At 36.2% G+C, this 189,081-nt stretch carries 159 protein-coding genes, 10 tRNA genes, 1 other RNA gene, 1 pseudogene and 1 riboswitch; of the genes and pseudogenes, 93 read left to right on the forward strand and 78 right to left on the reverse strand.

Features of this window, described 5'->3' with window-relative positions:
* Window positions 1–974, reverse strand: a 974-nt coding sequence (locus DRF60_RS11725; RefSeq protein WP_133297250.1) for an ABC transporter transmembrane domain-containing protein, incomplete at its 3' end; no start/stop codon positions are given.
* Window positions 975–1,064: 90 nt separating this feature from the next.
* On the opposite strand from DRF60_RS11725, the gene DRF60_RS11730 reads away from it, so the two are divergent.
* The 4 genes from DRF60_RS11730 (at window position 1,065) to DRF60_RS11745 (ending at window position 3,969) form a co-directional block, all read left to right on the forward strand.
* The gene (locus DRF60_RS11730; RefSeq protein WP_111955492.1) at window positions 1,065–1,970 is read left to right on the forward strand and encodes a transcription antitermination protein NusB; all 906 of its coding nucleotides are present in this window, start codon (window positions 1,065–1,067) and stop codon (window positions 1,968–1,970) included.
* A gap of 1 nt (window position 1,971) precedes the next feature.
* Complete coding sequence (locus DRF60_RS11735; RefSeq protein ID WP_185144587.1) at window positions 1,972–2,493, forward strand: DUF1573 domain-containing protein; 522 nt, start codon at window positions 1,972–1,974, stop codon at window positions 2,491–2,493.
* A 9-nt stretch (window positions 2,494–2,502) separates the two neighbouring features.
* The gene (gene yajC / locus DRF60_RS11740; RefSeq protein WP_116012250.1) at window positions 2,503–2,865 is read left to right on the forward strand and encodes a preprotein translocase subunit YajC; all 363 of its coding nucleotides are present in this window, start codon (window positions 2,503–2,505) and stop codon (window positions 2,863–2,865) included.
* Window positions 2,866–3,234: 369 nt separating this feature from the next.
* Complete coding sequence (locus tag DRF60_RS11745) at window positions 3,235–3,969, forward strand: SDR family NAD(P)-dependent oxidoreductase (RefSeq protein ID WP_116012251.1); 735 nt, start codon at window positions 3,235–3,237, stop codon at window positions 3,967–3,969.
* A 1-nt stretch (window position 3,970) separates the two neighbouring features.
* Here DRF60_RS11745 and DRF60_RS11750 read toward each other — a convergent pair whose 3' ends face one another.
* From DRF60_RS11750 to ku, 4 genes are all read right to left on the reverse strand, one after another.
* Window positions 3,971–4,507, reverse strand: coding sequence for a hypothetical protein (locus tag DRF60_RS11750; protein WP_116012252.1), 537 nt, complete (start codon window positions 4,505–4,507; stop codon window positions 3,971–3,973).
* Between the two features lie 31 nt (window positions 4,508–4,538).
* The gene (gene ligD / locus DRF60_RS11755) at window positions 4,539–6,428 is read right to left on the reverse strand and encodes a DNA ligase D (RefSeq protein ID WP_116012253.1); all 1,890 of its coding nucleotides are present in this window, start codon (window positions 6,426–6,428) and stop codon (window positions 4,539–4,541) included.
* A 77-nt stretch (window positions 6,429–6,505) separates the two neighbouring features.
* Window positions 6,506–7,108: a DNA polymerase ligase N-terminal domain-containing protein gene (locus tag DRF60_RS11760; protein WP_116012254.1), complete on the reverse strand. Its 603-nt coding sequence runs from the start codon at window positions 7,106–7,108 to the stop codon at window positions 6,506–6,508.
* Window positions 7,108–7,893, reverse strand: coding sequence for a non-homologous end joining protein Ku (ku, locus tag DRF60_RS11765; RefSeq protein WP_116012387.1), 786 nt, complete (start codon window positions 7,891–7,893; stop codon window positions 7,108–7,110). Before ku ends, DRF60_RS11760 begins: the two co-directional genes overlap by 1 nt.
* A 263-nt stretch (window positions 7,894–8,156) precedes the next feature.
* Here ku and DRF60_RS11770 point away from each other — a divergent pair, with 263 nt between their 5' ends.
* The gene (locus tag DRF60_RS11770) at window positions 8,157–9,005 is read left to right on the forward strand and encodes a mechanosensitive ion channel family protein (RefSeq protein WP_116012255.1); all 849 of its coding nucleotides are present in this window, start codon (window positions 8,157–8,159) and stop codon (window positions 9,003–9,005) included.
* 76 nt (window positions 9,006–9,081) lie between these two features.
* Here the strand turns inward: DRF60_RS11770 and aspS are convergent, their stop codons facing one another.
* Together aspS and DRF60_RS11780 are read right to left on the reverse strand one after the other, a co-directional pair.
* The gene (gene aspS, locus DRF60_RS11775) at window positions 9,082–10,836 is read right to left on the reverse strand and encodes an aspartate--tRNA ligase (RefSeq protein ID WP_116012256.1); all 1,755 of its coding nucleotides are present in this window, start codon (window positions 10,834–10,836) and stop codon (window positions 9,082–9,084) included.
* Between the two features lie 141 nt (window positions 10,837–10,977).
* The gene (locus DRF60_RS11780; RefSeq protein WP_157967955.1) at window positions 10,978–11,343 is read right to left on the reverse strand and encodes an ankyrin repeat domain-containing protein; all 366 of its coding nucleotides are present in this window, start codon (window positions 11,341–11,343) and stop codon (window positions 10,978–10,980) included.
* Window positions 11,344–11,455: 112 nt separating this feature from the next.
* Between DRF60_RS11780 and DRF60_RS11785 the strand changes: the two genes are divergently transcribed.
* Window positions 11,456–12,850: an MATE family efflux transporter gene (locus DRF60_RS11785; protein ID WP_116012258.1), complete on the forward strand. Its 1,395-nt coding sequence runs from the start codon at window positions 11,456–11,458 to the stop codon at window positions 12,848–12,850.
* A gap of 265 nt (window positions 12,851–13,115) precedes the next feature.
* Window positions 13,116–13,235, forward strand: a complete 120-nt coding sequence (locus DRF60_RS11795) for a 30S ribosomal protein THX (RefSeq protein ID WP_116012260.1) — start codon at window positions 13,116–13,118, stop codon at window positions 13,233–13,235.
* Between the two features lie 53 nt (window positions 13,236–13,288).
* On the opposite strand, the gene DRF60_RS11800 is transcribed toward DRF60_RS11795, so the two are convergent.
* From DRF60_RS11800 to DRF60_RS11810, 3 genes are all read right to left on the reverse strand, one after another.
* Window positions 13,289–13,945 (reverse strand): DUF937 domain-containing protein, encoded by a 657-nt coding sequence (locus DRF60_RS11800; RefSeq protein ID WP_116012261.1) that lies wholly within the window; start codon window positions 13,943–13,945, stop codon window positions 13,289–13,291.
* 81 nt (window positions 13,946–14,026) lie between these two features.
* Complete coding sequence (locus DRF60_RS11805) at window positions 14,027–15,286, reverse strand: protein O-mannosyl-transferase family (protein WP_116012262.1); 1,260 nt, start codon at window positions 15,284–15,286, stop codon at window positions 14,027–14,029.
* A 3-nt stretch (window positions 15,287–15,289) separates the two neighbouring features.
* Entirely contained in the window at window positions 15,290–15,799 is a 510-nt protein-coding gene (locus tag DRF60_RS11810; RefSeq protein WP_116012263.1) for a DUF2480 family protein, read from the reverse strand.
* A gap of 78 nt (window positions 15,800–15,877) precedes the next feature.
* On the opposite strand from DRF60_RS11810, the gene lpxB reads away from it, so the two are divergent.
* From lpxB to DRF60_RS11870, 12 genes are all read left to right on the forward strand, one after another.
* Window positions 15,878–16,981 (forward strand): lipid-A-disaccharide synthase, encoded by a 1,104-nt coding sequence (gene lpxB, locus DRF60_RS11815; protein ID WP_116012264.1) that lies wholly within the window; start codon window positions 15,878–15,880, stop codon window positions 16,979–16,981.
* Window positions 16,982–17,056: 75 nt separating this feature from the next.
* Window positions 17,057–18,148 (forward strand): glycoside hydrolase family 99 protein, encoded by a 1,092-nt coding sequence (locus DRF60_RS11820; protein WP_116012265.1) that lies wholly within the window; start codon window positions 17,057–17,059, stop codon window positions 18,146–18,148.
* Between the two features lie 294 nt (window positions 18,149–18,442).
* The gene (locus DRF60_RS11825; RefSeq protein ID WP_262510880.1) at window positions 18,443–20,179 is read left to right on the forward strand and encodes a ComEC/Rec2 family competence protein; all 1,737 of its coding nucleotides are present in this window, start codon (window positions 18,443–18,445) and stop codon (window positions 20,177–20,179) included.
* Window positions 20,180–20,319: 140 nt separating this feature from the next.
* Entirely contained in the window at window positions 20,320–20,982 is a 663-nt protein-coding gene (locus tag DRF60_RS11830) for a succinate dehydrogenase cytochrome b subunit (protein ID WP_116012267.1), read from the forward strand.
* 16 nt (window positions 20,983–20,998) lie between these two features.
* Window positions 20,999–23,011 (forward strand): fumarate reductase/succinate dehydrogenase flavoprotein subunit, encoded by a 2,013-nt coding sequence (locus DRF60_RS11835; RefSeq protein WP_116012268.1) that lies wholly within the window; start codon window positions 20,999–21,001, stop codon window positions 23,009–23,011.
* A 24-nt stretch (window positions 23,012–23,035) separates the two neighbouring features.
* On the forward strand, window positions 23,036–23,803 hold the full coding sequence (locus DRF60_RS11840) for a succinate dehydrogenase/fumarate reductase iron-sulfur subunit (RefSeq protein ID WP_116012269.1): 768 nt from the start codon (window positions 23,036–23,038) through the stop codon (window positions 23,801–23,803).
* A gap of 318 nt (window positions 23,804–24,121) precedes the next feature.
* Window positions 24,122–25,642, forward strand: coding sequence for a TlpA family protein disulfide reductase (locus DRF60_RS11845; RefSeq protein ID WP_116012270.1), 1,521 nt, complete (start codon window positions 24,122–24,124; stop codon window positions 25,640–25,642).
* 166 nt (window positions 25,643–25,808) lie between these two features.
* Window positions 25,809–27,215 (forward strand): 23S rRNA (uracil(1939)-C(5))-methyltransferase RlmD, encoded by a 1,407-nt coding sequence (gene rlmD / locus DRF60_RS11850; protein WP_116012271.1) that lies wholly within the window; start codon window positions 25,809–25,811, stop codon window positions 27,213–27,215.
* A 79-nt stretch (window positions 27,216–27,294) separates the two neighbouring features.
* Window positions 27,295–27,771, forward strand: coding sequence for a DUF6452 family protein (locus DRF60_RS11855; RefSeq protein ID WP_116012388.1), 477 nt, complete (start codon window positions 27,295–27,297; stop codon window positions 27,769–27,771).
* Window positions 27,737–28,405 (forward strand): DUF6048 family protein, encoded by a 669-nt coding sequence (locus DRF60_RS11860; RefSeq protein ID WP_116012272.1) that lies wholly within the window; start codon window positions 27,737–27,739, stop codon window positions 28,403–28,405. The genes DRF60_RS11855 and DRF60_RS11860 overlap by 35 nt, the downstream gene beginning before the upstream one ends.
* 172 nt (window positions 28,406–28,577) lie before the next feature.
* A complete protein-coding gene (locus DRF60_RS11865; RefSeq protein WP_116012273.1) occupies window positions 28,578–31,508 on the forward strand; it encodes a reprolysin-like metallopeptidase in 2,931 nt (976 codons plus the stop codon).
* 294 nt (window positions 31,509–31,802) lie between these two features.
* On the forward strand, window positions 31,803–36,194 hold the full coding sequence (locus DRF60_RS11870) for a GEVED domain-containing protein (RefSeq protein WP_116012274.1): 4,392 nt from the start codon (window positions 31,803–31,805) through the stop codon (window positions 36,192–36,194).
* A 307-nt stretch (window positions 36,195–36,501) separates the two neighbouring features.
* On the opposite strand, the gene DRF60_RS11875 is transcribed toward DRF60_RS11870, so the two are convergent.
* From DRF60_RS11875 to DRF60_RS11900, 6 genes are all read right to left on the reverse strand, one after another.
* Entirely contained in the window at window positions 36,502–38,610 is a 2,109-nt protein-coding gene (locus tag DRF60_RS11875) for a peptidase domain-containing ABC transporter (RefSeq protein ID WP_116012275.1), read from the reverse strand.
* Entirely contained in the window at window positions 38,597–39,124 is a 528-nt protein-coding gene (locus DRF60_RS11880) for a TlpA family protein disulfide reductase (RefSeq protein ID WP_116012276.1), read from the reverse strand. The genes DRF60_RS11875 and DRF60_RS11880 overlap by 14 nt, the downstream gene beginning before the upstream one ends.
* A 199-nt stretch (window positions 39,125–39,323) precedes the next feature.
* Window positions 39,324–39,968, reverse strand: a complete 645-nt coding sequence (locus tag DRF60_RS11885) for a hypothetical protein (RefSeq protein WP_116012277.1) — start codon at window positions 39,966–39,968, stop codon at window positions 39,324–39,326.
* Window positions 39,969–40,288: 320 nt separating this feature from the next.
* Complete coding sequence (locus DRF60_RS11895; protein ID WP_116012279.1) at window positions 40,289–40,813, reverse strand: hypothetical protein; 525 nt, start codon at window positions 40,811–40,813, stop codon at window positions 40,289–40,291.
* Between the two features lie 50 nt (window positions 40,814–40,863).
* Entirely contained in the window at window positions 40,864–40,992 is a 129-nt protein-coding gene (locus DRF60_RS21775) for a hypothetical protein (protein WP_262510876.1), read from the reverse strand.
* A 280-nt stretch (window positions 40,993–41,272) separates the two neighbouring features.
* Complete coding sequence (locus tag DRF60_RS11900) at window positions 41,273–43,006, reverse strand: helix-turn-helix domain-containing protein (RefSeq protein WP_116012280.1); 1,734 nt, start codon at window positions 43,004–43,006, stop codon at window positions 41,273–41,275.
* A gap of 385 nt (window positions 43,007–43,391) precedes the next feature.
* Between DRF60_RS11900 and DRF60_RS11905 the strand changes: the two genes are divergently transcribed.
* From DRF60_RS11905 to DRF60_RS11915, 3 genes are read left to right on the forward strand one after another with little or no spacing between them, the layout of a single operon-like run.
* Window positions 43,392–45,584 (forward strand): prolyl oligopeptidase family serine peptidase, encoded by a 2,193-nt coding sequence (locus DRF60_RS11905; protein ID WP_116012281.1) that lies wholly within the window; start codon window positions 43,392–43,394, stop codon window positions 45,582–45,584.
* On the forward strand, window positions 45,585–47,807 hold the full coding sequence (locus DRF60_RS11910; protein ID WP_116012282.1) for a lantibiotic dehydratase family protein: 2,223 nt from the start codon (window positions 45,585–45,587) through the stop codon (window positions 47,805–47,807).
* Between the two features lie 3 nt (window positions 47,808–47,810).
* Entirely contained in the window at window positions 47,811–48,653 is an 843-nt protein-coding gene (locus tag DRF60_RS11915) for a thiopeptide-type bacteriocin biosynthesis protein (RefSeq protein ID WP_116012283.1), read from the forward strand.
* An 85-nt stretch (window positions 48,654–48,738) separates the two neighbouring features.
* Here the strand turns inward: DRF60_RS11915 and coaE are convergent, their stop codons facing one another.
* The 4 genes from coaE to ruvB are packed head-to-tail and all read right to left on the reverse strand — an operon-like array spanning window position 48,739 to window position 51,900.
* Window positions 48,739–49,368, reverse strand: coding sequence for a dephospho-CoA kinase (gene coaE / locus DRF60_RS11920; RefSeq protein ID WP_116012284.1), 630 nt, complete (start codon window positions 49,366–49,368; stop codon window positions 48,739–48,741).
* Window positions 49,369–49,377: 9 nt separating this feature from the next.
* Window positions 49,378–50,244, reverse strand: a complete 867-nt coding sequence (locus DRF60_RS11925) for an MBL fold metallo-hydrolase (RefSeq protein WP_116012285.1) — start codon at window positions 50,242–50,244, stop codon at window positions 49,378–49,380.
* Window positions 50,245–50,259: 15 nt separating this feature from the next.
* Window positions 50,260–50,871, reverse strand: coding sequence for an FMN-binding negative transcriptional regulator (locus DRF60_RS11930; RefSeq protein ID WP_116012286.1), 612 nt, complete (start codon window positions 50,869–50,871; stop codon window positions 50,260–50,262).
* Between the two features lie 6 nt (window positions 50,872–50,877).
* Entirely contained in the window at window positions 50,878–51,900 is a 1,023-nt protein-coding gene (ruvB, locus tag DRF60_RS11935) for a Holliday junction branch migration DNA helicase RuvB (protein ID WP_116012287.1), read from the reverse strand.
* A 203-nt stretch (window positions 51,901–52,103) separates the two neighbouring features.
* Between ruvB and DRF60_RS11940 the strand changes: the two genes are divergently transcribed.
* The 6 genes from DRF60_RS11940 (at window position 52,104) to DRF60_RS11965 (ending at window position 59,591) form a co-directional block, all read left to right on the forward strand.
* Window positions 52,104–52,430, forward strand: a complete 327-nt coding sequence (locus tag DRF60_RS11940) for a four helix bundle protein (protein ID WP_202974458.1) — start codon at window positions 52,104–52,106, stop codon at window positions 52,428–52,430.
* 87 nt (window positions 52,431–52,517) lie between these two features.
* Window positions 52,518–53,744 (forward strand): imidazolonepropionase, encoded by a 1,227-nt coding sequence (gene hutI / locus DRF60_RS11945; protein WP_116012288.1) that lies wholly within the window; start codon window positions 52,518–52,520, stop codon window positions 53,742–53,744.
* A 3-nt stretch (window positions 53,745–53,747) separates the two neighbouring features.
* Window positions 53,748–54,845: a DUF695 domain-containing protein gene (locus DRF60_RS11950; protein WP_116012289.1), complete on the forward strand. Its 1,098-nt coding sequence runs from the start codon at window positions 53,748–53,750 to the stop codon at window positions 54,843–54,845.
* 240 nt (window positions 54,846–55,085) lie between these two features.
* On the forward strand, window positions 55,086–57,098 hold the full coding sequence (locus DRF60_RS11955) for a BCCT family transporter (RefSeq protein WP_116012290.1): 2,013 nt from the start codon (window positions 55,086–55,088) through the stop codon (window positions 57,096–57,098).
* A 137-nt stretch (window positions 57,099–57,235) separates the two neighbouring features.
* On the forward strand, window positions 57,236–58,165 hold the full coding sequence (hutG, locus tag DRF60_RS11960; RefSeq protein ID WP_116012291.1) for a formimidoylglutamase: 930 nt from the start codon (window positions 57,236–57,238) through the stop codon (window positions 58,163–58,165).
* Window positions 58,166–58,298: 133 nt separating this feature from the next.
* Window positions 58,299–59,591: an aldehyde dehydrogenase family protein gene (locus tag DRF60_RS11965; protein ID WP_116012292.1), complete on the forward strand. Its 1,293-nt coding sequence runs from the start codon at window positions 58,299–58,301 to the stop codon at window positions 59,589–59,591.
* A 194-nt stretch (window positions 59,592–59,785) separates the two neighbouring features.
* On the opposite strand, the gene pyk is transcribed toward DRF60_RS11965, so the two are convergent.
* Genes pyk through DRF60_RS11990 form a run of 5 tightly spaced genes read right to left on the reverse strand, consistent with a single transcriptional unit; the run spans window position 59,786 to window position 63,965 of the window.
* Complete coding sequence (gene pyk / locus DRF60_RS11970) at window positions 59,786–61,231, reverse strand: pyruvate kinase (protein WP_116012293.1); 1,446 nt, start codon at window positions 61,229–61,231, stop codon at window positions 59,786–59,788.
* Complete coding sequence (locus DRF60_RS11975; RefSeq protein ID WP_116012294.1) at window positions 61,224–61,697, reverse strand: IPExxxVDY family protein; 474 nt, start codon at window positions 61,695–61,697, stop codon at window positions 61,224–61,226. The genes pyk and DRF60_RS11975 overlap by 8 nt, the downstream gene beginning before the upstream one ends.
* On the reverse strand, window positions 61,675–62,436 hold the full coding sequence (gene rnc / locus DRF60_RS11980; protein WP_116012295.1) for a ribonuclease III: 762 nt from the start codon (window positions 62,434–62,436) through the stop codon (window positions 61,675–61,677). The genes DRF60_RS11975 and rnc overlap by 23 nt, the downstream gene beginning before the upstream one ends.
* A gap of 9 nt (window positions 62,437–62,445) precedes the next feature.
* A complete protein-coding gene (fabF, locus tag DRF60_RS11985; RefSeq protein ID WP_116012296.1) occupies window positions 62,446–63,690 on the reverse strand; it encodes a beta-ketoacyl-ACP synthase II in 1,245 nt (414 codons plus the stop codon).
* A gap of 35 nt (window positions 63,691–63,725) precedes the next feature.
* A complete protein-coding gene (locus tag DRF60_RS11990; RefSeq protein ID WP_002976354.1) occupies window positions 63,726–63,965 on the reverse strand; it encodes an acyl carrier protein in 240 nt (79 codons plus the stop codon).
* Between the two features lie 893 nt (window positions 63,966–64,858).
* Between DRF60_RS11990 and DRF60_RS11995 the strand changes: the two genes are divergently transcribed.
* Both DRF60_RS11995 and DRF60_RS12000 read left to right on the forward strand, forming a co-directional pair.
* Window positions 64,859–65,050, forward strand: a complete 192-nt coding sequence (locus DRF60_RS11995; RefSeq protein WP_048502705.1) for a cold-shock protein — start codon at window positions 64,859–64,861, stop codon at window positions 65,048–65,050.
* Window positions 65,051–65,450: 400 nt separating this feature from the next.
* Window positions 65,451–66,215: a hypothetical protein gene (locus DRF60_RS12000; protein ID WP_116012297.1), complete on the forward strand. Its 765-nt coding sequence runs from the start codon at window positions 65,451–65,453 to the stop codon at window positions 66,213–66,215.
* Window positions 66,216–67,124: 909 nt separating this feature from the next.
* On the opposite strand, the gene ssrA is transcribed toward DRF60_RS12000, so the two are convergent.
* Window positions 67,125–67,523, reverse strand: a transfer-messenger RNA (tmRNA) gene (gene ssrA, locus DRF60_RS12005).
* Between the two features lie 262 nt (window positions 67,524–67,785).
* On the opposite strand from ssrA, the gene rpsU reads away from it, so the two are divergent.
* From rpsU to DRF60_RS12215, 43 genes are all read left to right on the forward strand, one after another.
* A complete protein-coding gene (gene rpsU / locus DRF60_RS12010; RefSeq protein ID WP_034702010.1) occupies window positions 67,786–67,983 on the forward strand; it encodes a 30S ribosomal protein S21 in 198 nt (65 codons plus the stop codon).
* 81 nt (window positions 67,984–68,064) lie between these two features.
* A complete protein-coding gene (locus tag DRF60_RS12015) occupies window positions 68,065–68,952 on the forward strand; it encodes a tyrosine-type recombinase/integrase (RefSeq protein WP_116012298.1) in 888 nt (295 codons plus the stop codon).
* Window positions 68,949–69,239 carry an HPF/RaiA family ribosome-associated protein gene (locus DRF60_RS12020; protein ID WP_073329672.1) on the forward strand — a complete coding sequence of 97 codons (291 nt, stop codon included), beginning with the start codon at window positions 68,949–68,951 and terminating at the stop codon, window positions 69,237–69,239. Before DRF60_RS12015 ends, DRF60_RS12020 begins: the two co-directional genes overlap by 4 nt.
* A 108-nt stretch (window positions 69,240–69,347) precedes the next feature.
* Window positions 69,348–69,421, forward strand: a tRNA-Thr gene (locus DRF60_RS12025).
* A gap of 19 nt (window positions 69,422–69,440) precedes the next feature.
* Window positions 69,441–69,521 (forward strand) — tRNA-Tyr (locus DRF60_RS12030).
* 85 nt (window positions 69,522–69,606) lie between these two features.
* Window positions 69,607–69,679 (forward strand) — tRNA-Gly (locus DRF60_RS12035).
* A gap of 97 nt (window positions 69,680–69,776) precedes the next feature.
* A tRNA-Thr gene (locus DRF60_RS12040) sits at window positions 69,777–69,850 on the forward strand.
* 19 nt (window positions 69,851–69,869) lie between these two features.
* Window positions 69,870–69,950: transfer RNA gene (locus DRF60_RS12045), tRNA-Tyr, on the forward strand.
* A gap of 85 nt (window positions 69,951–70,035) precedes the next feature.
* Window positions 70,036–70,108, forward strand: a tRNA-Gly gene (locus tag DRF60_RS12050).
* A 42-nt stretch (window positions 70,109–70,150) separates the two neighbouring features.
* Window positions 70,151–70,222: transfer RNA gene (locus tag DRF60_RS12055), tRNA-Thr, on the forward strand.
* A 225-nt stretch (window positions 70,223–70,447) separates the two neighbouring features.
* Window positions 70,448–71,128, forward strand: a complete 681-nt coding sequence (locus DRF60_RS12060; RefSeq protein ID WP_116012299.1) for a response regulator transcription factor — start codon at window positions 70,448–70,450, stop codon at window positions 71,126–71,128.
* Window positions 71,129–72,499, forward strand: a complete 1,371-nt coding sequence (locus DRF60_RS12065) for an ATP-binding protein (protein WP_116012300.1) — start codon at window positions 71,129–71,131, stop codon at window positions 72,497–72,499.
* A 289-nt stretch (window positions 72,500–72,788) separates the two neighbouring features.
* Window positions 72,789–74,030 carry a TolC family protein gene (locus tag DRF60_RS12070; protein ID WP_116012301.1) on the forward strand — a complete coding sequence of 414 codons (1,242 nt, stop codon included), beginning with the start codon at window positions 72,789–72,791 and terminating at the stop codon, window positions 74,028–74,030.
* A gap of 2 nt (window positions 74,031–74,032) precedes the next feature.
* On the forward strand, window positions 74,033–75,118 hold the full coding sequence (locus tag DRF60_RS12075; RefSeq protein WP_116012302.1) for an efflux RND transporter periplasmic adaptor subunit: 1,086 nt from the start codon (window positions 74,033–74,035) through the stop codon (window positions 75,116–75,118).
* Window positions 75,119–75,254: 136 nt separating this feature from the next.
* Window positions 75,255–78,353, forward strand: a complete 3,099-nt coding sequence (locus DRF60_RS12080) for an efflux RND transporter permease subunit (protein WP_116012303.1) — start codon at window positions 75,255–75,257, stop codon at window positions 78,351–78,353.
* 451 nt (window positions 78,354–78,804) lie between these two features.
* Window positions 78,805–79,152: a hypothetical protein gene (locus DRF60_RS21375; protein WP_123902676.1), complete on the forward strand. Its 348-nt coding sequence runs from the start codon at window positions 78,805–78,807 to the stop codon at window positions 79,150–79,152.
* A 7-nt stretch (window positions 79,153–79,159) separates the two neighbouring features.
* Window positions 79,160–80,248: a hypothetical protein gene (locus DRF60_RS12090; protein WP_116012305.1), complete on the forward strand. Its 1,089-nt coding sequence runs from the start codon at window positions 79,160–79,162 to the stop codon at window positions 80,246–80,248.
* A gap of 282 nt (window positions 80,249–80,530) precedes the next feature.
* Entirely contained in the window at window positions 80,531–81,742 is a 1,212-nt protein-coding gene (gene tuf, locus DRF60_RS12095) for an elongation factor Tu (RefSeq protein ID WP_034749673.1), read from the forward strand.
* Between the two features lie 54 nt (window positions 81,743–81,796).
* Window positions 81,797–81,867, forward strand: a tRNA-Trp gene (locus DRF60_RS12100).
* Between the two features lie 12 nt (window positions 81,868–81,879).
* Window positions 81,880–82,086, forward strand: coding sequence for a preprotein translocase subunit SecE (gene secE, locus DRF60_RS12105; protein ID WP_034702507.1), 207 nt, complete (start codon window positions 81,880–81,882; stop codon window positions 82,084–82,086).
* An 18-nt stretch (window positions 82,087–82,104) separates the two neighbouring features.
* On the forward strand, window positions 82,105–82,647 hold the full coding sequence (nusG, locus tag DRF60_RS12110) for a transcription termination/antitermination protein NusG (protein WP_048508469.1): 543 nt from the start codon (window positions 82,105–82,107) through the stop codon (window positions 82,645–82,647).
* 215 nt (window positions 82,648–82,862) lie between these two features.
* A complete protein-coding gene (locus tag DRF60_RS12115) occupies window positions 82,863–83,612 on the forward strand; it encodes a hypothetical protein (protein ID WP_123902677.1) in 750 nt (249 codons plus the stop codon).
* A complete protein-coding gene (locus tag DRF60_RS12120; protein WP_157967958.1) occupies window positions 83,612–85,219 on the forward strand; it encodes a T9SS type A sorting domain-containing protein in 1,608 nt (535 codons plus the stop codon). The genes DRF60_RS12115 and DRF60_RS12120 overlap by 1 nt, the downstream gene beginning before the upstream one ends.
* Window positions 85,220–85,585: 366 nt before the next feature.
* The gene (rplK, locus tag DRF60_RS12125) at window positions 85,586–86,032 is read left to right on the forward strand and encodes a 50S ribosomal protein L11 (RefSeq protein ID WP_062650142.1); all 447 of its coding nucleotides are present in this window, start codon (window positions 85,586–85,588) and stop codon (window positions 86,030–86,032) included.
* A gap of 11 nt (window positions 86,033–86,043) precedes the next feature.
* Window positions 86,044–86,736, forward strand: coding sequence for a 50S ribosomal protein L1 (gene rplA / locus DRF60_RS12130; protein WP_111955369.1), 693 nt, complete (start codon window positions 86,044–86,046; stop codon window positions 86,734–86,736).
* 17 nt (window positions 86,737–86,753) lie between these two features.
* Window positions 86,754–87,350 carry a 50S ribosomal protein L10 gene (gene rplJ / locus DRF60_RS12135; protein ID WP_116012308.1) on the forward strand — a complete coding sequence of 199 codons (597 nt, stop codon included), beginning with the start codon at window positions 86,754–86,756 and terminating at the stop codon, window positions 87,348–87,350.
* A gap of 46 nt (window positions 87,351–87,396) precedes the next feature.
* Window positions 87,397–87,765: a 50S ribosomal protein L7/L12 gene (gene rplL / locus DRF60_RS12140; RefSeq protein ID WP_034723387.1), complete on the forward strand. Its 369-nt coding sequence runs from the start codon at window positions 87,397–87,399 to the stop codon at window positions 87,763–87,765.
* A 328-nt stretch (window positions 87,766–88,093) separates the two neighbouring features.
* Window positions 88,094–88,384: a hypothetical protein gene (locus DRF60_RS12145; RefSeq protein WP_116012309.1), complete on the forward strand. Its 291-nt coding sequence runs from the start codon at window positions 88,094–88,096 to the stop codon at window positions 88,382–88,384.
* A gap of 182 nt (window positions 88,385–88,566) precedes the next feature.
* Window positions 88,567–89,745 (forward strand): hypothetical protein, encoded by a 1,179-nt coding sequence (locus DRF60_RS12150; protein WP_123902678.1) that lies wholly within the window; start codon window positions 88,567–88,569, stop codon window positions 89,743–89,745.
* 51 nt (window positions 89,746–89,796) lie between these two features.
* A complete protein-coding gene (locus tag DRF60_RS12155) occupies window positions 89,797–92,397 on the forward strand; it encodes a T9SS type A sorting domain-containing protein (RefSeq protein ID WP_116012311.1) in 2,601 nt (866 codons plus the stop codon).
* Window positions 92,398–92,579: 182 nt separating this feature from the next.
* Window positions 92,580–92,708, forward strand: a complete 129-nt coding sequence (locus tag DRF60_RS21780; protein WP_262510877.1) for a hypothetical protein — start codon at window positions 92,580–92,582, stop codon at window positions 92,706–92,708.
* A gap of 137 nt (window positions 92,709–92,845) precedes the next feature.
* The gene (gene rpoB, locus DRF60_RS12160) at window positions 92,846–96,667 is read left to right on the forward strand and encodes a DNA-directed RNA polymerase subunit beta (protein WP_116012312.1); all 3,822 of its coding nucleotides are present in this window, start codon (window positions 92,846–92,848) and stop codon (window positions 96,665–96,667) included.
* Between the two features lie 82 nt (window positions 96,668–96,749).
* Window positions 96,750–101,015: a DNA-directed RNA polymerase subunit beta' gene (gene rpoC / locus DRF60_RS12165; RefSeq protein ID WP_116012313.1), complete on the forward strand. Its 4,266-nt coding sequence runs from the start codon at window positions 96,750–96,752 to the stop codon at window positions 101,013–101,015.
* 87 nt (window positions 101,016–101,102) lie between these two features.
* The gene (locus tag DRF60_RS12170; RefSeq protein ID WP_034702050.1) at window positions 101,103–101,408 is read left to right on the forward strand and encodes a DUF3467 domain-containing protein; all 306 of its coding nucleotides are present in this window, start codon (window positions 101,103–101,105) and stop codon (window positions 101,406–101,408) included.
* A 248-nt stretch (window positions 101,409–101,656) separates the two neighbouring features.
* A complete protein-coding gene (locus DRF60_RS12175) occupies window positions 101,657–102,307 on the forward strand; it encodes a Crp/Fnr family transcriptional regulator (protein ID WP_116012314.1) in 651 nt (216 codons plus the stop codon).
* Between the two features lie 126 nt (window positions 102,308–102,433).
* Window positions 102,434–103,276 carry a DUF5777 family beta-barrel protein gene (locus DRF60_RS12180; RefSeq protein ID WP_116012315.1) on the forward strand — a complete coding sequence of 281 codons (843 nt, stop codon included), beginning with the start codon at window positions 102,434–102,436 and terminating at the stop codon, window positions 103,274–103,276.
* Between the two features lies 1 nt (window position 103,277).
* A complete protein-coding gene (locus DRF60_RS12185; protein ID WP_167443728.1) occupies window positions 103,278–103,619 on the forward strand; it encodes a c-type cytochrome in 342 nt (113 codons plus the stop codon).
* Between the two features lie 11 nt (window positions 103,620–103,630).
* Complete coding sequence (locus DRF60_RS12190; RefSeq protein WP_116012317.1) at window positions 103,631–104,176, forward strand: YceI family protein; 546 nt, start codon at window positions 103,631–103,633, stop codon at window positions 104,174–104,176.
* Entirely contained in the window at window positions 104,173–104,697 is a 525-nt protein-coding gene (locus DRF60_RS12195) for an ankyrin repeat domain-containing protein (protein WP_116012318.1), read from the forward strand. Before DRF60_RS12190 ends, DRF60_RS12195 begins: the two co-directional genes overlap by 4 nt.
* Window position 104,698: 1 nt before the next feature.
* On the forward strand, window positions 104,699–105,448 hold the full coding sequence (locus DRF60_RS12200) for a T9SS type A sorting domain-containing protein (protein WP_116012319.1): 750 nt from the start codon (window positions 104,699–104,701) through the stop codon (window positions 105,446–105,448).
* Between the two features lie 174 nt (window positions 105,449–105,622).
* Window positions 105,623–106,468, forward strand: coding sequence for a GNAT family N-acetyltransferase (locus DRF60_RS12205; RefSeq protein ID WP_116012320.1), 846 nt, complete (start codon window positions 105,623–105,625; stop codon window positions 106,466–106,468).
* A gap of 108 nt (window positions 106,469–106,576) precedes the next feature.
* A complete protein-coding gene (locus DRF60_RS12210; protein ID WP_116012321.1) occupies window positions 106,577–107,860 on the forward strand; it encodes an alkaline phosphatase family protein in 1,284 nt (427 codons plus the stop codon).
* Between the two features lie 25 nt (window positions 107,861–107,885).
* The gene (locus DRF60_RS12215) at window positions 107,886–109,142 is read left to right on the forward strand and encodes a hypothetical protein (RefSeq protein ID WP_116012322.1); all 1,257 of its coding nucleotides are present in this window, start codon (window positions 107,886–107,888) and stop codon (window positions 109,140–109,142) included.
* An 87-nt stretch (window positions 109,143–109,229) separates the two neighbouring features.
* Here the strand turns inward: DRF60_RS12215 and DRF60_RS12220 are convergent, their stop codons facing one another.
* Window positions 109,230–110,114, reverse strand: coding sequence for an NAD(P)H-binding protein (locus DRF60_RS12220; RefSeq protein ID WP_116012323.1), 885 nt, complete (start codon window positions 110,112–110,114; stop codon window positions 109,230–109,232).
* Window positions 110,115–110,194: 80 nt separating this feature from the next.
* Here DRF60_RS12220 and DRF60_RS12225 point away from each other — a divergent pair, with 80 nt between their 5' ends.
* Window positions 110,195–110,623: a winged helix-turn-helix transcriptional regulator gene (locus DRF60_RS12225; protein ID WP_116012324.1), complete on the forward strand. Its 429-nt coding sequence runs from the start codon at window positions 110,195–110,197 to the stop codon at window positions 110,621–110,623.
* 60 nt (window positions 110,624–110,683) lie between these two features.
* On the opposite strand, the gene DRF60_RS12230 is transcribed toward DRF60_RS12225, so the two are convergent.
* Window positions 110,684–111,739: an NAD(P)-dependent alcohol dehydrogenase gene (locus DRF60_RS12230; RefSeq protein WP_116012325.1), complete on the reverse strand. Its 1,056-nt coding sequence runs from the start codon at window positions 111,737–111,739 to the stop codon at window positions 110,684–110,686.
* A 54-nt stretch (window positions 111,740–111,793) separates the two neighbouring features.
* Window positions 111,794–111,919: a cupin domain-containing protein gene (locus tag DRF60_RS21785; protein WP_262510878.1), complete on the reverse strand. Its 126-nt coding sequence runs from the start codon at window positions 111,917–111,919 to the stop codon at window positions 111,794–111,796.
* Between the two features lie 380 nt (window positions 111,920–112,299).
* Between DRF60_RS21785 and DRF60_RS12235 the strand changes: the two genes are divergently transcribed.
* From DRF60_RS12235 to DRF60_RS21145, 3 genes are all read left to right on the forward strand, one after another.
* Complete coding sequence (locus DRF60_RS12235) at window positions 112,300–113,202, forward strand: helix-turn-helix domain-containing protein (RefSeq protein WP_116012326.1); 903 nt, start codon at window positions 112,300–112,302, stop codon at window positions 113,200–113,202.
* 177 nt (window positions 113,203–113,379) lie between these two features.
* Window positions 113,380–114,723: a carboxylesterase family protein gene (locus DRF60_RS12240; RefSeq protein ID WP_116012327.1), complete on the forward strand. Its 1,344-nt coding sequence runs from the start codon at window positions 113,380–113,382 to the stop codon at window positions 114,721–114,723.
* A 147-nt stretch (window positions 114,724–114,870) separates the two neighbouring features.
* The gene (locus tag DRF60_RS21145; protein ID WP_157967959.1) at window positions 114,871–115,038 is read left to right on the forward strand and encodes a hypothetical protein; all 168 of its coding nucleotides are present in this window, start codon (window positions 114,871–114,873) and stop codon (window positions 115,036–115,038) included.
* A 77-nt stretch (window positions 115,039–115,115) separates the two neighbouring features.
* On the opposite strand, the gene DRF60_RS12245 is transcribed toward DRF60_RS21145, so the two are convergent.
* The 8 genes from DRF60_RS12245 to lpxK all read right to left on the reverse strand — a co-directional run bounded on the left by DRF60_RS12245 (window position 115,116) and on the right by lpxK (window position 123,926).
* Window positions 115,116–116,588: an alpha-amylase gene (locus DRF60_RS12245; protein WP_116012328.1), complete on the reverse strand. Its 1,473-nt coding sequence runs from the start codon at window positions 116,586–116,588 to the stop codon at window positions 115,116–115,118.
* A 49-nt stretch (window positions 116,589–116,637) separates the two neighbouring features.
* Complete coding sequence (dinB, locus tag DRF60_RS12250; protein ID WP_116012329.1) at window positions 116,638–117,732, reverse strand: DNA polymerase IV; 1,095 nt, start codon at window positions 117,730–117,732, stop codon at window positions 116,638–116,640.
* A gap of 121 nt (window positions 117,733–117,853) precedes the next feature.
* Window positions 117,854–118,207 carry a hypothetical protein gene (locus DRF60_RS12255; RefSeq protein WP_116012330.1) on the reverse strand — a complete coding sequence of 118 codons (354 nt, stop codon included), beginning with the start codon at window positions 118,205–118,207 and terminating at the stop codon, window positions 117,854–117,856.
* 11 nt (window positions 118,208–118,218) lie between these two features.
* Window positions 118,219–120,594: a toxin glutamine deamidase domain-containing protein gene (locus tag DRF60_RS12260; protein ID WP_116012331.1), complete on the reverse strand. Its 2,376-nt coding sequence runs from the start codon at window positions 120,592–120,594 to the stop codon at window positions 118,219–118,221.
* A gap of 433 nt (window positions 120,595–121,027) precedes the next feature.
* Window positions 121,028–121,483: a GNAT family N-acetyltransferase gene (locus DRF60_RS12265; protein WP_116012332.1), complete on the reverse strand. Its 456-nt coding sequence runs from the start codon at window positions 121,481–121,483 to the stop codon at window positions 121,028–121,030.
* Complete coding sequence (locus DRF60_RS12270) at window positions 121,483–121,998, reverse strand: TlpA family protein disulfide reductase (RefSeq protein ID WP_116012333.1); 516 nt, start codon at window positions 121,996–121,998, stop codon at window positions 121,483–121,485. Before DRF60_RS12270 ends, DRF60_RS12265 begins: the two co-directional genes overlap by 1 nt.
* Window positions 121,999–122,101: 103 nt before the next feature.
* Window positions 122,102–122,917, reverse strand: a complete 816-nt coding sequence (locus DRF60_RS12275; protein ID WP_116012334.1) for a purine-nucleoside phosphorylase — start codon at window positions 122,915–122,917, stop codon at window positions 122,102–122,104.
* Window positions 122,901–123,926 carry a tetraacyldisaccharide 4'-kinase gene (lpxK, locus tag DRF60_RS12280; protein WP_116012335.1) on the reverse strand — a complete coding sequence of 342 codons (1,026 nt, stop codon included), beginning with the start codon at window positions 123,924–123,926 and terminating at the stop codon, window positions 122,901–122,903. The genes DRF60_RS12275 and lpxK overlap by 17 nt, the downstream gene beginning before the upstream one ends.
* An 86-nt stretch (window positions 123,927–124,012) precedes the next feature.
* On the opposite strand from lpxK, the gene truA reads away from it, so the two are divergent.
* The 3 genes from truA (at window position 124,013) to DRF60_RS12295 (ending at window position 127,149) form a co-directional block, all read left to right on the forward strand.
* Window positions 124,013–124,768 (forward strand): tRNA pseudouridine(38-40) synthase TruA, encoded by a 756-nt coding sequence (gene truA, locus DRF60_RS12285; protein WP_238640199.1) that lies wholly within the window; start codon window positions 124,013–124,015, stop codon window positions 124,766–124,768.
* A 52-nt stretch (window positions 124,769–124,820) separates the two neighbouring features.
* Window positions 124,821–125,159: a hypothetical protein gene (locus tag DRF60_RS12290; protein WP_116012337.1), complete on the forward strand. Its 339-nt coding sequence runs from the start codon at window positions 124,821–124,823 to the stop codon at window positions 125,157–125,159.
* A gap of 229 nt (window positions 125,160–125,388) precedes the next feature.
* Window positions 125,389–127,149 (forward strand): ABC transporter ATP-binding protein, encoded by a 1,761-nt coding sequence (locus DRF60_RS12295; RefSeq protein WP_116012338.1) that lies wholly within the window; start codon window positions 125,389–125,391, stop codon window positions 127,147–127,149.
* A gap of 66 nt (window positions 127,150–127,215) precedes the next feature.
* Here the strand turns inward: DRF60_RS12295 and DRF60_RS12300 are convergent, their stop codons facing one another.
* The 5 genes from DRF60_RS12300 to DRF60_RS12320 form a co-directional block, all read right to left on the reverse strand.
* On the reverse strand, window positions 127,216–129,000 hold the full coding sequence (locus tag DRF60_RS12300) for a M43 family zinc metalloprotease (RefSeq protein ID WP_116012339.1): 1,785 nt from the start codon (window positions 128,998–129,000) through the stop codon (window positions 127,216–127,218).
* A 149-nt stretch (window positions 129,001–129,149) separates the two neighbouring features.
* Window positions 129,150–129,761, reverse strand: a complete 612-nt coding sequence (locus DRF60_RS12305; protein ID WP_116012340.1) for a class I SAM-dependent methyltransferase — start codon at window positions 129,759–129,761, stop codon at window positions 129,150–129,152.
* 38 nt (window positions 129,762–129,799) lie between these two features.
* Window positions 129,800–130,411 (reverse strand): hypothetical protein, encoded by a 612-nt coding sequence (locus DRF60_RS12310; protein WP_116012341.1) that lies wholly within the window; start codon window positions 130,409–130,411, stop codon window positions 129,800–129,802.
* Window positions 130,401–130,871, reverse strand: a complete 471-nt coding sequence (locus DRF60_RS12315; RefSeq protein WP_116012342.1) for an RNA polymerase sigma factor — start codon at window positions 130,869–130,871, stop codon at window positions 130,401–130,403. The genes DRF60_RS12310 and DRF60_RS12315 overlap by 11 nt, the downstream gene beginning before the upstream one ends.
* Window positions 130,871–131,722: an alpha/beta fold hydrolase gene (locus DRF60_RS12320; RefSeq protein ID WP_116012343.1), complete on the reverse strand. Its 852-nt coding sequence runs from the start codon at window positions 131,720–131,722 to the stop codon at window positions 130,871–130,873. Before DRF60_RS12320 ends, DRF60_RS12315 begins: the two co-directional genes overlap by 1 nt.
* Window positions 131,723–132,203: 481 nt before the next feature.
* On the opposite strand from DRF60_RS12320, the gene DRF60_RS12325 reads away from it, so the two are divergent.
* Window positions 132,204–132,416, forward strand: coding sequence for a hypothetical protein (locus DRF60_RS12325; protein ID WP_034702111.1), 213 nt, complete (start codon window positions 132,204–132,206; stop codon window positions 132,414–132,416).
* A gap of 55 nt (window positions 132,417–132,471) precedes the next feature.
* Here the strand turns inward: DRF60_RS12325 and DRF60_RS12330 are convergent, their stop codons facing one another.
* Window positions 132,472–133,764: an MFS transporter gene (locus tag DRF60_RS12330; RefSeq protein WP_116012344.1), complete on the reverse strand. Its 1,293-nt coding sequence runs from the start codon at window positions 133,762–133,764 to the stop codon at window positions 132,472–132,474.
* A gap of 107 nt (window positions 133,765–133,871) precedes the next feature.
* Window positions 133,872–134,624 carry a DUF3575 domain-containing protein gene (locus DRF60_RS12335; RefSeq protein WP_116012345.1) on the reverse strand — a complete coding sequence of 251 codons (753 nt, stop codon included), beginning with the start codon at window positions 134,622–134,624 and terminating at the stop codon, window positions 133,872–133,874.
* Between the two features lie 325 nt (window positions 134,625–134,949).
* Between DRF60_RS12335 and DRF60_RS12340 the strand changes: the two genes are divergently transcribed.
* Window positions 134,950–137,037 (forward strand): TonB-dependent receptor plug domain-containing protein, encoded by a 2,088-nt coding sequence (locus tag DRF60_RS12340; protein WP_116012346.1) that lies wholly within the window; start codon window positions 134,950–134,952, stop codon window positions 137,035–137,037.
* Window positions 137,038–137,110: 73 nt separating this feature from the next.
* Here DRF60_RS12340 and ribB read toward each other — a convergent pair whose 3' ends face one another.
* From ribB to DRF60_RS12395, 10 genes are all read right to left on the reverse strand, one after another.
* Window positions 137,111–137,755: a 3,4-dihydroxy-2-butanone-4-phosphate synthase gene (gene ribB / locus DRF60_RS12345; RefSeq protein ID WP_116012347.1), complete on the reverse strand. Its 645-nt coding sequence runs from the start codon at window positions 137,753–137,755 to the stop codon at window positions 137,111–137,113.
* Window positions 137,756–137,845: 90 nt separating this feature from the next.
* Window positions 137,846–137,971: riboswitch (FMN riboswitch) on the reverse strand.
* A gap of 410 nt (window positions 137,972–138,381) precedes the next feature.
* Entirely contained in the window at window positions 138,382–138,735 is a 354-nt protein-coding gene (locus tag DRF60_RS12350; protein WP_116012348.1) for a DUF2200 domain-containing protein, read from the reverse strand.
* A 31-nt stretch (window positions 138,736–138,766) separates the two neighbouring features.
* Window positions 138,767–139,555, reverse strand: a complete 789-nt coding sequence (locus DRF60_RS12355; protein ID WP_116012349.1) for an alpha/beta fold hydrolase — start codon at window positions 139,553–139,555, stop codon at window positions 138,767–138,769.
* A gap of 27 nt (window positions 139,556–139,582) precedes the next feature.
* Window positions 139,583–140,131, reverse strand: a complete 549-nt coding sequence (locus DRF60_RS12360) for a dihydrofolate reductase family protein (RefSeq protein ID WP_116012350.1) — start codon at window positions 140,129–140,131, stop codon at window positions 139,583–139,585.
* Window positions 140,132–140,300: 169 nt separating this feature from the next.
* Window positions 140,301–140,792 carry a tetratricopeptide repeat protein gene (locus DRF60_RS12365; protein WP_116012351.1) on the reverse strand — a complete coding sequence of 164 codons (492 nt, stop codon included), beginning with the start codon at window positions 140,790–140,792 and terminating at the stop codon, window positions 140,301–140,303.
* A gap of 49 nt (window positions 140,793–140,841) precedes the next feature.
* A complete protein-coding gene (locus DRF60_RS12370; protein WP_116012352.1) occupies window positions 140,842–141,360 on the reverse strand; it encodes a DinB family protein in 519 nt (172 codons plus the stop codon).
* A 468-nt stretch (window positions 141,361–141,828) separates the two neighbouring features.
* Window positions 141,829–142,500 (reverse strand): DUF2461 domain-containing protein, encoded by a 672-nt coding sequence (locus DRF60_RS12380; protein ID WP_116012354.1) that lies wholly within the window; start codon window positions 142,498–142,500, stop codon window positions 141,829–141,831.
* Window positions 142,472–142,996 carry a hypothetical protein gene (locus DRF60_RS12385; protein WP_116012355.1) on the reverse strand — a complete coding sequence of 175 codons (525 nt, stop codon included), beginning with the start codon at window positions 142,994–142,996 and terminating at the stop codon, window positions 142,472–142,474. The genes DRF60_RS12380 and DRF60_RS12385 overlap by 29 nt, the downstream gene beginning before the upstream one ends.
* A 23-nt stretch (window positions 142,997–143,019) precedes the next feature.
* Window positions 143,020–143,610, reverse strand: coding sequence for a hypothetical protein (locus DRF60_RS12390; protein ID WP_116012356.1), 591 nt, complete (start codon window positions 143,608–143,610; stop codon window positions 143,020–143,022).
* A 114-nt stretch (window positions 143,611–143,724) separates the two neighbouring features.
* Window positions 143,725–144,249, reverse strand: coding sequence for a hypothetical protein (locus DRF60_RS12395; protein ID WP_123902679.1), 525 nt, complete (start codon window positions 144,247–144,249; stop codon window positions 143,725–143,727).
* 505 nt (window positions 144,250–144,754) lie between these two features.
* On the opposite strand from DRF60_RS12395, the gene DRF60_RS12400 reads away from it, so the two are divergent.
* Window positions 144,755–145,000: a helix-turn-helix domain-containing protein gene (locus DRF60_RS12400; RefSeq protein ID WP_116012358.1), complete on the forward strand. Its 246-nt coding sequence runs from the start codon at window positions 144,755–144,757 to the stop codon at window positions 144,998–145,000.
* Between the two features lie 104 nt (window positions 145,001–145,104).
* Here DRF60_RS12400 and DRF60_RS12405 read toward each other — a convergent pair whose 3' ends face one another.
* The 14 genes and pseudogenes from DRF60_RS12405 to DRF60_RS12465 all read right to left on the reverse strand — a co-directional run bounded on the left by DRF60_RS12405 (window position 145,105) and on the right by DRF60_RS12465 (window position 158,976).
* Complete coding sequence (locus DRF60_RS12405) at window positions 145,105–145,722, reverse strand: hypothetical protein (protein WP_116012359.1); 618 nt, start codon at window positions 145,720–145,722, stop codon at window positions 145,105–145,107.
* A gap of 186 nt (window positions 145,723–145,908) precedes the next feature.
* Window positions 145,909–147,600 carry an ORC-CDC6 family AAA ATPase gene (locus tag DRF60_RS12410; protein WP_116012360.1) on the reverse strand — a complete coding sequence of 564 codons (1,692 nt, stop codon included), beginning with the start codon at window positions 147,598–147,600 and terminating at the stop codon, window positions 145,909–145,911.
* Window positions 147,601–147,881: 281 nt separating this feature from the next.
* The gene (locus DRF60_RS12415) at window positions 147,882–148,778 is read right to left on the reverse strand and encodes an alpha/beta hydrolase family protein (RefSeq protein WP_116012361.1); all 897 of its coding nucleotides are present in this window, start codon (window positions 148,776–148,778) and stop codon (window positions 147,882–147,884) included.
* 256 nt (window positions 148,779–149,034) lie between these two features.
* Window positions 149,035–149,619: a hypothetical protein gene (locus DRF60_RS12420; RefSeq protein WP_116012362.1), complete on the reverse strand. Its 585-nt coding sequence runs from the start codon at window positions 149,617–149,619 to the stop codon at window positions 149,035–149,037.
* 478 nt (window positions 149,620–150,097) lie between these two features.
* Window positions 150,098–150,292 (reverse strand): annotated as a pseudogene (gene groEL / locus DRF60_RS12425) (chaperonin GroEL); the annotation flags it as partial.
* Between the two features lie 50 nt (window positions 150,293–150,342).
* The gene (locus tag DRF60_RS12430; RefSeq protein WP_116012363.1) at window positions 150,343–150,741 is read right to left on the reverse strand and encodes a hypothetical protein; all 399 of its coding nucleotides are present in this window, start codon (window positions 150,739–150,741) and stop codon (window positions 150,343–150,345) included.
* Window positions 150,742–151,020, reverse strand: a complete 279-nt coding sequence (locus DRF60_RS12435) for a hypothetical protein (protein ID WP_116012364.1) — start codon at window positions 151,018–151,020, stop codon at window positions 150,742–150,744. It lies immediately after the preceding gene.
* Between the two features lie 481 nt (window positions 151,021–151,501).
* On the reverse strand, window positions 151,502–152,617 hold the full coding sequence (locus tag DRF60_RS12440) for a DUF6794 domain-containing protein (protein ID WP_116012365.1): 1,116 nt from the start codon (window positions 152,615–152,617) through the stop codon (window positions 151,502–151,504).
* A gap of 399 nt (window positions 152,618–153,016) precedes the next feature.
* Window positions 153,017–154,642 carry a chaperonin GroEL gene (gene groL / locus DRF60_RS12445; RefSeq protein ID WP_116012366.1) on the reverse strand — a complete coding sequence of 542 codons (1,626 nt, stop codon included), beginning with the start codon at window positions 154,640–154,642 and terminating at the stop codon, window positions 153,017–153,019.
* A 73-nt stretch (window positions 154,643–154,715) separates the two neighbouring features.
* On the reverse strand, window positions 154,716–155,072 hold the full coding sequence (locus tag DRF60_RS12450) for a four helix bundle protein (protein WP_116012367.1): 357 nt from the start codon (window positions 155,070–155,072) through the stop codon (window positions 154,716–154,718).
* 58 nt (window positions 155,073–155,130) lie between these two features.
* Window positions 155,131–155,409: a co-chaperone GroES gene (locus DRF60_RS12455; protein WP_034723531.1), complete on the reverse strand. Its 279-nt coding sequence runs from the start codon at window positions 155,407–155,409 to the stop codon at window positions 155,131–155,133.
* 174 nt (window positions 155,410–155,583) lie between these two features.
* Entirely contained in the window at window positions 155,584–155,718 is a 135-nt protein-coding gene (locus DRF60_RS21790) for a hypothetical protein (RefSeq protein ID WP_262510879.1), read from the reverse strand.
* Window positions 155,719–155,939: 221 nt separating this feature from the next.
* Complete coding sequence (locus DRF60_RS12460) at window positions 155,940–158,330, reverse strand: M1 family metallopeptidase (protein WP_116012368.1); 2,391 nt, start codon at window positions 158,328–158,330, stop codon at window positions 155,940–155,942.
* A 67-nt stretch (window positions 158,331–158,397) separates the two neighbouring features.
* Complete coding sequence (locus tag DRF60_RS12465; RefSeq protein ID WP_116012389.1) at window positions 158,398–158,976, reverse strand: HupE/UreJ family protein; 579 nt, start codon at window positions 158,974–158,976, stop codon at window positions 158,398–158,400.
* A 70-nt stretch (window positions 158,977–159,046) separates the two neighbouring features.
* On the opposite strand from DRF60_RS12465, the gene DRF60_RS12470 reads away from it, so the two are divergent.
* Complete coding sequence (locus DRF60_RS12470) at window positions 159,047–159,547, forward strand: DUF6702 family protein (RefSeq protein ID WP_116012369.1); 501 nt, start codon at window positions 159,047–159,049, stop codon at window positions 159,545–159,547.
* A gap of 536 nt (window positions 159,548–160,083) precedes the next feature.
* Here the strand turns inward: DRF60_RS12470 and DRF60_RS12475 are convergent.
* Entirely contained in the window at window positions 160,084–160,680 is a 597-nt protein-coding gene (locus tag DRF60_RS12475) for an acyl carrier protein phosphodiesterase (protein WP_116012370.1), read from the reverse strand.
* A gap of 80 nt (window positions 160,681–160,760) precedes the next feature.
* Window positions 160,761–162,110: a DNA repair protein RadA gene (gene radA, locus DRF60_RS12480; RefSeq protein WP_111955249.1), complete on the reverse strand. Its 1,350-nt coding sequence runs from the start codon at window positions 162,108–162,110 to the stop codon at window positions 160,761–160,763.
* A gap of 55 nt (window positions 162,111–162,165) precedes the next feature.
* Here radA and DRF60_RS12485 point away from each other — a divergent pair, with 55 nt between their 5' ends.
* From DRF60_RS12485 to yidC, 4 genes are all read left to right on the forward strand, one after another.
* A complete protein-coding gene (locus tag DRF60_RS12485; RefSeq protein WP_116012371.1) occupies window positions 162,166–162,570 on the forward strand; it encodes a hypothetical protein in 405 nt (134 codons plus the stop codon).
* A 68-nt stretch (window positions 162,571–162,638) separates the two neighbouring features.
* The gene (locus tag DRF60_RS12490) at window positions 162,639–163,208 is read left to right on the forward strand and encodes a YceI family protein (protein WP_116012372.1); all 570 of its coding nucleotides are present in this window, start codon (window positions 162,639–162,641) and stop codon (window positions 163,206–163,208) included.
* A gap of 128 nt (window positions 163,209–163,336) precedes the next feature.
* The gene (locus tag DRF60_RS12495) at window positions 163,337–164,944 is read left to right on the forward strand and encodes a CTP synthase (RefSeq protein ID WP_116012373.1); all 1,608 of its coding nucleotides are present in this window, start codon (window positions 163,337–163,339) and stop codon (window positions 164,942–164,944) included.
* A gap of 180 nt (window positions 164,945–165,124) precedes the next feature.
* Window positions 165,125–166,921, forward strand: coding sequence for a membrane protein insertase YidC (yidC, locus tag DRF60_RS12500; protein ID WP_116012374.1), 1,797 nt, complete (start codon window positions 165,125–165,127; stop codon window positions 166,919–166,921).
* A gap of 56 nt (window positions 166,922–166,977) precedes the next feature.
* On the opposite strand, the gene DRF60_RS12505 is transcribed toward yidC, so the two are convergent.
* Entirely contained in the window at window positions 166,978–167,562 is a 585-nt protein-coding gene (locus DRF60_RS12505) for a ribonuclease HII (RefSeq protein WP_116012375.1), read from the reverse strand.
* Between the two features lie 585 nt (window positions 167,563–168,147).
* On the opposite strand from DRF60_RS12505, the gene DRF60_RS12510 reads away from it, so the two are divergent.
* From DRF60_RS12510 to argS, 3 genes are all read left to right on the forward strand, one after another.
* Window positions 168,148–171,168: a SusC/RagA family TonB-linked outer membrane protein gene (locus DRF60_RS12510; protein ID WP_116012376.1), complete on the forward strand. Its 3,021-nt coding sequence runs from the start codon at window positions 168,148–168,150 to the stop codon at window positions 171,166–171,168.
* Between the two features lie 19 nt (window positions 171,169–171,187).
* Window positions 171,188–172,615 carry a SusD/RagB family nutrient-binding outer membrane lipoprotein gene (locus DRF60_RS12515; protein ID WP_116012377.1) on the forward strand — a complete coding sequence of 476 codons (1,428 nt, stop codon included), beginning with the start codon at window positions 171,188–171,190 and terminating at the stop codon, window positions 172,613–172,615.
* 132 nt (window positions 172,616–172,747) lie between these two features.
* Window positions 172,748–174,508, forward strand: a complete 1,761-nt coding sequence (argS, locus tag DRF60_RS12520) for an arginine--tRNA ligase (RefSeq protein ID WP_116012378.1) — start codon at window positions 172,748–172,750, stop codon at window positions 174,506–174,508.
* Between the two features lie 118 nt (window positions 174,509–174,626).
* Here argS and DRF60_RS12525 read toward each other — a convergent pair whose 3' ends face one another.
* From DRF60_RS12525 to ccoN, 5 genes are all read right to left on the reverse strand, one after another.
* Window positions 174,627–175,577 carry a YihY/virulence factor BrkB family protein gene (locus tag DRF60_RS12525; RefSeq protein ID WP_116012379.1) on the reverse strand — a complete coding sequence of 317 codons (951 nt, stop codon included), beginning with the start codon at window positions 175,575–175,577 and terminating at the stop codon, window positions 174,627–174,629.
* 2 nt (window positions 175,578–175,579) lie between these two features.
* On the reverse strand, window positions 175,580–177,904 hold the full coding sequence (gene tamL / locus DRF60_RS12530; RefSeq protein WP_116012380.1) for a translocation and assembly module lipoprotein TamL: 2,325 nt from the start codon (window positions 177,902–177,904) through the stop codon (window positions 175,580–175,582).
* Window positions 177,904–182,934 carry a translocation/assembly module TamB domain-containing protein gene (locus DRF60_RS12535; protein ID WP_116012381.1) on the reverse strand — a complete coding sequence of 1,677 codons (5,031 nt, stop codon included), beginning with the start codon at window positions 182,932–182,934 and terminating at the stop codon, window positions 177,904–177,906. The genes tamL and DRF60_RS12535 overlap by 1 nt, the downstream gene beginning before the upstream one ends.
* Window positions 182,935–183,399: 465 nt before the next feature.
* Complete coding sequence (locus DRF60_RS12540) at window positions 183,400–184,287, reverse strand: cbb3-type cytochrome c oxidase N-terminal domain-containing protein (RefSeq protein ID WP_116012382.1); 888 nt, start codon at window positions 184,285–184,287, stop codon at window positions 183,400–183,402.
* An 18-nt stretch (window positions 184,288–184,305) separates the two neighbouring features.
* Window positions 184,306–186,585 (reverse strand): cytochrome-c oxidase, cbb3-type subunit I, encoded by a 2,280-nt coding sequence (gene ccoN / locus DRF60_RS12545; protein WP_116012383.1) that lies wholly within the window; start codon window positions 186,583–186,585, stop codon window positions 184,306–184,308.
* A gap of 185 nt (window positions 186,586–186,770) precedes the next feature.
* Between ccoN and DRF60_RS12550 the strand changes: the two genes are divergently transcribed.
* Together DRF60_RS12550 and DRF60_RS12555 are read left to right on the forward strand one after the other, a co-directional pair.
* Window positions 186,771–187,064: a helix-turn-helix domain-containing protein gene (locus DRF60_RS12550; RefSeq protein ID WP_116012384.1), complete on the forward strand. Its 294-nt coding sequence runs from the start codon at window positions 186,771–186,773 to the stop codon at window positions 187,062–187,064.
* Between the two features lie 115 nt (window positions 187,065–187,179).
* Entirely contained in the window at window positions 187,180–188,607 is a 1,428-nt protein-coding gene (locus tag DRF60_RS12555) for an amino acid permease (RefSeq protein WP_116012385.1), read from the forward strand.
* 138 nt (window positions 188,608–188,745) lie between these two features.
* On the opposite strand, the gene DRF60_RS12560 is transcribed toward DRF60_RS12555, so the two are convergent.
* Together DRF60_RS12560 and DRF60_RS12565 are read right to left on the reverse strand one after the other, a co-directional pair.
* A tRNA-Gln gene (locus tag DRF60_RS12560) sits at window positions 188,746–188,816 on the reverse strand.
* Window positions 188,817–188,996: 180 nt separating this feature from the next.
* A tRNA-Gln gene (locus tag DRF60_RS12565) sits at window positions 188,997–189,067 on the reverse strand.
* Between the last annotated feature and the right edge of the window lie 14 nt (window positions 189,068–189,081).

The raw sequence follows: 189,081 nt of genomic DNA on the forward strand, positions 1-189,081 counted from the left end.
GTATTGATGACCTCAGATTTCTTATCAAGGAATTCATTAATTCTCTGCATGGAAGCTTCAGCCCTCTGGTTGACAGAAGTTACCCAGCCTACCATAGAGAATGGCCAGATCAGGATATTGATGTACATAAAGAAATCAGCAATTTTACCGACACTTAACTGCCCTGCAATATATTTCTGTCCACCAATTAAGATAACAGCTACGTTCAGTAATCCGATTACAAATAAAATAATGGTAAAGAAATACGCTTCTGTTTTTGCTAAGTCGAGTGCTTTATTCTGATAGTCAGTTACTTTGATTCCGTAGTTTTTCTTGATATAGTTTTCCTTCGCAAAAAACTTCACCACTCGGATTCCTGAAAAGCTATCCTGAACGAAAGTGGAAATCGCAGACTGGCTTTTCTGCATAATCTTCGACTTCTGATTGATAATTGAGCTTACCTTAAATATAATGTAAGATAAAATGGGTAATGGCAATAACGTCCATAAAGTCATGGAAGTGTCCGTTTTAACCATATAAATGCTGGTGATTAAAAGAAGAATCACGAGATTCACCACATACATTACTCCCGGACCAAGATACATTCTTACAGCAACAACATCTTCACTTAATCTGTTCATAAGGTCCCCGATGGTAGTCTGTTTGTAATCTGTAAGAGAAAGATCCTGATAATGCCTGTAAATCTTATTTTTCAGTTCATATTCAATTCTTCTTGAGGCTACAATAATAGTCTGTCGCATCATGAAGGTAAAAAAACCTGTCAGAAGCGAGCAGCCCACAATAATAGCAACATATATCAAAACCTGATTATTAAAGCCCAGATTTCCACTTTTTGTAAGCTCGTCTACAGACTTTCCTACAAACTGGACCTTATAGATATTGAAGAAATTACTGGCAATGATAAATAACAACCCCCAAAACAATAATATTTTGTGCTTCCAAAAGTAAGGGTTTAAGGTTTTTAGCGCTTTCATAAAGTTTTACAAATTTACAAAAATGTAGGCAGACTACGAATTTCATCAATTTTAATTTTTGTATCTTTGCACCCATAAAAAGCTCTTTGAATGTTAGGAAGACGACAAATCCGTGAAAAAGTAGTACAAACAGTGTATTCATACTATCAGAATCCTCTGAAATTTGATGTTTTAGAAAAAAACATGTTTTCAGGAATAGAGAAAATCTATAATCTCTATATCTATCAACTTAATTTTTTGGTAGCTCTGAAAGAATTGGCAGAGACTCAGATCGAAATTGGGAAGAACAAATATCTTAAAACTGATGCTGAAATTAATCCTAACCAAAAATTTATCAATAATCAGGTACTGATTAAGCTGGAAGAAAATCCTGAAAGATTATTTTTCACAGGTCAGCACAAACAGCTGAAATGGGATATGCATGATGATATATTGGTAAAGACTTTTCAGAGAATTACAGCAGGGAAGCGTTATCAGGATTTCATGAAAGAAGAAGGGTATTCTTTTGAAGAAGATCAGAAGTTTATCGGAAAGCTGTTTTTGAGATATATCGCTGAGAATGATGATTTCCAGGAATATCTTAGTGATAAGGAACTTTCATGGTACGATGATATCCATATCGCCAACTCAATGGTACAGAAAACGATCGGTTTCCTGAAAGAAGATGAAGAAAGCAGAACTTTAATTAAAATGATTAAAGATGAAGAGGATAAAGTTTTCGCCGGAAAACTTCTCAGAGATACCCTGAATAACTGGGAGGCTAATGAGAAAACATTAAGCGAAAGGTTGGAAAACTGGGATCTGGAAAGAGTTTCTTTAATGGATAAAGTAATTTTGTCAACCGCTATTTCAGAACTGGATAATTTTCCTTTTACACCTTCAAGAGTTATTATCAATGAATATATTGAAATTGCAAAAGTATTTGCAACAGACCGCTCCAATATCTTCATTAACGGAATTTTGGATAAATATTGTAAAGATCAAAATAGAATTTAACATGAAAAAGACGTTATCAATTATCGCCTTGTCTATTATAGGCCTTGGTTTAGTTTCTTGTAAAAAAGAGAACCAGCAAGCTGCTGCAGGTGCAGAAGCTGCCAATATTACAGATTCTACAGCAGGTGCAACCAATTTAGCTCCTACCGATTCAATGGCAGCTCCTGCAGCAGACAATACAGCAGAAGCAACTCCGATTTCTAACCAGCCGCTAACATCAGTTGCCCTGTCTGAAAACAACTTCGATTTTGGAAAAATCAAAAAAGGAGATAAAGTAGAGCACGTTTACGAAATTACCAATACAGGAAAAAATCCATTGGTGATCTCTGAAGTAAAACCTGGATGCGGATGTACAGCTCCTGACTTTACAAAAGATCCTATTCTTCCTGGTAAGAAAGGAAAAATTACTCTGCATTTTGATTCTTCAAGCTTCGACGGAAACGTTCAGAAGTATGCAGATGTATTTGCAAACGTAGATAAGGCTCCTATTAAATTAACGTTCACAGCGAACATTCAACCATAATTATAAAATATGTTGACAATCTTTTTACAGGCACAGCCACAGGGATCTTCATCAATGATGCTGATCATGATGGGAGTGATGTTTGTGGGGTTTTATTTTCTTATGATAAGACCACAGATGAGAAAACAGAAGCAGGAGAAAAGCTTTCAGGAAACTTTAAAAGTTGGAACGAGAGTAGTTCTTACTTCAGGTCTTCACGGAAGAATTGCTCAGGTTCAGGATGACGGATTTGTTATTGAAACTTTATCCGGAAAACTAAAATTCGAAAAAGCTGCTGTTTCCAGAGAATTTACTGAAGCACGTTTTGGGGACAAAGCAAAGGCAGCTGATAAAACGGCAGAGAAAAAAGAAATAGATACTGAAAAGAAATAATTTTCAGTTTGAGAATATTGCTCGGCGCGGTGAACGAAGTTCACCGCGCCGAGTTTTTATATATGTTATCAACACCGTAAACATACGCTTATTTAGTGGCGTAGCCACATTCTTTGCTTCCCTCAAAACTATTACGCATCATCTTGAAACTTTGCGTTGAAAATTTCCCACAGATCCACAAATTGTATAGATTTTTCACCTAATATATTTTTCAGATCAATTTGTTAATCCTATACATTTTAAGAATAGCTTTGCATGAAAGCCTGCTCAAATTAGTGTTATCCGTGAACTTATTCGTGAAATTAATTTGTTTAAAAGTATTGTCATTCAAAATTCATCATCATAAAATCAAATAAATATCTTTGCACCATGAATCAAAATACAGGCAAAACCGTTCTCATTCTAGGGGCCAATTCAGATGTAGCTAAACAATGCATTAAGCAGTATGCTGAAAAAGGATTTTCTGTAATCGCAGCTTCGCGGGATACAATTTCACTGGAAAGGTTTGTTTCAGATAACCAGATTCGTCCTTCAAAAGTCACCATTCTTTATTTTGATGCTGTAGATTTTAATTCCCACCAGAAATTTTATGATGATCTTCCTGTAAAACCTCATATTGCAGTATATGCGGCCGGATTTTTAGTTGATAATGCAAAAGCTTTGAGAGAATTTAAGGGCGCTCAGCAAATGATGCAGGTCAATTACATGGGAGCTGTTTCCATCCTGAATATTATTGCTATGGACCAGAGCAATACCAATCTGGAAAGAATCATCGGATTATCTTCACTGTCAGGTGTAAGAGGCAGGAAAAGTAATTTTGTATATGGAAGTACAAAAGCTGCTTTTACTCAATATTTAGCGGGGTTACGACAGGAATTAGCTTCAAGAAAGATTCTTGTTAATGTCTTGGTGATTGGTTATATCAGAACTAAGATCAATGAAGGTCTTCAGCTCAATGAATCTCTGATCATGGAGCCGGATTATGTGGCGAAGCATATCGTCAATGCCGGAAATTCTTTTACTATCGTCCCAAATTTTAAATGGAAGATGATTTATATTATTTTAAAAATATTGCCGGAAAGTTTGGTTGCTAAACTGCCTTAGATTACTTATTTTTAATATCAACTTTTGAAAGACCCAGGCTTTTCATTAAAGTATTGTAATTATTAAGTAAATGAGGATTATTTCCATATTGGAAAAGTCTCAATTTTCCTTTACTGTCTTCAACTGAAAAAAAATTTCCACTATTACCAAATTCTCTTTCAATGAATTTTAATCTCATTAAATTATTCATATAATTAATTAAGACTGTTTGTTGTGATTTTGATAAGATAAAGTTTTTAGTGACGTCTTTCTCTTGAACGATTGAACCTTTATCATCCCTTTTGCTACAATTTATTTTGTATTTTATATAAGCCAATTTTATTTTTCTTTCTGAGTCATAAATCTTAAGAAGCTCTTCATGACCTCCCCATTCACCACAATCAGCAAATTGAGATTTTATAAGTATTGTATCTTCGTTATTGTAAAACAAATTTTCAAATGAATACCCCGCCTGTCCTGAATTGGTTTTCTCAGAAACTTCTTTATTAGAACAGCTTGTAAAAAGTATTAATAAGCAAATTAAGGAGATAGTTTTCATTTAGCTATGAATTTTATTCAAAAGTACCTAATTACTCCCCATTCTGCAACAATTCCAATGCTTTCATCATATCAATTCCTTTCCCCAAAACAGGTTTAAATAAATCACCTTTTTCCTTAATTCTATCCAAAGCATTATCAATAGTAAAATCTGTTGGTTTTATACCGGGCTTTACTTCATCCCATTCCAAAGGCATTGAAACAGAAGCTCCTTCCTTGGGACGTAAACTGTAAGCACTTGCTAAAGTCTGTCCCGTCCTGTTTTGCAGATAATCCAGATATATTTTATTGTCATCCCTTTTCTGTAAGCTTCTTTCTAATGTTGTGATTTCCGGAAGCTGTGTATGAACCTGCTTCATCAAAATATGGGCAAAATCTTTCACCTGGTCAAAATCATATTTTCCGCCCATCGGGATATAAACGTGAATTCCTGTGCTTCCCGAAGTTTTGCAGTATCCTTTGATTTTAATTGAATTTAAAACCTCGTTTATCTGAAGAGCCGTTTCAATGACATCATCAAATGTATTTTTCTTTGACGGATCCAGATCCAGCACCAGATAATCAGGATGTTCCAGATCCGGGAGAGCACTGTTCCATGGGTTTAAATCAATACAGCCTAAATTATTCAGGTAAGCTAGCGTAGCTTTATCATTACAGTATACATAATCAATATACTTATCATTGGATTCTGAATAGACCTTTGTTGTTTTAATCCATCCCGGCATATGGTCTCCGGCATCTTTCTGGTAAAAACCCTGTTCTTCAATGCCGTTTGGAAAACGGTTCAGAGATAACGGGCGGTTTTTCAGATAAGGAAGAATATATTCCGCAACCGATTGGTAATATTCTATCACATCGCCTTTCATGATACCATCTTTCGGAAAATAAATTTTGTTCTGATTGGTAAGTTTTACGGTATGTCTGTTTAAAGTAATCTCCTTTTCTTTTTCAACGGAAGAGGTATTTTTCTTAGGTGCATCTTTAGCTTTCATCTCTTTAGGATTTTCATTAATTTGACTTATTTTATTGGTCGAATCACCGATTTCTTCAGGATTTTTATCTTCACGGAGGGTAACAAAAACAGGATGCCGGTAAATACCGTCTTTGGTGATTTCAGAGAATTTTATCTCACACACCAATTCGGGTTTCGTCCAGGTTACAGGCATATTGGTTTTAGGTTTCTTTTCAAACGGGGAAGATTTTATAATCAGTTTTTTTAGCCTTTCATGCATTTGGCTTAAGGATTCTTTATTAAAACCTGTTCCTGTATGTCCGCAATATACCAGATTTCCATCAATATACTTTCCAAGGATTAATGCTCCGAAGCTTTTTCTGGATCCTCTGGGCTCCGTAAATCCACAAATAATGGCTTCCTCTGTATTGGTGAATTTTATTTTAAGCCAGTCATTCGTTCTGTGATTTTCAGTATATAAACTGGCGGCTTTTTTCGCAATCATTCCTTCTAACTGCATTTTCTTCATTTGGTTGAAAAAATCAATGCCTTTTTCGGGGATATGATCGCAATATTTGATAATGTCTGTTTCAACTAAGGCTTCTTTTAAAAGTTCTTTCCGCTGTAGAAGTGAAAGTTCTTCCGTAGAGTGGCCATTCAGCCATAGAAGGTCAAATACCTGGTAGGTTAAAGCAAGATCCGGATTGTCACCAATTTGCTGTAAGAGTTGAAAATTGGGTTTTCCATGTTCATCATAAGCTACAATTTCTCCGTCGAGAATCATTTTATACCTTTGGTATTTAAAATCTTTTGTGATTTTTTCAAACTTTGATAAAAAAGAAATTCCGTTTCGGGAATAGAACAGGGGACGTTTATAGCTGAGATCGGTAATTGCCCTGTAGCCGTCCCATTTTATTTCAAAAACCCAATCTTCATCATCAAAGGCCGTCTCAAAAGATTTAGCCAGCATAGGCTTGATGAAGTTTTCTAATTTTTTTTCATCAACTAAAGAGTTGAACCTTTGAAATCTGGGTTTTGTTTCAGAAGCTATAACTTCTTTTTGCTGTTTTTTAGGCTTTTTTTTTCCTCTAAAAACTTAGTTACTGCAGAATTTTTAGAGGTATTCTCTTCTGCATCATAATTTTCTTCAGCAAATTCGTCTTTATGTTTAATTAAAAGCCAGGCATTGTTTTCAGCATTTTTCATTTTAACCAAAGCGAATTCACCTTTCAGTTTTTTTCCATGTAAAATGAACTTTATTGAACCGGCTTTTAATTCTTTCAACAATTGTTTTTCATCGGAAAGTTTGCTGGTATCATCCAATGGTTCATACGTTCCGCTGTCCCAGACTTCAACCTGACCTGCTCCGTAATTTCCTTCAGGAATATTTCCTTCAAAATCTTTATAATCGTAAGGGTGATCCTCAACTTCCATAGCCAGGCGTTTATCTTTTGGATCTAATGAGGGACCTTTCGGAACCGCCCAGCTTTTCAAAACGCCTTCCATCTCCAGGCGGAAATCATAATGCAGACGGGAAGCAGCATGCCTTTGAACTACAAAAATAAGCTTGTCCTTACTCTTTTTTGTTTTTCCCTTAGGTTCGCTTGTTTCAGCGAATCTTCGTTTTTCATTATAATCTTTGAGAGCCATTACGATGCATTTTTAGATTTGGAATTTTGTAAGCTGGCTTTTAACTGTGCCATAAGATCAATTACCTTACCTTGTTTTGCAGGTTCTGCTTTTTTAGCTTTTACTCCTTTACCTTTTGCTTTTTGTTTAATGATCTTCAGTAAAGATTCAGAATAAGTGTCCTCATACATTCCAGGATCAAACTCTTGTGAAAGTTGTTCGATGAGGCTTACTGCCATTTTTAATTCGGCAGGTTTCGGAGCTTTTTTCGCTGGAATTTTTAAGTCTTTATAATCTCTGATTTCTTGTGCAAAACGTAATCTGTTTAAAACAAGGATTTCGTCATTATAAGGGCGAACCATTCCAATTGCTTCACTTTCGCGGAGAACGAAAGTTCCGACACCGACCATTTTTGTTTGTGATAAAGCTTTTAATAGAAGCCTGTAAGCATTTTCCCCGTTTTTTTGAGGTTCCAGAAAATAAGGGTTTTCAAAATAAACGCTATCAACTTCAGCTTCTTTTACAAACTGATCAATAGAAAGTATTTTGCTCTTTTCAGGACTTGCTGCTTCATAATCTTCATCTTCAAGAATGATATATTGATCATCCAGGAGATAGCCCTTTACAATGTTTTCCCACTTGACTTCCCTGCCTGTTTTTTCGTTGACTCTTTTGAATTTGATATTCGAAAAATCAGATTTATCGAGCATATCCAAATCCAGTTTGCTGCTTTCTGTGGCGGAGTAGATTTTAACTGGAATATTGACTAAACCGAATCCAATGGCGCCGTTCCATATTGCTTTCATTGTCTTACGTTTTGGATAAGATTCTGCAATGATTGTGCCGTGCGATTTAACATAATTAAATGAAGCAGGTTTCGGCATCAGAGTTTTACAATTAAAAATATCTGTTTAAGTGATTATTTTTCAGTTTTTCAAAATTTACTACCTTTGTTTTTTCTATTTCTAACAAGAGTCAGTCTTCTTTAATAGACAAATTTCTGCTTTATTTTAAATACTGTTGAAAAATTATCTGCAATTCGAATTTTAATAATACTAAAGATTTTTTAATGAAAGATTTAAATTTAAGAAATGTACAAGACAATTGGGAAAGCTTTATAACGTCTGCCGTGGCTATGGCTCCAAGACTTATCACTGCATTAATTTCTGCCGTTCTTATATTTATCGTAGGAAGATGGATTATCGGTTTGCTGAAAAAGCTGATTAAAAAAACATTTATAAAGAAAGATGTCGAAATTTCTTTGCAGAAATTCATGTTAAATGTTATCAATTGGGGGCTTAATATTTTGCTTTTCATTATTGTGGTTACCCAGCTTGGCGTACAGACTTCCGCTTTTGTAGCGATGATTGGTGCTGCAAGTTTAGCTGTTGGTTTAGCTTTGCAGGGTTCATTGGCTAATTTTGCCGGTGGAATTTTAATTTTATTGCTTAAACCTTTTAAAGTAGGTGATTATATTGAGGTGAAATCTGGAGAATCCGGAACCGTACATATGATTGATATTTTTCATACAAGGCTCATTACTCTACAAAACCAAATGGTTGTAATTCCCAACGGAGATGTTTCAAATAACAGCATTACAAATTATACACATTTAGGCACACGCCGCACATGGTTTAATATTGGAGTTTCTTATAATGCCAATCTTAATGAAGCGAAAGAAATTCTTCTGAATGTAATTCGAAATAATCAATATGCATTTGATGAACCTGCGCCGCAGGTTGTGGTAACTGAATTGGGTGATAGTGCTATAAATTTATCTATAAGAGCAACGACTTCTTTGGGGAATTTCTGGGCAATGAATGAAGAACTTATCATTGATTGCAAAAAGGCGCTTGATAATGCTGGAATTGAAATTCCTTTTCCTCAGAGAGATCTGCATATTTACCAAAGTTCTTGATGTATGAATTCATCAGTTCTGCCTATTTTTCCATGAATTTAATTAAAAAAAGCGGAGATTTTTCTCCGCTTTAATTTTATACTTTTAAATTTAATTTCAGTTCCAGTTCATGGAGTTGCTCGTCAGCAATTGCTGCAGGCGCATCAATCATTACATCACGCCCTGAATTATTTTTAGGGAATGCGATATAATCTCTGATTACCTCGTTTCCGTCAAGGATTGCTACCAAACGGTCAAATCCGAAAGCCAAACCACCGTGAGGCGGAGCTCCGTATTTGAAGGCGTTCATTAAGAATCCAAACTGAGCTTCTGCCTCTTCTTTTGTAAATCCTAAAAGGTCAAACATTTTAGACTGAAGATCTTTATCAAAGATTCTGATAGAGCCGCCACCGATCTCGTTTCCGTTAAGAACCATATCATAAGCATTGGCTCTTGCTTTACCAGGATCAGTTTCCAGTAAATGAATATCTTCCGGCTTAGGAGATGTGAAAGGGTGGTGCATGGCGTGATAGCGTCCGCTTTCTTCATCAAATTCCAATAACGGGAAATCTACAACCCAAAGTGGTGCAAATACATCGCCTTTTCTTAATCCTAAACGGTTTCCAAGCTCCATTCTCAATGCAGAAAGCTGAGTTCTTACTTTGTGTTCGTTTCCTGAAAGAATTAACATTAAATCGCCTTCTTTCGCTCCGAATTTCTCGATGATTTTCGCTAAATCTTCCTCGTTGTAAAATTTATTTACAGAAGAAGTTTTCACCCCGTCATTTTGGAATTTAGCCCAAACCATACCTGAAGCTCCGATCTGCGGCCGTTTTACCCAGTCAACAAGCTCATCGATTTGTTTTCTTGTGTAATCAGCACATCCTTCAACATTGATTCCGACCACCAATTCTGCGTCATCAAATATTTTGAAATCTTTTCCTTTTACAAGTTCATTAAGTTCTATAAATTCCATTCCGAAACGGATGTCCGGTTTGTCGTTCCCGTATTTTCTCATAGCATCAGCAAAAGTCATTCTTGGGAAAGCCCCGAATTCCTGACCTGTAATATCTTTGATCAGTGTTTTCGTCATTCCTTCAAAAACATTCATCACATCTTCCTGATCTACAAAAGCCATTTCGCAATCGATTTGTGTGAATTCCGGCTGTCTGTCGGCTCTCAAATCTTCATCACGGAAGCATTTTACGATCTGGAAATATCTGTCCATTCCACCAACCATCAACAATTGTTTGAAAGTTTGCGGAGATTGTGGCAATGCATAAAACTGTCCCGGATTCATTCTGCTCGGAACAACAAAATCTCTTGCTCCTTCAGGAGTAGATTTGATTAAAACCGGAGTTTCCACTTCAATAAATCCTTCGTCAGAAAGATAGTTTCTTACCTTCTGCGCCATTTTATGACGGAAGATGAGTTTATCTCTTACCGGAGTCCTTCTGATATCCAAATAACGGTATTTCATTCTTAATTCTTCACCTCCGTCCGTTTCATCTTCAATCGTGAAAGGCGGAAGTTGGGATTCATTAAGAACTGTTAGTTTTTCAACCAAAATTTCAATTTCTCCTGTTGGAATATTGGGGTTTTTACTTACTCTTTCTATTACCTTTCCTGTAACCTGAATAACGAATTCACGTCCCAGTTTTTTGGCATTTTCCATCAATTCCGCTGTAGAGCGATCCTGATCAAAAACCAACTGGGTAATTCCGTAACGATCCCGAAGATCTATCCAAATCATAAATCCTTTATCACGAATGGTTTGTACCCATCCTGAAAGTGTAACTTCTTCATTAAGATTTGTCAGAGATAATTCTCCGTTGGTGTGCGATCGAAACATAATTATTTATTTAAAGTTCAATATTTAAGGTTCAATGTCCTGAGCCTTGAATTTTCGTTTGCAAAGATAAGATTTTTGAAGGTTCTATAAACAAAAAAACTTCCTTTCGGAAGTCTCGTATATTATTTGAGGGCTTTTTAATTAATTATTCGCAGCTCCTTTTTGTATCAAGAGCTGTACGGTTTGTTCTTTGTTTCCTAATTTAGCTAATGCAAGAGGAGTTTTTCCGTTACATTCTTTATTAATATCTGCCTGGTTGTCCAAAAGGAATTTAACAATATTGTTTCTACCATAAAGCGAACTGAAGCCTAGTGCGCTGAAAGTCTCATCTTTAAGCGGAAAACATTTGTTATAGTCAGCTTTTGAAAAATTCTTTTTAAATGAAGCAACATTATCAGATTGAATGGACTGCATCTGAGCTTTGCTTAATGTCTGAGTCTGAGCAGAAAGTATATTGGCAGACGCTGAGATTACAAGTAGAAAAGCAGTAGAGATTATTTTTTTCATAAGATTCATTTTAAGAATATACAAATCTAATTTTTTTTTTTGATATGGGTAACTAAATTTTTATAAGAATTGAATTTGTATTTTTGGAAATCAGATAATTATTGATTAGAAAATGACAATATATATAGACTTTTTGAAAAGGGCCTTTAGTGGTAAAGAAGTAGACTATACGAAAATAACCATAAGAAGTGCTGTACTTTTGCTGGCTATTCCTATGATGTTGGAAATGGCTATGGAATCGGTTTTTGCCTTAGTTGATCTGTACTTTGTGGGACATTTGAAAGAAAGTGGTTATGCGATCCAGAGTGTTGGTTTAACGGAATCTGTACTTTCAGTAATTTATTCTATTGCCATAGGGATGAGCATGGCTGCAACAGCTTTGGTAGCACGAAGAATAGGGGAGAAGAATCCCGAACAGGCTTCCAGAAGCGCAGCACAGGTTTTATTGGTTTCGCTTATTATTACGTCGATTCTCAGCTTGTTAGGAGTACTATATGCTGAAGAAATTCTAATTCTGATGGGTTCAAAGCCTGAAGCGGCAGCTTATGGAAAAGATTTTACCAGGATTATGATGGGAAGCAGTGTTATCATTATGCTTTTATTTTTGATCAACGGGATCTTCAGGGGAGCAGGAAATGCAGCTATTGCTATGAAATCGCTGTGGATCGCCAATATTGTAAACATTATTTTCTGTCCTGTTCTTATTAAAGGTTTTGGGCCTGTTCCTGCAATGGGACTTACCGGGGCAGCCCTGGCAACTACGATAGGAAGAAGCATCGGGGTAATTTACCAACTGTACCACCTTTTGGTTGCTGATACCCAAATCCGAATTGCATTATCTTATTTTAACCCTGATTTTAAGCAGATAAAATCCATTGTAAAAATTGCTACTCCCGGAATTTTCCAGTTTGTAATTGCTTCATGCAGCTGGATCTTTCTAGCACAGTTGGTTGCCACTACGGGAGGAGAGAATGCTTCTGCGGGATATCAGACGGCTCTGAGACTGATGATGTTTTTTATGCTTCCTGCCTGGGGATTAAGCAATGCAGCTTCTACATTGGTTGGTCAGAATATGGGAGCTAATGAAATGCTGAGAGCGGAACAGTCTGTGATGAAAACAGTAAAATATAATGTGATTTTTATGCTGGTTGTAAGTCTGATATTTTTCCTACTTGGGGATTTTCTTGTAGGATTTTTTACACAGGAGACGGAGATTAAAACTTTTGCCAAAAATGCATTACACATTATGAGTGTCGGGTTTATCTTCTATGGAATTGGTATGGTGCTTATCAATGCCTTTAATGGAGCAGGCGACACCTGGACGCCTACTTGGGTGAACTTTTTTGGATTCTGGCTGTTTCAGATTCCGTTAGCTTATTTTCTTTCCAAACATTTTGGAATGGGGCCTAAAGGGGTATTCATCTCTATTCCTGCTGCGGAAACTTTAATTACCATTGTTGCTTTTATTTTGTTTAAAAAAGGAAAGTGGAAGACGGTGAAAGTGTGATCGAAAATGAAGCTGGGAGAGGGAGGATGGAATTTAGCGGGAGTCCTGCTATCCTTGTCAAGGTTCGAAACCTTGACAAGGATTTCCAAGTGCAAAAATTAATAAAACTGTTTTTAAATCTCCGTTTCTGGCCTCAATAACTTCCATCTTCCAGCCCAGGCTTCCTTTCTTTTGTCTCGATTTTATAAAAATTTTAACAGCCTCAATTTTTTTGATGTATACTATATTGCTTAATTTAGTACTTAACCAATAAATATGTATCACTATGGGAAAAGGAGACAAAAAATCAAGAAGAGGGAAAATCAATGCGGGAAGCTATGGTAAAAGAAGGCCCAGAAAGGCTTCTAAGTCAGTTGGTTCTTCTGAGAATAAAGCGAAGAGCTGAAAATAAAAAGGCTGAAGATCAAACTTCAGCCTTTTTCAATATACAAAATTAAATTATTTTCCTCCTAAAAGGTTACCAAGGATACTTCCTAATCCGCCTCCCTGTTGCTGTTGCTGTCCGCCTCCGCCAAGTACGCTTCCTAAGATGTCGTTAAGGGGATTTCCTCCGGACTGAGCCTGACCACCTCCTAAAACGCTTCCCAAAATGTCATTTAAAGGATTGGATTGCTGTTCCTGGGCCTGGTTAGATGCATTTCCAAGAATTCCGCCTAAAAGATCTCCTAATCCTCCGGCTCCTACATTATTCTGTTGTTTCTCTTTACCGATATATCCCATAATTACCGGAGCAAGCATCGCTAAAATAGGTCCTATTTTATCAATAGAGATACCTGTATTTTGAGAAAGCTGATTTTCTACGGTGCTTTTTTGCCCGCCAAAAATATGATCAAGAATAGATCCTCCTTCGGCCTGTCTGGCTTCAGCTTGTGAAGCATCATCTAGAATACTTCCGTCGTGGTCTTTATCTAATGCGTTATTTAAAGCTTCTGCTTCATTAGCATCCTGAGACTTTTTTCTAAGATAAGAAATAACCAAAGGTGCAGCTACTGCCAATAAGGCTATAATTTGGTTTCTGCTGATTCCGAATTTGTTTTCTGCCTGTTCAGCAACCTGATTGCTGGTGTTACCTGTAAGTAGGTCGATTAAACTCATGTTTGTGTTTATTTTAAATATTAAGTAAACCAAAGATATCAAAAAATGTGATTCACGAAATTTTCTAGCTCACAATTATTGTTAAAGTTTTTTGATCTCCTCTTCCGTATATCCTTTACTTTTTAGCAGTTCTATATAATCTTTTGCTCCATTAATCATCCAGTGCATCGGATCAGGTGACTTCTTTTTTTCAATAATGAATTTCAGAATACCTACATTATTATTCATCCAGGGAACCAGATAATAATCTAGCCCACCTTTATACTTTTTAGCCTCATGAAAATTTCTTCCCGGTTCTGTTAGAAATGCCGCTTTATAGGTGGCGTAATATCCTAAAGGAATCAAAAGACATATCCATGAAAATCTTTTCAGTGAGGAATATTTTGGTAGTGCAAGTCCATATCCTATGGAAAGCGCAAAAATCATATTGAAAGGAATGAAAAATACATAATTGTCTGAAACAGCATAGAAAGTAGAGAAACCATAGACACATACAGCTGCAGTGAAGAATACAAAAAATATCTTTTTATCTGATGTGTATAAATGTATCATGCCAATGATCCCGAAAATGATAAAGATATTAAAGTTGTAAATTAAATAACCTACAGATTGTACAAAATCTATCAAATACTGTTTTGGTGTTTTCTTGAATGTATCTTGTATCCAGTGCCCACCTTCTGCAGTATACGGCGAATATAACGGAAGCCCTTGAGAAACATTTAAAATGGTTATCGACAGGAAAAGAAATAAAAATATAAAAAGCGAAGAGTAAGCATATTTTTTTTCTTCTTTAAAATAGTATAGAAAAACTAATAGAGCTGGAATCAATAGTATATTCTGAATATGCAGCCATAGACTTAATCCTAAAAATAGACCGCTTAATATAATGTAATTCTTCTTATTTTCTGTAAAGCTTTTTACCATTGAAAAAAAGAAAAGGCTGATCCATAATGAATTGTAGGTATATACTTCTACAATCTCAGCATTTCTCCAAAAAGAAAAACTTAATCCGAAAACAATTGCTGCCGTGATAGAAGCCCATTCTTTTTTAGTAATGCTTTTTAAAGTAAGATAAATAACGGATACTGTAGCAGAAGCAGAACCAATAATTAAGAGCCTGCTTGCGGCAATTGCATCAAGTCCTGTAATATCTTTGATCAGAATGCCTGTATTCACATAAAGAAAATGGGTAATGGCAGTAGCAACTGTTGCATATTTACCCAATTCAACCGTATGTACAAAACCCACGCAGTCGGCAAACGGAATTCTTGTAAAACTCCCGGCATAATAAATGGCTAAAAAAATGAAAAATAAAAATACTGCGTATAAATTTTTAAACATATATTAATTCTTTACAATAGGGACATTGGAACAGGCTTCACCAAACATCAGAGACTTAACTATGGGTTTCAGTTGTTCAACCAGTTCTATATATGCATTTTCAGGGATTTCTTTGTCAGAGCAACCTTTTACAAGAACTCTTTTACCTCTCATATCTTCAAAATCGTAAGTCTGGATAGCATTGTGCATCAGGATCACTTCCAGGTCTTCACGGTTTCCGAAGACGATCTTTTTAGCAACGTCCGTAAGCTTGGCGGTTAATACAAAATAAGCCCACAGTGGAACAATAGTATCCACAGAATTGTAAATATATATATAAGCGTCTTTATACTCATCAGTATTGATGGTGTCTACCTTCTCTCTGAAATCTTTTTCTTTCAGAATTATTTCCTGAAAAAGGAAATCTTTAAGATCAATACCCTTTCTTATTCCTTTAGGAACCAGAGTAGATAGGTCGAAATTCACAAGGCCGCTTTCAGCAACTTTATTTCGGATTTCAAATTCTTCTGACATTTTTTATCATTATCTTTGGACAAATTTACAAATTAAGATCAAGTAAACCTTAATTTGTTCTCTATCCTTACTATAGAAATGAAGTATTATATTATTGCAGGAGAAGCTTCCGGTGATCTGCATGGAAGTAACTTAATGAAAGCCCTTAAACAGAAAGATCCGCAGGCGGAAATAAGGTTCTGGGGTGGTGATCTTATGAAAACACAGGGAGGAACACTGGTAAAACACTACCGTGATCTGGCATTTATGGGTTTTCTGGAAGTCGCTATGAATTTAAGGACCATCCTCAACAATATCAAATTCTGTAAGGAAGATATCAGAAAAAACAAACCCGATATTCTTATTCTGGTTGATTATCCCGGATTTAATTTAAGAATTGCAAAATTTGCAAAGGAACTCGGGATAAAAGTGGTCTATTATATTTCTCCACAGCTCTGGGCCTGGAAAGAAGGCAGGGTAGAGATTATTAAAAAATATGTAGACGAAATGATGGTCATTCTTCCTTTTGAAGAGGATTTTTATAAAGGGCATGGTGTTCATTCCCATTTTGTAGGACATCCGCTTCTTGATGCGATCGCCGGACTGAATGATATCAATGTTGAAGAATTTAAAAAAGAAAACGGCCTTAATGAAAAAGAAATTATTGCACTTCTTCCCGGTTCCAGAAAACAGGAAGTAGAGAAAATGCTTGAAATCATGCTTTCCGTGAGACCGCATTTTAAAGATTACCAGTTTGTCATTGCCGGTGCACCAAGTCTTCCGAAAGAATTCTATCAGAAGTATGTAGATGATAACGTTCATTTTGTTTCCAACAGAACATACGACCTGCTGAGGTGCTCGAAAGCAGCTTTAGTAACTTCAGGAACAGCGACACTGGAAACCGCCTTGCTTAATGTTCCGGAAGTGGTTTGCTACCGTGGAAGCAAAATCTCTTACGCCATTGCAAAAAGACTCGTAAAAAACATCAAATATATTTCTCTGGTCAACCTGATCATGGACAGAGAAGTGGTAAAAGAACTGATCCAAACCGACCTGAATACCAAAAACCTTGTAGAAGAGCTCAATAAAATGATAGAAGGGGGAAAAAGAAATCAGGTTTTGGCAGATTATAATCTTTTAAGAGAAAAGCTCGGTGGAAAAGGAGCCAGTGAAAAAGCTGCTGAGGTAATTTTAAGTATTTAATTACTCTTCTGAATGATCTTGCTTCTAAGGCTCACCTGGGGCTGAATAAATTTATAGATTTTAATTTTTTAGCAAATGAATTTTTTTAAAAGCTTTCTGGTATTCATCTTATTAACCTTCATTTTACCGAAAAGTTTTGCTCAAAACGGCAAATCCAGGGATAAGGTTCAGATCTTCTATTATGGATGGTACGGAAACCCTGAGGTTGACGGAAAGTATGATCATTGGAATCATGATATCCTGCCTCACTGGAGCAATCCGAAATGGAATAACTTAGGGAACTACAAAGGCGCAGATGATATTGGTGCTAATTTCTATCCCGCTTTGGGAAACTACAGCTCGAATGATCCTGCAATCATTAAAAAGCATATGAAAATGATCCAGGAATCTGGTGTTGGTGTGGTTGTTTTAAGCTGGCTGGGGAAAGATTCATTTGTTGATAAGAGTATTACCAAATATTTGAATATAGCAGACCAATTTAATTTAAAGATTGCTTTTCACATAGAACCGTTTTACAAAAATATAACCGAACTTAGAGAACAACTTTCTTATCTGGTGAAAACCTATTCCCATCATAATGCCTTTTACAAGAAAGAAGGAAAACCATTGTACTATGTTTATGATAGTTATAAAATTTCACCGTCAGAATGGTCAGAGCTCCTTTCTGAAAACGGAAGAAAAACTGTTCGGAAAACAGAATTAGATGGACTTTACATAGGATTATGGGTTGAAAAAGAACACTCAGATTTTTTTGAGAAATCCGGTTTCAATGGTTTTTATACCTACTTTGCCAGCGACGGTTTTGTTTTTGGAAGTACAACTTCCAATTGGAGCTATCTTTCCAAATATGCAAAAGACCGGAACCTTATTTTCATACCTTGTGTAGGTCCGGGTTATTCCGATACCAGAATAAGACCCTGGAATGAAGTCAATTTCAAAAGCCGGGAAAACGGAAAATATTATGAAAGAATGTTTGATGCAGCCACAGAAGTAAATCCGGATTTTATCGGGATCACTTCTTTCAACGAATGGCATGAAGGAACACAGATAGAACCTGCGATCCCTAAAAAATCTGGAAATTTCAAATATGAAGACTACGGAAAAGATTCCTGGTTCTACATAAAAGAAACGAAACGCTTGACAGAATATTTTTTAAGCGGTAAATAATCCGGAGAATTACCTTTTATAAGATGGGTATATTTACGAAAGAAAATATTACATTAAAAATTTTAATGAAATTGCTGTAGTATGCAGTTTTTTATACAAAGCTATCTTTTGCAGATGGCTTTTTCTTTTTCATTTATAACCGGATTTCATAGTAAATAATCAAGCCATATATTACTCATTTAATGATAAATAACACTTTAGTTCTGCAAAATCTGTGTTACTTAATAATCAAATGAATTAATTACTTTTTTGGTTATAAATATACACAGTTTGAATAAGCAGCCACTTCTCATTTTGTCTATCTGTTTTATCCTCGGAATTTTTTTTCAGGATAAAATGCTGTTGGATAAAACTATAATTTATATAGTTTCAGCAAGCTGTTTATCAATTTTCCTTTTGTGTTTTTTGAATTCTTATTTTCTGCATAAAACAAGAGCGATACTGCTGGGATTGATGTTTTTCGGAGCCGGAATAATCCTCCATTTTTTCAATACCTTTTCGTCCGGTAACCGGTATGATAATCAAAACGTAACGGTATTCTTTAAGATTTCCAAAAAACTGAATTCTACAGAAAAAAATAAAAAATATGAAGCCGTTATTCGTGCAGGAAAAGAAAATTTCAATGCTGTTGTATATATCCCCAAAACCAATAAAGAAATTGATTTTGAGCATTATTACAAGGCTGATGCTTACCTGTCAAAAACAAAATCTCCGCAGTACAGCTTTCAGTTTGATTATGCAAGGTATTTAAAAAGGAAAAATATTGAATATCAATGTTATATCTCCAGTAATATTTCCTCAGCAAAGAGAAATGATTTAAGCTTAAATGAACGAATTCAGCAGCGTAGATTAGAAACATTGCAAAAAATTGATCAAGCTGAAATGTTCCCTAGCACCCGGGAATTCTTAAAAGGAATTATTCTGGCAGACAGGACAGAAATGGATTCTGAAACGGTAGAAGATTTCAACAGGTCCGGAATGGTTCATTTATTGGCTATTTCAGGAACACATATTGTCGTCATTTTTGGGATGTTCTACTTTTTACTGATGCGGTTCAGCCCTTTACGGTTCAGAAAATATGCGGTGATTTCCAGCATTGTTTTTATCTGGCTGTTTGCTGTATTTATCGGTTTTGGAAATTCTGTGATGCGGGCCTGTATTATGCTGACGGTATATTTTGTCTATGTTCTTCTCCAGAGAAAACCAGATATGCTTCATTCTCTTTCTTTATCAGCAATGATTATTTTAGTTATTGACACACAGCATCTTTTTGATATTGGTTTTCAGCTTAGCTTTCTTGCTGTGTTGGGGATTTTTTGGCTAAACCAGCCGCTTTTGAAGTATTTTCCGCAGCAGAATGGTTATTTAAAAAAAATAATCTGTAATACCATAACCATTTCATTTTCTGCACAGCTGGCGATTCTTTATTACTTTCACCAGTTTTCGTTAGTTTCTGTGCCTGCCAACATCCTGATAGTCCCATTTTCAGAAATATTGATTGTATTTTCTTTTTTAATGACGGTTCTCATTGGATTGAAGATCGATTTTATGTGGATCAATTTTTTATATGACGGATCTATCCGAATTTTACTGAGCCTTATTCACTGGTTTTCAGAGAGGGATATGCTGTTTTACTCAAATATAGCGATGAGTATTGCTGAAGCAATATTTTTGTCTATTGTCGTTTATATGCTGAGACCATTGCTTTTAAAGATCAATTTTAAAAATTTAACCAGGGTAGCAGCAATGGTTTTAGTGTTTTTTATAATCAGAACAGCGTTTAGTATTTTTGAAAATCAGAAAGAAGAAATACTGCTTCATGATTTTAATAAAACTAACGTATTATCAGTGAAGAAGGGAAGTAAGGCTTGCTTTTGGATAGCAGAACGTTCTGATAAAAAGAAAATTTTAAGATTTATAGCAGGGCCTTACTGTTCTTCCAGACGTATTCGGACTCTGGAAATAAAGACCTTTCCTGAAACAGCAGAAAAGGTAGTTTATAATGGCAAAATTTATGATTTGAAAAAATAAACAGTACTTTTCATTTTTTCCTTTAAACAATGTGATAGATTCTTATTTAGAAAGATTACAAACTGTCTAATTGTGAGATTTCTCACTTTTTGATATAGTTAACATTTCTTAATTTTGTGGAAAATCAAATGTAAACTTATATGGCAGGTTTAACGAGTTCTACGATAGGTAGAAAATATGCTATGGCATTGTCGGCTATGTTTTTGCTGATATTTCTGGTGATGCACCTTTCTGTAAACCTTTTGTCGGTTTTTGGTGAGGATGCGTACAACAATGCTTCGCAATTCATGGGGTACAATCCTCTTATTCAATTTGTAATGCAGCCAATTTTGATATTTGCTGTCGTTTTCCATTTTGTAATGGGATTTGTTTTGGAAATTAAAAACCAAAAAGCACGTCCTGTGAAATACAATTCAAACAATCCTTCTCACAACTCTACCTGGATGTCCAGAAATATGATTATTTCCGGTGCTGTGATTTTGGCATTTGTTTTTCTTCATTTGTACGACTTTTGGCTTCACGAAATGAATTACAAATATATTGACGGACTGCCGATTGAAGAAACACGTTTCTGGGGAGACCTGCACGCAAAGTTTGCAGATCTTTGGAGAGTAGTTTTATATGTAGTTTCTTTTGTTTTGCTGGGGCTGCATTTAGCTCACGGTTTCCAATCTTCTTTCCAATCTATTGGCGCAAGACATCCGAAATATACTCCGGTAATCAAAGCTTTTGGAAAATGGTATTCAATCCTTATTCCTGCAGGTTTTATTTTTATTGCAATTTATCACTTCGTAACTCAATAATATCAGTATACCAATTATGAGTAAATTAGATTCAAAAATTCCGGCTGGTCCTTTAAAGGATAAATGGAAGCATCATAAAGACCATATGAACCTTGTTGCACCCAACAACAGAGATAAGATTGATATTATTGTTGTAGGTACAGGTTTGGCAGGTGGTTCTGCGGCAGCTACTTTAGCTGAGCAGGGATATAACGTAAAAGCATTCTGCTACCAGGATTCTCCAAGAAGAGCACACTCAATTGCAGCTCAGGGAGGTATCAATGCTGCTAAAAACTATCAGGGTGATGGTGATTCTACATACAGATTATTCTATGATACCATCAAAGGTGGTGACTATAGAGCAAGAGAGGCCAATGTTTACAGATTAGCTGAGGTTTCTGCCAATATTATTGACCAGTGCGTTTCGCAGGGTGTTCCTTTCGGGAGAGATTACGGCGGTCAGTTAGATAACCGTTCATTTGGTGGAGTTCAGGTAAAAAGAACATTCTATGCAAAAGGACAGACAGGGCAGCAGCTATTGTTAGGTGCCTATTCTGCAATGAGCCGTCAGATTGGTAAAGGAAGAATCAAGATGTACAACCGTCATGAAATGATGGAATTGGTAATTGTAGACGGAAAAGCAAGAGGAATCATCGCAAGAAACCTGGTGACAGGTGAAATCGAAAGACATTCTGCTCACGCGGTTGTTATTGCATCAGGAGGTTACGGAAACGTATATTTCCTTTCTACGAATGCAATGGGATCGAACGTTTCTGCGGCTTGGAAAATTCATAAAAAAGGAGCGTACTTCGCAAACCCTTGTTATGTACAGATTCACCCGACTTGTATTCCGGTTCATGGAACACAGCAGTCTAAACTGACTTTGATGTCAGAATCATTAAGAAACTCAGGAAGAATCTGGGTTCCTAAGAAAATTGAAGATTCTGTAGCGATCAGAGAAGGAAAGCTTAGACCTGAAAATATTAAAGAAGAAGATAGAGATTATTATTTGGAAAGAAGATATCCTGCATTCGGAAACTTAGTGCCTAGAGACGTTGCGTCGAGAGCTGGTAAAGAAAGATGTGATGCTGGTTACGGAATCGAAAATAATGATACTAAAGAAGGTGTTTACTTAGATTTCTCTACAGAGATTATTAAAAAGGGTAAAGAAGCCGCTATCGAAAAACATATTCATAATCCTACAGATCAGCAGATCTATGATTTAGGAAAAGCTTGGATTGAGGAAAAATACGGTAACTTATTCGTGATGTACGAAAAAATTACGGCTGATGATCCTTACAAAACCCCAATGAAGATCTATCCTGCAGTTCACTACACAATGGGTGGTGTTTGGGTAGATTACAACTTGCAGTCTACCATTCCTGGGTGTTTCGTAATCGGTGAAGCCAATTTCTCAGATCACGGAGCTAACAGATTGGGAGCTTCTGCTTTGATGCAGGGGTTGGCAGACGGATATTTCGTTCTTCCTTACACGATTGCAGATTACCTTTCAGCGGACATCAGAACGGGAGCAATTCCTACAACTTCTGGCGAATTCGATCAGGCTGAAAAAGAAATTAAAGACAAAGTAAATTTCTTCTTAAATAATAAAGGAACTCACTCAGTAGATCATTTCCACAAAAAATTAGGACACATCATGTGGAATAAAGTAGGAATGGGAAGAACTCCTGAAGGTTTGAGAGAAGCTATTGCTGAAATTGCTCAGGTGAAAAAAGAATTCTGGAGCGATGTGAAAGTTCCTGGTGATGCAGATGGAATGAACACTGAGCTTGAAAAAGCTTTCAGAGTGGCAGATTTCATCGAACTAGGACAATTAATGGCAATCGATGCATTACACAGAAACGAATCTTGTGGAGGACATTTCAGAGAAGACCATGCTACTCCTGAAGGTGAAGCTGAAAGAGATGATGTTAACTTCAAATATGTAGCAGCTTGGGAATATCAAACAGATGATATCACAACGGAAGTGCTGCATAAAGAAGATCTGATCTATGAAAACATTGAAGTTAAAGCAAGAAGTTACAAATAATCTCCAACCTATAAATACATAATTATGAGTGCAAAAAAAGGCCTTCATCTTACCCTAAAAATTTGGAGACAAAAAAATAGCAAAACTAAAGGTCAGTTTGAGACCTACAAGATATCAGATGTTTCTACAGATTCCTCATTCTTGGAAATGTTGGACATCCTGAACGAAAATATTATTAACGAAGGAAAAGAACCTATCGCTTTTGATCACGACTGTCGTGAAGGAATCTGCGGGATGTGTTCACTTTATATCAACGGTAGAGCGCATGGCCCGGATACAGGGATCACGACCTGTCAGCTTCACATGAGAATGTTCAAAGACGGTGAAACCATCGTTATTGAGCCTTGGAGAAGTGCAGCTTTCCCGGTTATCAAAGACTTGATGGTAGACAGAAGCGCATTCGACAGAGTAATGGCTGCAGGTGGTTTCATTTCGGTGAACACTTCAGGAAATACTTTGGATGCCAATGCAATTCCTGTTCCTAAAGAAGATGCAGACAAAGCAATGGATGCTGCAGCATGTATCGGATGTGGAGCTTGTGTGGCTACCTGTAAAAACGGTTCTGCAATGTTATTCGTTGGAGCTAAAGTTTCTCAATACGCTCTTCTACCTCAAGGTAGAGTAGAAGCGAAGAGAAGAGTTCTGAACATGGTAAAAGCCATGGACGAAGAAGGATTCGGAAACTGTTCAAATACCGGAGCTTGTGAAGTTGAATGCCCGAAAGGAATTTCTCTTGAAAACATCGCCAGAATGAACAGAGAATATATGGCTGCTATGGTAGATCAGGGATAGAAACTATTCAGAATACATAAAAAATCGTCTTCATTATGGAGACGATTTTTTTTATAAGATAATTGAGCTGTTAAAATTTGTTAAGGTGTTGGTCAGATAAGATATTCTTTAATTTAATAAGTCTATATTTGGTGAACACTTGAATGTGTGAGAAAAGGATTGTTTTTTTTTGAGATTCCTTTTCTGGTGAGAGGTTTTAAATAATAAAAGGCACTTAAAGTCCCATTTATAAAGGTTCTCATAAAATTTTCAAAAAAAATAAATAGTGTTAATCAGCAAGCCGTAAAAAACGTATTTTTGCGTAATATTAAAATTGAAATGAAAAAATATCTTTTATTGTTTATCATCACAGCTTTTGTGATGTCTTGTTCAAAAAAAGTTGAAGTTAAAGGAAAAATTACCGGAAGTTCACCACTCGAAAGAATTGAATTTGTTGAAGCTTCTGGTGTAGCAACCCTTCCGCTTATTAATATTGGTTTAGATAAAAATGGAAACTTTACAGGAAGCTTCGAAGCTCCTAAAGACGGAATGTATGTAATCAACTATGCAGGAAGACAAAACCTGATTTATCTTGAGGGCGGACAGAATCTTAATATTTCCGGAAACGCAATGACCTTCCCAAATGAGTTCGTCGTTACAGGAGATGCCAAAAAAAATAATGATTTCCTTCAGGCCAGCCAAAAGTTCTTAAGTGAGTATGGAAGTAAAATCAACATCCAGCAGTTAATGTCAGGAGACGAAAAAACCTTCTTAAAAGGAGCTCAGAAAATTGAAGCCGACATTAACAAAAACGTAGAAGATGTTGCTCAAAAAAATAATCCAAGTAAAGGAATCTTAGAATGGAAAAAGAATGATGTGAAAGTAACTATTCTTAATCTTCTTGCCAACTATGAGATGTCACAGCGCCAGATGTCAGGAAATCCATCATTTAAAGTATCAAAAGCATTCCAGGATTATGAAACGAAGCTGGAAGAAAATAAAGATGTAATGGTGAAAACCATTCCATTATACAGACAGTACCTTCTTGTAAAGATGAGCCCTGATTTTCAAAAATATGCTGAAGCAAAAACCAAAGGAAAAACAGACATGATCACTTCTGAAGTGTTCGCGCAGTTCCTAAAAGAAAGAAAAGAAGTTTCACAAACCGCTAAAGATTATCTGTTGGCATTTGTAGTAGCTCAGGATATTCACCCGGGTGCTCCTGCAAAGAACACAGAAAAGGTTAAAAAAATCATTGACACAGATATTACAGATGCCGGTATCAAAGCAGATTTAGTTAAAATGCAGGTAGCAGTGAATGGAGTTAAAGTAGGAGAGCCTGCTCCGGAAGCATCATTGATAAAAGCAGACGGTAAATCTTACCAGCTTTCTGAAAACAAAGGAAAACCCTATATGCTGTTCTTCTATGCATCCTGGAACCCTTATATCAGTGAAGGTACAGTTCCTGTACTGAAAGAAGTCGTGAATTTCTATAAATCTAAAATGAACTTTGTTTTTGTAAATGTAGATGATTCCAAAGATCAGTTTGTAAAAACAAGCAGTGCATTGTTAAAAGGAATTCCGGGAACTAATGTGTACGGAGAAAAAGGTTTGGAATCCGATATTGCTAAAAAATATGGAGTTTATGGATTTAAGTTGCCTTGCTTTGTAATTGTGGATAAAGATGGTAAAATTGCAAGCAGATCTTTTGTGAACCTAGGGGAACAGGAAGTTGTAACGATCCTGGATAAACTTACAGGTCTTTCTGCACCTAAAGTGGAACCTAATATCCAGATGCAGCCGGGGACGATGGATCCTTCAGTACAGCCTGTAAATCCTCAGCCTGCCCCAACAAAATAATAAACTTTAATATAGAGTGAAACCTTATCTTCGGATAAGGTTTTTTTTATTGTATTTTTGCGGAACCAAACCGGAAGGTTGCTTTCGGTGTATTAGAAAAATAGAAATAGAATTTTAGGATGAGTCGCAGGGTTCGTCCGACCATTAAAAGAAATTGAGTTTAGGGATGAGAAAGAAGAAAGATATAATTCTTGAAAATATTAAACTGTTTGGCGCAGGCGCAAAAGGCGTTGCAATAGGAAGAACCGAAGAAGGAAAAACTGTACTGATTTCCGGAGCAGTTCCCGGAGATATAGTCAATGCAAGAGTAAAAAAATCCAAATCCAAGTACTATGAGGCTGAAACCACAGAAATTTTGGAGAAGTCACCATTCAGAGTAGATCCCAAATGTATTCACTTCGGAACATGCGGTGGATGCAAGTGGCAGAATATGAGCTACGAAAAACAGCTCGACTTCAAACAGGAAGAAGTATATAATAATATTAAAAGAATCGGTGGAATTGATGATTTTGAAACCGTTCCGATCTTAGGTGCCGAAGAACAGTATTTCTATAGAAATAAAATGGAGTTTTCCTTTTCCAATGCGAGATGGCTTACCCAATACGAAATAAGTTCCGAAGAGAATTTCGGAAGCAAAGACGCATTAGGTTTCCATATTCCCGGAATGTGGAGCAAGATCCTGGACCTGAAAGAATGCTTCCTGCAGGAAGATCCGTCCAATGCTATACGTTTAGCTGTAAAGAACTATGGTGTACAAAACGGGTTGGATTTCTTTGATGTCAGAAATCAGGAAGGCTTTTTAAGAACCTTAATGATGAGACAGAACTCTAAAGGCGAATGGATGGTACTATTCCAGCTTTACAGAGAAGAAAAAGAAAACAGAGAAAAGCTTTTCCAGTTCCTGCTTGAAAAGTTCCCACAAATCAAAACATTGGTGTATGCCATCAATCCGAAGCAGAATGATTCTATTTACGATCTGGATATCAATATTTATTTCGGAGAAGGTTTCCTGATGGAAGAAATGGATGGACTGAAGTTTAAAATTGGGCCAAAATCATTCTTTCAGACTAATTACAAACAGGCTTTGGAGCTTTACAGAAAAACATTGGAGTTTGCTGATTTGAAGGGTGATGAAGTAGTGTATGATCTGTATACAGGAACAGGAACTATTGCCCAGTATGTTGCCAGAAATGCAAAACAGGTTATAGGTATAGAATCTGTTCAGGAAGCTATAGATGCAGCCATTGAACATGCTGAATTAAATGGCCTTACCAATACAACATTCTATTGTGGAGATATGAAAAATGTCTTTAACGATGAGTTTTTAGAAAATCATCCGAAAGCAGATGTTTTAATTACCGATCCGCCAAGAGATGGAATGCACCAGAAAGTGGTAGAACAGATATTGAAACTTGCTCCGGAAAAAGTAGTCTATGTGAGCTGCAACTCAGCAACTCAGGCAAGAGATCTTGCCCTGATGAAAGAACACTATACTTTGGTGAAGATTTTGCCGGTGGATATGTTCCCGCAAACCCACCACGTAGAAAATATAGCATTGCTGATTAAAAAATAAATTTATTTAAATTTGAATCTCAAATCTTAATATGAAACGTAAGTTTCATCTGACCAAAATAAAAAATAAAAATATCCAGATGAAATATTTTAAATTTATCGTTATGATCTGCTTCGTTGGAATGCTTTTTTCCTGTGGGGGAGATGACGATATCTGTGAAAGCGGTGAAGGGACCCCCAGAATAAAAGTAGCATTCAAGTCTCTGGCATCCGGAAAAGCAATGACTTTGGATTCATTATATGTAGCTGTAGATTATGGGGCTGGGAAAGTACAGCTGGGGAAAACTGAGAAAATAGATTCAAGACTTATCCCGTTACGGGTGGATGATTCACCTTATACAGATGTTTATTTCAGGCTTGAGGATAAAGGGGTAGAATCTCACGTTCGCGTTAATTACACAACAAAGAGCGCATACGTTTCTCCAGGATGCGGGATTAAAAAAACATACGAGAATTTAAACTCAGAATTAATACAATCAAATCCTGTACAACAGCTCGAAGCAGGACAAAACCAAATTGAGAATGAAGACAAGACTAATCTTTTCCTTCTTTTTTAGCATAATAGGAATAACCGGGTTCGCCCAGGAAAAAAAAGAAACCCAGGAAGCCAAAAAAGTTCAGGAGAAATACAAACCTAATTTTATGGTAGGTTTTGATGTTCTTAATACAGGTATTTCCTTTTTCTCGGATAGAATGCTTTACCAGGGCTTTATTTCATCAAAAGTGAAAGGAAATGTTCATGCCATTGCAGAAGCTGGTTTTGAGAAAAATGTATATCAAAAAAACGGTTACGACGCCAAGGCAAGCGGCCCCTTTGTGAAGCTTGGTGCTTTTTATATGCTGGCAAAAGACCTTGAAAATGAATTCAATGGTTTTTATGCAGGAGGTAAAATAGGAGGTGCGTTCTACAATCAGGAGTATATGGCAGTTCCGGTCCGCGGATTTGGAGGTAGCACTTCGTCTGTGGCATTTCCTTCTTCATCACAAACTTCTGCCTGGGTAGAAGGGACTTTAGGAGGAAGGGTACAGCTGTTTGAATCCAATTTTTATATAGATGTTAATCTTCAGCCAAGATATTTAGTATACACTTCCAAGCAGGATGATATTACCCCGATGATCGTTCCCGGATTTGGTAAAAGCTCAACTAAATTTAATATGGGCTTTGCTTGGAATATTGCCTATAAGTTTTAGAATAAAATCATTTTACAATAAAGAATCCTCAGATATATCTGGGGATTTTTGCTGTTGTGATAAGTTTGTAATTAAATTAGTTTATGCTAATTATTTATTATTGTTTAATTTTTGATGATTTTGTTTTAATAGAAATGCTATATTTGTGAAATTAATCTAATACTTAAATAATATGAAGAAACTTATTACTACTTTGTGTTTAGGTTTGATAGGAGGAATGGTCTCTGCCCAGTGGATTCCTGCCAAACCTGATGCTAAAGTCAGGACAACCAACTTAAAATCAACTGCTGTCAGGCAACATTACAAATTAGATTTGGATATCCTGAGACAACAATTGAAGAATGCTCAGGAAATGGGTGGCGGGAATAAAGCGGTGGTGATTTCTATACCCACATTAAATGGTAAAATAGAAAAATTTAACGTTTATAGTTTTCCTGTTCTTGTTAAATCATTAGCTGATAGATATAACCTAGGTTCCTATGTGGGAGTAGGTATTGATGATCCTTCAAAATATCTAAGATTCTCTGTTGGTCCGAATGATTTTCAGTCTATAATTATCAAAGGAGGTGAATATGAATTCATTGATCCGCAGAATTCAGAGAAAACATTGTACGGAGTACATCCTAAAACCTTAAACACAGAAGGTAAAAGCTTTGTATGTACAACCTCTGAGAGTCCAAAAGCAGTTCATCAGCTTCAGGAGATGCTTACTGCCGGCCAGAATTTTACTAACCAGCCTACTGATTTTTCAAAAACTTCTGATAAGAAATATAGAACCATGAGATTGGCTATGTCTGTTACAGGAGAATATACAGCTTTTCACGGTGGTACGCAGCTAGGTGCTATTCAGGCTGTCAATGCCACAATGACCAGAGTAAATGCTGTTTTTGAAAAAGATCTTGCCCTGCATCTGAATGTCCTGGATCTACCGGGAATTATCTACACCAATGCAGCGACCGATCCTTACACAGGCAATTTGAATTTACAGCTTCAACAGACTCTTACTGCAAATGTAGGGGAAGAGAATTACGATATCGGACACGTATTCAATGCAGCAGGAAATAATGGAAATGCAGGATGTATTGGCTGTGTATGTATTTCGCCGACGACTACTGTACCAAGAGGGAAAGGTTCTGCATTTACCCAGAGCACCAGCCCGGTAGGAGATAATTTTGACATCGATTTCGTAGCTCATGAAATGGGACATCAACTGGGCGCCAACCATACTTTTGCACATGCATTAGAAGGCTCAGGTGTAAACATGGAACCGGGTTCAGGAACCACTATTATGGGGTATGCTGGTATTACAGGGGCTAATACGGACGTTCAGCCGCACTCGGATCCTTTCTTTCATAAAGCAAGTATTGGACAGATTCAGACCAATCTGAATAGTAAGACTTGTGATGTGGAAACCTCGATTACAAATAATCCTCCGGTTATAGCACCACTGCCTACTTATAATATTCCTAAGGAAACGGCATTCGTTTTAACAGCTTCGGCTACGGATCCTGAAAATGATCCTATTACTTATATGTGGGAACAGATAGATAACGCCAATGTTGTTATCAATAAAACAAACATAGGTACTACTACTACAGGAGCTACATTCAGATCACTTGTTCCTACTGCAAGTCCTACGAGATATTTCCCTAAGCTGTCTTCTGTGCTTAACGGCGTATTGGATAATTCTAATAACTTATGGGAATCTGTTTCCAAAGTAGCAAGAACTACCCATTTTGCAGTAACAGTAAGAGATAATAATGCTAATCCTGCGCAGCAGCAGTCACAGGTTGCAGAACAGACAATAGTAGTGGGTAACGACGGGCCATTTAAAATCAATACTGCTTATGCCAATACACTCGCTCCTACAATGCTTGAGTGGAATATAGCGAATACAAATGCAGCACCTTATAATGCTGCTAATGTGAAAATTGATTATACCATAGACAATGGAACTACCTGGACTATTCTTTCTGCTTCAACTGCAAATGACGGAACAGAAAATATAACTCTTCCGACTTCATTGAACGGACAAAACATAAAATTGAGAATTTCCGCTATTGGCAATGTATTTTATGCTGTGAAGTCTATTGCTGTAAGTGCATTTTCAGTTTGCGACGGAAGTGCGCCAACCAATGTAACAGCTTCTAACATTACAACAGTATCTGCGTACATTTCATGGCCTCCGGTTACTAGCGCAGGTTCTTATAAGATCAGATATAAAAAATTAAGTGAAACGAACTGGATTGAGGTGACTTCTACTGTGAATAATGTAACATTAAATAATCTGGTAGACGGAGTTGCATATGAAGTACAGGTTGCAGCAGTATGTTCCGGAACTACAGGAGCATATTCTCCTTCAACTAATTTCAGTACTCCTTCATTAACATATTGTCCGGCCACTTCAATATCTACAAATCCGGATTTTGAATACATTTCGAATGTAACAATTGCCAATGTTAACAACAGCTCACTACAGACAAACTATGGAAATTACACCACGAACTCTGCTCTTCAGATAAATCTGGTAAAAGGAACTTCTTATCCATTATCAGTGACAGTTTCAAATCCTGACCTAGATGCAGTGGCTGCCTTTATTGATTTTAATAGAAACGGAGTTTTTGAAACTACGGAGAGAGTTCTTAGCTATCCTGTTCCTGCAACACCTATTTCAGCACCAGTTACTTCTATAGTTAATATTCCATCTACTGCTGTTGAGAATCAGCCATTAAGAATGAGAGTATTGCTGGTATACGGAGGAACTCAAACAGGTGGTGTTATAACCGGAGCATGTGGTAACTTACAGTATGGAGAAGTTGAAGATTATAATGTGGTAATAACATCTCCTTTGAGTACAAGCGATGTTAGCAATCCAAATAATGATATCCGGATTTATCCTAACCCGGTAAGCGACATTCTGAATGTAACTAAAGTTTCAGATAAAGCGGCCTATAAAATTTACAATACTGCCGGCCAGCTGGTAGGAAATGGAAATATTAATGACGGAAAGATCAATGTTTCATCTCTGGTAAAAGGCGGATACGTCATCACGATTGATGAAAAAGGAAGAGATCAGTTCAGGTCCAAATTTATCAAGAAATAACAGTAATTAACAATAATATAAAATCCTCAGGCTCTCCTGAGGATTTTATATTTTAATGTATAGAATGTATTATTATTGTGAAATTTTTACAAAAAAATATTTGAATGAATACATTAATAGTGAAAAAATTATTAGATTTGTGTAATTATTAAAAATATTAGCGTATGAATTAAATAACTATTTTTTCAACACAGATTATCTGTAAAATGGATGTTTCAAAAGTACATTTGAACGCCAACAAATAGGAAACACTATACTTATTTACTATTGTTATTATAACTAAATTTAAAAAATATGAGTGGATTTTTACTCTGTAAAATGAGCAGGCCCTTCAGGATGCTCATAACATTGCTTTGTATGGTCTTCGGACTGTTTTCACAGGCACAAACAATCACTATTGGTGCAGGAACAGCTACTCAGAGATATCCTTTGGGAGTTTACTATGGGTATCAAAGAGATGCATCACTTTATACTGCAGCAGAAATTAACCTGCCTGCAGGCGGAAATGTACAGACGGTTGCATGGAACGCTACAACAGCTACAACAGCTACTTTCCCGGTAAAGATTTATTTAAAATCTGTTCCGGCTGCTACAACCACTATTACATCACAAACTTGGCCTGCTACAACTGCCGGCGCTACTTTAGTGTATAGCGGGACGATCAATAATATCGCTACAGGATGGAACACATTCACCCTACAGTCTCCTTTTTATTATAACGGGACCGAAAATCTAATGGTATTGGTTGAGACAGATTATGGTGGTACCGGTACTGGAAGTACGTCAGGAAGTGCTTTTGCTTATTCCAGTGCTACGTCACGGCACATGTATATTGAAACAGATAATTCACCTCCTACAACTAATACAGGAAATGTTAATTCCAACAGACCCAATGTTCAATTGACTTTTGGAGCTGCTCCTTCATGTCTACCTCCTTCAGGGCTAACTTTAGGAACGGTAACACCAACGAGTGCAGTAATCAGCTGGACTGCTCCTTCATCCATACCAGCAGGAGGGTATGATGTATATTACAGCACATCTCCTATAGCGCCAACGGCCGCAACTCCGCCTTCGCAAACGGTTACTACAGGAACAAGTACAACACTTTCTCCATTGATAGCCAATACTGCTTATTATGTATGGGTAAGATCAAGATGTAGTACATCCGACCAGAGTTCATGGATAGGACCTGTGAATGTGTTTACAGGATATTGTACACCTACGGGAGGTTCCAGTTCAACTTCGTATTATCTGAAAACGATAACTACAACAGGAGGAATTACCAATTTAAATTATTCAGCTAATTCCTATTTAGCTTATGTTAATAGTACTGCTTCAGTTATTACAGCATTGCCAACCAATACTGTGACGATGAATCTGAATAGTGGAACCAGCACTTACTATTATTATGTTTGGGTTGACTGGAATAATAATATGAGTTTTAATGATCCGGGTGAAACTATTTTAGCAACGACGACCTATGCTACAAATGGAACTGCAACAATTACTATTCCTGGAACACAGGCACCTGGTAATTACAGAGTAAGAACCGCAACATCATATATAGGCGCTATAACTTCTTGCGGATCTGCTCCTTATGGTAATTATGTAGACTTTACACTTTCCGTTATGAGTCTACAGCCATGTACTACTGCTCCACCAAGTAATATTACGGTTTCAAATGTTACGCCAACTACGGCTCTTGTGAGCTGGTTGCCTTCAACAGGTGCTACTTATGTACTAAGATATAAAGCTGTAGCTGCAACAACCTGGACTACGGTAAATATTACGACTCCTCTTGCGAGCAGTTATACAATAAACAATCTTACAGAGCAGACCCAATATGAAGTTCAGATTGCTACAATCTGTGGTGGAACACAGGGACCATTCTCTACAAGTACTACCTTTACAACTCCTAGCATTTCTTATTGTACTTCCAATTCTACAAGTTCTACTATCGATGGATATATCAGTAAAGTTGTTGTAACGCCAAATGCTGCAATACCAATGACCAGTACTTCAGATTTTAGCAATTATACAGATTACACTACAGATCCTGCAAGACTTATTACTTTAGTAAGAGGCTTAGGAGCTAATACTGTTACTATTGAAAAATCCTGGCCGGGTACTCAATGGTCGTTCGGAACAGGAGTATGGATTGACTTTAACAGAAACGGTGTTTTTGAAAGCTTTGAACAGGTATTGAATTCACCAAGTAATACTACTACTCCTGTTACTGCAACCTTCACTGTACCAAATGTAGCTGGAGGAGTTTACACTGGAAATCTTAATACCCGTATGCGTGTAGCATTAAGAGAAAGTGCTACAGCCGCTCCTTGTGGAACGTTCACTTGGGGAGAAGTAGAAGATTATGCTGTGAAATTGATTGATCAGCCTGCTTGTACTACAGCGCCGCCTACAAATATTACCGTTACCAATCTTACAGCTTCTACAGCTTCTGTTTATTGGATGGGGGCTGCGAATGCTACTTACACTATTAGATGGAAGTTAGCTACTGCTGCAACATTTACAATTCCACCTGTGACTTTGGCTCCGGGAGTAAATAATTATACTATCCCGGGTCTTGCTGAGCAGACTAAATATGATGTACAGGTTTCTACTACATGTGGAACTTCTACAGGACCATATTCTACAACAGTACAGTTTACGACACCACCGCTTTCATACTGTCCAATGACAGGTACAGGAACTAACGACCACATTTCAAATGTAACTGTTACATCTTCCAACCCTGGAGTTCCGGTGATGAGCAATACCACTGTACAAAATAATTATACAAGCTATACAACCCCTGCAACATTAATCACTCTTGATGCTGGATCTGCAAATAATAAAATCTCTATAGCAAAAGGATGGACAGGTTCAACGAGTAATGATGCAGTATCTGTTTGGATAGACTACAACAGAAACGGAGTTTTTGAAGCTTCAGAGCAGATCTTAAATTCACCAGCAAATACTACAACTCCTGTCACTGCAACCTTTACTGTTCCGGGAGCAGCTTACACAGGTCCGCTTACAACTACAATGAGGGTAGTTCTTAAACGTACCAGTGCTCCGGTAATGTGTCAGAATGCAGTCAATGGAGAGGTTGAAGATTATGCGGTAAGAATTAGACCATGTAGTAATGGTACACCTAACCAGCCAGGAACTACAGCGACTCATAATTCTGCTACACTTACTTTCTCAGGAGTACCGAATACAGTTACTTATCTTGTGAGATATAGAACTCAGGGACCTCCTCCGGGAGCGTGGACAGAAGTATATGCTTCTGCATTGCTTAACAATATCCCACTTGTATTGAACGGTTTAACTCCGGCTACAATCTATGAAGTGCAGGTAGCTGCTGTTTGTGGAGATGTTGCAGGTGCATTTACACCGATCAAAACATTTGTAACAAGATGTGATCCTACACCTCCAAATGTCACAGTAAGTAATATTACGACAAACTCTGCATTAATCACATGGGCGCCACTTGCAGCGAGCTCCACATATACACTGGAATGGAGAAAAGTAGGAACTGCTACCTGGACTCAGGTTCCTAACATTGCTCCTCCTACTAACACTTATTTGTTAACAGGTTTAGATCCGTATACAAAATATGAAGTAAGAGTTGCCAATAAATGTGTTGGAGAAAATACTCTTAACCCATATTCAAATCCTAAAGTATTTACTACGGAAAGAACGTGTGAGCTTCCTCCTCCAGGGTTAACTATCACTCAGCTTACCCCTACATCGGCTGAAGTTACATGGGAAGGTTTCCCTGGTGCAACTTATAACCTGAGATATAGAAAAGTAGGTATTCCGAGCTGGACCAATGTCCCTTTAACAACGAATACGTATACAATAACAGGGTTACTAGAAGAAACGAAATATGAAATGCAGGTTGTAAACATCTGTAACGGTACACCGGGTACATACACGCCTCCATATTATTTCACGACACCTACAGTGACTTACTGTCAAATGGGTTCTCAAAATGCTGTTAACGAACATATTTCCAAAGTTACGGTAGTTCCAACTGGAAGACCTAAAATGGAAAATGCTTCAGGCCCCTCCAGCTATACAAATTATACAGGAGTACCTGACACATTCATAGAAATGGTTCAGGGATCTACTGGAAATCAGATCACGATTGAGAAGAAATGGAACGGAACTAACCATAATGAAGGAATTGCAGTATGGATAGATTTCAACAGAAACGGATACTTTGATCTTGATGAGAGAGTATTTACATCACCTCCGAACACTACAAGTCCTGTTACTGGAACATTTAGCGTACCTGTAGACGCTTACGTAAGTATGACGAACTATAAGTATGTAGTAATGAGAGTAGCAATGATGAGAGACGGAGTTCCTGTGAACTGTACTAATTTTGCAAATGGGGAAGTAGAGGATTACTCAGTAAGAATCACTAAACCTGGAGTGCCAAATTCTCTTAACCAGACCGACATCATGATTTACCCTAACCCGGTAAGCTCAGTATTGTATGTGAAGAATATCAGCAAAAAAGCTAAATATAAGATCTACAGTTCTGCAGGACAGGTTATCAGTGACGGTATTCTGCTTAACAACCAGATTAACGTTAGCAAATTGATCAATGGTATTTATGTAATAGATATCGAAGACAATGGTGTAACGGTTCAAAAGAAATTTATTAAAGAATAATATTTAAATTTCAAATACAAGTAAGCCCTCAGTAATGAGGGCTTTTTTATTGGGGAAATTTGGTGAATTTTATCCTGATGGTAATATCAGATGTAATTAACTAAATAACCTGAGTTTGGGATAAGAAAATTAAGATTAATGTGCTGGAAGTTGGAAGTGGGAGACTGATAGTTTCTTAAAATTGAATTAACTAGTCTTAAAAAAATTGATAAAAACCGAGGTATCGTTATTTTTCACGACCTTAATAACTTCCCTCTTTAGGCTTCCTTACCTTATTAAAAACAGAAATGTCTTATCCGAACTCAGGTTAACTAACTAAATAATTAGTGATTTGTGTTTTCTTTATCGTTAAAATCTCATCAGAGATTTCTTTCAGATCTTCTAAATAATGACTGATGATAAAAATTACTTTTTCAGATTTTAGTTTTTGAATTAATTCATAAATGAATTCTCTATTTTCCTTATCTAAGGAAGAAGTAGGTTCATCCAGAATTAAAAACTGCGGATCATGATATAGAGCACGCATCCAGCCAAGTAATTGTTTCTGCCCACCAGACAAGTTGATTCCTTCTTCACCCACTAATGTTAATAGAGCTTGAGGTAAAGAGTTAATAAACTGATCAAAGCCAAGTGAAATCAGCTTCTGTAGCTTCTGCTGATCAATTTGCTCTTCGAGGATAATGTTTTCCAGAATACTTCCATTGAACATTTGTATATTTTGTGGAACAATACCGGTTAAGCTCCGCCAATTAGTTATAGAAACATCTTTTAAACGGGTATTTTTATTGATGATAATCTCTCCATTTTCAGGAAGATAATTTTTTTGTAATATTTCTGTCAGTGTGGTTTTACCGCTTCCACTTTCTCCAAGAAGACACGTTATATTTCCCTTTTGAAGAGAAAAAGAAATTTGATTTAATAGTCTGCTTCTTCCATTAAACCTGAAGTCAATATTGGCAATGTCAATAGATTTAATCTCTGTAATTTCCAGGCCTTCCGTTTTTTCCTTTTCTAATGAAGAATATTCAAACATCCTGTCAAAGGCTACCTTAGCTTCCTGGATAGGAATAGTTACCAATGCCAGATTAGTAATTGAAGAGAGTAATGAGCTTGAAATACCTATAATAGCCATTAATTCCCCGGTTTTAATTTCCCCGTTCAAAACATTATAGGAAGAAAAACCAAGGATGATAAGAAGAAAGGAAACCAAAACCATTCCTGAATATAATGCTATGGTTAGATTAAGTTTTCCAAGCTCAAAGATCCTTGCCTGGAAAAGACCAAATATTGTTTCATTCCTTTTTATAAACATATCCTGTTTGGAAAATCCTTTGATAACTTCTATCCCCCTTATACTGTCAATATAATTTGCCTCGTTTATACTATAGGACTGCATAACGTTTCTCTGGGCATCAATAATTTTTTTATTAAAACTGAAGATGATATAGAAAATTACAGGTGAAATAATAATACATACCATAGCCAGTTTCCAGGAATAGAAGAAAAGAAAGCCTGCGGATATTAAAATGCCCAGAACATCGACAGCAGTATTGGTAATAAGCTGTTTTATGACGGTTTGTATTCTTTGTGTGTCATTAAGCCTTGCTACAAAATCACCCACTTTTCGGCTATCGAAAAACATTTTCGGAAGGTGAAGAAGAGAAGAGTAAAAGTTTTTATTAATCCTCTCATTAAATGACTTACTTTGCTTAATAATATAAAGTTCCCTCAATGCCTGAATAATTACCTTTGCAAAAAGTAGAAATCCAAGAAATGAAATGCTTAACAATAAAACGGATGTTTTTTTCTTTGGCAGAATATCATCTATCAATTTCTGTGAAAAAATAGACATTGACATTCCCAGTAATGAGAAAATAAGCCCAAGAAAAATAATAGTATAAATGGCTTCCTGATCTTCTTTGATGAGATTTTTGAGCCATTTTTTTTTCTCTGTTTCTGTTTGTTCTTTTTTTTGAAACTGATCATTGGGCTTTAGAGTAAGACAGGTTTTAGACTGCCATACTTCTTCCAGATATTCCCTTGTCCAGTATTCTAAACCTTTTGCAGGATCTCCGATAAGAAATTGATGATTTTCAGAAAGATTGTAGCAATAGCATATAACATAATGTTCAAATTTTTGATCAATAATAGTATGTAAAATAACAGGTTCTCCATGTTCAATAAGGGCATCTACATCGGCTTCACATCCTTCTGCCTCAAAACCTATAGAATTAGCACATTGATGCAATCCTAAAAGTGTAGTTCCTGTTTTAGCTGTTCCGCTTTTTTCACGTAGAGTTTCTAAGGAAATATTACCTCCATAATATTGGACTAGGGATTGTAGACATCCAACTCCGCAATCGGTTAAATCTTTTTGAAGAGAGAATGTCTTTTTTATAAGTTTATTTTCTTTCATCAAAGTTGTTTATGATTTTTTCTAATTTTATAGCTCCGGAGTTTCGTTTGATAAGGTGATTATTATTATCATAAACTAAGAAATAAGGAACACTGTTCATCCCTAATTTTTGATAAAGTGTTGCCATTTCATCATGACACCAATAGATATTCATTTGCTTATCCAGCTTATATTTGGCAGCAAATTGTTTAATTTCTTCCAAAGGCTCACTGGCAACCCATATCCACTGAATATTTTTATAAGTGTTATAACTTTTAGATAACTCATCTGCTTCTGCCTGACAAAAATGACAGCTGGGATTGAAATATATTATGACTTTAGTCTGTTCATTAACTAAATTGTGTTGGGTGAAAGAATTTCCATCAATAGTTGTAAGGCTAAATGAAGGGATGTTCTTCAATGCGTCTATTTTTTCTTTTCTCTTCTGGAAGTTAAAAAATAAATATGCCATTAACCCAATCAACAGAATTGGAAAAATAACAGCCGATATTTTTAAAAGTTTATTGTTTTTCATTTCTTTAAGTATTGTAAGGAGTGCTAGAGCACCTTATTTTTTATTCTTATGATATTTTGCTACCTGCATTATGGCCAGAACTAAAAAGCATCCTGCGCTTATGCAAGTCCATATGCTTGTTTTTTCATACACCTGTACAATGGCATTGAGAATGGCTATAAAGAGGAAAACATACGCTCTATATTTAGGATTTAGCATATCAGTATTGGGCATTTAGTATAAAAAATGAAACCACACCTACCCAGAACAGCAGACCAATTCCATAAGTGATTGTTGTTAAACCTATAGATTTTTTGAAACTGATTTTTTGTTCAGAAAGTTCCCAGATTCCCCAGGCGAGAATTCCCCAATAGAATAATTCAAATAGATTAACTAGCTGTAAAGGATAAGCAAGCCATTTCTCAACTGAAATGTATTCTTTCATATTTAATAATGAGATGGGATAATAGGTTTGCAGATTTTCCAGCGTATAATCTGTATCGATCCAATAGAAATTAACAAACTTATAAAAGCCTGCTATGATAAAGACAGATTCTGCTATTAAAACAAGGGTTATTATATCTGAAAATTTTACTTTTTCTAATCCCGGCAAATCAAAGAGTTTAATAAAGTTCAGGCAGAAAGTTACCAGTAGAACTTTGACTCCAATAAGTAAAGGTATTGTTGCATAGCTTACCCACCACCATTTTTTCTGGCTTTCCATGTAGTTTTGTATTACTTCGTTTGGATAATCTTTAGCAAGGAAATCTATTATCTTTGAATTTGTAGTAATAAAAGTTTTGTCTAAATAAGTCAGTAAGAAATAGCATAAGACGATGCTTATGAAAAATATGAAGTTTTTCATTTGTGTAAAATAAGTTGAATATTAATTCTTTTAGAATTATGAATTAAGAAACTCGAGGCTTGAAACTGTGAAAAGTGTTTTAGAAAGTTTTATAGTGAATATTATTTATGAGTAAACTAATTTTTCTTATTTGGTTTAATTATTTTAATCAAATTATAAGCTGATAATAATCCTAAAAGAAAGTAACAAATTTGTATTTGAATATCTGACAATTTATATTTGTGAAATAGATCCAAAATAATTATTATGGCTAGTACAAAATTCAGTGTTAATAATATAGTTTTCATAACTGTTTGAAAAGAACAAATAAGTTTCATTTATTAAAAGGTACTAATTCTTTGTTTTGATAAAGCTTCAGCTTTTAATAAAATTAATTTCTTTATTGAATTTATACTTTTGGAATTAGAATTATATAGTTTTCTACCGTAAAAATTGTTTATGAAAATTTTGTTGTTTTCACACATAATTATAATATATTCGGTATCCTTTTTATAAGGAATTTCAAAAATATAGAGGCCTAATGTTTCTTTTGATTCATATACAACTTTCTGTTTACTTGCAATATCTTCAATAATTGTATTATTATCTTTAAGTAACAGATTTGTTTTTATTTCTTTAAAAAATCTCTGATAGATAATTTTAACTAAAATAAAAAGATATATTAGAAAAGAAAACATTCCAACTATACTGAAATCACTTTTAATGAAAGCGATAAGTACAAAAGAAAAGAAAAGTAGGAATGTGAACAATAAAAAGCACTCGTTTAAAGAAAAAGGTAGAAAATATCTTCCAAAAATTACTTTGGGCTTTTGTTCTTTTATTTTAATTTTTTCTATAAAATTCATTTCTCAATATTAAAACTAGAAGGGAAATTTCCCTTCTAGTGAATTACAGTTTAGTCACAAAGTAACATTCCAACTCCAAAAACAAAAATTCCTGCTCCGCCAGCTAATGCAGACATAGCAGCTAATGTTCCGGCATATCCCCATGTACATTTTGGATTACCACCTTGTAAATTCTCCATTTGAGAAACATTTAATTTTTTCATTTTGTCTAATATTTTAAATTTAATAAAATTTGTTTTGTCATACAATCCCTGACATGGGCTTTTTTGCTGGCCAGCGGGTATCTTTATTTTTTATACTGTACACATACAAAAAATAAATCTTTGTGTTTTTACCTGAAGCAAAGATGCAAAATGACAAAACACCAAAAAAGTAAATGAATCGTAGATTTATAAATTTAAAGCTATAGATTTATAAATATTGAGATTTTAAAATACTGAAAATGAAATGATTAATGTGTTATTGTGAGTTGTTAGACTTCTCAATCTCTTTGATATAGACAGAAAGTGTGATTCCTGTTTTTTTCTTAAAAGCCAGAGAAAATGCCTGTTCATTATTATAGCCTAGTTCTTCTGCAATAGCCAATAATTTGTATGAACGGAATTTTTTATCTTTTATCAGCCTGTTTAGTGCATAATCTATACGAAGATCATTGAGATAAGCTGCAAAGTTTTTTCCTTTCTGGGTATTGATGATCTCCGACAGATAGGTAGTATTGGTCTTTATACTTTTTGCTAAGCTGGCAGATGTAATACCTTTTTTTAAAAAAAGCTCTTTAGCTTCGAAAGCTTCCAATTCTTTTAAAATGAGTTGCGTGACATCATCTGGAGTTGTTTTAGCTGTTTTATCTTCTGTTACTTTATCCTCTGTTTCGACTTGTACAATAGCAGGAGAAGGGCTTGGAGCTAATTGAGTTACCGGAGGAGTTTCAAGATTTTTCATCTCAATGGAATTGATGAGGTCCTGCGCAATTTTTCTGTGCTGCTTTTCTGTTTTCTTAGATCTGTAATATAAGAATGAGAGTAGCAGAAGTATTATCAATAGAAAACCAACAGATACATTTAGAATTGTTTTTCTGTTCCTTAAGTCATTAATAATGCCTTCTTTTTCCTGTAAAAGATTGGGAGTGTCATATTTCTTAGGGAGCTCTGTAGATAAATATTTGAATTGCTCATCGAGTTTTTTATCTACTTTTAGAAACCTGTCAATATAATACAATTGTTTTTCTTTATCATTCTTTTCTTTGTAATAATCTATAAGATAAGTGTATACTTCACGGAGTTCAGGAAAAGTATTATTGCTTTTCTGTATTATAGAATCAAGTTTAACAAAATTTTTGACTGCTTTAACCTTGTCTCCTAATCCTTCATAACACTTTCCTAGACTATATAGTATATAATTTGAAGTATTATCATCAATACGAGCAAAATAATCATTGGCTTTTGAGAGCTCAGCAATGGCAGTTTTATATTTTTTCTGTTTAAGGTTAGAATATCCGGACAAATACAAATATTGATTAAGGCTGTATTTATTTTTATTTACAAATGAAGACTTTAAGGCTTCTTGGATTAGTATATTAGCAGAATCCAGTTTATTAATTTCAATATAACAATTTATAAGGCTAACACGCATTTGATTATGCTGGTATTCATCCGTTATATTATTTTCATTATATAAGTAATACCTGAATGTTTTAGCAGCTTCCAAATTTTTACCTATATAGGTATTCAGATATGCTATATTCATATTAGCATATGCGATCTGACTTCTATTTTTCTGAATTTTAGCATGTTGAAGCCCTAAAACATAATTATCTAATGCAGCTTTTAAGTTATCATATTTGTAATATAGATTTCCTTTTATTAAATAAGTTCTGGCGGGGTACAAATCTCCTGCTACATTTTTTGTTACAGCTGTAAGGCTATCAACGTATTTTAAAGCTGTAGGGAAATCTTCATTAAAATGCATAAGGTTATAACCTTCAGCAATTTGGATACTGTTTTTGTCTTTTTTTGCTTTTTCTAAATAATATTGTGCAATTATTTTAGCCTCATAACTTTTATCATTATCAAAAAAATGATAAAAGTTATTTTTTAATTCAGGGTAATTGGATTTTTTTAAAGTATCAAATATATTTCTTTGAGCAAAAATCAAATTACTAAATAATAATAGTGGAAATATGAATTTCATCATTTTGGATATATACAAAAATATTGTTTTCTGAAGTGAAAAATGTACTTAATAGTGAATTTGTAAAAATATATTTTAAAAATAAAGATTATCAGTGTTTTACATTTTGCCTTATTACTATAGATTTATAAATCTATTGATGTGTTTTTGTCCTAATTTAAAAAAAAACGCTTTCTTTGTATAGCAATTAAGCTGTTAAAATTTAAAATAATGAAAAAGAAAAATCAAGAAAAAAAGAAGTTATCTCTAAAAAAATACAATTAATCAAGATTAATAACATGAAGAAAATTTATGGTGGTTCTGGTAATCAATTAAATTTTAATAGTGATGATGATCCTGTCACAAAACCTATAAATAATACATTAAGTGGTAGGTAATTTTCTATAATATGAAAGTTTTATTTTTTATTTTTTATTTTTTTACCATTTCTATACTTGCTCAAAAGAATAATTTGGCAATATCACAGCCTGTTGTGGATGAGTACTATGGAGTTAAAATATTAGATGAGTATAGAAATTTAGAAAATTTAAAAGATTCTTCAACAATTAATTGGATGAAGTCTCAAACCAGTTATACCAATTCCATACTTAATAAAATACATAAGAGAAATTATTATTCAGAAAAACGATTAGAATTTGATAAAAAACAAGGTTATTCTGTTTCTAATCTCAAAATAACTAATAATGACAAATACTTTTATCTGAAACAGAACGCAGAAGAAAAAATAGCAAAGGTTTATTACAGAGATGGATTTGCTGGTGAAGAAAAATTACTCTATGATCCAACTTATTTTGCGTCATTATCAGAAAACGTTAACCTCAATAATAAGTGCGAATTTATAGTCAATCTAATTAGTCCTAGTTGGAATGGAAATAGGTTGGCAATTTCTATATCAGAAAAAGGGAAAGAAATGTCTGAGGTAATTATTATGGAGGTGAATAGTAAATATATATACCCTAAAACTATTACCAACACAGAACCAGGAACAATTGGAGGAATCAAATGGTTGGACGATAACAGTGGTTTTATTTATGTTTATTTTCCAATTTCAGATATTACATCAAATCAATTTAATAAAAATACACAGTCTATATTATATGTGATAGGTGAAAATCCCAAAAAACTACATGATGTATTTTCAAGGAAGAATAACCCTGATTTGAAAATAGATGAAGATCAATATCCTATTATTTTAACATATAATCAAGATGATAAATATTATATAGGAATACTAGCTGATATGGATAAATATCGCAGAACTTTTATCATAAAAAAAGAAGACTTATACAAGGGAGAGAAAAATTGGAAACCATTTTATCAAAAGGAAGATAAAGCCTTTAATTCTCAAGTATTAGGTGAAGAAATCTTTTTTTTATCAGGATATAATTCACCTAACTATAAATTGTGTAGAACAAATATAAATGCTTTAGATTTTAAAAATCCTTTTATTTTGATACAGGAAAAAAAAGATGAAGTAATCAAAAAGTTTGTTATAACAAAAGATGGAATTTATTATACAACAACAAAGAATGGGATAGAAGCTAAACTGTATCTATATAAAGATGGAAAAGATATTCCGATTCAGCTTCCTTACGTATCTGGAAATATTGATCTTCAATCCAAAGGAAAAGATTATTCAGACATTTGGGTCACTTGTTCTGGTTGGGCAAATGATGAACAGCGTTTCAGATATAATGCAAAAACAAATACATTTTCTTTGGAAAATCTAGTGCCTATATTAGAATATCCAGAATTCAGTGATATTATTGTTAAGGAAATTACGGTGAAAGCAAGAGATGGTGAAGAAATTCCATTATCTCTGATCTACAATAAAAATATTAAAAAGGATGGTAAAAGTCCAACTTTGATAGATAGCTATGGCTCCTATGGAATGTCTAACAGTCCGTATTTTGCTAAAGGATATATGCTATGGGCACTTCAGGGAGGAATTATGGCTATAGCCCATGTGAGGGGAGGAGGTGAAAAAGGTGAAAAGTGGCGTTTGGGAGGATATAAAGAAACAAAACCCAATACATGGAGAGATTTAATAGACTGTACAGAGTATTTAATTAATGAAAAGTATACTTCAAAAGATAAAGTCGCCATTTGGGGAGCAAGTGCCGGAGGAATTACAGTAGGTAGAGCTATGACAGAAAGACCAGATTTATTCAAAGCTGTAATTCTTGAAGTAGGAATGACTAATGCTATTCGGGATGAATTTACACCCAATAATAATGCTAAAGAATTTGGAACGGTAAAAAATCCGAAAGAATTTAAAGCTTTATTGGAAATGGATGCTTACCATCACATTAAAAAAGGAGTCAAATATCCTTCTACTTATATTACAGGAGGAATAAATGATGAGAGAGTTACTGTTTGGGAACCTGTAAAATTTGCTGCTAAGCTAATGGCTAATGATGCATCTAATAATCCTATTCTTTTAAAAATAGATTTTGAAGGAGGCCATTCGGGTAATGTTCCTGTAGCACAACGATATGCTAACCTAGGAGATATTTTTGCCTTTGCATTCTGGCAATTAGGGCATCCTGATTATCAACCTAAAGAAAGTATAAAGAAATAGATGTCTCGTTTTCCTTACCAATTTTTTAATGAGTTTGTAATACGTACTCCTTTCTTTTCACATAAAAAATTTCAGCAAACAATAAGTAGCAAAAATGAAATTACTGATTCAGAGCTAAAGGAAATCTGTACCAATCTCATATTTCAGGAAGCAATTTATTTAGCCTCACCATATTTGTATAATGAGTTGGCTAAATGGATCAATTCAGAAAAACATTTTTTACCAAAAGACTACCAAACACTAAAGCATACCATATTAAAGTATTATAGCCGAATGAGTACTCGTTGTACGCCATTTGGCTTATTTTCTGGTGTTAGTTTAGGGGAATTTAATGAAGAGATAACAAATAAACAATTTGTAAATAATCCGAATCAAACAAAAGCGGGCCAATTAATTAGAGATACTAAATTGGATATGCGTTTCCTTGTTTCCTTAGCTCAGCATTTTATGCAATTACCTGAAATAAGGAGTAAGTTATTGTTATTTCCAAACAATAGCATCTATACGCTGGGAAACAAAATCCGTTATGTAGAATATCAGTATACCGGTGGAAAAAGAGATTACATTATTTCATCGGCACCACTTTCCATAGAATTACAACAGATACTTGAACTGTCAAAAGAAGGAAAAACCCTACAGCAACTTGCAGAAACCCTCATTGATAATGAAATAACTCAAGAAGAAGCTTTAGAATTTATAGAAGAACTAATAGATAACCAGGTTCTTATAAGTGAGCTGGAGCCCAATGTATCAGGAAAAGATTTTCTGGAGGTTATTATCTCCGTTCTGCAAAGAATAAAAGCAGAAAAAGAAATGCATATTCTAATTTCTGTAAAAAATAAATTAACTGAATTGGATCAAAATATTGGAAATCCTGTCTCAAAATATGCTGAAATCGAAGGATTAATTAAATCTTTTGATACAGAATATGAACAAAAATATCTTTTTCAGACTGATTTGTATTCTGAAAGCCAGTGTGTTTTGCCTAATTATTGGAAAAAAGAGATAAAAAAAGGAATTAGCTTTTTGAATAAAATAAACAAGATTCAAAAAAATAACCATTTAAAAAAATTCAAAAAAGCATTTAACGAAAGATTTGAAACACAGGAAATGCCTTTATTGTATGTCCTTGATGCCGAAGTTGGAATTGGTTATAAACAAGATGCTTTCACAAAGGGACTTCATTCCTATTTAGAAGATTTGCAACTTTCAATTTCTAAAAAAGATCAAAACTTACATATTGAATTGAGTCCGGTCTATACAATTCTTAATGAAAAACTACAAAATGCTTTACTGGAAAATCAGTATAAAATCGAACTGTCGGACAGAGATTTCAAAGATTTTGAAGAAAATTGGGATGATTTACCTGATACAATTTCTTTTTTAACAGAAATTATTTCGGAGAATAAACAGGAAAAACTGTTTTTAAATAATAGTACGGGAAGCAGCTCTGCGAATCTGTTAGGAAGATTTTGTTCGGAAAGGTCAGATGTACAAAATCTGTCAAAAATAATTACAGAAAAAGAAGAAGAACTAAATTCTGATTGTATTCTGGCAGAAATCATTCATTTACCTGAAGCAAGAATTGGAAATGTGATCAGAAGACCAACCCTGAGACAATATGAAATTCCCTATTTGGCACAATCTGTATTACCAAAAGAAAATCAAATATCAGTAAATGATTTATACATTTCTTTGAAAAATGAAAGGATTGTTTTACGTTCCAAAAAGCTGAACAAGGAAGTGAAACCCTATTTGACAAACGCCCATAATTATTCCAGCAATACTTTACCGGTTTATCATTTCCTTTCAGATCTTTACTCCCAGGATATACGGGACGGATTATATTTTACTTGGGGAGGATTAGAGCATATTTATAAATTTCTACCAAGAATAGAATATAAAAATATCATTATTTCGAAAGCGCAATGGAAGGTTACAGATAAGGATGTTGTCCTTTTAGAGGAAATAATTTCGGATAAAGATTATTTTTTGAATGAGCTGTCAGAATGGAGAGAAAAAAGGAAAATTCCAGCCTTGATTCAATGGGCTGATTGGGATAATACTTTGACCCTTAACCTAGAAAATTATGATATAGCTAGGCTGTTTGTTGAAACTGTAAAAAAGAAGAAATCAATTACCATCGAAGAATTTCTATTTAACGAAAATGATGACTTTAGACGTGAGTTTATTTTTTCAATATATAAAAGCGAGAGATTATAGCTTATGGTGAAAAGAATTTTTACTGTCGGGAGTGAGTGGCTCTACCTGAAAATCTATACAGGAGTAAAAACTGCTGATCTCATTTTAGAAGAAACAATAAAGACCTTAGTAGAAGATTTTCAGGAAAACAGTTATATTTCAAAATGGTTTTTTATACGCTATAATGATCCGAAACCACATTTGAGAATAAGGTTTTTGTTAAGGAATATTGGTGATTACAGCAACATTCTTGACAAAATCAATGAGACTCTACAGGAATATATAGAAAGCGGTGAGATTTCAAATGTTTTAATCGATACCTATAACCGGGAGCTTGAACGTTACGGGGAAAATACCATCAAAGAAGCTGAAACTCTATTTTGCAAAAACAGTGAATTTACCCTACAATGTCTGGATTACGACGATGAGGAAAAAATAATTGTATCTCTTTTCTATATAGATGAAATTTTAAATAGACTTCATTTTTCAGTCCAAGAAAAACTGGATTGGATCAAAGATTTTAATGATTCTTTTAAAAAGGAATTTAATGCCGATAAAAAGCTCAACTCTCAGCTTGATAAAAAGTATCGAAACTTTAAACCAAAATATCTAGACTTTCTTCAATCAGAAGAATTTTCAGAGGAAAGAGAAACTATTATTTCTAATATTGAAGAAAGTAGTATTGTTTTTCGGAATATCATATCCCACTATGAAAATGATTCCTTAGGAATATCTTTACAGAATTTTTTCCAAAGTATTTTTCATATGAATATCAACAGGCTTTTTGTTTCCAGTCAAAGATTATTTGAAATGGTAATTTATGATTATTTGCTAAGATATTATAAAACCTGTGCCTATAGGGATTAGTAAGAAAAGCTTCATTACAATATTGCATCAGTATTTTAAACTTTACATAAAAAAGCCTCGCTAGAAAATCCTAACGAGGCTTTTTTTATTCAATACTAAAGATGATCTGTTCGGTCTGTTCCTTAAGATCCTCTAAGTTGGTATTGTTATGGATAATATAGTCTGCCAGTTTTATCTTATCCTTTTCAGGCATTTGCTTTTCCATGACAGATTCCACTTCGCGGTAGGTTTTTCCATCCCTGTCCATTACCCTTTTGGCTCTGATATTATCTTCAGCAGTGACTAAAAGCGATTTGTAACACTGCCGGTTCAGTTTTAATTCAAATAATAAGGCTGTTTCTTTAAAGACCAGATATTTAGTCTGCTTTTTAAGCCATTCTTCAAAATCAATGCGTACCGCAGGATGAATAATCTCATTTAATTCATGAAGCAGTTCCTTATTACTGAAAACCTTTTCTGCGACAATTTTCCTGTCATACAGCCCGTTCGCATCATAAGCTTCATCACCCAGTAAATCCTTTATTTTTACCTTTAAATCCTCACTCTCATTCACAATGGCTTTCGCTCTGTCATCGGAATAATAAACAGGGAATCCAAAGTCTTCAATAAAATGGGCAACAGTAGTCTTACCTGAGCCTATACCACCGGTAAGCCCGATCACCTTGGTTGCCGGTTCCGGTTCCGGTTTTTGTGTTTCTGAATGTAAATCTTCCATAATCAAAAATTAATATCCAAAAACATCATTAAAACTATGAATTTCGTCTAGCCTTACCCCTTTTTCAGTCATTTTAAGACTTGCCAGTTCATTATGGGCATCATGTTCAAAGAACAGAAGGTATTCATTGTCTACACACTGCTTCAGGAACTTTCCTTTTTCCTCCAGGGTTAGGAGAGGTCTCGTATCATACCCCATCACATAAACCTGGTTAATGTGCCCCGCAGTAGGAATAAGATCCGCTGCAAAAACAATTGTTTTTTCCTGATACTGAATCACCGGAAGCATCTGTTTTTCCGTATGTCCGTCTACAAAGATCACATCCATTTTCAGGTCGGGAGCAAAACCGTAATTTCCTGTAGTAGGAAGAGGTAAAAAGTTAAGCTGTCCGCTTTCCTGCATCGGAAGAATATTCTCTTTCAGAAAGCTGGCTTTTTCTCTTGCATTTGGTTCTGTAGCCCATTGCCAGTGGTTTTCATTTGTCCAGAACTGAGCATTTTTAAAAGCCGGTCTGTATCCCGTTCTGTCATCATTCCATTCAATAGCACCTCCGCAATGATCAAAGTGAAGATGCGTAAGAAATACATCCGTAATATCCTCTTTTACAAAACCAAATTTCTTTAAATTTTTATCAAGATTATCGTCTCCCCAAAGCGAATAATGCCCGAAGAATTTATCATCTTGTTTATTTCCAAGACCGCAGTCTACAAGAATCAGTTTCTTGCCGTCTTCTATAAGCAGGGATCTTGTTCCCAGGTCAATCAGGTTTCTTTCGTCTGCAGGATTGGTTTTTTCCCACAGACTCTTTGGGACGACTCCAAACATGGCACCGCCGTCCAGTTTAAATTTTCCACATTGTATTGGATATAGCTTCATATATATTTTTGATTATTATTTCTTTATTAATTTCATTTTCTCAGCAATTTTTCTTCCATTCTCATCCGAATTTTCAAGTTCAGAGATAATGTTCTGATAATCATGATCCTTTCTGTTTTGAGAAAGCTTTTGCTTGATGAATATTTCTGTCGGAATTATTTTCAGTCCGAAAGCACCTTTCATTTCCTTTTCCACAAACTCTCTCCCCATATCTTTTACCATGACAGGGCACTTCTGGAAATTTTCATATTTCGAAGTTAATTTTTCCAGATGCTGATAAAGTTCGCTATTACTCATAAGCTGTACTTTCCCATACACCTGAACAGCTTCATAATTCCACGTTGAAACATTGATGTGATCATACCAGCTGCTTGAAATATAAGTATGAGCTCCCAGGAAATCGCAAAGGACTTCATCACCATCCTTTAATGTTTTTGCCTGAGGATTGGCTCTTGAGATGTGAGTTTCCACATACACATTCTCCGGATTATCCTCATTAAGCATCATCATAGAATGTGTGGCTCTTATTTTTTCAACAGAAGAAATAAGCAGGGCAAACGCATTGTCTCTGATGATTTCCCTCATCAGATCATGATCTTCACTTCTGTATAATTTTGGAATAAACATAGACTGTTAAAATAATTCTCCCGGACTTCTCGGTATAGCTATATTTAAATGCTTATAGGCTTTGTCGGTCACCTCTCTTCCTCTTGGTGTTCTGATAATGAATCCTTCCTGGATCAGAAAAGGTTCATAAACCTCTTCCAGAGTCTCAGGATTCTCAGCAATTGAGGTTGCAAGGGCGGAAATTCCTACCGGCTTTCCTTTAAAGTTCTCAATCATAACCCGCATAATCTTGTTATCCATTTCATCCAGGCCAAACTCATCCACATTAAGTGAATTCAATGCATACTTTGTAATATTGATTTCAATTTCTCCGTTTCCTTTGATCTCGGCAAAATCACGTACCCTTCTTAATAAAGCATTCGCAATCCTTGGTGTTCCGCGGCTTCTTCTGGCAATTTCTATCGCTGCATCTTCATAAATCTTACTTCCCAGAACCCTTGAGCTTCGCTGAATGATCATCGATAAAAGTTCAACCGAATAATATTCAAGCCTGCTTTGAATCCCAAACCTTGCCAGCATCGGTTTCGTCAGCATTCCGCTTCTTGTGGTTGCCCCTACCAGAGTAAAAGGATTCAGACCGATCTGTACGCTCCTTGCATTAGGACCGGTTTCCAGCATAATATCTATCTTGTAATCCTCCATGGCAGAATACAGATATTCTTCCACAACAGGAGACAGACGGTGGATTTCATCAATAAAAAGAACATCGTTTTCCTCCAGATTCGTCAGCAGGCCGGCTAAACTTCCCGGCTTATCCAAAACAGGACCGGAAGTGACTTTGCATCCTACCCCAAGCTCATTGGCGATAATATTGGCTAAAGTTGTCTTACCCAGACCCGGCGGACCATGCAGGAGAACGTGATCAAGAGCACCACCACGTCTTTTGGCAGCACTTACAAAAACTTCCAGGTTTTCCAAAGTTTTTCTCTGTCCGGCAAAGTCCTTAAAACTCTGCGGACGGATCTGCTCCTCCTGCATAAGCTCTTCATGTGAGTAGTTTTCCTTATCTGGATGTAAAAAGTCTGGCATTAATTCATTTCATTTACTTCAAAGATAGGAAATTTAGACTAAGGTTGAGGTTTAGATTGAGAAAATTCAGGGATTCAAAAAAGGTTGATTGTAAGGCTGAGGTAAAGGCAAAGGTAAATACAATAGATGAGGCTAAAGGTGATTTTGATTTAGCACATTGAGATATTTTAAGTATTTTTGAGAAGAAAAAACTACAGATTAAATTGATAAAAGATTTTACAGAAATGCCCGTTTGGCAAAAAGCAATTGAAATTGCCGAAAGATGTTTTCTTATATCTGCTGACTTACCTAAACAGGAAGATTATGCATTGACTTCACAACTGAGAAGATCTGCACAAAGTATTGCAGCAAATATTGCTGAAGGCTTTGGAAGAAGGACTGCTAAAGATAAAAGCAGATTTTATGATATTTCCAGAGGGTCAGCATTTGAAACTAAAAGTCATTTGATATACGGAAATAGAGTAAAATACTTTTCTGATAATGATTGTTTACAAATTCATATTCTAATTGATGAGGTCATTTTGATTTAAATAAAATGACCAATTATTTGAAAAATAACAGTCAATATTAATCTAAACCTAACTCTAATCTTCACCTTAATCTAAACCTAACTAAAAATGAAATTAATAGGACCTTTCAAGCAGATCATTACGTTGGCAAATCTTCCGTTAAGAGGAAGAATATCCGATGAACAAATTGATATTATTACAGACGGAGGAATTTTGGTAAATAATGGCTTGATTCAGAAAGTTGGGAACTTTAAGATGCTAAAGACTGAAAACCCAGATACGGAAACCGAACTTATGGACGGGGAACAGATTGTTCTTCCCGGATTTGTAGATTCCCATACCCATATCTGTTTCGGCGGAAACCGCGCCAATGACTTTGCTATGCGAAATGCAGGAAAAACCTATCTTGAAATAGCTGAAAGTGGTGGTGGGATCTGGAGCTCTGTGCAGCACACGAGAAATGCTTCAGAAGAAGAATTATTAAAGACATTGGTAGAAAGGATCAGCTTTCTGATTTCATTAGGAATTACGACCATTGAAATAAAAAGTGGCTACGGATTAGATGTGGAAAATGAACTGAAAATGCTCAGAATCATTAAAAAAGCACAGGGTCAGACAAAAGCCAGGTTGGTTCCAACATGTCTTTCTGCTCATCTCAAACCAAGAGACTTTGACGGGACGAATCAGGAATATTTAGAATATATCCTTACAGAAATTCTGCCAAAAGTAAAAAAAGAGGGACTGGCACAGCGTGTAGATATATTTATAGAGAAATCTGCATTCCAGCCTGAAGAAAGTAAAGATTTCCTTCTTAAAACTAAAGATTTAGGTTTTGAGGTTACGGTTCATGCAGACCAGTTTACACCGGGAAGCTCCCGAATTGCAGTGGAGGTGGGCGCAAAATCTGCAGATCATCTTGAAGCCACTATTGATGAAGATATTGAGTTTTTAGCACAGTCAGATACAGTGGCTACGGCATTGCCGGGAGCAAGCTTAGGACTGGGAGAAAAATTCACTCCGGCCAGGAAATTACTGGATGCAGGAGCTATTGTAGCAATCGCCAGCGACTGGAATCCGGGATCTGCCCCGATGGGAAATTTAATTACCCAGGCTTCTATTTTGGCTACATTTGAGAAATTAACGACTGCTGAGGTATTGGCGGGAATGACATTCCGTGCAGCCTATGCATTGGGTCTTGAAGATATAGGAAAACTGGAAGCGGGTAAAAAAGCAGATTTTGTAACATTTAAAACCGATAATTTTCAGAATGTTCTTTACAATCAGGGAAGCCTGAATGCTGAGAATGTTTATATCAGCGGAAATCTTAATCATTAGATTATGGGCATTTTTGATAAGATCTTAGGCAAAAAACAGCCGGAAAAAGAAACCAAAACATATAAGGATTTCTGGGATTGGTTTTTAACAAAAGAGAAAACTTTTTTTGAAGTTGTAAAAGGCAGAGAACATATTGAAGAACAGTTTTTTGATGTTATATCTCCTGAACTTACCAAAATAAATGACGGTTACTATTTCCTGTCAGGAATGTGTGATGAAGATACGGCCGAACTTATTATTACGGTAGAAGGTGATGTGAAAAAAATAATTTTTGCCGAAGAACTTGTTGCCGCTGCTCCTAAGATTGATCATTGGAAGTTTACAGCACTCAAGCCCGAAACGGATATTGAAAATATTGGATTGAAAATGGGCGGTTTAGAGTTTACAAAAAACAACATCTGCTTTTATTCCAATGACATAGAAGGTTATCCGGATGAGATTGATCTGGTCTTTGTTTATGAAAATTTAAATGAAGAAAATAGAGAATCGGCTACGACAGGGATCTGTATTTTTCTGGATAATTTCCTGGGCGAATTGAATTTTGCTACACAAATTGATACTTTCAGCATTATAGGTAAAAGTGAAGTGGAGCAGGAACTGATTCCAATAGAAAAACTAAAAGAATTTCTTCTCTGGAGAGAAAGAGAATTTACCGAAAAGTATAAAGATTCACAGATTTTAGAAAATGAAGATCAGTTTTCTCTTCTTGAAGCGACTTTAGAAAATGGGATGCCGCTTATGGCTACGGTGAATGCTTCTTTATTAAAATATGATGCAAAGGCTTCCTATCCGTGGATCTCAGTCCTGAAGATTTCTTATGATGGAAAGAACAATAACGGTTTTCCGGAAGAAGCAGATTACAATACCATGAATACCATTGAAGACTATGCAGTAGAGCTTCTTAAACCAAAAGAGGGTCATTTGTATATCGGCAGGGAAACGGCAGACAACTCCAAAAGCATTTACTTTGCAAGCAAGGATTTCAGGCAACCTTCCAAAGTTTTTGATCAGATCATAAAAGAAAATCCTCAATATAAAATTTCACTGGAAATTTATAAAGATAAATACTGGCAGAGTTTTGAACACTACAATGTAAATTAAACAAAGATTTCATTTTTGTGAAAGGCAAATGAGGCGGAATACGGCCTTAGATTTTTATTTTTTATTTAAGTTTTCTTATATTGTGGCCCCATTACTGTTGATTCATTGTATAAAACAGTAATTTTCTATAGTTCTTAAGTACATCCCTGATAAGGAAAATAACGCAGTCATATTATTCTTTGAGTACTTCTGCCGGGGCTATGCCAGGTGTCTGTCAATATTAATACGAAAATAAATGCGATGAAGTTTAAAAATGTAAAATCTACCTTCAACAAAGGAGTTACGATCCCAAGCCTGATTTTTATTATTGGAACATGCTTTCTTTCTGCTCTATATCCTAAACCGACAGAAAGTATCCTGAATGAGATTAAACAGTTTATATTTATTAACCTGAACTGGGTGTATGTCTGGGCGGTTACTCTGTTTGTGATCTTTTTAGTTTACCTGCTGTTCAGTAAATATGCGAATATAAAGCTGGGAGCTAACGACAGTAAGCCGGAGTATTCCTTTTTTTCATGGATTTCAATGCTGTTCGCAGCAGGGATGGGAATAGGGCTGATTTATTTTAGTGTGGCAGAACCTATGCAGCACTATTCTTCCGAAGTTTTTGCCGATAATCATTATGTTAGCAGAGCAAAGCAGGCGCAATTATATACCTTTTTTCACTGGGGAATTCATGCCTGGGCCATTTACGGAGTGGTAGGACTTTCCTTATCATACTTTGCTTACCGGTACAGATTGCCCCTTTCATTACGAAGCTGCTTTTACCCGTTACTGAAAGATAGGATTAATGGCAGATGGGGAAATGCCATTGATGTTTTTGCATTATGCTGTACATTCTTTGGATTGACCACGACTTTAGGATTTGGAGTGGTACAGATCAGTTCAGGGTTAAATATACTCCATATTACCCCGGAAAACAGTTTTACCAATCAGGTGATTATTGTGGTTGCTCTTATTTCTCTGTCTGTTATTTCAGCGATTACGGGAGTGAATAAAGGCGTAAAGATATTAAGCAATATTAACATAATGGGTGTCATTGCACTCTTGCTTTTTGTCCTGATATTAGGACCAACGGTATATCTGATAGGAAGCTTTACCGAAGGATTGGGAAACTACATCAATAATTTTTTTAATCTTACCTTCAATACCCATGTTTACGAAAAAAATGCATTGCCATGGTTCTATGACTGGACTATTTTATACTGGGCGTGGTGGATTTCATGGTCACCTTATGTAGGATTATTTATTGCACGAATTTCTAAGGGAAGGACGATTAGGGAATTTATTCTTGCTGTTTTAGTACTTCCTACATTATTCAATTTTATCTGGATGTCCGTGTTTGGGAACAGTGCCATCTGGTTCGATCTGAATGTGGCCAACGGAAAATTAAGTCAGCTGGCATCCGATCCTGATGCACTGATGTTCCGGTTTTTAGAATATATGCCTTTGTCAACCCTGACGGGATTTTTTGTTATTACCATCATTATTATTTTCTTTGTGACTTCTGCCGATTCGGGGATATTTGTGATGAACAGTATTGCTACCAAAAATGCTAAAAAATCTCCCAAATGGCAGATTATATTCTGGGGTATTTTACTTGCTGTACTTTCCCTGCTATTATTAAATGCAGGAGGATTAAAAGCGCTTCAAAGTATGACTTTAATTACCGCATTGCCCTTTTCAATCATAGTTCTTTTATTTATAGTAAGCCTGATGAAGGGGCTTATCATTGATCAAAAATATTATGAGACCAACTTCTCTGTGTCTACCGTTCCATGGTCAGGGGAGTTTTGGAAAGAGCGTTTAAAAAATATTGTTTCCTTTAAAGATAATTCTTCGGTAGATCATTTTATTCAGATTAAAACAAAAGAAGCCTTTACAGATCTGCAGCAGGAATTTGCGGCCAATGGAATTGAAGCAAAAATAAATCAATATGAAAGCCCTGCCAGAATAGAAATAGAGATTCACCAGGGAGTCGTCAATAATTTTATTTATGGCGTTGAGAATAGGGTAAAAACCGTTTCCGAATACATGATCAATGAAGAGAATCTTCCCGATCTCGAAGACAATAAAACCCATTATCCGAGATCCTATTTCGGAGATGGAAGAGAAGGATACGATGTGCAGTACTTTACAAAGAATGAACTTATTTCTGATGTACTCAAACATTATGAGCGATTCCTGGAAATTGTTTCGGAAGAGCGAAATGAAATGTTCATAAGCAGTAATGCCAATCAGAAAAAAGAATGATTTAAAATCAGCATATTACAGGAATGACGGATGTCATGGAGCATTTTTGAAATTGAGCGCAGGAGCGTTTTAATATCTAAACAATATTATTTAGATTTACTGGATAAAACGCAGTAATTAAAATTTAATTTAGATCTATGTTTCAGGACACTTGGCAAGGCAGATTAGACGGAGAAGAACCTCTTTTCCACAGAATATTTCAAAGAGTTAAAGAAGAACATAATTACGATAATATTAAAGCAGATGATTTTGTTCTGCATGGTTTTGCCGTTGATGAAGGCGTGAGAAGAAATAAGGGACGGCAGGGTGCCAAAGACGCCCCCGATGTGATCCGAAAAAATATGGCCAATTTTCCGGTGATCCGTCCGGATTTCTCCCTTCTTGATTTTGGAAATATAACCTGTGAAGACGGCGATCTTGAAAGTACCCAGAACAGCCTTGCGAAAAATGTTTCAAAAGTTTTGCTGAAAGGAGGAAAGTCACTTGTTTTAGGCGGAGGCCATGAAGTAACCTATGCTCACTATTTAGGCGTGAAAACAGCTTTTCCGGAACAAAAGATCGGGATCATCAATATAGATGCCCATTTTGATAACAGGCAGCCGGAAAAGGGAATAGGAGCAAGCTCAGGAACCGGTTTCTGGCAGATTGCACAGGAAGGGCAGATCAACTCACTTCATATCGGGATCCAGAGAAATTCAAATACCCTGAAGCTTTTTGATACAGCCCATCAGTACGGGATGAAATATATCCTTGCCGATGAACTCTTTTTTGAAAATCTTCCTTCCATTTATCAGCGTATCGATGAGCTGATGGAGACTGTAGATTTTGTCTATCTTACCATCTGTATGGATGTTTTCAATGCATCAATTGCCCCGGGAGTTTCGGCTTCCGCATATAATGGTATCTTTGCAGATACACCTTTTATGCATTTTTACAGGCATATTTTAAAAAGTAAAAAACTCATAGCACTGGATGCTGCAGAAGTTAATCCTTCCCTTGATATTCAGGACAGAACAGCTAGGCTGGCCGCATGTCTTGTGAATGAATGGTTTATGATCGGAGGATAAAATTATATTATTTAGATAGAGAAAAATCATTGCTTTATTTAGCCTTAAGGAACAAAATTTGTTACTTTCACACTGCTTTTAGAATAAAGGCATTAATAAATTCATTTTGTGAATTTAAAACAGAAATTAGATTATGGAACAGTTAATTGAAAATAAGCTTATTCAAGCAGATAAGACATTTTCAGAATGGAGAAAAGTACCGTTTGAAGAAAAGCAGAAGCTGATCGCAAAAGCGGCAGAAATTTTAAAGAATAATTCAGAAAAATTCGGAAGAATCATTACTGCTGAAATGAATAAACCTATTTCAGAGTCGACTGCTGAGGTTGAAAAATGTGCCTTAATGATGAATTACTATGCAGATGCTGAAAATATTTTAAAACCCGAAAAAGTTGAATCTGAATTTTCTTATTCTGAAGTCCATTATGTTCCGAAAGGTGTGATTTTAGGAGTAATGCCATGGAATTTTCCTTTCTGGCAGGTATTGAGATTTGCTGTTCCGGCAGTTTTGGCAGGAAATACAGTAGTTCTGAAGCACGCGTCAATTTGTTTCGGAAGTGGTAATGCAATTGTAGAGGTTCTTTTAGAAGCAGGTTTTCCGGAAGGTGTTTTCCAGAACCTGGAAGTGGGGCATAAAGCGGTAAAAGAAATTCTTGAACACGATGCTGTAAAAGGAGTGAGTCTTACAGGCAGTGGAAAAGCTGGTGGAGAAGTAGCTTCAATTGCCGGTTTGAATATCAAAAAATCATTATTGGAATTAGGAGGAAGTGATGCTTTCATTATTTTCGATGATGCAGATTTAGATGAAGCGGTAAAAGCAGGAGTAAAATCCAGACTTCAAAATTGCGGACAAACCTGTACTGCTGCTAAAAGATTTATTATTGATGAAAAAATTGAAGATGAATTTTTGCCGAAATTCATTGAAGAATATAAAACCTATGAAGTTGGAGATCCTTTAAATAAGGAAACTAAATTATCAGGAATGGCAAGACCGGACTTGGCCGATGAGTTGGAAGCTCAATTCAACAGAGCATTGGAAAATGGTGCTGAAATTATTATTCCTTTGGAAAGAATTTCTGAAATTGAATTTAAACCCGGTTTAATTCGTGTTCAGGAAGGAAATCCTATTTTAAAAGAAGAACTTTTTGGACCTCTCGGAATGGTAATGATTGCTAAAAGTGATGAAGAAGCTTTACAAATGGCTAATGATATTCCTTTTGGGCTTTCAAATTCTGTTTGGACAGCAAATAAAGAACGCCAACTGTTTTTCATCGAAAATCTGGAATCAGGAACGGTAAATATCAACAGAATGACGAGCTCTGATCCGCGTTTTCCATTCGGTGGAAGCAAGGCTTCAGGATACGGGACGGAGTTGTCTTTATTGGCTTTAAAAGAATTTGTAACAGCAAGAACAATCGTGGGAAACTGATTTGTATAATGTGTGATGTAAAATGTACACAGTATAATGTATTCATGTAAACCTACGGTTAACAATATAAAAATTCCCGGAAATATCTATTTCCGGGAATTTTTTGTATGGTAGCTAAAAAGTAATTTTGCTTATTGCTTATTGCTTATTGCTTATTGCTTATTGCTTATTGCTTATTGCTTATTGCTTATTGCTTAAACTGTTGTCAGTCTCAATGTATTTGTCTTTCCGCCTTCATAAGATGGAGTCGCATTGATGTTGATGACAAAGTCTCCACTTTCAATATAACCGTGGTTATGGGTCAGCATATTGACCTGGATAATGGTCTCGTCGGTAGATTTTTTCATATCATAGTAATAAGCATGAACTCCCCAAAGAAGGTTCAGCATAGTGATCACTCTTCGGTTCCCGCTGTATACAATGATATGTGAATTCGGTCTGTGTGCTGCAAGCTGGAATGCTGTATATCCTGAATGCGTCAGAGTAACAATAGCAGAAACATTGGTAGTTTTAGCAATTCTTACCGCTGCAAGGCATACCCTGTTGGTAATGAATCTTTCGTCAATACAGTTATAATCTTTTTCGATAGGTTCGTTTTTATGCTGATAAAAATGAGTCTTTTCGATATTCTGTACAATTTTTGTCATATTTTCAACCACCTGAATCGGGTATCTTCCTACAGAGGTCTCTCCGGAAAGCATTACCGCATCTGCACCGTCCAATACAGAGTTGGCAACGTCATTTACCTCCGCTCTTGTTGGCGTAAGACTGTTGATCATTGTTTCCATCATCTGCGTAGCGATAATAACCGGCTTGGAATAGAATCTTGCTTTTTCTACCAGGTTTTTCTGGATGGCAGGAACTTCTTCCATCGGAACCTCCACACCAAGGTCACCACGGGCAACCATCAGTCCGTCACATTCCAACAGAATTTCGTCAATATTTTTAACACCTTCAGGCTTTTCGATCTTAGCAATAATCGGAGTTTTGAATTTTCCGTTTGGATGGCTGTCGATCAGCTTTTTCAGGTCGATGATATCCTGTGCATGTCGTACGAAAGAAAGAGCGATCCAGTCAACCTCCATGTCAAGCATGAAATTCGCATCCTGAACGTCTTTTTCCGTAAGGGCAGGAAGAGATACATTGGTATTCGGCAGGTTTACTCCCTTTTTAGAGCTCAAAGGTCCCCCTTGAATAGTCTTTGCTTTTACGGTATCTATTTCGTTGGTTTCAATCACCTCCAACATCAGCTTTCCGTCATCAATAAGGATTCTTTCCCCAACTTTCACGTCCTGAGGAAACTGCTGATACGTCATGTAAACCTTAGTAGAATCACCTTCTATTTTCTCATTCGTAAAAGTAAGGATATCGCCAGGGTTCAGGTAAGAACCTTCTTTTACAACACCTACTCTCAGTTTCGGACCCTGAAGGTCTCCCAGAATACCTACGGAAAAACCGTATTCCTGATTAAGCTCTCTGATAATTTCAATATTATTTCGAACCAATTCGTAATCTGCATGTGAAAAATTTATTCTGAAAATATCAACACCCGCTTTCATTAGTCCTAACATTACCTCCTTCGACGATGAAGCAGGTCCTAGTGTTGCAATAATTTTTGTCTTCTTTAAATACTTATTCATAATACTGGATAATTTGATAAAGTTCTTCTTCAGAACCTAATGTATAGTCTTGTATCGGAAATACAAGATTTTCCGGGAGCAAAATTACGGAAAAATCAGGAATTTGTTCCGAAGTATGCAAAATATATTCTACATCTGCCTGATTATTTAATAAAAATTTAATGTTTTCTTCTTCTGTAAAGAGCTCGGTCTGCAGTTTTTTTTGCTTACTTTCCGAAGACCGGTTTGAAATAAATGTAAAACATGTCTTTGTAAACTTGTGGTAAGCCTCAAATCTTAGGAAATAATAATCATAATATGCCCCGTGAATAATCACATCTTTCTTTCTGGAAAAGGTAAGGCCGTTAATTTGATTTATTTTGTAGAAAAACTCATGAGTAGGTATATCTTTTGCTAATCTCACCAATCCTATGGTAATATCTTCAAATTTTATATCATCCAGATCATAAAGTTTTTGAATTTCCAAGTATGTTTTCTTTTTTGTTTAAAATATAAAATGCTCTTTGTGCAGCCTTTTCTTCTGCTTTCTTTTTGGAAGTTTCCGTTGCATTGGCGATCTTTTCTTCCCCCAGCCAGACATGGCACCTGAACACCACTGCCTTATTGGCCTGGACCTCTTCGCAGGTTTCGTATTTTATATTTACTTTTTTCTTCTGGCTCCATTCAAGCAGAAGGCCTTTATAGCTTACGATTTTATTCTCAAGCTTGTTAATTTCACCTGGGGTCAATAATCTTTCCAGAATGATCTTCTTACAGGTATCGTAATGAAAGTCCAGATAAACAGCACCAATAAGCGCCTCAAATAAATTTCCGGAAATGTTTTCTCCCAATGCTGCGGATCCCTGCTTCTGCAAAAGATCGATAAGCTTGAGGTCTTCCCCTAATTTATTAAGATTCTTCCTATTAACAATTTTAGATTTCATCTGTGTCAGATATCCTTCATTAGCCTGAGGATAGGTCTGGAACAGATGACAGGAAATAATTGTACCCAAAACAGAATCTCCCAAAAATTCAAGCCTTTCGTAATTACTGTCTTGATTTTTAGAAGAACTTTTTAAAGAAAAAGCTTCCCGGTAAAGAGCAATATTCTGAACCTCCGCACCCAGCATTTTTTTTAGCTCGGTACTAAGGAAATAATCTCTCTCCGTTAATTTTCTTTTTCTTTGTTTGAGAAGGAATTTAGAAAAGTATTTCTGTAACTCCATTCATTGAATTTAGATTTTCTTAAATAGAACGCAAGCGTTGTGCCCGCCAAATCCAAAAGTATTGCTCATGGCTACTTTTACATCTTTCTTAACAGCATTGTTGAATGTAAAATTCAGTCTGCTGTCAATATTTTCATCATCAGTAAAATGGTTGATGGTAGGCGGAACAATACCATGAATAATAGTTCCTAATGCAGCGATAGCTTCAATTACTCCGGCAGCTCCCAAAAGGTGGCCGGTCATTGATTTTGTAGAATTAATCTGAATATCAAAAGCGTGTTCTCCCAGTAATTTTGAAATTGCATTGGATTCTGCAATATCTCCTAATGGAGTAGAGGTACCATGCATGTTGATATGGTCTACTTCATCAGCAGTTAAGCCTGCGTCTTCCAAACAGTTTTTCATTACCAGATAAGCTCCTAATCCTTCAGGATGGGGGGCAGTCATGTGATGTGCATCTGCACTCATACCGCCACCTTGTAATTCTGCATAAATTGTAGCTCCGCGTTTCACCGCATGTTCATATTCTTCAAGGATGATGCATCCTGCTCCTTCGCCCAATACAAAACCATCTCGGTCTTTATCGAACGGTCTTGAAGCTGTTTTAGGATCATCGTTTCTTGTAGAAAGTGCCATCATCGCATTAAATCCACCGACACCACTTGCCGTTACGGCTGCTTCAGAGCCTCCGCATACAATAACATCTGCTTTTCCAAGCTGGATAATCATTTTGGAATCAATTAAAGCGTTGGCTGAAGATGCACAGGCAGATACTGTAGTATAATTCGGCCCATGAAAGCCATACTCTATTGAAATGTGTCCAGGAGTGATATCCGCAATCATTTTAGGAATAAAGAATGGATTGAATCTTGGTATTTCCGTATTCGCCCATCCTAAAACCTCAGTTTCGAAAGTTTCTAAACCTCCTATTCCGGACCCCCAGATTACACCGACTCTGTTTTTATCCACATTGTCTTCCATAATTCTGGAGTGTGCTACCGCTTCTCTTGCAGCTACCAGCCCAAGCTGAGTATTCCGGTCCATTTTTTTAGCCTCTTTCTTGTCGAAATGCTGTAATGGATCGAAACCTTTCACCTCGCAAGCGAATTTAGTTTTAAAGTTTGTGGCATCAAAAAGAGTAATCGGAGCAGCACCGCTCTCACCTTTAAGAAGATTTTCCCAGTATTCTTTTGCATTATTTCCAATTGGTGTTATTGCGCCAAAACCGGTTACAACTACTCTTTTTAATTCCATAAACTTTTAAAATTTTCTTTTTTTGTTGAAGAATATTATTTATTTACTACTTCTTCGATGTAAGCGATAGCGTGCCCTACAGTAGTAATTTTTTCAGCCTGGTCATCAGGGATTTGAATATTGAATTCTTTTTCAAATTCCATGATTAACTCAACTGTATCCAATGAGTCAGCTCCTAAATCGTTAGTGAAGCTAGCTTCAGGAGTTACTTCTGTTTCTTCAACGTCAAGCTTATCAGCGATGATAGCTTTTACTCTTGATGCAATGTCTGACATAGTAAATTATTTTTTTAATTGTTAGATGGTGCAAATATATAAAATTCTTCACGATAAAACATTTTTTTAGTCTTTTTTGTGGGTAGACTATACTTATTTTACAATGAGAAGTTTTAGTGTTTTCGTTTTCAGCTATTTAAGTTTATTATGTAATTCATAAGTGAAATTATTATTATTCCGGTTAAAACTATGCATAAAAGCTGGGGAGAAATATCTTATCCGGTATATGTAATAAAGAATAAATGATGAGTCTGGAGAAAAAAATTATTTAGAGTACTTCTGATATTTATTTTTTTTCACCAGTAATATTTACGAAAATATTTGTTAATGCATCAAAACTTTATATAAAGAGGTGGTAATGAAGGTGATGGAAATTCTGAAAATGGATGTTGCGGACGTGGTTCAGATGGGATTTATCCTGAGTCAAGAACACTAGGATAGTCAGGATGAAGAAGATGACAATAAATGAAATGTCTTTGAAGTTACACTTAGTCACTTCTAATTATATAATGGTTGAGGCTTCTGTTGAAATTTGAGACTTTACCAAGCTAATGCTAATATTATGTTGATTAATATACGATAAAATATAATAAAATTAAAAAGTGCTTGTTTTCAATAAATTATACGTATATTTGTAAAATAATCAGGCTCCTGCCAACGCTTCTTCTGAAACTTTTGAGTTTACTCTTTTTTCTCAGTCTTCGCTTTTACAGCCGCTAATTTTTGTCATCAACATACAGATGCAGTACCTTTTTAAACTTGAATATTTTCAGGGTTCTAAAAAATAACAACATCATTTTTTGTTCACAAATCGATTTATTATTGCTTTGATAATTCTCAATGCAGTAATGGCAAAAGCCAAATAATAATACAATAATTTTTAATACATTACAATGCAACAAGGAACAGTAAAATTCTTTAACGATGCTAAAGGATTTGGTTTTATTACACCATCAAATGGTGGTCAGGATGTTTTCGTACATACATCAGGTTTAATTAATGATATTCGTGAAAACGATGTCGTAACATTCGATTTAGAAAACGGAAAAAAAGGCGTTAATGCAGTTAACGTACGAGTAGCATAATTTTAAAAAAAGGGTTAAACTCTTTCTTTAATTAAAAAGCAGCAGATGGCATTTATGTTATCTGCTTTTTCTTGCTTGAGTAAATTATTTTTCTTGTTGTGAATGGCGGATTATCATTACTAACATCTGCTAAATCAAAGTTAGGGTTGAAATGAATGCTCTATTGAAAGATTTGGATGCGCTAATGAAATATGATTTAGAATAGATACCTTGATATTGGTTATGCTCTAAATATTACTCAGAAGGTTTGGAGTAAAGTAGTGTATATAATAAATTTAAACAGCTTTAATAGCATTATTTAGTATTAACGTTATTTTGTATATTTGCTCGTCTTTAGTATAGAAAATGATTCTAAATACACAAACTAATAATCAAGTTTAACGTCTCAAATTAAAAAGTAATGAAAAAAAAATTAATTACCTTGTCTTCAGTTCTATGTTTTGGTTTAATTTTTTCACAGATAGGTATTAATACCCCAAATCCTCAACAAATATTTCACGTAGACGGGGCAAAAGATAATCCATCAGTAGGGGTGCCTTCTTTAGCACAAACTGAAAATGATATGGTTATTGATGATGCTGGAAATATAGGATTAGGAACTCTGTCTCCTACATCGAAATTAGAAATAAACTCAGGAAATGCGGATGTATCAGGACTTAAATTCACAAATCTTACTTCTACATCTCCTGTATCAAGTGGGGCTACCTTAGGGGTTGATGATTCTGGGAATATAGTTACCGTTCAAGGCTCCTCATTTACACCCGCTTTTGGAAGAGAGTTATTGGTTGGTGCAAACATAAACATTACAGCTGGCACAACTAATTACAATGTATTCAGCTTTACTTTACCAACAAGTGGTACATACCTTATAACTTATAGTTTACGAGCACAGGTGATTAATACATCAGGGGAAACAGGTCAAGGATTTGCAACAGGGTTTCTTAGTACTGCTCCTTCTGCAGGAAATGCAGTACCTAATACCGAAATTTTACTTTATGCTGTTAGTGCCGCTCAGGACGGAGGAACGGGAACAGGAACTTTAGTAATAACGATTGCGAACCCTACTACATATTATGTGGGAGTTCGCAGTTCTCTTAGAGATACTCAAATAATTAATAATATAAATGGGAGGTCTTCTGTTAGTTATGTTAAAATAACTCCATAGTAATCTAAATTTTATTCAACTATTTTTCAATCAAGGCTAGTTTTAGTTTTAAGGCTAAGAAGATATGTTTGGTAGTTTATACCAAAGGAGTTTTTGTTATGAATAATAAATCACATGTTCTCTATAAAAAGATACGATTTTAGAATCTTCCTTTTATCGAGAAGGTTTATTATTCTAACCAAGTGTGTTATTCGGGAAATCGTGAGAGTTGGTTTTATGGTACAGGAAATGTTTTTAAGCTATTCTCAGGGTATTTTCCGAGTTTTAAAGGGTAAATGGTAAATAATAGTGATGAGTGGCTAAAAGTCGCTTTAAATAAGTGAAATGATTGGTTTTACAATATTGATATTGAAGTAGAACCAATCATTTTTTAATAATTGTCAGATTAAATCATAACTAGCTCAAATCAGATTTTTTATATTTCTCTTTAGCAAGCTCCTTTTGACGATAGTATTCTAACTTTTCTTCGGGTGTCATTAATTCCAGTTTTAATGCCCTGATTTCTTGTGATAATTTTCTATATTCTTCAAAAAGATGAGCATTTTCAGAATGGTACTGCTCTAACTCTTGTTCGGTTTTAAAACCTTTTAAAATAATAGGTTAATTCTTCAGCTCGACTAATTTTCTTATTTAATAATTCTTGCTTTTCCATTTTATTTTTCGCTAATCGTTATTTTAAACATATCATTTCCGTTAGTAGGGTTTTTAATTTTCTCTATGCCTTCCACAATAAACTTCGTATTGTTTCTAAAAAGCACTTCTCGCTCAGCGGGTAATTAATATTTGTATTTATAAATAAATTATATTCCGTCAATCAGGAGATTATGTAAAAATGTTTGGGAACAAAAATAAAAAAGAGAAAATGTAATTATTTAAAATTCAATAATTTACAAATTCTCTTTAGTTTAAAAGTGGAGTTGGAGGGATTCGAACCCTCGTCCAAACAAGCAATACATAAGATTTCTACATGCTTATTCTACCATTGATTTTCGACTGGAGGCAGAGGGCAGACACCCAACTTCCAGCTTATCTTCTGAAGTTTTCGAGTTTCAGTCGAAGCATCTGAAACCTTATTCCTGCATTCCTATATCCCAGAATCAAACGCCGCAGAACAGAGCATTTGTGAGATATCTTGCTTCCTTACTATCTTCAGGAAAACGCTTGATCTACTATACTTCGATATTAAGCTGCAAGAGCGAACTCTTCGTTGCCAGTTAAAGTTGTGTAGCAAGGGATTAAAGAGATCGCGCTACGGTTCTCTGCATGCTTACTTACCCATTGATCTTGCTGTCGAAACCAGTCAACCCCATGAATAAAGTAGCTACAAAGATAGGAATTTTTGTTTACATATAGTTCATAATATGACATACTTTTCAGATAATCCCCAGTATGTTTATATTGCTATTATTAGTTATATAACGTATAATAGAGGGGATTCAAAATTAAAAAATAGTATACTTGTCCACATTATTGTGGATAACTTATAATGTGTTTTTTAAAGAATGTGGAGCTAAATTTTGCAGTTTAATAAAAAATGTCTAGTTTTGCAATCCAAAATGAGATGTAAAATATGTTAATAATTCCAGTAAAAGATGGGGAATCCATCGACAGAGCTTTAAAAAAATATAAAAGAAAATTTGATAAAACGGGTACAGTTCGTCAATTGAGATCTAGACAAGCGTTTATTAAGCCTTCTGTAACTTTAAGACAAGCTAGACTAAAGGCCGCTTACAAGCAAAGAGGACTTAGCAAGGAAGAGCAGGCTTAAGATTTTTCTTAACCAAATACTAAATTCACTTCTTAAATACGTATATTTGAGAGGTGAATTTTTGTTTTTATACCTTACGTAATGTTAAATAAGTATTTAGAATATTTACAGTTCGAAAAGAGGTATTCGCCTCACACAATTACAAGTTACAGAAAAGATCTTGAAGACTTTTCCCATTTCTATCTCAAAACAGAAGCTTCCGAAGATATTTCCAAGGCTGACAAAAAAGTAATCAGGAATTTTATCGTTGAATTGAGCGAAAATAATATTTCAAAAAGAAGCATTAACAGGAAACTTTCATCCCTTAGAAGTTTTTATTTATTCCTTTTAAAGATTGGTGACATTAAAGTCTCTCCCACGGAAAGTATATCTTCTCTTAAGTTTTACGCTGAAAAACAGATTCCTATCTCACAGGAAGAAATGCAGGCGCTCAGTGACGGTGTTCTTACGGATCAGCCCGATATTCTGGAAAAATGTATTATAGAGGTATTATACCAGACCGGAATGCGTAAAGCTGAGCTTTGTGGCCTGATGTTTGAACATGTTAATATAGGAGAAAATGAGCTTAAGGTAATAGGAAAAGGAAATAAAGAGCGTTTTATTCCTGTTTCCAAAGAACTCTCAGGTCTGCTTAAAAGTTATCTGGCAATAAGGAGGCCTCACAACGAATATAAAACCTATTTTTTCATAAACAAAAAGGGTAAAAAACTCAATGAAAAATTTGTTTATGTGGTAGTTAATAAGTACCTTAGTCTTGTAACAACGAAAGAAAAAAGAAGTCCTCATATCCTTCGGCATAGCTTTGCTACACACGTTTTGGATAATGGGGCGGAGATCTCCAAAGTAAAAAAAATATTAGGGCATTCCAGTCTTGCAAGTACTCAGGTCTATACGAATGCTAATATTGAACAATTGAAAAAAGTGTTTAATCAGGCCCATCCCAGGGCGTCTAAAAAAGAAGAATTATGAAGATCACAGTTCAATCAATTGGTTTAACTCCACACGAACCATTAGAATCACACATTGACAAAAAAGTAAGCAAATTAGAAACCTTTTATGATAAGATTCATGAGTGTAAGGTATTCTTAAAAGTTGAAAATACCTCCGATAGAAGTAATAAAACTGCTGAACTTATTTTAGCCGTTCCAGGCGATGATATTGTGGTAAAAAAGACGTCAGAAACTTTTGAAGAAAGTTTAGACCTATGTGTTGATACTGCTAAAAAGCTATTAATCAAGAAAAAAGAAATGGCATAGTAAAAAAAGTTTAAAAAATTCATAGAAAAGTTTGAGAATTCAAAAAATCCGTTCTATATTTGCACTCGCAAAAAGGGAACAGTGATCTTTTGAATTCTTTTTTATATTGCCTCCATAGCTCAGTTGGCCAGAGCACGTGATTTGTAATCTCGGGGTCGTGGGTTCGAATCCCTCTGGAGGCTCTTTTTAATATAAACATGAGGGGAGATTCCAGAGTGGCTAAATGGGACTGACTGTAACTCAGTTGCTTCGGCTTCGTAGGTTCGAATCCTGCTCTCCCCACATTTTATATTAGATAAAAACTTGTGTATTTAAAGGATTTTTCCTAAATTTGCACAGCGTTACCAATAATTTTGGAAACAAAATTGCGGAAGTAGCTCAGTTGGTAGAGCGTCAGCCTTCCAAGCTGAATGTCGCGGGTTCGACCCCCGTCTTCCGCTCAAAATAGTTTCACTCTGCTAGAGGGTGATTTTTTTTTCACTGCTGAAAAGCGTAGAGTAGATTCTCTCTAAGGCATTCAGTTTACATTTTAAAATTGCCTCCATAGCTCAGTTGGCCAGAGCACGTGATTTGTAATCTCGGGGTCGTGGGTTCGAATCCCTCTGGAGGCTCAATTTTAATATAACATGAGGGGAGATTCCAGAGTGGCTAAATGGGACTGACTGTAACTCAGTTGCTTCGGCTTCGTAGGTTCGAATCCTGCTCTCCCCACATTTATATTAATAAAAATTCTTGCAGATTTAAGAGGATTTTCCTAAGTTTGCACAGCGTTACCAATAATTTTGGAAACAAAATTGCGGAAGTAGCTCAGTTGGTAGAGCGTCAGCCTTCCAAGCTGAATGTCGCGGGTTCGACCCCCGTCTTCCGCTCAAAGAAAATCACGCTAATTAGTGTGATTTTTTTGCTTCAATGCCGACTTAGCTCAGCGGTAGAGTGCTTCCTTGGTAAGGAAGAGGTCACGGGTTCAAGTCCCGTAGTTGGCTCTCCATTTTCCCGAATATCTTTCGGGATTTTTTTTGCTTTAAAATCTAGTTTTAAGGGCTAGTTTATGTTAGTTTTTTCAGAACTTTTTAGCACAAAAAATAATAATAATTACTCCTTGTTTTGTGGAAATTTACCTTAAAATTTAATTAAATCTGTCTGTCAGTCTTCAATACATAATACAGGAACATAAAAATTTCTTTAAATTCGTATAAAATAAGATTTTGATGAATATTCTTTTATTGGAAGACGACCTCATTCTTTCAGCAGAACTTTGCAGGTTTCTTGAATCAAACAGTTTCACCTGTGATAAGATTTATGATGGCGAAACCTTTCTCCGTCAGATCAAGAACAATACCTACGACTTGTATCTGCTCGATATCAATGTTCCCAAGATAAACGGACTGGACGTTTGCCAGACCATCCGTTCTTTCGATAAAAGTACACCTATAATCATTATTTCGGCTTACGGAGATATTTCCGATAAAAAAGATGCGTTTACCAGACTTGCAGATGATTATCTGGTGAAACCTTTCCAGTTTGAAGAGCTGCTGTTAAGGATCAATTCGCTGTTAAGAAGAAAATCTCCATCCGATGCTGCAGATCAGGATATCATAAGAGTGGATGACCTTATCATCAATAAAACTGAACAAAAAGTTTATAGAGCAGGTAATGAGATTGCTCTTACCCTTAAAGAATTTCAGCTTCTGTCCTATCTAGCCGAAGCACAGGGTAGAACCGTTTCCAAGCAACAGATCACAGAGCATGTATGGGAACATAATTTCAATACCAATACCAATACGGTAGAAGTCTACATCAATTTTTTGAGAAAAAAGATTGATAAAGATTTTAAACTTAAACTTATCCACACCCGTTCCGGTTTCGGATATTACCTAAGCCCACTATAAATGTCTTTGAAAAGAAAGATAGCATTAACGATCAGTATCGCTTTTTCCCTGCTTTTTGCAATGGTGATGGCGGTAATCTATCTTTCTTTTAATGATTTTAGAAGAGATGAATTCAAAGAAAGATTCAGACAACGTCTTGAATTTACTTCACACTTCATTTCAAAGTCTAGGGATTTCGAAGAGGAGGCACCCATTTTTTTTAACGAAAACTCGGATAATATTCTTCTCGATGAAACGATCTTGATTTTTAACGGCGATAAAGAATTAGTCTACAGTACGATCAAAGACCGCAATGTAACCTGGGACAGTGCTCTTCTGAAAGAATTGGATGAAAAAAAGATCATTTATACGGAAAAAACGGTTCCTGAGATCTATGCAGCGCTGCGAAACATCAATGGGGAAAATTACTACATCCTTACCAGTGCTTTTGATACCAACGGGAAATCCAAATTGGAATTCCTTAAATATCTTTTGATTACGGCCTATGTGGTGAGCACTCTCCTGATCGGTTTTTTCAGTTATTATTTCATGGGGCGGTTCCTTCGCCCTTTAGAAGATCTGAACACCGAAATTTCTGAAGTCACAGCCCATAAACTTACCACACAGATCCCAGTCCAGGAGTCCAATGATGAGATTAATGTTTTGGCAAAATCCTTTAATACCATGATCGCAAGGCTGGATGATGTCTTTCAGTCGCAGAAGGACTTTACAGCAAGTGCATCACATGAAATCAGGACACCCATTACAAGAATGGCATTTCAGCTGGAAAACCTGATCAAATTTGAAGAACACTCTCCTGGAACCCTTTCTTCTTTAAAGCAGATCCAGCGGGATGTATATCAGTTGTCAGATCTTACCAATTCTCTTTTACTGCTTACAAAATTCGACAAAGAAAATATCCAGAGTATTTATGAAGAAGTAAGGATTGACGAAGTTATTTTTGAAGCCTTCGAAGGTGTAGAAAAAAGCTATCCTGCTTTGAAACTGGATTTTCTGATCTCTGAAGATACTTCGGACAACGGACTGCTTACCATTAGTGGCATCCAATCTCTGTTGGTTATCGTCTTTATCAATCTCTTTAAAAATGCAGCCGTATACTCTGATAATGCAGAAGTAGATGTTTTGATAACGGAAACCAATCATAAGCTTACTGTTGATGTTATTTCTCATGGAGATACCATTCCAGAAGAAGAACAGGTAAAACTATTTGACGCGTTTATGAGAGGCAATAACTCTCAGAATATATCCGGCTCAGGTCTTGGACTTCGAATTGTTAAACGAATCCTGGAATATCACAACGCAAAAATAAAATATTCTTCTCCGGCTGAAAAAGTCAATACTTTCACTATCGTATTCAGTAAACAATTGTGACTTTCTCTGCATTAACCTATTATTGTATTCCAACTCTAATTTCAATTCTAAGCACAGCGTTTTTGTTTATCTTAAAACGCTGAGTATAAAAATCTTTTGTTTATCCTTGCATTTATTCTATTAATCTTAGAGGAAATTTTTTAGATATATTACAAATTAGAACTGCAAATTTTTGCAGTTCTAATTATGTTTAGTATTTAAACATAAACCAAATTTAATTTTTTTTTAAGGCTTCTTTAAGGCCCTTTTAATTGTGTAAAGGCAATTTTGCACCATAAAAAAAGATAGAATGAACAAAATTGCAGGTCTGTTTATTGCCATTTCCTCATTCATGGCGGGACAGCAGCAGATGTCTCTTTTGGACTGTGAAGAGGCTTTTCAGAAAAACAATCTCCAGCTTCTCGCAGAACAATATAACATCAATATGGCTGATGCGGATATTCTGCAGGCTAAGATTTGGGAATTGCCACAGTTGAGCGGTCAGGTTAACGCTTACAACCCTGAAGGTAAAAAAGCTTTTGATATTGGCCATGCCAAAGGAGCGGAGATTACTCAGCTGATCTATATGGGTGGGAAAAAGAAAAATGAAATTGCTTTTGCGAAATCAAACAAAGAACTCGCCCAACTTCAGTTTTCACAGCTTTTAGTGGACCTGAAGGCTCAGCTTCATACTGCCTATTTCAATTTATATTATGAAAAACAGAAGCTCGACAATACCAATAAGCAACTGAGATATATGAATGACCTGTTAGATGCTTACCGCATACAGTCTGCCAAAGGTAACGTTTCTCTTAAAGATGAAGTAAGGCTGCAGAGCCTGGTAATCCAGCTTAATAATGATAAACTGAGAATTAATAAAAACACCCTTGAATTTGAACAGAATTTAAAAGTACTCACAGGAATTTCGGATGAAATAGAACCCCAGCTTTCTGATGCTGATGCAAAAGAAGTCCTTGCCGCGCAGCCCTTCGGTGACGAAGATGAGTTAAAGAGGAAAGCTTTGGAAAATAATTCTGACTATCAATATTTTCTAAAACTGATTGATAATAGCAAATTATATGCACAGTGGCAGAAATCTCTAAATGTTCCGGACCTTAATGTAGGAGCAGGGTGGGACCAGAATGGGGGAACCTTTAAAAATGAAGTTAACCTCATGATTGGGATTCCATTGCCACTATGGAAATCCAATCAGGGAAACGTGGAAAAAGCCAATTATGCCATTCAGCAGAATCAGAAAAACGCAGATTACCAGAAACTGAATCTTGAAACTAAAGTTCAAGCTGCTTATAAAACATGGAAAAGTCAATACGATCAGCTTGCAGAAATCAAAACTACAGACCTTAGCAATATGGAATTGATATATGACGGAATGCTGAAAAATTTCAGAAAAGGGAATGTTAACCTTATAGAATTCACAGATTTTATGGACAGTTACAGAGAAACAGCTCTCCAGATCTTCGATATGAAGAACGAAATTATACAGTCGGCAGAACTGCTTAATCAATTAGTACAAACGAAAATCTTCTATTAATTATGAAAAAATATATAACCCTGACAATAATGGCTTTGTCAATCCTGTCTTGCTCAAAAAAAGAGGAAGAAGCAAAACCACAGGCAGAAAAAGGTTTTGAATTGAGCAACACAATGCTGAACTCAATTTCTTTAGCAAAAGTTGAGAAAAAAAATATAGAAGATGATTATAATTTTTACGGAAAAATATCGGCAGACAAAAACAGCTATATCGATGTTTATCCGCTGGTTGGAGGAAATGTTTTAAGTGTAAATGTAGAGTTGGGAGATTATGTGAGGAAAGGACAGGTTCTGGCGACTATCAGAAGTACGGAGCTGGCGGAAGTTCAGAAAGAGGTAAGCGATGCAAAAACAGATTTGGCTGTTGCACAAAACAATCTTCGCGTTGCCAGGGAGATGTACGAAGGAAAACTGAACACCGAAAGAGATGTGTTGGAAGCCAAAAGCCAATTGCAGAAGGCTCAGGACCAAATGCAGAGAGCACATGCGGTAAGTACGGTTTATAATGTGAAGATGGGAAATATTTACAGTGTTGTGGCTCCGATCAGCGGTTATATCGTTCAAAAGAATATTAATAAAGATATGCAGCTGAGAAGCGACAGAAGCGATAATATTTTCGATGTTGCCAACACGACAAGCGTCTGGGCAATTATGAATGTCAACGAATCAGACATCGAAAAAATAAGTCTTGGAATGAAAGCTCAGGTTTCCACACTGTCTTATCCGGACAAAGTTTTTGATGGAAAAATAGATAAAATATTTAAAATTATTGATCCGCAAACTAATGCCATGCAGGCAAGAGTTGTTTTAGATAATGCAAATGGATTATTAATTCCTGAAAGTAAGGCAACCATAAAAGTCACAAGTTCAGAAAATAATACAGCTCTTATGGTTCCTTCCAAAGCCGTCATTTTTGATGATAAAAGAAGTTTTGTGGTCGTTTATAAATCAAGAACAGATGTTAAGATTAAAGAAATAACAATTTTAAAGCAGGCCGGAGACATCACCTATATTTCCAGTGGCTTGTCTGAAGGAGAAGAAGTAATTACTAATAACCAACTTTTAATTTATCGCTCTTTGAATAATTAAAATTGATTTTGAATCATTAAGCATTGCAGCATATTCAATTCCCTAATAATCTTAACTCCTTAAATAAAAACTTAATGGTTCGAAAAACCTTCAACAATTCAACATTTAGTTATTAGTCTAACATCTAATTTTTACTATGAATAAATTCATTAAAAATATAATTGCCTTCTCGTTAAAAAATAAAGCATTTACCTTTATCTGGGTAGCTATTTTGGCCATTGCGGGTTTTATCAGTTTCAAAAATATGCCCATTGAAGCTTTCCCGGATGTTACCAATACCCAGATTGTTATTATAACCCAATGGAATGGTCGGAGCGCAGAAGAAGTGGAACGTTTTGTGACCACCCCCATCGAATTAGCTATGAGCCCGGTTCAGAAGAAGACAAGTGTGAGAAGTACTACAATGTTTGGTCTCTCCATTGTTAAAATTCTTTTTGATGACGGGGTGGATGATACTTTCGCCAGAAATCAGGTCAATAACCAATTAAGAACCGTAAGCCTTCCTGATGAGGTGGATCCGGAAGTTCAGCCACCCTACGGGCCTACCGGGGAAATTTTCAGATATACCCTGGAAAGTAAAACAAAAGATTCAAGAGAGTTGCTGACCCTGCAGAATTGGGTGATCGACCGTGCGCTGAGAGGTGTTCCGGGAGTTGCAGACATCAATGTTTTCGGAGGTCAGGACAAGGTTTTTGAATTAAGTATTGATCCCAGAGCTTTGGATAAATACAATCTGACGCCGCTGCAGGTATATGACGCCGTTACCAAAAGCAACTTAAATGTCGGAGGTGATGTCATAGAGAAAAATGGACAGGCGTATGTGGTAAGAGGAATAGGTTTGGTTAAATCCATTAATGATATAGGTAATATTACTATCCAGAACGACAGTGGAAATCCTGTTTTGGTTAGAAATGTTGCCGAAGTTCACGAAAGTTCAATGCCGAGAGTAGGACAAGCCGGATTGAATAACCATGAAGACACTGTTGAAGGAATTGTTGTAATGAGAAAAGGAGAGAATCCAAGAGAAGTTCTGGTTGGGGTGAAAGCCAAAATCAAAGAGCTTAACGAAAAGGTTCTTCCGAAAGATGTCAAAATGGTGACTTTTTACGACCGTGACAATCTTATGGATTTCACAACACGCACCGTCATGCATAACCTGATCGAGGGAATTATTCTTGTTACGGTGATCGTTCTGATCTTCATGGCAGACTGGAGAACAACCTTCATTGTTTCCATTATTATTCCGCTGTCCCTCTTGTTTGCATTTTTATGCTTAAAGCTTGCAGGAATGAGTGCCAATCTGCTTTCGCTGGGTGCGGTAGATTTCGGGATCATTATTGACGGTGCCGTCGTTATGGTGGAAGGTCTTTTTGTCATGCTCGATCATAAAGCGCTTAAATATGGAACAGAAAAATTTAATAAGCTATCAAAAGGAGGCTGGATCAAGCAGACCGGAACAGGGTTAGGAAAAGCCATCTTCTTTTCAAAATTAATCATCATTACCTCATTAATCCCAATTTTCTCTTTCCAGAAAGTGGAAGGGAAGATGTTCTCACCATTGGCATTTACCTTAGGATTTGCTTTGATAGGGGCATTGATATTCACTCTGACATTGGTTCCCGTACTTTCCCACATTCTATTAAATAAGAATGTAAAAGAAAAAAATAACCCTTTTGTGAACTTCTGGGATAGAATTGTACTCAAAGGATTCAATTATACTTTTAAAAATAAAAGAATAAGCTTAATTGTTGCGATCTCTTTCATGATGGTGACATTATTTTCAGGGAAATTCTTAGGAACAGAATTCCTGCCGCAGTTGAATGAAGGTTCACTCTGGATCACTGCAGAAATGCCAATGAGTTCGTCATTGAAAGAATCTCTGAAAACCGCAGACCTTTTAAAGAAAGACATTATGAGTTTTCCTGAAGTTACTGATGTTCTGGCTCAAACCGGAAGAAGTAATGACGGAACAGACCCGAACGGATTTGGATTTGTACAGTTTGCCGTCAATCTTCAACCTAAAGATGAATGGAAACGCAAGATCAGCTACGAAGAACTGATTGAGGAAATAGATAAAAAGCTCAGAAGCTATCAGGGAATTACCTTTAATTATTCCCAGCCGATCTCAGATAATGTGGCAGAAGCCGTAGCTGGTTTCAAAGCGGAAAACGGGATCAAAATTTATGGTGATAATCTGGAAACCTTGGATAAATTGGCTGATAAGGTTTTTAAACAGATCAAAGACGTAGACGGAGTAAAGGATCCCGGGATTATTAAAAATATTGGCCAGCCGGAAGTAAGTGTTGTGCTGGATCGTGATAAAATGGCGGCTTACGGAGTAATGCCGGACGACGCACAGTCTGTACTGGAAATGGCTTTTGGAGGTAAAACTGCTTCGGAAATGTTTGACGGCGAAAGAAAATTCCCGATCCGTCTGCGTTACTCCCAGGAATACAGAAAAGACGAGAATGATATTGCTTCCCTAATGGTTCCTACACAGGATGGTGCAAAAATTCCACTGAAAGAGATCAGTACCATTGTAAAAGATAACGGAGCTGCATTTATTTACAGAGATGATATTAAAAGGTACATCGGAGTAAAATTTTCGATTCGTGACCGTGATTTAGGAAGTACTATTGCTGATGCGCAGAAAAAAGTGGCTAATATTGATCTTCCGGACGGGTATTCTATCGGGTGGACCGGGCAGTTTGAAAACCAGCAGAGAGCTTCACACAGACTGGCCCAGGTGGTTCCGATTAGTATTTTGGGAATTTTCTTCTTATTATTCATCCTTTTCGGAAATATGAAAGATTCCCTGCTGGTATTGGCGAATGTGCCTTTTGCTTTGATAGGGGGAATTATTGCCCTGCATCTTACCAGGATGAACTTTGGAATTTCAGCAGGAGTCGGGATGATTGCTTTGCTCGGAATATGTATACAAAACGGAGTTATTCTCATCACAGAGTTCCATCAGAATGTCAAAAAAGGATTGAATTTAGATAATGCTATACTCAGTGGAGTGAAAACAAGAACACGCCCTGTTATCATGACTGCATTGATGGCCTCCATAGGATTAATGCCTGCTGCACTATCTACAGGAATCGGCTCGGAATCTCAGAAACCATTGGCAATTGTAATTATCGGAGGATTAATTACAGCGACCTTATTAACCTTGCTGATCTTTCCGATTATCTTCTGGATCTTCAACAGGACGAAAAAATCCCAGCAGATTTAATATTTCTTCTATCTATATATGTTAATTGAAGCGCAGAAAACCTGGTTTTCTGCGCTTTTTTAGCTTACTAGTATATGATTCCAAATAAATAATTAAATTTGACCATTAATTATTAATCTTATTATCTGAAAAAATAATGAATACCTATCTTTAAACATTTGTAGAAACAGTTCCCCTTGTTCTCAAAGTGGCAAGCTTTTCAAAGTATGCCTTAAATTATAAATGTAAAAAACACAATATGAAACAATACAAAAAATCAATTCTCTTCCTGTTTGGCTTTTTAATCATTTTGCTCCCGCTGCAATTAATATTTGCTTTCAATATTCAAGAAACTTATCCATCATTTAATTTTCCGGGATTTTCCTCATATCCGATAAAAGATGGAAAATATATTAAATTTACGAAAACCACTTCCCATGTCTTTTTTAAAGACGGATCAGACAGTATTTTGTTGAAAAATGATTATTTGGGTGACAGAATACCAAGAACAATACAAATTACCCTTATCCAAAATTTACTTTTTCCCAAGGAATATCCAATTTTAGATAGCCGGATAAATACTCTGCCTTTTTATAAAAAGAAACTTTATCTGTTAAAAAAGTCTATCCTTAACCGGAATATTAAAAAAGTGGATTTAAACGAAAGCAAAAAATTCATCATAGGAAAATTCAAAGAAAGGTTTCCTGATAAAGAAGTGACAGGTATACAGGTTATCAATGAAACTAAAGATTTTGATATCACCACAAGAAAAATGAATGATGCTGCCATTCAAGACACAGTACTAAATTATAGATTTTAAATTACCAATGATGAATAAACTAAAAGAACTTCCCTTCAATAGTTACCATCCCACTTATGAGTTTTTGGCATTTTACAGGATATTTTTCTCTTTGTTCTTACTGTGGGCAGGAATAGGAGATAACAGCTGGATTCATTCTATTCCTAATAGTGCGATGCATCCCCCCATTAGTTTACTGTCTTTTATAGATGTCATTCCTTCTGAAGCTTTTTTTGTAGTATGCCGATATGTAATGTATCTGGGATTATTGATGATTTTGATAGGGTATAAGCCAAGAATATTTGCGATAATTTATATGATAGTATATGTGCTGAATAATAATTATGCCTATTCTTTTGGAAAGGTAAATCATGATTTTATTTATACCCTGCCTATTTTAATTATGTCATTTTCTCCATGGAATAGAACCTACAGTTTTTTTCCTGAACCTGAGAAAGAAACAGACGGGTCGGCAAAATCATGGCCGCTATTTATGATAAGTCTGATTTTTAGTTTCGGAATGTTTACGGCCGGATTTTCTAAAATCTTAGGAGGATGGCTCAATACAGATATTCAATCTACACTGATCTTTTTCAGTCAGTACAGATATATTATAGGGTGGAATGACTTTCTTTCGGATTTTTATGATGGAATACATTCTAAGATGTTTTGGGAGGTTCTGGATTATTGTACTGTTTTTTTTGAAACAATTTTTATAATAGCTTTTCTTTCCCCAAAGTTTTTCAGAACTATGCTTCTGATAACAGTTTTTTTTCACCTTAATGTACTTTTGATGCTGAATATCTCTTTTATGTTTTCAATAGGTCTGTATGCTCTTTTTATTCCGGCTTACTTATTTCCTGTGAGCTTCAGAACTAAGATGAAGAATATTTTTATCACTATATTTAATCCCAGCTATAAAAGGGTAGCACTCATATCGGTATTCGTATATTTATCAATTCTTGGGATCTTTAATATCAATGCTGTAGGTTTTATATTGAATGAATTTTTCTCTTTTGTTGCTTTTAGCCAGAACTCAATGCCATTAATTATGTTAGGAGGGGCTTGTATATTGGCATTATACTTATTTGTGCAATCACTGAGAAAAATTGATTGAAATATATATAAGATCTTTAAGGGTATCAGGAAGAGGTGAAATAGCAAAAATATACTCTTTTTATATATTGGGTTTCAGAGCTTTTCATAAAAGGCTCTCAAAGTTTTTTTTCAATCCGGAAATTTGTTTAAATTTGCAGTCTCATACATTGAAATATAAGGTTTGTGCTTCATTGATTTGAATATTGAAACTTTTTTTAAATAAAAAGGTTTTAGTATTTAAAAAATCATTATATTTGCACACCGAAAAATTGAAAAATAATAAAATAAATAATTTTAAATCATGGCAAAGGAAACGTTTAATCGTAACAAACCACACTTGAACATTGGTACTATTGGTCACGTTGACCATGGTAAAACTACTCTTACAGCTGCAATTTCTGCTGTACTAGCTAGCAAAGGTCTTGCTGAGAAAAAAGACTTCTCTGCAATTGACTCTGCTCCAGAAGAAAAAGAAAGAGGTATTACTATCAATACTGCTCACATCGAATACGAAACTGAAAAAAGACACTATGCTCACGTTGACTGTCCAGGTCACGCGGATTACGTAAAGAACATGGTAACTGGTGCTGCTCAAATGGATGGAGCTATCGTAGTATGTGCTGCAACTGACGGTCCAATGCCTCAGACTAGAGAACATATCCTACTTTGCCGTCAGGTAAATGTACCTAGAATTGTTGTTTTCATGAACAAAGTTGACATGGTGGATGATGCTGAGTTATTAGAGCTTGTTGAAATGGAGCTTAGAGACTTATTATCTACTTACGATTTTGATGGAGATAACTCTCCAGTAATTCAAGGTTCTGCATTAGGTGCTCTTACAGCAGCTACAGCAGCTACTCCTGATACTGAAGATAAGTGGTTCAAGAGCGTTGAAGAATTAATGGATGCTGTTGATAACTGGATCGAGCAACCACCAAGAGATACTGATAAGCCATTCTTGATGCCAATCGAAGACGTATTCTCTATTACAGGTAGAGGTACTGTTGCAACTGGTAGAATTGAAGCTGGTATTATCAATACAGGTGATCCTGTTGATATCATCGGTATGGGTGAAGAAAAATTAACTTCTACTATTACAGGAGTTGAGATGTTCAGAAAAATCCTTGACAGAGGTGAAGCTGGTGATAACGTAGGTCTATTGTTGAGAGGTATTGAAAAAACTGACATCAAGAGAGGTATGGTAATCGCTAAGAAAGATTCTGTTAAGCCACACAAAAAATTCAAAGCATCAGTTTATATCCTTTCTAAAGAAGAAGGTGGACGTCACACTCCATTCCACAACAAGTATCGTCCTCAGTTCTACGTAAGAACTACTGACGTTACAGGTGAGATCTTCTTACCAGAAGGTGTAGAAATGGTAATGCCTGGTGATAACTTAGAGATCACTGTAGAATTGTTACAGCCAATCGCTCTTAACGTAGGTCTTAGATTTGCGATCAGAGAAGGAGGTAGAACAGTTGGTTCAGGTCAGGTAACTGAAATCTTAGACTAATTATCTTAAAATAAATAAAGCTTCCGGAAGGAAACTCTCGGAAGCTTTTTATCTACGGGCATCGTCCAATGGTAGGATACCGGTCTCCAAAACCGTTGATCAGGGTTCGAATCCTTGTGCCCGTGCAAATATTAATTATGAGTTCATTTGTCGATTTTTTAAAAGGTTCTTATAACGAATTCAGACATAAAGTTGAATGGCCAAAGTGGGCTGATCTTCAGTCTTCTACTATTGTGGTAACTATTGCTACAGTGATTTTGGCATTGTTTACCTTTGGAGTTGATGAATTGTTTTCAAAAGCAATCAGCAACATAATTGGAATGCTAATTAACGTGTTCAACTAAAAAAAGTATTTTCCCATAATGAGCGAATTGAAATGGTATGTGCTGAAAGCAATCAGCGGACAGGAAAATAAAGTGAAAAACTATATTGAGACAGAAATCAAACGTTTAGGGTTTGAGCAGTACGTTACTCAAGTGGTTATTCCTATGGAAAAGGTTATTCAGATCAGAAATGGAAAAAAAGTTCCTAAAGAGAAACCTTACTATCCTGGATACCTGATGATCGAAGCTGATCTGATGGGTGAAATTCCCCATGTAATTAAAAATATTCCGGGAGTAATATCTTTCTTAAGCTTAACAAAAGGAGGTGATCCTGTTCCTATGAGAAAATCTGAGGTCAACAGAATGCTGGGAAGAATGGATGAGCTTTCAGAATTTGCAAGCGATGTTGAGATCCCATTCATCGTTGGTGAAAACGTTAAAGTAATTGACGGGCCTTTCAATGGATTCAACGGAACTGTTGAGAAGATTCTTGAAGACAAGAAGAAAATTGAAGTTTCTGTACTGATCTTCGGTAGAAAAACTCCAATGGAGCTTAGCTATATGCAAGTAGAAAAAGTATAATCCGTACTTTTTAAAATATATAAAGACTGCTGAAAAGCGGTCTTTTTTGTGCCAAATTTTAATACTATGACAACCTTCAACTCAAAATTTCTATTCATGCAGTGACAGTTTTTTTAATTGTATATTAAATTCTCTTTAAAGTGATCTTTAACCGTCAGCAGTTAAAAAATATTAGTTAAATTTATAGGACAAACTATAACATTAAAACTAATAACATGAAGAAAATTTTTCTCTTGACTTTATTGTCATGCATGGTTTTCAACAAAGCACAAAGCTGGTCACTAACGGGTAATTCGGGTACAGATCCTGCAATTAACTTTATCGGGACAACGGATAATAAGGATTTGGTCTTCAAGACAAACAATGCCGAGCGCTTTAAAATTGCTGACGGCAGGATGTTTTTCAATATTAATACAGTCGATGGAGATGGTATTGACATTATTGATAATACCCCTAGTAAGAACAGCGGAACAGATGTGGTGTGGATTAAAAGCGTTCACCCTCAGTCTAATGATGTTGGGCTTTTAACCATATCTACTGCCAACTGGCAATATCCTATATTTTCCGCCAGGGAAAACGGAAGAATTCTAATGGGAGTAAATGCTTACAATTCTTCTCTGGCCTCTTGCACAGACTGCAGTAATTACAGACTCTTTGTAAAAGATGGAATTAAAACTGAAAAAATTAAAGTTGAATTTGCCAACGTTAATGGCTGGGCAGATTATGTATTTAGTGATGATTATAAATTGCTCCCTTTACATGAAGTGAAGAAATTTATAACTCTGAATAAGCACCTGCCTGAAGTTCCTTCTGCAGATGAAGTGGTAAAGAACGGGGTTGAATTGAAAGAAATGAATGTTCTTTTATTGAAAAAAATAGAGGAACTTACATTGCATCTGATTGGTTTAAATGAAAAGCTGGAAAAGCAGGACAAGAAAATACAACAATTAGAAAAAAATAAATGATGAAAAAAATTATCTTTTTCTTAATTGTATGCAATGTATTTGTTACTTTCAAATCACAGACAGATATTCAGTCAAGAACTTGTATAATAGATACAGGTAAAAAGAATACTACCGTTTATGTGCAAAAAAACAATACCAATTGCGGTAATACTTCATGGTATTACAATCAAAACGGACATGATAATCCAAGATATATTCCTCAGGTAACCGATGATGTTATCTATGTGAAGCTGAATTTTATTTTCCCCACCAGGCCGGACGGAAAAGGTAATTTTGAACAAAACAATCCTGAGCATACCGCATTTCTCAACAGCTTTGTAGATATGATAAATTATCGTCTGGCCAATCTGGGAAGCCCGGTAAGCGGATGCGAAAATTCATCTCAGCAAATCTCTGATACAAAAATTAGAGTTATTGTAAATAAAATCTGGAAAGTAGATACTGCATGGGATTATCTCATAACCGGTTTTAACCCGGCCAACAATAATCCGTATGATAATAACAGTGTTTTAATACCGGGATCTACCTATTACTATTCTTATTATGATAATGATCCTAGCATTCCTCCGGGAATAAATATTACATTTTCTAATAACGGACAGATATATTCTGAATACGAAAATGGTAATTATAGCCAGGTTCCTTTAGACTGGGCGGCTTCAGAGTTCCCGTTTTATAACCAGTTTGATGCAAAATCCAGACAATTCTGGCCGGATATTTATAACGGCTTTATTCACAGGAAGCAACATGCTGTAGGTAACCCTGTTTTCGGGAGTCCTACCTGGGATACTGTAAAGCAGTGGTATTATTCTGATTTGGGAGCAAGAGCAATGGTTCATGAATTAGGACATAATCTTGGGCTGTATCATCACGATTGTGGCTCAAATTTGATGAGTTATTCATCAGGTAATCATGATTATCTGAGTATTGAAGATGTTTCAATGATGTTTCAAACGGCATCAGTATCAAGCGTAAGACAGTATTTTACAGAAAACTCATTTAAAGATACCTACTTAAATGTAAATTCTAATGAGCTGTGGGATATCAATTTCAGGAATTATTCAAATGTTAAAATTGATAATAATTCAAGTTTAAAGACAACCTGCAAATTAATAATGGCTCCTCAAAGTAGGGTTATTGTTAAAAACGGAAGTAATTTTATCATTGAAGGTGCGGATGTAAGATCGGCAAATGATACCTCCTGGAACGGAATAAAAGTAGAAGGAAATGCATATTGTTTAATTTTGCCGGATACAAAAATAGAAAACGGATATTTTTATGCTTATACAGATAACTCGCCTTTGCCGGCCAGTAAAAAAGTATTAGAAAAGCAAGCAGTAAAACCGGAAGTAAAAGTGAAAGGAGAAGGAAAACTACCTGCTTCGGATTCATTTAAAATTTATCCTAATCCTACAGGTGATTTCGTTAATATTCAGACTGATGATGAAATTCTATCAGTTTCTATCTATAATGCTTCCGGGCAGAAAGTGATAAATCTTACAGGAGGAGTTAAAAAAATAGATGTACAGTCTATTTCGTCAGGAATGTATTTACTGGAAATCAAAACAAAAAGTAAAGTGGTAACTGAAAAATTTATCAAAAAATAATAATTAATTAAATTCTTGATAAGAAATTAATTACTGTCCAGGAATGGGCAGTAATTTTTTTGAGTGGCTTTTCAAAAGTTTTTCCATCATTTCCAGAAAGTTTATTATAAGAATAGAACTCTGCTGATAAAGTTAACATTCTGTATTATAGGTTTCATTGGTGATGGTCCAGATATTCATTTTATGTAAGTGCAGTTAAAAAAATATTTAACATTCTTTCTAAAAATCAGCGCTTTCCATTTGCTAATTCAAAAATATTTCATAATTTTGCAGTCCGAAAAGTAGATTTGCTGTATGTGAGTAGGTAATCTGCTGAATAATAAATGCTTCCAAACTCATTAATTATTCAAACTAAAAAAATTAAAAATGGCTAAGAAAGTCTTTAAAATGGTAAAGCTTCAGGTGAAAGGTGGCGCAGCTAACCCTTCTCCACCAGTAGGTCCAGCATTGGGTTCTGCAGGTGTGAACATCATGGAGTTTTGTAAGCAGTTTAACGGGAGAACCCAAGATAAGCCAGGGCAAGTTTTACCTGTAGTAATTACAGTATACGAAGACAAATCTTTTGAATTCGTTATTAAAACTCCACCTGCAGCAATTCAGTTAATGGATGCGGCTAAGATCAAAGGAGGTTCCGGAGAACCAAACAGAAACAAAGTAGGTTCTGTATCTTGGGATCAGGTAAAGAAAATCGCTGAGGATAAAATGACTGACCTTAACTGCTTTACAGTGGATTCTGCAGTTTCTATGGTTGCAGGTACTGCTAGATCTATGGGATTAAGAGTAACAGGAACTAAACCAACTTTTAACGCTTAAAACTAATAGAAATGGCAAAATTAACTAAAAAGCAAAAGGAAGCTTTAAGCAAAGTAGAAAAAGGAAGAATCTATAATCTTGAAGAAGGTTCTGCTCTTGTAAAAGAAGTAAATACTACAAAGTTTGATGCTTCTGTAGATATCGCTGTAAGATTGGGTGTAGATCCAAGAAAAGCAAACCAAATGGTAAGAGGTGTTGTATCTCTTCCTCACGGTACTGGTAAAGATGTTAAAGTGTTAGCATTGGTTACACCAGATAAAGAAGCTGAAGCAAAAGAAGCTGGAGCTGATTATGTAGGTCTTGACGAATATTTACAAAAAATAAAAGAAGGTTGGACAGATGTTGACGTTATCGTTACTATGCCAGCTGTTATGGGTAAATTAGGTCCATTAGGTAGAGTATTAGGTCCAAGAGGTCTTATGCCTAACCCTAAATCAGGAACTGTAACTATGGAAATCGGTAAAGCAGTAACTGAAGTAAAAGCAGGTAAAATTGATTTCAAGGTAGACAAGTATGGTATCATCCATGCTGGTATTGGTAAAGTATCTTTCGATGCTGTTAAAATCAAAGAAAATGCTCAGGAATTAATTTCTACATTGATCAAAATGAAACCAACTGCTGCTAAAGGTACTTATGTGAAGAGCATTTATTTGTCTTCTACAATGAGCCCGGGTATTGCAATTGATAGTAAATCTGTTAACTAATAATAATCCTTAAGACAATGACAAAAGACCAAAAAGTTGTAGCAATACAAGAGATCAAAGATTTGCTTCAGGATGCGAAAGTAGTTTATGTAGCAGATTTAGACGGTTTGAACGCTGCTAAATCTTCTGATTTCAGAAGACAGGCTTTCAAGCAGAATATCAAAGTAAAAGTAGTGAAAAATACACTTTTACAAAAAGCAATGGAGCAAATTGATGGAGTAGATTTCTCTGAAATGTTCCAGACATTCAAAGGTAACTCTGCATTAATGATTGCTGATACAGCTAACGCTCCGGCAAAATTAATCAAAGACTTCAGAAAAAAAGAAGAAAAGCCGGCATTAAAATCTGCTTTTGTACAGGAAACTTTCTATGTTGGTGATAACAATCTTGATGCTTTAGTAAGCATTAAGTCTAGAGAAGAAATGATCGGTGAAATCATCGGATTGCTTCAGTCTCCAATTCAAAGAGTTGTTTCTGCTCTTCAAAACAAATCTGAAACAGTAGAAGCTACAGCTGAAGAAGCCGCTGCACCTGCTGTAGAAGAAACTCCTGCTGCTGAGGCTCCAGAAGCTCCTGCTGCAGAAAGCACTGACGAAACGCCAGCTGCTGAATAATTACACTCAAAAAATTAAATAAATAATCAACAAAAACATTACAACAATGTCAGATTTAAAAAATTTAGCTGAAACGCTAGTAAACCTAACAGTAAAAGACGTAAACGAATTAGCTACTATCCTTAAGGATGAGTACGGAATTGAGCCAGCTGCTGCTGCTGTAGTAGTTGCTGCAGGTGGTGCAGGTGAAGCTGCTGAAGAAAAAACAGAATTCGATGTAATTCTTAAGTCTGCAGGTGCTTCTAAATTAGCTATCGTTAAATTGGTAAAAGATTTAACTGGTGCTGGTCTTAAAGAAGCTAAAGATATCGTAGACGGAGCTCCTGCTGCTATCAAGCAAGGAATCTCTAAGGACGAAGCTGAAGCTCTTAAGAAGCAATTAGAAGAAGCTGGTGCTGAAGTAGAATTGAAATAATTCAATTTACTATAAAACAAGAAGCCCGGACAGTAATGTCCGGGCTTTTTGTTGTTTTTTAATGCTCTAAAAATCAATGTATTTTATTAAAATAATTAAATATCATTGACGGGTGTGTTTTAATATTTAATTATTGTTGTATATATTATAAAAATTAACATAATTAAATATTTATTACATTGTTAAAGTGTTGATTTTTGTATAAATTTAATATTAAAAAGTTGTTTTAATTGAAAATTTGCTATATTTGTACCGGAAAAAAACACATACATAATTGAAAATAAATTACTTTGTCTTCTATGGCTATGCTATAGCATATTGTATCAATATGTTGTTTGCATGGCAGATAGAGAATCTCAGCACCACATCTTTAGCAGTACAGAATTCTACTGTATCATACTGTCTTTGTAAGTTTACGGAACATTCAGAAAAAGATAAGGCTCCTGTTAATAATGATTTTATAGAAATGAGTAAGCTGTATGCCGATGCTAGGCATTGGAGCTTGCTATGTAGAGATGCAGAAATTGTACAACAGTATAAATACGATATACATTCTGTTGAAGACCCTAAAATTGAAAAGGGGGACTTTATAATTAAGTTTCCGGATAAATTATCTTAATTATACCAAAGACAGGTGTATTCCAATTACTTTAACGGAAACAAGCTTTATAGTTACGGTTTACCTCTATTGGGTTATTTTATAAACGCGCAGGTTGGAATTAGTACATGCTTCCTGAAGCTATAAGAGGTATGCATTCAATAATATCAAAAAAACATAAAAAAACAACAAATATCAATTCAATGAAAAACAAATTATTAACACTCGCGGTTTTATCTTTTACAGGATGTCTTATAAACGCACAGGTTGGAATTAATACAGGTCTTCCCCAGGCTACATTGGATGTGGTTGGCTTTCCGACAAATGCCAATAAGCCTGATGGGATTATTGCGCCGAGACTCTTACTAAGTGAACTGGCTGCTAAGACATATGCTGCAGCCCAGACAGGGGCTTTAGTGTATATTACGTCTATTAATGCTACTCCTGTTGGCTCGACGATTAATGTGACAACTCCGGGATATTATTATTTTGATGGAACAGTATGGCAGAAACAAACCGGTACAGAATGGCAGGTTAAAGGAAATGCGGCTGGAGAAATTTCTACCACAACAGAAGTTTTGGGAGTTGCTCCGGCTTCTGCCAATTATCTGGGGACTAAAGGAGCTGCTGATCTGGTAATGATAAGTGCCAATAAAGTGCATGCAGTGCTTGATACTGCCGGAGGATTGTCAGGAGGAGGAGAAAATGCTTCCAGTCTTTCCTGGGGAAGTACAAATACTGTTAATAATACTTCAAATAATATAGCACTCGGAAGAGGGAATACGGCTACTACTACAGCGGCTAATTTTCCGGCGATAGCAATAGGATCGTCAAATACAGCAACTGGAGGAGGAAAAGTATTTGGGACTTCAAATACTGCGATCTCTTCAAGTAATTTTGCTTTTGGAGCTTTTAATACAACAGGTAATTCAATTGCTGTGGCAGTAGGGCATACAAATAATGCTACTAATGGAGGATTTGCTTTTGGAGCTAATAATGTTGTTACCTTAAATAATTTTGCTTTTGGAAGTAACAATACTGTGAGTGGAACAGCAGGGGCTATTGCCATCGGAATTGGTGGAGCTTCACTGGCTAACCAGTCAACCTATGCTAATAATGCACATGTGTTTTCAGGACAGGGAGCTGTAGGTACAGTGCTTACTGATGTAGGAATAAATGTAACTCCAAGTTCAACAAACTACGCAGATTTAGAAGTGAGCAAGGCTGTTCAAATAAAATCTTCCGCTACAAGACCGACATGTGATGCATCTAATGCGGGATCAATAATATATGAAGTGGCAACTGTACTGGGTGTAACATCCGGCAATTTTGTTGGCTGTAGACAGGTGAATAATACTTCGTACGGGTGGCAAACTCTATAATTATAAAACACAAAACTTTAACAAAAAAATAAAACCACAAAAACAAAAAAAATGGCAAAAAAATTATTCGAGAAATTTGCGGTAATGCTGATGGTATTTATGATGTCTGCAGCAGTAACTGCTCAAAAAGGTTATGAGCCTATCCGAGGGATGGGCGTAGAAGCTAAGCCTGTAAACAATTCAGGGATTTGTCTGGTGTGCTATAACGGAAGTATGAATCCGGTAATAGATGCGAATCTGGATAATAGTGTGAGCATGGGAAACTTTGCATCACTGGTAAGTGGTAATGGTATATCTGTAAAAAATACAAATACTACTTATCCGGCAGGTTATATTACAGGTTTTAATGTAGACCTGGGAACCAGCTTTATTACAGTAGACCTGCTGAGCTCATTAAGAATAAGTACATACAAAAACGGTGTGCTGCAGGAGTCTACGACAAGTACTACATTGTTATCAGTACCTGCATTTGGAGGTGCTAAAAACAGAATTTTTCTTCACTTTAAGACAACCAGAGAGTTTGATGAAGTAAGATTATACCAGACCAATGTACTGTCTATATTCAGTGCAATGAATGTGTATTATGCCTTTGCATTTGATCCTGCTAAGGTTCCTGTTGATACCAATGGCATCTGTGATGATATTATCGCAGGAAGCGGTGTAGATGGAAACGTATCAGGAAGCAGCAGCTTTATTGCTCCGCTTTCTTTTGTTCAGAACAGAGAAAGAATAGGAGACGGAGACAAGAATTCTTACGGAACAATCGTATTGCCGGCTGGACTTCTTGGATCTTACTCAGTAGGAGTATTAGACAAAAATCAGGTTTATCCTGCGGGAAACAGAACTGGTTTTGTGATCTCTCCGGATGATGAAGGAAAGCTTTTAAGCGCAGAATTCCTGAAAAATATTACTGTAGAAACTTATTTATATGGTCAGCTACAGGATTCCAGAACATTATCTGACGGTGGAGGACTTATCAATATTAAAGTTTTAGGTTTTGGCTCAGGAAAACAGAAAGTAACACTTACGGCTTCTAAGCCTTTTAACGAAGTACGTTTAAAAGTTACACAGACTGTAGGCGTTAATTTAGGATCTTTAAAAGTATATTACGCATTTGAGGAGCCTGCATCTTGCGACTGTAATGATAAAATTCAGACAAGTGGCTCTGCAATTCCGGGAAATCTGGTAACAGGAACCAACTGGACTTCAGGTCCCGGACTTTTTGGTCTTATTTTAGCAAAAATGGTAAATCCATCAGCTATTGTAGATACCAATACCTCAAATTATGCTACAGCAACTATTCCTGCTGCTTCATTCTTAAGTATTTTCTCAGCTTATGCTACAGTAAGTACTAATAGCTTGCTTCCTGCTAATACATATGCCGGATTTACACTAGAAAAAGCTGCAAACCTTATCGGAGTAAGTGTTCTTGAGAACATTACAGTAACCCTTTACAATAATAATACTCAGACAGACATTTTCACAAGTACAGGAAGCTTGATCAGTGGGAATTTCTTCACCACAGATTCTAATAAATTTTATGTAGGAGGTAGGGCGACTAAGCCTTTCAACCGTATTAAAGTTACTTTCTATAGCGGTACAGGGGTGCGTATTCCTCAGAACTATTATATCTATAATGCATTTGCAAGCAGGGATGATGATAACGATGGAGTGCCAAACTGCTTCGATCAGTGTCCTAATGGTAATGACAGTATTGATAATAACGGTAACGGTATTCCGGATTGTGCAGAAGGATGTACAGCGGTAAATGACAAGTCTCCTACTATTGATACAGATGGTGACGGGATTGTAGATGCTTGTGATCTTGATTCTGATAATGATGGAATTCCAGATGCGTTGGAGGATCTTGATGGGAATGGTAAATTTGAAGATGATGATACAGAAGGAGTATTTGGACCTGTTCAGGTATTAGGAGATGGAATTGCCAGCTACTTAGATTTAGATTCTGATAATGATGGTATTTTAGATTTATTTGAATCTGGTATCCCAGCGTCAGTAATCAGCCAGATAGATACGGACCTTAATGGTATTATTGATAGCAATGTTGCTGTAGGAAATAACGGTATTGCTGATATTTTGGAAACTTATCCGGATTCAGGCGTAATGAAGTACCCTCTTAAAAATACAGACGGTGATGATAAACCGGATTTTGTAGACTTAAATTCAAACGGGGTTGATTATGATCTATGGGCTATTGGTAAAGATAACTTAGATGACTTTGGGGTAGGTTTTATTTCAAGAATCAATGACCTTGATAAAGACGGTATCCAGGCTGTTGTAGATACAGATCTTGTGAAGAGAGGAGCTCCTGCTTCGCCGCTATCTCCTTATGCTACATCAGCTAAAAACGGATTGACATCTAGTGCAAAAGGAATCACTGGTTCCGATGTTACTTCAATTGCAAATGATATCAGTGTATATCCTAACCCGGTTAAATCAGGTGAGAACTTAAACGTTAAATCTGGAGAAGCTGGAACTTATACAGTTTTTTCTGCTCAGGGGCAGTTGATCAAATCAGATAAATTCTCTGGTAATGCTGAAATCAATACAGCTTCATTACCGGCAGGTGTTTATATTGTGAAAATAGATACGAAGTCAACAATGAAATCTTATAAGATCATTGTGAAATAATATTCAGATTTTATAGAATGAAAGGCTGTCCCTCGGGACGGCCTTTTTTTATTTAAAGACTTTAATGCTCTCAAAATGAAGAGGTTTTATTTGTCTATGTGGGTGGAATTTCGTACCTTTGTCCCTCTTTTGGCGCGAATAATTGTTTGTAAATCTATAAAATATTGAAAATCAACTCTTTCATGGAAAATAATGAAGGGGATTTCTCTTATATGGATACTGTAGCAAGTTCTGCCTCAAAAGTAAATGAAAATATTTTGCATTACGCTGTGAAAAGATATACCAGTGTTGCAGTTAGGATTAGATTGTAAGAATGTAGAATAAAGAATAAAGACGATTTCTAATAGCGCCAAACATTTGAAGTCTTTTATCTTTTTCTCTCTTTCTTTTTCTTTCCTGATATTTTTTAATAAATCAAAATATTTTTTAACCCTTTCTTAAAAGTTTTATGAGTAAAACAACAGCAACTACAAGGGGGAATCAGAGAATTAACTTCTCATCAGCTAAAGGAAAAATTATCACTCCTGACTTCCTGGACATCCAGTTAGAGTCTTTCAGAGATTTTTTCCAGCTTGATACCCTTCCAGAAGACAGAACAGACGAAGGTTTATACAGAACCTTCCAGGAAAACTTCCCGATCACCGATTCTAGAAATCAGTTCGTATTGGAATTCCTTGATTATCTGGTAGATTCTCCACGTTATTCAATTAACGAGTGTGTGGAAAGAGGATTGACGTATTCAGTCCCTCTTAAAGCAAGACTTAAATTGTATTGTACAGACCCTGAGCACGAGGATTTCCAGACTGTGGTTCAGGATGTGTATTTAGGCCCGGTTCCTTATATGACGCCTAGTGGATCTTTCATCATCAATGGTGCTGAAAGAGTTATTGTTACGCAGCTTCACCGTTCACCTGGTGTATTCTTCGGACAGACTTACCACGCAAACGGAACTAAACTGTATTATTCAAGAATTATCCCTTTCAAAGGATCTTGGATGGAATTTACGACCGATATCAACAGCGTAATGTACGCGTATATCGACCGTAAGAAAAAGTTACCATTAACTACCCTGTTAAGAGCTATCGGTTACGAATCGGATAAGGATATCCTTCAGATCTTCGACCTTGCTGAAGAAGTGAAAGTTTCTAAAGCTGCTCTTAAAAAAGTAGAAGGAAGAACATTGGCTGCGAGAGTATTGAACACTTGGTTCGAAGATTTCGTAGACGAAGATACAGGTGAAGTAGTTTCTATCGAAAGAAACGAAATCATCCTTGACAGAGAAACCATTCTTGAAAAAGAACATTTAGATCTTATTCTTGATGCTGGTGTGAAATCTATCCTGATTCACAAAGAAAACAGCAACGAGTTCTCTATCATCCAGAATACATTACAGAAAGACCCTACAAACTCTGAAAAAGAAGCTGTAGAGTACATCTACCGTCAGTTAAGAAATGCAGATCCGCCAGATGAGGAAACAGCAAGAGGAATCATCGAAAAATTATTCTTCTCTGAGCAAAGATATTCACTTGGTGAAGTTGGACGTTACAGACTAAACAAAAAGCTAGGTCTAAACATCCCTACAACTACCGAAGTTCTTACAAAAGAAGATATCATTGCTATCGTAAGACACCTGATCGAGCTTGTTAACTCTAAAGCTGAGGTTGATGATATCGACCACTTATCAAACAGAAGAATTAAAACTGTTGGTGAGCAATTGGCAGGACAGTTCGGTGTAGGTCTTTCAAGAATTGCAAGAACTATCAAAGAAAGAATGAACGTTAGAGATAACGAAATCTTTACTCCGCTAGATCTTGTAAATGCTAAAACATTAACATCAGTAATTAACTCGTTCTTTGGGACCAACCAGCTTTCTCAGTTCATGGACCAGACCAATCCGCTATCAGAAATCACGCACAAGCGTAGACTTTCTGCCCTGGGACCTGGTGGTTTATCAAGAGAAAGAGCAGGTTTCGAGGTTCGTGACGTTCACCATACCCACTACGGAAGGATTTGCCCGATTGAAACTCCGGAAGGACCAAACATTGGTTTGATTTCTTCTTTAGGTATTTATGCTAAAATCAATACCTTAGGTTTCATCGAAACGCCATACAGAAAAGTAGAGAATAGTAAAGTAGACCTTACTGCAGATCCTGTTTATCTGAACGCAGAAGATGAAGAAGATAAAGTAATTGCTCAGGCGAACGTAGAATTGACTGATAACGGTGATTTCTTAACAGACAGAATTATCGCAAGACTGGATGGTGACTACCCGGTAGTTGAGCCATCTCAGGTTAACCTTATCGACGTTGCACCAAACCAGATCTCTGGTATTTCAGCTTCATTAATTCCATTCCTGGAGCATGATGATGCGAACCGTGCATTGATGGGATCCAACATGATGCGTCAGGCCGTTCCTCTATTGAAGCCACAAGCTCCAATCGTTGGTACAGGTCTGGAACAGCAGGTTGCTAAAGATTCAAGAATTTTGATCAATGCTGAAGGTACAGGTCTTGTAGAATATGTAGATGCTGATAAGATCACCATCAAATATGAAAGAAGTGATGACGAAGATTTAGTACAGTTTGAATCTGCAACTAAAACATACCACCTTACTAAATTCAGAAAAACCAACCAGAGTACAACAATTACACTGAGACCAAACGTAAGAGTAGGTGAAACAGTGCATAAAGGACAGGTACTTTGCGACGGGTATGCTACTGAAAATGGAGAATTAGCTCTTGGTAGAAACTTGGTGGTAGCCTTCATGCCTTGGAAAGGATACAACTTTGAGGATGCCATCGTAATCAACGAAAAAGTTGTACGTGAAGACTGGTTTACTTCAATCCACGTGGATGAATATTCACTTGAAGTTCGTGATACCAAATTAGGTATGGAAGAACTGACAGCAGATATTCCGAACGTTTCTGAAGAAGCTACGAAAGATCTTGATGAGAACGGTATGATCAGAATCGGTGCTGAAGTGAAGCCTGGTGACATTATGATTGGTAAGATCACTCCAAAAGGTGAATCTGACCCAACTCCGGAAGAGAAACTTCTTAGAGCGATCTTTGGTGACAAAGCCGGTGATGTAAAAGATGCTTCATTAAAAGCAGATTCTTCATTAAGAGGTGTTGTGATCAACAAAAAATTGTTCTCAAGAAACATTAAAGATAAAAAGAAAAGAACTGAAGAAAAACTTAAGCTTGAAGAAATTGAAAACACTTACAAGGCTAAGTTTGATGAGTTGAGAAATACTTTAATTGAAAAATTAAACACACTGGTAGGCGGTAAAACTTCTCAGGGAGTTACCAATGACCTTGATGAAGAAATCATCGGTAAAGGTGTGAAATTCACTCATAAATTATTGACTTCAGTAGAAGATTACGTCAACGTAAGCGGTGCAGACTGGACTGTAGATAACGATAAGAATGAATTGGTAAAACAGTTAATTCACAACTATAAAATCAAGTTCAATGATATCCAGGGAGTTAAAAACCGTGAGAAATTCGCTATTTCTATCGGAGATGAGCTTCCTGCGGGGATCATGAAATTGGCAAAAGTATATATCGCTAAAAAACGTAAGTTGAATGTAGGGGATAAAATGGCAGGACGTCACGGTAACAAAGGTATCGTTTCAAGAATCGTTCGTGAAGAAGATATGCCATTCCTTGAAGACGGAACACCGGTAGATATCGTATTGAATCCACTTGGGGTACCTTCCCGTATGAACATCGGACAGATTTATGAAACAGTTCTAGGATGGGCTGGTCAGAAACTGGGACTGAAGTTCGCTACACCAATTTTCGATGGGGCAAGTCTTGATCAGATTACTGAATATACAGAAAAAGCTGGTCTTCCGAAATTCGGTAACACTCACCTTTATGATGGTGGTACAGGAGAAAGATTTACTCAGCCGGCTACAGTAGGTATTATTTATATGCTGAAATTAGGACACATGGTTGATGATAAGATGCACGCACGTTCTATTGGTCCTTACTCATTAATTACTCAGCAGCCGTTAGGAGGTAAAGCTCAGTTCGGAGGTCAGAGATTCGGAGAGATGGAGGTTTGGGCTCTTGAAGCATTTGGAGCATCAAATATCCTGAGAGAGATTCTGACTGTGAAGTCGGATGACGTGATTGGTAGAGCAAAAACTTATGAAGCAATTGCAAAAGGTGAATCGATGCCTGAACCAGGTATTCCGGAATCATTCAATGTATTACTTCACGAGTTACAAGGACTTGGACTTGATGTAAGACTTGAGGAATAATTTTAAATTTTGAATGTTGAATTTTGAATCAATTCAGAATTTATAATCCAAAATTTATAATCCAAAATCTAAAATCTAAAAAATGTCAAATAAAAATAAATCAAGTAGATTTAATAAAATAACCATCGGTTTAGCTTCACCGGAATCGATTCTTCAGGAATCAAGAGGGGAAGTTTTAAAACCGGAAACTATTAACTACAGAACACATAAACCTGAAAGAGACGGTTTGTTCTGTGAAAAAATCTTTGGTCCGGTAAAGGATTACGAATGTGCTTGTGGTAAATACAAGAGAATTCGTTACAAAGGGATCGTTTGTGACCGTTGTGGAGTAGAAGTTACTGAGAAAAAAGTAAGAAGAGAGAGAATCGGACACATCAACCTTGTAGTGCCTATTGCGCACATCTGGTATTTCCGTTCATTACCGAACAAAATCGGTTACCTTTTAGGAATTCCTTCTAAGAAATTAGATATGATCATCTACTACGAAAGATATGTAGTGATTCAGCAGGGTATTGCTAAAAAATTAGACGGTTCCGACTTCGATAATATGGAGTTCCTTACAGAAGAAGAGTACCTGGACATCATGGAGACTCTTCCTGTGGAAAACCAGTATCTTGATGATTCCGATCCAAACAAATTCATCGCCAGAATGGGTGCTGAAGCTGTTGAAGATCTGTTAAAAAGAATCGATCTTGATGCATTGTCTTTCGATTTAAGACACAAAGCTCACAACGAAGGTTCCAAACAAAGAAGAACTGAAGCTCTTAAAAGATTGAACGTTGTAGAAGCATTAAGAGGTGCTAATACAAGAATGATCAACAGACCGGAGTGGATGATTATGCGTGTACTTCCTGTTATACCACCAGAACTAAGACCATTGGTTCCATTGGATGGAGGACGTTTCGCAACTTCTGACTTAAATGACCTTTACAGAAGAGTTATTATCAGAAACAACCGTCTGAAAAGATTATTGGAGATCAAAGCTCCGGAAGTAATCTTGAGAAATGAGAAGCGTATGCTTCAGGAATCAGTAGATTCATTATTCGATAATACAAGAAAATCTTCTGCCGTAAAATCTGAATCAAACAGACCATTGAAATCACTTTCTGATTCATTGAAAGGTAAACAAGGTCGTTTCCGTCAGAACTTACTAGGAAAAAGGGTAGACTACTCTGCGCGTTCCGTAATTGTTGTAGGTCCAAACTTACAGCTTCACGAATGTGGTATTCCTAAAGATATGGCAGCAGAACTTTACAAGCCGTTCATCATCAGAAAACTGATCGAGAGAGGTATTGTAAAAACGGTGAAATCTGCAAAGAGAATCATCGACAGAAAAGAGCCTGTAGTATATGATATCCTTGAAAATGTGATGAAAGGTCACCCTGTTTTACTGAACAGAGCACCTACTCTTCACAGACTGGGTATCCAGGCATTCCAGCCTAAGATGATCGAAGGTAAGGCAATTCAGCTTCACCCGTTAGTAACAACAGCATTCAACGCCGATTTCGATGGTGACCAGATGGCGGTACACTTACCGTTAGGTCCTGAAGCAATCCTTGAAGCTCAGTTATTGATGCTGGGTTCTCAGAACATCTTGAACCCTGCAAACGGTTCTCCTATTACTGTGCCTTCTCAGGACATGGTTCTTGGTCTTTATTTCATGACCAAAGAATTGAGCTCTACAGAAGATATGAAAGTAAAAGGTGAAGGCCTTGCATTCTATTCTCCGGAAGAAGCGGAAATCGCTTATGCTGAAGGAAGAGTATCATTAAACGCTAAAGTAAGATGTAGACTGCCTGTTAAAGAAAACGGAGAATTAGTAACAAGATTGATCGAAACTTCCGTAGGTAGAATCTTATTCAATCAGATTGTTCCTAAACAATCAGGATATATCAATGAACTTCTGACTAAGAAATCATTAAGAAATGTTATCGGTAAGATCCTTGCTGATACCGACTTCCCTACAACGGTGAAGTTCCTGGATGCAATGAAAGATTTAGGATATTCAAACGCATTCAAAGGAGGTCTTTCCTTCTCACTTGGAGATATTGTAGTTCCTGTTGAGAAGAAAAAAATGATTGCTCAGTCCATTGAAGCAGTAGACGAAATTAGAGCCAACTATAACATGGGTCTGATTACAGATACAGAACGTTATAACCAGGTAATCGACGTTTGGACTAATACCAATGCCGGATTAACTGAAATGATCATGGGTAGAATGAAAACCGATCAAGGTGGATTCAACTCTGTATATATGATGCTTGATTCTGGTGCGAGGGGTTCCAAAGAACAAATCCGTCAGCTATCAGGGATGAGAGGTTTGATGGCAAAACCGCAAAAAGCTGGTTCTACCGGTGCGGAAATTATTGAAAACCCGATCCTGGCAAACTTTAAAGAAGGTCTTTCCATCCTTGAGTACTTTATCTCTACTCACGGAGCCCGTAAAGGTCTTGCGGATACCGCTCTTAAGACTGCAGATGCTGGTTACTTAACAAGAAGATTGGTAGACGTTGCTCAGGACGTTATCGTTACAGAAGACGACTGTGGTACTTTAAGAGGTACTGAAGTTACTGCACTTAAGAAAAATGACGAGATCGTTGAAAAGATCTCCGAAAGAATCTTAGGTAGAGTTTCTCTTCATAACATCTATGATCCTGAAACAGATGAGTTAATCACTGAAGCAGATCAGGTCATTAATGAAGCATTAGCAAAAAGAATTGAAGCAGCAGGACTGGAATTTGTTGAAGTTCGTTCTCCGCTTACTTGTGAAACTAAGAAAGGTATCTGTGCGAAATGTTACGGTAGAAACTTAGCGACAGGTAAGATGATCCATATGGGTGAAGCAGTAGGTGTTATTGCAGCTCAGTCAATTGGGGAGCCTGGTACTCAGCTTACGTTGAGAACCTTCCACCAAGGGGGTGTATCCACGAACGTTTCAGAAAACCCATCTATTGTTGCAAGAAGAGACGGTATCGTAGAATTGGACGAAGTAAGAACAATTACTTCTGAAGATGAAAACGGTAATACTGCGGAAGTAGTAGTTTCCCGTACAACAGAATTCAGATTGGTTACCGATAACGAGCAGAGAACACCATTAATGATTGCTAACGTACCTTATGGTTCCCAGTTAGTAGTTAAGTCCGGTGATAAAGTGAAGAAAGGTGATCTTATTGCTAAATGGGATCCATATAACGCGGTAATCATTGCTGAAACTGCTGGTAAAGTAGAATACGAGGATATCATCCAGGGTATTTCATTCCAGCTTGAAATTGACGAACAGACAGGATTCGAAGAGAAAGTAATTTCTGAATCCAGAAATAAGAAAGCCGTACCTACTTTAAAAGTGGTAGATTCTAAAGGAGTTGAGCAGAAAGGTTACAACTTACCGGTAGGAGCCCACTTAATGGTAAACGATGGTGAAAAAATTAAGGCTGGTAAAGTCTTGATCAAGATCCCAAGAAAATCTGCAAAAGCAGGGGATATCACCGGAGGTCTTCCGAGAGTTACCGAATTGTTCGAAGCAAGAAACCCTTCAAACCCGGCGGTTGTTACTGAAATCGATGGGGTAGTTTCTTACGGAAAAATCAAGAGAGGTAACCGTGAACTTATTGTTGAGGCTAAAACCGGTGAAAGAAAGATTTACCTTGTAAAACTTTCCAACCAGATCCTTGTTCAGGAGAATGACTTCGTAAGAGCTGGTTCGCCACTTTCTGACGGTTCAATTACTCCGGATGATATCTTAAGAATTAAAGGTCCAACTGCGGTTCAGGAATACCTAGTAAACGAAATTCAGGAAGTTTACCGTCTTCAGGGGGTAAAAATCGACGATAAGCACTTCGAAATCATCGTAAGACAGATGATGACAAAAGTATCTATCGTAGACGGAGGTGATACTCAGTTCCTTGAAGGTGCATTAGAGCATAAGTTTGACTTCCTGGAAGAAAACAACAGAGTGTTCGGTCTTAAAGTGGTAACTGAAGCAGGTGATTCTAAAGAATTCAAGCCAGGCCAGATGATTACTGCAAGAGAATTAAGAGATGAAAACTCTAAGTTGAAGCGTGAAGACCAGGCCTTAGTTGAAGTAAGAGAAGCACTTCCTGCTACAGCAACGCCTGTATTACAGGGTATTACAAGAGCAGCTCTTCAGACTAAGTCATTCATGTCTGCGGCATCATTCCAGGAAACCACTAAAGTTCTGAACGAAGCAGCTGTGGCTGGTAAAGTAGACTTCTTAAGTGGTCTTAAAGAAAATGTAATTGTAGGACACAGAATTCCTGCAGGTACAGGTCTTAAAGAATACCAGAATGTAATTGTAGGTTCTAAAAAAGAATTTGAAGACCTTAACTAAAATTAATGATTTGAAATTTGAGGTTTGGATTTATTTTTATATTTTCACAATCTCAAATTTCGAATTTAAAAAACATAATTTATAACAATGGACAACAATCAAAATCCTCAAGATGGAAACATCAACATCGAATTAAACGAAATGGTAGCTGCTGGAGTATATGCTAACTTAGCATTGGTAAACCACTCTCCATCTGAATTCGTTGTAGATTTCATCCAATTAATGCCAGGTGTACAACAGGCTAAAGTAAGATCAAGAATCATTCTTGCTCCGCTTCACGCTAAGAGAGTACTTTCTGCTCTTCAACAAAACATCACTAACTACGAGCAGCAATTTGGAGAAATCAAAGAAGTTGAGCCTTTCGTATTAGGAGGTAACAACGTACAAGCTTAAGATTTTTCTTACAATACATAAGAATGCCTCAAATTTATTTGAGGCATTTTTTATTCCATATATTTTAGTTGAAAATTGAAGAAACAAGAGACAGATTGAATCCGCAGCTTAAGTTGGATCATTGCATTGTTTAAAATTTGTCAATGAATAAACTATTAAGTTTTTATCAGATAACTAAAGAATATTTTTTTTCTGACTATATCAATAAGCCAATTTTATATATTTGCTTTTAAAACAATATAGAAGATATGGTAAATAACCAATTTATCCTTAGCAAATTTGGGTTTTTGGGTGATGATTTTTTAAATGAGCTGCATGCGAATGCGATTATTACTGAAATAAAGTCAAAAACAGAAATTATAAGGGAAGGACAAAAAAATAAATACGTTCCCTTCCTCATTAAGGGTTCCATAAAAGTCTTTACCCTCAATGATGGCAGAGAACTGATCTATTACTACATAAAACCCAATGACAGCTGTCTGATGACCTTTTCCTCTATTTTTACAGATTATACCAGTAGGGTTTACGCTGTTGCAGAAGAAGAATCTGAAGTGATCCTCATTCCTGTTTCTGTTATCCACACTTGGCTGATCCGTTTTCCGGAAATCAACAGGGTATTTTATCACGAATATGATAGACGTTTCTCAGATGTTATGAATATGGTGAATGATGCCGTATTCCACAGACTCGACAAAAGGGTTTTGAACTATATCCGTCAGCAGATTTCAGTCACAGGAAACAACCCTTTAAAGATTACACATCGTGAAATAGCCAACAATTTGGGTAGTTCTCGGGAGGTTGTGAGCAGGGTTTTGAAAAAAATTGAAAACGAGGGCGAAATTCTTCAGACTAAAGAAGGGATCAAAATCCTTGTTAATGAAAATGTTAGACCTGTCTAATATATAATGTTTTAATTATTCTGTTTTTATCATTGATAAAAACAATTCTTATGGTGACTTTTATCACATACTTTTGAATCGATAACTCAATAAGTTTGTCATATCATAATTTAATTCAAATTGTATATGACAAAAACTCTCTTATTTTTGTCGGTATTTGCCTCAGGTCTTGTCTCAGCACAGGAAGACCTGCTAAAAGATATTGACACTCTTAAAACAACTACATCAGCTTCACAGCCAGCTTTTAAAGCCCTGCAGATCGTTACAGGACAATCCACCAAGCTCTCAGCCAAAAATGAGTGGTACATTATTGTGGCTCACCGTTTCGGAGACATCAGTACAGGGTTTAAAAACTTTTTCGGTCTGGACGATGCTTCTACTAAACTAGGGGTCATTTACGGTGTTACAGACGGTATTTCAGTCAGTCTTTCCAGGGAGACAAATATGAAAACATTCGAAGGAGCTGTAAAGTATAAACTTGTAAAACAATCAGAAAATTTTCCGGCAGAGATTGTAGGTTATAACGTAATGGCTCTAAATACAGACCTGGATAAGGATAATTATCCTCATCTCAGATTCAGTGACAGACTTTCCTATCTTACACAGGCCTTGATATCAAGAAGATTCAATGATAAGTTTTCTTTACAGCTGACTCCTTCATATATTCATAAAAATCTTTATGATCCGGCCATTGAAAATAAAAATCAGTTTCTTGCCGGATTGGGTAGTCGTTATAAAATTTCCAAAAGAATTTCTATTAACGCAGAATATTTTGTGAATTTCGATGACCACAGCTTCTATAAGAATCCTCTGTCACTTGGAATGGATATAGAAACCGGAGGGCATGTTTTCCAGCTTTTATTTTCGAATTCCCAGATCAATTCAGATATTGGGTATCTTTCCAATGCGGTGGGAAAGTGGGGGAAAGGACAGATTTTCTTTGGGTTTAACCTTTACAGAGTTTTTTAAGATGAAAAAAATACTATACCTATTATCATCAGCCGCCATGTTTATTGCTTGTGACAGCAGGACCTATGAAGAGATTTCAGATAATACTCCAATCACAGCGACTGTAAAATATAATTCCGACGTAAAATCAATTGTTGACAATAACTGTATTGGATGCCATGCTGCGGGAAGCTTTAAGCCTCTTACAACCTATACAGATGTAAAAAACAATATTGATGGTATCCTCAACAGGATACAAAGACCCAATGGAGACCCCGGAAAAATGCCACAGGGTGGCTCCTTATCTCAGACACAGATTAACACCTTTATAAAATGGAAAGCCGACGGGCTCGCTGAAAATTAAAAATATTTGATATGAAAAAATTAGTATTAATAAGCAGTATACTGTTTTTTGCAGGCTTTGTTTCAGCCCAGAAATACAGTTCCAAAACAGGTAGCGTAATCTTTGAGGCATCCGTTCCGCTGTTCGAAGATGTGTATGCTAAGGATGATAATAATGTTGTTATTCTGAATGCGGACAATGGGGAAATGGCTTCCGTTTCGGTGGTAAAAAACTTTCATTTTAAAACCAAACTAATGGAAGAACATTTCAATGAAAGCTATGCAGAAACGGCAAAATATCCCAAAGCAACCTTCAAAGGAAAGATTGTGAATTTTGATAAAACAAAACTTACAGCTTCACCGCAGAAATATACCGTTCAGGGCACCCTGAATTTTCATGGAGTAGATAAAGTCGTTTCTTCCACAGCTACCATTTACAGTAAAGACGGGAAAATCTACATGCAGGGAAGTTTTGTGGCAAAACCTGCCGATCACAAAGTGACTATCCCAAAAGTAGTAACCAAAAAGATCGCTGAAAGTGTCAATGTAGAATACAATTATGTAATGACAAAACAATGAGAAATTTAATCTTAGCATTAGGACTATTTCTGAGCTCATGGTTATCTGCTCAGGAAAAGGCAAAATCAATATTTGATATTGCCAGAAGCGGAACAGTGCCAGAAGTGCAGCAGCTGATGAAACAAAATCCGGATGTTATTAATCAAGTTAACGAAAACGGATTTTCCCCACTTATTTTAGCCTGTTACAGAGGAAATGTAAGCGTTGCTGATTTTCTGATTGACAACGTAAAAGATGTCAATTATAAAAGTCGTGAAGGAACAGCATTAGCCGGTCTTGCTATAAAATACAATAAAGATCTGGTAGAACACCTGCTAAAGAAAAAAGCAGATCCCAATATTGCCGACGCTACTGGATATACTCCTTTATTCTGGGCAGTAAAATCCGGAAATAAAGATCTGATAGAGCAACTGCTTAAATATAAAGCAGATAAAACCAGGAAAGATTCAATGGGAATGACGCCTTTTGAATATGCATTACAAACCAATAACAAAGAAATTATTAATCTCTTAAAAAATTGATATGAAAAAAACTTTACTAGCGCTTAGCGTACTTCTTGCCAACTTTGCATTGGCGCAGTTTTCGTCTGGAACGGTAAATTTACCGAATACAGCCATGACGGTGAAATTAGACACAACTCCTACCGGGGTAACGATCACAGTAACAGGTGACAGCAACTCTATGTTGGGGATTGGTTTTGGAACTACAGGGATGGCTGCTGGTGCAGATGGCTTTATTTATAACTCTTCTGCCAATAGAGACTATTCGTTCAGTGGAGTTCCTAATCCACCTTCGGCCGATGTTTCTCAGGACTGGACAGAAACTTCCAATACCATTTCGGGATCCACAAGGACTGTAGTAGCAACAAGATCTCTTACCGGAGGATCCGGAGATTTTGCCATTGCTAATGCAGCAGGAACAATTAATATTTTCTATTCCAGAAAAAGCGGAGGGACTTCATTAGGGTACCACGATGCAGGAAGAGGATATGCATCATTAACAATGACCGCCTCTTCTTTATCAACCAACGAAATTGCGGCCAATAGCAAAAAGGTAAATCTTTACCCAAATCCTGCTAAAGCAGCAGTGAATTTTAGAAACTCTGATAAAATAAAGTCTATTGATATCTACGAAGCAACAGGAAGAAAAGTAAAATCAGTAAAACCTGAAGGTGAAAGCATCAGTGTTGAAGATCTGAGATCAGGAAGTTATTATCTTGAAATTCAGCTTAAGGATGGAACTACATCTTATGAAAAACTGATTAAAGAATAAATTTCCGGAAAAACATACCTGAATATTTTTTTTAACAGATACCTCTGACCTTTCAGGGGTATCATTTTTTTCTTAAAGTACCAATTCCAGTGAGATAGCTGTAAATTCATATATTTGTATATATCCCAATTCTTAACAAAAAGTAGGTTCTAAACCTTATAATTTTAAACATCAATGGAATTCAAAACCTTAGCAAATATAACTGTAGATGAGTTGTTATCGGTATTCAATCATTCATTTTCTGATTATGTTGTTCCTTTTCACTTAACAAAAGAGGTGCTTATCTCAAAAATTGCTGCAGAGAAATTAAATATGAGTTTATCTGCAGGAGCCTTTGAAGAAGGAAAACTTGTGGGTTTTATTCTCCAGTCTGAAAAAAATGAAAATGGAGAAAAAATCATCTACAATGGTGGAACAGGAGTGGTTCCGGCAAGCAGAGGAAAGGGACTGGTGAGAAAAATGTATGATTTTATCATCCCTGTTTTAAAAGAACGAAATGCCAATACTTTACTTCTTGAAGTGATTGAAGGAAATCATAATGCAATCAGGGCATATGAAAATTTAGGGTTTACTATTGTCCGAAGATTGCTTTGTTTTAATGGAAGTATTCAACAAGGAAAAGAAAACGATGAGATTGCCATACGTGAGTTAAAAGACTTTCAATGGGATGTGCTGTGCTCTTTCTGGGATGTTGAACCTTCATGGCAGGGATCTGTTTTCGTATTGAAACCGATGCCGGAAAATTATTTGACTTTAGGGGCTTATGACGAGAATACATTGGTTGGATATATTGTGTATAATCCTGCAGCTAAAAAAATATATCAGTTTGCAGTAGACAAAAATTATAGAAATCAGGGAATTGGTACAAAGCTTTTTAATGCGATTAAAGAAAAAAATGGCGGACAAGCTATAGCATTGAACAATGTAGACGATTCCTCAGAAAATACAAGCAGGTTTCTTAGTGAAAGAATAGGACTAAACAATTGGTTATCACAGTTTGAAATGAAAAGACCTATTTAATGAACTTTAATTTTGATTCAAAAAAAATAATAGGTTTTAATATACTTTTAATCTCTTAAACTTTTCAGGCAGAAGTATAGGATGTAACTTTGCCGAAAATTTAAAATAATGAAGCGAGGAATCCATTTTTTACTGATGCTCATTTCCTTTACGGCATTTGCGCAGGAGGTAAATATTGATACTGCCCAGGTGGCTATCCCGGGAAGACAAAACGGTACAGAAGCACAGTCAAAACCCTATGTAATTATGATATCTGCAGACGGTTTCCGGTATGACTATGCCCGGAAGTATAACGCTGAAAACCTTTTGAAACTTGCTCATGACGGTGTAAAGGCTGAAGCGATGATTCCGAGTTATCCAAGTATTACTTTTCCTAACCACTGGAGCTTAATCACCGGACTTTATCCTTCACATCATGGCCTGATCGATAACTTTTTCTATGATTATAAGAGAAATGAAGCTTATGCCATGAGCAATAAGAAAAATGCTGAAGACGGAAGCTGGTATGGAGGAACTCCGCTTTGGGGACTCGCTGAAAAACAGGGAATGGTGTCAGCTTCTTTAATGTGGGTAGGATCTGCCAGTGATGCCGGAGGAATAAGACCTACTTATTATTATCCTTACCACGAGAAATTCACTCCTTCTGAAAAAGTAGAAAAAGTAGTAAACTGGCTGAAATTACCGGAAGATAAAAGACCACACTTTATTTCATTATATTTCCCGGAAGTAGATGGAAGCGGACATCATCATGGACCGGATACCAAAGAAACAGAAAAGGCTGTTCATTTGATTGATAGCGCAATTGGAGAGCTTGTTCAGAAAGTCAATAACCTAGGGCTGGAAAATGTCAACTTTATTTTTGTTTCCGATCACGGAATGATCAAAGTAGATGGGAGAGCACCCTTGGAAATTCCGGCAGCTCTTTTTGATAAAAACAGATTCGATTTTTATAATTCTCAAACCCTTTTAAGAGTATATGTTAAAAATCAGCATGAGGTAAAAACAGTTTACAAAGAATTAAAAGCTCATAAAACAGATGATTACGAAGTATATCTTGATAAAAAACTGCCCAAATACCTGCATTTTGCTACCAAAGATGATAAGTATGATAGAATAGGGCAGATCCTTCTGATCCCAAAGGCTCCAAAAATATTCTTAGAAAAAGGCAAGAAAACATCTGTTGGAAAGCATGGTTACAATCCTAAAATTGTTCCGGAAATGAAAGCCACATTCTTTGCCTGGGGACCGGAATTTAAAAATAATCTGGTGATCAGTGAATTTGATAACATCAATGTTTATCCTTTGGTTGCTGAGGTTTTAGGATTAAAGATTGAGCAGCCTATAGATGGAAAATTGAAGGTTTTGAAAGAAATAGTAAAAGACAGAAAATAAGAAAAACTTTAAAAATTAAATGCATATGAGATACGTAATTATATTCTTTTTTATTTTCTGTAAATCATTTTCGCAACTTTCATCCTGCAAGGAGTTTGAGCTTACCGAATTGAGAGTAAAAAGACCTCAGGTAGAATTTCCCGACCATCAGGTTGAATTCGGATTTCTTAAAAAACTTCCAATTAAGACAATGGAAAGAGGAAACAGTATTCAGGAATATGACAGGAATGGAAATCTCATCAGTACCAAAAATATTGCTAAAGATTATTATCAATCAACAAATGTTTGTCAGTATAAGAATGGAATACTTACTGAAAGCCGCTCTATTTCAATAGCTGACAAAACCCGTATTGAATCTTATAATGAAGAATCGATGCGAAGAGGAAATGAAGAGATGAAACAAAATGGCACTGGAACTGCGGCAATAATGGATCCCCAAAGTACAGAAAGTGTTTATACAGCTGTATTGAATAATAAAAATCAGGTTGTCTCTTACAAGAAAGAAAAAATTGAAATAAATGGAAGCAATAGAAAAATTATAGGTTCTGATACGGGGGAGTTTATATATAAGGATGGTAATATTTCTGAAGCTAAATATCGAGGCATAACCGAGCAGTACTTTTATAAAAACGGACTGCTGTCGGAAGTGAAAAGAACTGAAAAAAAACAGTGGCTTTTTGAGAGACGCAATACCAACCAATATATTTATGATAGCAGAAAGAATCTGATTGCAATATCTTATTCTACTGAAGACTACCAGGACGGGAAATATCAATCCGGCAATAAAGGACAGAAAGATTCTGCTACTTATGACAATAAAAACAGATTGATAAGAATAGGTTCTAAGAAGAATTTCATCCCTTATAAATATGATGCAGGCAATAACATTACTGAGATATCAGAATATTCAAACAACAAGCTTCAATCCCAAAAAGGATATGTATATGATAAAAACTTGATGGTAAAATCTTCAGAAAGCAAAATTCCGATTACAGAAAATTCTGACATTTATTTTAAAGATTATATGTATAAAAACGGATTACTGGCTGAAGTGAAAAATTATACCGTTAAATATCCTTATGGACATAAAACAGTTTATCAGTATAATGATAAAAAACAATTGGTTAATATTACGGATTATCGTTCCAAATTTAAAGATGGAAAGCTACTGGAGAATGAATTTGAGAAAGGATCTGAGACTAATTTTATTTATGAAGGAAAATCAGTAATAATTAAGGGTAACAGGACTATTTCACAGTCAGGTAAATATGAATTGTATTAATTGAAAATAAATAATAACAGTTTCGGCGAGCCAAAGGCTCGCCGAAACTGTTATTAGAAAAATCTGTTTTGTTTCAGGAAAAAGAAATCAGATATTAAATTTATTAGAAAACTCACGGGCAAAATCTTCTAACTTAACCTTTCCTGTAACAGGAGAGCCATGATCAGTGAAATCCTTCTGTACAACGCCGGTTCTTATACCTCTACCCATTTCTACATACAGATGGGCCATATCTTCAGGTAACCCGGCCTGAAGCATTCCGTTTAAAGAATCTTCATCAGAAAATTCAACCCATGGAAGTTCACGTTTATTAACAGCAGTCCCAAGAACCTTAGCAAAATCAGCAGCTTTTCGTACATCACTCACAATATATCTGATACTGTTCGCACTTCCGCTTTTTACCAGCTCTTCCGCCGCTGCCTTGGCGATATCAATGGGGTGTACCACCGGTACTTCAACACTTGCAGGATAATTTCCTCCAATGATTCCTGCATTCTGAATCAATGGAATGTCATTGAAAAAATTATTATAAAAATATCCGGCTCTTAAAAAAGTAAAAGAGGTATTGTCTACTTCATTATATAATTTTTCAATATGATGAAGCCCTTTAATCGGACCGTTTTCAACCGGAGAATCAGCTCCCACGCTGCTTAACATGACAACCCTTTTTATTCCTGTTTTTGTAATGGCTTCAGCATAGTTTTTTCCTGCATTCACCGTGTTTTCTACAATATTGTTCTCCCCCATGATCGGTGGAGTCATTGCAAATACTGCATCAGCACCTTCAAATGCTTTAACCAGAAAATTGACATCAGTAATAGAACCGATGGCAGCTTTCGCTCCTAAAGATTCAATTTCACTTTTCTTCTCCTCACTGCTGCTAATTACAGTAATATCATGACCTTCTGCAATTAATTGTTGTGCTAACGGTTTTGCGGTGTTCCCTAAAGAACCTGTTACAATAATTTTCATATTAAATGTTGTTTATTTTCTTTTACAAAGTTATATTTGTACTTACTTTTATACAAGTACTTACCCTAAAGTATGTAGATATGACGGCAATTAAAGAAAGTTCAACCATTCAGGAGAATAAAAAAACAGTACAGAATTGCCCTGTAATGTACGTCATGGAAAGAATTGGCGGATTCTGGAAACCAATTATCCTGTTTAATCTTTCCACAGGAGAAAAAAGATACAGCGAACTGAAAAAAGCAATTCCTGCAGTAACAGAAAAAATGCTGATTCAGCATCTTAAACAGCTTGAAGCTGATGGCTTAATTATCAGAACGGCCAAACCTGTAGTACCTCCTCATGTTACCTATAAATTAAGTGAAGCTGGTAATGAGCTGGCTCCTGTTATCGATGCGATGGCAGCATGGGCATTTCAGGATATGGAAAGGAATGATAACAAATGTACTGAAGGAAACAAATATATCTTGAATCAGGATCAGAATGCTTTTAGCCAAAACCTTGAAAAATAAAAAACAGGCGTTTCAATCCGAAGCGCCTGTTTCTGTTAATATTCATTCTATACCAAGAAATTACAAAGACTGCATATCAATTACGAAACGGTATTTCACATCACTTTTGATCATTCTTTCATACGCATGGTTGATATCCTGCATTTTGATCAGCTCAATGTCCGACACAATATTATGTTTTCCGCAGAAATCCAGTAATTCCTGGGTTTCAGCAATTCCACCGATTAGTGAACCTGCAACAGAACGGCGTTGGAAGATCATCGGTCTTGTACTTACTTCAGTATTCTGGAATTCACCTACAAATCCTACAAGGACCAAAGTTCCGTTCAGGGTAAGCGTCTGCATATAAGGATTGATATCGTGTTCATAAGGAACCGTATCAATGATCAGGTCGAATTTTCCTTTTACCGTATCCATCTGTGAATTATCGGTGGAAATTACAACGTGATCAGCTCCCAGCTGTTTTGCATCATCAGTCTTTCCTGGGGTTCTTGAGAATAAAGTAACTTCAGCTCCAAGTCCTTTTGCCAGTTTGATAGCCATATGTCCCAGCCCGCCTAATCCAACAACTGCTACTTTAGAGCCAGGTCCGGCATTCCAATGTCTCAATGGAGACCAGGTTGTAATACCTGCGCATAGAAGAGGTGCTACTGCAGCCAGGTCCAGGTTTTCTGGTACACTTAAAACAAAATGTTCGTCCACTACTACTTTCTGAGAATATCCGCCAAAAGTATGGCCTCCCAAATGCTTGTCTTTTCCGTTATAGGTTCCTGTAAATCCATTTAAGCAGTATTGTTCGAGATCTTCTTTACAGCTGTCGCAGTGTCCACATGAATCTACCATACATCCCACAGCAGCAAGGTCACCTACTTTAAATTTAGAAACCTCACTTCCCACATTGGTTATCCTTCCTACAATTTCATGTCCGGGAACTACAGGGTACAAAGATCCGCCCCAGTCGTTTCTTGCCGTGTGGAGATCAGAGTGGCAGACTCCGCAGTATAAAATTTCAATTTCCACATCTTTAGATGTCGTTTCTCTTCTTTCAATAGTCATTTCTTTCAGGTCTGCCGTAGTAGACTCAGCCCCGTAGGCTTTTACTGTGATTGTGCTCATTGGTTTATTTAAATTTAAGTTAATTAAGTTCGTTATAAATTGTTGTATTCCTCATTACTTACAGGTTCCCAGCCATTCCATGATGCCGTTTTGAGTATTGGAGTTAATGGCAATAGGGGTAAATTCCCTGTCCGCACTTGCAACATGCCAGTGAATGACACCGGAAAGAATATTGACCATATCTCCCGGATGTAGAACCTGTGCTGCTCTTCTTATTTCCTGATAAATCCTGTTCCTGAAGTTACAATTAAAATCTGGCCTCCACGTGAGAATGCCGGTTATTTCTGCATCCGGGTTCAGAATAACATTTCCAGTCTGGCAATTTCAGATCATCTTCGTTCAGTTTTAAAAGCTGGGCCCAGGCGGTTATTCCTGAAAAAAGCTTTAGGATCTCCTGTGGGAAATATATTTGTATTGAATGTTTCCATAATGGTACAAAAGTCGATACTTTTAAGTAAACACAACTTATACGGATTACCGGAATACCTACCAATTTTACAGACACCTTAAAAAGGTCCGCAGGAAAGTGGTAATTTTGAATAAGCTTAAAAAGATAGTAAATGGAATATCAGGAAGTTGAAAAAGTAAACAGTATTTCAGATTACAATAAAATGGTGAACCATGAAACGCTGCATCCGTTGGTAAGTGTGGTAGATTTTGCAAAATCAGATCCTATATGCCAGTATAAAAGAACCTATACTTTTTACACCGTTTTTCTGAAAGATGTGATCTGTGGCGATATGCATTACGGGAAGCACAGCTATGATTATCAGGAAGGCACACTGGTTTTTATTGCTCCGGGGCAGGTAAGCGGAGTTACGAACGACGGAAAACCCATACAGCCGGGCGGATATGCATTGCTATTTCATCCGGATCTCATTAAAGGAACTAATCTTGGCAAAAATATCAAAGATTATAGCTTCTTTTCCTATGACGTACATGAGGCATTACATCTTTCAGAAAAAGAAAGGGAAATTGTTCTCGAATGTTTTAAAAATATAAAACTTGAGCTCGAACAGTCTATCGACAAGCACAGTAAATCGTTAATTGTCAACAATATTGAACTGTTTTTAAATTACTGCATGCGGTTTTACGACCGTCAGTTTATTACAAGAGATCATATTAACCAGGGTGTCATCGGTAAATTTGAAAATCTGGTGGATGATTATTTTAAATCTGATAATCCAAAAAATATAGGTTTCCCGATGGTCAATTACTTTGCAGAAAAACTGAATCTGTCTGCCAATTATTTCGGTGATCTGATCAAAAAAGAATTGGGAGTTTCCGCTCAGGAATTTATTCATAATAAGCTGATTGATGTTGCCAAAGAACAGATCCTGAATCCGTCAAAATCAATCAGTGAGATTTCTTATGATCTCGGATTTAAATATCCGCAGCATTTTACAAGATTATTCAAAGCTAAAGTCGGTGTTTCTCCAAGCGAATATAAAATGCTAAACTGATTATTTTAAACCACAAATGCCACGAATATTATCACAAATAACATAATTTTTATCCATAATCATTTGTGAAATTCGTGTAAAAAATTCGTGTCATTCGTGTTTAAATTCCAAAAAATATTTTCTCATTTCAAAAAACTAAATTAATTTTAATAAATAAAATTTTTCAAAGTTTTTAAAATGACCGTTGAGCGGACCACAACCCACATTTTTCAGACTTCTTTCGGGAAAGTTATTGCATTAAAAAACAAAGGAGTCATCAGGGCCAAAAGCATCCGGTATGCCCACTCTGAGAGATTTCAAAAACCTGTTGCAGAACAGCCTTCACCTTCAGAAATTATTTTCCCGGATAAGACTCCCGTTTGTCCGCAGGCCATTAGTCCGCTGGTAGAAAAAATGATTGGGCCTACCCATCTTGAGAGCTTTGATCCTGATGAATCTACACAGTATCTTTCAGTCTTCCGTCCTGGCAGCTTTACAGAGCATGAAAAGCTGCCTGTAATAGTATGGATCCATGGTGGTTCTCATGAAATAGGATGTGGCGATCTTCCTACTTCTGATCCCAGTGACTGGGTGCGGGAACAGCAGATTATTGTTGTTACCGTTTCCTACAGGCTCGGGCTTTTCGGATTTTTGGGCGGTGATGAAAGGCCGCCTAATTTGGGGCTGCTCGATATCATAGAAGCATTAAAATGGATCAAAGCCTATACTGTAGAGTTTGGAGGTGATCCTGAAAATATTACTCTTTTAGGGCAGTCTTCAGGCGGTGATGCTATTGCCCATCTTATGATTTCCGAAGGTGTTGAGGGGCTGTTTCAAAGAGTGATTATCCAGAGTGCACCGTTGGGATTACGCCATAAAAGACAGAAAATGTCCGCCGAATTTCTCAAAAAAACTGAAAGTCTGAAAGACGAAGCGGATGTTTTCAAAATGATGGATGAATACAGAAAATATGTGCCTTCTGTCATTAAATATGGCTTGAAGGCCGCTATGCCTTTCGGTATTCAGTACGGATTTCCACCCTTATGCAAAGAAGAGGAGTCTATAGAGAAATGGAAAACAAATGCAAAAAAATATGATGTACTCATTGGTCTGAATAATGATGAAACAGCATTTTATCTTAAAACATCTGATGCTTTGAATAAATATTTCGGGAAAGGATTAGGACTGAAGATTATGGATAAAACGGTTCAAAAAACCACTGAACTTATTTATGGAACTCCGGCAAAAATATTTGCTGAAAATTATGCAAAGGCAGGAGGGAACGTTTATTTATTTAGAATTCATTCCAGATCAGAAGACAATCCTATCTGGGCTCCACACTGTATTGATCTTCCGTTGATTTTCGGAAATGAATCGGCCTGGAAATCCTCTGAAATGTTAAAAAATATTCCGTGGAAATACATTGATGAGAATGGTAAAAAACTCCGAACGCTTTGGGCAGAATTTGCAAGAAACGGGAGTATTTCTGATGATTCAGAAAGACCTGAAATTCTGAAAATCCAAAAATTAAGTTTTAAGTAAACGTACATAAAATTTTGTAAGAAAGCACAATGTAAGTGTTTGACCTGCGGAATAGACAGCTTTAAGTATCTATTTAGTGATATATTGGGATGGTAATTATGATATTTTACGTATATTAGGCTAACTAAACCAAAAAAACTATTAATTATGAAGCCAAAACTTTTTACCAACGTACGAAAACTTGACAGAAAAGAACTTAAGAATCTAAAAGGAGAGGGTATTGTCCGGGACAGGGTATGCTGTACGTCCAACGAGGACGGCTATTGCTGCGAATGGGCCATTAATATACAGAATTGCAGGTACATCCACTGCTAATTATTCTGTCAGTAAAACTAATTTAAGGCATCCATAAGCAAAGAGCTATGGATGCTTTTTTATATGTATTACAAGGATTACTCGGAAACCCATACGCTTACATTACCTGCAGGGACCGGGAAATCTCCCCATCCATTTTCATCAATGATTACTTTTTCCTTAAACCGTTTAAGCAAGTCATGAAACTTTTTGCCTGCATACTGTTTTCCCATTTCCATAGGTTTGCTGTAGGCATCTTTATTGCTTAGAACCACAGCACACCCCGAATGCTCATCGTCACCTTCACGCGTCCAGCCCAGACAATTGGTATCTTCAAAATAATCCCTCTGTGTTCCATACGCATGTTCCTTTCTTGCCTTCAGAAGTTCTTCTATACCATCCACTTTGGGCAGGAAAATCTCATGGGAATTACCGTCTCTACCTTTATCAACATACTGGGCTCCATAGAGATCAGGATAAAAAACACATGGATATCCATTCTCACGAAGCAGAATTAACGCATAAGCTATCGGCTTGAACCATGATTGTACCGGAGCTTCAAGATCCTGAAGGGGCTGCGTGTCATGATTATCCACAAGACTTACAGAGTGCATAGGATCTGCCTGGGTGAGGGTTTGGTCAAAAATCCTGCGGAGATCATAAGAGCTGCCTTCATTAGATGCAGTATGGAAATTGTTCTGTAGTGAGCTGTCAAAAAGGCTCATGCATCCTTCCGTTACCTCAATATATTTCTGCAGAAGATTGAGCTGCCCCGGGGCCCAGTATTCCCCGACCGCAAAAATATTTTTTCCGGAATTGGAGCGGAGCATCGTCAGCCATTCCTTATAAAAATCAAATGAAATATGTTTTAAGGCATCCAGTCTTACCCCATCAAAACCGGTCACATTGAAATACCATTTGGCCCAGCTATTGAGCTCTTCGCGTACAAAAGGATTCCGGTGTTCGATGTCGTTGTACATCAGGTAGTCGTAATTCCCTTTTTCATCGTCAATCATCTCTTCCCAGTCGTTTCCGTACTCAGACTGTATTTTAAAGATGTGTGAATCCATACCTTCGGCATAATCTACACCGCTGAAGCAGGTAAAGTTCCATTCAAAATCCGAATACTTTTTTTTTCTTCCGGGAAACGTGAATTTAGTATAAGATTCTATCTCAATGACCTCGGAAATAATCTTTTCTCTGTTGTTTTCGTCTACCTTTACGGCTTTAAACTTTTCCAGTTCATCCCCGCCGGCTTTATGCCCCAGAACAATATCTACAATTACCTCTATATTTTGCCTTTTTAAAGCTTTAATAGCTTTGATATAATCATACCTGGTACCATATTTGGTGGGTATGCTGCCTTTCTGGTCAAATTCTCCGAGGTCATACAGGTCATAAGCATCGTAACCTACCGAGTAGCCTCCATTGGTTCCTTTATAGGCAGGGGGAAACCATACTGAAGTGATTCCTAATTTTGCCAGATAGGCGGCCTCCTTTTCTGCTTCTTTCCATAACTTTCCATCTCCTTCGGAATACCAGTGGAAAAACTGAATCATCGTTGCATTCATAGGCTGTAATTTGGTTGGTCCCTACAAGATAGTGAATTTTTTCCACCTGTTAATTCTCAAATTCTTCAAACGGGATTTTTAGTTGAATGGAAACCTGTTTTTTTTCCTCGGTGTTGAGGTGGGAGAGAGATAGCCCCAGCAATCTTACAGGCTTATCAAACGGTCTTAGTTCCCAAAGCTTTTTCCCGGTATTAAAATACTGTTCGGCAGAAGTGAAATATTCTTCTTTTGTAAAGCTTCTCGTAAAAAGAGAGAAATCTTTATATTTAATTTTTAAGGTTAAAGCTCTTCCTGAAATATTATTCTTTTGCAGCCGCTGATGAAGCTCTTGGCTCAAATGCTCCAGTTTTTCATTGATTTCCTGGTCATCAAAAAGATCTTCAAAAAAAGTTCTCTCCACGGCAACACTTTTCTGGATTCTGTGTGGCTTTACCTCAGAATTATGAATTCCGCGTACTACATTGTAATAGTAACCGCCGGATTTTCCAAAAAGTCTGACCAGTTCTTCGAGCGTTTTTTTCTTTAAATCTTTTCCTTTATAAATCCCTAAACTAAACATTTTGTTAGCTGTAACTTTCCCAACACCGTAAAATTTTTCGACAGGAAGCTCTTCAAGAAAACCTTCAATTCTATCAGGATGAATGGTTTTCTGTCCATTCGGCTTATTGATGTCCGAAGCTACTTTTGCGAGAAACTTATTTACAGAAATTCCAGCTGAAGCGGTCAATCCGGTCTGCTCAAATATTTTCTGACGAATTTCCTTTGCAATCTGATTAGCAGATTCTATATCTTTTTTATTTTCCGTGACATCCAGATACGCTTCATCCAGGGAAAGAGGCTCCACAAGGTCAGTATATTCATGGAAAATTTCACGGATCTGTTTGGATATTTCTTTATATCGTGCAAAGCGTGGTGGAACAAAAATAATATGAGGACATTTCTCCTTAGCTGTCTTGCTGGGCATCGCAGAGCGCACGCCATATTTCCTTGCTTCATAGCTTGCTGCCGAAACTACACCACGGTGTTCTCCTCCTACGGCAATAGGCTTCCCTTTGAGCGAAGGATTATCATGCTGTTCCACGGAAGCATAAAATGCATCCATATCAACATGAATAATCTTACGAGTGGAAAAAGAAGAATCCATACCGCAAAGATATGGATTCATTTATTTTGAATTAAATTGTTATTACGTTTTCATTCTCATCGTAACGAGTGGAGAGTCAGAACAGGATTTTCTATAATTCCCTAAAGTTTTGGTCTGAAAGTTATAGATTTACTGGATCAAAAAAACCGTCTTGGTCTTCCTCTAATTGTAATAATTTATTTTTATCTTTTTTATATAATTCAATATTCTCTTCAGTAGAAATAGCAGTTTTTAATTGGTACATATTAAGACTATCTCTTTCTATAATAATAGGTCCGTTTCCAAATAAAAAGTTAGAATGATCTTCTGTGATATTTTTTACCTGCCAGTGAAATATCCAACCAAATGGATATTCTTTTGTTTCGTTATCATATATTATAATATCAGGCTCACCTTCTTTGTTCCAGATAATTAAATTATTTTGATAATCTACAAAACGTTGCATTTTTTCTCTTGCTTGCTCTTTTGTGTACATAATTTTTTTAATTAATTTGTTGGTAAAAATTGATAGTAATCATAGATTAGTTTAGTTCGTTTACCTGTTTGGCCATCTAAATATTTAATCACTCCTTTTTCATTAACTACATTGAAAACATGTCCTTCGTTTTTCCCTTTTTTGATACCTGCAATTATACCTCTTTTTCCAGGTTTTAAATCTTGTAATAAAACATCCAAGTCAGTTGTCCAGTCTGAAAATTTAGAACCAAATTCCGTTTCTAAAACATTAAGTCTTGTACCCTTATTAAAGGAAGTATAATTTTCCCATCTCCCGTTTCTGAATCTTGTTTGAATAGTATATGGTAATGCAGAAGCTGGCCTCCCTGCTAATGTAGCATCTGTAGCTATAGTGCAATTCACACAATTATACCTTCCTTCTTTTAAATTTATTTTCCATATAGAAAATAATTTTTTACTGGCTCCACCAAAGACGATTTCCTCCAGCTGCCTTTCTGTTTTATAGAAATTGTTTCTTAGAAAAACTCCAGTTTCTTTTTCAGATGCTAAAATTACTAAATCATCTTTGTAGTAAACTTCATAAAGATTATCTCCTGCTTTTTTTACTGAAATTTTTCTTTTACCTAATTGTTCTATAATATACTCCAAATTGGCATCTGCTCCTAAAAAGGGTTTTAACAGTTTCTTCAAAAGCCCATTTTTCCCACCCACCAGAACCACTTCTTCAATTACATTACTTGGATTTCTCAGTTGGTAGGCTTGCAGTTCTTCTATCAGTTTCTCCAGCTGCTTTGTAAAAATAAGATAATTTCCTTTTACATTTTTTAGATTCTTTATCGTTTCCAAAAGAGCCGGACCATGGGTAAGGATTCCTTCAATCATCACTACACTTAAAATTCCTGCTCCCACCAAAGCGTAAATGGTATCCCAGTTTTCTACAAACCATTTTCCGCCTGGTAAATCAGAAACCCATTTCTTGACATCCTCATTCATTAATGCTAAATCGAGACTCGCCAAACCTATATCTGCAATAGCCAGTACGGAGAGGTTACCTGTAAGTCCCATCGTCATAAATCCTGCTATAATAGCAACAATATCTCCACCAATACGGATATTCTGCATTACTTCTGCCCACTCTTCCTCATCTGCAATCGCTTTTATAAATAAGGCTGTTACCAGATTTGCTTTTCCCTGTGTTTTATCTGTAAAATGGACCAGATTCATAGGATGATAGAAATAGCCCGGATCTATATTCTGAGTTACGGTTTCTTCAGCCAACGGATCTCCTTCTTTCGGGACTATTTTTACATTCTGCTTCACTTTTCTTTTCTGTTGTAGAAAAATGGCATCTTTATAGTCGAAATCCCAATCAAAACTAATAATTCCTCTGATAGTGTTCAGGGTATCGTTCAGTTCCAGAATATTACTTTCGATAAAATAGCTATTTCCGTTCAGAAGTATGTTGTTAGTTATTTTGCTTTTAGAATTGACATCTCTTTGGGCAAATACATTCAGTACAGAAGCAAAAAGAATGCGGTTAGATTTAAGCTGCCCCAATACTTCTGAATGTCCATCCAGATTATCATAAATTTCGGTAAGCAATTTGGGATTTTTCCAAAAATAATCTGCCGCATCCTGAAATTTTCTAAACATCCCCATTACTTTTATTAAAAGCGAAGTAGTGTCTTTTGTCCAGCTAAACCATCCTGTATTATCTTCTTTTGTTAACATTTTCAGATGATTTACCACTACATCAGTAGGAAGATGTATTTTTAAAATAAAACTGGTTGGCAAATCTCCATATACTTTATATAAATCATCTGCTCTTTCGGAGCCTTCTAAAAAGTGGATAAATTCTCTGATGAAAAATAATGAAGCATCATAATCTGTTTCCACATTTCCATATCCCAAATAAAGTAACAGGTCTTTGTATTCTACAAAAGAATGTGTCCTCAGTTCTATGGCATCCTGCATAGTGTCTTCATAACGGAATGTAAGAGCATAGGTAAGCCTGTCATCTTCATCAAAAAAAACTTCCATGCGGGGTTTGTCTAATCCCAAGTTTTGAGAAACTTTTACCATGCCATTTTTGAGGTAAATCTTAGCGGAAACATCAATATGCTTTTGTCCATCCATAATATAGGTTTGGGCTATATCCTGGAAATATTCGTTGAATGCATATTGCATTTGCTTTCCTTTTCCCCCGTTATAGTTTGATTTTATATCTCCCAGTAATTTGGTAAGATTAATGTATTCATCAGCTTTAGCTTCGATTTCTTCAGAATTTTGTATTCCTGAAAGCCCTTGAAAAGGATTTTTGTTTCTATTGAATCCATTGCTTACTTCTTCGAAAGACAAGATTTTAAATCCAGATAAATCCCCGAATTCGTCATCAAATTTTTCCATTTCTTTGTTTTTAGTCGTCTTGTTTGTTTAACATTTGTCTTTTTTTTCTCTGACGTAAATGTAGAGGCAGGTAACGACAAAACTTGACGTAATATAATCTATCGATAATCTTTTTGATTATTTTTAAATAAGGATTCTGTGAAAATTTTGTGTGCTGAGAAAATGGAATCCCGTATAATGATATATTTAAACCTTACGGGTGGAAAAAGAAGAATCCATACCGCAAAGATATGGATTCCCTTATTTTGAATTAAATTCTATACAAATGCGGTTGGAAGCTGGAAGAAGGAGGTTGGAAGTTACTGTTGGTCAATAATTTTAAACAGGTCCCTGAAATTGGAGAATTATGTTAAAAAAAATAGTAAAATTTTACTGTGGTTTTGATTTTGGACTGCAATAACTTCCCTCTTCCAGCTTCAGACTTCTTACATTATTACGTTTTCATTCTCATCGTAACGAGTAATGGTTCAAAACCTGCTTTTTCGTACGCTTTTACAGCGGATTCGTTTTGGGCATACACATCAAGTCTTATTTCAGAAATGTCTTTGGACTTTGCCCAGCTGATCAGTTCATCGAGGATCAGCTTATTAACCCCTTTCCCTCTGTGTTCGGGCTTTACATACATAAATCCTAGGTAAGCATATCGGTCGAAATTAGAATAGTTATTTCCAGGTTTTTTGACCAACGCATAACCGGAAGCTATGATTTCGTTTTCTTCTTCAGTAACAAGTACCAAAGCTTCTTCAGATCTTATCAAGTGAAGCAGATCATAATAATGAATTTCTCCATCAATAAGGGTACTGTTAAATGGTCTTTCCGCAGAAACAATACCCTGCTCAAATTCTAAAAGGACCGGAAGATCCTGTTCTGTAGCTTCTCTTGTGATCATTATTTTAAAAGACGGTTAATGGTTTCCTGTATTTCCGGATCTTCAGGGGAAATAGCGTAATATTTTGCAATAGATGATTTCTGGTCTACAACCATATATCTAGGAATCCAGTTTAGGTCAATATAATTGTTAAAGTCATTTTTCCATCCTGAAGAGAACCAATAATTATCCTTGTCCTTCATATTGAATCTGTCCAGACTTTTGTCAAAACCCTCTTTTGATCTTTCAAGGGAAAGGAAAACAAAATCTACATCCGGATTATTTTTTTCAAGTTCTTCAGCTTTTGGAAGTGCTTTTAAACAATCTCGGCACCATCCGGCCCAGAAATCAATCACTAAAACTTTTCCTTTATGCTGGTCAAGAATCTGCTGAATGGTAATGTTTTTTCCTTCTTCATCTTCCAGCTTCTGCACCAGAGCTTCTTTGGAGAAACTGGTTTTTAGAACTTTCGGTTGCTGCTGTGCGGAGCTTAGTCCGAAAATACTGATCATAAGAATTAATGCGAACTTTTTCATTCTCTCAATTTCATTTATACAAATCTAAACAATGAAACGCAATTGGAGATTGATTTCTTATGAATTAGGAAAAATTTATGAGATTGAAAATATCTATAAAGATCTATTGATAGTTTTTGATCAAACCTTTTACTACAGCGATCACATTCGGCATGGCTTTATTGGCGGCATTCAGAACTTCTTCGTGAGAAACGGCAAAGGCAATATCCGGTCCGCCAAGGTCTGTAATCACGGAGATGCAGAAAACATTCATTCCCATATGCTTGGCAACTATTACTTCCGGAACTGTGCTCATTCCTACCATATCGCCACCGATGGCTTTGATCATTCCATATTCTGCCGGCGTTTCAAAGGTAGGCCCCTGTAGAGCCACATATACTCCCTGGTGGATTTTAATATTGTTTTCAGCAGCAACTTTTTCGGCTGCTGAGATCATTTTTTTGTTATAAGGTTCGCTCATATCCACAAAACGCGGTCCGAACGATTCAATGTTTTTACCACGAAGCGGATGTTCAGGCATCATATTGATATGGTCTTTTAAAATAACAATATCGGCAACGTTGTAAGCAGGATTTACACCGCCACAGGCATTGGAAAGGATGAGGTTTTTAATACCTAACAGGTGAAAAACTCTTATCGGAAAGGTCACAGTCTCTATAGAATGGCCTTCATAATAATGAAAACGGCCGCTCATCATAAGAACCTTTTTACCGTTCAGAATTCCGTAAATTAACTTTCCTCCATGCCCAACAACAGTGGTCTGAGGAAAATTAGGAATCTCAGGATATTCCAAAATATGGAGGGCTTCCACTTCATCCTGCAGTTTTCCCAATCCGGATCCTAAAACAATAGCGAAATCGGGAATCTCTTTGATCGTATTTTTGATGAAATCGGCGGTCTGTTTAATTTTTTCTAACATAATCTAAGATGATTTGGTTGAATTCTTCCTTTTTATCAATGATAACATTAATAGGCCAGTAGTAAACAATATCTCTAAGATAGTCAAAAGTTTTCAGACGGACATAATCTTTCTCGGTAGTCAGGATCAGCTTATATTCTCCTAATTTTTTATATTCTGCGCTGATATTTTTGATGTCGTCATCCGTAAAATTATGATGGTCTCTGAATTTTAAATGTTTAACCCGCTGTGAAAATTTAGCCAGATGCTCCAGAAGCGGTTTGGGGTTGGCAATTCCTGTAATCAAAAGGATATCATAATAGTTCAGGTTATTATCCGGAAGCATTTTATCTTTTCCGTACACATTTTCGTCATAACTGATGGATGAAAAGAATACTTTTTGGTTATAAGAAGGTCTTATCCTTGAAATATAATAGCGTTTGGTTTCTTCAGTAAGCTCATCAGGACATTTGCTGACCATGATGATATCTGCTCTTTTGGATCCGTTTCTGGATTCTCTTAAGTCACCCGCCGGAAGCAGATGGTCTTTAAAATAAGGATTATTAAAATCCGTCATCAGAATATTGAATCCTGCTTTGATCGCTCTGTGCTGCATGGCATCGTCCAGAACAAGAACGTCAAGATCCATATCTTCAATGATCTTTTTGGCTCCGGGAACTCTTTCTTCTGAAACGGCAATGACGAAGCGGTTTTTGAAGCGTTCGAAAAGCTGCATGGCTTCATCACCTACAATTTTATAGTTGCTTTCATAATTCGTTACTTCATATCCTTTCGTCAGTCTTCCGTAGCCGCGCGAAAGTACTCCTGTCCTGTAATGCTTGGACAGATACTGGGCAAGATACATCACCATAGGCGATTTTCCGCTTCCGCCCACAGAAAGGTTTCCGACATTAATTATCGGGGTATTGAACTTAGTTGTCTTAAAAACTCCCAGATCATACATTGTGTTTCGGATACCCGTTACCAAATGATAACCGAGGGAAAAAGGATAAAGGTACCATCTTTTCATACGTCTGCAAAAATAGGAATTTCATAAGGATTTTATATAATATTCTCAAAGACTTTCAACAAATATTTCGTTAATTTAAAGTATTTTTGTTGAGTTATTATACTACATTGAGATACTTTATTGAATTTTCTTACAACGGGAAAAATTATTTCGGTTATCAGATACAGCCGGATGCTATTACTGTACAGGAAGAACTGGAAAAAGCACTTTCTACAATATTAAGAGAAGAGATCAAAACGACAGGTGCCGGAAGAACGGATACAGGCGTTCATGCTAAAAAAATATTTGCTCATTTTGACACGGAACAGCCTGTGGATGAGATGAATCTTCCCTATAAATTAAACAGTTTCTTGCCCCCTGATATTTCTGTAAAGCAGATCTTTAAAGTGAAGGACGATTTTCACGCCCGTTTTGATGCGACATACAGAACCTATGAATATTATATTTCCCTGGCGAAAAATCCTTTTACCCAAGAATCGGCATGGCAGCACTGGAAAAGACCTCTGGATATTCATAAAATGAATGAAGCCTGTAAGATTTTATTTGAATATGAGGATTTTACAAGCTTTGCTAAATTAAAAACAGACAATAAAACCAATATCTGTAAAATGTACAAAGCAGAGTGGGAGCAGGATGGGACAGAACTTAAATTTACGGTTTCAGCCAACCGTTTTCTGAGAAATATGGTCCGTGCTATTGTAGGAACGATGGTGGAGATTGGAAGCGGAAAAATAAAACCCGAAGATCTGCGTACAATCATTGAGGACAAAAACCGTAATGCTGCAGGAACTTCGGCTCCGGGGCACGGATTGTTTCTTGTGGATGTAGGGTATGAATTTTAATTTTTATGAATTTAGAATATTCCTTAAAATTAATATATAAAAAACACGAATTATGTTATCAATTTTTATTCTTATCGGAGCTTACAGATATTATGCACAGCTGGCTGAAAGGTTCGGAAAAACAAAATGGCACTTTGGTCTTTTGGCGATCGGAGTGTATTTAGGAACGCAGCTGGTTTTTGGTTTTTCTTATGGAATTTACAAAGGTCTTACAGATCCTGCTTCTGTAAATGTTGATTATACCGGATTTTCCTTGGTTAATATTATCAGCTGGATTATTTCAATTGCAGCTGTATATGGAGTTTACTATTTTCTTGAAAAAAAATTTGCGAAAGAACATCTGGATAAACCTTCTCTGGAAATTGAAAAGATTGGGGATAAAGATTTGTAATGAATGCTCTGGTGGCTGAAATTTTCGAAGTCATGGATGTATTGTCAGATATTTAAAAGTTCCGGGTATTTTGGAGGCATTAAACAGATAAGATAAGTCTTAATATATTCATATTGTAAATAGCTTTTATCTGAAATTTTCTATGACGATTTGGTCAATTTCTAAAGGCTGTCAAATTTTAAAGTCTTATTTTTGCATAGAATTTTAAATTCTTTCTTCAACTCGTACAATGAAAAAACAAGATACCTGGGGGATTGTTAAGAGGCTGTTCTTTATAGGAATGAAATTCCGGTCCTGGTTCATCCTTACTTTAATTATTTCTGTCTTACTGTCCGTAGTTTCTACCTATAGACCCTATCTTACCATGGAGGTGGTGGATAACGACATTACCAAACTGAAAGATAATGCTTTGATGATGAAGCATATCTATATTCTGGTAGCTTTGGTTTTTGCAGAGACTATTTTAAACTTTTTCCTGGTTTACTTTTCAAATTTTATTTCGCAGAATGTTATCCGCGATATCCGGGAAAGACTGTATGCAAAGCTGATCTATTTCAGAACATCATTTTTTGATAAAACACCTATAGGGCAGCTTGTAACCCGTGCTGTAGGGGATGTGGAGACTATTGCTACGGTTTACACAGACGGTTTTCTTATGGTTTTCGGGGATATTCTCAGAATTGCATTTGTCCTGATCATGATGTTCAATACCAATGTGCATCTGAGCTATATCACATTGGCGATCCTGCCTTTAATGGTAATGATTACCAGGTTCTTCCAGAAAAGACTGAAAAAAGCATTCGGGGATGAAAGGACTTGGACAGCCAATCAGAATTCTTTTGTTCAGGAAAGACTCGCGGGGATGCCTATTATCCAGGTATTTAACAGGCAGGAAGCTGAATTTAAAAAGTTTGATGACATTAATATCACCCTGAAAAGTGCCTTACTGAGAACAGTATTCATCTTCTCATTATTCTTTCCGGTTGTAGAACTTATATCTTCTTTATTTATAGGATTTATCCTTTTTTATGGAGGTTATATCACAATCAGTGCCGGTGTTGTTATTGCATTTATACAGTATATTTCCATGCTGATCCGTCCGTTGAGACAAATTGCAGACCGTTTCAATAATATCCAGAGAGGTATTGTAGGAGCAGAAAGAGTTTTGGGTGTCATGGATGAAGATTATGCCATGCCCAATACAGGAACTGTAAAGAAAGATCATTTTGACGGTAAAATTGAATTCGAGAAGGTGCATTTTGCTTACGATGACAAACAGGAAGTGCTTAAAGGAATTGATTTTAAAGTGAATCCTGGAGAAACAGTAGCTATCGTAGGGGCAACCGGTGCAGGAAAATCTACCATTATCAGTCTTATCACAAGGCTTTATGATATTAATTCCGGTAAGATTATCATTGATGATATTAATTTAAAAGACTACGAACTGTATAATCTGAGAAGTCATATAGGAGTGGTCCTTCAGGATGTATTTCTTTTCCACGGAAGCATTTTTGAAAACCTAGCCTTTGGAGACGATAGCATTACTTTAGAAAAAATAAAAGCCGGAGCAAAAGAAATTGAAGTAGATCATTTTATTGAGCAGCTTCCGGGAGGGTATGATTTTGTGGTAAGCGAAAGAGGTTCCTCTATTTCCTTGGGTCAGAGACAGCTGTTGTCCTTCCTGAGAGCTTATCTATCGGACCCTAAAATCCTTATTCTGGACGAAGCCACTTCTTCTATAGACCACGAAAGCGAAAAACTGATCCAGAGAGCAACAGAAAAAATTACCCAAAACAGAACTTCTATTATCATCGCCCACAGACTTTCTACCATTGAAAAGGCAGATAAAATTATTGTGATGGAGCATGGTAAGATCGTAGAAGAAGGAAAACATCTGGAACTTCTTGACCGTAACGGATATTACTCAACACTTTACAAAGCCCAGTTGAGACACGAAGTGGAGCTGGAAGAAGAAAAGCAAAAATCATAGGATCAACATTACCTAATAAATAAAAAGAGAGCTCCAAGCTCTCTTTTACATTTTGAAATGTATTCCTTAAAATTTTAATTTCTTATTGATTACTTTTCCGTTTTCCAAAACTGCTGTTACAGTGATGATAGTATTCTTTTCATTGACAGGAAATCTGAATTCAGAGGATTTTATATCTGTTCTGCTGGTCAAAAGTCTTCCTGAGGCATCATAGATATGAACGGTAGATATTTTAAGATCACTTTTTACCTGTACAAAACTTTCATCCTTAATGATTTCTGTAGTGCTTGATTTTCTTATACTTTCATCAGCCAACACATTCTGGGATGTAATGATCACTGAATAATCTTCCACCTGCCCGTATTTTGGTGTGTAACAGGCGGTAACGGCTGTTCCGTTAAATTCACCGATCACCCTCATTCTCAATGGTGTATTGGTTACAGCATTTGCTGGAGGGCTTACTGAGGCGGTGGCAACGGAACCGCTGCTGACTGCACTTTGATTAAGCACAAGTTCTGTGGTCTCATTAAACTGTCCGTCATTATTGTAATCTATATAAGCTTTGATAATATGTGAATTGCTGGTTCCCGGTGCAACTGTAAGTATCGTTGCGCTATTGGAAGGAATTGTAGTTTTTGAAATACCAGAGCAGTAATTTCCCGTAAAGTTTTCATAGAAATTATTGGAAGCCTGTTTGTAATTGGCAGAGTAATTATTGATGTTTGCGAATTTCACAGAAGTAATTCCAATATTAAAATTGCCGGGATTTGTCATAGAGGTCGGAGTGCATGCTGTGGTTAAGACAGAGCTGTTATTAGGTGTAGTTGAAGAGGCTACCGGAGAATTGATCAGTGACTGTCTGTACTGCAGAAGCTGTGCAGTTGCCCTGTCGGACTGCCCCTGGGTAAATAAGTCTCTAAAACAAAAGGTGTAAGCCATAACATTTCTTTCACCACCAGCATAAACCTGGCTGGTGCAAGGATTAATCTGTCCTGTCTGGCATGTGTAAGGAACAGACGAATGATAAAGGCTTTTCATGGGTTCAGTATCACATACCAGGTCACCCTGAAGAGTGCAGTCGGTATTGGTGGGACAGGCTCCTGTAGATTCAGTATAGCCCTCGTGAGTATGGCGGAGACCTAAAGCATGTCCGAATTCATGGGCTAAAGTTTGCTTATTCACTGCAGATGCACTTGTGGACATAAAAGAATAATCATTGCTGCCCCCCGGATAATAGGCAAATCCGTTCAAGGTACCTGCATTAGATGCCAGTTTCTTAACAACATAGATATTGTAATACTTACTGGTATCCCACATTCCAAGAGCGGTAATCTGGGAAGCCGTTACGGCATTTGTGGTATTATCATTATTCACCCCTCCGCTCACATACTTTGGAAGATGAGAAGCATTGATTCTGTTGATTCCATTGGTAGGGGTACAGCTTGGATTTACCTTGGCAAAAACAAATTTTACAGGCAATATAGAGCTGGTTCCTGACATTCCGCTGGTTGTGCTTCCGGAAAATACTCCGTTCGTATAATTCACCCATGCTATAATGTCAGCATCAGATTTGTTATTGACTGTCCCAATGGCACTTCCGTCACCTACTACATGGACAACAATAGGAATTTCGTAGACCTGGTTTTTGTTTAATGTGCTGGATAATTTTCCGCTTTTGATCAGCTTGGATAATTCCAGGTTAAAAGCATCGTCCTGAACTTTCTCTTCCGGATGTCTTTCATAATGTTTTCGCATCAATTCATCAGTCCCGCACTCCTGGAATTCAATCTTTTGTGAATAAAAATTTGACCAGGCTAAACCTGAAGCAATGATTAATAGTAGTTTTTTCATATATTATATTATTAAATTGTGGTGTGCTAAAAATAATAAAATAAATAACAAAAAACTATATTTTTTGATATATTGATTTAAATGGTATTAGTTTTTATTGAAAAAAACAGTAAAATAATAGAATGTGTATAAATAGGGAAATCAATATCCTAAGTTTTTTTTAAACTGCAGAAAACAAAATTCTGCACTGTACCAAAAGGAGTTATATGATTTTCTGTAAGGCATTTTATTTTTTCAAAATCTGCTTCAAACTTTGCTGGCAACGATTCGGCATCGTATTGCTGAATATCCAGTCCGCTGCATTTTGCAGGACCGTTTGTCGAAAAAGTTCCCAAAATCATAAACCCTGTTACACTTTTGCCTGCGATTTTGATATATTGGGAAATCTGCTGTGGAGTCGTTAAAAAATGGAAAGTAGCTCTGTCGTGCCAGATATCATAAGTTTCCTGTGGTTCAAACGCTGTAATGTCTGAAGCAATCCAGGTTATTTTATCAGCTTTTTCTCCTAGTCTTTTTCTGGCTTTTTCCAGAGCTTGGGCCGAAATATCAAGGACGGTAATATTTTCATAGCCTTCCTCGAGAAGATAATCAACAAGATTACTGTCTCCACCTCCTATATCAATGATGCTGGCGCCTTTTCCCAAACCGGAGGAATGAATAAAATCAAGGGATGTTTGTGGTTTTTTCTGAGTCCAGCTTACCTGATCCGGGTTTTTAGTCGCATATACGTTTTCCCAGTGTTCCTTATTGGTATCTATCATTTTTATTATGCTTTACATGAGTAAATAGAGTCCTGTTATCAATTGTTGTCAATGGATATGTCAGTTTTTAACTGCTCATTAATTTCTTCAAATTTATCAATTAATTCATTAAGTTTTGCTTGTTGCTTTCTTATGGTTCTAGGTCTGAGATAAAACCAGTTGAAGCCTACCCATAAAAAAGTGATTGCATAGGTAGCCACTGCATAAACCAGCTGCATTCTTAAAGCATATTCATACATATACAGACAGATTCCTGCAAACAGGATGATAAAATATAAGTTCAGCATTGTAGTCTGCATAAACTTCTGTTTATTCTTGAGTAAGTATAGACTGTGCAGGTATTCAGTATTGGTCTGATCGCTGTCCAGTTTGTGAAAATTCATAAACAATAGATTATAAGCAGACAGAAATATAACCATGGCCAGGATAATCAATATAATCCCAATTTTTGTGGTGATCATCTGAGGCTGGTAGTGATAACATATCAATCCAATGAGTGTGCTGGTTATGATTAGTAGGATATTGGTGACAATGAGTTTTCTTATGTTTTCATTCTTGAATTTTTTCAGTCTCCCAAGCAGTTCTTCCATACTGGGTCTTTGGGCGGTCTGCTGTTTCCAGAGGTTTTTGAAATCTATATTAGTAGCCATTTTCTTTGAATCTTTTTGTTAGTTTTTCCTTTATCCTGTGAATCCTTACCCGTATGTTAGATTCAGATAGTCCGACGATTCCTGCAATTTCTGCCTGTCTTATTTCTTCCAGTTCCAGCGAAATAATGATACGGTCTGTTTCCGGCATTTCCGAAATAAACTGATAAAGTAGCTGTATCTGCGGTTCCAGAGATTCCTGTTTTTTTTCTTCGAGATTAAATGGAAGATCCGTTTTGGTAAATTTTTTCTCCTTTTCGATCTGCCTTAAACAGGTATTCGAAGCAATTCTAAAGATCCATGTCCCGATACCGGATTCATTTCTGAACTTCGGAAGCTGCTGCCAGACGATAATAAATGTTTCCTGTGCGAGATCCTGTGCCAGTTCAGAATTATTCACATACCCCATACATAAACGGAATATTTTCTGCCAGTACATTTCATATATATCTTCAAATACCATTATTTGGATGATAAAAAGTTATTTAGCTGCTCAAGGTACCATTCCTTGTCATCATACATAATGAAGTGAAGCCCCTTTAATGCATACCTCATATCTGCAGTTTTTAAATTTTTATATTGATTTTCAATAGCCGGTTTAAAATTGACAAAGTAAGATTCCAGCAAAACAAGAGCAGGGCATTGGATATGCTGGATTTTTTCCCTGAGATCGGTGTTGGAAAAATCGCAGTACATTTTTGCAAAGGTTGTTCTGTCGGATTTCATACTCCAGCCAACCACTGTTTCCTGCATGGAGGGATCAGCTACGAGATGAGGAATGGTAGCAGTTTGCATTTGTTTAAACTGTTCATCGGTCATTGACCTTAATTTATTGACAGTTGGGGAACAGTCATTATTGTCTTTAGATTTAAAATTCGGATCCGATAGCGCAGCCAGACAGGGAAGAGCATCTACAACAACTATTTTTGCAATCAGTTCCGGATAATCTGCTGCTAAAGCCATGGCTAAACCACCTCCCATACTGTGTCCGATAATAATGGGTTTTTCAATTTTCTGATCTTTTATATAAGCCGCAATTTCTTTTTCCCAGTCTTTAAAGCTGGTATCCGCTTGTGGCTTTACTCCTGCAAATCCTGCCATGGTCAGCGTGTAGCAGGTGAAATTCTTTTCAAATTTTGCTGTGGTTTCATTCCAGACCTCTCCCGAAGAAGCAAATCCCGGAATAAAAATAATAGACTGGTTACCTTTTCCTGTTTTTTGTACTTCAAAAGGATACATTTTTGTTTGTCCAAATATATTGCATACAGCAGCAAAAACTAATATCAGGATAAAGAAGATTTTGTATTTTTTCATTTTATAAAATTTTAAAGTGAATCTGCCTTTTAGAGACAGGCTTTTTTAAAATGTTACAAAATATTGTTAATTATTTATGATTATTTTTTAATTTTTGATTTCCTTGTGTTTTTAAATTCATACTGAGACAATGCCTTTGCATTATTTCAATAGCTTTTAAGGATAGCACTCTTGTAAAAATAATTTTTTTGAACTATTTTACATAGGTCAACTAAAAAAGATCTCTTTTCAATATTTTCCCTGAATTCATCGGCACCTTACATAGATTTTCCCATAAAATCAGAGATCTTGAAATTATTTAACTATCAGTAAAAAATGTAAAATCCGTACATATTCATTAAATTGGATAAAAAAATATCATTTACCTGATGATTATATTGAAAAATTCACTAATTTTATTACAAATTTAGAGTATGCCCCAGGTTATGGAAGGGTATGGAGTGTAAAGTTGATTTTTTTTAACTAAAATCCCAAAATATAAATGAGCAATATACAAGATGAATTTAAAGTCTTTAAAGACGAGCTGAAAAAACTGAATATCGATGTACAGAAAGTAGTGAAAGTAGGGAATGGAAGTATGGATTTCCACGAAGTTTTTTACAAATCGCCAAGGTACCAGGAAGTGAAGAGTGTATATGTCCAGCGTCATAATCTGGATAGCATGGTGGAGAAATTTAAAAAGGCTTACCATTAAAAATATAACCGGGCGCCGCAGAAAATCTGCGGCGCCCGGCTTTTATGACTGATTATTAATCTTTATCCAGTGTTGAGGTTTTTTTAGTGTCCTTCATTCCGGCGTAAACGATCAGAGAAAACAAAATACATCCTGTAATATACCAGTAGAAATATTGTTCTGTTCCAGCCTGTTTGAACCAAAGGGCAATATATTCTGCTGTACCTCCAAAAATAGCTACTGTAAGAGCGTAAGGAAGTCCTACTCCCAGCGCTCTGATCTCGGAAGGAAAAAGCTCTGCTTTTACAACAGCATTAATTGAAGTATAGCCGCTGACAATGATCAGAGCGGCCATGATCAGGAAGAATGCATTCCACATAGAAGTCGTTGTGCTTAACGCTGTAAGAAGAGGGACTGTAAACAACGTGCCCAGAATTCCAAAACCTAAAAGAAGAGGTCTTCTTCCAATCCTGTCCGACAATGCTCCGAAAACAGGCTGCAAGCAGGCAAATATAAATAATGAAATAAAAGAGATCAGGGTCGACTGCTCTTTGGTAAGATGTACCGTATTCACCAAAAACTTCTGCATATAAGTGGTATACGTATAAAAAGCCAAGGTTCCTCCTAAAGTAAGTCCTATTACAGTAAGCAGAGCTTTAGGATGTTTGAGAAGCTCGGTGACCGTTCCTTTTTTCTTTTCACTGACCTTCCTTTTATTTTCAAACGCTTCGGTCTCATGAAGGTTGGCTCTTAAATATAAAGCGATCACAGACAGTAATGCTCCGATCACAAAAGGAATCCTCCATCCCCATTCCTCAAGTTGAGTCTCTGTTAAAAGAAGTTTTTGCAATATCAGCTGGATCCCTAATGCGATTAGTTGTCCGCCTATAAGCGTTACATACTGAAAGCTTGAATAAAAGCCTCTCCGGTTTTCCGATGCCATTTCGCTGAGGTAGGTCGCAGAAACACCATATTCTCCTCCAACACTCAGTCCTTGCAGTAATCTCGCAAGCAACAGTAGTACAGGTGCCAGAATTCCGATAGTCTTATAAGTTGGAGTAAGTGCAATAAGAAGCGATCCGAAAGACATTAGAAGGACAGAAAAGGTCATCGCTTTTTTTCTTCCGATTTTATCAGCAATACTTCCGAATATCCAGCCTCCGATCGGCCTCATTAAGAATCCTACGGCAAAAATTCCCGCTGTATTCATTAATTGTGCATTAAGATCCGAATCCGGAAAAAAAGAATGGGAAAAATAAATGGCAAAAGCAGCATAGGCATACCAGTCATACCATTCAACAAGGTTTCCGATAGATCCGCCCACAATGGCTTTGATTCTCTGGCCTGTGGTTATGGGTGATGAATTCATAGATTTATTTGTAGATAATAAAGAAGTATAAAGAAAGGCAAGATACAAATTTTACAAAAAAATAAACCGCTCTTTTAAGAACGGCTTAATAACTTTAAATATCATTTTTAAAACCTGTACCCAATCGATAATCCACTTCTGAAGCCTGCCCATGGTCCGTCTACTTTTACTTTTGCTCCATTGGCATTCGTTTCTACGGTATAATCTACAAAAGGGATATCAAGATTTTCAATTTCCTGCTTAAGCTGTGCCTGCATTTCCGGAGTCAGCACATAATTGCTGGTCATGATGAAGTCACCCTTTCCGCTTCCATAATGGGCGCCTGCGATCCAGAAATCAAGAACCAGATTCTGGCTTCTGGTAAGGAAAAACTGTACGCCAACCATTAGCCCACCGCTGTTCCCACTGGTGCTTCCCTGACCTTTTAGCGGAATCTGGTAGGTATTTCCGTCGACAGCATTATAATCGTAATAGAAATCAAAGCTATTGGACGAAACATCTGAATACCGGTAGTAGGGTGCAAAGTAAAAACCCCTGCCATAACCTCTTCCGATATAAAACCTAGGCTCGATGGTGAAGTTGGTTGCCTTTACTCTCAGATTTTGGAACCTTTTTTCATCTTCATCTTTCAAAAATGCATTGATAAAAGGTACCTTTCCCTGCGTCATTGTTCCAAAGCCTATGTTAAGAGAAAACCATTGGTTAATAGCTCTTTCATAAGACAGGTTAATATTTCTGAATGCATAAGCTGTAACGTTGGTCTTAATAATATTCATTTTCTCTGCGGGGGCAGCCTGTAGTTCCTGTGCGCCTGCTTCTGAAAGCAGGAAACAGGGGATTAAGATGAGGAACTTTTTCATGACTTTATATTTTATGGTGTAAATATATCATCAAAAAACGGGCAAAAAGGCAATAATAAGTAAATATGATTTTGTTTTTAATTTTAAAATACTAATATAGTTGTTATTTTCACTGTCTAATGTGTGTTTACAGTGTGTGTCATAACGGAAATACAGATTTATAATAAATTTTTACTTCAGTTTTTTGTTTGAGTGTAAACTTTAAAGAAATGGTTTAAAGTTACAACGTAATCGGTTGTCCTTATTTCAGCGTAAAACCGTTAGTATGTAATAAATACCGGATATTGACTGTCTTATTCTCATCAACACAATTTTATTTCTGAATATGAAAAAGGCTATATATTCTGTGTTTTTTCTTTGTGGAGTTTTAGTGTTTTCGCAGGAGAATGTAAAAAATGATACGATAGGACAGGAGGACACAAAGGAAATCCAGGAAGTGATCTTAAAGTCTCAACGTAAAAAGCAGTTTTCAGATAAGTCTGTTTATACCTTTGATAAAGAGGCTCTGGAAAAGGCTAGGTATGCAAAAGATTTACTTCAGACACTACCTGAGCTGCAGCTGGATCCCGTTTCCAATACCATTACAAGTACAAAAGGCGGAACCTCTTTGTTTCTTATCAATGGAATAGAGGCCACAGACCTGCAGATCCGAAGCGTTTCGCCAAGCGAGGTGGTGAAAGTGGAATATTACGACATTCCACCCGCAAGATGGTCTTCCAGGGCGGAAACCGTGATCAATATTATTACAAAATCCAATGAAACCGGATATGTTTTCGGAGCAGATGTAATGTCGGGGCTGACTACGGGATTTGTGAATGCATCTTCCTATGCTAATTTTACAAAAGGGAAGAATAATTTCGGATTGGAATATTCGCTTAATCTCAGGGATTATGACAATAGGAAAGTTCAGAGTATCTATGATTACAGGCTCAACGGAGAGCATTACCGTTCGAACGAGAGGAGACAGGACCATTTTGGATATACTTCTCAGAATATAGCTTTGCGTTACACCCGTATGGTTGCTGATGACTATGCTTTTCAGGCCAAACTGAATGTGGATATTTTCTGCAGGTTTTCAAAAGGTACCGGAGAAAGCGTTTTTATAAAAGACAGCTTCAGTGAAGGACACGAAATGTTTAAAAATAGCGGTTCCAGCTATACTGTTCCTAAGCTGGATCTGTATTATTCCAAAAAAATAGGATCTAAGGATGAATTAAGTTTAAATGTGGTAGGTTCTCATTACAAGACCAGCACCACCGAATCTGCCAGGGAATGGATCATTCCTACCGGAATCTCAGTGTATGACAATGATATGATCCTTAAAGCTGAGCAGACTAATTTTGTCGGTGAACTTGCTTATACTCATGATTTTAAGGCGGGAAAGCTTTCTTCCGGCTACCGCATTTCAAGCACTACTATTTCCAACGACCTGAATAATCTTGCAGGATATTCACAGTACAGTGTTAATTATTTGGAACAGTATTTCTATTCTGAGTTTTCAGGAAAAGCAGATAAATTCAGCTACAGAATCGGTGCGGGACTTACCAATATTCATAATAAAAGTGCTGCAAATACCTTTGATGAATGGTTGTTCACACCAAAAATTATCCTGGGCTATCAGCTGAAGACCAATCAAAGTCTCAGGCTGACGAGCAGCTACAGTCCTACAAGTCCTTGGAGCAGCGCACTTAGCAGTAATGTGGTACAGATCGCCCCGAATATTGTACAGAAGGGAAATCCGTTTCTTAAATCGCAGCAGAATTTTTCCAATAATTTAATTTATTCTTTTAATAATAAAAAATTTGATTTTAATGCGGGTCTTTTCTACCGGTATACGGATCGTGTCATCAACCAATATTATATTCTGGATGATACTTTCGGAGGATATGCACTGACCTACGAAAACGGGAAAAATGCCCAACGCTACGGAGTACAGCTGTCCGGCTCTTATAAACCGTTCGGAAGCAGCCTGCTTGTTTTGAAAGCAGTATTGACACCAACTTCTGAGTCTTTAAGAACGAGTAAAGGGGCACTCATCAAAAATGATTATCTCGCTAATAACTTTTCAGTATCCTCGGAATATAAATCGTTCAGTGTGCAGTATATGGTCAATATCCCGGTGTATACATTAAACGGTGCTTTCCTTAATACGAATGAGAACCAGAATCATCTCTTTGCCGGGTACAGACTTAAAAGCTGGAGTTTTACGGCGGGAATGTACTGGATCGGGATGCCTTCGGAGTATAAAACAAAAAGTCTTCCTGAAAGTTTAGTGGATTATAATGTTCATACGAAGATTATGAATAATAAGTCTATGTTTGTTTTGGGAGTCAGTTTTGATTTTTCAAAAGGAAAGAAAACAGAGATCCAAAGAAAACTGAATAATGAAATTGCCCCTGCAGCAACTTTTTAATTTTTTAATGAATGTTTAATAAAACCGCCGCCCGATTTTATCGGGCGGCGGTTCTGTGCGTTCAATATATTTTTTAGTTGTTCATTATTTTTCGGTAGGCGTGAATATCTTCAATAGTTACTACGCTCATTCCTTTTTGAGAGGCAAAATTAACGATTTCCGGAAGCCTCGCCATAGAGCCGTCTTCATTGGTCAGTTCGCAGAGTACGGCATCATCACCGAGGTTGGCCATTTTTACCAGATCTATGCTGCCTTCGGTATGTCCCCGTCTTTCAAAAACACCGCCTTTTTTAGCGATAAGAGGAAAAACATGTCCCGGGCTTGCAATATGGCCGGCCTCTGCATTTTCTGCCACGGCAGTTCTGATCGTTGTTACACGGTCTCTTGCTGAAACTCCGGATTCAACACCTTCCTTGGCCTCAATAGAAATAGTGAAGGCCGTCTGGTTTTTAGAGTTGTTATTTTCTACCATTGGCCGGAGGTTAAGATGCTTGCTTTTTTCTTCTGAAATACACAGACAGACGATTCCGCTGCATTCGCGGATCAGAAGTGCCATGTCCTTTTCTGTAATGGTGGATGCGGGAAAGATGATATCGCCTTCGTTTTCGCGGTTTTCATCATCTACTAAAAGAATTCCTTTTCCCTGCTGTAGTTTTAGAAGTGCATTTTCTACACGTTCTGTGGAGGTTGCTCCAAATTGTTCTAATAATTTTTCCATGTTATTTTACTTTTAAAAGTTAAAATAGTCTTCGGTACATGGAAATGAAATACGGCACAATAAGTCTGTAAGGAATCTTACTGACCGTTTCATTTTCTTCTCCCATCCAGACTTTAACTGTCGGTTTTGGAATTTCACCAAATCAGTCCCTTCAAAAGAAAGGAGTCGCGGACTGTAACCGCCGGTAGGGAATTTCACCCTGCCCCGAAGAAAACTTATACTAAGTTTTTACTGTATGTTCTGATTTAAAATTTTATTTCATTGATTATATTTAACGCACAGGCCACAAATTTCGGAAAGTTTTTTTAATCAGGAAAGGGATTTTGATCGTATTTATTGATTCGGATAAAGACATTTTTTTAATGCTGTCAGGGGGTGAAGCCGGAAGAATGAAAGTTATTAAGGCGAAAGCATAATTGCAGGACAGTTATTATAATAAGGTATCCAGAGGCAAAGTTCTGAGAAGTATCCTTGTCAAGGTTTTAAACCTTGACAAGGATACTGACAATAAATTCGCTTTTTTATGACTTTCAAAGGAGATTTCATTCTCTCAGAACCGGATGATGTTTTTTGAATCGTTTGCTAGCTCTTCTTTGGTTTAAATTATTTCTGGTACATCCCACAAATCATGATTCCCTTAATATTTTCTCCATTTTCTTTCCCTTCGCCAGCTCATCAATCAGTTTATCCAGATACCGGATATTTCTCATCAATTCATCTTCGATATCTTCCACGCGGTATCCGCAGATGACTCCCTTGATCAGTGAAACATTTGGATTAATCTGTGGGGCCTGTTCAAAGAATGTTTTAAAATCTGTCCTGTTATCTAAAATCTCCTGTAAACTTTTTTCGTCATATCCTGTGAGCCAGAATATAATTTCATGAACTTCGGATTTTGTACGCCCTTTCTTCTCTGCTTTTTGAATATAATGAGGATAAATACTGGCAAAAGAGGTAGTATAAATTCTGGTGTTCTGCATGGCTTTTTAATGAATATTCAACTTAGTAGTATTAATGCTTCCCATTGATTTCTTTAAGAATGTCATCAAGGATGCGGTTAAATTCTTCTGGGTTTTCCAGCATCGGATAGTGGCCTATCCCGGCTATTTCAGTATAATTATAATCTTTTAAATACTTCCGGTTATTCTCTATGTTGGTAGGGAAGTTATCGGAATTGATAGCCCTTACCGGAACCTGAACTTGTGACGCCGCTTCTCTGAAATCTTTTTGATACAAAGGTCTGAGCAGATCAATTGCTTTTTCTGAAGTATTTTGAAGAAACTCATCCTGAAGACTACGTTTTACATCAGATGGCGTTTTTTCCGCAAAAAGATATTGAGGAAGAATATTTTCAACGGCATTTTTAAAATCATTGCGGTAATGCACGAACAAAAATTCTTCAGCCTGGTCTTCTGTGATCGCTTCGTCAAGGTCTTTTACGGTGTCGATCAGGATAAGTGCTTTTACCTGAGGAATTTTTAAAGAAGCTTCAAGAACATAGGCTCCCGACATAGAATGTCCTACAAGGATGATCTCCGAAGAATCTATCTGGTCTGCTACCGCTTTGATATCATCTGCATACAATGCGCTTGTCCATTCTTTTCTGGAAATGTCAGATTTTCCGTGTCCGGCAAGATCCATTTGTACGATATGATATCTGTCCTTGAAATAGTCCTGCTGGCTGTTCCACCATTCTGCATTGCCGAGCCATCCGTGTACAAATAGGATGGAAGGATTTCCCTGTCCGCTTTCTTTATAATGAATATTCTGTCCGTCCGAAGACTTTGCATATTTTTCCATGATTAATATATTTTTGTGAGGTTTAATTTATTGGTTTTTGGGTTCGTAGATAAGCTGTACCACTCCTGATCTGAAAACGTTTGTGGTGATCAGTTTCAGCTCCAGCCTTTCTTTCAGGTTTTCAAATAAAGGTTTTCCATTTCCCAAAGCAACGGGATGAACTGAAATTCTGTATACATCAATAAGATCTAAGCTAATAAAGGTTTTAATAAGACTTGCTCCGCCATACAGCCAGATATCTTTTCCATCTTGTTTCTTAATTTCAGCTACTTTTTCAGCAATATCAGAGCTGATAAAAATTGCTCCTGGATCTTTTCTGTCCTGTCCTGAAAAAACATATTTATTTTTAGAATGTATGGATCTCCAAAACTCTTTTTCTTCAGGATCAGCAGTTTCTTCCGGCTGATAGGTTCCCCACGAGTCATAACTTACCCGGCCATAAAAGATAGTATCGATACTGTTCAGAAATCCGTCAAAATTCATATCGTCATCCATAATGCACCAATCTGTTTCGCCGTTGGGACCTTCAATGAATCCATCTAAAGTGACAGCCAAATCCAGGATTATTTTTCTCATAGTATAGATTTATCGTTGAATCCCTGTAAAAATACAGAAAAACGCTCTGAAGACCGAACGTTTTGCTTTATAAATAACAAAGAATATTAATGTGTGTAGTAATTTAGGATCTTCCAGCTTTTAACAATTAAATTTACAACAACATCTTCACTTATTTACCGTCTATTGCTTATTTGATGAGTTTCTTGGAATAATTATACACCGATTTATTATACCTCGGCAAATGTGCGGAGAGTGATTCCAGAACTAACGACAATGCTTCTTTATCATTATTGGCTGAGGAAAGCGAAAGCGCCAAAAACGCATTGACGGCATCATCCAGCTCATCAGAATAGTTTTCTTTTTCCTCTCTCAGTATTTCTATGCTTTCGTAGAATTTTCCATTATTCCGTAATGTACTTGCCAGCTGAATTCTGGCTCTTCTTCTCCGCAATCCTGCAAGACCCAGGCCTAAAGCAGATCTGTAAAGAGGTTCTGCCTGCTTTTCAAAACCGGTAGAATCGTAGGCGCAAGCTCTTTCGAAATCTGCAATGGCAGGATGATCATCAGAGATCTTATCTGTATGCAGTTTTATTTTTTCAATAAAATCATCATTGGGTATTTTTCCCAGCTGATTCCATATTGTTGTTAATTCTTCCTCCCAGAGTTCAGGATCTGTCATGTTTAGTTAGTATTTTATAATTTAACAATACAGATATTGGATTATTCAGCTATGCTTCAGATGTTGCTTCAGAATTTTTATAGACATTCCAGAAGTTGTAATCAGTCATTGGGGCATCTGTTATCCCGACATTCCGGCCCATGGTTACGATCTGTCCTCTGTGGTATGTTCCATGAATAATCACATGCTGGATATATTCAAATTTTGAAAAGTCACACTGGAACCACTGGGACTCAATTTTTACGTTTTTTGCCAGGTCTTCTTCGGATAAGGTTTCCACGTAATCCATTAATTTTTGGGAGTTGTTTTTTATGCCGGAAAAAATCTCTTCTTTAGTCACTGCAGCAGAAATTTCAGTAAAATCGAAATCGTCATTTTCGGCAATATAAGCCCACCAGTACTGCTGGGTCTGCCAGATGTGATGCAGGGTTGTTAAGATTGTCGGAAAACTTGAAATAACCTCCTGGTTAAGCTGCTCATCAGACTTTGTGGAAAGCCAGTCGATGTATTTATTGACTACCCAATTGTTGTACTGAACACTGTGCGTGATTAATGTTTTTAAATTCATGATGATTAATATTTTGTTAAAGGTTTTGGTGATATAAAAATAAATAAAATATTAACTGAATTTTATAAAATATAATATTGACACAAATAACTTAGCGGTAATTTTTTACTTTTATGTTGATTAAATAAACATTTAGTATCCCCATGATCCACCATATAGGAAACTTAAAAATCACATATAAAGTATTAAATCCATCGACGATTTCAAATTTATTGTAAACATTATTTAATTCAATTTTGATAGAAATCATTGGAATAAAAATGAAAAAAAATCCGATTATTATTTTTTTTATTGTATTCAATTTAAGCATTTGCTTTTTGATCAAAACATACAAAATAAGATAAATAATAATTAAAATTAGAAAATCAGAATAATTGAAAAACGTAAAAGGTTCTGCTGGTTCTCTAAAAATATTCTTCATAGTTTCTATCAGTGTAGATACGTATTTTGTTGCTTAGCAAAATAATTTTAATATAAAGGCTCTCCATTTAAGTCCGTAGTGAGCACTTCACTCATATAATCAAAGAAAGGGCGCATGGCCAATAAGGTGAGAACCGCTTCTTTCTGAAAGCTGCCCGATAAAACTTCCTTGTCCGTAAATTTTCGCATCACGACCAATTGTTTTTTCCTGATTAAATCTATAGCTGGGTGGTTTTTATCAAAACCTCTCGGAGCTGTTTTTACAGCATCGCCTTTAATTTCTCCAAAGTATTGTATAAAAGTTTCATCAGAAGTGATCTTTTCAATTTCTATGGTACTGTTTTCAAATTCTTTACGGATGAGGAGCAGGTCTTTAGCCTCAGGTCCCCAAAATCCGCCGCCCACGAAACTGTTATTGGGTTCCAGATGAATATAATATCCTCCTCTCAGCATGGGCTTTGAACGGGAATAGCCAATTCCGAAATTGGTTTTGTACGGAGTGGGGTCCTTGGAAAAGCGGACGTCCCGATAAATTCTGAAAATATGGATTCTCTTTAAATTATCGTATCCCTGAAGTTCGGTATAAATCTGATTGAAAAAAACTTTGTTTGCTTTTACCACTGAATCATATTCCGCTTTGTGCTGAGTAAACCATTCACGGTTATTGTTTTTTTCTAAGTGTTTTAGGAATTCAAAGGTTTTTTTCATAGTGTCTTTCATACAGTTTTGTTTTTTCCAGTCCGTGATTATTGATTCTAATAGTTGGAGAATTTAATTGCCAATCTGGGAGATGATTATACATTTCATTGGTTAGCTTTTCGATTCCGGGTGTATGCTTATTGAATTCATAACTCGTATTGTCGGTAATTATTTCAAGACCTGTTTCTTTTTTATGATTTGAAATTGGAATACTAAATGAATATACTGAAATAATGTCATCCCACTTTATAAGTTCTAACAAGTTATTTTGCCTATGGTAGAATCCTTCACTTGTACATTGGAAATCTCCATCATATTTTTCTAATTGATCGGTTTCTTTTTCAACGGAATCATAATTTTCTTGATCACTTGGGAAATATATTTTTGCTCCTGAAAAACAGATAGCAACAAAACAGGTGAAAATAATAAGATAAGATATTCCTTCGCTGTCAAAAACAGGATAGTTAAGAAAAATCAATACTAAAATGATACAGCTTATTATAATTATTTTTTTCAAATGCGGTTCAATTATTATAATTGTTAATTAGCCTTCTCAATAATAAAACCATGTGACCGCAGATATTCATCAAGCTCAACATCAAAAGGAATTACAAAATTATTATCCAGATCAAACATGCCACTTTCGCCGTCCGAAGATTCTAAAAATCCCAGCATCCTGGACTGTGTTTGTTCTTTGGCATTTCTCCAGCAGTTCATTAAGAAGTCAGTTTCCAGACCGAACTGGTTTTCCCAGTAATGAGCATAATCCAAATGATTATTTTGATCAAGGTAAGAAGAATAATCAATATTATTTTCATTCAGCACCTTTTTGCATAATTCCTGAACATCAATAGGGGAGTAGTCTTCCAATGAATGCTCTTTCAAATGGAGTTCTGCGATCTGAACGGTTTTGTCAGGAGAATAATATTCGTAATTAGGCAATACAATTAAAGAACTTAAAGGACTTGAAGCATTATAATACAAGCTGATCACCTCAATTCTTTTATCATCTTCCCTGAATGTATATTTGGAATTGAAAACATCAACCAGGAATTGGGTGACTGCTTTTTCCCTGGGAAGCAGAAAAGTGTTTTTAAAGGCTTCATCAATTTTTTGTTCTATTTTCTTCATGTCTTGTTCACTTTTTGTGGTTGTAAAAATAAAGAAACCGTTCTGGAAAATAGAACGGTTTTAAATATATTGTAAGGGTTTGTGCGGATACTTTATTTGCAGAGCTGGTTATCTTTACTTTTTCCCTTTCCTTTCAAGAATAATATGCGCTGCATCCAGCATTTTGGTGAGGTGAATGTACGGGCTTATCATATTCCTTTCCGGCAGATTGTCATAGATTCCCAGTGAGAAATAGACCATTCCGGAAATAAAATAATCAAATTCCTTGATGCTGTATTCTTTGAAGGCTTTTTTAAAGACCAACAGAGGATTTTGGTATTCCTTCTCAGAAAGCAAGCCAAGAACCGACGGGGAAACATCTTCCAACTGAATAGTTGCGGTTCTTTTCTTTTCCTGTAGCGCTATGAGGTAGCCTGCACGGATGAATGACCGCATAGCCTGCTGAAAATGAAGGATAACGGACGGATGTTCTTTTATCCAGCTATTTCTTTTTACCGCATAACTTATAATGTCGTTTAGCAACTCTTTGGATGCTGTCAGGTCATTGAGCTTAAAATAATTTTCCATCAGGTGTAAGCCGCAATGTTTCTTACGGCCTTTGCCAAGCCGGGACTGAAGGTCTGTTCTGGTTTTTTTCATGAGTTTGTATTTTTTTACTGTACGATTTTACTGGCCGTAAAGGAGGAAGCCAGCCTGAACTTCCTACCCATACAGCCTAATGAATATGATTGAATTTGTGTTTTTATAAAAGCCCTAAAGCCGCAATGGATTGTACATCCCATTGTAACAGATCATGATACTGTATGTTGTAAAGCAGACTTAGAAAAAAGATGATTGTAGAAAAGCAGAACTGCATAAAATAAAACGGCATGGAACTCTACAATATCCGTCATAGAGGTACTGGTATACCGTGCAACAGATAAGAGAGCCCACGCCTAGGTCGTGAGCTTCATACTTATCATCTTGTTGCTTTAAAAATTACCAGTTTTCTATGACAAGACTCTAAGCAATAGCTTCTATATTTCGTTGAAGTATCGCAAAGCTACATTTATTGTAGCTTATTGTACAAATATAATATAATTTTTGAATTGTAGGTTAATTAAACTACAATTTTTTATTATAAACTTTCCAAATTGCTCTGATAATGGTAATTGCAATGGATAAAATTGAGTTTCGAATAGCTTTTGGTAAAAGAGTTGAAAAATTTAGAAAGAAGATGGGATTAAGCTATCGGGAGTTAGCTCAAAAATGTGATGTAGACCATAGTAATATCAGCAAAATTGAAAAAGGAGAAGTTGATTTAAGGATTTCAACAATACAGGAACTGGCTAAAGGGTTAGAGGTTCATCCTCAAGAATTATTTGATTTTAGAATAGATGAGAAATCCTAGTGAGAGTTAGATAACCTATTATTAGGTATAAAATAACGAAAAAAATAGCAGCTTTTAAATTCAAACGTTTACCTCGCATTTTGTCAATACAATGTTATCTGCAGTTACAATTTTCTTCCTTCTTTCATATAGTCAACTATGTAGTAAATTATTTTTGTGGATAAATTTGTAAATTCTGTTGAATATTCTTGTAGTTGCATTCCAAAGTTATAAATTTCCTCAACGTCGATATTTTCTATTTTATCAGTTAATATCAATGCGTTTTTAGATTTGTGAGCAATTGTATTGTTCCTAATATCACGCAGTTGTTTTTCATTTTCTTTTCTGAAATTAGAAAATTTTTTGTTTATTGCTTTGAATTCTGAAGCGAATTCAGACATTTTATTCTCTGTTAATTCTTTTAAACAATCTCTTCCAATCAAAGTATTTATATTTTCTAAATAATCAATTATCACTGTTGCTAAAACTCTTGCATAAAGTTTTTTTTCACTATTCCTTTCAGAGAGCCTTATTCTTTCTAACATTATAGTCAAATCAATATTTACGACATCAGAAAATATGCATAAATTCAAAAAATTATCGTGTTTATGATATTTGTAACCATTAAAATCTCTCAAAATTTTTGACATTTGCTCTATACTTTCTTGTGAAGAAATTAGATTGTCATTTATAGCTTTTTTGACTTTTTTTCTAGCCTTATTTAATCGAAATTTTTCAAACATTTGATTTTACGAGAATTTGGGAGTTATTGAAGATAACGTTTTGCCGCTTTACATTCGGGCGAGTTTTCGGAATCCCGCTAGCGCACGAATCCTTTCGTATGGTTTAAGTATTATAAATTAAACATTCTAATAATATCTAAAAGCCAAAGCCACACGGTACAATCGTGCGGTAGTGAGGTGATTATATTAATCTTCTACTTTTTCAAAGCAATTATTACATATTTTTTGTTTTATATATGCCAAATGATTAATATCAATAGTTTTTGAACATTTTGAGCATTTAATTCCTTGTCCTGTTTCCAAGTTAAATTTTTCAAAAAAATCGTCTTCTATAGACAGTGAGCGAGTTTCTCTAATATCTTCTATTGTATTAAGATTTGATACTAACTCTGAAAAATCTGTGCTCAAAGTTGTTTTATTGATATCTAAACTAGTATAACTACCATAATCAATTGAATAAACATCATATGTTTTATTTGGGATATGTCTGTGCGAAATTCCTTTTTGCCTCAAGTGTAAAACTCTAAGATCAACCAACTTTTTAATGAATTTATTATCAGAATGTTTTTGAGGCAAAAGAAAGTGTGTTTTCTTTTTTGTTAATATTACTAGATTAACTAATTCTTCAAATAAATGTCGAGTTGTTTTATCTTTATCTATTTCTTCTTTTTTATCCGATGTATACCATTCTGTTGTAGAGTTTCTGATGTTTTTTAGTATAATTCGTTGTGTGACATTATTTCTATTATTATAAGATAAAATAAACAAATTAATAAAATCACGAGGTATACCTGCAGATGCTATTAATATTTCAGCTAGAGCCTGATTTGCAAAGAAATAATTTATAAATCTAATTTCATCAACATTGTTAAATAAAGTATTGTCAATTTCTTTTAAATGGTTTATTAGAAGTTCATTATAAAAATTTTTTGTTCCCACTTTATCTATTTCATAAATATATCTATTGTCAAGTGTAATAGGGAAAATATCCCCACCTTCCTCTAACCCGATCTTTAAATCATTATGGATTGTCTCTCTAAACTTTGATCGATATGGTATAGCTGCAACTTTAAAAGTATAATTTGAGCTTATAAATACTCTTTTAATTAGCTCAGAGAGATATGGTTGTAAATCTAATGGAATTTCTGACCATTCATCCAATAAGAATACAATTTTTGTATCATTAAGTTCAAGAGATAAATCTTCTAATAATTTTGATATTTCATTAAAGGATAAATATTGTACGTTCGTTTCAATAAAATTATTTTTCTGCTCTTGTTTTCCATCAACTGTGAATTCTGGACTCGTATTTAATTTAAGACTTCCTGAAATATTTTTTATTTCTTCTTTATTAAATTCTACAGAGCCTAATCTTTTAAACTCTCTACCATTAAATTCAACATTTAGCCTACCTAGAATATTTTTAAGTTTTTCAATTCTAGAATTTTCGAATGAATTAAAACCTCCATATTCACTTATATCATATATATACTTTAAATTATTTATAAGTATGTCAATTAAATCATTGATTATTGCTTGAAATATTAATACAGATGACTCAACATTTATACTACTAGAACTCGTAAATAAAGGTAAATATGTTCTTAAATCTAGATAAATTGGAAATCTTTTAGATGCATTAGGATTATTACTTTCAAAAATTAAACGCTGAAATGCGTATAATAGATGTGTTTTACCTGTACCTCTACGACCATAAATTATTTGATTATTATGATTGTTTAGTCTATCTATAATGGATTTATCTGCATAGATATTTAACAAGTTTTCTACTGTGCTTCTTTCAGTACGAATATTATTTGCAAGTTTATTAATTGCATTTTTAACTTGTTGTGAATTTATAAAGTCTATTTCACTCATTTTTAATTTATGTACTATTCTAAAAGCTAAACTTATATATTCATATATTTCTCAGCTTCTCATTAGTTTTTGATAAGTTATGTAATATTTTTTTGCTAAAAAAAGATATTATTACAATATTTTATTATGGAAAACCATAAAACAAAAAACCTCTATAATAGAACGTTTAGTATATGAAATTGTCTCAACGACACATCATTCTTGGCATTCCACTCCCATTGGCATAGCTGGTTTAGCTCTTTTCACTTTAGTGATCTGCTTTAATCATGCAAACACATGCTCTATTTTGAAGATTTATATTTTTTATTCAATGCTTTCTGTAGTATCCATTGTACAGCAGTATCAACAGGGGCTATATCATTGCTGGAAGAAGTATTGTGCCCCAGTTTAGAAAAAGAAATATATTCGAAAGGTTTTCCTTGTGCTTTAAGGGTGTTCAATTGTTCTATACACAACTTTACCGGAATCTGTATGTCTTTTTCACCAAAAAGCCAAAGCCCGGGAATTGAAAGGGTACTCAGATAGGTTTTTGGGTCAGTCGCTGCAAATTGGTACCTGTCCGGATCATTTTTGGTATGTTCAATGGCATCTGCTTCTGTATGATTTTCCCAAAAACTATTGTTTCCATTGGTATAAAACTGAAATCGAAGTTGTTCCAGAGTGGTAATGGTAGGCCCGCTAAATAAAACCATAAATTCAATTTGTGGATTTTTGCTTGCAGCCATCGGGATGATCCATCCTGCCTGGCTAAATCCGACTAATCCAATAGGTGTTTTTTTATCTTTCAAATAAGTTCGAAATGTTTTTACTGCTGCATTGGCATCGTGAGCCAATAAAGTAAGATTAGCAGTGTCAATATTATTGGTGCCAACAGATGGCCCTACATATACACCACCAGATTCTCCAACTCCACGTTTGTCGTAGGTGAATACAGCAATGCCTTCTTTGGCAAGACGTTTTGCGAATTCCATTTCTCTTTTTACCGGATCAGATCCGTGAACAATGACCACTGCGGCAAACGGTTTTTTAGGTTGTAAAACTGAACCTGCGAGAGTGATGCCCTGGCTTTCAAACTTTACATCCTGAATGGTAAAGTCGGCCGATTGTGAAAATACCATTTGTGGTAAAGCTATTAATAATAGCGAAATATATACGTTAGAAAAAAAGTTGATTTTCATGGGGTTACAGTTACTCATCAAATATAATAAAAAACCGCCCTATACAATAGAGCGGTTAGTATATTAATTTGCCTCGGTCGCTGACCGTTACATCACTCCCGGCATTCCACCTCCCATTGGCATAGCTGGTTCGTCTTTTTTCACTTCAGTGATTACACATTCAGTTGTAAGAAGCATTCCAGAAACAAAAGCTGCATTTTCAAGGGCAATTTTTTAAACCTCACATTTTGCAAATATAATTTTATCTGTAATGGTTTTATTCCTTGAATTTGGAATTACCGAAAGCATTAAGTAATTCTTTAAGTTCGGGAGTTTCTTTGACATAGAAAACTGTGAAATTTGCATTATAACCGTTTATTGTTGAACTATAAATAATAAAATTTTGTGAAATATTATTTTCCAAATTCATTTTTATAGAGGTTTTGTAGAATTTTATTCCATCTATTTTTTCCTCGGAAATCTGTTTTATGAATTTTGCTTCGGATCTTGTTTTTTTTAGTGATTCAATTAGTTGTTCATTATTTTTATTTACAGTTTCAATTTGAATAATCTTATCTGTAGATTTATTTTTTTCATAAGACACCATAAAGAAAGTATAGTTTTTACCTTGAAATTTAACTTCTACCGGTTTTTCAGTTTTCTCTTTCTTTTTATCAATTTCGATTTTATTTTTTGCTTCAACAATTTGAACTTCCTTTTTAATTTGTTCCATATTGCTAAAATCATTTGGTAAATTTATACTCCAACCAAGCTTTTCAATTTCAAACAATTTTGTTGATTGAGCATTATAATGATAGGTTGTGAAAATTGATAGTATAAATGCTAAAATATTGAATTTCATTTGTTTGTATTTTTTTATAACATTACAGATAACATTCAAATTTAAGCATTACAATAATACACTTATATACAATTGTGCTAATGTTGTTTTTATTATGACTATCTATTTGTTAATCATTAAATTAAATTTACTATTTCCTTACAGACAAACATAATTTAAATAAAAAACCGCTCCACAAAAGTAGAACGGTAGTATACTAATTTGCCTCGGTCGCTGACCATTACATCATTCCTGGCATTCCACCTCCCATTAGCATAGCAGGTTCGTCTTTTTTCACTTCAGTGATCACACATTCTGTTGTAAGAAGCATTCCTGAAACAGAAGTTGCATTTTCAAATATATTTCAGTATATCCTTGTCTAGGTTTTAAACCTTGACAAGGATTCCAATCTAGACGCCTTGCTTTAAATTTACAGATAAAAAAACCGTTCCACAAAAAGTAGAACGGTAGTATACTAATTTGCCTCGGTCGCTGACCGTTACATCATTCCCGGCATTCCACCTCCCATTGGCATAGCTGGCTCGTCTTTTTTCACTTCAGTGATCGCACATTCAGTGGTTAAAAGCATTCCTGAAACAGAAGCTGCGTTTTCGAGGGCAACTCTTGTTACTTTCGTAGGGTCAATGATTCCTGCATCAAGCATGTTTACATACTCGTCAGTTTTCGCATTGTATCTTGTATCAAAAAGGATAGAGTCTGCTTGGAGACAAAAGGTCTGATGATCTATATGGGATTTAAAATAGTATTGGTGTATTTCCAGGGGAATGAATAATAACCAATACCTTTGGTTTCCTGTCCTGATAGAGTCTCAGAGCATTTCGTGATATAATCTGTTATTTTATCAGGACTTTTATCATCTTTCATCAGCGATTGCAAACTTGAAAGCCACGCTGCATTAACGCCTTGTTGATCTTTATGAGCAGCAAGATATTGCTCAACCTGGGTATCAATAGTATTACCAGGAACACCATTTCTTTTTTTATCCTCCGGAGCGCGGCAGATATTTACCGGATTCCAGGTTACAATGGAGAAAAAACCACCAACTTTAGTCTCCGGATCGCTGTCCTCAAAATCAAACATGGGGGCACCTATCTTTTTTCCATAGTTATAGACAAGCTGCATCTATGTATTTTTAATAAAATTTTCGACCTCGGGTAAATTTTTGCAGTTTTTTGCCATATTATCCATCAGAGGATTTAAGATAATATTAAGGGTCTTTTGGGGAACAATATGCCCCTGATGATCATCAACTGCAGCACCAGGCCCATCAATGGTTACTTTTTGATAGATGAAATTTGTTGGTTTTTTCTTACTGTCAAGCTCAAAAGAGTGAAAATGAACGGGTTTTTGCACACGATAAATGGGATTGTAGCCGTGTATTCTGTCATTATCTCCTGCCATAATAATTGTGTTTTAATATTTTACCTACTCTATACAGTTTTCGGTATACCTGTTTAAGAAAAGAATGTTTGTTTGGGAACTTTTATTTCTGTAAAATTAAACGAATGTAAGCGTTGAAAATACCGTATTTATTACCCAAAATGAATTTAAGTATTTCTACTAATTGTGAAATATGTTAATAGAAAAATACTTTCTTGCTCATGTGAGACTTTTCTGTTTCAAACAGTTGATACAAAAAAAACCGCTCCACAAAAGTAGAACGGTAGTATACTAATTTGCCTCGGTCGCTGACCATTACATTATTCCTGGCATTCCATCACCCATTGACATAGCTGGTTCGTCTTTTTTCACTTCAGTGATTACACATTCAGGCAACTCTTGTTACTTTGGCAGGGGGCTATGATCCCCGTTTCAAGCATATGAACATTTAATATTATAGAGATGAAATAAAGGTAAAGACTTATTATTTGCGGTGCTTTTATCATTCAATAGGTTCCCAGCTTTTATATTCAAACCATTGTTCTTTATTACGTTTTATTTTTTTTATGATTCTTTTTTGGGAACTGCTTGACCTTTTAGTTTTCGGATTATAAATTATATCTCCATCATTGTCATAATAGACAATTCCTTTTTTGTCGCAAGTTTCAATAATTTTCACTTTAATGAGAAAGTCTTTTTTATTACGTTCTGTAATTACTCCTTTTGCAGTACAAGTTCCATTATCATAGTTATCTTCTTGTTCTTTACTTACAAATCCTTTTGGATAGTTAAATTCCAGTGTATTTCCAATTTTATATTTTGAAAAGTTTTCTATTTTTCTTTTCTGTTCCGTTTTTTTAGAATTCTCCCAATAATCCTGATAGTATTTTATCTGCTCTTCGAGTTTAATCTCTCTGTTGTTTAAATGTCTGTGATAACTTAACAAGATAATTCCCGACATATCATCCGGATGGTAAATGTTTAAATTATTAAAGTATTTTGATAGCCTTGAGCCTCCCCAAAGTTGCCAGTTATTTCTCAACCACATTCCAAATCCTAAGTGAACTTTTCCAGTAAATTCGTTTTCTTCCCAGGTTCTAACTTTTGCTTTTATACTATCATTCCAGAATATATTGATCTGAACAAAGCAATCCTCCAAGTCTTTGGGAATGTATACTTTGTTAATAGTATCCGTTATATATTTTATCTTGTTTTTATCATCTAGTTGTTTTTGAAGTTTAATATACTTGTTAAGTATATCTTTTTCTTTTATTTTATCATTTACAAGATATTGTTTAAAACTATATAGCAAGACTTCAGAGTGATGATCAAAAATTTCTTTTTTATCTAAATATTTAGTGATTTTTGGATTGCCATTTTCACTTGTCCAGTTAAAAATTGTTCTATAGTCTTTATATGGTTTTGTCTTTGCAAATGGATAAACAGTAAAAATTAAACTATCTTGATGAGTATTTTTAATTTGTACTTTAATACTATCTGGACAGTCTTTATCTAAATACATTACAACTTGCTTTAAGTTTTTGGGTAATTTATTTTGTGCAAATACATTTAATTGTGCTAAAAATAAGATAGTGCTTACTAGGAATATTTTTTTCATGATGTTGTAGATGATTCAAATCTACGAATTACAGAAATATTATGTGCGTTTAATTATACTAACATTATTATAATAATACAAAAAAAACTACCCTATACAATAGAGCGGTTAGTATATTGAATTTTCTCAGCGACTCGCTACTACATCATTCCCGGCATTCCACCACCCATTGGCATAGCTGGTTCTGCGCTCTTCACTTCAGTGATTACACATTCAGTGGTAAGAAGCATTCCGGAAACAGAAGCTGCATTTTCAAATATATTTCAGTATATCCTTGTCAAGGTTTTAAACCTTGACAAGGATTCCAATCTAGATGCCTTGCTTTAAATTTACAGATAAAAAAACCGTTCCACAAAAAGTAGAACGGTTAGTATATTAAATTGTCTCAGCGACACGCTGTTACATCATTCCCGGCATTCCACCACCCATTGGCATAGCAGGTTCGTCTTTTTTTACTTCAGTGATCACACATTCTGTTGTAAGAAGCATTCCTGAAACAGAAGCTGCATTTTCAAGGGCAACTCTTGTTACTTTCGTAGGGTCAATGATTCCTGCTTCAAGCATGTTCACATACTCGTCAGTTTTAGCATTGTATCCGAAGTCTCCTGTACCTTCCGCAACTTTCGCTACGATTACAGAACCTTCACCGCCTGCATTGGCAACGATTTGTCTTAATGGCTCCTCGATCGCTCTTTTCACGATTTTGATACCGGTAGTTTCGTCAGAATTGATTCCTGTAAGGTTTTCCAAAGCTGAGATTGCTCTTACTAAAGCAACACCACCTCCTGCAACGATACCTTCTTCAACGGCTGCTCTTGTAGCGTGAAGGGCATCATCTACTCTGTCTTTTTTCTCCTTCATTTCAACTTCAGAAGCTGCACCTACGTAAAGTACGGCAACACCACCAGCTAATTTAGCCAGTCTCTCCTGTAGTTTTTCTCTGTCGTAGTCAGAAGTAGTCGTTTCCATCTGAGCTTTGATCTGAGCTACTCTTCCTTTGATTTTAGCTTCGTCACCACCACCGTTTACGATCGTTGTGTTATCTTTATCGATTGTTACTTTCTCAGCAGTTCCAAGCATATCCAGAGAGATGTTTTCCATAGTGAAACCTTGCTCTTCAGAAATAACCTGTCCGCCAGTTAAGATCGCGATATCTTCTAACATTGCTTTTCTTCTGTCTCCGAATCCAGGAGCTTTTACAGCAGCAATTTTAAGAGAACCTCTTAATTTGTTTACCACCAAAGTTGCTAAAGCTTCACCTTCCACTTCTTCAGAAATAATCAATAGAGATTTTCCTCCCTGTGCAATCGGCTCAAGAACCGGAAGCAATTCTTTCATAGAAGAGATTTTCTTCTCTACCAAAAGGATATAAGGATTTTCTACTTCAGCTACCATTTTCTCAGGGTTAGTCACGAAGTAAGGAGACTGGTATCCTCTGTCGAACTGCATACCTTCTACAACATCTACCGTTGTATCGATACCTTTAGCTTCTTCTACAGTGATTACACCTTCTTTACCTACTTTCCCGAAAGCTTCAGCGATAAGAGATCCGATAGTCTCGTCGTTGTTTGCAGAAACCGAAGCTACCTGCTTCACCATTTCTGTAGAATCTCCCACTGTTTTAGACTGAGATTTAAGGTTTTCAACCACAGCAGTTACTGCCTTGTCGATCCCTCTTTTCAGATCCATTGGGTTAGCACCTGCAGCTACGTTCTTAAGACCTTCTCTTACGATAGCCTGTGCCAATACAGTAGCAGTAGTAGTACCGTCTCCTGCGATATCATTAGTTTTGGAAGCCACTTCTTTTACCATCTGCGCTCCCATATTTTCTACTCTGTCTTCAAGTTCGATTTCTTTCGCTACAGAAACACCATCCTTAGTTACGTGAGGAGCCCCGAAAGATTTTTCGATTACTACGTTTCTACCTTTTGGTCCTAAAGTTACTTTTACTGCATTAGCCAATGCATCAACTCCTCTTTTTAAAGCGTCTCTTGATTCAATATCGAATTTTATTTCTTTTGCCATATTGTTTAGCTTTTGGCGAATGGCTTTTAGCTTTTAGCTTTAGCGATTCGCAAGTTTTATTTTTTAATTTGATTTAATTTCCGTTGAGCCTGTTCCAAAGTGTCACAAGCTTCTTTTTTAGTATTGTTAACTCTTCTGAAAGATTTTGATAATCAATCTCGTTAATATAATTTAAATCTCTAGATAGAATTAATTGGTTTTCGGCTTCGTTAGACGACCCTAATGCAATATTGATAAAATTAGCAAATTCTTTATCAGAATTTCTGCCACTTCCTTCCGAAATATTATATCCGATTGAAGCGAATGATCTTCTGATCTGAGAGGTCAATCCAAAAATCTCTTCTTTAGGGAAGTTTTTGGTTGATTTATAAACTTTTAAAGTTAATTGATGACTCAATTGCCAAACTTCAAATTTCTTAAAATCTCTCATAGTAGTTTGCTTAATCTCTATTGCAATAAGCTAGGAGCCAAAAGCCAGAAGCTTACAGTTACCCGATTACTCCTAAAAGATCCCCCTCTTTTACAATTAAGAAATCTTTTCCGTCTAATTTCAATTCAGAACCTGAATATTTTCCATAAAGAACTTTGTCACCTACCTGAACAGTTGTAGGCTCATCTTTTTTCCCTGGACCTACTGCTACTACTGTACCTTCCTGTGGTTTTTCTTTTGCGGTGTCCGGAATAATAATACCTGAAGCTGTTTTAGTTTCTGCAGCGATCGGCTCGATCAAAACTCTGTCTGCTAATGGTTTAAAGTTTACTGACATAATATATTTATTTTTAATTAATTCTCCGTTATAATTCTCTAAATGTATGCCATGAGAGATCTGTGGATGAAATGGCAGAATTTTATTACTCAGTGTGAAAATTTGGCAGAAAAATGGAAAAAAATAAAGCCGGAAACTTCCGGCTTTGGTATTTAACTCTAATAATTAGGTGGATTAAGGGCAGTGCTGTCCCGGCCCGATCCATAAAGTACATCTTCCCTGTTCGTCCCATTCGCAGCAAACAGCTCTCGCTGCACCTCCGATAATAGATTTCTGAGCGTCTCTGCTTAATGATTTAGCATTTTTCATAAATAATAATGTGTTGGTTTTACATTCCCGAACATTTAATGTCAATCAGGATTTTTGACGATTGATGTGATAAGTGTACATCAAAGATAAAAAAATATGATCAGATTATACACTGTTTGTAGATTTATTCAAGTCCAATTGAGGGGTGCACAAAGTTCTTCCGGGTGATATGCAGGTAATTAAGAAGGTTGTTTCAAATTTGAAACAACCTTTTTAAGTTTTTATGATTTCTTTCCGGCGGCCTGCATTGGATTTACTTTTCCGTTGGATCCTCCTCTTACCGTACCGGCTCCCTGCTTTTGCTTAAACAGTTGGAATTTTGAGACCTGGCTGTCTGTCCCGGCGCTGCTCCATAGATTGTTGGAAGTATCGATATCTGCAGTTTCCCTCATGGGGTCAAGCTGTATCGACTTGATTTTTTTATCAAAATAATACGTCTTGGAAACCTTCTTTTCATTCTGTCTCCAGATCTGTGCAGACGACTTATCATACAGTTTTGTTCCGTCTTCAAAAGTAAATTCAAGAATGATAGGCATTACAAGTCCTCCTTTATTGACAAAGTCGATCTGGTAGCCTGTAAGATTTTTGAATTTTTCTTTATCTCTGGCATCCAGAGGAATACCGGCTTCCGTTTTTACAGTATATTCTTTACCAGCATCTATTTTCTCCTGGCCTCTGTCATATCGGTAATAAAAATCCTGTAGGTCCTTATCCTGATCTACATAGAATGTGATATTTTTATCCTCTTTATTTCTGATCTTTGAAATATCTTCAAATGAGTTCTGAATTGGTTCTTCTACTTTATATTTTATTTCTTTGGCTGTTTTTGGTGGAGTGTTGAGATCCGGAACTGCCACAGTGACTTTATCAATAGCGATATCTACAGGATCCGTTCCGTAGAACCATCCTCTCCAGAACCAGTCGAGATCCTCACCGCTGGCATCTTCCATAGTACGGAAGAAGTCTGCAGGTTCAGGATGTTTGAATGCCCATCTTTTTGCATACGTTTTAAAAGCTTTATCAAATAACTCTCTTCCCATGATTGTCTCACGAAGAATATTTAATCCGGTGGCCGGTTTTGAGTATGCGTTCGGGCCGAACTGAATAATATTTTCGGAGTTACTCATGATGGGTTCCAGCTGATCTTTAGGGAGCTTCATATAATCTGTAATCGTCCATGCAGGGCCTCTTTTTGAAGGGAATTTATTATCCCACTTCTCTTCCGTAAGATATTCCGTAAATGTATTCAATCCCTCATCCATCCAGCTCCACTGTCTTTCATCAGAGTTGATGATCATCGGGAAGAAATTGTGGCCAACCTCATGAATCACAACCCCGATCATTCCGTTTTTAGTTCCCTCAGAATAAGTTCCGTCCTTTTCCGTTCTTCCAAAATTGAAACAGATCATAGGGTACTCCATTCCGTTGGCCGCCTCTACAGACTGTGCTACAGGATATGGATAAGGTATAGTGAATTCAGAATAGGTTTTAATGGTGTGGGCAACTGCTTTTGTAGAATATTTTCTATAAAGACCATAGGCTTCTTTTGGGTAGAAGCTCATGGCCATCACTTTATTGTTGTTTTCAGGAATTGTAACACGCATTCCGTCCCAGACAAATTTTCTGGATGAGGTCCACGCGAAATCCCTTACATCATTGGCCTCGAAATTCCACGTTTTTCTTTGTTTAGAATGATTTTTTTCAGCTTTTTTCGCTTCATCCAGTGTTACAATTTCTATGGGTTCAGCAGCACTTTCAGCCTTTCGGTATCTTGCCATCTGGTCTGAAGTTAAAACCTGCTCATAATTTTTACATTCGCCGGTTCCGCCTACAATATGATCTGCCGGTACATTCATTGAAACTTTAAAATTTCCGAATACCAATGCAAATTCACCACGCCCTGTGAACTGGTGGTTCTGCCATCCGTGAAAATCACTGTATACACACATTCTCGGATACCATTGCGTGATAGTGTACAGATCGTTTCCGTCTTCAGCAAAATTTTCATAGCCACCACGGCCACCCATTTTTATTCTGTTAGGAATATTATAGTTCCAGTTTATTTTGAAGATCAGCTTTTCTCCTTTCTTTAATACTTTTGGCAGATCAATACGCATCATCGTCTTATTCACTGTATATTTCAGTGGATTACCTGAAGCATCCGTCACCTTCTCCAGATTTACACCATAGCCGTTGTCTTTTTCAGGCAGTTCGGTCACTTTCAGCTGCTGATCGTTAGTAGAGGCAGGAAGAGTAGAGGGAAATTCAAAACCGGCATTTTTTACAGTGGATTGTTGATTTTCATCCAACTGAAGCCAGATGTAATCCAGATCATCCGGAGAATTGTTGTAATAAGTGATGGTTTCTGATCCTTTCAGATTTCTTTTATCTTCATCAAGATAAGCTGTGATATCATAATCAGCCCTGTTCTGCCAATATCCCTGGCCGGGAGCCCCGGAAGCCGTTCTGTAAATATTAGGTGTGGGAAGAATAGTCCCGAGCTGCTCGAATCTGTTTCCGTGGTTACTTCCAGGATTATTCTGAATATTTTGTGCGGTGAAGCCTGTATATGCAAATACAGAAAATGAAAGTAGTGTTGCTTTTAATTTCATTACCGGATTGATTTAATAGTTATCAAAGATAATAATAAGTCGTTGAAAAATTAAAAATGTTTCAACGTTAAAAAGGAATTCTTTCTAAAGTCATTTTTAAAGCCAATGCAAATACGCCGGAAGATACGAACAGGATCCAGTCTTTTTTGTTAACCTTAAAAATACTCAGTAAAATAAATAAAAGGATAAGAATACCCAAGACAATAACAATCTGTCCCAATTCAAGACCTATGTTAAAGCCTAATAACGGAATGGTGATACTCTGGCTTTTGGTGATCATCACTCTTGCTGTATTTGCAAAACCCATTCCATGGATAAGGCCAAAAAGGGCTGCCAGATAATAATTGGCCCGCATCAGGATCTGCTTTTTATTTTTCATAAGGATGTTATCCAGAGACGTAAGGACGATCGTTAAAGGAATCAAAAACTCCACCCAGGCAGAAGGAACTCTGAAAATATCCAGAATACTCAATGCTAATGTGATAGAATGTCCTATTGTAAAAGCGGTCACCAGGAACAGTATTTTTTTCCAGTCACTGTAAGAATATACGGCAATCAGAGCCAGGACAAATAATTGATGGTCCAGCGCATCCGGAGAAATAATATGTTCCCAGCCAAGGTTTAAATAGAAGAGAAAATCCTGCATCATAACGTGAAAATATAATGCGTACGAAAATAATGATTAATTTCGAACAAAATTTTAAAGATCAGGACATATGAAGAATTTATGGCTGTTTTTATTACCGGTATTTTTTTTATTCTCTTTTTCAGAAGCGAAGCATCCTTATCATGTGGGTTCTGTAGAAATTAATTATAATTCTAAATCTAAATCTTTTGAGATTACAGGCCGTTTTTTTCTTGATGATCTGGAAAATGCCTTAGGCAAAAAATATGGAAACTCTTTCCATTTTAATGACGAAAAATATAAAGCCAGACTCAATGAAGCTCTGGAAAAATACTGTGCAGAATATTTCAAATTAAAAGCTGACGGCAAGTTTTTGAGAATAAATTACGTAGGATATGAAGAAGACAGCGAATCAGTGAATGTTTTTCTTGAGTCGGAAACGCTTAATACTCCTAAAAAAGTGGAATCGGCGGTCAGTTTCCTGTACAATCTTTTTGATGATCAGATCAATATTGTTCACATGATTGTGAATGGTGAGAGAAAAAGCGAAAAGCTTACCTATCCCAACCGATATTTATACCGACAGTTTTAATGCATAAGTTTCTCTTTGTCTATTATAAATTTAAACAATATTAAATCACTGATTATTGATTAATAAAATTAATTTGTATCAATGTTTAAATTATTTATAATAATTATTTTTCAATAAATTTGATATTTATGTATTAATAATTTAATTTTAGATATTATTTGTTAATTAATACGTATTATATTTTGTTTTTTGCTTTAAAAAATCTATATTTGTGTATAACGGTTTTGATAATTTTTTTTAATTAATCATTTCTTAAAAGAAAATTTTCACTTAATCATAATCTGTAAATGGAATAAAAAGTCACAAGCTGATTAGGATAAGCGGAACCTAACGAAACAGATTTTTGAATTTTATATTCTAGTTTTTTTGATCAGTTAGGGATTAATAAAAATGATGGATAAAAAGAATGAAGATGCTGAATAGCCGTTTTATACTATAAATTAATGAAATGTGAAAATTCCCACTTATCACATTTAAGGCAGATTCTAATAACACAAATTGTTAAAAAAAAGCACTTACGTTCCCTGTAAGTGTTTTTATCTATGGTCCATTTGAATTATTGCATTGATCCCTTTGACGTGATCAAAAAGATCAGGAAAAAAATTATTATAACACTCCTGAAGGAAAGGTTTATTTTCTAGGAATGCTTCGAAAACAGGAATGTCAGGATTCAGGTATTTTGCTTTATTGAGAACATTGCGCATACTGAACTTAATGCCCCAGTCTTCACGATAATTATACAGCCAGTCATCTTTTTCCATTTTAGCCAACATTACTTTAAAGTTTTCGGGAAGCCATTCTTCATGTTCATTAAGAACCCTGTACACTCTTAAGGAATGGGCTTTCCATTCAGCTAAAGAATTCAGGGAAAGATCAGTAGCCACAAAGTAATCCATGGCAACATCTACAAATGCACCTGCATAAAGCCTGACTAAAGGAGAGAAAGCCTTTTTAGCTTCATGAATTGCGGGATGAGAATCTGTGAATGTATCCACGGCCCGGTGTATTGTAATTCCATCCTGAATATCCTTAGGAAAGGAATAGCGGTCTTTGTTCCGGATAAAATCTTCAAGAAACTGTCCTACAATCTGTCCGTCGGAAAAAGAGAGAAAGGAATGTGCAAGATAATTCATAGATTAAAGATAGAGATTAAATATGAATGATGAATAATCAATCCGCTTTGTCCATCATTTAATGACCTGTGAAAGCTGTTTTAAAAGATCCTTTCGTGGAAATCCTCAATTTTGCTCACTTCCTCAATTTTAATTCCAAATTTTCTTTTCGGTATTTTGTTAAGATTCGATACAAATATTTTTTCGTAACCTAGTTTTTCAGCTTCTGTAATTCTCTGTTCCACCTGTGCTATTGGCCGGATCTCACCACTTAATCCGATTTCACCTGCAAAGCAGTAATGCTCGGAAATAGCAATATCTTCATTGGACGACAGGATAGAGGCTACCACGGCAAGATCCAATGCCGGATCGTCCGTTTTTATACCTCCGGTAATATTTAAAAAGACATCCTTAGCCCCAAGCTGGAATCCTGCACGCTTTTCCAGAACAGCCAGAAGCATATTCAGTCTTTTAGCATCAAATCCGGTAGAGCTTCTCTGCGGAGTCCCGTAAACAGCTGTACTCACCAATGCCTGTATTTCCAGAAGCATCGGGCGGTTTCCTTCCAGAGTTACTGCCACGGAATTGCCGGAAAGCTCCTCAAATTTCTTAGTGATAAGGATTTCGGAAGGATTTCTGATTTCTTTTAAACCCTGTGAAACCATTTCATAAATACCAATCTCGGAAGTAGATCCGAAACGGTTTTTATTGGCTCTCAGCAGTCTGAAAAGATGGTTTCTGTCACCATCGAAATTTAAAACCACATCTACCATATGTTCCAGTACTTTTGGCCCGGCAATCTGGCCGTCTTTCGTGATATGGCCTACAAGGAATACTGGGGTATTATTCTCTTTTGCAAATTTTATAATTTCATTCGAACATTCCCTGATCTGGGAAACGGTTCCGGGTGAACTTTCAATTAACTGAGACTGTAAAGTTTGGATAGAATCGATGATTATGAAATCCGGTTCCAATTTTTTCGCTTCGTGAAGGATCTTTTCCAGTGACGTTTCAGTAAAGAGAAAACAGTTGGGGTTCTGAACATCTGTTAGTCGGTCCGCTCTCATCTTGATTTGTGAAGCACTTTCCTCCCCGGAAACATAAAAAATTTTTTTCTTCATCTTTAAGGCCAGCTGAAGCAAAAGAGTAGATTTCCCGATTCCGGGTTCACCACCGATTAACGTTACTGAACCCAGTACAATGCCTCCGCCAAGAACACGGTTTAGCTCCTCAGAAGGTGTTTTTATTCTCGGTTCTTCGCTGGTTTCAACTTCAATAATGTTGATGACGTGCTGTTTAGATTTTGAAAATGGTGGAGTTTTGGATGAAGTTTTTTCTACGACTTCCTCCACAAGGGTATTCCATTCTCCACAGTTTTTGCACTGTCCCATCCATTGGGAATATTGGGTTCCGCAGTTTTGACAGAAATATGCTGTTTTCAGTTTTGCCATACTGCGAAGTTAAAAAAAATGAATGTCCTTTCAGAATTTTAATTAATTTCCAAACATGAAAAATATTATAATGAGAAGCTTGGTCATATTTATTGTGATGAGTCTTCTTAATGCCCAATTCAGCGAATGGACATTACATTTTTTAAAAGAAAAATCAGACGGAATTGCCCTGGTGCCAATTGGGGTTTTAGTGGAATGTATTATCGTAACAATTGTCAGTTTTATTACGATATTAATCTTCAGAAAGAATTATAATTCAGTTTTAAAAATTGTGGCTTTATTTGAAATCATTTATTTACTCACATTAATTATTTCTGGAACGAACCCCTTTGCCTATTTTTCAAATAAAACAGATGTGGGGCTTCTTGCTTTATTCCTTTATGTTAATTCACTCGTTGTATTTCTGATCATATTTGTCTTCAACTTGTTATATTCTAAGATAATTTCATCTAAAAATTAAAAACTAACCTACATCAAGAACAGGATAATCAATATGTATTATCTTTACTCAACTAAAATTAATTTATTATGAAAAAAGTATTTTTATCTTTCGTTTTCATGCTGTTAAGCGTCCTGAGCTTTGCACAAACAGAGTGGGCAGTTGATCCTATGCATTCTTCGGTAAACTTTAATATCAAACATATGGGGATTAACTTTGTGCAGGGACGCTTTGATACATTTAAAGGAAGAGTAACAACTGAAGGGGCCAATTTAGATAATGGCGTTTTTGATTTTGGGGTAGAGGTGAACTCTATTAACACAGGAGTAGAAATGAGAGATAAGCACCTTAAAAGTGCTGATTTTTTTGACGCAGATAAATATCCGGCAATAAGCTTTCACAGCACTTCCATTACCAAGGACAAAAATAATTCATACATTCTGAAAGGAAACTTGAAAATTAAGGAGACTGTAAAAGAAATAAGTGTTCCCGTAACATTTGGGGGAGTTACTAAAAACCAGCAGGGAAAAGAAGTGATGGGTTTCCAGAGCAAATTCACAGTGAACCGTTTAGATTACGGAATCAAATACGACCCAACCGGCGCAGGTGTAGCTAAAGATGTGGAAGTAAGTCTGTATTTTGAGTTGATAAAACAATAATTTATAATAAATTAAATTTAAAAAGGTTTTCTAAGTGATTGGGAAGCCTTTTTTGATTTTTCCGTTTTCAAAATTTAAAAAATTGCTTTGTATTTCTTTTTCCCATAACTTTGCACAAACCTAATCTAATGAGTAAAAAGAATACAAAGTACATCTTTGTGACAGGAGGTGTAACTTCATCTTTGGGAAAAGGAATCGTGTCTGCTTCTCTGGGACTTTTGTTAAAATCACGCGGTTTTAGCGTAACGATCCAAAAACTGGATCCTTATATCAACATAGACCCGGGAACACTGAATCCATATGAACACGGAGAATGCTATGTAACCGAAGATGGTGCAGAAACGGATCTGGATTTAGGTCACTACGAGCGTTATTTGGATGCTCCTACTTCCCAAAACAACAACGTTACTACAGGAAAAATTTACCAAACAGTTATTGAAAAAGAAAGAAAAGGAGACTTCTTGGGAAAAACGGTTCAGGTAATTCCTCATATCACCAACGAGATCAAGCGCAGAATCAAAATGCTTTCCAAGCAGAACTACGATATCATCATTACTGAGATTGGGGGTACTGTAGGAGATATTGAATCTCTTCCATACATTGAAACGGTACGTCAGCTGAAATGGGAGCTTGGTGAAAAAAATTCTATGGTGATCCATCTTACCCTGTTGCCTTACCTCGCTTCAAGCGGTGAATTAAAAACAAAACCTTCACAGCATTCCGTTCGTCAATTGATGGAAAGCGGAATTATGGCGGATGTCCTGGTTTGCAGAACAGAACATAATATTCCAAAAGATCAGAGAGCGAAATTGGCTCAATTCTGTAATGTGTCCTTGGATAATGTCATTGAATGTAAAGATCTTGAAACGATCTATGAAGTTCCAATGTATCTTCAGAAACAAAATTTTGACGATGTTGTTTTAAAAGAACTGGATCTGAAAAATGACAAAGAAGCTGATCTGAAAGATTGGAAAACTTTCCTTAAAAAATTCAAGAACCCTAAAAGAACTGTACAAATAGCCTTGGTAGGAAAATATATTTCTCTGCAGGATTCTTATATTTCTATTGCTGAAGCATTCAAACACGCAGGTGCTAGTCTTGAAACTGAAGTGAAAGTAAGATGGGTATACAGTGGAGATATTACCGCTGAAAATATTAAAGAGACTTTAAATGACGTGGACGGAATCCTTATTGCTCCAGGTTTTGGCGATAGAGGAATCGAAGGAAAAGTGCTTACAGCTCAATATGCAAGAGAAAATAAAATTCCTATGTTAGGAATCTGTCTGGGAATGCAGATCATGACAATTGAATTTGCAAGAAATGTTCTTGGCCACACCAAGTCGAATTCAATGGAATTTGACACCTCTACACCGGATCCTGTAATTTCTATCATGGAAGAGCAGAAAAATATTGTAGACAAAGGAGGTACAATGCGCCTTGGAGCTTGGAAATGTTCACTCAAAAATGGCTCCAGACTATATGACATCTACGGAACTAAAAATATTACAGAAAGACACCGTCACCGTTATGAATTTAACAGTGATTATCTTCAGGAATTTGAAAAGAACGGGTTCCTTGCGACAGGTACCAATCCGGAAACAGGTTTGGTAGAGGCTCTTGAGCTTCCTGACCATCCATTCTATGTAGGAGTGCAGTACCATCCTGAATACAAAAGTACAGTAGCAACGCCGCATCCTCTGTTCAGAGCTTTTATTAAGGCTTGCGAAAAGAAATAAGGTAATTATTTACAATAAACGTCTTAAAATAAACTCAGGCTGATTATTCTCAGCTTGAGTTTATTATATAGTAACATGGTAATGCATAGAGTTTTGATAAAAAAACAGTATTTTTGTCAGCTCAAAAAAGCAGCATATTGTGATGCTTGATTAAATTTTAAATTTTAATATAAAAATAAAATGCAAGAAAACAAAGGAATCGATAAAAGTCAAATGATCAGTTTTGCGGTTTTATGTTTGGTTCTTTTCGGATTCATGTTCTATTTCCAGAACAATCAGTCGAAAGAAGAGCAGATAAAAGCTCAGGAACAGAAAGTAGAGCAGGTGAAAAATGCTGTAAAACAGACTCAGGCAAGCAATATCAATCCAAATGTAACTCCCGGTGCTATCCAGACGGCCAGTTTGAACAATAAAGAACTGAACGTGGAATTCTCGAGCTTGGGAGGACAGGTTTCTAAAGTACAACTTTCGGAATATAAAGCATATGATCATAAAACGGATAAGGCGGATCTTCCTCTTTATCTGATCGACAAAAAAAATTCAAACTACGGTTTTCAGTTTAAAGATAAAACAGGAAAAGTAATCAATACCAAAGACTTGGTTTTTACACCTGCTGTTAATGGAAATACTGTAACGATGACGGCTAACTACAACAGTGCTGTTATTCAGTTTGTTTATACCTTGCTTCCTAAATATACCCTTGATTTTAAAGTAAGAACGAAAGGACTTGCTGCTATTACCGCTGATAACAAAGCAGATTTTATCTGGGACTACAGTGTAAGAAACTTAGAAAAGGGTAGAGCACAGGAACAGTCACATTCGGAATTCTCATATGCTTTCAATAATTATAAAGATTATGATTATGATGGGAGAACAACAATGGAAGAGGAAAAAGAAACTCTTAACTGGATTGGTGTAAAGCAACAGTTCTTTTCTTCTGTAATCGAAGCTAAAAGCGGTTTCACACAAAGCAAAGGAAATCAGGAAGCTATTGAAGAAGGTGAATATCTGAAGAAACTTAATTTTGAAGGATTTGTACAGATGACAGGAAGCGAGCTTAACCAGGACTTTACCTGGTATTTTATGCCGCTTGATTTACCCCTGTTAAAATCATATGATAAAAACTTTGACGAAATTTTACCATTAGGATGGTCTTTTATAGGATGGATGAACCGTGGGTTCTTTATGCCTATGTATAATATCATTGCAGATTGGGGGCTTACAGCGGGCTGGGTAATCTTCTTAATGACAATTATTGTGAAGCTGATCTTATCACCAATTATGTACAAACAGCATAAGTTAAGTGCAATGATGAAGGTGATCCGTCCTGAAATCGATGAGGTAAATGCCAAGCTGAAAGATGCAGACCCAATGAAAAAGCAACAGGCTACCATGGAAATCTACCGAAAGGCGGGTGTGAATCAGATGGCAGGATGTCTTCCGGCATTGGTACAGATTCCTATTTTCTATGCCTTATTCCGTTTCTTCCCGAACTTTATTGATTTGAGAGGTGAGGGGTTCTGGTTTGCAAAAGACTTAACGGCTTATGATGATCTGATCAAACTTCCATTTAAAATTCCTTTCCTGGGAGATCATCTAAGTGTTTTTGCTTTGGCTTGTACTATTGTGATCTTGATTTATACTGTGATGACTTCTGGAAATATGCAGCAGCCTCAGCAGGAAGGAATGCCGAACATGAAAGTGCTAATGTATATTTTCCCAATCACATTCCTGTTCTTTCTGAATACTTCAGCATCAGGTCTTTCCTGGTATTATTTCGTATCCAATGCGATTAATATTTTGATTATCCTTGTTATTAAATATTGGATCTTGGATGAGAAGAAGATTCATGCACAGATTCAGGCCAATAAAGAGAAGCCAAAAGCTGAAGGTAAGTTCCAGAAAAAAATGAGAGAGATGATGGAGAAAGCTCAGGAACAGCAAAAAGTGCAGGAGCAGCAGAAAAAAAAGAAATAAAGATTTAAGAGTCTGTTATGAAATAAAAGAGAAGCATAATTTGCTTCTCTTTTATTTTAATCATACTTCAGTCTGAATGACTGTCTGTGGTGTTTGGTTGGTCCATATTTTATTAAAGCCTGTTGGTGAGCTTTCGTGGCATATCCGAAGTTGGTATTCCAGTTGTATTCCGGATATTCTTCATGGAGTTCAATCATCAATCGATCTCTGTAGTTTTTGGCCAGAATAGAAGCAGCTGCAATTGACAGAACTTTTGCATCTCCTTGTATGATGCATTGATGAGGAATGTAATTATAAGGATGGAATTTATTTCCATCTACTAAAATCAGTTCCGGAATTATTGTTAATTGGTCTAATGCACGATGCATCGCATGAATGCTTGCATTAAGAATATTATGTTCATCAATAAATGAAGGGGGAAGTTCTGCAATAGCATAATTTTTCACATTATCTTTTATATAACTATCCAGTTCCATCCTTGTTTTAAATGTTAACTTCTTGGAATCATTAACCAAATTTGGCTTAAAACTATCATCCAAAATAACAGCTGCTGCAACTACCGGCCCGCTGAGGCACCCTCTTCCTACTTCATCACATCCAGCTTCGATGTAATGATCTGTCCATTTTTGTAATAAATCCATAAGTTTTATACTCTCTCACATGATGGTACAAATTTAGTAAAATACATTTTAAATGATTGTCTATTTTTAAATATTAAATGATCTGTTGTTATTAGAGGAATGGTAACATCCAAATTCAGCATTGTATTATATAATATGATAAAATCAATATATATTTTTTGTTAGAATATCTGAAACAAATTTTTTAATATTTTATCATTTGCAGGGACGTTTTTCTGACTGTAGTAGTGATTAATTCTATATTAAAAGAAAAAAAAATTATATGCATTGCATTATATTTTTTTTCTTTTAATCTTTATTTATCATTTAAATGTGATTAATTCCTTTGATAATCAGTTTGTTATTGTATTGTGTTGTTAATGTTTTATATAGAAATTATCAATTAAAAATGATTTATATTTTCCTGAAAAAAGATATCGCTTATGTGGTTTGTCTTTGTTAATTATTTTATTTTTAACTTAATTTGATGATTTTTATGATGGTATTTTTAAAAATAAATGAATATTTGATATTTTTTTAAGATTTTGTTTTGTATTTTTAAGAAAGTTTTACAAATTTGTACAGGATACAAAATTAAAATTTGATATGAAGAAACTAACAGCAAGTCTACTTGTTTTAGTATTGTCGTCTTCCATTGCTGTAGTTCATGCACAGCAGAAGAATGATACTGTAAAAACAAAAGAAATTGAGGGAGTAGTAGTAACTGCACTCGGGATTAAAAGAGAAAAAAAGGCTTTAGGTTACTCTACTACCGAAGTTAAAGGTGACCAAATTTCTGCAGTACCAGTGGCAAACGTTTCGGACGCTTTAGCTGGTCAGGTTGCGGGTCTTAACATTACGCAGTCCGGTACTATGGGTGGTTCTACCAATATGGTAATTAGAGGTATTAAATCTCTAACATCAAGTAATCAGGTGTTAGTAGTGGTAGATGGTACACCAATTAATAATGAGACCTATAATCAAGCAGGCCTTCAGTCTGGTGGTGGTGCTTATGATTATTCTAATGGTATGGCAGATATCAACCCTAATGATATTGAAAGTGTGAATGTCTTGAAAGGAGCAGCAGCAAGTGCGTTGTATGGTTCGAGAGGGATGAATGGGGTATTGATGATTACCACTAAAAAAGGTAAAAGAAGTAAAAAAATCGGTATAGAATTTAACAGTTCATTGACATTAGGAACTGTTGATAGAACTACATTACCTCGTTATCAGCATGAGTATGGAGGAGGTTATACCGGAAGCTCTTTCTACAGTGGTGATATAAATGGAGACGGTGTTGTAGATAATAATATTGTTTACACTTATGATGATGCTTCTTTTGGTACTGCTTTTAACCCTAATATGATGGTCTATAATTGGGATTCTCAATATCCGCAATTACCAGGATATCTTAAGCCAACTGCTTGGGTAGCCGGAAAAGATCCTAATTCTGTTTGGGGACCATCTGCGACTTATCAAAATTCGGTAGCTTTTTCTGGAGGTAATGAAAATGGTAAATTTAGATTAGCATATACCAATTTTAATCAAGATGGAGGGTTACCCAACAGTTCAATCAAAAGAAATACCTTAGATTTTTCTGCAGATTATGATTTGACAGATAAATTAAACGTGTTTGGAAGCATAACATTTACTAATACACGAGGTAAAGGTAGAGCATATACAGGATACGAATCTCGAAACCCAATGCAAGGTTTTAGACAATGGTGGAATATGTCTGTTGATATGGAAAAACAAAGACAAGCATATGCATTAACTGGACAAAACATCACCTGGAATATTAAAGACTATGAAAAACAGGAAGTAGGTTATACTGATAATTTTTATTTTAACAGAAATGAAAACTATCAGACTGATAGCAGGAATCGATACTTTGGTAATTTTGGCTTAAACTATAAAATTACTGATTGGTTAAGCTTTATGGGTAGATATGCGGTTGATATGTATGACGAATTGCAGGAAGAAAGAGTTGCTATAGGATCATCAGATCAAGGTAGATTATCTAATGGAGGTAAAGGAGAATATTACTTTAGAACCCAGAGGGTGTATGAGATGAATTATGATGCCATTTTTAATGTTAATAAAGATTTCGGAGATGACTTCAACTTAAATGGTAACTTCGGGTACAACTTCAGAAGAAATGGTCGAGTGGGTAATAGTGCAGTAACTAATGGTGGATTAAAGGTACCAAAGCTTTACTCTATTACCAATACCGCAGAGCCCTTAACAGAAGCGAATCTTACTAATTTTGATATTAAAAAAAATGTAGATGGTACTTTTGCTCAGGCAAGCTTAGGATATAAGAAAATGCTATATATAGATGGATCCGTTAGAACAGACCGTTCTTCTTCTTTCCCAGTAGACAATATGAGGTATTGGTATTATTCTGGAGCAACAAGTTTTATTTTTTCTGAATTGATGGATAAAAGTGTAGTTAACTTTGGGAAGGTTAGATTTAATTATGCGAAAGTGGGTAATGATACAGGAGCTTATCAGTTAATAAATACATATGTACTTAATCCAGCATTTAATGGATCTTTTAATGCAACATCTCCTCAAGTAACCAATAATCCTAATCTGAGACCAGAGTTCATGAATGAACTAGAGGCTGGTTTAGAAATGGCTTTCTTTAAAAATAGATTAAGCTTTGATGTGTCGGTTTACAAACAGACAACGAAAGATCTCATTACACCAACTGACTTCTCTCCAACGTCTGGATTTGTTTCAGGTTGGGTAAATTCAGGAGATATTGAGAATAAAGGTATAGAAGCAAGATTAACCGTTGTTCCTGTTAAAACAAGGAATTTCTCTTGGGAGTTAACAGCGAACTGGTCTAAAAATAAATCAAAAGTTACTAGGATTAACGGTGATACCCCATTTTTGGAATTTGCATCTATGTGGAATGTTACTACTGGAGCATTGTTAGGAGAATCTACAGGTACAATCAGAGGGTCTAATTATGTGTATCATGAAAATGGTGAAAAAATCGTTGGAGCTAACGGAAAATACCTAATAAGTGATAATCCTCAGGAAGTGATTGGTGATGCAATTCCGGATTGGAGAGGGAGTATCATGAATACGTTAAGATATAAAAACCTAAGTTTAAGTTTCTTAATTGATATTAAACAAGGTGGTGATGTTTATTCTCAAGATATGGCATTTGGCTTAGCAACAGGTCTTTACACAGAAACAGCAGGTCTCAACGAGCTAGGGAATCCTGTGAGAAATTCAGTAGCAAGCGGAGGCGGTGTTATCTTGCCTGGTGTGAAAGCTGATGGTAGTCCTAACGATATTAGAACTCAGATGTCTAACTATACCAATGCGTATGGCTATTATGGAGGTCCCGAAGCAATGCATGTATATGATGGGTCGTTTGTTAAATTAAGAAACGTGACATTATCATATAAATTTCCTAAAGAAACATTGGGAATATCATTTATTGATAGTATGACACTTTCTATAATAGGTAGAAACTTGTGGATTATTCATAAAAATCTACCTTATTCAGATCCTGAGGCTAGCTTAGGAGCTGGGAATGCAATTGGTTTCCAAAATGGAGCACACCCAACTTATAGAGAATTTGGCGCTAGTTTAAAAGTTGAATTTTAATAACAATTAAATTTAAAAAATGAAAAAAATAATAATAGGGTCTTTGTTAGCATTTTCTATAATGTCTTGTTCAAATGAAGATTATGCCGCTTTAAATGTTGATCCAAAAAATCCAACAGAAGTGCCTGCTAGCTTTTTGTTTACAAACGGAGTGAAAAGTTTGTTTGATCAAATGGGAAGCACCAGTGTAAATAGAAATATTTTTAGACTGGTTGCACAACAATGGACGGAGTGTCAATATACAGAAGAAACAAACTATGATATCAGAAATAGAGGTATTCCTGATACTCATGTAACCATTATGTACACCAATGTTCTTTATGATTTGAAAAAAGCTAAAGAATCTTTATTAACTGATGAGTCTTTATTGCCAGCTGAGAAAAAAAATCAAGAGGCGATGATTACACTAGTTGAGGTTTATGCTTGGCAACAGTTGGTAGACCTGTTTGGTAATATGCCTTATAGTGAAGCGTTACAAGGAAATGCCAATACAACGCCAAAATATGATGATGCTCTTACCATTTACAAAGATTTGCTAAGCAAGGTAACCGTCGCTTACAATAGTTTTGATGCAACATCTCAAGGTTTTGAAAATGATTTCATTTATAACAATGATATTTCAAAATGGAAAAAATTAGCAGCTTCACTAAAATTCAAATTAGCCATGAGATTAGCTGATGCTGATCCTGCCTTATCAAAATTAGAAGCAGAATCTGCATATACTTGGGGATTAATGGCTTCTAATGCTGATAATTTCACATTAAATTATGAAGACAATACAACAAATGCGAATCCGTTGTATGCTGATTTAGTTTTAAGTGGACGTCAAGATTTTGTACCAGCTGATACATTTGTCAATTATCTTAATGGTTTAAATGACCCTCGTAGAACAGTATTCTTTGATGATAATAAAAACCCTTATATAGGAGGAGTTTATGGAGATTTCAATACGTATACAGATTTCACCCATATTGGTGATGTTTTCTTTACGAGAAATTTGAAGGGTGACTTAATGGATTATTCCGAAATATCTTTCCTTTTAGCAGATGCCAAGGAAAGAGGATATAATGTAGGTTCTACTGCAGCAATTCATTATACAAATGCAGTTACTGCAAGTATGGAATATTGGGGAATACCTGCAGCAGATATTGCAACATATCTTGCAAGACCTGATGTGAACTATGCAACTGCTCCCGGTACTTGGAAACAGAAAGTGGCAAAACAATTCTGGATTGCAATGTACAACCGTGGTTTTGAAGCTTGGTCAGTATGGAGAATGTATGATGCTCCAGTACTAGGATTACCTGTAGCAACAGGAACTCCTGTGCCTAATAGATTTACATATCCAGTGACAGAGAATAACCTTAATGGAGCTAATCTAGCTCAAGCAGCTAGTGCCATAGGAGGAGATACTCAGCAAACAAAATTATTCTGGGATAAATTTTAATCCCTTAGTATATTTAACATTCATATCAAAAACCGCCTTCGGGCGGTTTTTTTATTTCCGTATATTTGTATCTCAAAAATTTGATACAAAGCAGGCTATTCCATGTGGCCCTTAAAAAAGTAATACATACACATGAATATTAAAGATACTATAGAAAAGAAACTTGCAGAGGTTATTTTAAACGTATATCAGTTAAAAGACATCCATCTGGAAGTTCAGGAAAATAAGACGGAATTTGAAGGCGATTTTACCATTGTTACATTTCCATTGGTAAAACAGCTTAAGAAAAATCCGGAAAGAATTGGCGTTGAGCTGGGAGAGGCTTTAACTGAGCAGTCTGACCTGTTCGAAAGTTTTAATGTCGTAAAAGGTTTCCTTAACGTTAAGGTGCAAAACCAGTTGTTTGTAGATAATTTCAGGACTGTAAGCAGTGATTTTGATACGGTCGAAAAGAAAAATTCTACAGTAATGGTGGAATATTCTTCTCCGAATACAAACAAGCCACTTCACCTGGGGCACGTAAGAAACAACCTGTTAGGGTTTTCTGTGGCACAGATCTTAAAAGAAGCAGGATATGATGTGATTAAATCACAAATCATTAATGACAGAGGGATTCATATCTGCAAATCGATGCTGGCCTGGGAGAAATTCGGACATGGAGAAACTCCCGAAACAACTCATACAAAAGGAGATAAATTTGTTGGAAACTACTACGTGGAATTCGATAAGAATTATAAAAAAGAAATTGCTGAACTTGTAGGACAGGGAATAGAAGAAGAGCAGGCTAAAAAAGATGCTCCGCTGATCAAAGATGCTCAAAAAATGCTTGTAGATTGGGAAAATGGAGATCAGCAGGTAAGAGATCTTTGGAACGAAATGAATTCCTGGGTTTATAAGGGGTTCAATGAGACATATCAAAGACTGGGAGTAGATTTTGACCAGGTTCAATATGAAAGCAATACCTATATTTTAGGAAAGGATCTTATCCAGGAAGGATTGAACAAAGGCATTCTCTATCAGAAAGAAGATGGCTCCGTATGGTGCGATCTTACCGATGAAGGCCTTGACCAGAAACTTCTGCTTCGTTCAGACGGAACTTCGGTTTATATGACTCAGGATTTGGGAACAGCTGTTCAGCGTTTCAAGGAGAATAATATCCAAAAGCTGATTTATACGGTAGGAAACGAGCAGGATTATCATTTCCAGGTTTTATTTAAGATCATGAAAAAGCTAGGATATTCCTGGGCAGATCAATTGTTCCATCTTTCTTACGGAATGGTAGAGCTTCCTGAAGGAAAAATGAAATCCCGTGAAGGAACCGTGGTAGATGCAGATGATCTGATGCAGGAAATGTATGGGACAGCAAAATCCATCACTACAGAATTAGGAAAACTGGAAGGGCTTTCTGAAGAGGAAAAAGAAGCTTCTTATGAAATAATAGGATTAGCTGCTTTGAAGTATTTTATGCTAAAGGTAGATCCAAAGAAAAAAATGATGTTTAATCCTGCTGAAAGTGTAGAATTTTCAGGAAATACAGGTCCGTTCATTCTTTATACCTATGCACGTATTCAATCGTTGCTGTCAAAGGCTGGTGTAGATTACAAGGAAATTTCCGATGTAACCTTAAATCAATATGAGAAAGAACTGATTATGTTATTGACGAACTATAAAACTGTAGTTGCGAAATCAGCAGAAGCATTAAGCCCTGCTTTAGTAGCGAATTATGTTTATGAACTGGTTAAAGCTTATAATTCATTCTATCAGAGTAATATCATTCTGAAACTGGAAGATAAAAATTTAAAACAATTCCGTTTAAATCTATCTGATCTTACAGCTAAAACGATCAAAAAATCATTAGCATTGCTCGGTATAGGTACTGTAGACAGAATGTAAAAAAAAATAAGGTCTCCTGAAATTTTTGGGAGGCTTTTTTTGTGATGTAAGATGGTATAGTGATAAAAAACTATTAGTACAATTGGATCTTGTATTTTGGGGATTGTATCAATTCCTATCACACATCCCGAAGCTCTTCACGCTCTCTCAACTTATTTTCCCTTTTACTGTCTTTATAAAGCTTCGCGGCACTCCATTTTGCATGCTTGGAGAGAACAACTTTATAACCTTTTTTGTAGTTATATACTTTTGTAAACACTGCCCCAAAAAATATAAGCATACAGGAATAATTAATCCACATCATAATCAAAATAACAGTTCCTGCTGTTCCGAAGGTAGAAGTAGGTTTAAAATTACCAAAATACAGACTCAATAAAAATTTACCCAGTGTAAACAGAATAGTAGTGAGCAATGCCCCTTTCCATACAGGTTTCCAGCTGATTTTTATATCGGGAAGCACTTTGAACATTAACGCAAATAAGAGCATCACCAATCCAAAACCAATTGCAAAATTCACAAATTCTACAAGCATATAGGTTTCAAGGCCAAAATAACTGGTAATCCAGTTGTTAAACAGACTGATCATTGATGATAAAATCATGGTGATCATCAGTAAAAAACCTAAAATAAGAATCATTCCTAACGAATTGGCTCTGTCTAGCAGAAACTTAACCAAAGCCTTTTTAGGAGCTGCTTCCACATCCCAAAGCGTATTTAAAGTATGCTGCAGCTGGAAAAACAAAGTGGTGGAACCAAAAACTAAAGATCCTATCCCTACAATTTTCATGAAAATATTCTGCTTGTCAATGAGTGCTCCCGCAATCATTCCTTCAATGCTTTTAGCAACATCTTTTCCCATCAATCCACTGATCTGGTCACTGATCTCGCCACGGATAGCTTCTTCACCGAAAAAATTTCCTGCAATCCATATAATAATAATCAATAATCCTGGGATAGAGAATATCGCATAATAGGCAAGACTTGCCGAATCTTTTGATGCGGAAGAATTGTTCCATTCAGCGAAGGTATCTTTCAGTACCTCCCAAAAAAAATTAATTGTATTGATCATAGTTAGAAAGGATATCCGATGGCTATATTTAAAATTAAATTATCTTTTCTCCATTGTGAATCTCCGAAGTTAATCCGGTTAAATGCCCATCGGTCTCCTTTTTCATAATAAGGAACACGCAATGGCATAGCAAGATCCAGTCTTAAAATTAAGATAGAAAAATCAAGTCTTAGGCCAACTCCGGCTCCAACGGCAATTTCGTTTAAAAATTCTTTGGAAAATTTACCTCCAGGTCTGTGCTGATCATCATTAATCAACCAGACATTTCCTGCGTCAACAAAAGCAGCAACATTCAGAAATTTATAAATATTAGCACGGTATTCAGCGTTTAATTCCAATTTAATATCTCCCGACTGATCTAATAAAGTACCTTTTTCAATCGTTCGAGGATCAAAACTTCCAGGTCCTAAAGTTCTTGCACGGAAAGCTCGGATACTGTTGCTTCCTCCTGCGAAAAACTGTTTGGAGAAAGGAATGAATTCCGAATTTCCATATGGATAGGCTATTCCTCCGATAAATCTGCTGGCGAATGAACTCTTTTCGGTGAACTTATGATAGAACCTGAAATCATGTTCCATTTTTGCATATTGGCTGAATGGAACTCCGAAGATTTTCTTTTCTTTATCTTTTTTTACATTGGCCCCCGTTACCAAACCGGTAATGTTTCCTGCCAGATCCAATGTTCCTTTATAATAAATAGTGGTAGGCTTAGACAACATGGTATTGGTATACGTATACGAATAAGTTGGCCCGAAAATAAGTTGTTTCGCAACGACTCTTTGTGCAGCAGGAGTGGTTGCTTGCGCGCGAAATTCGTCGGTTACCTTTGCAGGAGAAACCAGGGTAATGTCAATCACCTTCAGATCATGTTCTTTTCTTGCATTCTCTTTCCAGACGTACCCAAATGAAGCCGTAAAATTATTAAGGGTATAAAATTGGGTGCGGTTTTGAAATTCATAGCCTAAAGTAATATTTGTTCTTGGAACAAAAGCACTTGAAGAATTGAACCGGAAAGGCGCTACAATTCTCGGAATCGAAAGCTGAACATTCGTTCCTGCACGGAATAGATTCTGTGCATTTTCCTGTCCTCCCATCTGGAAATCGAAAGCTCCGTAAACAGCTGCCTTAAACTGTTCGGCTCCTCTGAAAAAATTTCGGTGGGTCCAGTTTAAATTTAATTCACTACCTGCATAATTGGCGGAATTGGTTCTTCCCAAAGCTTCCAGCCTGAGGGACTGAATTTGTCTCGGTGTCAGTAAATAATAAGCATCAAACTGATGTTTTAAGGAATCCGAAACAATAAATTCATTTTTTACAAACTTAAAAACTCCCAGACTGATCAGGCGGTTAAGCGTAAGATTATGATTGGAACGGTTATAAAGATCTCCTTTCTTAAAATACAGAGCTCTGTCGAAAATCTTAGGTTTGAATTTATGCTGAGGATCGATTACATAAATATCATTGTACGCATACTTAGAAAGTGAATCCGTATTCATCGGAACACTGTATTTACCTCTTTTTACATCCTGTATATTATAATTAGGGAATACAATGACTTTGTCAATATTGAACTGCTCCTTGGCCAGATCTGGGGTATTTTCCTTTAATTTTACGTTAAGCTCAACCTTGTGATTTTTACTTACCGTACTGTCTGCCTGAACAATAATATTATCAGGATTGAAATAATAAAACCCTCTTTCTTTTAAACCATTGTCGATGCGTTCTCTTTCATCTTTGATCACATCAAGGTCAAAAGGTTTTCCGGGTTTAAGTAAAGTTTTACCCGTTAAACCTTGAATTTCTCTATTGACAAGGGTAGAATCCTGCTGGAATTTAACATTACTGATGAAGTATCTTGAACCCGGTTTTAAAGTATAGGTTACTTTTGCCTTTTTATTTTTGGAAACTGTATCATAGGTAGCTCTGGCATTGAAATAGCCTTTATTCTCAGAATAGTTTTCAATGATCTTTCTGTTGAATTCACGATCTACATCTCCTAACAGAACAGGTTTTTCACCTGCCTTATATTTCAGCCAGTAATTGAATCCTTTATCTTTTTTAGGCTCTTTGGCAATATTATAAAAATATAACCTTGGACGGAGCCCTAAAATTGTGGAATTAGGTTTGGGAACCAGATTTTCCTCCAATGCAGACTGAAGCTCATTCTTCTCCTTTTTGGAAATGGTATCATTCTCTATTTTCACTTCCCCTCCTACGTAAAGCATCTGACCTTCCTTCAGGAATTTCGTATTGCTGCATGAGAAAGCAACAGCGGCAAATCCTGAAACAAATAGATATTTCCAATATGTATTAAATCTGATTTTCATTATTTAAATTCTACCACCTGGTTATTTTTGTTTTCTTTTTTACGTCTGTCCTGCTTGGATTTTTGGAAAATCTCCCGGAATTTATCATAGTCTAAAGTAATGATAAAACCTAATCCTGTTTCTATAATCTGTCCCTGAAGAGCTACCTGATATTCATCCTTTCGATAAGCACGAAGCATATACCTTCCGTCTTTTGAAAGGCTGTAGTCTACGGTGACATTTCCTGCAATATTTGTTGTGTTTTCATTTTGACGCGCTTCACCTTCCAGGGCAAAATTACTTCCCACAGAAACTTTCAGGCGGTCATTCAGTAATCTTTTACTTACTCCCACATTCAGATCCGTTCTTGTATTCTTTGTTCCGCTTGAATAATCTTCAGAAGAATCAAGACCCAGGTCAATATCAACCCCTTTAATCAGGCCTGAAGCCAGATTGTTTAGCTGTTGGGATAGAATTTTACTCACACTCTGTCTGGCCAACATCTCAGCCGACATTCCTGCACCGGATTCAAACGGATTTTCTCCAATGAAGCGGTTCAGAAGCAGAAGAGCAAAAACCTGCTTGTTCATTTCCGATTCCTGTGTTCTGAGCTGAGTAAGCTTTTGGTCTACAATATCAGTTACCGTTGAGGAAACGGAGTTGTTTTTCTCATCTGTAGTAATATCAAAAGTGATTTGCGGTTTCAGAAGCTCACCTTTCATTTTTAACAAAGTATTGAAAGGTATTCTCTGCTTAAACTGATTCATTACAGATGCATCTTCACCGCTTACCTGCTGCTCAACGAGATCTATAGGCGGAGCTTCCGTTTTATAGACTGCGGTAATATCCATCATGGCTGCAGTAGGCTCTCCGGTCCATGTAATTGTACTTCCTTTCTGGATATCAAACTTACGTTTCAGAAGACTTACAGAAAGCTCATAAGATCCTTTTTTCACTTCATACACACCCACAAGAGTTGTTTTTCCGGAAGGGTCTATTCCTCCGGTCAGTTCAGCTTCTCCCTGTAGTTTTATAAAATCTCCGTTGGCCTTATCAATAACAATCGACATTTTAGCTTCCTTACTAACTTCAATATTCACACTTACATCCATTCCTTTGAAACGGCTTTGTGCTTTCAGGGAATCGGCTTTGATGGTTTTATTTAAAACTACCTGATCCTGGTCAATAAATTCTACAATTCCATCTCTTTCCTGCAGAGAAGGGCTGGACTGCGGAAGGACAAAAGTGAAATCTGTATCATCAGAAACCGACAGTCTGCCGTCAACTTTTGGAAGATCTAAATTTCCTCTGATATGAAGTCCCGCATCAATCGCGAGAATCCCATACATCATCGCATCATTGGATTTTTCTGAATTGACCACCTTGAAGTCTTTTGCATTCACATCAAGATTGAATGCAAAATCCCTATAGGTCTGGGTAAGAACCTGCCCGTTGATTACAAGAGAATTTCCATCCTTATCATTTATCCTAAACTTATTAAGCTCGATTCCTCGGTTTGTAAAATCAATTTCGTCATTAATTTTTCTGAAATCACTGCCTGTTTTTGTAATTTCCAGTCCGGCTTCATTGAATTTTATCCTACCTAAGATATTTGGTTTGTCCATATTCCCGGTGATTTTTAAATTCCCTGAAAGATAGCCTTCCGTATTTTTTATCGCATTCATGGAAAAGCCCTGAACACTCTTCATCTGGAGCTGGTTGATAGCCATATTCAGATCAAATGTACTGGAAGAAGTATTGTAATCTCCAAGGATTTTTACATCATTATTATTGCCGGAAAGAGCAACATCAGCATTTAAAATATTCGGTGAAGTGTTGTTCACTTTTACCGCCAGGTTTCCAACAGGACTTCCGTACACAATCAGGTCGGAAATATTCAGATCAGAAGTAAAGGTCATGTTTTTCGTAACATCCCGAAGTTGTGCCGTTCCGTTGATCGTTCCCCTCGCCAGCACCGTATCTTTTTTGATCAGTTCTGTGATGGTTTCTATTTTAAAATCTTTCAATGCAACATTCAATGGACTGGTTGGACTGTCGGTTTCAGATTGAAGTGAGATCTGACTTCCTGCATTTGACAAAACAAAATTATCTGCTAAAATTCCTTTGCTGCTGATCTGAATCTTATTGTTTTCAGCAACATTCCAATCCGAATAATTTAATTTTAGACCATTTGGGTTTAAAGAAATTTCTGTGATGTCATTCAAAGATTTTGCATTTCCTGCAATAAGGAACTGCGTAGCGTCTTTGTCGTCTTTTGTGGTAATATTATAATTGATGATATTATTGGCAACATCCCCGTTGACTGCGATTTTTTTCAGGGTGAAGCTGGAGCTTTTTAAAGCACCTGCGTTAAGGCTGTACTGTAGCGCCTGATTTTCATTGGTTACTTTTAAAGCTATGTTTTCCAAAGAATTTTCACCATACAACAGTTGCGGGATCTGCCCGTCTATTTCTATTTTTTGAGAATCAGCATCATAATTTCCGGCTAAATTGATGGTTTCAAAACTTTTCAGATCTGGAACAAATTTTCTGATCAGATCATCATTTTTGATTTTCGCATTGAATGTGAAAAACTGCCCCGGATCAATTTTCTGACCTTTAGCTGGTTTCTGGAACTGATAATACTGATTGATGGTCTGTGTTAAAGCACCAAAGATCTGTGTCAGTTTATATTTTCCCTTTAAAGAAACATCAGCGATTTGAGAATTGAAAATAATCTGCGTGGAATCCTGTGTAGAAGATGCTTTCAGATTGACTTCCTGTACAGGATAAACCTCCTTTGTATCTGAGAATGCAAAGTCTTTCAGGTTAAGATACCCATTCAGAGCATCCGGATTGAGGCCTGAAAAATCACCGTCAATTTTTCCGGCAATGATCATCGGCTTTTCATAGAATCCAAGCTTATTTACATCAAGCTTAATCACTTCACCATTGATCTTTACCGTAGAATTTTTTTCATTGTAAACTCCGGAAGCAATTAAATTCAGATTGGCATTCGGATCTTTCGAGTTTAATATAATATTGTAGACGCCACGGTTTATTTTACCCGTTAAATCCATATTCTGGTAACGGTATTCTTTGTAGACAGCAGATGCTACATGCCCTTTAAGATCAGCTTTGGCATTCTTAAAATCAAAGCTTTCACCTTTTGCTGAAATTTGTGCAGTAACAGGACCAATATCCTTATTTTTAATGATCTTTCCTACCTGGACAGCCTGAAGATTGGCTTTTACATCATACAGTTCCCGGTTTTTTCTACTCATGTCTACATCTGCAACAATTGCTGCATTTCCAAGGGTAGAGTAGAGGTTCAGGTCTGCCTTAACTACTTTGGTCGTTCCTTTTGCATTTCCTTTGATACTGAAATGAGAGGGCAGGGAGATGTTGGAAGGAATTGTATTTTTCGGAACCAGATTGTACACTGTTTTAGCTTCTGCTGAAAATTCTCCGATTCTAAGATCATAATACAGGTTTTCGGGCTTCATCGCATTCCTGATTCTTCCTGATGCAGCAACTCTCAACTGATCCAGTCCTGAGACTTTAAGATCTTTGATTAGAAGGTCATTCACCATTCCCTGAACGTTGGCATTGACATTCAGTATAGCGTTCGGATATTTGTTGAACGGAACTGTATTTCGTAAAGTCGGAACAATGTTTAAAATATCAGTGAAACCTATTTTAGAATCTTTAATGTTGGCTGAAATTTTTACAGCACCCGGATTTGAAGTAAGCTGGTCAAAAGAATCATAATTTAAAATCACCTCATCACGGATCAGCGTTTTAGGGGTTTGCAGATAAAGATCTTTCAGGTAAGCCTGTTTTTCTGCATACACAAAATCTGTATTGAATTTCTGGATATTCAAGCCTCTTCCTTCCTGAATTTCTGCTGAATTCACTATGCCTGCAAAAGTATTATTCTCCATTTTGAATTGTCTTACCTCCACGTTCATTTTAGAAAAATTCATGTGGTTGAAATCCATTCCCTGTTGGGTAGGAGCAATCGCAGTATTGTTATAAATGGCTTTTACATCATTCAAGACAAGCTTCCCAAGAAGAAGCTTCATAGCTTTCTCTTTGTCTGAAACTTTGGAAATCTCAGGTTCTTTCTGATCTTTCGGATTGGCATCCTGTGCAGGAAGATACAGATTGGCATTAATATCTGCACCGGAAAGAAAAACATTGGAAATATTGTAGGAATTATTCTCAAGATCAAGTTTATTGATCTTCGTACTTAATTCTTTAAGCAGAACTTTAGCAAAAGTTTTGGTGTTATCATCACCGTAATCAATATTGAAATTGGTAAGCTTGATTCTTCTCAGGCCAATGCTTATCGGCTTTTTATCATTAAGTGAATCTACCTTTTTTTCTACTTTTTTAGAAACTTCTTCAACAAGATCCTGCTTTAATTTTAACCTTAGTCCGTCAAGATTGATATCGTTAACGGCATAGGTGTTTTTATTAAGGTCAAAAGTTTTAACCCTTGTATCAAATGATTTGAAATAGAGCTGAATGTCATTCCTGGACTGCTGATCATTGAATGTCACTCCAATGTCTTTTAAATTAATCTTATCCAGGGAAATAATAAACGGTTTGGAAGGGCTTTCTTCTTTATCACTGGTCGCAAAAGCATTGATAATATAATCGAAATTGAATGTCCCGTTTGGCTTACGAATTACATTGGCGCGGGCTCCTTCAAGATCTACGGAAGTAATATCAGCAGTGGAATTGATAAGCTTCAGCATATTTAAGCCCACATCCAGCTTTTTTACGGCAAGAAGTGTATCAACATCCTGTCCTTTAAGGTAAAGGTTTTCCATAATAAGGCTGTTCGGAAATCCTATATGAACCCTTTCCAGGCTTACTTTGGTCTTGATTTTTTTCTCAAGATATACAACCAGCTTATCTTTGATGAAGTTTTGAACGGCAGGAAGCCTTAAGCTAAATATAAGAAGGGTAAGAAAAACCAATATTGAAATACAGGTTATTGCAATACGCTTTAAGAGCTTTCTTTTGTTAATTTTCAGTTTCAAATACGATTAGGTTTCTAACAAAGATATAAATACTATTTTATTAGTTCTTTGTTGTGGTATCCTATTAGCAATACAAAAATCCTGCCTTGGCTGTCCTATTATGGAATTTAGTTTAGTAGTTGTCAAGTGAATAGTTGATAAAGACAGCCAAGGTTTGGATTTTTTTGTTAAAAAAGCCCCCTTTATATCATTTTAAACGTTGAAAAGGTTAGCAAAATGAAATTCAAATGTTGGATAGGTTTCAAAGGGGGCAAGGAATATATGGAGATAATAAATTTTGTTAAGTTATGTGAGCTAAGTTTTAAAGGACTGGAAGCTGGAAGAGGGAGGCTGAAAGTTATATTGGACATTCATTTTTAACAGTGCTCTTAAACGAGCTTTTAAAAAAAATAATAAAATGGTTCTGTAAGTCTTCTTTTAGACTTCAATGACTTCCCTCTTCCAGCTTCAAACTTTCATACTAAATTAATTGTTCCCGTTTTCCCATTTCACTTCTTCACCCTGTGGCGCGGCACCGCCCTGAGCCGGAGTGATGGGAGAAGTTTCCTGGTTGATGTGATAAATATAGGCTGCAATTTTTTCAGCATCCCGTCCGCTGATGGTTCCTTCTTTTATAAAAGGCCGCATCGTAGGATTATTGGGTGAACCGTTTTCAAGCATCCAGAAAACATTTTTGAACAGACTTTTCTCTTTGATATTGATCCAGTGTGTATCCGTAAGATTCGGGCCAATACCTCCTTTTCCGCCGTCACCGTGACAGGTGGCACAGTTGGTTTTGAAAAGTTCCTGACCTTCTGTGATATTATCTGCGCTGTATTTTGCGGTTTCCAGATCAATCTGGGGTGCAGTTTTTTCATATTCTGCTATAGATGCCAGCATTGTCGTAGTTTCTTTGTTTAATTCTGCCTCAGGATGAGCGTATTCTGTAAAGGCAAAGGCAGTCATATATACAACACAGAATATACATCCGAACCAGAACAGGCCTATCCACCATTTTGGCAGAGAATTGTCAAGTTCTGTGATCCCGTCAAAACCATGATCAATAAGAATATCTTTTTCTTCGGTAGCAGATTGTTTTTTAAACGCTGAATTCCAAAGCTTCTGATAGTAAGGAATACTTTTTTCTGCTAAATATTCTTTCTTTTCCTCTTTTGACAGTCTGCTGAAGCTTTCATTTTCCACCAAGTCTCCAATCGAATTCATGATCAGAAGAAGAATCACAGCGATCACAATAAGCGCCCAGAAAAATGGCGAGGAAAAATAACCTGAATCTCCGGCGAACATTTCAAACGCCATGATCGTTAAGCCTATCGTTGTTGCGATATATATTGAAATTGGGGTTCTCTTTTTCATTGCAGTACAATTTTAAGGTTACTCAGCACTTGCGGTCTGGATCTGTGTTGTTTTAATATCGGTTCCTAATCTTTGTAAATAGGCAATCATCGCTACAATTTCTCTTTGCTCAAGCGGTATATAAGATGCCCCTTTTGCTGCTTTTTCTTTTTCCATCTGATCTTTCAAATCATTAGCCTCAGAATAGATTCTCTGTACAATGGCTTTGGATTGGTTATCAGCCCATTTATTAGCTGAATCTATTTCCGCTTTTGAATAAGGGACATCGAAAGCATTTTTCATTAGTTTCATCTTATCCACCATTTGTGTACGGTCCAGTTTATTCGTGATCAGCCATGGAAAACGCGGCATAATGGAACCAGCAGACGTAATTCTCGGGTTGTACATATGTTTGAAGTGCCATGAATCCGGGTTTCTGCCACCTTCTCTGTGAAGATCCGGTCCTGTTCTTTTAGATCCCCATAAGAATGGTCTGTCATAAATAAACTCTCCGGCTTTGGAATACTGTCCGTTTTTACCTTCAAACCTTACGATCTCGTCACGGAAAGGTCGGATCATCTGAGAGTGGCAGGAGTTACATCCTTCACGGACGTACAGATCTCTTCCTTCCAGTTCAAGCGGTGTATATGGTTTTACGGCGGTAATCGTCGGAACGCTTTGTTTTAGTGATAATGTTGGAACGATTTCGATTAATCCACCAATGGCTACAGTGATGAAAGCCAGAATAGAAAGTAGTTTTGGAGTTCTTTCCAGCCAAAGGTGTACACCTTCGCCTTCTTTTCTTGCACTTCCGATATTTGCCAATGCAGGAGCTTCTGCAGGAACTTCTTTCTGGAATGAGCCTGATCTTACGGTTTTGATCACATTGATCACCATTAAAATAGCTCCTGAAAGATAAAAGATGCCTCCTAAGAATCTCATTTTAAAGTAAGGAATAATTGCTGTTACCGTATCCAGCCAGTTTTTATACATTAAAGTACCATCCGGATTGAACTGTTTCCACATTAATCCCTGTGTGAATCCTGAAATATACATCGGTACTGCATAGAAGATAATTCCCAATGTACCCAGCCAGAAATGCCAGTGAGCTAATTTTTTTGACCATAATTGTGTTCTCCACATGATCGGAATCAGGTAATAAATAATTCCGAATGCCATAAAACCATTCCATCCAAGTGCGCCAATATGTACGTGCCCAATTACCCAGTCAGTATAATGCCCGATTTTATTTAAAGATTTTGTAGCTAATAATGGGCCTTCGAAAGTGGCCATCCCATAACAGGTAATTGCTACCACAAAGAATTTAAGGATTGGATTCTCCCTTACTTTATCCCAGGCACCTCTTAAAGTAAGAAGGCCGTTCAGCATTCCTCCCCACGATGGGGCAATAAGCATAATAGAGAATCCCGTACCTACGGCCTGAGCCCATGCCGGAAGCGCCGTATACTGAAGGTGGTGAGGGCCTGCCCAGAGGTATACGAAAATCAGCGACCAAAAGTGAATAATGGATAATTTATAGGAGAATACAGGACGCTGTGCCGCTTTCGGCATGAAATAGTACATCAGACCTAATACCGGAGTGGTCAGTACGAATGCTACGGCATTGTGACCGTACCACCACTGTACAAGTGCATCTTTTACACCGGCATATACGGAATAGGATTTCCAGCTTGTGAATGATAAGGGAACTTCAAGATTATTAAAGATATGCAGCATGGCTACGGCTATCCATGTGGCAATATAAAACCAGATGGCTACATACAGGTGTCTTACCCTTCTTTTCGCAATGGTTCCGAACATATTGATTCCGAAGATAACCCATGAGAAAGTGATCAAAATATCGATTGGCCACTCGTGTTCTGCATATTCTTTGGATGTATTGATACCCATTAAGAAAGTGATCACTACGGCAACAATCATCAGCTGCCAGCTCCAGAAATGGATCCATGAAAGCGTGTCGCTGTACATTCTTGTTTTTAAAAGTCTCTGCATGCTGTAATAAGCACCGCAGAAGAAGGAATTACACACAAAAGCAAAAATAACGGCACTGGTATGAAGCATTCTGATCCTTCCGAATCCCATAGCTCCCTGCGTGTTGATCAGTCCCTGGATGTTTCCACTTCTTAAACTCTGGATAGTAGTATCGTCCGTCCCGAATAAAAACTCTGGTAATTCAGGGTAAAAAAGCATCAGCGCGGCTGTAAGTCCCAGCAGGAAGCCGACCAGCCCGAATACGATAGTAGCATACAAGAATGCTCTGACAATATTATTGTCATAATTGAATTTTTGCGTCTCCATAATTCCAATAGTGTTGTACCGAAGCGATATTTATCCTCTGAAATCAGATAGTTTTTGATCTGGATTTATATGAAAAAATAAATATCATGTAATGTGTTAATGTTTTGCCAAAGGTATTTATTAACTTTGTGTAAGTCTAGTAGATATCCTTCTAAACTATACTGAAAACTACTAAAACAAAAGCGATGAAAATATGTGGTCAAAATATCAGGAAAATCCGTAGAAGCAAAGACTTTACGCAGGAGTATATGGCTTTTGAAATGGGCATTTCCCAAAAGGCCTATTCCGACATTGAAAACTCTAAAGTGAAGATCAATCTGGAAATCCTGACAAAAATTTCAGATATTTTAGAAATCAAACCATCTGATATCTGCAGTATTTCACATAAATGCGGTACAGATGGGAATGAGGATAGGTACCAGTCGCTTTTAGAGTATATGAAAAAGAATAATATTTCAATTCCGGATGAATATTTGTAAAGTAATACTCCATTTTATTTTTTAATTCTTTAAAACTGAATCTATTGAGTATTCTGTAAGCTTCATACAGCCGAATTTCTCTAAAGTTTTATATATTTAGGGCATAATTGATTTTATGAGCAGCGAACAGAAAACGGAGTCCAATGATGGGGCTCTAGTCAGAGGATTAACCAACAGACATATTCAATTAATTGCCCTCGGAGGTGCCATAGGAACGGGACTGTTTCTGGGGATCGGTCCGGCTGCAGTTTTAGCGGGCCCGTCCGTTATTCTGGGATATGCATTAGCAGGAATTATTGCATTCTTTATTATGCGTCAGCTTGGTGAAATGGTGGTTCAGGAACCTGTTTCGGGAAGTTTCAGTCATTTTGCCTATAAATATTGGGGGAATTTTCCGGGTTTTGCTTCCGGCTGGAATTATTGGATCCTTTATATTCTCGTGAGTATGGCTGAACTGACAGCAATCGGGCATTACATTCACTTTTGGTGGCCCGAAATTCCACTCTGGGTTTCCAGTTTATTCTTTTTTATCATGATTACGGCCTTAAATCTGGCGTCTGTAAAAGTATATGGAGAAACGGAATTCTGGTTTTCCATCATTAAGGTGGTAGCGATCATCGGGATGATTGTTTTCGGTATTTATTTATTGTTGAGTGGTACCGGAGGCGATAAAGCGAGCATTTCAAATCTGTGGAATGACGGTGGATTTTTTCCCAAAGGTTTCTTTAATAAAGGGGAAGGCGGGTTTTCAGGACTGTTTGCAGCTATGGCAATGATCATGTTTTCTTTTGGTGGGCTGGAACTCATTGGGATTACGGCTGCCGAAGCTAAAAATCCGGAAAAGACAATTCCTAAAGCAACCAATCAAGTTATTTACAGGATTTTAATTTTCTACGTGGGTGCTTTGGTTATTTTATTTGCTTTGAGCCCGTGGAGAGAGATTACCGAAGGAACAAGCCCTTTTGTCATGGTTTTCCAGAATTTAAATGGGTTTGAATTCAATATATTCGGAAAGGTGATCCAGTTTAATGTTTTAATTGCCAATATCCTTAATCTGATTGTTTTAACCGCGGCTTTATCGGTGTACAACAGCAGTGTTTACAGCAACAGCAGAATGCTTTTCGGATTGGCGCAGCAGGGAAATGCCCCTAGATTTTTAAAGAAACTAAACAAAAACAGTGTGCCTACCAATGCGATTCTGATCTCATCCTGCTTTGCCGGGATCTGTATTATCATTAATAAGCTGGTTCCTGAAAAAGCATTTGAATATTTAATGGCTCTGGTAGTTTCTACGTTAATTATCAATTGGCTGATGATCTGCTATACTCATCTGAAATTCAGAAAAGAGAAGGATGCTGCTGGTGTGAAGACTTTATTTCCTTCCATATTTTATCCTATATCGAATTACATCTGTATCCTTTTTTTAGCCGCTATTTTGGTGTTGATGAGTATTACAGGAATGGAAATTCAGGTTATTTTAATTCCGGTCTGGCTGATTTTTCTGTTTCTGATGTTTAAACTTTATAAACCTAAAACCAAATAATTAATAAAAAGGACGGATTGTGATCTGTCCTTTTTCTGTATCTTGTTATAAATGAAATGCTTTACATGAAGAAGTTTTGTGAGAAAGTAAATCATTAATGATTTAAAAACAAAAACCACCCTTAAAAAGGATGGTTTGTAGACCCACAGGGATTCGAACCCCGACTGACGGTACCAAAAACCGGAGTGCTACCGTTACACTATAGGTCTGTTTTATTTTTGGTGGTGCAAATCTACAATTTTTTTCTTTATGGACAAATAACTGTTTAGAAAAATTCAATGAATTAAGTCTTATTTTTTATCTGATCAATTGATTTTGAGATGAGCTTAAAGAATAATAAAGCCTGGAAACTGAAAAAAACAAAAAACCACCCTTAAAAGGATGGTTTGTAGACCCACAGGGATTCGAACCCCGACTGACGGTACCAAAAACCGGAGTGCTACCGTTACACTATAGGTCTGTTTTTATTTTGGT

The organism is Chryseobacterium elymi, assembly GCF_003385495.1.
Taxonomy (GTDB): Bacteria; Bacteroidota; Bacteroidia; order Flavobacteriales; family Weeksellaceae; genus Chryseobacterium; species Chryseobacterium elymi.

Bases quoted from the DNA above. Each gene is read 5' to 3' on its own strand.
- DRF60_RS11730 (WP_111955492.1), top strand. From the start codon at position 1,065: ATGTTAGGAAGACGACAAATCCGTGAAAAAGTAGTACAAACAGTGTAT.
- DRF60_RS11735 (WP_185144587.1), top strand. From the start codon at position 1,972: ATGAAAAAGACGTTATCAATTATCGCCTTGTCTATTATAGGCCTTGGT.
- yajC (WP_116012250.1), top strand. From the start codon at position 2,503: ATGTTGACAATCTTTTTACAGGCACAGCCACAGGGATCTTCATCAATG.
- DRF60_RS11745 (WP_116012251.1), top strand. From the start codon at position 3,235: ATGAATCAAAATACAGGCAAAACCGTTCTCATTCTAGGGGCCAATTCA.
- DRF60_RS11750 (WP_116012252.1), bottom strand. From the start codon at position 4,507: ATGAAAACTATCTCCTTAATTTGCTTATTAATACTTTTTACAAGCTGT.
- ligD (WP_116012253.1), bottom strand. From the start codon at position 6,428: ATGCTGGCTAAATCTTTTGAGACGGCCTTTGATGATGAAGATTGGGTT.
- DRF60_RS11760 (WP_116012254.1), bottom strand. From the start codon at position 7,108: ATGGCTCTCAAAGATTATAATGAAAAACGAAGATTCGCTGAAACAAGC.
- ku (WP_116012387.1), bottom strand. From the start codon at position 7,893: ATGAAAGCAATATGGAACGGCGCCATTGGATTCGGTTTAGTCAATATT.
- DRF60_RS11770 (WP_116012255.1), top strand. From the start codon at position 8,157: ATGAAAGATTTAAATTTAAGAAATGTACAAGACAATTGGGAAAGCTTT.
- aspS (WP_116012256.1), bottom strand. From the start codon at position 10,836: ATGTTTCGATCGCACACCAACGGAGAATTATCTCTGACAAATCTTAAT.
- DRF60_RS11780 (WP_157967955.1), bottom strand. From the start codon at position 11,343: ATGAAAAAAATAATCTCTACTGCTTTTCTACTTGTAATCTCAGCGTCT.
- DRF60_RS11785 (WP_116012258.1), top strand. From the start codon at position 11,456: ATGACAATATATATAGACTTTTTGAAAAGGGCCTTTAGTGGTAAAGAA.
- DRF60_RS11795 (WP_116012260.1), top strand. From the start codon at position 13,116: ATGGGAAAAGGAGACAAAAAATCAAGAAGAGGGAAAATCAATGCGGGA.
- DRF60_RS11800 (WP_116012261.1), bottom strand. From the start codon at position 13,945: ATGAGTTTAATCGACCTACTTACAGGTAACACCAGCAATCAGGTTGCT.
- DRF60_RS11805 (WP_116012262.1), bottom strand. From the start codon at position 15,286: ATGTTTAAAAATTTATACGCAGTATTTTTATTTTTCATTTTTTTAGCC.
- DRF60_RS11810 (WP_116012263.1), bottom strand. From the start codon at position 15,799: ATGTCAGAAGAATTTGAAATCCGAAATAAAGTTGCTGAAAGCGGCCTT.
- lpxB (WP_116012264.1), top strand. From the start codon at position 15,878: ATGAAGTATTATATTATTGCAGGAGAAGCTTCCGGTGATCTGCATGGA.
- DRF60_RS11820 (WP_116012265.1), top strand. From the start codon at position 17,057: ATGAATTTTTTTAAAAGCTTTCTGGTATTCATCTTATTAACCTTCATT.
- DRF60_RS11830 (WP_116012267.1), top strand. From the start codon at position 20,320: ATGGCAGGTTTAACGAGTTCTACGATAGGTAGAAAATATGCTATGGCA.
- DRF60_RS11835 (WP_116012268.1), top strand. From the start codon at position 20,999: ATGAGTAAATTAGATTCAAAAATTCCGGCTGGTCCTTTAAAGGATAAA.
- DRF60_RS11840 (WP_116012269.1), top strand. From the start codon at position 23,036: ATGAGTGCAAAAAAAGGCCTTCATCTTACCCTAAAAATTTGGAGACAA.
- DRF60_RS11845 (WP_116012270.1), top strand. From the start codon at position 24,122: ATGAAAAAATATCTTTTATTGTTTATCATCACAGCTTTTGTGATGTCT.
- rlmD (WP_116012271.1), top strand. From the start codon at position 25,809: ATGAGAAAGAAGAAAGATATAATTCTTGAAAATATTAAACTGTTTGGC.
- DRF60_RS11855 (WP_116012388.1), top strand. From the start codon at position 27,295: ATGAAATATTTTAAATTTATCGTTATGATCTGCTTCGTTGGAATGCTT.
- DRF60_RS11860 (WP_116012272.1), top strand. From the start codon at position 27,737: ATGAAGACAAGACTAATCTTTTCCTTCTTTTTTAGCATAATAGGAATA.
- DRF60_RS11865 (WP_116012273.1), top strand. From the start codon at position 28,578: ATGAAGAAACTTATTACTACTTTGTGTTTAGGTTTGATAGGAGGAATG.
- DRF60_RS11870 (WP_116012274.1), top strand. From the start codon at position 31,803: ATGAGTGGATTTTTACTCTGTAAAATGAGCAGGCCCTTCAGGATGCTC.
- DRF60_RS11875 (WP_116012275.1), bottom strand. From the start codon at position 38,610: ATGAAAGAAAATAAACTTATAAAAAAGACATTCTCTCTTCAAAAAGAT.
- DRF60_RS11880 (WP_116012276.1), bottom strand. From the start codon at position 39,124: ATGAAAAACAATAAACTTTTAAAAATATCGGCTGTTATTTTTCCAATT.
- DRF60_RS11885 (WP_116012277.1), bottom strand. From the start codon at position 39,968: ATGAAAAACTTCATATTTTTCATAAGCATCGTCTTATGCTATTTCTTA.
- DRF60_RS11895 (WP_116012279.1), bottom strand. From the start codon at position 40,813: ATGAATTTTATAGAAAAAATTAAAATAAAAGAACAAAAGCCCAAAGTA.
- DRF60_RS21775 (WP_262510876.1), bottom strand. From the start codon at position 40,992: ATGGAGAATTTACAAGGTGGTAATCCAAAATGTACATGGGGATATGCC.
- DRF60_RS11900 (WP_116012280.1), bottom strand. From the start codon at position 43,006: ATGATGAAATTCATATTTCCACTATTATTATTTAGTAATTTGATTTTT.
- DRF60_RS11905 (WP_116012281.1), top strand. From the start codon at position 43,392: ATGAAAGTTTTATTTTTTATTTTTTATTTTTTTACCATTTCTATACTT.
- DRF60_RS11910 (WP_116012282.1), top strand. From the start codon at position 45,585: ATGTCTCGTTTTCCTTACCAATTTTTTAATGAGTTTGTAATACGTACT.
- DRF60_RS11915 (WP_116012283.1), top strand. From the start codon at position 47,811: ATGGTGAAAAGAATTTTTACTGTCGGGAGTGAGTGGCTCTACCTGAAA.
- coaE (WP_116012284.1), bottom strand. From the start codon at position 49,368: ATGGAAGATTTACATTCAGAAACACAAAAACCGGAACCGGAACCGGCA.
- DRF60_RS11925 (WP_116012285.1), bottom strand. From the start codon at position 50,244: ATGAAGCTATATCCAATACAATGTGGAAAATTTAAACTGGACGGCGGT.
- DRF60_RS11930 (WP_116012286.1), bottom strand. From the start codon at position 50,871: ATGTTTATTCCAAAATTATACAGAAGTGAAGATCATGATCTGATGAGG.
- ruvB (WP_116012287.1), bottom strand. From the start codon at position 51,900: ATGCCAGACTTTTTACATCCAGATAAGGAAAACTACTCACATGAAGAG.
- hutI (WP_116012288.1), top strand. From the start codon at position 52,518: ATGAAATTAATAGGACCTTTCAAGCAGATCATTACGTTGGCAAATCTT.
- DRF60_RS11950 (WP_116012289.1), top strand. From the start codon at position 53,748: ATGGGCATTTTTGATAAGATCTTAGGCAAAAAACAGCCGGAAAAAGAA.
- DRF60_RS11955 (WP_116012290.1), top strand. From the start codon at position 55,086: ATGAAGTTTAAAAATGTAAAATCTACCTTCAACAAAGGAGTTACGATC.
- hutG (WP_116012291.1), top strand. From the start codon at position 57,236: ATGTTTCAGGACACTTGGCAAGGCAGATTAGACGGAGAAGAACCTCTT.
- DRF60_RS11965 (WP_116012292.1), top strand. From the start codon at position 58,299: ATGGAACAGTTAATTGAAAATAAGCTTATTCAAGCAGATAAGACATTT.
- pyk (WP_116012293.1), bottom strand. From the start codon at position 61,231: ATGAATAAGTATTTAAAGAAGACAAAAATTATTGCAACACTAGGACCT.
- rnc (WP_116012295.1), bottom strand. From the start codon at position 62,436: ATGGAGTTACAGAAATACTTTTCTAAATTCCTTCTCAAACAAAGAAAA.
- fabF (WP_116012296.1), bottom strand. From the start codon at position 63,690: ATGGAATTAAAAAGAGTAGTTGTAACCGGTTTTGGCGCAATAACACCA.
- DRF60_RS11990 (WP_002976354.1), bottom strand. From the start codon at position 63,965: ATGTCAGACATTGCATCAAGAGTAAAAGCTATCATCGCTGATAAGCTT.
- DRF60_RS11995 (WP_048502705.1), top strand. From the start codon at position 64,859: ATGCAACAAGGAACAGTAAAATTCTTTAACGATGCTAAAGGATTTGGT.
- DRF60_RS12000 (WP_116012297.1), top strand. From the start codon at position 65,451: ATGAAAAAAAAATTAATTACCTTGTCTTCAGTTCTATGTTTTGGTTTA.
- rpsU (WP_034702010.1), top strand. From the start codon at position 67,786: ATGTTAATAATTCCAGTAAAAGATGGGGAATCCATCGACAGAGCTTTA.
- DRF60_RS12015 (WP_116012298.1), top strand. From the start codon at position 68,065: ATGTTAAATAAGTATTTAGAATATTTACAGTTCGAAAAGAGGTATTCG.
- DRF60_RS12020 (WP_073329672.1), top strand. From the start codon at position 68,949: ATGAAGATCACAGTTCAATCAATTGGTTTAACTCCACACGAACCATTA.
- DRF60_RS12060 (WP_116012299.1), top strand. From the start codon at position 70,448: ATGAATATTCTTTTATTGGAAGACGACCTCATTCTTTCAGCAGAACTT.
- DRF60_RS12065 (WP_116012300.1), top strand. From the start codon at position 71,129: ATGTCTTTGAAAAGAAAGATAGCATTAACGATCAGTATCGCTTTTTCC.
- DRF60_RS12070 (WP_116012301.1), top strand. From the start codon at position 72,789: ATGAACAAAATTGCAGGTCTGTTTATTGCCATTTCCTCATTCATGGCG.
- DRF60_RS12075 (WP_116012302.1), top strand. From the start codon at position 74,033: ATGAAAAAATATATAACCCTGACAATAATGGCTTTGTCAATCCTGTCT.
- DRF60_RS12080 (WP_116012303.1), top strand. From the start codon at position 75,255: ATGAATAAATTCATTAAAAATATAATTGCCTTCTCGTTAAAAAATAAA.
- DRF60_RS12090 (WP_116012305.1), top strand. From the start codon at position 79,160: ATGATGAATAAACTAAAAGAACTTCCCTTCAATAGTTACCATCCCACT.
- tuf (WP_034749673.1), top strand. From the start codon at position 80,531: ATGGCAAAGGAAACGTTTAATCGTAACAAACCACACTTGAACATTGGT.
- secE (WP_034702507.1), top strand. From the start codon at position 81,880: ATGAGTTCATTTGTCGATTTTTTAAAAGGTTCTTATAACGAATTCAGA.
- nusG (WP_048508469.1), top strand. From the start codon at position 82,105: ATGAGCGAATTGAAATGGTATGTGCTGAAAGCAATCAGCGGACAGGAA.
- DRF60_RS12115 (WP_123902677.1), top strand. From the start codon at position 82,863: ATGAAGAAAATTTTTCTCTTGACTTTATTGTCATGCATGGTTTTCAAC.
- DRF60_RS12120 (WP_157967958.1), top strand. From the start codon at position 83,612: ATGAAAAAAATTATCTTTTTCTTAATTGTATGCAATGTATTTGTTACT.
- rplK (WP_062650142.1), top strand. From the start codon at position 85,586: ATGGCTAAGAAAGTCTTTAAAATGGTAAAGCTTCAGGTGAAAGGTGGC.
- rplA (WP_111955369.1), top strand. From the start codon at position 86,044: ATGGCAAAATTAACTAAAAAGCAAAAGGAAGCTTTAAGCAAAGTAGAA.
- rplJ (WP_116012308.1), top strand. From the start codon at position 86,754: ATGACAAAAGACCAAAAAGTTGTAGCAATACAAGAGATCAAAGATTTG.
- rplL (WP_034723387.1), top strand. From the start codon at position 87,397: ATGTCAGATTTAAAAAATTTAGCTGAAACGCTAGTAAACCTAACAGTA.
- DRF60_RS12145 (WP_116012309.1), top strand. From the start codon at position 88,094: ATGTTGTTTGCATGGCAGATAGAGAATCTCAGCACCACATCTTTAGCA.
- DRF60_RS12150 (WP_123902678.1), top strand. From the start codon at position 88,567: ATGAAAAACAAATTATTAACACTCGCGGTTTTATCTTTTACAGGATGT.
- DRF60_RS12155 (WP_116012311.1), top strand. From the start codon at position 89,797: ATGGCAAAAAAATTATTCGAGAAATTTGCGGTAATGCTGATGGTATTT.
- DRF60_RS21780 (WP_262510877.1), top strand. From the start codon at position 92,580: ATGGAAAATAATGAAGGGGATTTCTCTTATATGGATACTGTAGCAAGT.
- rpoB (WP_116012312.1), top strand. From the start codon at position 92,846: ATGAGTAAAACAACAGCAACTACAAGGGGGAATCAGAGAATTAACTTC.
- rpoC (WP_116012313.1), top strand. From the start codon at position 96,750: ATGTCAAATAAAAATAAATCAAGTAGATTTAATAAAATAACCATCGGT.
- DRF60_RS12170 (WP_034702050.1), top strand. From the start codon at position 101,103: ATGGACAACAATCAAAATCCTCAAGATGGAAACATCAACATCGAATTA.
- DRF60_RS12175 (WP_116012314.1), top strand. From the start codon at position 101,657: ATGGTAAATAACCAATTTATCCTTAGCAAATTTGGGTTTTTGGGTGAT.
- DRF60_RS12180 (WP_116012315.1), top strand. From the start codon at position 102,434: ATGACAAAAACTCTCTTATTTTTGTCGGTATTTGCCTCAGGTCTTGTC.
- DRF60_RS12185 (WP_167443728.1), top strand. From the start codon at position 103,278: ATGAAAAAAATACTATACCTATTATCATCAGCCGCCATGTTTATTGCT.
- DRF60_RS12190 (WP_116012317.1), top strand. From the start codon at position 103,631: ATGAAAAAATTAGTATTAATAAGCAGTATACTGTTTTTTGCAGGCTTT.
- DRF60_RS12195 (WP_116012318.1), top strand. From the start codon at position 104,173: ATGAGAAATTTAATCTTAGCATTAGGACTATTTCTGAGCTCATGGTTA.
- DRF60_RS12200 (WP_116012319.1), top strand. From the start codon at position 104,699: ATGAAAAAAACTTTACTAGCGCTTAGCGTACTTCTTGCCAACTTTGCA.
- DRF60_RS12205 (WP_116012320.1), top strand. From the start codon at position 105,623: ATGGAATTCAAAACCTTAGCAAATATAACTGTAGATGAGTTGTTATCG.
- DRF60_RS12210 (WP_116012321.1), top strand. From the start codon at position 106,577: ATGAAGCGAGGAATCCATTTTTTACTGATGCTCATTTCCTTTACGGCA.
- DRF60_RS12215 (WP_116012322.1), top strand. From the start codon at position 107,886: ATGAGATACGTAATTATATTCTTTTTTATTTTCTGTAAATCATTTTCG.
- DRF60_RS12220 (WP_116012323.1), bottom strand. From the start codon at position 110,114: ATGAAAATTATTGTAACAGGTTCTTTAGGGAACACCGCAAAACCGTTA.
- DRF60_RS12225 (WP_116012324.1), top strand. From the start codon at position 110,195: ATGACGGCAATTAAAGAAAGTTCAACCATTCAGGAGAATAAAAAAACA.
- DRF60_RS12230 (WP_116012325.1), bottom strand. From the start codon at position 111,739: ATGAGCACAATCACAGTAAAAGCCTACGGGGCTGAGTCTACTACGGCA.
- DRF60_RS21785 (WP_262510878.1), bottom strand. From the start codon at position 111,919: ATGGTCAATATTCTTTCCGGTGTCATTCACTGGCATGTTGCAAGTGCG.
- DRF60_RS12235 (WP_116012326.1), top strand. From the start codon at position 112,300: ATGGAATATCAGGAAGTTGAAAAAGTAAACAGTATTTCAGATTACAAT.
- DRF60_RS12240 (WP_116012327.1), top strand. From the start codon at position 113,380: ATGACCGTTGAGCGGACCACAACCCACATTTTTCAGACTTCTTTCGGG.
- DRF60_RS21145 (WP_157967959.1), top strand. From the start codon at position 114,871: ATGAAGCCAAAACTTTTTACCAACGTACGAAAACTTGACAGAAAAGAA.
- DRF60_RS12245 (WP_116012328.1), bottom strand. From the start codon at position 116,588: ATGAATGCAACGATGATTCAGTTTTTCCACTGGTATTCCGAAGGAGAT.
- dinB (WP_116012329.1), bottom strand. From the start codon at position 117,732: ATGGATTCTTCTTTTTCCACTCGTAAGATTATTCATGTTGATATGGAT.
- DRF60_RS12255 (WP_116012330.1), bottom strand. From the start codon at position 118,207: ATGTACACAAAAGAGCAAGCAAGAGAAAAAATGCAACGTTTTGTAGAT.
- DRF60_RS12260 (WP_116012331.1), bottom strand. From the start codon at position 120,594: ATGGAAAAATTTGATGACGAATTCGGGGATTTATCTGGATTTAAAATC.
- DRF60_RS12265 (WP_116012332.1), bottom strand. From the start codon at position 121,483: ATGATCACAAGAGAAGCTACAGAACAGGATCTTCCGGTCCTTTTAGAA.
- DRF60_RS12270 (WP_116012333.1), bottom strand. From the start codon at position 121,998: ATGAAAAAGTTCGCATTAATTCTTATGATCAGTATTTTCGGACTAAGC.
- DRF60_RS12275 (WP_116012334.1), bottom strand. From the start codon at position 122,917: ATGTTAGAAAAAATTAAACAGACCGCCGATTTCATCAAAAATACGATC.
- lpxK (WP_116012335.1), bottom strand. From the start codon at position 123,926: ATGAAAAGATGGTACCTTTATCCTTTTTCCCTCGGTTATCATTTGGTA.
- DRF60_RS12290 (WP_116012337.1), top strand. From the start codon at position 124,821: ATGTTATCAATTTTTATTCTTATCGGAGCTTACAGATATTATGCACAG.
- DRF60_RS12295 (WP_116012338.1), top strand. From the start codon at position 125,389: ATGAAAAAACAAGATACCTGGGGGATTGTTAAGAGGCTGTTCTTTATA.
- DRF60_RS12300 (WP_116012339.1), bottom strand. From the start codon at position 129,000: ATGAAAAAACTACTATTAATCATTGCTTCAGGTTTAGCCTGGTCAAAT.
- DRF60_RS12305 (WP_116012340.1), bottom strand. From the start codon at position 129,761: ATGATAGATACCAATAAGGAACACTGGGAAAACGTATATGCGACTAAA.
- DRF60_RS12310 (WP_116012341.1), bottom strand. From the start codon at position 130,411: ATGGCTACTAATATAGATTTCAAAAACCTCTGGAAACAGCAGACCGCC.
- DRF60_RS12315 (WP_116012342.1), bottom strand. From the start codon at position 130,871: ATGGTATTTGAAGATATATATGAAATGTACTGGCAGAAAATATTCCGT.
- DRF60_RS12320 (WP_116012343.1), bottom strand. From the start codon at position 131,722: ATGAAAAAATACAAAATCTTCTTTATCCTGATATTAGTTTTTGCTGCT.
- DRF60_RS12325 (WP_034702111.1), top strand. From the start codon at position 132,204: ATGAGCAATATACAAGATGAATTTAAAGTCTTTAAAGACGAGCTGAAA.
- DRF60_RS12330 (WP_116012344.1), bottom strand. From the start codon at position 133,764: ATGAATTCATCACCCATAACCACAGGCCAGAGAATCAAAGCCATTGTG.
- DRF60_RS12335 (WP_116012345.1), bottom strand. From the start codon at position 134,624: ATGAAAAAGTTCCTCATCTTAATCCCCTGTTTCCTGCTTTCAGAAGCA.
- DRF60_RS12340 (WP_116012346.1), top strand. From the start codon at position 134,950: ATGAAAAAGGCTATATATTCTGTGTTTTTTCTTTGTGGAGTTTTAGTG.
- ribB (WP_116012347.1), bottom strand. From the start codon at position 137,755: ATGGAAAAATTATTAGAACAATTTGGAGCAACCTCCACAGAACGTGTA.
- DRF60_RS12350 (WP_116012348.1), bottom strand. From the start codon at position 138,735: ATGCAGAACACCAGAATTTATACTACCTCTTTTGCCAGTATTTATCCT.
- DRF60_RS12355 (WP_116012349.1), bottom strand. From the start codon at position 139,555: ATGGAAAAATATGCAAAGTCTTCGGACGGACAGAATATTCATTATAAA.
- DRF60_RS12360 (WP_116012350.1), bottom strand. From the start codon at position 140,131: ATGAGAAAAATAATCCTGGATTTGGCTGTCACTTTAGATGGATTCATT.
- DRF60_RS12365 (WP_116012351.1), bottom strand. From the start codon at position 140,792: ATGACAGATCCTGAACTCTGGGAGGAAGAATTAACAACAATATGGAAT.
- DRF60_RS12370 (WP_116012352.1), bottom strand. From the start codon at position 141,360: ATGAATTTAAAAACATTAATCACGCACAGTGTTCAGTACAACAATTGG.
- DRF60_RS12380 (WP_116012354.1), bottom strand. From the start codon at position 142,500: ATGAAAGACACTATGAAAAAAACCTTTGAATTCCTAAAACACTTAGAA.
- DRF60_RS12390 (WP_116012356.1), bottom strand. From the start codon at position 143,610: ATGAAGAAAATAGAACAAAAAATTGATGAAGCCTTTAAAAACACTTTT.
- DRF60_RS12395 (WP_123902679.1), bottom strand. From the start codon at position 144,249: ATGAAAAAAACCAGAACAGACCTTCAGTCCCGGCTTGGCAAAGGCCGT.
- DRF60_RS12400 (WP_116012358.1), top strand. From the start codon at position 144,755: ATGGTAATTGCAATGGATAAAATTGAGTTTCGAATAGCTTTTGGTAAA.
- DRF60_RS12405 (WP_116012359.1), bottom strand. From the start codon at position 145,722: ATGTTTGAAAAATTTCGATTAAATAAGGCTAGAAAAAAAGTCAAAAAA.
- DRF60_RS12410 (WP_116012360.1), bottom strand. From the start codon at position 147,600: ATGAGTGAAATAGACTTTATAAATTCACAACAAGTTAAAAATGCAATT.
- DRF60_RS12415 (WP_116012361.1), bottom strand. From the start codon at position 148,778: ATGAAAATCAACTTTTTTTCTAACGTATATATTTCGCTATTATTAATA.
- DRF60_RS12420 (WP_116012362.1), bottom strand. From the start codon at position 149,619: ATGAAATTCAATATTTTAGCATTTATACTATCAATTTTCACAACCTAT.
- DRF60_RS12430 (WP_116012363.1), bottom strand. From the start codon at position 150,741: ATGCAGCTTGTCTATAACTATGGAAAAAAGATAGGTGCCCCCATGTTT.
- DRF60_RS12435 (WP_116012364.1), bottom strand. From the start codon at position 151,020: ATGGCAGGAGATAATGACAGAATACACGGCTACAATCCCATTTATCGT.
- DRF60_RS12440 (WP_116012365.1), bottom strand. From the start codon at position 152,617: ATGAAAAAAATATTCCTAGTAAGCACTATCTTATTTTTAGCACAATTA.
- groL (WP_116012366.1), bottom strand. From the start codon at position 154,642: ATGGCAAAAGAAATAAAATTCGATATTGAATCAAGAGACGCTTTAAAA.
- DRF60_RS12450 (WP_116012367.1), bottom strand. From the start codon at position 155,072: ATGAGAGATTTTAAGAAATTTGAAGTTTGGCAATTGAGTCATCAATTA.
- DRF60_RS12455 (WP_034723531.1), bottom strand. From the start codon at position 155,409: ATGTCAGTAAACTTTAAACCATTAGCAGACAGAGTTTTGATCGAGCCG.
- DRF60_RS21790 (WP_262510879.1), bottom strand. From the start codon at position 155,718: ATGAAAAATGCTAAATCATTAAGCAGAGACGCTCAGAAATCTATTATC.
- DRF60_RS12460 (WP_116012368.1), bottom strand. From the start codon at position 158,330: ATGAAATTAAAAGCAACACTACTTTCATTTTCTGTATTTGCATATACA.
- DRF60_RS12465 (WP_116012389.1), bottom strand. From the start codon at position 158,976: ATGCAGGATTTTCTCTTCTATTTAAACCTTGGCTGGGAACATATTATT.
- DRF60_RS12470 (WP_116012369.1), top strand. From the start codon at position 159,047: ATGAAGAATTTATGGCTGTTTTTATTACCGGTATTTTTTTTATTCTCT.
- DRF60_RS12475 (WP_116012370.1), bottom strand. From the start codon at position 160,680: ATGAATTATCTTGCACATTCCTTTCTCTCTTTTTCCGACGGACAGATT.
- radA (WP_111955249.1), bottom strand. From the start codon at position 162,110: ATGGCAAAACTGAAAACAGCATATTTCTGTCAAAACTGCGGAACCCAA.
- DRF60_RS12485 (WP_116012371.1), top strand. From the start codon at position 162,166: ATGAAAAATATTATAATGAGAAGCTTGGTCATATTTATTGTGATGAGT.
- DRF60_RS12490 (WP_116012372.1), top strand. From the start codon at position 162,639: ATGAAAAAAGTATTTTTATCTTTCGTTTTCATGCTGTTAAGCGTCCTG.
- DRF60_RS12495 (WP_116012373.1), top strand. From the start codon at position 163,337: ATGAGTAAAAAGAATACAAAGTACATCTTTGTGACAGGAGGTGTAACT.
- yidC (WP_116012374.1), top strand. From the start codon at position 165,125: ATGCAAGAAAACAAAGGAATCGATAAAAGTCAAATGATCAGTTTTGCG.
- DRF60_RS12505 (WP_116012375.1), bottom strand. From the start codon at position 167,562: ATGGATTTATTACAAAAATGGACAGATCATTACATCGAAGCTGGATGT.
- DRF60_RS12510 (WP_116012376.1), top strand. From the start codon at position 168,148: ATGAAGAAACTAACAGCAAGTCTACTTGTTTTAGTATTGTCGTCTTCC.
- DRF60_RS12515 (WP_116012377.1), top strand. From the start codon at position 171,188: ATGAAAAAAATAATAATAGGGTCTTTGTTAGCATTTTCTATAATGTCT.
- argS (WP_116012378.1), top strand. From the start codon at position 172,748: ATGAATATTAAAGATACTATAGAAAAGAAACTTGCAGAGGTTATTTTA.
- DRF60_RS12525 (WP_116012379.1), bottom strand. From the start codon at position 175,577: ATGATCAATACAATTAATTTTTTTTGGGAGGTACTGAAAGATACCTTC.
- tamL (WP_116012380.1), bottom strand. From the start codon at position 177,904: ATGAAAATCAGATTTAATACATATTGGAAATATCTATTTGTTTCAGGA.
- DRF60_RS12540 (WP_116012382.1), bottom strand. From the start codon at position 184,287: ATGAAAAAGAGAACCCCAATTTCAATATATATCGCAACAACGATAGGC.
- ccoN (WP_116012383.1), bottom strand. From the start codon at position 186,585: ATGGAGACGCAAAAATTCAATTATGACAATAATATTGTCAGAGCATTC.
- DRF60_RS12550 (WP_116012384.1), top strand. From the start codon at position 186,771: ATGAAAATATGTGGTCAAAATATCAGGAAAATCCGTAGAAGCAAAGAC.
- DRF60_RS12555 (WP_116012385.1), top strand. From the start codon at position 187,180: ATGAGCAGCGAACAGAAAACGGAGTCCAATGATGGGGCTCTAGTCAGA.